195 protein-coding genes, 3 tRNA genes and 1 other RNA gene (2 of these 199 running past the window's edge) are annotated in these 230,686 nt (G+C 28.0%); 114 read left to right on the top strand and 85 right to left on the bottom strand.

Annotation, left to right across the window (positions count from 1 at the left end):
• Positions 1 to 1,003 carry the 3' portion of a DUF4132 domain-containing protein gene (locus GQX97_RS04470; RefSeq protein ID WP_157150738.1) on the top strand. 2,390 nt of this gene lie to the left of the window's left edge, so 1,003 of the gene's 3,393 nt are visible here — the last part of the coding sequence; its start codon lies off the left edge, out of view; it ends in the stop codon at positions 1,001 to 1,003.
• A gap of 80 nt (positions 1,004 to 1,083) precedes the next feature.
• On the opposite strand, the gene GQX97_RS04465 is transcribed toward GQX97_RS04470, so the two are convergent.
• Positions 1,084 to 2,154 (bottom strand): M42 family metallopeptidase, encoded by a 1,071-nt coding sequence (locus tag GQX97_RS04465; protein WP_157150737.1) that lies wholly within the window; start codon positions 2,152 to 2,154, stop codon positions 1,084 to 1,086.
• Between the two features lie 138 nt (positions 2,155 to 2,292).
• Between GQX97_RS04465 and GQX97_RS04460 the strand changes: the two genes are divergently transcribed.
• The 5 genes from GQX97_RS04460 (at position 2,293) to GQX97_RS04440 (ending at position 7,211) form a co-directional block, all read left to right on the top strand.
• Positions 2,293 to 3,684, top strand: a complete 1,392-nt coding sequence (locus GQX97_RS04460; RefSeq protein WP_157150736.1) for a DUF4132 domain-containing protein — start codon at positions 2,293 to 2,295, stop codon at positions 3,682 to 3,684.
• Positions 3,685 to 3,809: 125 nt separating this feature from the next.
• Positions 3,810 to 4,781, top strand: a complete 972-nt coding sequence (locus GQX97_RS04455) for a glycosyltransferase family 2 protein (protein WP_157150735.1) — start codon at positions 3,810 to 3,812, stop codon at positions 4,779 to 4,781.
• A gap of 83 nt (positions 4,782 to 4,864) precedes the next feature.
• Positions 4,865 to 5,482 (top strand): TetR/AcrR family transcriptional regulator, encoded by a 618-nt coding sequence (locus tag GQX97_RS04450; RefSeq protein ID WP_157150734.1) that lies wholly within the window; start codon positions 4,865 to 4,867, stop codon positions 5,480 to 5,482.
• A 23-nt stretch (positions 5,483 to 5,505) separates the two neighbouring features.
• Positions 5,506 to 6,387, top strand: coding sequence for an ABC transporter ATP-binding protein (locus GQX97_RS04445; protein WP_157150733.1), 882 nt, complete (start codon positions 5,506 to 5,508; stop codon positions 6,385 to 6,387).
• A 23-nt stretch (positions 6,388 to 6,410) separates the two neighbouring features.
• The gene (locus GQX97_RS04440) at positions 6,411 to 7,211 is read left to right on the top strand and encodes an ABC transporter permease (protein WP_157150732.1); all 801 of its coding nucleotides are present in this window, start codon (positions 6,411 to 6,413) and stop codon (positions 7,209 to 7,211) included.
• Positions 7,212 to 7,282: 71 nt separating this feature from the next.
• Here GQX97_RS04440 and GQX97_RS04435 read toward each other — a convergent pair whose 3' ends face one another.
• Positions 7,283 to 8,887, bottom strand: coding sequence for a peptide ABC transporter substrate-binding protein (locus tag GQX97_RS04435; RefSeq protein ID WP_157150731.1), 1,605 nt, complete (start codon positions 8,885 to 8,887; stop codon positions 7,283 to 7,285).
• A gap of 287 nt (positions 8,888 to 9,174) precedes the next feature.
• On the opposite strand from GQX97_RS04435, the gene GQX97_RS04430 reads away from it, so the two are divergent.
• Positions 9,175 to 9,711: a flavin reductase family protein gene (locus GQX97_RS04430; protein WP_157150730.1), complete on the top strand. Its 537-nt coding sequence runs from the start codon at positions 9,175 to 9,177 to the stop codon at positions 9,709 to 9,711.
• A gap of 55 nt (positions 9,712 to 9,766) precedes the next feature.
• On the opposite strand, the gene GQX97_RS04425 is transcribed toward GQX97_RS04430, so the two are convergent.
• The 4 genes from GQX97_RS04425 to argC all read right to left on the bottom strand — a co-directional run bounded on the left by GQX97_RS04425 (position 9,767) and on the right by argC (position 14,445).
• Positions 9,767 to 11,002 (bottom strand): aspartate aminotransferase family protein, encoded by a 1,236-nt coding sequence (locus GQX97_RS04425; RefSeq protein WP_157150729.1) that lies wholly within the window; start codon positions 11,000 to 11,002, stop codon positions 9,767 to 9,769.
• 43 nt (positions 11,003 to 11,045) lie between these two features.
• Complete coding sequence (gene argB, locus GQX97_RS04420; RefSeq protein WP_157150728.1) at positions 11,046 to 11,912, bottom strand: acetylglutamate kinase; 867 nt, start codon at positions 11,910 to 11,912, stop codon at positions 11,046 to 11,048.
• Positions 11,913 to 11,942: 30 nt separating this feature from the next.
• Positions 11,943 to 13,172: a bifunctional ornithine acetyltransferase/N-acetylglutamate synthase gene (argJ, locus tag GQX97_RS04415; RefSeq protein ID WP_157150727.1), complete on the bottom strand. Its 1,230-nt coding sequence runs from the start codon at positions 13,170 to 13,172 to the stop codon at positions 11,943 to 11,945.
• 214 nt (positions 13,173 to 13,386) lie between these two features.
• Positions 13,387 to 14,445 (bottom strand): N-acetyl-gamma-glutamyl-phosphate reductase, encoded by a 1,059-nt coding sequence (argC, locus tag GQX97_RS04410; protein WP_157150726.1) that lies wholly within the window; start codon positions 14,443 to 14,445, stop codon positions 13,387 to 13,389.
• 441 nt (positions 14,446 to 14,886) lie between these two features.
• On the opposite strand from argC, the gene GQX97_RS04405 reads away from it, so the two are divergent.
• The 3 genes from GQX97_RS04405 to GQX97_RS04395 all read left to right on the top strand — a co-directional run bounded on the left by GQX97_RS04405 (position 14,887) and on the right by GQX97_RS04395 (position 19,372).
• Entirely contained in the window at positions 14,887 to 16,596 is a 1,710-nt protein-coding gene (locus GQX97_RS04405; protein ID WP_157150725.1) for a hypothetical protein, read from the top strand.
• 619 nt (positions 16,597 to 17,215) lie between these two features.
• Positions 17,216 to 18,334 (top strand): RsiV family protein, encoded by a 1,119-nt coding sequence (locus tag GQX97_RS04400; protein WP_157150724.1) that lies wholly within the window; start codon positions 17,216 to 17,218, stop codon positions 18,332 to 18,334.
• An 84-nt stretch (positions 18,335 to 18,418) separates the two neighbouring features.
• Positions 18,419 to 19,372 (top strand): dipeptidase, encoded by a 954-nt coding sequence (locus GQX97_RS04395; protein WP_157150723.1) that lies wholly within the window; start codon positions 18,419 to 18,421, stop codon positions 19,370 to 19,372.
• A 438-nt stretch (positions 19,373 to 19,810) separates the two neighbouring features.
• Here GQX97_RS04395 and mnmE read toward each other — a convergent pair whose 3' ends face one another.
• Genes mnmE through tsaE form a run of 3 tightly spaced genes read right to left on the bottom strand, consistent with a single transcriptional unit; the run spans position 19,811 to position 22,631 of the window.
• Positions 19,811 to 21,199: a tRNA uridine-5-carboxymethylaminomethyl(34) synthesis GTPase MnmE gene (mnmE, locus tag GQX97_RS04390; RefSeq protein WP_157150722.1), complete on the bottom strand. Its 1,389-nt coding sequence runs from the start codon at positions 21,197 to 21,199 to the stop codon at positions 19,811 to 19,813.
• Between the two features lie 14 nt (positions 21,200 to 21,213).
• Entirely contained in the window at positions 21,214 to 22,188 is a 975-nt protein-coding gene (locus GQX97_RS04385) for a hypothetical protein (protein WP_157150721.1), read from the bottom strand.
• Positions 22,185 to 22,631 carry a tRNA (adenosine(37)-N6)-threonylcarbamoyltransferase complex ATPase subunit type 1 TsaE gene (gene tsaE, locus GQX97_RS04380; RefSeq protein WP_157150720.1) on the bottom strand — a complete coding sequence of 149 codons (447 nt, stop codon included), beginning with the start codon at positions 22,629 to 22,631 and terminating at the stop codon, positions 22,185 to 22,187. The genes GQX97_RS04385 and tsaE overlap by 4 nt, the downstream gene beginning before the upstream one ends.
• A gap of 148 nt (positions 22,632 to 22,779) precedes the next feature.
• On the opposite strand from tsaE, the gene GQX97_RS04375 reads away from it, so the two are divergent.
• Complete coding sequence (locus GQX97_RS04375) at positions 22,780 to 23,466, top strand: YggS family pyridoxal phosphate-dependent enzyme (RefSeq protein ID WP_157150719.1); 687 nt, start codon at positions 22,780 to 22,782, stop codon at positions 23,464 to 23,466.
• A 2-nt stretch (positions 23,467 to 23,468) separates the two neighbouring features.
• Here GQX97_RS04375 and GQX97_RS04370 read toward each other — a convergent pair whose 3' ends face one another.
• The 4 genes from GQX97_RS04370 to GQX97_RS04355 form a co-directional block, all read right to left on the bottom strand.
• Positions 23,469 to 24,002, bottom strand: coding sequence for a hypothetical protein (locus GQX97_RS04370; protein WP_157150718.1), 534 nt, complete (start codon positions 24,000 to 24,002; stop codon positions 23,469 to 23,471).
• A gap of 418 nt (positions 24,003 to 24,420) precedes the next feature.
• Complete coding sequence (locus GQX97_RS04365; protein WP_157150717.1) at positions 24,421 to 25,473, bottom strand: S-methyl-5-thioribose-1-phosphate isomerase; 1,053 nt, start codon at positions 25,471 to 25,473, stop codon at positions 24,421 to 24,423.
• Between the two features lie 72 nt (positions 25,474 to 25,545).
• Entirely contained in the window at positions 25,546 to 26,262 is a 717-nt protein-coding gene (locus GQX97_RS04360; protein WP_157150716.1) for an RluA family pseudouridine synthase, read from the bottom strand.
• A 23-nt stretch (positions 26,263 to 26,285) separates the two neighbouring features.
• A tRNA-Phe gene (locus GQX97_RS04355) sits at positions 26,286 to 26,358 on the bottom strand.
• Between the two features lie 179 nt (positions 26,359 to 26,537).
• On the opposite strand from GQX97_RS04355, the gene GQX97_RS04350 reads away from it, so the two are divergent.
• The 3 genes from GQX97_RS04350 to pta all read left to right on the top strand — a co-directional run bounded on the left by GQX97_RS04350 (position 26,538) and on the right by pta (position 31,112).
• Positions 26,538 to 28,571: a GldG family protein gene (locus GQX97_RS04350; protein WP_157150715.1), complete on the top strand. Its 2,034-nt coding sequence runs from the start codon at positions 26,538 to 26,540 to the stop codon at positions 28,569 to 28,571.
• Positions 28,555 to 29,934, top strand: coding sequence for a DNA repair protein RadA (gene radA, locus GQX97_RS04345; protein WP_157150902.1), 1,380 nt, complete (start codon positions 28,555 to 28,557; stop codon positions 29,932 to 29,934). Before GQX97_RS04350 ends, radA begins: the two co-directional genes overlap by 17 nt.
• A 176-nt stretch (positions 29,935 to 30,110) precedes the next feature.
• On the top strand, positions 30,111 to 31,112 hold the full coding sequence (gene pta, locus GQX97_RS04340) for a phosphate acetyltransferase (protein ID WP_157150714.1): 1,002 nt from the start codon (positions 30,111 to 30,113) through the stop codon (positions 31,110 to 31,112).
• A gap of 73 nt (positions 31,113 to 31,185) precedes the next feature.
• On the opposite strand, the gene GQX97_RS04335 is transcribed toward pta, so the two are convergent.
• The 4 genes from GQX97_RS04335 to rnpB form a co-directional block, all read right to left on the bottom strand.
• Positions 31,186 to 32,643, bottom strand: a complete 1,458-nt coding sequence (locus tag GQX97_RS04335) for a hypothetical protein (protein ID WP_157150713.1) — start codon at positions 32,641 to 32,643, stop codon at positions 31,186 to 31,188.
• 1 nt (position 32,644) lies between these two features.
• Positions 32,645 to 34,402 carry a phosphoenolpyruvate--protein phosphotransferase gene (gene ptsP, locus GQX97_RS04330; protein WP_157150712.1) on the bottom strand — a complete coding sequence of 586 codons (1,758 nt, stop codon included), beginning with the start codon at positions 34,400 to 34,402 and terminating at the stop codon, positions 32,645 to 32,647.
• 77 nt (positions 34,403 to 34,479) lie between these two features.
• Positions 34,480 to 35,193, bottom strand: coding sequence for a 5'-methylthioadenosine/adenosylhomocysteine nucleosidase (locus GQX97_RS04325; RefSeq protein ID WP_157150711.1), 714 nt, complete (start codon positions 35,191 to 35,193; stop codon positions 34,480 to 34,482).
• 189 nt (positions 35,194 to 35,382) lie between these two features.
• Positions 35,383 to 35,728: RNase P RNA component class A (gene rnpB / locus GQX97_RS04320), an RNA gene on the bottom strand.
• Positions 35,729 to 36,045: 317 nt separating this feature from the next.
• Between rnpB and GQX97_RS04315 the strand changes: the two genes are divergently transcribed.
• The 3 genes from GQX97_RS04315 to GQX97_RS14920 all read left to right on the top strand — a co-directional run bounded on the left by GQX97_RS04315 (position 36,046) and on the right by GQX97_RS14920 (position 39,128).
• The gene (locus GQX97_RS04315) at positions 36,046 to 37,458 is read left to right on the top strand and encodes a PD-(D/E)XK nuclease family protein (RefSeq protein WP_157150710.1); all 1,413 of its coding nucleotides are present in this window, start codon (positions 36,046 to 36,048) and stop codon (positions 37,456 to 37,458) included.
• Between the two features lie 304 nt (positions 37,459 to 37,762).
• Positions 37,763 to 38,425 carry a PD-(D/E)XK nuclease family protein gene (locus GQX97_RS14925; RefSeq protein ID WP_232473259.1) on the top strand — a complete coding sequence of 221 codons (663 nt, stop codon included), beginning with the start codon at positions 37,763 to 37,765 and terminating at the stop codon, positions 38,423 to 38,425.
• Between the two features lie 37 nt (positions 38,426 to 38,462).
• Positions 38,463 to 39,128, top strand: a complete 666-nt coding sequence (locus GQX97_RS14920) for a hypothetical protein (RefSeq protein ID WP_232473258.1) — start codon at positions 38,463 to 38,465, stop codon at positions 39,126 to 39,128.
• A gap of 304 nt (positions 39,129 to 39,432) precedes the next feature.
• Here the strand turns inward: GQX97_RS14920 and GQX97_RS04305 are convergent, their stop codons facing one another.
• Entirely contained in the window at positions 39,433 to 40,200 is a 768-nt protein-coding gene (locus GQX97_RS04305) for a TSUP family transporter (protein ID WP_157150709.1), read from the bottom strand.
• A gap of 198 nt (positions 40,201 to 40,398) precedes the next feature.
• Between GQX97_RS04305 and GQX97_RS04300 the strand changes: the two genes are divergently transcribed.
• The 14 genes from GQX97_RS04300 to GQX97_RS04240 all read left to right on the top strand — a co-directional run bounded on the left by GQX97_RS04300 (position 40,399) and on the right by GQX97_RS04240 (position 54,421).
• Entirely contained in the window at positions 40,399 to 40,896 is a 498-nt protein-coding gene (locus GQX97_RS04300; RefSeq protein WP_157150901.1) for a GNAT family N-acetyltransferase, read from the top strand.
• Between the two features lie 132 nt (positions 40,897 to 41,028).
• Positions 41,029 to 41,811 (top strand): flagellar type III secretion system pore protein FliP, encoded by a 783-nt coding sequence (gene fliP, locus GQX97_RS04295; protein ID WP_157150708.1) that lies wholly within the window; start codon positions 41,029 to 41,031, stop codon positions 41,809 to 41,811.
• A 25-nt stretch (positions 41,812 to 41,836) separates the two neighbouring features.
• Positions 41,837 to 42,106, top strand: a complete 270-nt coding sequence (gene fliQ / locus GQX97_RS04290; RefSeq protein WP_147730250.1) for a flagellar biosynthesis protein FliQ — start codon at positions 41,837 to 41,839, stop codon at positions 42,104 to 42,106.
• A 27-nt stretch (positions 42,107 to 42,133) separates the two neighbouring features.
• Positions 42,134 to 42,937, top strand: a complete 804-nt coding sequence (fliR, locus tag GQX97_RS04285; RefSeq protein ID WP_157150707.1) for a flagellar biosynthetic protein FliR — start codon at positions 42,134 to 42,136, stop codon at positions 42,935 to 42,937.
• Positions 42,934 to 44,148: a flagellar biosynthesis protein FlhB gene (flhB, locus tag GQX97_RS04280; protein WP_157150706.1), complete on the top strand. Its 1,215-nt coding sequence runs from the start codon at positions 42,934 to 42,936 to the stop codon at positions 44,146 to 44,148. Before fliR ends, flhB begins: the two co-directional genes overlap by 4 nt.
• Positions 44,149 to 44,161: 13 nt before the next feature.
• On the top strand, positions 44,162 to 46,282 hold the full coding sequence (locus GQX97_RS04275) for a flagellar biosynthesis protein FlhA (protein ID WP_157150705.1): 2,121 nt from the start codon (positions 44,162 to 44,164) through the stop codon (positions 46,280 to 46,282).
• Between the two features lie 43 nt (positions 46,283 to 46,325).
• A complete protein-coding gene (locus GQX97_RS14780) occupies positions 46,326 to 46,499 on the top strand; it encodes a hypothetical protein (RefSeq protein ID WP_198391197.1) in 174 nt (57 codons plus the stop codon).
• A gap of 17 nt (positions 46,500 to 46,516) precedes the next feature.
• On the top strand, positions 46,517 to 48,301 hold the full coding sequence (locus GQX97_RS04270; protein ID WP_157150704.1) for a flagellar biosynthesis regulator FlhF: 1,785 nt from the start codon (positions 46,517 to 46,519) through the stop codon (positions 48,299 to 48,301).
• 35 nt (positions 48,302 to 48,336) lie between these two features.
• A complete protein-coding gene (locus GQX97_RS04265) occupies positions 48,337 to 49,215 on the top strand; it encodes a MinD/ParA family protein (RefSeq protein ID WP_157150703.1) in 879 nt (292 codons plus the stop codon).
• A gap of 28 nt (positions 49,216 to 49,243) precedes the next feature.
• Entirely contained in the window at positions 49,244 to 49,933 is a 690-nt protein-coding gene (locus tag GQX97_RS04260) for a hypothetical protein (protein WP_157150702.1), read from the top strand.
• A 30-nt stretch (positions 49,934 to 49,963) separates the two neighbouring features.
• Positions 49,964 to 50,776, top strand: a complete 813-nt coding sequence (gene whiG / locus GQX97_RS04255) for an RNA polymerase sigma factor WhiG (protein ID WP_157150701.1) — start codon at positions 49,964 to 49,966, stop codon at positions 50,774 to 50,776.
• Positions 50,777 to 50,789: 13 nt separating this feature from the next.
• Entirely contained in the window at positions 50,790 to 52,757 is a 1,968-nt protein-coding gene (locus tag GQX97_RS04250; protein ID WP_157150700.1) for a DUF342 domain-containing protein, read from the top strand.
• Positions 52,758 to 52,769: 12 nt separating this feature from the next.
• On the top strand, positions 52,770 to 53,747 hold the full coding sequence (locus GQX97_RS04245; RefSeq protein ID WP_157150900.1) for a hypothetical protein: 978 nt from the start codon (positions 52,770 to 52,772) through the stop codon (positions 53,745 to 53,747).
• Positions 53,747 to 54,421, top strand: coding sequence for an HAD hydrolase-like protein (locus GQX97_RS04240; protein WP_157150699.1), 675 nt, complete (start codon positions 53,747 to 53,749; stop codon positions 54,419 to 54,421). The genes GQX97_RS04245 and GQX97_RS04240 overlap by 1 nt, the downstream gene beginning before the upstream one ends.
• On the opposite strand, the gene recO is transcribed toward GQX97_RS04240, so the two are convergent.
• The 3 genes from recO to GQX97_RS04225 all read right to left on the bottom strand — a co-directional run bounded on the left by recO (position 54,398) and on the right by GQX97_RS04225 (position 56,806).
• A complete protein-coding gene (gene recO, locus GQX97_RS04235) occupies positions 54,398 to 55,183 on the bottom strand; it encodes a DNA repair protein RecO (RefSeq protein ID WP_157150698.1) in 786 nt (261 codons plus the stop codon). The genes GQX97_RS04240 and recO overlap by 24 nt on opposite strands.
• 72 nt (positions 55,184 to 55,255) lie before the next feature.
• Entirely contained in the window at positions 55,256 to 55,423 is a 168-nt protein-coding gene (locus tag GQX97_RS04230; protein ID WP_157150697.1) for a DUF362 domain-containing protein, read from the bottom strand.
• A gap of 93 nt (positions 55,424 to 55,516) precedes the next feature.
• Entirely contained in the window at positions 55,517 to 56,806 is a 1,290-nt protein-coding gene (locus GQX97_RS04225) for a hemolysin family protein (protein WP_157150696.1), read from the bottom strand.
• 291 nt (positions 56,807 to 57,097) lie between these two features.
• Between GQX97_RS04225 and GQX97_RS04220 the strand changes: the two genes are divergently transcribed.
• The 9 genes from GQX97_RS04220 (at position 57,098) to thrB (ending at position 67,693) form a co-directional block, all read left to right on the top strand.
• The gene (locus GQX97_RS04220) at positions 57,098 to 58,825 is read left to right on the top strand and encodes a DUF262 domain-containing protein (protein WP_157150695.1); all 1,728 of its coding nucleotides are present in this window, start codon (positions 57,098 to 57,100) and stop codon (positions 58,823 to 58,825) included.
• A gap of 65 nt (positions 58,826 to 58,890) precedes the next feature.
• The gene (locus tag GQX97_RS04215) at positions 58,891 to 59,691 is read left to right on the top strand and encodes a thymidylate synthase (protein WP_157150694.1); all 801 of its coding nucleotides are present in this window, start codon (positions 58,891 to 58,893) and stop codon (positions 59,689 to 59,691) included.
• Positions 59,688 to 60,188, top strand: coding sequence for a dihydrofolate reductase (locus GQX97_RS04210; RefSeq protein WP_157150693.1), 501 nt, complete (start codon positions 59,688 to 59,690; stop codon positions 60,186 to 60,188). The genes GQX97_RS04215 and GQX97_RS04210 overlap by 4 nt, the downstream gene beginning before the upstream one ends.
• Before the next feature lie 269 nt (positions 60,189 to 60,457).
• Complete coding sequence (locus GQX97_RS04205) at positions 60,458 to 62,149, top strand: amidohydrolase (protein WP_157150692.1); 1,692 nt, start codon at positions 60,458 to 60,460, stop codon at positions 62,147 to 62,149.
• A 26-nt stretch (positions 62,150 to 62,175) separates the two neighbouring features.
• Complete coding sequence (locus GQX97_RS04200; RefSeq protein ID WP_157150691.1) at positions 62,176 to 62,946, top strand: HAD-IIA family hydrolase; 771 nt, start codon at positions 62,176 to 62,178, stop codon at positions 62,944 to 62,946.
• Positions 62,947 to 63,008: 62 nt separating this feature from the next.
• Positions 63,009 to 63,707: a purine-nucleoside phosphorylase gene (gene deoD, locus GQX97_RS04195; protein WP_157150690.1), complete on the top strand. Its 699-nt coding sequence runs from the start codon at positions 63,009 to 63,011 to the stop codon at positions 63,705 to 63,707.
• Between the two features lie 272 nt (positions 63,708 to 63,979).
• Positions 63,980 to 65,347: an aldehyde dehydrogenase family protein gene (locus GQX97_RS04190; RefSeq protein WP_157150689.1), complete on the top strand. Its 1,368-nt coding sequence runs from the start codon at positions 63,980 to 63,982 to the stop codon at positions 65,345 to 65,347.
• A gap of 321 nt (positions 65,348 to 65,668) precedes the next feature.
• Positions 65,669 to 66,724: a threonine synthase gene (gene thrC, locus GQX97_RS04185; RefSeq protein WP_157150688.1), complete on the top strand. Its 1,056-nt coding sequence runs from the start codon at positions 65,669 to 65,671 to the stop codon at positions 66,722 to 66,724.
• Positions 66,725 to 66,727: 3 nt separating this feature from the next.
• Positions 66,728 to 67,693, top strand: coding sequence for a homoserine kinase (gene thrB, locus GQX97_RS04180; protein ID WP_157150687.1), 966 nt, complete (start codon positions 66,728 to 66,730; stop codon positions 67,691 to 67,693).
• Here the strand turns inward: thrB and GQX97_RS04175 are convergent.
• The gene (locus GQX97_RS04175; protein WP_157150686.1) at positions 67,686 to 68,357 is read right to left on the bottom strand and encodes an AAA family ATPase; all 672 of its coding nucleotides are present in this window, start codon (positions 68,355 to 68,357) and stop codon (positions 67,686 to 67,688) included. The two genes, thrB and GQX97_RS04175, sit on opposite strands and share 8 nt — an antisense overlap.
• A 23-nt stretch (positions 68,358 to 68,380) precedes the next feature.
• Positions 68,381 to 70,498 carry an alpha-amylase/4-alpha-glucanotransferase domain-containing protein gene (locus GQX97_RS04170; RefSeq protein ID WP_157150685.1) on the bottom strand — a complete coding sequence of 706 codons (2,118 nt, stop codon included), beginning with the start codon at positions 70,496 to 70,498 and terminating at the stop codon, positions 68,381 to 68,383.
• 264 nt (positions 70,499 to 70,762) lie between these two features.
• Here GQX97_RS04170 and GQX97_RS04165 point away from each other — a divergent pair, with 264 nt between their 5' ends.
• The 5 genes from GQX97_RS04165 (at position 70,763) to epsC (ending at position 74,761) form a co-directional block, all read left to right on the top strand.
• Positions 70,763 to 70,942 carry a (2Fe-2S)-binding protein gene (locus tag GQX97_RS04165; protein ID WP_157150684.1) on the top strand — a complete coding sequence of 60 codons (180 nt, stop codon included), beginning with the start codon at positions 70,763 to 70,765 and terminating at the stop codon, positions 70,940 to 70,942.
• Positions 70,943 to 70,976: 34 nt separating this feature from the next.
• Positions 70,977 to 71,810 (top strand): Fe-S cluster assembly protein NifU, encoded by an 834-nt coding sequence (nifU, locus tag GQX97_RS04160; protein ID WP_157150683.1) that lies wholly within the window; start codon positions 70,977 to 70,979, stop codon positions 71,808 to 71,810.
• Between the two features lie 3 nt (positions 71,811 to 71,813).
• Complete coding sequence (gene nifS / locus GQX97_RS04155) at positions 71,814 to 72,980, top strand: cysteine desulfurase NifS (RefSeq protein ID WP_157150682.1); 1,167 nt, start codon at positions 71,814 to 71,816, stop codon at positions 72,978 to 72,980.
• A gap of 142 nt (positions 72,981 to 73,122) precedes the next feature.
• Positions 73,123 to 74,040 carry a PLP-dependent cysteine synthase family protein gene (locus GQX97_RS04150; RefSeq protein ID WP_157150681.1) on the top strand — a complete coding sequence of 306 codons (918 nt, stop codon included), beginning with the start codon at positions 73,123 to 73,125 and terminating at the stop codon, positions 74,038 to 74,040.
• A 10-nt stretch (positions 74,041 to 74,050) separates the two neighbouring features.
• Entirely contained in the window at positions 74,051 to 74,761 is a 711-nt protein-coding gene (gene epsC, locus GQX97_RS04145; RefSeq protein WP_157150680.1) for a serine O-acetyltransferase EpsC, read from the top strand.
• A gap of 236 nt (positions 74,762 to 74,997) precedes the next feature.
• Here epsC and tsf read toward each other — a convergent pair whose 3' ends face one another.
• From tsf to GQX97_RS04115, 6 genes are all read right to left on the bottom strand, one after another.
• Complete coding sequence (gene tsf / locus GQX97_RS04140) at positions 74,998 to 75,852, bottom strand: translation elongation factor Ts (protein ID WP_157150679.1); 855 nt, start codon at positions 75,850 to 75,852, stop codon at positions 74,998 to 75,000.
• A 35-nt stretch (positions 75,853 to 75,887) separates the two neighbouring features.
• Positions 75,888 to 76,703: a 30S ribosomal protein S2 gene (rpsB, locus tag GQX97_RS04135; RefSeq protein WP_147730330.1), complete on the bottom strand. Its 816-nt coding sequence runs from the start codon at positions 76,701 to 76,703 to the stop codon at positions 75,888 to 75,890.
• 263 nt (positions 76,704 to 76,966) lie between these two features.
• Positions 76,967 to 78,790 carry a glutamine--fructose-6-phosphate transaminase (isomerizing) gene (gene glmS, locus GQX97_RS04130; RefSeq protein ID WP_157150678.1) on the bottom strand — a complete coding sequence of 608 codons (1,824 nt, stop codon included), beginning with the start codon at positions 78,788 to 78,790 and terminating at the stop codon, positions 76,967 to 76,969.
• Between the two features lie 168 nt (positions 78,791 to 78,958).
• Positions 78,959 to 79,549: a hypothetical protein gene (locus GQX97_RS04125; RefSeq protein WP_157150677.1), complete on the bottom strand. Its 591-nt coding sequence runs from the start codon at positions 79,547 to 79,549 to the stop codon at positions 78,959 to 78,961.
• A gap of 6 nt (positions 79,550 to 79,555) precedes the next feature.
• Positions 79,556 to 80,215 carry a TIGR00730 family Rossman fold protein gene (locus tag GQX97_RS04120; RefSeq protein WP_157150676.1) on the bottom strand — a complete coding sequence of 220 codons (660 nt, stop codon included), beginning with the start codon at positions 80,213 to 80,215 and terminating at the stop codon, positions 79,556 to 79,558.
• Positions 80,216 to 80,259: 44 nt separating this feature from the next.
• A complete protein-coding gene (locus tag GQX97_RS04115; protein WP_157150675.1) occupies positions 80,260 to 80,571 on the bottom strand; it encodes a YbjQ family protein in 312 nt (103 codons plus the stop codon).
• A 155-nt stretch (positions 80,572 to 80,726) separates the two neighbouring features.
• On the opposite strand from GQX97_RS04115, the gene GQX97_RS04110 reads away from it, so the two are divergent.
• From GQX97_RS04110 to GQX97_RS04090, 5 genes are all read left to right on the top strand, one after another.
• On the top strand, positions 80,727 to 81,338 hold the full coding sequence (locus GQX97_RS04110; protein ID WP_157150674.1) for a hypothetical protein: 612 nt from the start codon (positions 80,727 to 80,729) through the stop codon (positions 81,336 to 81,338).
• A gap of 15 nt (positions 81,339 to 81,353) precedes the next feature.
• On the top strand, positions 81,354 to 82,358 hold the full coding sequence (locus tag GQX97_RS04105; RefSeq protein WP_157150673.1) for a calcium/sodium antiporter: 1,005 nt from the start codon (positions 81,354 to 81,356) through the stop codon (positions 82,356 to 82,358).
• Positions 82,359 to 82,736: 378 nt separating this feature from the next.
• The gene (locus GQX97_RS04100; protein WP_157150899.1) at positions 82,737 to 84,032 is read left to right on the top strand and encodes an ABC transporter permease; all 1,296 of its coding nucleotides are present in this window, start codon (positions 82,737 to 82,739) and stop codon (positions 84,030 to 84,032) included.
• Entirely contained in the window at positions 84,025 to 84,738 is a 714-nt protein-coding gene (locus tag GQX97_RS04095; RefSeq protein WP_157150672.1) for an ABC transporter ATP-binding protein, read from the top strand. Before GQX97_RS04100 ends, GQX97_RS04095 begins: the two co-directional genes overlap by 8 nt.
• A gap of 78 nt (positions 84,739 to 84,816) precedes the next feature.
• A complete protein-coding gene (locus tag GQX97_RS04090; protein ID WP_157150671.1) occupies positions 84,817 to 85,317 on the top strand; it encodes a septum formation initiator family protein in 501 nt (166 codons plus the stop codon).
• Here GQX97_RS04090 and GQX97_RS04085 read toward each other — a convergent pair.
• Entirely contained in the window at positions 85,292 to 85,891 is a 600-nt protein-coding gene (locus tag GQX97_RS04085; protein ID WP_157150670.1) for a hypothetical protein, read from the bottom strand. The two genes, GQX97_RS04090 and GQX97_RS04085, sit on opposite strands and share 26 nt — an antisense overlap.
• Positions 85,878 to 87,344 carry a CsgG/HfaB family protein gene (locus GQX97_RS04080; RefSeq protein ID WP_157150669.1) on the bottom strand — a complete coding sequence of 489 codons (1,467 nt, stop codon included), beginning with the start codon at positions 87,342 to 87,344 and terminating at the stop codon, positions 85,878 to 85,880. Before GQX97_RS04080 ends, GQX97_RS04085 begins: the two co-directional genes overlap by 14 nt.
• Positions 87,345 to 87,575: 231 nt before the next feature.
• Between GQX97_RS04080 and secA the strand changes: the two genes are divergently transcribed.
• A complete protein-coding gene (secA, locus tag GQX97_RS04075) occupies positions 87,576 to 90,515 on the top strand; it encodes a preprotein translocase subunit SecA (RefSeq protein WP_157150668.1) in 2,940 nt (979 codons plus the stop codon).
• Positions 90,516 to 90,603: 88 nt separating this feature from the next.
• Here secA and GQX97_RS04070 read toward each other — a convergent pair whose 3' ends face one another.
• The 4 genes from GQX97_RS04070 to GQX97_RS04055 all read right to left on the bottom strand — a co-directional run bounded on the left by GQX97_RS04070 (position 90,604) and on the right by GQX97_RS04055 (position 93,741).
• Positions 90,604 to 91,239: an NAD(P)-dependent oxidoreductase gene (locus tag GQX97_RS04070; protein WP_157150667.1), complete on the bottom strand. Its 636-nt coding sequence runs from the start codon at positions 91,237 to 91,239 to the stop codon at positions 90,604 to 90,606.
• Positions 91,240 to 91,346: 107 nt separating this feature from the next.
• Positions 91,347 to 91,982, bottom strand: coding sequence for an SDR family oxidoreductase (locus GQX97_RS04065; protein ID WP_157150666.1), 636 nt, complete (start codon positions 91,980 to 91,982; stop codon positions 91,347 to 91,349).
• A gap of 115 nt (positions 91,983 to 92,097) precedes the next feature.
• Positions 92,098 to 92,952 carry a Sir2 silent information regulator family NAD-dependent deacetylase gene (locus GQX97_RS04060; RefSeq protein WP_157150665.1) on the bottom strand — a complete coding sequence of 285 codons (855 nt, stop codon included), beginning with the start codon at positions 92,950 to 92,952 and terminating at the stop codon, positions 92,098 to 92,100.
• Between the two features lie 12 nt (positions 92,953 to 92,964).
• Positions 92,965 to 93,741, bottom strand: coding sequence for a protein-ADP-ribose hydrolase (locus GQX97_RS04055; protein WP_157150664.1), 777 nt, complete (start codon positions 93,739 to 93,741; stop codon positions 92,965 to 92,967).
• Positions 93,742 to 93,867: 126 nt separating this feature from the next.
• Here GQX97_RS04055 and GQX97_RS04050 point away from each other — a divergent pair, with 126 nt between their 5' ends.
• A complete protein-coding gene (locus GQX97_RS04050; protein ID WP_157150663.1) occupies positions 93,868 to 94,287 on the top strand; it encodes an Rrf2 family transcriptional regulator in 420 nt (139 codons plus the stop codon).
• Between the two features lie 5 nt (positions 94,288 to 94,292).
• A complete protein-coding gene (locus GQX97_RS04045) occupies positions 94,293 to 95,171 on the top strand; it encodes a hypothetical protein (protein ID WP_157150662.1) in 879 nt (292 codons plus the stop codon).
• On the opposite strand, the gene GQX97_RS04040 is transcribed toward GQX97_RS04045, so the two are convergent.
• The 6 genes from GQX97_RS04040 to GQX97_RS04020 form a co-directional block, all read right to left on the bottom strand.
• Positions 95,161 to 96,072 (bottom strand): DMT family transporter, encoded by a 912-nt coding sequence (locus GQX97_RS04040; RefSeq protein ID WP_157150661.1) that lies wholly within the window; start codon positions 96,070 to 96,072, stop codon positions 95,161 to 95,163. The genes GQX97_RS04045 and GQX97_RS04040 overlap by 11 nt on opposite strands.
• Positions 96,065 to 96,946: a ScpA family protein gene (locus GQX97_RS04035; RefSeq protein ID WP_157150660.1), complete on the bottom strand. Its 882-nt coding sequence runs from the start codon at positions 96,944 to 96,946 to the stop codon at positions 96,065 to 96,067. Before GQX97_RS04035 ends, GQX97_RS04040 begins: the two co-directional genes overlap by 8 nt.
• Before the next feature lie 48 nt (positions 96,947 to 96,994).
• Positions 96,995 to 97,657, bottom strand: a complete 663-nt coding sequence (locus tag GQX97_RS04030; RefSeq protein ID WP_157150659.1) for an ankyrin repeat domain-containing protein — start codon at positions 97,655 to 97,657, stop codon at positions 96,995 to 96,997.
• A 50-nt stretch (positions 97,658 to 97,707) separates the two neighbouring features.
• Positions 97,708 to 97,863, bottom strand: coding sequence for a hypothetical protein (locus GQX97_RS14775; RefSeq protein ID WP_198391196.1), 156 nt, complete (start codon positions 97,861 to 97,863; stop codon positions 97,708 to 97,710).
• Between the two features lie 107 nt (positions 97,864 to 97,970).
• A complete protein-coding gene (locus GQX97_RS04025; protein WP_157150658.1) occupies positions 97,971 to 99,335 on the bottom strand; it encodes an NAD(P)H-dependent oxidoreductase in 1,365 nt (454 codons plus the stop codon).
• Between the two features lie 74 nt (positions 99,336 to 99,409).
• Positions 99,410 to 100,495: a cell surface protein gene (locus tag GQX97_RS04020; protein WP_157150657.1), complete on the bottom strand. Its 1,086-nt coding sequence runs from the start codon at positions 100,493 to 100,495 to the stop codon at positions 99,410 to 99,412.
• A gap of 193 nt (positions 100,496 to 100,688) precedes the next feature.
• Here GQX97_RS04020 and GQX97_RS04015 point away from each other — a divergent pair, with 193 nt between their 5' ends.
• From GQX97_RS04015 to GQX97_RS03995, 5 genes are all read left to right on the top strand, one after another.
• Positions 100,689 to 102,914 (top strand): glycoside hydrolase family 2 protein, encoded by a 2,226-nt coding sequence (locus GQX97_RS04015; protein WP_157150656.1) that lies wholly within the window; start codon positions 100,689 to 100,691, stop codon positions 102,912 to 102,914.
• Between the two features lie 162 nt (positions 102,915 to 103,076).
• Positions 103,077 to 104,621 (top strand): glutamine-hydrolyzing GMP synthase, encoded by a 1,545-nt coding sequence (gene guaA / locus GQX97_RS04010; RefSeq protein ID WP_157150655.1) that lies wholly within the window; start codon positions 103,077 to 103,079, stop codon positions 104,619 to 104,621.
• A gap of 9 nt (positions 104,622 to 104,630) precedes the next feature.
• Positions 104,631 to 105,596, top strand: coding sequence for a DNA methyltransferase (locus GQX97_RS04005; protein ID WP_157150654.1), 966 nt, complete (start codon positions 104,631 to 104,633; stop codon positions 105,594 to 105,596).
• 70 nt (positions 105,597 to 105,666) lie between these two features.
• On the top strand, positions 105,667 to 106,707 hold the full coding sequence (locus tag GQX97_RS04000; RefSeq protein ID WP_157150653.1) for a GGDEF domain-containing protein: 1,041 nt from the start codon (positions 105,667 to 105,669) through the stop codon (positions 106,705 to 106,707).
• Between the two features lie 22 nt (positions 106,708 to 106,729).
• A complete protein-coding gene (locus tag GQX97_RS03995) occupies positions 106,730 to 107,818 on the top strand; it encodes an iron-containing alcohol dehydrogenase family protein (RefSeq protein ID WP_157150652.1) in 1,089 nt (362 codons plus the stop codon).
• A gap of 87 nt (positions 107,819 to 107,905) precedes the next feature.
• On the opposite strand, the gene GQX97_RS03990 is transcribed toward GQX97_RS03995, so the two are convergent.
• The 3 genes from GQX97_RS03990 to GQX97_RS03980 form a co-directional block, all read right to left on the bottom strand.
• The gene (locus GQX97_RS03990; RefSeq protein ID WP_157150651.1) at positions 107,906 to 108,769 is read right to left on the bottom strand and encodes a hypothetical protein; all 864 of its coding nucleotides are present in this window, start codon (positions 108,767 to 108,769) and stop codon (positions 107,906 to 107,908) included.
• A 103-nt stretch (positions 108,770 to 108,872) separates the two neighbouring features.
• On the bottom strand, positions 108,873 to 109,799 hold the full coding sequence (locus GQX97_RS03985) for an RNA polymerase sigma factor RpoD/SigA (RefSeq protein ID WP_157150650.1): 927 nt from the start codon (positions 109,797 to 109,799) through the stop codon (positions 108,873 to 108,875).
• A gap of 74 nt (positions 109,800 to 109,873) precedes the next feature.
• Entirely contained in the window at positions 109,874 to 110,866 is a 993-nt protein-coding gene (locus GQX97_RS03980; RefSeq protein WP_157150649.1) for a hypothetical protein, read from the bottom strand.
• 132 nt (positions 110,867 to 110,998) lie between these two features.
• Here GQX97_RS03980 and GQX97_RS03975 point away from each other — a divergent pair, with 132 nt between their 5' ends.
• From GQX97_RS03975 to GQX97_RS03915, 13 genes are all read left to right on the top strand, one after another.
• The gene (locus GQX97_RS03975; RefSeq protein ID WP_157150648.1) at positions 110,999 to 111,472 is read left to right on the top strand and encodes a hypothetical protein; all 474 of its coding nucleotides are present in this window, start codon (positions 110,999 to 111,001) and stop codon (positions 111,470 to 111,472) included.
• A 114-nt stretch (positions 111,473 to 111,586) separates the two neighbouring features.
• Positions 111,587 to 112,267 (top strand): (d)CMP kinase, encoded by a 681-nt coding sequence (gene cmk / locus GQX97_RS03970; protein WP_157150647.1) that lies wholly within the window; start codon positions 111,587 to 111,589, stop codon positions 112,265 to 112,267.
• A gap of 46 nt (positions 112,268 to 112,313) precedes the next feature.
• Positions 112,314 to 113,984 (top strand): S1 RNA-binding domain-containing protein, encoded by a 1,671-nt coding sequence (locus tag GQX97_RS03965; protein WP_157150898.1) that lies wholly within the window; start codon positions 112,314 to 112,316, stop codon positions 113,982 to 113,984.
• A 121-nt stretch (positions 113,985 to 114,105) separates the two neighbouring features.
• A complete protein-coding gene (locus tag GQX97_RS03960) occupies positions 114,106 to 114,996 on the top strand; it encodes an ABC transporter substrate-binding protein (RefSeq protein ID WP_157150646.1) in 891 nt (296 codons plus the stop codon).
• A 4-nt stretch (positions 114,997 to 115,000) separates the two neighbouring features.
• Positions 115,001 to 115,990, top strand: a complete 990-nt coding sequence (locus GQX97_RS03955) for an iron ABC transporter permease (protein WP_157150645.1) — start codon at positions 115,001 to 115,003, stop codon at positions 115,988 to 115,990.
• A gap of 12 nt (positions 115,991 to 116,002) precedes the next feature.
• Positions 116,003 to 116,758 (top strand): ABC transporter ATP-binding protein, encoded by a 756-nt coding sequence (locus GQX97_RS03950; protein WP_157150644.1) that lies wholly within the window; start codon positions 116,003 to 116,005, stop codon positions 116,756 to 116,758.
• Between the two features lie 150 nt (positions 116,759 to 116,908).
• Positions 116,909 to 133,627: a SpiroCoCo family coiled-coil protein gene (locus GQX97_RS03945; RefSeq protein WP_157150643.1), complete on the top strand. Its 16,719-nt coding sequence runs from the start codon at positions 116,909 to 116,911 to the stop codon at positions 133,625 to 133,627.
• A gap of 174 nt (positions 133,628 to 133,801) precedes the next feature.
• Complete coding sequence (locus GQX97_RS03940) at positions 133,802 to 134,854, top strand: methionine ABC transporter ATP-binding protein (protein WP_157150642.1); 1,053 nt, start codon at positions 133,802 to 133,804, stop codon at positions 134,852 to 134,854.
• Complete coding sequence (locus GQX97_RS03935; RefSeq protein ID WP_157150641.1) at positions 134,835 to 135,515, top strand: methionine ABC transporter permease; 681 nt, start codon at positions 134,835 to 134,837, stop codon at positions 135,513 to 135,515. Before GQX97_RS03940 ends, GQX97_RS03935 begins: the two co-directional genes overlap by 20 nt.
• A 28-nt stretch (positions 135,516 to 135,543) precedes the next feature.
• The gene (locus GQX97_RS03930) at positions 135,544 to 136,494 is read left to right on the top strand and encodes an L-lactate dehydrogenase (RefSeq protein WP_157150640.1); all 951 of its coding nucleotides are present in this window, start codon (positions 135,544 to 135,546) and stop codon (positions 136,492 to 136,494) included.
• An 80-nt stretch (positions 136,495 to 136,574) separates the two neighbouring features.
• Complete coding sequence (locus GQX97_RS03925; RefSeq protein ID WP_157150639.1) at positions 136,575 to 137,381, top strand: MetQ/NlpA family ABC transporter substrate-binding protein; 807 nt, start codon at positions 136,575 to 136,577, stop codon at positions 137,379 to 137,381.
• A gap of 45 nt (positions 137,382 to 137,426) precedes the next feature.
• Positions 137,427 to 138,239, top strand: a complete 813-nt coding sequence (locus GQX97_RS03920) for a MetQ/NlpA family ABC transporter substrate-binding protein (RefSeq protein ID WP_157150638.1) — start codon at positions 137,427 to 137,429, stop codon at positions 138,237 to 138,239.
• 47 nt (positions 138,240 to 138,286) lie between these two features.
• A complete protein-coding gene (locus tag GQX97_RS03915; RefSeq protein ID WP_157150637.1) occupies positions 138,287 to 139,108 on the top strand; it encodes a MetQ/NlpA family ABC transporter substrate-binding protein in 822 nt (273 codons plus the stop codon).
• Between the two features lie 96 nt (positions 139,109 to 139,204).
• On the opposite strand, the gene GQX97_RS03910 is transcribed toward GQX97_RS03915, so the two are convergent.
• The 6 genes from GQX97_RS03910 to groES form a co-directional block, all read right to left on the bottom strand.
• Complete coding sequence (locus tag GQX97_RS03910) at positions 139,205 to 139,414, bottom strand: TM2 domain-containing protein (RefSeq protein ID WP_157150636.1); 210 nt, start codon at positions 139,412 to 139,414, stop codon at positions 139,205 to 139,207.
• A gap of 124 nt (positions 139,415 to 139,538) precedes the next feature.
• On the bottom strand, positions 139,539 to 140,114 hold the full coding sequence (locus GQX97_RS03905) for an ankyrin repeat domain-containing protein (RefSeq protein WP_157150635.1): 576 nt from the start codon (positions 140,112 to 140,114) through the stop codon (positions 139,539 to 139,541).
• Positions 140,115 to 140,129: 15 nt separating this feature from the next.
• A complete protein-coding gene (locus tag GQX97_RS03900; RefSeq protein WP_157150634.1) occupies positions 140,130 to 140,837 on the bottom strand; it encodes an ABC transporter permease in 708 nt (235 codons plus the stop codon).
• A 29-nt stretch (positions 140,838 to 140,866) separates the two neighbouring features.
• Positions 140,867 to 141,871 carry an ABC transporter ATP-binding protein gene (locus GQX97_RS03895; RefSeq protein WP_157150633.1) on the bottom strand — a complete coding sequence of 335 codons (1,005 nt, stop codon included), beginning with the start codon at positions 141,869 to 141,871 and terminating at the stop codon, positions 140,867 to 140,869.
• Between the two features lie 111 nt (positions 141,872 to 141,982).
• Complete coding sequence (locus tag GQX97_RS03890; RefSeq protein WP_157150632.1) at positions 141,983 to 143,131, bottom strand: hypothetical protein; 1,149 nt, start codon at positions 143,129 to 143,131, stop codon at positions 141,983 to 141,985.
• Between the two features lie 95 nt (positions 143,132 to 143,226).
• The gene (groES, locus tag GQX97_RS03885; protein WP_013245179.1) at positions 143,227 to 143,493 is read right to left on the bottom strand and encodes a co-chaperone GroES; all 267 of its coding nucleotides are present in this window, start codon (positions 143,491 to 143,493) and stop codon (positions 143,227 to 143,229) included.
• A 226-nt stretch (positions 143,494 to 143,719) separates the two neighbouring features.
• Between groES and GQX97_RS03880 the strand changes: the two genes are divergently transcribed.
• Together GQX97_RS03880 and mnmH are read left to right on the top strand one after the other, a co-directional pair.
• Positions 143,720 to 144,502: a class I SAM-dependent methyltransferase gene (locus GQX97_RS03880; protein WP_157150631.1), complete on the top strand. Its 783-nt coding sequence runs from the start codon at positions 143,720 to 143,722 to the stop codon at positions 144,500 to 144,502.
• A 24-nt stretch (positions 144,503 to 144,526) separates the two neighbouring features.
• Entirely contained in the window at positions 144,527 to 145,546 is a 1,020-nt protein-coding gene (gene mnmH / locus GQX97_RS03875; RefSeq protein ID WP_157150630.1) for a tRNA 2-selenouridine(34) synthase MnmH, read from the top strand.
• A 77-nt stretch (positions 145,547 to 145,623) separates the two neighbouring features.
• On the opposite strand, the gene GQX97_RS03870 is transcribed toward mnmH, so the two are convergent.
• From GQX97_RS03870 to GQX97_RS03860, 3 genes are all read right to left on the bottom strand, one after another.
• The gene (locus tag GQX97_RS03870; RefSeq protein WP_157150629.1) at positions 145,624 to 147,750 is read right to left on the bottom strand and encodes a methyl-accepting chemotaxis protein; all 2,127 of its coding nucleotides are present in this window, start codon (positions 147,748 to 147,750) and stop codon (positions 145,624 to 145,626) included.
• A gap of 123 nt (positions 147,751 to 147,873) precedes the next feature.
• Entirely contained in the window at positions 147,874 to 148,575 is a 702-nt protein-coding gene (tsaB, locus tag GQX97_RS03865; RefSeq protein WP_157150628.1) for a tRNA (adenosine(37)-N6)-threonylcarbamoyltransferase complex dimerization subunit type 1 TsaB, read from the bottom strand.
• Positions 148,572 to 149,018 carry a YaaR family protein gene (locus tag GQX97_RS03860; protein WP_157150627.1) on the bottom strand — a complete coding sequence of 149 codons (447 nt, stop codon included), beginning with the start codon at positions 149,016 to 149,018 and terminating at the stop codon, positions 148,572 to 148,574. Before GQX97_RS03860 ends, tsaB begins: the two co-directional genes overlap by 4 nt.
• A gap of 205 nt (positions 149,019 to 149,223) precedes the next feature.
• Here GQX97_RS03860 and GQX97_RS03855 point away from each other — a divergent pair, with 205 nt between their 5' ends.
• The 4 genes from GQX97_RS03855 (at position 149,224) to GQX97_RS03840 (ending at position 154,199) form a co-directional block, all read left to right on the top strand.
• On the top strand, positions 149,224 to 150,606 hold the full coding sequence (locus tag GQX97_RS03855) for a sodium-dependent transporter (RefSeq protein ID WP_157150626.1): 1,383 nt from the start codon (positions 149,224 to 149,226) through the stop codon (positions 150,604 to 150,606).
• Between the two features lie 165 nt (positions 150,607 to 150,771).
• On the top strand, positions 150,772 to 151,155 hold the full coding sequence (locus tag GQX97_RS03850; protein ID WP_157150625.1) for a helix-turn-helix transcriptional regulator: 384 nt from the start codon (positions 150,772 to 150,774) through the stop codon (positions 151,153 to 151,155).
• Positions 151,142 to 153,082 carry a heavy metal translocating P-type ATPase gene (locus GQX97_RS03845; protein WP_157150624.1) on the top strand — a complete coding sequence of 647 codons (1,941 nt, stop codon included), beginning with the start codon at positions 151,142 to 151,144 and terminating at the stop codon, positions 153,080 to 153,082. Before GQX97_RS03850 ends, GQX97_RS03845 begins: the two co-directional genes overlap by 14 nt.
• A 79-nt stretch (positions 153,083 to 153,161) precedes the next feature.
• Positions 153,162 to 154,199, top strand: coding sequence for a mechanosensitive ion channel family protein (locus GQX97_RS03840; protein WP_157150623.1), 1,038 nt, complete (start codon positions 153,162 to 153,164; stop codon positions 154,197 to 154,199).
• 4 nt (positions 154,200 to 154,203) lie between these two features.
• On the opposite strand, the gene GQX97_RS03835 is transcribed toward GQX97_RS03840, so the two are convergent.
• Genes GQX97_RS03835 through GQX97_RS03815 form a run of 5 tightly spaced genes read right to left on the bottom strand, consistent with a single transcriptional unit; the run spans position 154,204 to position 159,541 of the window.
• Positions 154,204 to 156,000: a methyl-accepting chemotaxis protein gene (locus GQX97_RS03835; RefSeq protein ID WP_157150622.1), complete on the bottom strand. Its 1,797-nt coding sequence runs from the start codon at positions 155,998 to 156,000 to the stop codon at positions 154,204 to 154,206.
• A 60-nt stretch (positions 156,001 to 156,060) separates the two neighbouring features.
• Positions 156,061 to 157,245, bottom strand: coding sequence for a DUF4384 domain-containing protein (locus GQX97_RS03830; protein WP_157150621.1), 1,185 nt, complete (start codon positions 157,243 to 157,245; stop codon positions 156,061 to 156,063).
• Between the two features lie 10 nt (positions 157,246 to 157,255).
• Positions 157,256 to 158,203, bottom strand: a complete 948-nt coding sequence (locus tag GQX97_RS03825) for a ParB/RepB/Spo0J family partition protein (protein ID WP_157150620.1) — start codon at positions 158,201 to 158,203, stop codon at positions 157,256 to 157,258.
• A 37-nt stretch (positions 158,204 to 158,240) separates the two neighbouring features.
• Positions 158,241 to 158,747 carry a GNAT family N-acetyltransferase gene (locus tag GQX97_RS03820; protein ID WP_157150619.1) on the bottom strand — a complete coding sequence of 169 codons (507 nt, stop codon included), beginning with the start codon at positions 158,745 to 158,747 and terminating at the stop codon, positions 158,241 to 158,243.
• A 29-nt stretch (positions 158,748 to 158,776) separates the two neighbouring features.
• Positions 158,777 to 159,541: a ParA family protein gene (locus GQX97_RS03815; RefSeq protein WP_157150618.1), complete on the bottom strand. Its 765-nt coding sequence runs from the start codon at positions 159,539 to 159,541 to the stop codon at positions 158,777 to 158,779.
• Between the two features lie 217 nt (positions 159,542 to 159,758).
• Between GQX97_RS03815 and GQX97_RS03810 the strand changes: the two genes are divergently transcribed.
• From GQX97_RS03810 to GQX97_RS03780, 7 genes are all read left to right on the top strand, one after another.
• A complete protein-coding gene (locus GQX97_RS03810; protein WP_157150617.1) occupies positions 159,759 to 160,442 on the top strand; it encodes a lipopolysaccharide assembly protein LapB in 684 nt (227 codons plus the stop codon).
• Between the two features lie 23 nt (positions 160,443 to 160,465).
• Positions 160,466 to 161,647 carry a M23 family metallopeptidase gene (locus GQX97_RS03805; RefSeq protein WP_157150616.1) on the top strand — a complete coding sequence of 394 codons (1,182 nt, stop codon included), beginning with the start codon at positions 160,466 to 160,468 and terminating at the stop codon, positions 161,645 to 161,647.
• A gap of 8 nt (positions 161,648 to 161,655) precedes the next feature.
• Positions 161,656 to 162,825, top strand: coding sequence for a hypothetical protein (locus tag GQX97_RS03800; RefSeq protein ID WP_157150615.1), 1,170 nt, complete (start codon positions 161,656 to 161,658; stop codon positions 162,823 to 162,825).
• The gene (locus GQX97_RS03795) at positions 162,822 to 163,688 is read left to right on the top strand and encodes a M23 family metallopeptidase (RefSeq protein WP_157150614.1); all 867 of its coding nucleotides are present in this window, start codon (positions 162,822 to 162,824) and stop codon (positions 163,686 to 163,688) included. Before GQX97_RS03800 ends, GQX97_RS03795 begins: the two co-directional genes overlap by 4 nt.
• A gap of 106 nt (positions 163,689 to 163,794) precedes the next feature.
• Positions 163,795 to 164,316 carry a 50S ribosomal protein L9 gene (gene rplI / locus GQX97_RS03790; protein WP_157150613.1) on the top strand — a complete coding sequence of 174 codons (522 nt, stop codon included), beginning with the start codon at positions 163,795 to 163,797 and terminating at the stop codon, positions 164,314 to 164,316.
• Complete coding sequence (gene dnaB, locus GQX97_RS03785) at positions 164,316 to 165,713, top strand: replicative DNA helicase (RefSeq protein WP_157150612.1); 1,398 nt, start codon at positions 164,316 to 164,318, stop codon at positions 165,711 to 165,713. The genes rplI and dnaB overlap by 1 nt, the downstream gene beginning before the upstream one ends.
• A gap of 17 nt (positions 165,714 to 165,730) precedes the next feature.
• Positions 165,731 to 166,537, top strand: coding sequence for an ABC transporter permease (locus GQX97_RS03780; RefSeq protein ID WP_157150611.1), 807 nt, complete (start codon positions 165,731 to 165,733; stop codon positions 166,535 to 166,537).
• Positions 166,538 to 166,554: 17 nt separating this feature from the next.
• Here the strand turns inward: GQX97_RS03780 and murF are convergent, their stop codons facing one another.
• Positions 166,555 to 167,901, bottom strand: coding sequence for a UDP-N-acetylmuramoyl-tripeptide--D-alanyl-D-alanine ligase (murF, locus tag GQX97_RS03775; RefSeq protein WP_157150610.1), 1,347 nt, complete (start codon positions 167,899 to 167,901; stop codon positions 166,555 to 166,557).
• 277 nt (positions 167,902 to 168,178) lie between these two features.
• Here murF and kdsA point away from each other — a divergent pair, with 277 nt between their 5' ends.
• The gene (kdsA, locus tag GQX97_RS03770) at positions 168,179 to 168,994 is read left to right on the top strand and encodes a 3-deoxy-8-phosphooctulonate synthase (protein ID WP_157150609.1); all 816 of its coding nucleotides are present in this window, start codon (positions 168,179 to 168,181) and stop codon (positions 168,992 to 168,994) included.
• 3 nt (positions 168,995 to 168,997) lie between these two features.
• Here kdsA and GQX97_RS03765 read toward each other — a convergent pair whose 3' ends face one another.
• From GQX97_RS03765 to GQX97_RS03745, 5 genes are all read right to left on the bottom strand, one after another.
• A complete protein-coding gene (locus GQX97_RS03765) occupies positions 168,998 to 169,612 on the bottom strand; it encodes a Pr6Pr family membrane protein (protein WP_157150608.1) in 615 nt (204 codons plus the stop codon).
• On the bottom strand, positions 169,609 to 170,547 hold the full coding sequence (miaA, locus tag GQX97_RS03760) for a tRNA (adenosine(37)-N6)-dimethylallyltransferase MiaA (RefSeq protein ID WP_157150607.1): 939 nt from the start codon (positions 170,545 to 170,547) through the stop codon (positions 169,609 to 169,611). Before miaA ends, GQX97_RS03765 begins: the two co-directional genes overlap by 4 nt.
• 10 nt (positions 170,548 to 170,557) lie before the next feature.
• Complete coding sequence (locus GQX97_RS03755) at positions 170,558 to 170,968, bottom strand: hypothetical protein (protein WP_157150606.1); 411 nt, start codon at positions 170,966 to 170,968, stop codon at positions 170,558 to 170,560.
• A gap of 19 nt (positions 170,969 to 170,987) precedes the next feature.
• Entirely contained in the window at positions 170,988 to 171,539 is a 552-nt protein-coding gene (gene gmk, locus GQX97_RS03750; RefSeq protein WP_157150605.1) for a guanylate kinase, read from the bottom strand.
• Between the two features lie 92 nt (positions 171,540 to 171,631).
• Complete coding sequence (locus GQX97_RS03745) at positions 171,632 to 172,225, bottom strand: pyridoxamine 5'-phosphate oxidase family protein (protein WP_157150604.1); 594 nt, start codon at positions 172,223 to 172,225, stop codon at positions 171,632 to 171,634.
• A 132-nt stretch (positions 172,226 to 172,357) separates the two neighbouring features.
• Here GQX97_RS03745 and nadE point away from each other — a divergent pair, with 132 nt between their 5' ends.
• From nadE to trpS, 3 genes are all read left to right on the top strand, one after another.
• Positions 172,358 to 174,238 (top strand): NAD(+) synthase, encoded by a 1,881-nt coding sequence (gene nadE / locus GQX97_RS03740; protein WP_157150897.1) that lies wholly within the window; start codon positions 172,358 to 172,360, stop codon positions 174,236 to 174,238.
• Positions 174,239 to 174,319: 81 nt separating this feature from the next.
• Positions 174,320 to 175,273, top strand: a complete 954-nt coding sequence (locus GQX97_RS03735) for a regulatory iron-sulfur-containing complex subunit RicT (RefSeq protein WP_157150603.1) — start codon at positions 174,320 to 174,322, stop codon at positions 175,271 to 175,273.
• Between the two features lie 25 nt (positions 175,274 to 175,298).
• Positions 175,299 to 176,297, top strand: coding sequence for a tryptophan--tRNA ligase (trpS, locus tag GQX97_RS03730; protein ID WP_157150602.1), 999 nt, complete (start codon positions 175,299 to 175,301; stop codon positions 176,295 to 176,297).
• Positions 176,298 to 176,388: 91 nt separating this feature from the next.
• Here the strand turns inward: trpS and GQX97_RS03725 are convergent, their stop codons facing one another.
• Together GQX97_RS03725 and GQX97_RS03720 are read right to left on the bottom strand one after the other, a co-directional pair.
• Positions 176,389 to 177,021, bottom strand: a complete 633-nt coding sequence (locus GQX97_RS03725; protein ID WP_157150601.1) for a MotA/TolQ/ExbB proton channel family protein — start codon at positions 177,019 to 177,021, stop codon at positions 176,389 to 176,391.
• A 57-nt stretch (positions 177,022 to 177,078) separates the two neighbouring features.
• Positions 177,079 to 177,702 carry a hypothetical protein gene (locus tag GQX97_RS03720; protein WP_157150600.1) on the bottom strand — a complete coding sequence of 208 codons (624 nt, stop codon included), beginning with the start codon at positions 177,700 to 177,702 and terminating at the stop codon, positions 177,079 to 177,081.
• Positions 177,703 to 177,764: 62 nt separating this feature from the next.
• Here GQX97_RS03720 and GQX97_RS03715 point away from each other — a divergent pair, with 62 nt between their 5' ends.
• The 5 genes from GQX97_RS03715 to GQX97_RS03695 all read left to right on the top strand — a co-directional run bounded on the left by GQX97_RS03715 (position 177,765) and on the right by GQX97_RS03695 (position 186,256).
• Positions 177,765 to 178,502, top strand: a complete 738-nt coding sequence (locus tag GQX97_RS03715; protein ID WP_157150599.1) for a hypothetical protein — start codon at positions 177,765 to 177,767, stop codon at positions 178,500 to 178,502.
• 28 nt (positions 178,503 to 178,530) lie between these two features.
• Entirely contained in the window at positions 178,531 to 179,391 is an 861-nt protein-coding gene (gene truB, locus GQX97_RS03710; protein WP_157150598.1) for a tRNA pseudouridine(55) synthase TruB, read from the top strand.
• Positions 179,392 to 179,421: 30 nt separating this feature from the next.
• A complete protein-coding gene (locus tag GQX97_RS03705) occupies positions 179,422 to 180,102 on the top strand; it encodes a cytidylyltransferase domain-containing protein (RefSeq protein WP_157150597.1) in 681 nt (226 codons plus the stop codon).
• On the top strand, positions 180,092 to 180,427 hold the full coding sequence (locus tag GQX97_RS03700; protein WP_157150596.1) for a GIY-YIG nuclease family protein: 336 nt from the start codon (positions 180,092 to 180,094) through the stop codon (positions 180,425 to 180,427). Before GQX97_RS03705 ends, GQX97_RS03700 begins: the two co-directional genes overlap by 11 nt.
• Before the next feature lie 84 nt (positions 180,428 to 180,511).
• Positions 180,512 to 186,256: an Ig-like domain-containing alpha-2-macroglobulin family protein gene (locus GQX97_RS03695; RefSeq protein ID WP_157150595.1), complete on the top strand. Its 5,745-nt coding sequence runs from the start codon at positions 180,512 to 180,514 to the stop codon at positions 186,254 to 186,256.
• A 157-nt stretch (positions 186,257 to 186,413) separates the two neighbouring features.
• Here the strand turns inward: GQX97_RS03695 and GQX97_RS03690 are convergent, their stop codons facing one another.
• The 9 genes from GQX97_RS03690 to GQX97_RS03650 form a co-directional block, all read right to left on the bottom strand.
• Complete coding sequence (locus tag GQX97_RS03690; protein WP_157150594.1) at positions 186,414 to 186,596, bottom strand: hypothetical protein; 183 nt, start codon at positions 186,594 to 186,596, stop codon at positions 186,414 to 186,416.
• Between the two features lie 874 nt (positions 186,597 to 187,470).
• Positions 187,471 to 188,817 (bottom strand): dicarboxylate/amino acid:cation symporter, encoded by a 1,347-nt coding sequence (locus GQX97_RS03685; protein ID WP_157150593.1) that lies wholly within the window; start codon positions 188,815 to 188,817, stop codon positions 187,471 to 187,473.
• Positions 188,818 to 188,875: 58 nt separating this feature from the next.
• Positions 188,876 to 189,628 carry a DeoR/GlpR family DNA-binding transcription regulator gene (locus GQX97_RS03680; RefSeq protein ID WP_157150592.1) on the bottom strand — a complete coding sequence of 251 codons (753 nt, stop codon included), beginning with the start codon at positions 189,626 to 189,628 and terminating at the stop codon, positions 188,876 to 188,878.
• A 97-nt stretch (positions 189,629 to 189,725) separates the two neighbouring features.
• Positions 189,726 to 190,706, bottom strand: a complete 981-nt coding sequence (locus GQX97_RS03675) for an aldo/keto reductase (protein WP_157150591.1) — start codon at positions 190,704 to 190,706, stop codon at positions 189,726 to 189,728.
• Entirely contained in the window at positions 190,706 to 191,662 is a 957-nt protein-coding gene (locus tag GQX97_RS03670) for a carbohydrate kinase family protein (protein ID WP_157150590.1), read from the bottom strand. Before GQX97_RS03670 ends, GQX97_RS03675 begins: the two co-directional genes overlap by 1 nt.
• Before the next feature lie 2 nt (positions 191,663 to 191,664).
• The gene (locus tag GQX97_RS03665; RefSeq protein ID WP_157150589.1) at positions 191,665 to 192,501 is read right to left on the bottom strand and encodes a ketose-bisphosphate aldolase; all 837 of its coding nucleotides are present in this window, start codon (positions 192,499 to 192,501) and stop codon (positions 191,665 to 191,667) included.
• 24 nt (positions 192,502 to 192,525) lie between these two features.
• Positions 192,526 to 193,563: an NAD(P)-dependent alcohol dehydrogenase gene (locus GQX97_RS03660; protein WP_157150588.1), complete on the bottom strand. Its 1,038-nt coding sequence runs from the start codon at positions 193,561 to 193,563 to the stop codon at positions 192,526 to 192,528.
• 24 nt (positions 193,564 to 193,587) lie between these two features.
• The gene (locus GQX97_RS03655; protein WP_157150587.1) at positions 193,588 to 194,967 is read right to left on the bottom strand and encodes an MFS transporter; all 1,380 of its coding nucleotides are present in this window, start codon (positions 194,965 to 194,967) and stop codon (positions 193,588 to 193,590) included.
• Positions 194,968 to 194,999: 32 nt separating this feature from the next.
• On the bottom strand, positions 195,000 to 196,076 hold the full coding sequence (locus tag GQX97_RS03650; RefSeq protein ID WP_157150586.1) for a zinc-binding dehydrogenase: 1,077 nt from the start codon (positions 196,074 to 196,076) through the stop codon (positions 195,000 to 195,002).
• A gap of 408 nt (positions 196,077 to 196,484) precedes the next feature.
• Here GQX97_RS03650 and GQX97_RS03645 point away from each other — a divergent pair, with 408 nt between their 5' ends.
• Together GQX97_RS03645 and GQX97_RS03640 are read left to right on the top strand one after the other, a co-directional pair.
• The gene (locus GQX97_RS03645) at positions 196,485 to 197,192 is read left to right on the top strand and encodes a DUF6198 family protein (protein ID WP_157150585.1); all 708 of its coding nucleotides are present in this window, start codon (positions 196,485 to 196,487) and stop codon (positions 197,190 to 197,192) included.
• A gap of 367 nt (positions 197,193 to 197,559) precedes the next feature.
• A complete protein-coding gene (locus tag GQX97_RS03640; RefSeq protein WP_157150584.1) occupies positions 197,560 to 198,552 on the top strand; it encodes an alpha-1,2-fucosyltransferase in 993 nt (330 codons plus the stop codon).
• Here the strand turns inward: GQX97_RS03640 and GQX97_RS03635 are convergent.
• From GQX97_RS03635 to GQX97_RS03615, 5 genes are read right to left on the bottom strand one after another with little or no spacing between them, the layout of a single operon-like run.
• Entirely contained in the window at positions 198,533 to 199,345 is an 813-nt protein-coding gene (locus tag GQX97_RS03635) for a GGDEF domain-containing protein (protein ID WP_157150583.1), read from the bottom strand. The genes GQX97_RS03640 and GQX97_RS03635 overlap by 20 nt on opposite strands.
• Positions 199,342 to 200,391, bottom strand: a complete 1,050-nt coding sequence (locus GQX97_RS03630) for a lipopolysaccharide assembly protein LapB (RefSeq protein WP_157150582.1) — start codon at positions 200,389 to 200,391, stop codon at positions 199,342 to 199,344. Before GQX97_RS03630 ends, GQX97_RS03635 begins: the two co-directional genes overlap by 4 nt.
• A 15-nt stretch (positions 200,392 to 200,406) precedes the next feature.
• The gene (locus tag GQX97_RS03625) at positions 200,407 to 201,063 is read right to left on the bottom strand and encodes an HAD family phosphatase (RefSeq protein ID WP_157150581.1); all 657 of its coding nucleotides are present in this window, start codon (positions 201,061 to 201,063) and stop codon (positions 200,407 to 200,409) included.
• Between the two features lie 3 nt (positions 201,064 to 201,066).
• A complete protein-coding gene (gene polA / locus GQX97_RS03620) occupies positions 201,067 to 203,838 on the bottom strand; it encodes a DNA polymerase I (RefSeq protein WP_157150580.1) in 2,772 nt (923 codons plus the stop codon).
• 57 nt (positions 203,839 to 203,895) lie between these two features.
• Complete coding sequence (locus GQX97_RS03615; protein ID WP_157150579.1) at positions 203,896 to 204,279, bottom strand: rhodanese-like domain-containing protein; 384 nt, start codon at positions 204,277 to 204,279, stop codon at positions 203,896 to 203,898.
• 184 nt (positions 204,280 to 204,463) lie between these two features.
• On the opposite strand from GQX97_RS03615, the gene GQX97_RS03610 reads away from it, so the two are divergent.
• The 7 genes from GQX97_RS03610 to rfaD all read left to right on the top strand — a co-directional run bounded on the left by GQX97_RS03610 (position 204,464) and on the right by rfaD (position 210,911).
• Positions 204,464 to 204,868, top strand: coding sequence for a hypothetical protein (locus GQX97_RS03610; protein WP_157150578.1), 405 nt, complete (start codon positions 204,464 to 204,466; stop codon positions 204,866 to 204,868).
• A gap of 58 nt (positions 204,869 to 204,926) precedes the next feature.
• Positions 204,927 to 205,313, top strand: a complete 387-nt coding sequence (locus GQX97_RS03605; RefSeq protein ID WP_157150577.1) for a hypothetical protein — start codon at positions 204,927 to 204,929, stop codon at positions 205,311 to 205,313.
• A gap of 119 nt (positions 205,314 to 205,432) precedes the next feature.
• Positions 205,433 to 206,719, top strand: a complete 1,287-nt coding sequence (locus GQX97_RS03600; RefSeq protein ID WP_157150576.1) for a glucose-1-phosphate adenylyltransferase — start codon at positions 205,433 to 205,435, stop codon at positions 206,717 to 206,719.
• Between the two features lie 161 nt (positions 206,720 to 206,880).
• On the top strand, positions 206,881 to 207,750 hold the full coding sequence (locus tag GQX97_RS03595; RefSeq protein ID WP_157150575.1) for a toxin A: 870 nt from the start codon (positions 206,881 to 206,883) through the stop codon (positions 207,748 to 207,750).
• A 13-nt stretch (positions 207,751 to 207,763) separates the two neighbouring features.
• Positions 207,764 to 208,858, top strand: a complete 1,095-nt coding sequence (locus GQX97_RS03590) for an FtsW/RodA/SpoVE family cell cycle protein (RefSeq protein ID WP_157150574.1) — start codon at positions 207,764 to 207,766, stop codon at positions 208,856 to 208,858.
• On the top strand, positions 208,855 to 209,937 hold the full coding sequence (locus GQX97_RS03585; RefSeq protein WP_157150573.1) for a glycosyltransferase: 1,083 nt from the start codon (positions 208,855 to 208,857) through the stop codon (positions 209,935 to 209,937). Before GQX97_RS03590 ends, GQX97_RS03585 begins: the two co-directional genes overlap by 4 nt.
• Before the next feature lie 26 nt (positions 209,938 to 209,963).
• Positions 209,964 to 210,911: an ADP-glyceromanno-heptose 6-epimerase gene (rfaD, locus tag GQX97_RS03580; RefSeq protein ID WP_157150572.1), complete on the top strand. Its 948-nt coding sequence runs from the start codon at positions 209,964 to 209,966 to the stop codon at positions 210,909 to 210,911.
• Between the two features lie 5 nt (positions 210,912 to 210,916).
• Here the strand turns inward: rfaD and GQX97_RS03575 are convergent, their stop codons facing one another.
• Together GQX97_RS03575 and GQX97_RS03570 are read right to left on the bottom strand one after the other, a co-directional pair.
• On the bottom strand, positions 210,917 to 211,339 hold the full coding sequence (locus GQX97_RS03575) for a hypothetical protein (protein ID WP_157150571.1): 423 nt from the start codon (positions 211,337 to 211,339) through the stop codon (positions 210,917 to 210,919).
• Complete coding sequence (locus tag GQX97_RS03570; protein WP_157150570.1) at positions 211,329 to 213,893, bottom strand: YfhO family protein; 2,565 nt, start codon at positions 213,891 to 213,893, stop codon at positions 211,329 to 211,331. The genes GQX97_RS03575 and GQX97_RS03570 overlap by 11 nt, the downstream gene beginning before the upstream one ends.
• 188 nt (positions 213,894 to 214,081) lie before the next feature.
• On the opposite strand from GQX97_RS03570, the gene GQX97_RS03565 reads away from it, so the two are divergent.
• Both GQX97_RS03565 and GQX97_RS03560 read left to right on the top strand, forming a co-directional pair.
• Positions 214,082 to 215,674, top strand: a complete 1,593-nt coding sequence (locus GQX97_RS03565) for a hypothetical protein (RefSeq protein ID WP_157150569.1) — start codon at positions 214,082 to 214,084, stop codon at positions 215,672 to 215,674.
• A 76-nt stretch (positions 215,675 to 215,750) separates the two neighbouring features.
• Positions 215,751 to 216,320 carry an adenylate kinase gene (locus tag GQX97_RS03560; RefSeq protein WP_157150568.1) on the top strand — a complete coding sequence of 190 codons (570 nt, stop codon included), beginning with the start codon at positions 215,751 to 215,753 and terminating at the stop codon, positions 216,318 to 216,320.
• 79 nt (positions 216,321 to 216,399) lie between these two features.
• Here GQX97_RS03560 and GQX97_RS03555 read toward each other — a convergent pair whose 3' ends face one another.
• Positions 216,400 to 217,524 carry an aminopeptidase gene (locus GQX97_RS03555; RefSeq protein ID WP_157150567.1) on the bottom strand — a complete coding sequence of 375 codons (1,125 nt, stop codon included), beginning with the start codon at positions 217,522 to 217,524 and terminating at the stop codon, positions 216,400 to 216,402.
• Positions 217,525 to 217,582: 58 nt separating this feature from the next.
• The gene (locus tag GQX97_RS03550) at positions 217,583 to 218,770 is read right to left on the bottom strand and encodes a PLP-dependent aminotransferase family protein (RefSeq protein WP_157150566.1); all 1,188 of its coding nucleotides are present in this window, start codon (positions 218,768 to 218,770) and stop codon (positions 217,583 to 217,585) included.
• Between the two features lie 116 nt (positions 218,771 to 218,886).
• Between GQX97_RS03550 and GQX97_RS03545 the strand changes: the two genes are divergently transcribed.
• The 3 genes from GQX97_RS03545 (at position 218,887) to GQX97_RS03535 (ending at position 219,453) form a co-directional block, all read left to right on the top strand.
• Positions 218,887 to 218,960: transfer RNA gene (locus GQX97_RS03545), tRNA-Ile, on the top strand.
• A 25-nt stretch (positions 218,961 to 218,985) separates the two neighbouring features.
• Positions 218,986 to 219,059: transfer RNA gene (locus tag GQX97_RS03540), tRNA-Ala, on the top strand.
• Between the two features lie 61 nt (positions 219,060 to 219,120).
• On the top strand, positions 219,121 to 219,453 hold the full coding sequence (locus GQX97_RS03535) for an ankyrin repeat domain-containing protein (protein ID WP_157150565.1): 333 nt from the start codon (positions 219,121 to 219,123) through the stop codon (positions 219,451 to 219,453).
• 2 nt (positions 219,454 to 219,455) lie between these two features.
• Here GQX97_RS03535 and GQX97_RS03530 read toward each other — a convergent pair whose 3' ends face one another.
• Positions 219,456 to 221,006 carry an FGGY family carbohydrate kinase gene (locus tag GQX97_RS03530; RefSeq protein ID WP_157150564.1) on the bottom strand — a complete coding sequence of 517 codons (1,551 nt, stop codon included), beginning with the start codon at positions 221,004 to 221,006 and terminating at the stop codon, positions 219,456 to 219,458.
• A 165-nt stretch (positions 221,007 to 221,171) separates the two neighbouring features.
• Between GQX97_RS03530 and GQX97_RS03525 the strand changes: the two genes are divergently transcribed.
• From GQX97_RS03525 to GQX97_RS03495, 7 genes are all read left to right on the top strand, one after another.
• Complete coding sequence (locus GQX97_RS03525) at positions 221,172 to 222,317, top strand: ROK family protein (RefSeq protein ID WP_157150563.1); 1,146 nt, start codon at positions 221,172 to 221,174, stop codon at positions 222,315 to 222,317.
• A 156-nt stretch (positions 222,318 to 222,473) separates the two neighbouring features.
• On the top strand, positions 222,474 to 223,787 hold the full coding sequence (xylA, locus tag GQX97_RS03520) for a xylose isomerase (RefSeq protein ID WP_157150562.1): 1,314 nt from the start codon (positions 222,474 to 222,476) through the stop codon (positions 223,785 to 223,787).
• 22 nt (positions 223,788 to 223,809) lie between these two features.
• A complete protein-coding gene (locus GQX97_RS03515) occupies positions 223,810 to 225,024 on the top strand; it encodes an ABC transporter substrate-binding protein (protein ID WP_157150561.1) in 1,215 nt (404 codons plus the stop codon).
• Positions 225,025 to 225,113: 89 nt separating this feature from the next.
• A complete protein-coding gene (locus GQX97_RS03510) occupies positions 225,114 to 226,004 on the top strand; it encodes a carbohydrate ABC transporter permease (protein WP_198391195.1) in 891 nt (296 codons plus the stop codon).
• Positions 226,001 to 226,837, top strand: a complete 837-nt coding sequence (locus GQX97_RS03505; RefSeq protein ID WP_157150560.1) for a carbohydrate ABC transporter permease — start codon at positions 226,001 to 226,003, stop codon at positions 226,835 to 226,837. Before GQX97_RS03510 ends, GQX97_RS03505 begins: the two co-directional genes overlap by 4 nt.
• A 70-nt stretch (positions 226,838 to 226,907) precedes the next feature.
• Positions 226,908 to 229,196 carry an alpha-xylosidase gene (yicI, locus tag GQX97_RS03500; RefSeq protein WP_157150559.1) on the top strand — a complete coding sequence of 763 codons (2,289 nt, stop codon included), beginning with the start codon at positions 226,908 to 226,910 and terminating at the stop codon, positions 229,194 to 229,196.
• A gap of 32 nt (positions 229,197 to 229,228) precedes the next feature.
• Positions 229,229 to 230,686, top strand: the 5' portion of a protein-coding gene (locus GQX97_RS03495; protein ID WP_157150558.1) for a TIM-barrel domain-containing protein. It continues 531 nt past the right edge of the window; only the first 1,458 of its 1,989 coding nucleotides appear in the window; it begins with the start codon at positions 229,229 to 229,231; its stop codon lies beyond the right edge, outside the window.

The following is a 230,686-nucleotide window of genomic DNA, read 5'->3' as shown; positions in this document are numbered from 1 at the left end:
TATGAGAAATGCTGCAGATATTTTAGAGATTTCTACCGATGAACTTTCTGATATAATTATTCCTGATTTTGGTTTTGACAGAAAAGGAAATAAAGTTCTAAGTTATGGAGGGGAGGCAAAGAGAACATTTACTTTAAATATAGATAATAATTTAGAATTAACAATTAAAGATGATGAAAAAAATAAAATTATCAAATCACTTCCAGCACCAAACAACAAAGATGATAAGAGAGCGGCAGATTTAGTTAAAAAAGAATTTAGTAATCTAAAAAAAGAAATAAAAACTTTAATACAATCTCAAAAAATAAGACTTCAAAGAGTTTTAATGAACGGCAGAAAATGGAGTTATGAGAGTTTCAAGAATGTATTTGTTAATAATAGCATCATGAATATATTTGCCTTAAAATTAATTTGGGGTGTTTATGATGATAATAATAAATTAATTGAAAGCTTTAGATATATGGAAGACGGCACTTTCAATACTTCCAATGAAGAAGAATATAAACTTGAAGATACAAACAAAAAAAATATTAGTTTAGTTCACCCTATGGAATTAGATGAAAATACTTTAAATAAATGGCAGCAGCAATTATCAGATTATGAAATTACTCAGCCTATAGAGCAGCTTAATTTTACATCTGAAACTTTTGAAACTATAAAAGAAAAAGATATTCAAAATGATGAGCTAACTGTATTTGATGGAGTAACCGTTAAAGCAGGAACTTTGATGTCACTTGCAAATAAATATGATTTTGCAAGAGGAGAAACAGAAGACGGCGGAGGCTACAGTGAATATATTTTGAAAGATAGTTATTTACAAATTTCAGTGCATATTACATTTGACTATATATATTTTGGAATTGAGCCTGATGAAGATGTTAATTTAAATAATATTATTTTCTATGATGAAAGCGATGAACTTCAGCCTATTAAAACCAATCCTTTAAAATTAAATCAAAGGTTTGTTAATTCTGTTTATAATATAGTAAAGAATAATATATAAAAAATAATAAAAAGTAGTGCACAAAAAAGGTATTAAATTTTTTATAATTTAATACCTTTTTATAAATTGTCTATAAAAAATTAAAACTCTTTTATTTTTTCACTATTTAAAGTTTTTATTAATGCCTTAGCTATCTCTATAGAAGAAACTACATCATCATAAGAAGCATAACAATAATGACTATGAGCATATCTTGTAGCAACACCTAAAACAACGCTAGGGCTTCCAAAATTAGTTTTATGATATATAGCTCCATTAGTAGAGCCTTTTTCACGTACTATCACTTGATGAGCAATATTGTTTTGTTTGGCTATATTTATAGTATATTTATTTAATCTAGGGTTTGTAATCATGCCTCCGTCTATTATTCTAAACTGAGCACCTCTTCCAATAGCTCCATGTGCTCTCTCTCCATAATAAAAAGTATCATCAGCAGGAGCACCTTCAAAAACTATAACTAAATCAGGCTTTACCTTGTTTGCAGCAACAGCAGCACCTCTCGCCCCAACTTCTTCTTGTGATGTCATCATGCCAACTAAATTAACATCTAATTTCTCGTCTTTTAATGCTTTTAATGTTTCTATCACACATACAGCACCAACTCTGTTATCTATAGCCTTAGCACAAAAACTTTTAGTTCTATCATCATATCTAAAATCAACGTCAGGCACAACAGGGTCGCCTATACATATTCCAAATATATCTTCTGTCTCTTTTTTACTTCTAGTGCCCACATCAATATACATATCTTTTAATGTGGGCAATTTTTTTCTGTCTTCATCAGTCATAAAATGAGGCGGCTTTGAACCTATAACGCCTTTAACAAGTTCTCCGCTTGATGATTTTATCACTACAGAATTTGATACAATGTTTGGTATGTGCCATCCTCCAAGAGGTATAAAAGATAATGTGCCATTTTCATTTATATGCTCTATCATAAAGCCAAGCTCATCTATATGGCAGTCTAATCCTACTATAGGTTTAGTTTTATCAATTTTTTCTAAGCCTAAATACAAATTATTAATAGAATCTCTTTCACTGTTTATAAAATTTGCTTTTTCTTTTATAATATTTATTACATCATCTTCAAAACCTGATGGTCCGAATGCGTTTGTTAAATCTTTTAATAATGTTAATATGCTATTATCCATAAAAAATCCTAAAATAAATTTTTGATTAATAATAAATCATTTAAATAAAATATCAATATACTATTAAAATAATGAACATTTAGATTGTTTTTATTATGATTATGCTATAATATAAAACTTAAAAAATTAGGTGTCTGCATGTTGAGCTTAAAAGAGATTAATGAGATAGTAGAGAAAAATTATAAATTAAAATACGACAAAACAACTTCTTTTATAGATAACAAAATTATTTCTAATGTTTTTACCAAAGATAAGAGCAGTGTTGTTTGTGTGAAAGTGATAAGGTTTATTATTGGGGCATATTTAGAATTAAAAGAAGCTTGCAGGTTAGATATTGTTGATGAAATAGGTTCTTCTTTAGATAAAGAGAGTTTGAGATATGCACTAGAAAAAATATATATTAATTTTGCTGAAGATAATAAAACTAAAAATGTTCTCTATCCATATTGTATATTTGCTTCTAATACTCAAATTAATAAGCTTTATAAAAATGCAAAAAACATTGCAAGCAAAAGATTTAAATATGCTTGTTTTATAATGGAAGCTATGTTTTTATCTTCAAAAAATATTGGTATTTATTTAATTTATGAAGCTTCAAAAAAGTTTAAGCAAGTTAGTGTGAGAAATAAATGCCGAGATATGTTTTATACTATTTCTCATAAAATGAATATGACAGAAGAAGAGTTTGCAGATATTATTATGCCTAATTTTGGATTTGATAGAGAGGGTATTCGCATTGTTAAAACAGATAATAGAATATTTAGAATAACTTTAAAAGATAATTTTTCTGTTGATATTTTTGATGAGTCTAAAAATAAAGAGTTAAAAACTTTGCCAAAAGATTTTCCAATAGATATAAAAACAGAATTAACTTCATTAAAAACTGAAGCTAAAAAACTCATTAAAATACAAACTGAAAGATTGATTTATGTTTTTATGAATGGAAGAAAATGGCAGTTTAATAATTGGAGAGATTTATTTATATATAATCCATTTATGAAGATGTTTGCTGTTAATTTAGTGTGGGCGGTATTTGATGAAAAAAATACTTTATTAAACAGTTTTAGATATATGGAAGATGGTTCATTTAATGATATAAATGATGAAGAGATTTTTATTAAAGATGATGCTATTATAAGTTTATTAAGCCCAATAGAAGTAAAAAAATCTATTATAGAAAAATGGAAAAAACAAATTTTAGATTATGAAATAGAGCAGCCTTTTGAAGAGCTTTCTACAAAAACAAAAAATGCTTTAATAAAAAATATTCCTAAAGTTCTTACTGTTGGCACTGTTAAAAACATTGCTAATAAATTTTCTATGATTAGAGATGATGTTAATGGTGTTGTTACTAGAGGGTATGTTTTTTATGATGATTATAATGATGCTTCTATTTATATGAAATTATCTAATGTTTATTATGCTTCTAACAATAATGATGAAACAGAAATAGAGATAAAATTTAATGAATATGCAGATGAAAGATTTAAATATGGTTTTTATTTAATATTATCTTCTTTACTAAAATGAGTTCAAATAATGTGATTAAAAAACAAAAAGACTATTTATTTTTATCTAAATATTGTTTTAAATGTCGATATCTTAATTGACAAAAAATATTGCATATTATATTATATATATAAAGGTAACATAATATGGTAAGCGTTGTAATACCAGTCTATAATACAGATAAATATTTATCTCATTGTTTGGATAGTTTAATTAAACAGACTATTGATAAAATAGAGATAATATGTGTTAATGACTGCAGCAGTGATAAGAGTAAAGAAATTATAAAAGAGTATTCTCTAAAAGATAAAAGAATAATACTGATAGACAATAAAATAAAACATGGTGCTGGCATATCTAGAAATATTGGTTTAAATGTTGCTAGAGGAGAGTACGTTTTTTTTATGGATTCTGATGATTATATTTCTAATAATTTTTTGCAAGAACTATATAATACAGCTAAAAAATATGATTCTGATTATGTTAGCAGTTTAAATATATATGATGTTATAGATTCAAAGGAATATGTATCTCATCTAAATAAAGTAAGTTTTTTAGGCAACGATGATTTAGAAGGAATATCTAGTGCTAATATTAAAAACTTATCTCCTACAGACAAAGAGACTATTGAAGAGTCAACTTGGTCAAAATTATGGAGAAGAGAGTTTTTAATAAATAATAATATTTACTATTCTTCTATACTTTGTTATCAGGATACAGAGCAGTTTTTTAAATCTCTTATTCATAACCCTAGAATATCTTTTAATCATAAACCAATATATTATTATAGACAGCATATTCACACTATATCCACTAAAAAAAATACTGACATTAATTATTTTAAAACATTGTTTGTATTATTAAGAAATTGTATAGATTATTATGAAGAGGATTATATCCCTTATCTTATGAAGAATTTTTTTGACTTATCAAATAGGGCTATAGAAAAATTTGCAGATAAGAATATTGCTTTAAATATATTTATAGAAGAGTTAAAATTATTAAACTTAGATGAAAGTTATTTTATTAATGAAAGCGAATATTTAAAATATAAAGATTTAATATCTGATTATTCTCCATTAGTTTCTAAAGATTATGTTTATCAATATAATTTTTAATTTTATTATTTAATTTTTTGTTTGACAAATATGGATTTTGTGTTATAGTTTAACTAACTGACTAAGTTAGTCAGTAATATAGAATGAGCAAAAATATAATGAATACTAATATACCAGAAGAAAAAAAAGAAGCTATTATTAATTCATCAATAGAAGAGTTTGCAAAACACGAATATAAACATGCTATTTTAGAGAATATTGCGATTAATGCCAATATATCAAAATCTTTACTACTATATCATTTTAAGACTAAGAAAAAATTGTATGAATATGTTTATAATTATGTATCTGAATATATAGAAAAAATAATTGCAGATTCTAACTTTTATAAGATAAAAGATTTTTTTGAACTTATGGAATATTCTTTTTATAAAAAATTAGAAATGATGGAGAAGCATAAATCTATATTTGATTTTTTGATACAGGGATATTTTGATGAGAGTGAAGATGTTAAAGAAATAGTTAATAACAATAAAAAACAAATTGATATAAATAGCTATTTTAAGAATATTGATAAAAGTAAGTTTAGAGATGATGTTGATATAAAAGATATTATAGAGATGATAACGTACACATCTGAAGGTTATTTGCAAAGCAGAAAGAAAATGACTAAAAAAATAGATAAAGAAGATATGATAAAACAGTATTCTAAGTGGATGAATATGTTTAAGCAGATTGCATACAAGAAAAAATATTTATAATAAGGCATAAGGAGGAATTATTTATGTCTGTAATAAAAGTAGATAATATTAGCAAAGATTATGGAGGAGGGAGAGGAGTATTTGATTTATCTTTTGAAGTAAACAAAGGTGAAATATTTGGAATGTTGGGGCCTAATGGTGCGGGGAAAACCACAACTATAAGGCAGCTAATGGGGTTTATAAAGTCTGATAAAGGGTGTGCTAAAATATTAGATATGGACTCTTTTGTTAATAGAGAAAATATACAATTGAAGCTTGGATATTTGCCCGGAGAGATTGCTTTTATGGATGAGATGAAGGGAAGCGATTTTATAAGATTTATTGCTGAAATGAAATCTATAAAAAATAAAAAAAGAATTAAAGAGCTTATAGATTTATTTGACCTTGATGCGGTTAGAAAAATAAAAAGTATGTCAAAAGGCACAAAACAAAAAATAGCTATAGTATGTGCTTTTATGAACGAGCCTGAAGTTGTTATATTAGATGAGCCTACAAGCGGACTTGACCCTTTGATGCAAAAAAAGTTTATTGAGTTGATTTTAGAAGAGAAGAGAAAAGGCACCACTATTTTTATGTCATCTCATATATTTGAAGAGATAGAAAAGACATGCGACAGAACTGCTATATTGAAAGACGGCAAACTCATAGCAATAGAGAATATGGGAGAACTAAAATCCAAAAAGAATAAAAATTTTGAAATAGTTTTTAAGACAAATGAAGAAGCATTAAATTTTAAAAATAAAATTAGTTTTAAATCAGAGCTAAGCAATAATATTATTAAAGTTTCCATTGCTAATAATCAAGTTAATAATTTTATAAGGGAACTTAGTAATTATGATATATTAGATATTAATTCTTCAAGTCAGACTTTAGAAGAGCTATTTTTGCATTTTTATAGTAATTGATTTTTATTATAAAAGGAGTTTGTATGTTTAATTTAGTTTTATTAAAAAAAGAGATAAAATCAAATTTCAATATATTAATAATTTTTATGGGCATATTAACAATGTATGGTGTTGTTATGATATCCATGTTTGACCCTAAACTTGGAGAGAGCTTAAAACAAATGGGGGAGAGTATGCCGGAAATGTTTGCATTATTTGGTATGAATAGTTATTCTTCAAACCTTATGGACTTTCTTATTAATTATTTATATTCGTTTTTACTTATTATACTTCCTTTAGTTTTTATTGTTTTGCTTGTTAATAGACTTGTTATAAGATATATTGATAAAGGGAGCATTGCTTATTTATTTGCAACTCCAAATTCTAGAATTAAAATAATTAGCACTCAAATATTATCTGCTCTTGTAAATATATTTATTCTTAATTTGTATATTACTATTTTGTATATTGTTGTAAGTGAATCTATGTTTAAAGGCGAGCTTGATATAGCAAAAATGATAATTGTAAATATTGGACTTTTTGCTTTATGGTTTTCTTTTTTGGGAATATGTATTTTAAGTTCTGTAAGTTTTTCTTCTACAACAATTTCACTTTGGACAGGTGCTGGACTTTGCATACTATTTATGCTTTTTCAAATGATGTCTAGGGTGGGGGAGAAGGCAGAGTTTTTTAAATATTTAAGCATCATAACATTATTTGCACCGTCTAAATACAGCACTGATTTTTATATATTTTTAATTGGTGTTATATGTTTATTTTTTGTTGGAATAATAACTAATATATTAGCGGTTATTATATTTAACAAGAGAGATATTTCTGTTTAAAATTTATTTAATAAAATAAAAAAGGGCATTAACAAATAATTAATACCCTTTTATAAAAATCTTATATAAGATTATTTAGTTTCTTCTCTATATACATAGAAGAATCTATTCATACCCAATTTATCAAATACAACACCTTTCAAATTAGGACGCATTAAAGCTGTTGTTGTATGGAAATATAAAGGTATTAAAGGCATATCATTTATAAGTATTTTTTCTGCATCATGAAAAGCATTCATTCTTACAGTATTATCTCCGCTATTCATAGCAATATTTATAAGTCTATCATATTCAGGATTATTATAGCTTGAATGGTTTTGATCACTATAGCTTAAAAACATAGCTAAGAATGTAAGAGGGTCATTATAATCAGCAAACCAACTATGCATAGCTATTTCAAAGTTTTTATCAACTCTTGTTTGTTGAAATACTGCCCATTCCTCAGCAGAGAAAGTAACATCTATATTTAATGCTTCTTTCCACATTTGCTGTATAGGTTCAAATATCTGTAAATTTCCTCCGCCTTGATTGGATTTAAACTCTATTACAGGGAAACCTTCACCATTAGGATAGCCTGCTTCTGCCAATAATGCTTTTGCTTTTTCTACGTTTTCTTGATGTTTATCTTCGCTTACATCATAATAGTTTCCGCCATTTTCTCTGAAATCTCCTTCAACATCAGATACCCCATAAGGAACAAAAGCAGCAGCTGGTATCTGTCCTGCTTTAGTAACATTTTTTACAATATAATTTCTGTCAATAGCTAAAGTTAAAGCCTGTCTTATTCTAGGGTCTTTAAGAACTTCATTAGTACAGTTAATCATATAAAAATATATACCTAAACTTACATTAGTTTGTATAAAACCTTCATTTCTAAGTGCTTCTATTTCTTGAACAGGAGGTGATCCGCCATAATCTAAAGTTCCATCTTTTATACTTGCTATAGCAACTGTAGGGTTATCCATAAGTATAAATTCTAATTCATTAGGTACTATTGTTGAAGCATTCCAATAATTTGTATTTTTCTCTAAAATTAATCTATCATCAATTCTTCTTTCTTTCATTATAAAAGGACCATTTCCTATATATGTTGAAGCATCTCTAGTCCATCCATCAGGATTAGCTTCTACTATATCTTTTCTTATAGGAAATAAAGTAGGAAAAGCTGTTAATTCCAAAAAATATGCAGTAGGAGCTTTTAATGTTACTTCTAAAGTTTTTTCATCTAAAGCTTTTATACCTAAATTAGATTTATCCATTTTTCCTTCGGTTATCTCTTTAGCATTTAATATAGGTTCTAATTGATAACTATATCCGCTAGCAACTATAGGGTCAACTGCTCTCTGCCAAGAATATACAAAATCTTCAGCCTTAACTTTTTGACCATCAGACCATTTAGCATCATCTCTTATATGAAATGTATAAGTTAAGCCATCTTCACTTATATCCCAGCTCTCAGCAACTCCCGGAACAATTTTATTATCTTTATCTTTGGTTGTGAGACCTTCAAAAGTATGAACTATGTATGTAGCTCCGTCTATAGAAGTGTTTAATGTAGGATCTATTGTCTGGGGCTCGGGTCCTATCCTTATTTTTATAGCATTGGAAGAAGTTTTCTGGCAGCCTATAGCTATAAAAATAATAAACAAAGTTACTAAAAAAATCTTTTTTATCATTTTTGTACCTCAAATTATATTTTTATATATTTATTATAGTAAAATAAATTGACAATTTCAATTTTTTTATACTAATATAATGCTTAAATATGTTTTTCTTGGTTAATTAATATGTATTTAAGCTAATTTTTTAATGCTAAATAATTGACAAAATTAAGCAATATTTTATTATTTAAAAGTATTTGTGCGGTGATTTTTTTATAAAAGTCTTGCTGCATCAAAAAAAATTTTATACAGAAACTTTATAGTTTTTAATACAATTTTTATTATAGTTTTTGGGGGTAGTAATGAAAAACAAAATAGATGTTTTAGATTATGCAAGTCATATATTAAAAGAGACAAAAAAAGGAATCATTATAACAACTAAATCAAATAATAAAGTAAATGCCATGACTGTTTCTTGGGGTAGTTTGGGTATAGAATGGGGAAAGAATATATTTATAATTTTTGTGAGGGAGAATAGATATACTAAAACTCTTCTTGATAAAAATCCTGAGTTTGCTGTAAATGTTCCTATAAGCTCTGTTGATGCAAATATAATAAAAATATGCGGTACAAAATCTGGTTTTAATACAGATAAAATAAAAGAACTTAATTTAACCTTAGAAGAGCCTAATATTATTTCAGTGCCTAGTATAAAAGAATTACCTTTAACTCTTGAATGTAAAGTTATTTATAAACAGAAACAAGATAGTTCGCAAATACCAGAAGATATAAAAAGCAAATTCTATCCTCAAGATGTAGATAGTAGTTTTTGCGGTGCTAACAAAGATTTTCACACAGTTTATTATGGAGAAATAGTTGATAGCTATATTATAGAATAAGATATATCAATATATTTATTAAAACATATTGATATATTTTTTAATAAACAATTTATTATCCTATACACTCACAAAGTATTGAAACAGCTTTTTCTAATTCTTTATCAGTTATTGTAAGAGGAGGAAGAAGTCTTATTTTATTTTTTGCTGTTAGAGGGATAACTCCTTTTGATATACATTTTTCTACTATCTCTCTAGCATTTAATCCTTCTTTTAAACCTATTCCAAGCATCAAGCCTATGCCATCAACACTTACAACATTATCAAGTTTTGTTAATTTACTTTTTATATATTTAGATTTTTTTTCAACTTCTTTTAAAAGGTTTTTGTCTATGATGTTTAATACTTCCAAAGCACCAGCAGCAACAACAGGGTTAGCACCAAATGTAGAAGCATGATCCCCCGGAACAAATACATCAGAGCATTTTTTACTCATAAGCATTGCTCCTATAGGAAGCCCTCCGCCTAAACCTTTTGCTAATGTAGTAATGTCTGGTTTTATACCAAAATGTTCAGAGCATAAAAACTTTCCTGTTCTTCCAACACCAGTTTGAACTTCATCAACTATAAAAAGTATATCATTTTCTTCACAATATTTTTGCACTTTCTGTACATATTCTTTATCAAGAGGTATAACTCCGCCTTCACCCTGTATTAGCTCCATCATCATAGCACATGCATTGTCTTTTAATTTTTCTATAGTGTCTTCATAATTGTTAGCCTCTGCAAATGAAAAGCCTTCCAAAAATGGGAAAAAGAAATTATGAAAAACTTCCTGACCTGTAGCAGAAATTGTAGCCATGGTTCTGCCGTGAAATGAGTTTTTTAATGTTACTATTTTGTTTCTTTTATAATCTTTACTGCCATTAGCATATTTATTAAAAGAATATTTTCTTGCACATTTAATTGCAGATTCATTTGCTTCAGCACCAGAGTTGCAGAAAAATGCTTTATCATATTTTGTTGTGGTGCATAGTTTTTTTGCCAAATCAATATAAGGCTTTGTGTAGAAAAGATTTGAAGTGTGCTGAAGTGTTTTAGCTTGATTTACTATAGCATTAATCCAGTTTTTATTTACATAACCAACACTATTAACTCCAATGCCGCTTCCTAAATCAATATACTCTTTTCCTTCTACATCTTTTAATTTGGTATCTTTTCCGGACTCCAAAACTAAATCAAATCTTGCATAAGTGTTAGCAACATATTTTTTACTATTATTAATATATTCTTTTTTTAATTTTAATTTTTCATTATTTTGATTATTATTATTATTTTTTTTGCATGCCATATTTTCACCCTCATTATTTAATTATATTTATTAATATTTTTTATTAATCTTTATAAAACATTGTTCCTATACCTTCATCAGTAAACATCTCTATTAATAATGAATGGCATAATCTTCCGTCTATTATAAATACTTTTGAAACTCCATTTTTTACCGCATCTATACAATGCTTAACTTTAGGGAGCATTCCTCCTGATATAGTGCCGTTATTTATTAGATTATCTATATCTTTAATGTTTATTTGGCTTATCAAAGTGCTTTCATCATCTTTATCTTGCAAGAGACCCGGAGTATCAGTCATATATATTAATGTTTCAGCTTTTAGACTTTCAGCTATTTTTGCCGCAGCAGTGTCAGCATTAATATTATAAACATTTCCTTCATTGTCGCATCCTATAGTAGCAACTATTGGAATATATTCGTTTGTTATTATAGTATTAAGTAAATGAGTATCAACCTCATCAACATCGCCGACAAATCCTAAATCAGTTTCACCTATATATTTACTCACTTTAAACATGTTTCCGTCAATACCGCATATACCTAAACATTTTCCCCCGCAGCTTTCAAGAGAAGCAACCAACTCTTTATTAACCTTTCCAGCAAGAACCATTTTTACTATTTCGGCAGTTTCGCTGTCAGTGTATCTTAATCCATTTATAAACTTTGATTCTTTGCCTATTTTGTTAAGCATAGCAGTAATATCTTTTCCGCCGCCATGAACCACTATAACATTTATTCCTACAGTAGAAAGCAATGCAACATCGCTCATCACTTTCTTTTTTAATTCAGGGTTTTCCATAGCACTTCCGCCGTATTTTATTACAACTGTTTTTCCTGTATATTTTTGTATATAAGGAAGTGCCTGATTAAGTATGAGTGCTTTATCTCTATTTGAAATATTTTCCATTTTTATTTCCTTTATATTCTTTATAAGATTTTAACTTCTGTAAGAACCGTTAATTTTTACATAATCATAAGTTAAATCACAGCCCCAAGCTACAGCCTTGCTATCTCCACAGTTCATATTTATTGTAATTTTTATCTCATCTTCTTTTAATATTTTTAAAGCCTCATCTTCATCAAACTCTACTCCATATCCGTCTTTATAAACATTCATCTCTCCATATTTTGAACCAACATTTATAGAAACTTTATTTATATCAAAATCCGCATCAGTATAACCTATAGCACATGAAATACGTCCCCAGTTCATATCGCATCCAAACATAGCAGCTTTAACTAAATTTGATGTTATAACAGATTTTGCTATTTTTCTTGCTAATTTTATATCGCTTGCATTTATCACTTCGCATTCTATTAACTTTGTAGCACCTTCTCCGTCTTTTGCCATTTGCTTTGATAAATAAGTATTTGTCATGTTTAATGCTTTGCAAAATATTTTATAATTTTCATCTTCTTTATCTATTAAAGTATTTTTAGCTTCACCATTAGCAAGCACAACACACATATCATTTGTAGAAGTATCACCATCAACGCTAACCATATTATATGTAGATTTTGTATCTTCGCTTAAAGCCTTTTGAAGCATTTCGCTTGATATATTGCAGTCTGTAGTGATAAATGCGAGCATTGTAGCCATATTAGGGTGAATCATTCCGCTTCCTTTTGCCATTCCGCCTATATGAACTTTTTTACCGTCAATTTCAAACTCATAAGCTATTTCTTTCATAAATGTGTCAGTTGTCATTATAGCTTTTGCTGCATTTTTAGCATGCTCTTGAGAATGATTTGCATTGTCTATAAGTTCTTTTATATTTTTTTCTATAGGCTCGATTGGCAACAGCACTCCTATAACTCCAGTAGATGCAACAGCAACTTCTTTCTCATTAATACCTAATGCTTCAGCTGCAAGTTTGCACATCTCTTTTGCTACTTCCACTCCGTTTTTATTGCAAGTATTAGCATTGCCTGAATTGCATATAATAGCTTTTGCTTTTCCGTCTTTTAAATGTTCTTTGCTTACCGTGATGTTTGCTCCGCATGCTTTATTTTGAGTATATACTGCTGCAGCAGAACATTGACTTTTACTATAAATTATTGCTAAATCTTTTTTTTCTTTATTTTTCTTTATACCAGCATATATTCCATTCGCTAAGAAACCTTCAGAAGCACATACACCGCCTTCAATTTGTTTAATATCTATCATTTTATTCTCCTATTATTATTGTTTAATGAAAATTCTCTAAAAATATATATTTCTAATTTTATCAATTAAAAAGCTGGAGGAATGAAATTCAGTCCTTCATCTTTTATTATTGCTAGCAATAAACTCGCTTATTATTAGCTGACAACTTCCTTCGTCAGTTATCAGCTGCTCGTTTATTGCTTTAAAAATTATTAGCTATAAACTTATTATGTTTTTAAAAAGCTGGAGGTATTATATTCAAACCTTCATCTTCTTTAAATCCTAAAGCTATATTCATGTTTTGTATTGCCTGTCCTGCAGCCCCTTTTACCATATTGTCTATTGTTGATACTATTATTAATTTGTTTGTTCTGTTGTCCATATGCAAAGATATATCACAGTAATTTGAGTATTTAACATATTTTAAATTTGCTATCTCTCCAATATTTAATACTCTTACAAATGCTGAATCTTTATAAAACTCTTTATAAATGTTATGTATATCTTCCAATTTAAGATTTTTATTTTCTAATTTTGCATATATTGTTGAAACTATTCCTCTGTTTAATGGAAGTAAATGAGGAACGAAAGTAACTTTTATATCTTCGCCGTATATGTTTGATAATGTTTGCTCTATTTCAGGGGTGTGTCTATGCTCAGCAATTTTGTATGGAGCAAATGCTTCATTACATTCTGTATAATGAGTATTTAATTTTAATTCACGTCCTGCACCAGTAGCTCCAGATTTAGAGTCAATTATAATATCATCTTTTTGTATTAATTTGTTTACTAAAGCAGGGGCTAATGCCAAACCTATAGAAGTAGGATAGCAGCCGGGATTTCCTATAATTTTTGCATTCTTTAATTCTTTTTTATTATATACATTATCATATTTAATTATTTCAGGTATTGAATAAATTGCTTCTTTGTGTAGGTTTTTATATTTATATTCTTTGCCATACCAATTTTTATAATCTTCTTCATCATCTAATCTAAAATCAGCACCCAAATCTATAAATAAAATATTTTTTTCAAAGCATTTATTTGCAATGTCATCGCTTAAACCTGCAGGAAGCGATGCAAATACAACATCAGTATCTTCAAATATTTCATTTTCATCTAATAATAATTTATCTAAGTTTTTGTTTAAGTTAGGATATACTTCATTGATGTTTTTTCCTACAAAACTTTTTGAAGAGATATTTTTTAATTCTACTTTACTATGAGATAATAGCAGTCTAATTAATTCTGCACCTGCATATCCTGTTGCTCCTATAACGGATACCTTTATCATAATACAATACTCCTATAATACATTTAGCAATAATATGCTTTTTGTTTTTTTATAAATTATTTTTTTGTGGAATTATTTTAAATAAAAGAAAATTAGAGGCTTAACGCCTTGAAAGATTATTTTTGATGTAAGAGAATATATTATACATTTTTATTTTTCCTAAAACTGTTTAATATTTGCATTCTATTATACTATGAATAGAATAAAAGTCAAGTATTTACAATAATTTTATAATGAAAATACAAGTTATTTTATAGCGATGAATATTTGGTAATAAAAAAATATTTAAGATATTTTAATAAAAACTTATCAATATAGCTTGAAAAATCATATTTGTATTGTAGAATATGTTTGATTTTTTATTGATAATTTAATATGGTTTGAATAATAATGCTTTGCTTTTAAAAAATTATCAAGAATATATTTACGGTTTGTCTTATTATGAAAAAGAAATTTAATAAAAGATTATGTTTAATAGTTGCTTTATTAATTGTTGTAATAGTATTAATTGTATCTTGTGAAAAGTTTAATATATTAGGCCCAACCTATATACCGCCTGAAACAGATTTTAGATTGCCAGAAGACACAATACCCGGCCATATTGATGTAAACCCAGTGCCTGCCAAAAACGGCGAAGTGTTTGGAGACTTTATAAGAAAGTTTAGATATCAAGGCAAATGGTATATATTAGCTAACTATATGTATGAGTATAAACCTGAAACTAAAACATTAACTCAAACTGCTAGGAATGTAATTTTACAAATAGATGATGATGGAAATATAATAGTTTATGATAAAGACAGTAAAGGCTATTATGATTGTTATTATATGAATGTAATAGAAGAAGATAGAGTTTTATATGAATATTATGATTATGGAAAGTATTGGTATTCTTCAAGTTCTTTTACTACCAAAAATTGTAAAGGTGAAGAAAGGGAACATTCATTTTTTACAGGCATAACTTTTAATAATAAAATAGAAACATCATCAGATTTAATAAATTGGAGAACTGAGGGGGATAGTGCTAATATTTATAAGAGTTTTCCTTGGCCTAATCTAGATAATCCTAATGCAAGCTTTCAAGGAAGATTTGGAGCCAGTAGTTATACAATTGTTGAGTTTAAAGACTACATATATGTAATAGGTTTAGAAGAAGATTTTTTTGAGCAAAATCCAGACGGATGCAGAAGTACAGATGCCCCACCATTTACAGTGAGTAAGAATGTTTATTATAGAATACATAAAAGTAAAGATACTTCTATAGGTGATAATTGGGAAAAAAGAAATACTCCTTGGGGACAAAGAAGCTTTTTTAATATTCGCTATGATAAAGCTAAAATATATGTTACAAAAGGTAGAAGAGCATATTATGAACATATGCCAAACGCATGGGGTTATAGAGCTCAGTCTTTTGAAAATGATAATACTATATGGTCAACTACCGATGGCGTAAATTGGCAAGTAGAACCTAATTCTTCAGCTTATAACAAGGCAAATTCAATATATTCATTAGGAGGAGATTTGCCTTATATACAAAATAGGATAAAAACGCCTGAAGAGCCTAATTGGATAAAGCTAAATGACGGCAGGTATTATAAATCAGACAACTCTTCTTATGCAACTTATTATATGAATAATAAAGCTTATTATATTCCTATCCCTCCTTATGAAGAGATAGAAGCAGCTTATGACAGCGGGCAGGAATATTTTACTATTACAGAAGAACATATAAAAACCGCTGGACTTAATCAGTTTTTAACTAAAGATAAAGAACCTAATAAAGATGAAGATTGGACAGTAATAACTCCTATAGATTATACAGATAAATTAATGGTATGGCAGAGCGGCGGTGAAAAAGTTATGCTTAATATTAATAATAAGGCAGTTCAACTTGTGGACTATGAGCAAATAGAATATATGTATAATACTATTAAAGATTATTCTATTGTGATAAATAATTTGAGAAAAACAGCAAAAGAATATAGGGACGGAACTTATTGGGATAATTTTGCCAATAGTTATATAAAAGATGTGCTTAAAGGTATGCAGTATGATGCTAGGGCTGATATGCTTGAGCTTTTGATGAATAATAGAGAGTACATTATGCCTTATGATGCTGTTACGCATTATACTGTGGAGTTTAAATATTAAATGGCTTGCCTGCAAATATTTCAGTTTTATATATAATAAATATATATAAAGTAATACCATATGTTTTTAGCTATATTTTATAAAATGCAGTCTTTTTGGTTCTTTGTGGCAATACCACGGGCACTTCCTGCGGTCGCAAAGGAAGTGGGGGTGCGGGGGCTAGTTCCCGCAAATAAAAAACTTTTAATAAACTTAAAAATTTTTAGTATACACTTAAACAAATATATTTTACAATTTATGTTTTTGTTTTATTCAACTTTTTCCCGCCTTCGCACCACAGGCACTTCCTTCGGTCGCTGTGCGGACTTCGTCAAAGTTTTCGCCCTTCGGGCACGCTTCGCGAAAGTGCAAATATTTCAGTTTTATATATAATAAATATATATAAAGTAATACCATATATTTTTAGATATATTTTATAAAAATGCAGTTCTTTTGCTTCTTTTATACCAATAAAAGAAGTGGGGTGCGGGGCAAAGCCCTGCAAATAATTATAATTAAAAATCTAAATTTTGACAAAACATAAAATTTATATCTATATATTCAAATAGAATTTGTTCAATTATTTTTACAAGCTAAAATATCTTTTGTTTTTATATAGAAAATTATATAAGGATAAAAAATGAAAGCACTTTTTTTAATAGCGTTATCTTCTTTATTTATTTTTGTTTCATGCGGCAATTCCAATAACATTCAAAAAGAAAATACTGCAGAAATCACTCAATTAAATCTTAGCGAAAATGAAAAAGCTAATAATTATGATGTTGTTTATTTAGTTTCTGATGCAGGAGAATACATTAACTCTGAAATAGCACAAAATGAAAGTGGAAATTTTGGATTTGTGTATTACAGAGACATTAATCAAAACTTAAATATCTTCAATGTTACAAAAGCGGGCGAACTTGATGAAGGAAATATTACAGCTCTTTCTTATGACAATAAAACATTAGAAGGAAATTTCCCAAGCATAGCATATCCTTTTGTTGCAAAAATAGACGGCAAAGAAATGATTTTTAAAGCAACAAAAACTCCTGTAACAGGTGCTAAAATAATAGAATATAGCTATTCAAATATTTCACCAAAAACTGATGACCCTAGAGTATTTCAATTCAAAACTGCAATATTTGCTCTAAACAATGACACTAAATTAGAAAGTATAGACAAAATTAATTTAGACATAAATAAAGATTTTGCTATCACTGATGCAAGCATTTTCAACGACCCCGCAAAATTATTGACATATCAAAGTATTACAAGCAATAAAATGACTTCCCTTTATGATGAGTGGGTTAAGTCTGATTATATATCACATATAGAAAGCTACTCTTCACAATTTGGCATAGACTTTTTAAGTGAAAAATTTGTTTCTATCAATCAATTACTTTATGAATACACAGGCGGTGCACATGGAAACTATGCTACAATAAATAGCGTATATTCATTAGAGACAGGAAACGAATTAAAAATAGAAGATTTAATAACAGATTTAAATAATTCTGACTTGATTAATTTAGTAAAAGATAAACTTATGAAAATAGAAGGCAGAGATGCTAATTCTTATTTTGATTTAAATGAACTTACATTAGAAAATAACAATTTCTATTTAACATCAAAAGGTTTAGTATTTACTTGGGGAATATATGAAATAGGACATTATGCAATAGGTGAGTCTAGAGTGTTAATTCCTATAGAAGAAATTAAACCTTATTTAAAAGACGAATATAAGACTATATTTGAATAATAAAATTAATTATTAAGAAAATATATTGTAAAATAGTGTCCATTGATATATTATTTTCCAAATTTAAATTAAAGGAAAATACTTATGATTTTTGATGCTCATTCTGATGTTTTATCTGATGTTGCTGTAAAGACTTTGAAAGGCGAGAATAATATATTAAAAAAGTATCATTATGATAATTTGGTAAAGGGTAAGGTTGGAGGAAGTATATTTGTTGTGTGGGTTGAGAGGAAAAATTACGAGAGAGCTTTTGAGAGGGCTAATGAGATACTTGAGTGCTTTAAAAAAGAGCTTAACTATTGCAGCGATATTATAGAAGTTGTAAAAAGTTATGATGAGATGATTGAGGCACAAAACAAAAATAAGTTTTATGCTTTTTTGGGCTTTGAGGGTTTAATGCATATTGATGATAATATAGATATTCTTGATAGTTATTATAATGATTATGGTGTTAGGCATGCTAGTTTAACTTGGAATGAAGAGAATAAGCTTGCTACAGGGGCTAGGGGAGATAGCAGCAGAGGATTAACTGAACTAGGAAAAAATGTAATAAAAAAGATGAACGATAAGGGAATGATAGTTGATGTTTCTCATTTGAATGATAAATCTTTTTTTGATGTGGCTAATATTACTAACTCTCCTATAATAGCATCGCATTCAAATAGCAGAAAGTTATGCGGCAGTATGAGAAACCTTACAGATGAGCAGTTAAAAGTGATAAGGGATTTAAATGGGGTAGTGGGGCTTAATTGTTATAAAGATTTTGTAGATGAAGATAAAGATAAACAGACAATAGAGAGGGCAGTTGATCATATAAAATATATTGCAGATACTATAGGAACTAATCATATAGGGCTTGGTTTTGATTATAATGAATATTTTGAAGATGAGGGTATTACAGGAGTGAAGGGGCTTGAAGATGCTTCAAAGTCTTATGCTATATTAGAAAAACTAAAAGAAGCTGGTTTTAACAGTGATGAGATAGAAAAGATAGAATATAAAAACTTTCATAGGGTAATAAAAACTGTAATAAAATAAAAAAATATTAAAGTTATTATTGCAACAGACGATATTATATTTAGGTTGATTGGACTACCCCCCAATAACTATATTTGTAATAAGCCGCTTTGTTCATCCCACAAAAGCGGTTTATTTTTTTATATATCTATAAGTTTTTGTTCTATTCAACTTTTTCCCGCCGCAATAAAGTTGCAAAAAATGCATTTATTTAATTTACATATCAAAAGTATATATAAAATGTAGTGTGTAATTTAGCTAAAAAATGCAGTCTTTTTGGTTCTTTGTGCCAATACCGTAGGCACTTCCTTCGGTCGCGGTGCGGACTTCGTCAAAGTTTTTACCCTTCGGGCACGCTTCACGAAAGTGCAATTCATTTAATTTATATATCAAAAAACTAGTCTCCGAAAATAATAAAAATATAAAATTAACTTTTAGTATATAATTCTTTTTATATTTCTATTTACCTATACAGAAATTCTCAAATATCTCGTTTATTATCTCTTCTGCTTCAATCTTTCCGCTTACATTGCCTAATATGTTGTTTAATATATTTATCTCTTCTGCTACTTCATCTAATAAATGATTATTATTTGACTTTTCTATGCACACATTCAACTGCTCTATTGCTCTCTCTAAATATCCTCTCTCTCTGTTGTTTACATAGCTTTCTTTATTAAAAATTGTTATATCAGAATCTTTTATATGATTTTTTAATGACTCTATTAATTTGTCTTTTCCTTGTTTTGTTTTTGTGCTTATTTCAATTGCATTATCTATTTTTTTGTCAAATTTCTTTTCTAAATCTATTTTGTTTAACACATAAATTATATTTTTATTTTTTAATTGTTTTAAAAACTCTATTAAATTAATATCATCATCATTAGCCTTATCATTATAATCAAAAACAGCAATTATAATATCAGCCTCATTAGCACATTTTTTAGCCCTCTCAATTCCTTCAAGTTCTATATCATTATCAGCTTCTTTGTGAAAACCTGCAGTATCCATAAAATAAAATGGTATATTGTCTATATAAATATTTTCACTCAAAAAATCTCTAGTAGTGCCAGCCACATTTGATACTATTGCACGCTCTCTGTCTAATATCATATTAAATATGCTGCTCTTTCCCGCATTAACTCGTCCTAGTATTGATACTTTTATTCCGTTAATAAGATTTTCTACTCTCTTAGAATTATTTAAAATATTTTCTATATCTTTTTTTATTGCATAAAAGTTTTCTATTAATTTATCATAAGAAAAAGTTTCAGTCTCATCTTCTGGAAAATCTAATTCGCCATAAATAAGCATAAGAGTATTTTTTACATTCTCTCTAAGTTTATCTATCTCCCTTGTAAGCCTTCCTCTAATTTTATAAATACTCGCTTCAGCCATTAATCTGTTATTAGAGTCTATTAAATCATGTATAGCCTCAGCTTCACTTATGCCAATCCTTCCATTAATATAAGCCCTATATGTAAACTCACCTCTATTCGCCTGCCTTGCTCCGTTTCTTATTATAAGATTTATCAATGACTCTATAACAACTATGCTTCCATGACACATAAACTCAACAGTATCTTCCGAAGTAAATGTGTTTGGAGATAATGTTGTAAGAACTACAAGCTCATCTATAGGAGTATTGTTTTCATCTTTAATTAAAGCATAATAACTTTTTCTGTGTTCAAATTTTGTAATGTTTTTATTTTCATTGTTGGCATAATAGCATATTTTTGAAGCTATCTTTAGAGAATCTTTTCCAGACATTCTTATCAATGCTAATGCACTTTTTGAATATGGACTTGCCAATGCCACTATAGTATCATCTAAATTATAATTAGACATAAATTAATTTCCTGTTATTTTTTTACTCTTTTTTTCTTTAATTTTTTATTTAGCTTTTTCTTTTCTTTTTCTTCTTTCTTTAATGCTGTATATAAGTTTCCATTTGCTATAATATAATCTTTACAGAAATTATAATCTTTCTCCATTAACTCTATATCTGCAGAAGCTTTTGCGAATTTTATTAAATCCCCTTCAGTAAACATTTTTATTATAGTATCACTTTCTGTAAACTTATTTTCTTCAAACAACTTTGATATTTCACTAGTTGTCATGTCTTCAATATTAAATCTAAATCTTTTTGTTAAATATCTTTTAAATATAAATGTTAATTCAAAATAATACTCAGCAAATTTATTTTCGTTATAGTAAATGTTGTAGTCTATATTTTTTAAAGCATTTAGAGCCTCAGTATCTTCTTTTATTGTTAGCCTTTCATTAAACTTCTTCTCAATATATTTTGCCAAAAACAATACAGAGAATATTATTAAAACTATAATTATTAAAACTGCTATTATAATAATCCACACATATAAAGGCATAGGAATACTAATGGCTCTTTTCATTGGAGGAAGAACATCTCCGTCAGAAAAAGGATTAACTAATACATTAATATCTTCTCCGTAAAGCTCTCTATATTCGTTGTTATAATTATATGATATTTTAAAAGGAGATATTACAAACTGCCCAACATCATAAAAGCCTATATTGTATTTGATTATTCTCTCTTTAAAATTGCCTTTGTTTTTATTTATATTCTCTACACTTATTATTCTAGATTGTGAGACTCTATCATCAAAAGAAATATCTTGATAATTATAATCTATATCTTTCTTTGAAATTATATGCACTTCATAAGTAATACTGTCGCCTATAAATATATTTACAGATGACACACTAGTTTTTGTATAAACAATAGTGTCGCTGTCTACTCTTTTTGAACATGAGAAAATTAATGTTGATATAATAAGCAATAACAATATTTTTTTCATTTAATTAAACTAATCCTATATAATCTGCAGTCATTATTAATCATTTCTATTTCAAATAAATAATACGGCTTATCAAAATACTCTATGAACTTCTCTCCCCATTCTATCATAGTGATTCCGTCTTCTTTTATTTTGTCTTTAAATCCAATATCATCAAGTTCATCCACAGAAGAAAGCCTATAAAGATCAACATGGCGAAGTATAGTTTCTTTGTTGTTTAATATAATATCATACTCATTAATTAAGGTAAAAGACGGGCTGCTTACTATATCATCACTTTGAAGCAGTCTTGAAAGAAGTCTTACAAAAGTGGTCTTTCCAAAGCCCAAATCTCCATTCATTATAATTAAATCACCGTCTTTTAGCAATTTATATATATATTGAGCTACTTCTTCTATGTTATCTATAGTAATATTATTATATTCTTTTAATATCTCTTTCATAGTTTTTTATGTGTTTTTATTTTTAAAAAAATATATATTATAGATTACTATTTGTCAAATATAAATTAATTGATTATATATGTAAATATTATTTTTTAGTTGAAAGATTTTTTATTGATTTTATAATATTTGTATAAGAGGTATATTAATGGATAGAGATACTATTAAAAATAAATATGATTCTATAATAGAGAATATAAATTCACTTAAAGATAAATATAATGTAAATTATGATATAAGTATTGTAGCAGTTAGTAAATATTCGCCAATAGAAACTATAAAAGAGTTTTTGTCTTTGAATATTAATTTGCCGTTAGGAGAATCTAAAGCTCAAAGTTTAAGGGATAGGGCAGAGGAGCTTAATAAAGATTATGATAATATAACTTGGCACTTTATAGGAAGAATACAATCAAACAAAGTAAAATATATAGTAAGATATGCTGATTTAATACAAAGTGTGGACAGTATTGAAATTGCTGAATATGTAAACAAAGAAGCTATAAAAAATAACAAAGTTCAAGATATATTGCTGCAATTTAATATAAGCAATGAAGAGCAAAAAGGCGGATTTAATTTAACTGATTATAATATGGTGTATGATAAAATAAAAAACTTATCGAATGTTAATATAAAAGGACTTATGGGAATATCATTAAAAGTTGATAATGATTTTGAGATAGAAAAAGAGTTTGAAACTCTAAATGAAGTCTTTATGAAGTTAAAAGATAAAAATATATCAATACTTTCAATGGGTATGACCAATGATTATCACTTAGCTATAAAGCATGGCTCTAATATGGTTAGAATAGGAAGCGGTTTTCTAGGATATTCTTAATTTTATTGGAATCTTCTGTCTCTATTTATTGTAATTAAATAATTCCAAACATAATAAAATATAGTATCTTCTGTATTGAAATGAGTAACTGCTTCATCTTGTTTTAATTTGTACATAGAGTTTGAAAATGTTTCATCTTGTTCAAGCTCTTTAATTTTTAATGACAAATTATCTGTATGAGTTTTTACTTTTGACATTAATTCCACAGGTAATGCTCTTTCATAATTTCTGCTTGTTAGAGTTTCTAATGCATATTCAATTCTATCTGGAGTTAATCTTGAAGCTATTTCTTTTTCATCTTCAATTTCTTTATTTATAGTATTGCTAGCCCAAGTGTTGAACTCATCAATCCACATCTTGTATTCATTAGAATATTTTGATGAAGTTAATATATAATCATCTCTCACTTCTTTAGGTAATATATTTAAAAAGTTTTTATATCTTTGCTCCATAGCATATATAGAACCGCCCTCATTTTTACAAGAGATAGCGAATATTGATATTAAAGTTATTATACAAAAAGTTATTTTTTTCATTTAGAAATCCATTTTATTTTAAGGTTGCTTTATTATAATATAGTTATACAAAAAATTCAAATGTTTAATAAATATACTGAAATAAATATGTTTTGTCAATGTATATATTTTTATAGATATATTATCAACTTTTTTGTCTCTCTCGCACCCATACCTAAAGGTACTTCCTACGGTCGCGGTGCGGACTTCGTAAAAGTTTTTATCCTTCGGCTACGTTTCGCGAGTAACTACATTTTTAGATTGAATATACAGTTTGCATTATATTAAAAACATAATAACTTAATATTTGCACTTTTTGCAACTTTTTGCGGCGGGAAAAAGTTGATATACATTTATAAAAATATATTTTTATTTTATATAAAAGCAAATATGCAACAAATAAAAATTAAAAATATTTTTAACAAATTTTTAAATTACATCAATAGAAATCTCTAGTCTCTGTTTCAAAATATTCTTCTAAGTTGTATGGAGAATATATTCCCTTATCTGTAACAACAGCACTTATTAATTTAGGTGGGGTAACATCAAAAGAAGGGTATATTCCTTTAACGCCTTTTAATGTATTAGGTATTCCTCTATATGATAAAACAAGTTCTGGGTCTCTCTCTTCTATCACTATATCAGAGCCTTTATTTTTGTCTTTATCTGGTATGCCTGTAACATAATATGGAATTTCAAATTTGTCTGCTAATATTGCAGCTTGAAGAGTTCCTATTTTGTTTGCAATATATCCATCTCTTGTGATTGTGTCTGCTGCTGAAGTAAATATATTTACAGCACCTTTTTGCATAACATATGCTGCCATATTATCAGTAATAACTGTTACATCTATACCGCTTTCATAAAAACAAGAAGAGGTAAGTCTTGCCCCTTGAAAATATGGACGAGTCTCTAAACAATATGCTTTAAAAGTTTTGTTTTCTTTTTTTGCTGCTCTACACATCATTCCTACAATAGTCTCTCCAAAACATTGAGTTAATATAGAAGCATTATTTTCTACTAGTTTTATTAAATATGTTCCAACCTCTTCCATGATGGAATATCTTCTGTTTAGAGATTCTATTGCATTATTAAAAATAGCTTCTACTGGGCTTTTGCCTTCTTTTAATGCTTTTTTAGCTGCCTCTAATGCAGATTCTGTTATGATTCTATATCTGTTTGCAGTAGTTGGTCTAGAGTTTGCGAGTACATTAGAAGCATTAGTTAAAAACTCAATTTGTTCTTTTTCTGTTTTATTTTCAACTTCACTAGCTGCCAAAGCCATACCCATAGCACAAGCCGTATAAGGTCCAGCACTCTGAGTAACCATGTTATATATAGCCTCAGCCACTTCTTTATAACTATAACATTCAACAAAACTAATTTCTGTCGGATATATTCTTCTGTCTAATATTCTTACTTTTTTGTTTTCATACCAAGCAACATTTTCGTATCTCAACAAAAAAGGCAAATCATAATCTTTTCTTTCCATTGTTGTAGTCCATAATATTTATGTATGTATATATTGTATCGTAAAATATAAAAATTATCTATATTGTTTTTATTAATTATTAAAAATATTCCAAGGGTTATAATCTGGTAAATCAGCCTCAATAAATATTTCTTCGTTTTTTGTAGGGTGTGGAAACTTAATACTTTTGGCAAACAAAGCCAAAGGCACATCATCTCTGTCATATTTTATGTATGAGCCGTATTTTCTGTCGCCATATATAGCATGCCCAAGATTTGAAAGCTGCACTCTTATTTGATGAAACCTTCCAGTCTCAAGCTCTATTTTTAGAAGGCTTAAATTTTTAATATTGTCTTCTTTTAATACTTTATAATGAAGTATAGCTTTTTTGGCATTTTTTGTATTTTCAAAAACAACCATTGCAATATTGCCAAGCTTGTTCGTTTTTTTTATCAAATAATTTTCTAAAGTATTTTCTTTTTCTAATAATATCCCTTTTACTACGCAGTAATAAGTTTTTTGAAAGTTTCTATTTCTTATAGCCTCGCTTAATCTCGATGCTGCTTTAGAAGTTTTAGCAAACACCATAACACCCGATACAGGTCTATCAAGTCTATGCACTAATCCTAAAAAAACATTACCTTGCTTACCATATTTTAATTTGATGTAATCTTTTATGTTTTCAAAAAAAGATGTATCGCCTGTATTGTCTGCTTGAGTTGGAATGTTTGGCGGTTTTACAGCTACTATAATATGATTGTCTTCATATAGGGGATTTATAAAGTTTGTAATTTGTTCTAAGTTGTTCATATGGAGTTTTATAATAAGAAATGTGCCGAGTCAGGGAATCGAACCCTAGACACAAGGATTTTCAGTCCTTTGCTCTACCTACTGAGCTAACTCGGCAAGTGAAAATTAGTGTAACATACTATAAAAAAAAGTCAACACATTTTTTTAAATTTATTTTATTTGTTATTATATTAATTTTATTACAAAAAAATAAAACAGCTGTTTTTTAAGTAAATATACTTTGACAAATATAATTATTCTTTATATAATGCATATTATTTTAAAATGGGATAGATATGACTAAGAGAAAAGATAGAATAATAACTTTTATTTTTGTACTTGTGATTATTGTTTTAATAAACGCTATAGTTAATCAATTTACACCTTTTATAGATTTAACTAAAGATAAAATTTATTCTTTAAGCAGCGGCAGTAAGTCTTTGGTTAAGAGTTTAAAAGAGCCTTTAAGTGTAAAGTTCTTTTTAACACCGAATCTTCCTCCTCCTTTTTCTACTTATGAAAAATATATAAAAGATTTATTTGCAGAATATAAATCAGCAGCAGGAAAAAATATAAGCTTTGAAATAATAGATGCCTCTACAAATACAACAATGGCAAATCAATATGGAATCACTTCCACTCAAATAAGTGTTTTAGAAAAAGACCAAACAAGCAGCAAAATAACATATATGGGCTTAGCATTTATATATGGTGATTCTATAGAGTCTATACCTTTTGTAAGGTCTACTGAAGGTTTAGAATATAATATTGATACAATCATAAGAAAGCTTATTGATAAAAATGATAAATTAAGCAGATTAGAAAATAATTTAAATGTTTATTATATATCTTCTCCAGAAATTTATGAATTGCTTCCTATTGGTGCTATTGAGTTAATACCAGACAGCATAATGCAGGCTGTAACAGAAGCTAATAAAAATTTAATGAATAAGGTAGTTTTTACACATGTTGATATGTCTACTCCAAATCAAGAAAATGAAGAGATAATAAAAAAACTTAATATACATAAATTAGAATGGCAAGATATAAAAGATACTGATGGAAGCATTATCGTTCCAAAAGGAAGCGGATATTTTTCTTTAGTTTTAGAAAATGGGGATGATGTATTAGAACTTTCTACTTCTTCAATACTCTATGGAGATTTTACAGGCATCACAGATGAGATTTCTAAAGGCATAGACAGCATGCTTGGCTTAAAGGCTAATATTGGTTATATTCAAGGGCATGATGAACCTAATACTATAGATATACCAGTTCAATACGGTGGCAATCCAGATGATGCTTATATTAGTGTAAGCAGATATGTATCAGAAATAGAGGCTAATTATAATTTTCAAACTATAAATTTAAATACTCAGGATATTCCTTCTACAATGGATGCTTTGATAGTTTTAGGAAGCCTTACTCCTTTTACTGATGCAGAATTATATAAATTAGATCAATTTATAATGAGCGGTAAGCCAGTATTATTTATGGTTAATGGGGCTCATATAGATGAGAATGACCCTAATGCACAAATGTATGGACCTCGTTTAACTGCTGCTACTAATAGGTTAAATGAAATACTTCCAAATTATGGGCTTTCTTTAGCTACAAATATGATATTTGATGATAATGCCTATATGGCTCAATTACAAGAGGGTATGCCTGAACAAAAATTATATTATATACCGCTTATAATTCCTGAAAATATTAATTCCAAAAGTGATATAACTAAAAGTATTAATTTAATGCTTACTCCTTTATCTAGTGAAGTATTAATTAACAGCAATGATGCTAAAATTACACCATTATTTTATTCTAGTGATAAGAGTTGGATTGAAACTAATAATTTTGCTTCCTCTATGAGCGGTATGCCGAAAGACAGTAATTTACTTTCTAGAAGACTTATAGGGGCAATATCACAGGGCAGTATGACTAGTGCTTTTGAAGGCAAGGATATTCCTATTCAGTCTAAAAATATTAATATAGCAAATGTTAATAGATTAAACTCCACAACAAGCGGAAGGGTTATAGTTGTTGGTTCTCCTGATATGGCAAGAAACAGCGGTTTTGATGCTAATAAAATTTTCTTAATGAATATGATTGATTATATGGTGGGGGACACTGCTCTTATGGATATAAGAAGAAAAGGGGCAATATTTAATCCTCCTTATCAAGTGCCTGAAAGCATAAAGATGGCTGTGAGATTTATTAATATAGTGATTGTTCCTTTGATTGTTATATTGTTTGGTGTGATGTTGTGGCGTAGTGATAAAAACAGAAGAAAGAAAATATTTGAGAAATTTAATAATGGCGAAGAAAAATAATACAGTATTTGTTTGTGAAAATTGCGGTGAGAGTACTATAAATTGGATGGGTAAATGCCCTTCCTGCGGTTCTTGGAATAGCCTAAAGCCTTTTACAGAACCAGAAGAAAGCAAAATAAAAACAGTAAAAAATGCACCCTCCACAGACAAAGCACAATTAACTTCAATAAAAAAAATAAAAACTTCTGATAATATAAGAATATCAACTAATATAGATGAACTTAATAGAGTATTAGGAGGCGGAATTGTATCGGGCAGTGTGATACTTATAGGAGGGGAACCCGGAATTGGTAAGTCAACTCTCCTTTTACAAGTAGCTTCAAATATTGCTAAAAAAGAAAAGGTTTATTATTTTACAGGTGAAGAATCTCTTGAACAAATAAAGTTAAGGGCAGATAGGCTTTTATTAGAAGATTCAGATTTTTTAATATCATCAGAGTCAAATTGCGATAATATAATAAACACTCTTTTAGATGAACCTCCAACACTTGCTATAATAGACTCTATTCAAACAATATACAGCCCATCTACAAACAGTATAGCAGGCTCACCAGCACAAATAAAAAACTGTGCTTGGGCATTGATGCAAACAGCGAAGATAAAAAACATAACAATATTTTTGGTAGGTCATATCACAAAAGAAGGCACTATAGCAGGACCAAAAATATTAGAGCATATTGTAGACTGCGTGTTATATTTTGAAGGCGATGATAAAGGTATATATAGGATATTAAGAGCTGTGAAAAATCGTTATGGGGCTGTTGATGAGGTTGGAATATTTGAGATGGTAGAAAGTGGACTTATGGAGGTAAAAGATCCTTCAAAAGTTTTTACTCGTTCTCTTAATGAAGCTGTATTTGCTGGAAGTGTTATAACTCCTGTAATAGAAGGAAGTAGGGTATTTTGTGTAGAGCAAGAGGCTTTGGTTGGAAGCAGTGCTTTTGGTTATCCTAGAAGGCTTACTATAGGCTACGACCAATATAGACTTCTTATCATCATTGCTATATTAGAAAAAAGATGTCATATAAATCTTTCTAATCAAGATGTTTATATTAATATTGCAAATGGTCTTAATGTTAAAGAGACTGCTAGTGATATTTCTATTGCTATGGCTATAGTGTCAAGTATGTACGGCATAGCTATTCAGAGAACTACAGCATATATTGGAGAATTGGGGCTTTCGGGAGAGGTGAGACCTGTGAGGTTTATTGAAAGACGCATAAAAGAAATGAAGAAATTTTCCCTTAAAGAAGTTTATATTTCAAAGAGAGCTGTAAAAGAATTAAGTAAATCCATAGAAGGTGTTAAGATTATAGGAATAGACCATATTTCTGAAGCTATAAAAATGCTTGGTGTGTCATAAGCAGTTAAATATATTTTCTTAGTATTTGTGAAAAAGTTCTACAATAATATATAAAAAAATGTTTTGTTTTATAATTTAATATATACTTAAAATATTCTAAATATAATTGTTTGCAAAATAATTATTTATGCATTAAAATATTGAAAATTAATTTTTATATTAAGAGGTGTTTTATTATGGCATCATTTATGGATAGTTTAAGAGAAAAGGTTAAGGCTAATCCTAAAAGCATAATTTTAGCAGAGGGGTATGATGAAAGACATGTTAAGGCTGCTGTTATACTAAAAAACGAAGGTTTAGCGAAGGATGTTATTTTAATAGGAGATAGGGCTAAAGTAGAAGCTTTGGCAAGAGAAAATTCACTTACATTAGGAGATAGTTTTGCTAGAGTATTTGACCCTAAAGTAGAATCTAAAACAGAAAACTATATAGAATTATTATTTAAAGCTAGAGAGAAAAAGGGAATGACTAGAGATCAGGCTAAAGAGCTTATCGTTTATAATTCTGTATACACTGGTGCTGCTATTTTAGCTGATGGCGGTGCTGATGGTATGGTGGGAGGAGCTGTATATGCTACTGGTGAAATGCTTAGAGCTGCTTTATTTTTAATAGGTTTAAAACAAGGAATTAAAACTTTATCTTCTACATTCTTTGTAGAGAGTCCTGATAAGGCTTTATTTGATGATGGTATGGCTTGTTTTGCTGATTGTGCTGTTATACCTGACCCTACTTCTGAACAGCTTGCCGATATTGCTGAGTCTACTGCTGATTCTTTTAGAAAAATGACTGGTAAAGACCCTAGAGTTGCATTCTTATCTTTCTCTACTAAAGGTTCTGCAAGTCATGAATCTGTTGATAAAGTGATAGAGGCTAAAAAAATATTAGATTCAAGAAATGTTAATTTTGTTTATGATGGTGAGCTTCAATTTGATGCTGCTATAGTTCCAAAAGTAGGAGAGCAAAAAGCACCTAACTCTAGAGTTAAAGGTAATGCTAATGTATTAATATTTCCTAATTTGAATGCTGGTAATATTGGTTATAAAATTGCTCAGAGAGTTGGTAAATGTACTGCTATTGGTCCTATGCTCCAAGGTATTGCTAAACCTGCTAATGACCTTTCAAGAGGATGTTCTGCTCAGGATATCGCTGACTTAGTAGTTTTAACTTCTTTGCAATAATTTAATTTATTTAATAACAAAAAGCCCCTTAAAATATTTTAAGAGGCTTTTTTATTTATTATTATTTTTTATTTTAATCTACGCTGTATTCTGCTTCACTGTCTCCGCTTATAACAAATCTATATGGATTAGTTGGCATTATTTTTACTAAATAGTTATATAATAGTGTTGAGCTTTGTAATACTGATGTGTTGGTATTATAATAAAAATATTTTGGATATTCTAAAACATAATCATAATAAAGACTGTCTTTAGAACTTACAATTTCACCTATTTTATTATTAACTTTCCAGAGGAAATATACTGATTTATCTGTGAAATAGTTTGTAGTTTTTTGATTTAATATATATGAAAAATAATTTGCAGATTTTAAATAATCATAATTTTTATAATAGTTCATAGCAGACTTATAATGTTCAAATATATCTTTTACTTTTTCTATATCATTAGTCATATATCTAGAATAGCTCCAACCAATGATAGGACCATAGTATGTATCATATCTTACCAAAGACCAATCCTCATGTTCTCTCTCTTTGTTATTATATACATTTGTCTTGTTTAATACTGTAACAAAGTCATAATTTTGCATTACATGTAGTTCTGTCTCTTTTCCTATACTAATTGCAGGAATTCTATCTCTTATAATTATTCCATTTCCTCTTATGTAATAATCTTCATTTAATACAGGTTTAATTGCCTCTATTCTCTCTTTAATTGTGTTCATTGTTTTATCATATTCTGTTTTTTCATTGGCAGTTAATTCAAAAGGAAGTACATCTGGAAAATATGATTTGTTATTTAATATATTCTCTTGAAGTACGCTTGTTCTATAACGGTCTGAAAATCTTTTTAAATAATTTACATTGCTTAAATATTTTTCTTTATCTTCTGAAGATGATATTGTTTGAAATCTATGACGCATTCCAAAATAGTATGCAAAATCTTTGAGCGGAAATACGCTTTCACTATCAGCAACTATTCTATCAAATATAGCTCCGTTAAATGTATATACATTATCTTTAATTTTTATTCCTAATTGATTATAAATATTTAATAATTCTTTGCTTCTGTTTGTAGTTGAAGTATTAACATTTGTGTTGGCAGAGTTCTCTTCTCCCTCAACAATTCCTTCAGATATTAATTTGTTGTAAAAAGTATCCATATAAAGAGGATCATTTTCTATCATATAAATTATAGCTTGACCAAGCAAATATGACGCTTCACTTTGATAATAACTTGAAGGGTATGTAAATAAAAATCTAGCTAAAGTTTCAAAGCCGTCTTTATAGTTTGATGATAATATTTGATCTCTTCCTTTTAGAAAAGTTGTTAATTCATTGTAGGGTGTTTGTGCATTTGCTTCTTCTTTTTTCGGAAGAGATTTTAAAAACTCCCCCAAAGCACCGCTATCTTCTGTATTTTCTATTGTTTTTAATTTTTGAAATTCGCTTATAGAATCTTTAACCTTACATGAGCTTAAAGAAAAAATTATTAATGTAATAATTAAAATATTTTTTATAGTGTTCATCTTATACCTTTTGAGTTTGTAGTTTCTTTATAAAACTTTCTAAAATGGATTTAGAAAAATCATTATTCTTATTTTCAAGCATACTATTAACTAGCTCTTCACATTCTTTTATAGATACAGACCTTATTACATTTTTCACTTCGGCTATAGAAGTTACAGACATAGATAATTCTCTAATGCCAAGACCAAGTAAAATAGGAGTATACTTTGGCACTCCTCCCATCTCTCCGCATAATGTTACAAGTTTATTATTATCATTTGCTGTTTTTATAATATATTTTAATATTCTTAAAACAGATATATCTATAGGGTTATAAAGATAAGTTAATTTTTCATTTGTTCTATCGCAAGCTAATACATATTGTATTAAGTCATTAGAGCCTATAGAAATAAAGTCAGTTTCTTCTATGAGTAAATCCATAATGACAGCAGCAGAAGGTGTTTCTATTAAAGCTCCTATTTTTATATTATCATTATACGCTATATTTTCTTTCTTTAATTCTTCTTTAGTTTCATTAATAAATTTTTTAGCCTCTAAAAACTCTTCTAAAGTGCTTATCATAGGTATCATTATTTCTATGTTTCCATATACAGAAGCTCTTAATAATGCCCTTATTTGATTTTTAAATATTCTCTTGTTTGATAAACAAAATCTTATAGCACGCCAGCCTAAAAATGGATTGTCTTCTTTTACATTAAAAACACCAAGTGATGGAGCCATTTTATCTCCGCCAATATCTAATGTTCTTATTATTACTTTTCCATTTGCAGATGAGGCTATTTTTTTATATACATTAAATTGTCTCTCCTCTGTTGGTAAAGCACAAGTATTGCCGTCATCAGAATAGATATATAAAAACTCTGTTCTATAAAGTCCTATTGAATCTATACCATATTTTATAACGCTTTCCATTTCTTCTGGTATATCTATATTAGCATTTATTTTTATCTCTACATTATCTTTTGTTATAGCCTTCTCTTTGGCATCTTTAATAGACTGTTCTTTGTATTTTTTTAAATTCTCAGATAATAAAGTGTAATTATGAGTATCTTTATCATTTGGATTTAATATTACTATATTACTTCTACAATCTATTATGATTTTTCTATCATTTTTAGCTCTATTGGTAATATTTTGTACATTAAAAATAGTAGGTATTCCAAAAGATTTTGCAAGTATAGCAGCGTGAGAAGTATATCCACCTCCTTCCACTATAAATCCGCCAACACCTATACTGTTAAACTTTAATACATCGCTTGGGGTTAATGTTTTAGATACCACTATGCAGTCTTTTGGTATGGAAAAACTGCTGCTGTCTGTACTTGGATTAAGTAAATTCCTTATTACTCTTCCCTTTATGTCTATTATATCGCTAGCTCTCTCTGAAAGCATTTGATTATTAAAAGCAGATATTCTATCAAAATATTCTGTTATTACAGTATCATATACATATTCCACATTTAATAATTTTTCTTTTACTTCATTTTTTACCTGCTTTATTATTACAGGGTCTTGAATAAGTAAAATATGCATAGATAGTATATTTTTTAACTTACTATCTACATTTTTTATTAAATATTCTATTTGTTCTTTTGATTGTTCTATTGCTTTATCTAATCTTATATATTCTTCATCGATATCTTCTTTTTCTATATTATACATTGGGGTTATTAATGAATTGAGATATAGAAATGAGTCTCCTATAGATACATAATTACCAATGCCGTTTCCTTTTAGTATAGTTCTTTTATCAGGCATAATCTCCCCAATATTATGTTAATTTAATTTTGTAATTATAATATATATGCAAATATTTTCAATAGTAATAAAAAAAATTAAATATTATTAAGCATTTCTATTACTATTTTTTTAGAATTTTCTGCTGCTTTTGCTACGAATTTTGGAAAATCAACTACTGCATCACTATCAGCCTTGTCAGATAATGAACGTATTACAACAAATGGAACGTTATACATTAAAGCAGCATGTGCAACTGAAGCTCCTTCCATTTCTATAGCACCAGCTTTGAATTTATTATGTATTTGTTTTACTTTATTGTTATCACCTACAAACTGGTCGCCTGTAGCAATAGTGTCAATATAAACTTTATTGTCTGTTATAACTTTTTGAGCTGAAGTTTTAGCTAGTTCTATTAAGGCTTTATCAGCAGGGTAGTAATTGTCATTATAGCCTTTTACTAAAACAGTAAGTTCATCTCCATCTAAATCGCTTGTATCAAAATCATGTTCTATTAAATTTTTTGAAATAACTATATCAGATATATCATAATCAGGATTACCAGAACCAGCAACACCTGTAAATATTATTTTTTCTACATTAAATTTTTCTATAGCTATGGTTGTGGCAATGGCAGCATTAACTTTACCTATACCAGATTTTAAAAGCACTATATCTTTGCCGCATAATTTGCCTTTATAGTAAGTAATGTTAGCTATTTCAATTTCTTCTATATTCTCAATCATATTTTTAAAATTATCAATCTCGCAGTCCATAGCACCGATTATTGCAATTCTTTTTATTTCAGACATAAATAATTTTCTCCTTAAACAGTAATAATTGTAATTTATTATATATTAAAACTATATTTTTATAAACTTATAATTTATTTTTTTGTAATACTAGAAAATTGTAGTAGTTGTTGAAAATATATATATTAAAATTTTTTAAACATAGTAAGATAAAAATGTTAAAAGATATTAATGCAGTTTTAGTTATAAAAAATAAGCGGAGCTATAAGCCGTATTCTGTCATTTAAGGTAAACATTTATCTAGATACTGCATTACTACAGTACTCAAGCGAGCTACCTGAAACCTTTATGAAAAGGGCAATCGGTTTCTGTTTGCTCTTGCCTCTCATGGGGTTTACACTGCCATTCATGTCGCCACAAATGCGGTGTGCTCTTACCACGCCTTTTCACCCTTACCTAAAAATAGGCGGTATATTTTCTGCTGCACTTTCCATAGGCTTTCGCCTTCAAGCCGTTAGCTTGCATGAAGCCCTTTAGAGGTACGGACTTTCCTCAGTATTAGTTATTTAAATACCGCGTTTACCCACTCCGCATAGTTTGTTACTTTATTATAAAAACAGAAAAATGTCAATTACATCATTATATATTAAAAGTTTTTAAGTTTATCAAAATCTTTTTAAGTTTTTTATTTGTGGCTGTTTTGCCCCCTGCGAAGCGTGCCCGTAGGGTACACGCCCCCAGTTCTTTTATTGGTATAAAAGAACCAAAAGAACTGCATTTTTATATCTTGTTTAGATAACATTGTATTACATTAAAGAAAAATATTATAAATTAAAATTATATTCATATTAGATTAATTTTCTAAATACTAAATTAATTGATTTTTTTATATTTATATATTATACTCAATGCATGAATACAGAAATTATTGAAAACAGATTATTAACTTTAACAAATGAATTCAAAAAAGATGAAGAAGAAAAATATAATTCAGTAAGTAATACTATAAAGTCCATACATAAATCATTTTTAGAGGAAGAAGAATTAAAAACAAATAGATTAAATGAAATCTTCTCTAAAATTAAAATAATAATAGAAAAAGTAAAAAATGAAATGAAAAAATTTCCTCCTCAATTTTGTATATTTGATGTTGTAAATTTACAAAGACATGAGAATTATAATAGTGATTTGATTGCTAAGCTGCTTGAAGTAAATATAAAGTATAAAGAAGATACTGAATTAAGTTTTGTTAAAGATTTTTTAATGTATTTAAATAATAAGTTTAACTGGAGCTATGGATTTAATGATATCAAAAAATTAAAGCATTCGGATATAATTATAAAAAGAGAAGAGTATGCAGGCACTAGAAGAATAGATTTATTTATATCTTATAAAAAAGATTTTGCAATTATTATAGAAAATAAAATATCCGCTGGGGAACAGTATAATCAATTAGAGGATTATTATAATAGTAAAAAAGATAATTATAAAAACTTATATATGATTTTTCTTACTCCTTCAGGCTATGAACCTTCTACTTTATCAGAGGAATCAAAAAAAGAACTTGGAAATAATTTTCAAACTTTAAAGCATAGCGATATAGCTTTATGGCTTGAGAACATTTTAGAAAATGAAAAATATTCTTTTCTTCATGATATAAATATTTTATTTAAAGATAATGATAATAAATATATAAAAGATTATAGGCTTTTGAAATCTGCTATGATACAGACTATACATAACGCCAATATGCTGAGCAATAATACAAAGGAGCTTGATATGACAAAAGGAAAAATACAAGAACTATTGAAAAAACATCTTTTTCAAGATATACAGACAGTAGAAGATGCAGAGGAATATAAACAAATATTTAATAGTGTTATAGATATTATTAATGAAAAAAAAATAGATATATCACTTGAACCTATATTGTTTTTTACTGATAAAGTAATCAAATATTTAAATGAAAATTCAGATGATAAATCTTATTATTATAAAAAAATAGATGAAATTACTAAACATATAAAAGAGAATCCTTATAGTAAAGATTTTTGTCATAATATAAAATACAATTTAAATAATTATAATGCAGATATATTATTAGAATATCACTATGAATCAGGTACATTTCAGTTTTCTATTTATACTTATAATGAAAAAAGTTATAAAAAATTAAAAAATAAAGAGTCTTCTATAAAGGAAATATTTAGTAATTTTGAAGAAGCAAATCCATATGTATACTATATAGATACAGAAAAAGACAGCCCAGAGGAAATTGCTGAAGCTATGATTAAGCTTTATAATCTTTTGAAAGAGAATTTATAATTATTTGATATATACTAAAAATTTTTAATTTTTTATTTGTGGTGGCTTTGCCCCCTGCGAAGCGTGCCCGTAGGGTACACGCCCCCAGTTCTTTTGCCGATAGGCACCTACTCGGTACGACCGTAGGAAGTGCCTTAGGTATTGGTATAAAAGAACCAAAAGAACTGCATTTTTATATCTTGTTTAGATAACATTGTATTACATTAAAGAAAAATATTATAAATCAAAATTATATTCATATTAGATTAATTTTCTAAATACTAAATTAATTGATTTTTTTATATTTATATATTATACTCAATGCATGAATACAGAAATTATTGAAAACACATTATTAACCTTAATAAATGAATTCAAAAAAGATGAAAAATTAAAAAGAAATAGATTAAATGAAATCTTTTCTAAAACTAAAACAATAATAAAAGAAATAAAAGAGGAAATGAAACAATATCCTCCTCAGTTTTGTATATTTGATGTGGTAAATTTACAAAAATATGAGAATTATAATAGTAATTTGATTGCTAAGTTGCTTGAAGTAAATATAAAGTATGTAAATATAAAATATAAAGAAGATACTGAATTAAGTTTTGTTAAAGATTTTTTTATGTATCTGCATAAAGATAAAGAATTTGGTTGGAATTATGGATTAAAAAATATTGAAGAATTAGAAAAGATAAATCATTCATATATAAGTATAAAAAGAGAAGAGTATGCAGACACTAGAAGAATAGATTTATTTATATCTTATAAAAAAGATTTTGCGATCATTATAGAAAATAAAATATATGCCGGGGAACAGGATAATCAATTAGATGATTATTACCAGAATAAGAAAAAAGATAATTATAAAAACTTATATATGATTTTTCTCACTCCTTCAGGCTATGAGCCTTATACTTTATCAGAGGAATCAAAAAAAGAACTTGGAAATAATTTTCAAACTTTAAAACATAGCTTTATGGCTTGAGAGTATTTTAGAAAATGAAAAATATTCTTTTCTTAATATGGAAAATATTTTAGATAATGATAATAAATATATAAAAGATTATAGGCTTTTAAAGTCTGCTATGATACAGACTATACATAATGCTAACATGCTAAGCAATAATACAAAGGAGCTTGATATGACAAAAGTAAAAATACAAGAACTATTGGAAGAAAATATTTTCAAAGACATACAAACTGTAGAGGACGCGGAAGAATATAGAAAAATATTTACTAGTGTTATAGATATTATTAACCAAAAACAAATTCACATAATAGTTAAACCACATATTGAGTTTACAGAAAAAGTATTAGACTATTTAAAAAATAATGATAAATCAAAATATTATATTTTTTTGACTGAAAGAGAAATTATTAATGATATATATCAAGAAGGATATTCTCATAATATAAAATATAGTTTTTGTAATGGAGAAGTTGAGTTGATATTGGAGAGTAATAAAGATTGTTTTTTTCTTCATATTTACTTGTATAATTTAAATGATAATAAGAAATATAATATTTTAAGAAAAAAATTAAATTTAGAAATAAATAAAATATTTTGTAAGTTTTATGAAGATAAAAATTATGTTTATCGTTATAATATAGATACAGAAAAAGACAGCCCAGAGGAAATTGCTGAAGCTATGATTAAGCTTTATAATCTTTTGAAAGAGAATTTATAATTATTTGATATGTACTTATTATATATTAAAAACTTTTTAAGTTTGTAATTTTTTGTTGTTCTTTTTCCCGCAGCAAAAAGAACCAAAAAGTGCAAATAAAATATAGTTAGATTATTTATTAAATTTTATATAAAGTATATATTTTTGATAAAAATGCAGTTCTTTTGCTTCTTTTATACCAATACCGAAGGCACTTCCTACGGTCGTAAAAGAAGTGGGGGTTCGGGGGCTAGTCCCCGAAAATAATAAAAATATAAAAATTATTTTCTTATAAACTTAAAAATCTTCAGTATGTACTTTTTATTTATTTAATTATATCAAGTAATATTTTTAATGTCGTTAATAGTGATATGCTTACGAATATAGGTTTTATAACTTTTATTCCTTTTTTGATTGCAAATTTAGCACCAAAGTAAGTGGATATCATTATAAAAGGTATAACAAATACGCCAGCCATATAATTAACTTTTCCTTCTATTGCAAATATTATTAATGAACATAAATTGCTTGTAAGGTTCAAAGCCTTAGCATTTCCAGATGCAAGAAGAAAATCCATCTTATAATAAACTACAAAAAACATTATTAAAAAACTTCCTGTACCGGGACCAAATACCGCATCATAAAAACCCAAAAGAAAAGCGAAAAACATTCCTGTTATGTAATTTTTTATTTTGAGATTGTTTTCGTCAAATAAATTTTCTGTGCCGAAAGTTTTTGAGAATAATGTATAAAGTCCTACTAGTAGAATAAGTATCATTATTAAAGGTTGTAATACTTTTGCATCTATAAGCACAATAACTTGAACACCTACAATAGAGCCTAATATTGTCATAGGTATTAAAAACTTTATTAGTTTGGTTGTAAGTTTTCCGTTTTTAAAGAATGTAAAAGCAGAAACTACGGCTCCAGATGTGGAAGTTAGTTTATTTGTAGCTAGAGCAGTGTGCGGAGGAATACCAGCTATTAAATATGCAGGCAAACTTATAAGCCCGCCACCTCCAGCAGCAGCATCAACAAAACCAGCTATAGAGCATCCTATAATCACTATAATTAAATTTTCTATGTCCAACATAATAACAGCACCGATAATTTTTTAATTTTATTAAGAAAAGATATTATATCTATGATGATTTTTTGTCAAATGTTTTATATATGCTTTATGTTTTATTTATTTTTTTATTATTTTTTATTTAAAAAATATTTAATAGTATTTACAAAAATGAAAAAAGAGTTATCATATTATAGTTTACATAATAAATTTGAAGCTGCTATGATTATAAGAGAAGTACATATAACAGATGCTAAGAATGTTGTTGACTTTATAAAGAAAGTATCAGATGAGAGTGATTTTTTAATATGTGCATCTGATGAGAGAGAACTTAGTGTAGAGAAAGAGAGTGAGTTTATACAGACAGTTGAAAAGTCTGTGTTAGAGAAGATGTTTTTGTGTGAGATTGATGAAAAAATAGTTGGTATATGCAGTATTAGAGGAATTAATAAAAAGAGAGTAAAACATAGAGTTAGTTTAGGCATAAGTGTTTTAAAAGATTATTGGGGTAGAGGAATAGCTTCAAAATTACTTGAACACACAATAAATTATTGCAAGGACAATGATTTAAAAAAGATAGAGTTAGACGTAAGGGTTGATAATAATAGGGCTATAGGTTTATATGAAAAATTTGGCTTTGAAATAGAAGGGGAGATAAGAAATTTTTTTTATTTGAATGGGGTTTATTATAACTGCTATTTATTTGGTCTTTTACTATAAATGATAATTTTTTATAATTTTGGCTAAAAAATAGTTAACATAATACTTGACTTTTTATTGTAATATGATAACTTATATATTAACGGTATAATTCTAATTATATTTAATAAAAAAATTGGGGTATGATAAAAAATGAAAAAGTTTCTCGCTGTTATTGTTATATTGTGCTTATTTGCTCCGATTACTCTTTTTGCTCAAACACAAATACCTATACCTGCAATAGATTTAAATATTACTCAAGCTCAAACACCTCAGCAAGTTAGCTTAGGTCTTCAAATATTATTCTTGCTTACTATACTTTCACTTTCTCCGTCTATAATAATAATGACTACAAGTTTTGTGAGAGTTTCTATAGTTTTAAGTTTTGTTCAAAGGGCATTGTCTTTACAAGAAACACCTCCAAGAGCATTAATAATGGGGCTTTCTTTGTTTTTAACATTTTTTATAATGATGCCAACATTAACTCAAATAAATAATGAGGCACTTCAGCCTTATTTAAACGGCACTATAGGTGTTAATGATTTATACAGCAGAGGGATACAGCCTATAAGAATGTTTATGTTCAACTCTTTGAGAGGTGAAAACGGTATGAAGAGTTTGGACTTATTTTTAAGTATTAGCGATACTAATGTTAGATTAAGAGATATTCAGTCTGTAGAAGATTTAGCAAAGATTCCAACTATAGTTGTTGTGCCTGCATTTATTATTAACGAACTTACTATAGCGTTCAAGATGGGTATATATTTATTTGTACCTTTTATAGTTATAGACTTAGTTGTAGCGTCAATATTAATGGCTATGGGTATGATAATGCTTCCTCCAATTATGATATCGTTGCCTTTAAAGATAATATTATTTGTGGCTGTTGATGGTTGGAAGTTGTTGATATTGCAGCTTGTACAAAGTTTTAATTAGGAAATATTAATTAAGAGGGTTATTTATGAATGATACTTCTATTATTGTTTTAGTTCAAGAAACATTATGGACTTTTATGCTTCTATCTGCTCCTGTTTTGGGGGTTTCTATAATAGTTGGTCTTATTATTTCTATAATACAGGCTACTACAAGTATTCAAGAGCAAACTTTAACTTTTGTACCAAAAATGATAGCAATGCTTGCAGTTATATATTTTTTGGCTTCTTGGATGATTAATTATATAAGCGGTTTTACTGTTAGACTTTTTAATATATTGCCTACTATAGCAAGATAAATAAATAAAAAATGGAATAATTAGAAGATGGATAATTTTGTTAATTTCTTTCAGATTTACCTTCTCATAATGGTAAGATTTTTGGCTATACTCATAGTAGCTCCTTTGTTTTCTTCTAATGTTATTCCAAATACTATAAAAGCAGGATTAGCATTTATAGCAACAGCAACAATTTTTCCACTAGTAGCAAATACATCAGTTCAGGCTGCTCCTACTTTTTTAGAATATTTTTTAACTTTAGTAAATGAAGCATTAATAGGTATATTAATTGGATTTTTAATGTCTATAATATTTTTGGCTTTCCAAGTTACAACTAACTTTTTTGAAATACAAATGGGTTTTGGTATATCTGAGGCAGTTGACCCTATAAGCCAAATTACTGTTCCTGTATTAGGTCAGCTTCAGGCTTTAATTGTAATACTTATATTCATTGCTATAGACGGTCAGAATTGGGTAATAAGAACTTTGTATAATAGTTTTAAAGCTATGCCAGTGTTGAGTGATGCTTCAAAAGCTGTGTTTTTAGGTTCTTTTCAAGGGGTAATAGACAGAATGATTTATTATATGAGTTCTATGTTCTCTATTGCTTTATCACTTGCTTTGCCTATAATGCTTACTTTATTTTTACTTTCATTAAGTTTAGGATTATTAGCAAAAGCTGCTCCTCAAATGAATGTATTAATGCTTGGTTTCCCTATGCAAATAGCAGTTGGAATTGTTGTGTATTATATACTTATTCCTGTACTCATTACTAATTTTATGAAGATAATGCAAAACACAATTGCTGATATTAATAATTTATTTGTTTTTTTATCAGGAGGCACAGTATGATAAAGCTTGCTTCTTTGATTAAATATTTACAAGTAAAAGATTTATTTATTTCTATAAGGGCTAAACTTTATAGAAAATATTTGCGTTTAACAGGCAGAGGTTTTGCACTAACTTTATTTGCATCTGCAGAAGATGAAGGAAGAACAGAACTTCCTACAGAGAGAAAAAAGAGAAGAGCAAGAGAAGAAGAGGGCCGTGTTATAAACTCTGTAGAAATTAATCAAACTTTAGTATTAGGTGTTACTACTGTTTTAATAGCTTTGCTTATAGGATATCTTACTCACACATTATCACAATTTTTTATTGATGTTTTAAATAGAATTGCAAATGCTGATGCAACAATGACTATGGATGGACTGCCTGATATATTTATAGAAATAGTTTTATTGATAGCAAAAACAGCTGGCATAATTTTGCTTGCAGCATTAATTATTGGAGTAGGAGTAAATTTAGCACAAACACAATTTTTATTTACCACAAAAAAATTAAAACCAAATTTCAAAAGAATAGCACCAACTTGGTCAAATTTTAAAGAGAGAGTTTTTATATCTTCTCAAAACTTAATGAACTTAGCTAAAATACTTTTTAAAATGCTTGTTATAGCAGTATTAACATTTACAACAATAAACGGCAGACGCAGTGATTTATTTAATATGGTTCATATGGAATTAGCACAGGCTATGAATGTATTTTTCTTTATAGTTTTAGAGATGATAGGAAAGGTAATGATATTTATGATAATAGTTGCTGTTGTGGACTATTATTTTCAAAGAAGACAATATATTAACAGCTTAAAGATGACAAAGCATGAGATGAAAGAAGAGTTTAAGGAGATGGAGGGAGACCCTTTAGTAAAGAATCAGTTGCAAGAAATGGCTAGAAAGATAGTAAGCAGAACAATGCTTAAATCAGTACCAGAGGCGGATGTAATAATTACAAACCCGACACACTTTGCCGTTGCTTTAAAATATCAAAGCGGAGATTATGCTCCTATAGTAACTGCAAAAGGCGTTGATAATATTGCTTTAAAAATAAAAGAGATAGCAAAAGAACATGAAGTAGAAATAGTAGAAAATAAACCTTTAGCCCGTGAGCTTTATTATAATGTGGATATAGGGCAGTATATACCAGAGAAGTTGTTTCATGTTGTATCAAGAATACTTGGCGAGGTATATAGAATACGTAATGAAAAAATGGCAAGGGCTATATAGGAGGAAATGAAAAGTGGCAACTATTAATAATGCTAAATCGCTTTTAGATTCGATAAAATTACCTACAAATCTTAGCAGACATAGCGACATAATGTTTGCTATAGGTGCGGTTTTGGTAATAATGATGCTTATTATACCGCTTCCTTCTATGGTTTTAGATTTTCTCCTTATCATCAATATAGTTATATCTTTGTTAATACTTCTTATGGTTTTAAGCATAAAAAGTGCCAGCGAGTTTAGTGTATTTCCTTCTGTGCTTTTGGTGATGACTGCATTTAGACTTGCATTAAACGTTTCTACAACAAGAGCAATACTTACACAGGGTGCTAATTTTAATGGTAAGGTTATCACTTCATTTGCTGAGTTTGTAGTTGGTAATAATATAGTTGTTGGTGTTGTAATATTTATCATACTTATAATAGTTCAGTTTGTAGTAATTACTAAGGGTGCTACAAGGGTATCAGAAGTAGCTGCAAGATTTGCATTAGACAGTATGCCTTCAAAGATGATGGCAGTTGAAAGCGAACTTCAGGCTGGTGCTATTACAGACAAAGAAGCAGAAGAGAAAAGAAAAAAGATAAGAAGCGAGAGTGATTTTTATGGTACTATGGACGGTGCTTCAAAGTTTGTTCAGGGTGATGTTATAGCGGGTATTATAATTACTATTATAAACATAGTTGGCGGATTCATAATTGGTATGACAATGAGAGGGGAACCTTTTGCTCAGGCTGCTGATGCTTATACTCGTTTTACTGTGGGTGATGGTTTGGTAAGTCAGATACCTTCTTTCTTCATGAGTTTTGCTACTGGTTTGCTTGTTACTAGAAGCAGCAGCGAGGATAATTTGTCAACTCAAATCGCTGTACAAGTTTTTGCTAAGCCAAAGAATTTATTTATTGGTGCAGGTTTTGCATTCTTTTTAATGTTCTTACCCGGCTTTCCAAAGATAGCATTATTTGTTATAGCATTAGCGTTATTTTTAGCAGGTTACGCTCTAAGAAAAGAGCAGCAGGAGCTTGGTCTTAATGAAGATGGCACTAAAGCAGAAGTTCAAGAGCAGCCTCAAAATGGTCCTTTAGATGTTAGCCCATTATTAAAAATAGAGAAAATAGAATTATCTATTGGTGTATCATTAGTTCCTTTAGCAATGGAAAATGAGGGAGGCGATTTAATACACAGAGTAACTCAGGTTCGTAGAGCACTTGCTTTAGAGATTGGTTTATCTGTACCTCCTGTTCGTATAGTAGACAATCAGGTTATAGAGCCAGATGAATATACTATTAGTATAAACAACACAGAAATGGCTAGAGGTTTTGTTCGTCCTAATATGCTTCTTGCTTTGAATGCTAATTCTAATGAAGCTCCTACTGCTGATTGTGAGAGTGTTAAGGACCCTGCTTTTGGTCTTCCTGCTTATTGGATTAGAGTTGCTGACAAAGATGTTGCAGATAGAAAAGGATTTATGTTGCTTGACCCTACAACTGTTATAGCTACACATTTTACTGAAACAATTAAAAGAAATGCTAATCTTCTTATTGGACGTGAAGAAGTACAGAATATGCTTGACCGTATTAAAGATGATAATAAGGCACTTGTATCAGAAATACTTGCTTCTAAACCTCATAATGAAAGTCCTCTTGGATATATACAAAAAGTATTGCAAAACTTACTTCAAGAGGAAATACCTATTAGAAATAGCGTTACTATATTAGAAGGTGTTGCAGATGCTATTAGTGTTATGGGAAGCGAACAGGCTACTGAATTGGTAAGAAGCAGATTAGCTCCTCAAATATCACAGCTTATAGCTGATGATCAAAGAAATATAAGTGTTATTACTTTAAGTCAGGAGCTTCAAAACAATATAGCTCAAAATTTAGCTAACAGCGGAAATATACAAGGCTCACAAATAATAGCTATGAGTTTTGAAAGTATGCAGAATCTCATAAAAAATATAAAAGATGCAGTAAAATTAGTTAAAGAGTCTGGAGTTGATGAAATAGTATTCTTAGTTTCACCGCTAATAAGAAGACCTTTGTATCAATTTATTGCTAAGAATGTTGGTAAATATAAAGTGATAGCAACAACAGAAATAGCACAGGGTTATAATGTGAAAGGCATTGCGAGTATAAAATAAAAAATAAACAAGTTTTTAATAAAATATTATTGGAGTAATGATTATGAAGACTATTAAAATCTTTGGAAAAAACAGAGAAGAAATTGAAAAACAGGCTAGGGATAAATATGGTGAAAATTATTTTATTATTAGCATAAGAGAATTAAGCAGAAAAAATATATTCGGCGTTATGAAAAAAGAATTTGAAGTATCTATTGGCGTTTTAGAGCAGTATTAATTTTTGGAGTTATTAAAATGGTTGACATAAAAGTAATCAATGGAAAAGATAGAACAGATGCATTAGCTAAGGCGAGAGTTGAATATGGTAACAATTTTTTAATATTAACAAGTAAAGATCTTCAAGTGGGCGGTTTTTTGGGATTTGGTAAAAAAACTGCACATGAGCTTAGAATAATGCTTAATCATTCTATATATGAAAGAAGAAATACTGAAAGAGAAGATAACAGAGAAGAAGATGAGGAATATTCAAGCAAATTAAATAGCGATAGAATAGAAATGAATAAACACAAAACTGAAGTGTTGGATGCTAGTGAAATGGCTAATAGAATTATTAGTATAAATAATGCCTTAAAAAAATCTGCTCGTGAAAGAAATGAGAGTTTAATTAATAAAAAAGATACTCCTACAGTTAATATTAGTGAACTAGAAAACAGTGAAATTACAAATAAACCTTTTAAGCCTATACAATTTGAAGAGAGAGTTGAAGAAAAAAAAGTAAATAATAATTTAAATGATTTTAATAGTAATTATAATTTTGGTATGATGGGGGGAGCTTTATTGAGTGATTCTGATACTTCATATACTAAAAATACTCATAATGAAGATGATTACTCATTATATAATTCCCAATACCAACAAAAAAACAATGCTAACGTTGATAGCATAGAAGCAAATGTAAAAAGAATTGTTCAAGATCAACTAAAAGACATAGTTAAAGAATATCTTGAAAATAATATTCCAAATATAGGTAGAAATAATTTAAACTCCAAAAATTATTCTAGTAATAGAAGAGAAAGAAATAATTTTTATAATAATTATGATAGTATATTTCAAAATGAAGAGAGAAGTTTAAAAAATAAAATAGATGAAATAAAAAATTATAGAGAAGAGAACCATTTAAACTCTTCTATTGGTGATAATTTTAATAATAATTTTTATCAAGAAGATTTTGAAGAGGATAATGATTCCTATTCTGATAGAAATATTATTACTAAAGACTCTTCTGCCGCAGACAGCATGGAAGAGAGTTTTAATTTTTTAAGACATAGAGAGTTTCCAGAAGAAGTTTTACTTGAATTAAGAGAATATTTGCTTACTTCAAGCAATGCAAGATTTTTTCAATCTAAAGATGTGATAAAAGAAGAGATAGAGAGATATTTTTCAAGCAGATTACTTCTTGCTAATGGAATAGATATAGGTGCTAAAAAGAAGATAGTAGTATTTGTTGGTCCTACTGGTGTTGGTAAAACTACAACAATACCAAAAATAGCAGCACAATATATGAGATCAGGCAAGAAAGTATCATTTGTAACAATAGATAATTATAGAATAGCTGCAGTTGATCAGCTTCAAAGATACGCTAGTATAATGAAAGTTCCTTTTACTAGTGCTAGTACTCCAGAAGCTTTGAGAGCAGAGATACGCAAATTAGATAGTTCATCTTTACTTTTTATAGATACTATGGGACGTTCTCCTAAGAGTGTTGAAGAGATAGTAGGTATGTCAAAATATTTTAACACTGTTGGAAGATTTGATATGGATGTTCAGCTCGTAATGAGCTCTACTGCTAAATATAAAGATGCTCTAAAGATTATGAATGCATTTAAACCTGCAAACTATAAAGGCATTATTTTAACTAAGGTAGATGAAACTGATTATTTAGCTTCATCTTTATGTGCTATATCTAAGAGTAAAGTTCCTATCACTTATGTAACTTATGGACAAGGTGTACCTAAAGATATTGCTCCTGCTAAGAGATATGCTCATAAGATGATAGAAGGTTTATTTGGAAACGATTAATAAAAAAAATTAATTATTAGGAATTATAAAATATTATGAAAGATCAAGCAGATGAATTAAGAAAAATGATGGAAGTAAAGGATAAACGTCCTCAGCGTATAATTAGTATAACTAGTGGTAAGGGCGGTGTAGGTAAAACTAATATTGCTATAAATTTAGCTATAGCATTGCAGCAGCTTGGAAAGAATGTACTTCTAATAGATGCGGATCTTGGGCTTGGCAATGTTAATGTTATATTGGGTACTATACCTGAATATAATTTATATCATGTTATAAAGGGTACCAAGAAGATACATGAGGTTGTACTTGAAACTGAGTATGGTATTAGATATATTGCTGGAGCTTCTGGTTTTTCATCTTTAGCAAACTTATCTAGCAGAGGTTTAACTAAATTAATAAATAGCATGGATTCTTTAAATGATGCTGATATTATTATAATTGATACTGGAGCGGGAATATCGGATAATGTGTTATATTTTTTGCTTTCTTCAGATGAGAATATTGTTGTTACTATACCAGAGCCTACAGCTATACTAGATGCTTATGGTGTAATAAAATCCATAGCTCCAGAAAATCCTAAGGCAGATATAAAAATTTTGGTTAATAGGGTAACTAAGGCCTCTGAAGGTAAAGATGTTGGAGATAAAATTATAGAAGTGAGTAAGAGATATTTAGATATGGATATTAAATATTTGGGATATGTTCTTGAAGATAAGACTATTGCATATTCTGTATCGCAGCAGCTTCCTTTTTATCAATATGATAATAAATGTCATGCTTCTATTTCTATACATAATATAGCTAAAAAAATTATTGATATGGAATATGATGAAGAGAAAGATAATAGAGGATTAACTGGTTTTATGGAATCGTTATTTGCTTTTGTCAGCAGAAGAGAGACTAGAACTTATTAAATAATTGAAAACTTATAGAGGGTTATTTATGAATGATTTAATGGCTAAGGTAAAAAAATATTTTTCCAGCAATTTTGGAAAACTGTCGCTTATTATAATGGGTATATCATTTGTGCTTACTTTTATATTTTCTACATTGCTTAGAAATAGAATAGATGTTTCTATTATAAGGGCTTTTATATCTACAGTAATTACTGGTATTATATTGTATGCTTTAGCTATAGTGCTAAAAAAGTTTTTATCTGATGTTATAGAGTCTTCGGGGGTTTTTGATAATAATGTTTCTGATTCTTCTAATGTTTCTAATAGTGCTAATGATGAAATATCTAATAATGATGAAGCTTCTAAAGAAAATGTGGATGTTAATAGTATAGATAGTATAATAGGGAATAATGACTCCGAAACTCCTGTTACTGATTCTTTAGATATTAATAAAGCAGATAATAGTGTTGCAGACAATGATATAATGCCTAGTATTGATAATATAAATGTTGATAAAAATAAAAAAGTAGATTATCATAATACAGGCGATATAGGAGACATAATATCTTCCGTTACAGATAATTCTAATACAGAAGATGTAAGTGATTATTTTCCTCTTAAAAAAGAAACTGCTGATGCGGCTAGTTTAGAGAGGGAAGTGAAGGAAGATCCTGAGAAGGTTGCTAAGGCAGTGAGGACTATGCTTGCTAAAGAAGAGAAAAAAGAAAGTAAATAAAACAAAAAAATAAAAAAGTAGAGTATCATTATGAAAAAGAATAAGAAAGGCATAATACCAAATATTACAGATGATAATGAGCAGGAGTATTGGATTGAGTATAAAAAAACTCTCTCTCCTCATATAAAAGAAGCATTAGTAATAAAATATACTAATTTGGTTAAATATGTTGCTAATCAGATAAGCTTTAACATGAAAGCAACTCCCGATATAGAATTTAAAGATTTAGAAGGTTATGGTGCTTTAGGTTTAATAGATGCTATAGATAAGTATGACCCAAATAAAGAAGTTAAATTCAAAACTTATGCTACAACAAGAATAAAAGGCGCTATTTATGATGAGCTTAGAAAAATAGATAAACTTCCAAGATCTATAAGAAGAGAAATAAAAGATATAGAAGTTGTAAGAGAGTTTTTGGAAAGCAAATTAGGACGCAATGTTAATTCTCAAGAGATAGCAGATACTATGGGAATACCTTTAAGTAAAATTAATGAAACTATGAGATATTCTATAGAAGCATCTACCACTTCTTTAAGTGAGGTTTGGTATCATGGTGATGATTCTGATGAAATATCAATAATGGATACTTTAAAGGCTAGCGATAAAAATAATCCTGAATATCTTGCAGAGAGAAAAGATGTTCAAAAGAAGATTGTTGAGGCTTTAGATAAATTACCTGAAAAAGAGAGAAGTGTTCTCATATTATATTATTATGAAGAGTTAACTTTAAAAGAGATTGGCAAGGTATTGGATGTATCAGAGAGTAGGGTGTCTCAGCTTCATACAAAGGCTGTGCAGCAATTAAGATATAGCCTTTCAGAAATAAAAAAACAATTACTATAGTAGGTGGTTTTTTATGAATGAATTAAAAAGAAAAATTTTACAAAGTGATTTTTACAAAGATATTTATAATAATCAGAATTCGCGTTCTATAGAATTGGAAGTTGAAAATTTAGAAGATGGTATGCATCAGGCAGCTGCTATATTTCAATGCCCTGTATATGAATTGTCTTATAAAATCATTAGAGATAGAAGTACTGGTATTTTTAAAAAACTTCATTTTACTCCTTATTTAATAAGATACACACATATAAAATATGATAAATCAAGTATTACCTATGGTCATACTGTTGATTATTCTACTACTTCAAATATGGGTAAGGATGATAATGTTGTAATTGATAAAGATACAAGTATAGTAGTAAGAGTAAAGAGAGACGGAGTATTTTTAAAAGTTTCTCCTCCTACTGCTGATGGAACTAGAATTGAAGATGTTAAATTATTAGAGAAGAAATTAATAGAGGCTGGTCTTAAACATTATGATTCTAATTTAGCTAAAGAGGTTTTACATGAACAAAAAGGTGAGTATATAAAAATAGCCGATTGGGACCCTTCAAAATCTGTATATAATGCTAAGATTACATATACTATTACAGAAGATAATATGCAAGCTTATATTACTGTTAGTAAGCCAAACAATGGCGGAAGAGAGATTGACTTGCAAGATGCTAAGGAGTTATTAGAAAATAGCGGAATAACATTTGGATTAAAAGAGGATAATATTTCAAAACTTTTAGATGAAGGTACTTTTAATGTTCCAATACTTGCAGCTGAAGGAATTTATCCTAAGATTGGACAGAATGCCAAAATAGAATATTTAGTTAAAGTTAATAAAGATGTTATACCAAAATATATAGATGAAGATGAGTCTATAGATTACAAAGATTTGAGTATAGTTGAGAATGTATCTGAAGGTCAAAAGTTAGCACATAAGATTCCTGCTACAGAGGGGGAACATGGTATTAATGTTTTGGGTACAAAGATAGAGGCTAAAGACGGTAAAGATATAGATTTAAAAGATATATTAGGGGACAATGTTGTTATAGAGGGTGATTATATAGTTGCGGGTATGAATGGTCAGGTTTTATTAAAGGGTAAATTATTATGCGTTGAACCTGTGTTTGAAGTTTCTGGAGATGTTGGACCTGAGACTGGTAATATTAGTTTTATAGGAAGTGTGCTTGTTAAGGGAAGTGTTAGTGATAATTTCTCTATAAAAGCTGAAGGTAATATAGAAGTTAATGGTACTGTTGGTAAATGCGACCTTGAGGCTAAGGGAGACATTATAGTAAAACTTGGTATTCAGGGTAATGAGAACAGTTTTGTTAGGGCTGGTGGAGATGTTATTGCTAAGTTTATACAGTTCTCTAATGTTGAATCTGGTAATAATGTTGTAGTTACTGAGGCTATACTTAATTCTAATATAGATGCTGATAATAGAATAATACTTACTGGTAAAAGAGCTTCTGCAAGCGGAGGAGTATTAAGAGCTTTATATGAAGTTAATGGTAAGGTATTAGGTTCTCCTTCTGGAACAAAAACCACTATAGAAACAGGTGTAAGTCCTGCCAAAAGAAGAAGTATTGCTGCTATGGATAAAGAAAAAGAAGAGCTTGATGTTGCTATAGAAGAGATAGAAAGAAATATTAAATCGTTAGAGCAGGCTGCTAAGGTGAGAAAATTGGATGATGAAAAAACTGAACAATTACAAAGCTTAAAAGAACAGCTTGAACAGGCTAATAGCAGAAGAGAGGAGATTGTTTTAGAGAGAGAGGCTTTAGTACAGCAAATGGAAATAGAAAAGGTAGAGTCTACAATAAGTGCTGGAAAAGAAGCATTAGCTGGTGTTAAGCTTATTATAGGAAGCGGGGAATTTGATATTAGACAAACTTATAAGGCTGTTACTTTCTATGAAGATAAAGGCTTAATACAAATTGATAAATATAGAGGCGAGCCTAAAAACGATAAGAAAAATGATATTTAATTTGGAGTTTTGATTTTGGCTAAATATTTTAATATAAATGATTTTTATAAGACTGCTGTAGAATGTGCAATAGATGCTGACCCGAGGGGAAGGGATATTGTAGAAAAAGAGCTTGATATAGTAAAAAAAGATTATGAGGCTATAAAAGATAAAAGAAAAAAAGAGTGTTTTGATAAGGATAATTTATTTAATCCATATGCTGACAGCAGAATATTAAATATTGCAGAAGATAAAGAGATAAAAAAAATATTTTGCGGTATTGATATGCAAACTTCAGAGCTTTTGCTTGCTGACAGATTAAATGAAAAAAAAACAAATATTGATTTAGTTGTTACGCATCATCCTAATGGTTATGCTTATGCTAAGTTTTATGAAGTGATAGCTATGCAAACTGATAAAAACTATCTTAATGGTGTGAATGTAAATGTATCGGAGGCTCTCACAAATAAAAGAATGAATGGAGTTGAACGTTCTGTTTCTCCTTCAAATCATAACAGAGATGTTACTGCTGCTAAACTTCTTAATATTAATTATATGTGTATGCATACATTAGCAGATAATCATGTTGAAACTTTTTTAACTAATCTTATAAAAGAAAAAAATCCCTATAAACTTTCTGATATATTAGATTTACTTAATGATATTGAAGAGTATCAAATATCATCAAAGAATAATAATCCTCCTAAACTTTTTAATGGAAATGAAAAAAATAGAGCGGGAAAGATTGTTGTAGATATGACAGGGGGAGCTTCTTTTGATATTGGAATGATTTCTGCTTTAGCTAATGCGGGTATTGGTACTTTAGTTGTGATGCATTTATCTGATAATCATATAGAAGAGTGCAAAAAATATAGTATTAATATTGTTTGTGCTGGGCATATGGCTAGTGATAGTTTAGGGCTTAATTTACTTTTTAAGGCTATGAAAGAAAAATCGAAAAAAAGTTTTGAGATACTTCCTGCATCTGGATATATATTTGTGGAAAGATAATGAAAAGTAAATATAAAAATATTCTATTTGATTTGGACGGCACTATTACAGATTCTGCTAATGGTATTACAAATGCTGTTAAATATGGCATAAAAAAAATGTCTGAGATTTATCCTAATTTAAATATTGTATTGCCTGAAGATAATACTCTAAGAAAATTTATTGGCCCTCCTCTTGATATGAGTTTTAAAAAATATGTTTATGATGATCAAGATAAGGCAATGGAGTTTATAAAGTATTACAGAGAAGACTATAATGGAAACGATGGGCTTTTTAATTGCACTCTTTATGACGGTATAGATGATTTAATAAAAACTTTACACAGCAATAATTTCAATATTTATTTAGCAACTGCGAAACCTTTAGAATCTGCTGTTAGAATAATAAAGCATTTTGATTTGGATAAATATTTTACTAATATGTATGGAGCTATTTTTGGAGGAGTTATAAAAAATAAACTTGATGTTTTAAAAGAGGTTTCTCTTAAAGAAAACTTCAATAAAAACGAAACCATTATGATTGGAGACAGAATAGATGATATAGAAGCTTCAAAAAATATGGGGTTTGATTCTATTGCTGTGAGATATGGTTTTGGAAATGATGAAGAGTTTAGAGATGCTACATATATAGCAGATAACACTAAACAAATTTTAGATATTATTATCACTAAATAAAATCTCTTCTAATACTTTTAAGCTTTTTAATTCTCTATGTATATGATTGTATATTGATTTTTGTAGTATATCTCTTATAGTTGTTATTGAGTTATTATAATATTTTATTATATCATTATTATTTACTATATCTAGCATAGAAGAATGTTTTATTAGTTTCATAAACACTATATCATTATAATCTAATTCTGTAACATCTTTTATATTTATTTTGCAATTGTTACAGACTAAGCCACCTTCATTAATAGAATAATAATTTGCATCTTCTCTTTCACACAATACGCAATTATCTAACAAAGGAGAAAGCCCTGCTATATAGAGTAGTTTTATTTCAAAGGCTCTTAATAATATATTTATATAATATTTCAAATTATCTTTATTTTGTTTTTCATTTTCTTCTAATGCATATAATGTTTTATCCATTAAAATAAAATACCTCTCATCAAAATCTTTTGCAAAATATAATAGTAATTCTCTTATATAAAATACTGCTAATGATGAATAAATAGATTTTTCTAAGATATTATAATTTTTTATTATATTTGATTCTTTTAATATTGATAGGCTGTCAGATTTTTTTTCGTATATGTTTATGTTTAGTTTTGATATGCTTTCTAAATCAGAGCCGAAAGCTTTAGAGTTTTTTTTAGCTTGATAGCAAATAGAAGATATTATATTTTTTTGGGTGAGAAAAGAGGCTATAATAGATGAGTTTTTATAATTATTGTATGATAATATAAAAGCCTCATAATTCTTTATCAAATTTAATTCCTTTTTAAAAATATTAAAGGGCAGATCATAAATGACCCGCCCCCAGTTATGCCTACTTAAGCATTAAGCTTGATGTATAGCGTTGCTAGGACAAACAGCTTCACAAGCTCCGCAATCAGTACATTTCTCAGGATCTATTTTGTAAATATCTCCTTCGCTAATTGCATCGAAAGCACACTCAGGAAGACATGATCCGCAAGCTACACAATCGTTATTTATAACACGTGGCATAATTTACCTCCATAAAAAATTAAACTGTAACGACATTATAACATAACTAAAAAATTATAGCAATATTACATATTATACAAATATACAATATGTTTAATTTTCTTTATTTTCTTTGCTCTCTTCTAGCTTTTCTACTATAACTTTATCTATTCTAGCACCATCCATATCAACTATCTCTAAAGATAAGTTTTTCCAGTTTATAGATTCGCCTTCTTTTGGTACATGCTGTAATAATTCTAATATTAGTCCGCTTATGGTGTTATAGTTATTTGATATATTTTCATCTTCTATTTCAAAATATTCTAAAAAGTCATATATAGGGCATTGTCCATCAACAAAATATCCGCCGTTTTTTCTTTTTCTTATATCCATATTTTGGTTTGTCTCGCTAATAGAACCAACCAAAGCAGAAAATATATCATGCTGGGTAATCATACCGTCTATATTTCCAAACTCATCTGATATAAAACCTATTTTTGTGTTATTTTTTTTCATCTCTTCCAACACTAAATATACTTCCATGTTGTTATGAAAGTATGTGGCTTTTTGTGCGTATTTTTCAATTTTTGATTTACTGTTGTTTAACTTATCAAATATTTCATTTATTTTTATAATACCAATTATGTTGTCTAATGTTTTATCTATTAGAGGGTATACGGTGTAAGGATTTTTGGATATTGTTTTTTTTATTTCTTCATTAGTCATGTTTATATCCAAATACACTATATCAGCTCTATGTGTCATAATGGATTCTATTTTTCTGTCCCCCAAAAAGAATGCTCTTTCTATAATATCTTGCTCTACTTCTTTTACCTCTCCGCCTTGTTTGCCTTCTTCTATCATAGATTTTATTTCTTCTTCTGTGATAGGTGTTTTTTCATCTTTTATACCCAAAGTTCTTGAAACTATAATAGCACTGTTTGATAATATCCACACAAAAGGAGCTCCTATTTTTGATAATATAGTCATAGGGCTTGCTACAGCTTTTGCTATTCTTTCTGGCATAACCATACCTAATCTTTTTGGAACCAATTCACCAAATATTAATGTTAGATAAGTAACTAATGCTACTATTATCACCTGAGATATTATTAGAGAATATGCTGCGGGGATATTTATTTTTACTAAGAGGTTTGATAAATCTTTTGATATAGTGTCTCCTGAATATATACCTGTTAGTATTCCTATTAATGTTATTCCTATTTGTATGGTTGATAAAAACTTATCTGGTTCATTAGCCAAGTCTAAAGCTATTTGTGCATTTTTATTTCCGTCTTTAATGTCTTTTGTTAGAGAGCTTTTTCTTGCAGATATTATAGCTATTTCCGACATAGCAAATATTCCATTTAAAAGTATTAATATTATAATAATAATTATGTCCATTATATTCCCTTAAAAAAGTAGTAGATTTTACTCATGAAAAAATAAGATTGATTTTTGAATATGTTATTACTCAGCGGCATATTTATTAATAAATTCCTATTTATATAAATATTCTATAATATATAAAAAAAATTACAAGGGGAAAATTTTAGAATAGTTGGAGTATATTGATTATATATAAATTTTCATTTTTTATTTTAATAATTATGTTTAATATAATAAATCAATATATTTATTGTTTAAAATAATAATAAATATGTTAAAATACCAATTTAATATAAGGAGTAAATTATGGCTCATATATCAAAGACTATTTCAGATGTTATGGACAGTATTAAAGATCAAGACTATATTTTGCCTGATATTCAAAGAGGCTATGTATGGAAAGCAGAACAAATTGAAAATTTATTTGATAGTTTGTTAAGCGGATACCCTATAGGTTCATTTCTATTTTGGAAAATAAAATCTGATAAAGTAAAAGAATATAATTTTTATAATTTTATAAAAGATTATCATCCTCAAAAAAATAATAATAGCAGTTTAAATCCAAGCGGTGAAAAAGAATTTATAGCTATTTTAGATGGACAGCAGAGATTAACTTCAATATATATAGGCTTATATGGAAGTTATACTGAAAAGAAAAAAGGAGCTAAAAAGAACACTGTTGATCCATTTATAAAAAAATATTTGTATTTAAATCTGTTATATTCTCCTAATACTGAAGAATATAATACTAATCAATATGAGTTTAAATTTTTATCTGAAAAAGAAGCAGAACAAAGATTGGCTGATGATAAAAATTTATGGATAAAAGTTAGAGATATACTTGAAAAAGAATTATCATTTTTTATTATACATCATAGTGATGTAAAAAAATTAAAAGATGAAAATAAAGAAAAAGTGTATGATCTTATAAATAATTTTAAAAGTAAAATAAACAGTGATCCTGTAATAAACTATTATGAAGAAAATTCTCAAGATTTAGATAAAGTTCTTAATATATTTGTAAGAGTTAATAGCGGCGGTACAGAATTAAGTTATTCTGATTTACTTATGTCTACAATTTCAGCAACTTGGGAAAATAAAAATGCTAGAGAAGAAATAGAAGATTTAGTATTTAATATAAACAATTTGGGATTTAATATTAACAAAGATTTTATTATGAAATCATCTCTAATGTTAGCTGATATAAATGTTAAATTTTTTGTTAAGAATTTTGTTATAGATAATATGATAAAGATAGAAAAATTATGGGAAACTATAAGAAAATACTTAATATTGTCTTTTAGTATTCTTAAATATTATGGATATAGTAAAGAATATATTAGTTCTTATAATGCTGTTTTGCCTATTGCATATTTTTTAAAAACTATTAATGCCAGTGATAATTTTATTGAGTCTAATAAAGATATTACTTGTGAAATTTTAAAATGGTTTAGAATGTCTCAAATAAAGCAAATATTTGGCGGAGGTTCAGATAATACTTTAACTAAATATAGAGAGATAATAAAAAACAATGGTTCTAATGATTTTCCGCTAGAAAGTATTAGAGCTGAATTTAGAGGGAAAAGAGGGGATATTTCATTATATAAAGAAGATGTTATAGAGTTAGTAGAAAAAACGGATTATAAAAATACGGATAAAAAACTATTATTTTCAGTTTTATCATCTATCATTAATATACCTAATATTAACGATCAAATAACTATAGATCATCTTTATCCTAAAAGCTCTTTTAAAGAAGCAAATATAAAATCTTGGGGATTAGATCCTGATAAAGTTGCAAAACTTGTAAATAATATATCAAATTTACAATTTTTAGGTGCTTCAGAAAATTCTGCTAAATCTGCTGAAGATTTTAAATCTTGGGTAGAGAAAAAAATTAGTAATTCAAAAGACTATAAAATATACAATTTGATACCAGATATTGATTATAAACCAGAGAATTTTATACTTTTTTGCGAAAATAGAAAGGAGTTAATGATATCAGAACTATGTAAAAAATTTAATATTAAATAAAAATTATTGATAAAATATTTTAAATATATATAATAATGCTTTATATAAAATAATTAGGATTGTTTATGAAAAACTATTTGGAATTATTAAGAAAAGTTTTAGAAGAGGGTGAGGATACTAAAGACAGAACAGGGGTTGGTACTAGAAGAATATTTGCTCCGCAGTTAAGATTTAAATTTGAAGGAAATAAAATACCTATTATAACTACAAAAAGAGTATTTATGAAAGGTGTTATCATAGAATTATTATGGTTTTTGCAAGGCTCAACGAATATAAAATTTTTGCTTGAAAATAATGTTCATATATGGGATGAGTGGGCTGATGATATGGGAGAGCTTGGTCCAGTATACGGAAAACAGTGGAGAGCTTGGGAAACAAAAGAGGGAAATAAAATAGATCAAATTTCTAATGTTGTTAATACATTAAGAAATAATCCAACAAGCAGAAGAAATATTTTGAATGCTTGGAATGTGGGGGAGATTGATAAAATGCATTTGCCTCCTTGCCATATGATGTGCCAATTTTTTGTTAATAATGAAGGCGGTATAATAACTCATTTATATCAGCGTTCTGCAGATTTATTTTTGGGAGTTCCTTTTAATATAAGCTCTTATGCTATACTTACAAGGCTTTTAGCTATGCATAGCGGGCTTAAAGCTTCAGAATTAATAATGACATTTGGAGATGCACATATTTATAGCAATCATATGGAGCAAGTTAAACTTCAGCTTTCAAGAGAGCCTTATGAACAGACTACAGAATTATTTATAGAAGATCGTCCGAATATATTTAGCCATGTTTATGAGGATTTTAGATTAGAAGGCTATAAATATCATCCAACAATAAAAGCGGAGGTAGCAGTTTGATAGTTTCATTAATTGCTGCTGTTGATTCAAAAAATGGTATAGGCTTAAATGGTGTAATGCCTTGGGGGCACATTAAAGAGGATATGCAGTTTTTTAGAAGCACTACCACAGGATATGCTGTTGTTATGGGTAGAGTTACTTTTGAGTCTTTAGGTTCAAAGCCTCTTCCAAACCGAAAAAATATTGTTATATCATCTAATAAAAATGAGCTTTCAAATAAATATGATAACCTTTTTTATGAAAGTAGTTTTGAAAATGCTATTTCCAAATTATTATTAGAAAAGCATAATCAAATATTTATTATAGGAGGTGAGTCTATTTATAAAAGAGCAATGGATTATGCAGATAAAATATATCTTACTCATATAAATAAGAATTATAATTGCGACAGATTTTTTCCAGAGGTAGATAGCAAATTATTTTCTTCAAAGATATTAAAGAATTTTATTTATGATGATGTAGATGTTAATATTGTGGAATATACTAAAGATTTTTAACTTTGTCAACCGTAAGTTGCAGAACTTTTTCTCCCGTTATTACTTATAATACTGATAATTCTTTATATAAAAATGCAGTTCTTTTGCTTCTTTTATACCAATAAAAGAAGTGGGGGTGCGGGGGCAAAGCCACCGCAAATAAAAAAATTAAAAATATTTTTATAAAATATAGTTTTTAGATATTTAACAGAATAAAAAGTATTATGTAATTTTTTCTTTATAATATATAATCTTGTTATTAATAAATGATAATAATGAGGAATATTACTATGAAGAAATTGTTTTATTTATCAATTTTGTTTATTTTAATTATTTCGCTTATTTGCATTTCTTGTGCAAGTAAAAAAGATAATAATTTACAAGTGTATTATAATGGCAATATTATAACTATGGAAGGAAACACAGAAGAGACTCTATATGCTAAGGCTATAGAAGTAAGTAACGGAATAATCACAAAAGTAGCATACACTGATGAAGAAGCAAATAATTTAATAAAAAATAAGTCAGTAATAGATTTAAAAGGTAAAACTTTAATGCCTGCTTTTATAGATGCTCATAGTCATATAATAAGTTTTGCTCAAGCTCTCACAACCGTAGATTTATCAGGCTGTACAAACATAGCAGAAATTGATTCAAGATTAGAAGATTATATAAAAAATAATAAACTTACAAACGGTGCTTGGGTTATAGGTTTTGGTTATGATAATAATTTACTTCCGGGCAAAAAAAATCCTACAAGGGATGATTTAGATAAAGTTTCTACAAACTTAGCTATATTTATTACGCATGCATCAGGTCACGTTGGAAGCATGAACTCTAAAGCATTAGAATATTTTGGTGTAGATGAAAATACTCCAGATATAGAAGGCGGAGTTATAGAAAGATATCCTAATAGCAGAAAGCCTACTGGTTATATGGAAGAGAGTGCTTTTATGAAATATGCTAGAGAGGTTGATTTTAAGGTTAGCGATGAAGATATGATGAACTTTGTTAATCAGGCAGAGAATGTTTATTTAAGTTATGGTATTGCAACTGCTCAAAACTCTTTAATAGTAAATAGTGATTTTCCTTTAATAGAGAATATGATAACAAATAATAGATTTAAAATAGATATAATAGGTTATATAGATTTGAAAAATGCTCCTAATATTTTTGATGAACACAAAGAGTTGATTGGTAAATACAGCAACAGATTTAAAATATCAGGCTACAAAATATTTTTAGACGGTTCTCCTCAGGCAAAAACTGCTTGGTTAAAAGAGCCTTATATAACAGGAGAGAAAGGTTATAGAGGATACCCTATACATGATTATAACACTGTAAAAGAATATGTAAGAAAATCTTTTGATGATAAAATGCAATTGCAGGCTCATTGTAATGGAGATGCCGCAGCTGAGCAATATGTTGATGCAATATCAGAGGTTATGACAGAGAGAGGCACTACAAACAATTATAGAGCCGTATTAGTTCATAGCCAAATTGTAAAAGAGAATGAATATAAAAGAATGAGTGAGTTTAATATAATACCTTCTTTATTTGTTGCTCATATATATTATTGGGGAGACACTCATATAATAAACTTAGGAATGGAGAGAGCTTCTCAAATAAGTGCAAGTAAAACTGCATTAGACAACAATTTGCCTTTTACATATCATCAAGATACACCAGTTATAAAACCTAATATGATAGAGACTATAAGCTGTGCTTTAAATAGAACTACAAGAGATGGTGTGTTGCTTGGAGAAAATCAGAAAATAGATGCTCTAAATGCTTTTAAGGCTATCACAATAAATGCTGCTTATCAAAATGGAGAAGAAGATATAAAGGGAAGCTTGAAAGAAGGTAAATTAGCAGATTTGGTAATACTTTCTGATGACCCATTAAAAATAGATGCTAAAGATATGAACAGTATAGAAGTTTTAGAGACAATAAAAGAAGGAAAAACTTTATATAAAAAATAATATAAAAAACAATAAAAGAGGTTAATATGGTTAGTATAATATCAGATATGGACGGAGTAATTTATAGAGGAAATAATTTAATAGATGGTGCTAAAGATTTTATTAATATGCTTTTAGAGAAAAATGTATCTTTTTTATTTTTAACAAATAATGCAGAACAAACACCAATTGATTTAAAAAGAAAATTAGAATCTCTTGGTATAGATGGCTTGGAAGATAAACATTTTTTTACAGCAGCACAGGCAACAGCAAAATTTCTAAAGACTCAGCAAGAAAATGGAAGTGCTTATGTTATAGGTACGGGCGGATTGGTGAGCGAGCTTTATAATATAGGATATAGTATAAATGATGTTAATCCTGATTATGTTGTAGTTGGTAAGACTAGTGCTTTTAATTATGATATGCTTAAAAAGGCTGTTTCGCTTATAAATAAAGGAGCAAGATTTATAGGTTGTAATCCAGATATAACAGATCCTGCTCCAGATGGAGAGCTTATACCTGCAGTAGGGCCTATACTTGCTGCTATAGAAACAGCTACAGGAAAAAAACCTTATATAGTTGGTAAGCCTAATCCTATTATGATGTCTCTTGCCAAAAATAAAATTAATGCACATAGTGAAAATACTGTTATGATAGGCGACAGAATGGATACTGATATACTTGGGGGGCTTGGTGCTGGAATGAGAACTTGTTTGGTATTGTCTGGAGTTACACAAATGGAAATGTTAAAAGAGTTTCCATATAAACCAAATTATATATTTAATTCTGTGGCAGAGATAGATGTTGAAAAACTTTGAAGTACATTAAAAGATTAAAGTTTTGTTTATAATAATTATATTGAAAAAAGGAGTTACACATTATGGCTACACCACATATATCAGCAAATAAAGGAGATATTGCAGAAACTATTCTTCTTCCGGGGGACCCTCTTAGGGCTAAGTTTATAGCAGAGAATTTTTTGGAGAATGTAAAGCAATATAATAGTGTAAGAAATATGTTTGGCTATACTGGAACATATAATGGTAAAAGAGTTTCTGTTCAGGGTACTGGTATGGGAATGCCTTCTTGCAGTATTTATTCTTATGAGCTTATACATTTTTATGATTGTAAAAATTTAATACGTATTGGTACTGCTGGTGCTTTAGTTGATAAGCTTCATATTGGGGACTTGGTTATAGGAATGGGTGCTTGTACTGATTCTAATTATGCTTCACAGTTTGAACTTCCGGGCACTTATGCTCCTATTGCTAGTTATAATTTACTTAGAAGGGCTGTTAATAAAGCTGATGAGATGAAAGTAAATTATCATGTGGGTAATATTTTATCATCTGATGTATTTTATGGGGCTAACAACGCTACACCTAAATGGTCAAAAATGGGGGTATTAGCTGTAGAGATGGAAGCTGCTGCTTTATATATGAATGCTGCTTATGCTGGAGTAAATGCTCTTTGTATAGTTACTATATCAGATTCTTTAGTTACAGGAGAAGCCACAACAGCAGAACAAAGAGAGAAAACTTTTACTAATATGATGGAAGTGGCTTTATCGCTTGCTTGATTATATGTACTTAAGTTATTACTTCTTGTAAATTTTTCTTGTTCTTTTTCCCGCGTACGAGCTGTACACCTTGCCGCACGGTAATGTTATGCTTTAATTATAATTTCTTAGTCGTGCTGGGGGAGTGCCTTTTAATGTACAATTAAATTATAAAATTTATAATAAAAATGCAGTTCTTTTGGTTCTTTTATACCAATAAAAGAACTGGGGTGCGGGGCAAAGCCCTGCAAATATTTAAAATTAAAAAATTATTTTTAAGGAATATTATTTTTATGTACATAGAAGAGTTAAGAAATAAGCAAAGAGAGTTTTTTAAAAGCGGTGCTACTTTAGAATATTCTTTTAGAATAGAGCAGCTAAAAAAACTAAAAGCTATGATTATAAAAAATGAGGCTAATTTTATTAATGCACTCAATAAAGATATGGCTAAGCTTGAGTTTGAAGCTATTGGCACTGAGTTATTTATTATAATTGATGAGATAAATCTTTTTATAAAAAAATTAAAAACTTGGATGAAAGATAAAAAAGTTAAAAGAAATTTTCTCACAATAGATTCTAAAACAATTATAATGAATAAGCCTTATGGAGTATCGCTTATAATATCGCCTTGGAATTATCCTTTGCAATTAACTTTTCTTCCTCTTATAGGCGCTATTGCTGGAGGTAATACTTCTATAATACTTCCTTCGCAATTAACAACTAATGTTTATGATGCAATATATTCTGCTATAAAAGAAACATTTAATGAAGAGTATATTGCTGTTGTAGACAAATCTTTTCCTGCAGAATATACTACAAAAATAGAATATGATAAAATATTTTTTACAGGCTCTCCTAGGGTTGGAAAAATTATAATGAATAATGCTTCTAATTTTTTAACTTCTCTTACTTTAGAGCTTGGAGGAAAATCTCCTGTTATAGTTGATGATAATATAAAAAATATTAACAAGGCTTTAAAGAGAATAATATGGGGAAAGTTTATTAATTCTGGGCAAACTTGTGTGTCGCCTGATTATTTATTAGTAAACAAAAATATTAAAGATAAGTTTTTAGATGCATTCAACACAGAAATAAAATTATTTGAAGATGAGAGAAAATTAAACAGAATTATTAATAAAAGTCATTATGAGAGATTAAAAAGTTATTTAAATGATGGAAAAATATTATACGGCGGAGAATATGATGATGAAGCATTATCTCTTTCAATTACATTATTAGAGCCTGATAGTTTAGAAAATAATGTGATGAGAGATGAGATATTTGGGACTATTTTTCCTATAATTTATTACAACACCAAAGAAAAGGCAAGAGATATTATATATAAAATATGTTCTCACCCTTTGGCTATGTATGTTTTTTCTGATGATAATAATTTTATAGAATATTTTTTAAACAATATTTCTTTTGGTGGGGCATCTGTAAATGACACTATAAGCCATATATTAAATAACAATGCTCCTTTTGGTGGGGTTTCAACAAGCGGAATAGGAGAGTATCATGGTTATTATAGTTTTGAATGCTTTACAAAGAAAACTACAGTATTAAAAAAGAATTATAATTTTGAGCTTAACACCAAATATCCGCCTTATAGCAAAAATATAAAAGCGTTAAAGTTTTTGTTTGAGTTATTTAAAAAATAAAAATATTATTTTATATATAATGTATAATTAATATGGTTTAAGTTATTTAAACTTGCACTTTTTGCTTCTTTGACAAAGTCTGCACCGCAACCAAAGGGAGTGCTTACGACTGAAAGGAGTACCTTTAGGTATGGGTGCGTAGCTGAGGGAAAAAGAACAACAAAAAATTGACAAACCTAAAAATTTTTAGTATATTACAAAATTTTTTATTTAATAGTAATTAAAACTTGAAAAATTGTTGTTTATATTATATTCTATATTAAATACTATTAATAATAATTATTAATTTTTATAAATTAATAAAGTTAAAAGGATAATATTATGAAAGCATGGAATGGACTTTTAAGAGAATATAAAGAATATTTACCTATTACAGATAAAACCCCATTAATAACTTTGCATGAAGGAAACACCCCATTAATAAAAGCAGAAAAGATAGGAAAAGAACTTGGAGGAATAGAATTATATTTCAAATATGACGGGCTTAACCCTACAGGCTCATTTAAAGATAGAGGAATGGTAATGGCAGTTGCTAAGGCACTTGAAGAAGGCTCTAAGGCTATAATGTGTGCTTCTACAGGAAACACTTCTGCATCTGCTGCTGCATATGCTGCAAGAAGCGGTATACAATGTATAGTAGTTATTCCTGATGGAAATATTGCTTTAGGTAAATTGGCACAGGCTTTGATGTATGGTGCTAAGGTTATAGCTATTAAAGGTAATTTTGACGAGGCATTAAAAGCCGTTGTTGATATTACAAATAAATATCCAATTACATTGGTAAATTCAATTAACCCTTTTAGGCTTCAAGGTCAAAAAACTTCTGCATTTGAGATTTGTGATACTTTAGGAAAGGCTCCTGATTATTTAGCTATACCAGTTGGAAATGCAGGAAATATATCTGCCTATTGGATGGGTTTTAAAGAATATAAAGAAAATGGTAAGGTATCAAGCTTACCAAAGATGATAGGTTTTGAGGCTGAGGGTTCTGCTGCTATAGTACAAAATAGAGTAATAGAAAATCCTCAAACATTGGCTACTGCTATAAAGATAGGTAACCCTGCAAGCTGGAAACTTGCTGTTAATGCTGCTAATGAATCTAATGGTTTTATAGATTCTGTTACTGATGATGAAATATTAGAGGCTTATAAGATGCTTACAAGAGAAGAGGGAATATTTGCTGAGCCTGCTTCTGCTGCTTCTTTAGCTGGAGTTATAAAAACTTATAAAGCAGGAAAACTCAAAAAAGGTGATGTTGTAGTTTCTGTACTTACAGGAAATGGGCTTAAAGACCCTGACAATGCAATAAAAATATGCAATGCTCCTATAAAAGTTGACAACAATATAGAAGAGATAAGAAAAGCTATAGGAATATGATTTATGAATAAGGTTAATAAAAAAAATAATAATAAAATATCAAAAAATAAAAAACTTGTAACTTTTAAAATACCTGCCACATCTGCAAATATTGGTTCTGGTTTTGACAGTGTGGGGCTTGCTTTAGATTTGTATAATGAAATACATATATACGAAAATGAAAACTCTAAAAAAATAGAATTTGAAATAACAGGCGAGGGCGAAAAAGAGATATCAAAAGACAATAATATGATACTTGATGCTATGAAGCTCGTGTATAAAAAACTAAAAGAAAAGCCAGAAAAAGGCTACACTATAAAATGCATAAATAGAATACCTTTATCACGCGGGCTTGGAAGCAGTTCTGCGGCAATCATTGGGGGGCTTCTTAGTGCTAATTATATATTAGGAAATAAACTCTCTCTTGAAGATGATATATTAAATATGGCAGTTCAGCTTGAAGGGCATCCTGATAATGTTTCGCCTGCCATACTTGGTGGAATTATATCTGGTGTTGTACGCAAAAATGAAGATTTTAAATATGTTAAAATTAATGCTCCAAAAAATTTAAAAGCAATAGTAGCTATTCCAAATTTTTATTTGAGTACGGAAAAAGCAAGAAATGCACTCCCAAAAGAGATAAGTTTTAAAGATGCTATATTTAATATTTCAAGAGCAGCACTTCTAACTTCTGCATTAGCTTCAAACAGGCTTGATTTACTTGAAGTAGCAACTGACGACAAACTTCATCAAGATTATAGAGCAAAGTTTATACCGGGGCTTAAAGAATTATTTAAACAGGCAAAAAATGCAGGTGCTTACTCTGTTACTATAAGCGGAGCAGGTTCATCAATATTAGCATTAGTTAAAAACGATGAAAATGTTATTAAAAAAGTTTCTAATGCCATGAAAGAAAGTTTTGCTAAAAAGAAAATAGAATCAGAAATAAAAGTTTTAAATATACCAAATAAAGGAATAATCATTATTTAATTAATTGCATAATAATATTAGGATATTTTATTTCTAAAATCTTTTTACTTTCTGCAAAGTTATCAAATATAGTTGTATGCAGCTTTATAGGAGATATTTGTCTTCTAATATATTCTATAACTTCATTTTGTACAAATACATCTTTTTTTATATTGATAACTATAAAAGGTATTTTAAACCCTCTTTGATGAAAAAGTTCAACTTGCTCAAGACTAGAGTGAATTACATTAGTATCATATTCTACCATAGGTATAATATGTATTTCATTATCATATCTTTCTATATCCATGATTAAATCTAAAAAGCTATAATTCTCTTTTATTGGGTCATATAGGCATAGAGATTCTAATACCATATAATCATAAACTTTTTTACATTCATCTATCAAATCTGTAACATCTCTCTCATCTATTTTTGTGTTGATGCTATGAAGAGGAGAGAGATTTCCATTTGTAGCATAAGAAACAAAAATATCTGAAGCATTTAATGTGGTAGTATTTTTTATATATTCAGAGTCAAATAATTTATTATCTTTTACTTCCATAACAAAAGGTTTATAATAACAAACACTTTTGCCTAATATTTTTATTGATTCTACTATATTAGAAGCTAAATAAGTTTTGCCGCTATGTTTCTTATTAGATATGATATAGAATATTTTCATTTAACATTTACCTTCTTTATTTATTATTTTAATTCTTCTATATGAGCTTTTATATTATATTCTATTTTTACATTTGGTTTTAAATTTATATCCTTGCACAATACTATAGTTGAGTTTTGATAATTCATTTCAAGTTTATCAACAGCATCAGATATAGTATAATTCGGCATATATAAGAAGTTTGTCTCTTCATTAGCTTCTAAAAATAATTTTATCTTTATATATCCTTCATCAGCCATACCAAATATTTTGCCTTTATATTCACCTGTATTTGATAAGTTATCAGATATTCTATTATCCCCTCCAATATAATATCTGTCTTTTTCACTTCCAGCAAGCAAAGTAATATTGTTCTCTAAAGCATAAACAAAACTTATATTTTCATTAGATTTATTTAATATTGTTATGTTTATATTAAAACTTCCGTCTTTATTTACAATATATTTTTTTGTTAAAACTATTTCTTTTCCGCTAACTAAACCATTTTTTTCAAAAGTTATATTAGCATTATTTTTATCTATGTTATTTTCAATTAAATTATAATATGAATTATAAAAATCAGCCTCTTCATCATACTTTAATAATTGAAACTCTTCGGCACTAGGCATTGTTTTTAAGAAATGATCAACAGCAAATACCTTTTCATTTTTATCAAATACCAAATATTTAGCGATATCATCATCTATCTTTTTAGCTATCTCGTGAATTGATACATGTTCATTGTCATTTGATTCTTTATTAGCATTTCTAATAGCAGCAATATGATAAGCCTCTTCTCTTCTTTTTAAGCAGTCTATTAGGTTTATAGGGTTATTAGTTTTTAAATCCCATTCTATAATAGAACCGCTTAAAGTGTGAAATACCAAACTTGATTTCTCTGAACTTACCACAACCTCGTCTCTGCCGTCAATATCAAAATCCAAATCATAGTTCATAAAATATCCGCTTCCATATTTCTTTTTTTCTACTATTGAGCTAGATTTTATAAGATTAGCATATGTGGCATGCCTTAAATTGTTTAAATAAAGCCCTCCAAATGTTCCGTGCCAATAAGGACAGTTGCATTGACCTTGTAATAAATAATCTAAAGCTTCCTCTTTTTCTTGAGATTTATCTAATTCATGAACCATATTTGAAGCAAAAAGCATTCTTTTGTTCATTCTATTGCTCTCAGAGTATTTAAAGAAATAATTTCTCCAAAAACCTCCTCGCATAAATCTTGTTACTATTTCATTTTCTTCTTGCTTTTTAAACTCTTCTTGTTTTGAATGAAACTCATCTTGCACCTTAGCAGGAAGTACCCATGTAAGCATCTCTTCATAAGAGCCTGTAGGTATATATATTTTTGAAATAGGTGCATATTTTTCTATATAATCGCTATAGGTAATAGTTTTTATAATGTCTTTTTCTTTTGTAAGTGCCTCAAAAAACTTTTCAAGCCATTTATCTTCATAAACCCATTTTTTAGTACCCGGCCAATCTCCATACTTCTCACCATCATCATGTAAAACTACTACTCTCTCTCCATCTTCTGTTGCTATAGATTTTAAATATTCAATGGATTTTTCTACTTCTCTAAATGGTATTAAATAACGAAGCTCCTGAGATATAGGAAATATATTAAGCTTATAAGATTCATCATCTGTTAAAAAATAGCTGTATATATTTTTTGTATCAATTCCTGTTGTGAGAAATTGAGAATCATCTATCATAATATATTTTATGCCATTTCTTGCCAAATGTTTTACCAATGTAGGCTCCCAAACTCTCTCAGCTATCCAAGCACCTTTGGGAGTGGTTTTGAATCTTTTTTCTATATATTTATTTAATTTTGTTATTTGCAAATCTTTATCTCTATCTGGTATAGAAGGCATTATAGGCTCATAAAATGCACCGCTTTGAAGTTCTATTCTTTTTTCTGCAACAAGTTTAGCTAAAGCGTCCAAATGTTCAGGGTGATTTTTCTCTAACCATTGAAGCAAACAACCTGTATAATGAAAATTAAATTTTATATCTTTATATTTTTCTAATATATCTAAAAAAGGCTTGTAAGCATTTTGATAAGTATTTTCGCACACAAAGTCAAAATTGCCTACAGGCTGATGATTATGATTTCCAAGTATTAAATTAATAGTTTTCATAAGTTTATCCATAAAAGTTATATATAATTAACATAATTCTATATCATATAAGCATTTTTGTAAAGTTTAATTTGTGTTATATTATTAGTTTAGTGAAAAATATAATAAATTAATATTGTATTATTGTACTTGATATTTATTTTTTAAAGTGTTATAATATTCTAACAATGAAGGGTTATAGAATATTAATATTATTTTTTTCAAATAGTATTATAGTCTGTTTTATAACATTAAATTAAAAAAACAAATAGGAGAATAAAATATATGGCTGACGATAAAACAATATGTTTCTGTATGGGTGTCAAGGAAAGTGAAATTAGAGACGCCATAAAGAAAAATAAATTAAAAACTGTAGAAGAGGTTTCAAACATCACAAAAGCTGGAACAGGCTGTGGTAGTTGTATACCTACTATACAGAAAATACTTGATGAAATTAATAAGTAAATAATTATTAATTAAATGGAGGTAAAAATATATTATGTGGGAATATACAGATAAAGTAAAAGATCATTTTATAAATCCAAGAAATGTTGGAGAGATAGAGAATCCTGATGCTGAGGCTATGACTGGAAGTATCGTTTGCGGAGACGCATTAAAATTAACTCTAAAAATTAATAAAGATACTGAAGTGATAGAAGACGCTAAGTTTCAAACATTCGGCTGTGCTTCTGCTATAGCAAGCAGCAGTATTTTAACTGAGATGATAAAGGGTAAAACTTTAGATGAGGCTAAAAAGATTACAAATAAAGATATAGCAATGGAGCTTGGAGGTCTTCCAGAGGAGAAGATGCATTGTTCTGTAATGGGAATGGAAACATTAGAAAAGGCTATTAATAATTACAGAGGAATCAATGTAGAAGAAGATGAGCATGATGAGGGAGCTATAATTTGTAAATGTTTTGGTGTAACAGATACTAAAATAAAGAGAGCTATAAGAGAAAATAATTTAACAACAGTAGATGAGATAACATTCTACACTAAAGCAGGCGGCGGATGCGGAGCTTGTAAGGTAAAATTAGAAGATATTTTAAATGAAGAGCTTGCTGAGAGAGAAAGAGCTCAAAAAAATGCACCTCTCACTACAGTACAAAAGATTAAAAAAATAGAAGAGGCAATAGAGACAGTAATCAACCCTATGCTTAAAATGGACGGCGGTAGCTGTAAACTAATTGATATAGAAGGCAACATAGTAAAAATATCTTTTAAGGGAGCTTGTTCTTCTTGTATGGCTTCTAAGAACACTTTAAAAGGTTTTGTTGAGCCTAAGATTAAAGAGTTGGTTGATAAAAATTTGGAAGTAGTAGGAGTGTGAATTATGTCTGAAAATAAAATTATATATATGGATAATAATGCCACTACTAGGGTATATCAAGAAGTTTTGGATGCAATGCTTCCATATTTCAAAGACCAATATTATAACCCTTCTAGTATGTATAGCCCAGCAGGTGCTGTGCATAAAGAGATGGAAAAAGCAAGAGGAGAAGTTGCTGACTTTTTAGGATGTGACCCTATAGAGGTTTGTTTTGTTTCTTGCGGAAGTGAGGGAGATAATATGGCTATTAGGGGTACAATAGAGGCTTACCCTACAAAGAATCATATTATCACTACTAGAGTAGAACACCCTGCTGTTATAGAAACTTGTAAATCATTAGAGCGTTTGGGTTATAGAATTACTCTTTTAGATGTAGACAATGATGGAAACATTAATATAGATGATTTAAAAAAAGCTATTAATGATAATACTGCTATAGTATCTATAATGTATGCTAACAATGAAACAGGTGTAATTTTCCCTGTAAAAGAGATTGGTGAGATAGTAAAAAATGCAGGTGCAGTATTTCATGTAGATGCTGTGCAGGCTGCTGGTAAATTGCCTTTAATTATGAAAGATGAGCCTTATATAGATATGCTTACAATAGCAGGCCATAAAATACATGCTCCCAAAGGTATTGGTGCTTTATATATTAAAAAAGGCACTAAATTAAGAACAGTACAAACAGGAGGGCACCAAGAGAGAGGACGCCGTGCTGGTACTGAGAATGTTCCTTATATAATAGGTCTTGGTAAGGCTGCTTCTATGGTTAAGGCAGAGCTTCCTAAATTTATTGAACACACTTCTAAATTGAGAGATAAACTTGAAGAAGAAGTTTTAAAAAGAATTAAAGAAGTAAAAATTAATGGTAAAGGGGCTAAAAGAGTAAGCAACACTACAAATATTAGCTTTAAAAATATAGAAGGTGAAGCTATACTTTTATTGCTTGATGGTTATGGTATATGTACTTCAAGCGGAAGTGCATGTTCTTCTGGTACTTTAGAGCCTTCTCCAGTTTTACAGGCTATGGGAGTTCCTTTTGAATATGCTCATAGCTCAACGAGATTCTCTTTATCATTAGATAACACTATGGACGAAATAATGTATACAGCAGATGCTATAGAAAAGATAGTAGCAAGGCTTAGAGATATTTCCCCATATAGAGATTAAAAAATATAGAATATATATATTGAAAAGGGGCTTAATAATAAGAGCTCCTTTTTTATTTAATTATTAAATGTATTTTAGTTTATGACTGTTGTTAAAAAAATATTAACGTAAATTAAAAATATATATTATTTTGGAGATTTATATGATAGCTAGCAATATACTCGATTTAATAGGCAATACTCCTATTATAAGATTAAGCAATATTGAAGAAAAATTTAATTTAAATAAAAATATAGAATTATATGGCAAAGTAGAAAAAAATAATCCTGCTGCTTCAATAAAAGACAGAGCAGTAAAACAAATATTATTAGATTTAATTAAAGACGGTAAAATAAAAAAAGGTTCTACAATTATAGAGCCTACTTCTGGTAACACAGGTATTGCTATGGCAGCTATTGGGAACTATTTAGGGCTTAATGTTATAATAGTTATGCCTTCTTCAATGTCTGAAGAGAGAAGAAAACTTATAAAAGATTATGGAGCAAAGTTAGAATTAGTTGATGGCGGAATGGATGCAACAGTTGAAAGAGCAAATCAATTAAACAAAGAAATACATGATTCTGTAATACCCGGTCAGTTTGTTAATGAATCTAATTTTATGGCACATTATTTAACAACAGCACCAGAGATATATAAAGATATGGGAGATGTAGATTATATATTTGCGGGAATTGGTACTGGAGGAACTGTTACAGGGATAGGTAAATATGTTAAAGATAATAATAAAAATACTAAAGTAATTGGAGTTGAACCTGAATCTTCTCCTCTTCTTACAAAGGGATATGCGGCTCCTCATAAAATACAGGGAATAGGAGCTAATTTTATACCCAAAATTTTGGATTTGAATGTAGTAGAAAAAATAATAGATGTATCAAATGATAATGCTATTAATACTGCAAGAGAAATATGTTTTACTGAAGGTTTATATGTTGGTATATCTTCAGGGGCTAGTGTTTATGCAGCAATAGATTTATCAAGACAATTAAATAATGATTTAAATAATAAAATAAAAATGCTTTGTATTTTGCCTGATACAGGAGAGAGATATTCTTGGAATTAAAGGATTATTTATGAAACTAAAAACTTTTAAAGAACTTCCTAATCAAAATGATATAAAAGAAATTGTAAAACTTATAAGAGACTATGTTTTTCCTAATTTTTTTAGAGAGACTCCTAATAAAAATATTGTAGAAAAAAATATAATTGAACTTTACAAAAAAATAGTAAGTAATAATTCTCTATTATTAGATTTTATAGAAAAGCTTAAAGAGATTACATTAAGCCTTGAAAAAGATTTAGAGTTTTTTTATCAATCTGACCCTGCTTCAAAATCTTATGATGAAATAGTATTAACATATCCCGGTTTTAGAGCAATTTTTCATTATAGAATAGCACATATATTTTATAATCAAAGAGAGTATTTAATTGCAAGAACTATATCTGAATTTGCACATTCAAAAACAGGAATAGATATTCACCCGGGGGCAAATATAGGCGATTATTTCTTTATAGATCATGGTACAGGAATAGTTATAGGAGAAACTACACTTATAGGTCATCATGTAAAAATATATCAGGGAGTTACTTTGGGAGCATTATCATTAACTAATGGAAGAAGTTTGGAAGGCAAGAAAAGACACCCTACAGTTTGTGATTATGTTACAATATATGCCAATGCTTCTATATTTGGAGGAGACACTGTAATAGGTAAAAATTCTATTATTGGTGCTAATTGTATAGTTTTAGAATCGGTTGAAGAAAACAAAAAAATTACTTTGTAGATTTGTATATTTTATAAATGTATTATCAACTTTTTCCCGCATACGAGCTGTACCACCTTGCCGCACGGTAATGTTATGCTTTAATTATAACTTCTTAGTCGTGCGGGGGAGTGCCTTTTAATGTACAATTAAATTATAAAATTTATAATAAGAATGCAGTTCTTTTATACCAATACCATAGGCATAAAAAAAGAGGCTTAATATAAAGCCTCTTTTTTTACTTGTCTTAATTAATATCAAACACCAAGCGAAATTATAGCAAAGTTTTTGATAGTTGCTGTAGCACCAGCTTCTTTAGATATTTCATCTATTAAACTTTTGATAGATATTTTATTATCTGTAAATAATTTTTGGTCTATAAGAACGCTTTCAGAATACCAAGAGTTCATTTTACCTTCAACTATTTTTGCTACCATGTTTTCTGGTTTGCCAGCATCTCTTACTTGTTTTTCAAATATTTCTTTTTGCTCATTAACAGCATTAGGGTCAATTCCCTCTCTGTTTAAAGCTAAAGGTTTTTCACTAGCAACATGCATAGCTATTTGATTTGCAATCTCTAAGCATTTTCCTTTAGGCTTAACATCAAACTCAACAATAGTAACAAGTTTATTATTGAAGTGAACATAGCTTCCAAAGAAACCATCAGTCTTCATAACTTTTACTTCTGCAAGTACAGTTTTCTCTCCCCATTTCTGCATACCTTCGTTTATCATAGCTTGAATAGTTTCACCATTCTCACCTTTAGTGTTTAGAAGAGTATCAACACTAGCATTATCAACTGTCATAGCAGTTTTAGCAATGCTTTTAGCTAAATTAATAAATAATTCATTTTTAGCAACGAAGTCAGTTTCACATTGAAGTTCTATACAAGCAATTTGGCTTTTATCATCATTAACACAAAAACCTATAGAACCTTCTTTAACTGTACGTTCGCTTTTTTTAGCAGCAACAGCTGTACCTTTTTCTTTTAATAGGCGAATAGCCTTATCCATATCACCATCAGCTTCTTGAAGAGCTTTTTTACATTCCATAATACCTATACCAGTACGCTCTCTAAGCTCCTTAATAGTGTCCATACTAATATTTGCCATTTTTTTATCCTTTAGTTTAATTTTTTTATTTTTTATTAATCTTGGTCGTCTTGGTCAGAAACACCATACTGTTCAGCAATAGCTTCAGCAGCTTCAGTAGCACTATTGTCATAAACCTCTTCAGCAATCTCACCAGTAGATTCATGTTTAGCTAAAGTTTCTTTTCCAGCCTCATTCTGTCCGTCTATAATAGCAGAAGATATAACTCCAGCAAATAAGCTTATAGCTCTAATAGCATCATCGTTGCCCGGTATAGGATAATCTATAAGCTCTGGGTTACAGTTAGTATCTACTACAGCAACTACAGGTATTCCTAATTTTCTAGCTTCGCTTACAGCAATATGCTCTTGCATAGGGTCTATTACAAATATCATATCCGGTAAGTTTTCCATATCTTTGATACCTGCAAAGTTCTTTTCTAATTTGTCTTTTTCTTTAAGAAGGAGTATTACTTCTTTTTTAGGTAATTTATCAAAAGTACCATCAACTTCTTCTTTTTCTATTCTTTTAAGTCTAGCGATACTTCTTTTGATAGTAGCGAAGTTAGTAAGCATACCACCCAACCAACGATTATTAACATAATACATATCGCATTTTTCAGCAGCTTCTTTTATACTTTGTGAAGCTTGTTTTTTAGTACCTACAAAAAGTATATTTCCGCCGTTTCTTGACATTTCTTTAACAGCATCATAAGCTTTTTTTACATAAGTTAAAGTTTTCATTAGGTCAATGATGTGTATATCATTTCTCTCCTGAAAAATAAAAGGTTTCATTTTAGGGTTCCATTTTCTAGTTTGATGTCCGAAATGAACGCCTGCCTCTAAGAGGTCTTTCATAGCTGGTAATGACATAAGCATATCCTTTAAAATAAAATAGAGTACCGATTAAGGCACCCTATATCCATAAATTTCTAAACTATTACTATATTAAAAAAATCATAATGCTTTGATTACTAATATTTAAGTAACAATGTCTTTTTTTAAGATAATTTATTAAAAAATATCTTTAAAGAACATTTTGCTATTATGGAAAAGTTTACCAATTAAATCGGCTTGTTTAACATAATAACATTATTACACAAAAAAGTCAATTATTAAATAACACTTTATTTATATTATTCAACGGTAACGCTTTTAGCCAAATTTCTAGGCTTATCAACATCGCAGCCCCTTATAACAGCAGTATGATAAGCCAATAATTGTAATGCCACTATTGAAACTATAGGCATAAACATGTCTTCAACTTTAGGAAGATATAATATTTTTTTGTATGCATCTTTATCTATATCAACACCTTCCTTAGCAAAGAGAAGTACATTAGCACCTCTTGATATCACTTCTTTGGTGTTGCTTATCATTTTGCTTAGTATCTTTTCTTGTATAGCTAATGCCACAACAGGAGCATTATCAGTAATAAGAGATATGGCACCATGCTTAAGCTCGCCTCCTGCATATGCCTCGCAGTGAATATAGCTAATCTCTTTCATTTTTAAAGCTCCTTCCATAACCTGATAATAATCCAAATCTCTGCCCATAAAAAATATACTATTTGCTTCTTTATAATCAATGCATAAATCTTTTATTGTGTCGCTCATATTAAGTACATCTTCTATAGAGTTTATAGTGTTTATTAAATTTTTTATTAATATTTTTATATAATCATTGTCTTTTATTTTTCTCTCTAATATTATTTTAAAAGTTATCAAATACATCATAGCCATCTGTACAGAATAAGCCTTTGTTGAAGCTACAGATATTTCAGGACCAGCATAAGTATATATAACATAATCAGCATTTCTCGCAATAGATGAACCATTAACATTTACTATTGCTAAAGTTTTATATCCTTGCTTTTTAACTAAATTTAAAGCTGCTAAAGTGTCAGCAGTTTCCCCCGATTGTGATATAAATATTGATAAAGTTTTTTCTGTAAGTATAGGGTTTTTATATCTAAACTCAGAAGCTATTTCACATTCTACAGGTATTCTGCAATTATCTTCTATAAGTCTTTTTCCTATCATGGCGGCATGCATAGCTGTACCGCATCCCACTATATAAACCCTATCAAAAAACTTCCAAAACTCTTTATCAGTGATCCCATCTCTTTCAAAATCTGGAATACCATGGACTATTCTAGGCTCTATAGTATCAAGTAGTGCTTTAGGCTGCTCATTAATTTCTTTTAACATAAAATGATCATATCCGCATTTCTCTGCCTGTTCTACAGTCCAATTAGCTTCAAGTATTTTGTAATCAGTTTCTTTTAGGTTCTCATCATATATAGTTATTTTATTTTTTTCTAAAACAGCAATATTGTTTTCTTCTATCAATACATATTTATTAGTATATTTTAATATTGCAGGTACATCGGAAGCTAAAAAGTTTTCATTATCCCCTAAAGCAGCTATTAATGGTGCTGATTTTCTTACGGCATATACTTTATTAACATCATCTTTAAATATAATTGCAAAAGCATAAGAACCTTCTATTATGTTAACCGCCTTTTTTATAGCAGTTAAAGGGTCTCCTTCATATAATGAATCTATTAAATTTGCTGCTGCTTCTGTATCTGTTTCAGAAAGAAATTTATAACCCCTATTTATTAAATCTTTTTTTATATCTTTATAATTTTCTATAATACCATTATGAACAAGAGAAAGTCTTTCTGTAAAATGTGGGTGAGCATTAATATCTGAAGGCGCTCCATGTGTTGCCCATCTAGTGTGCCCTATGCCTATATTTGATGGTATATTATCTTGAATAAGATTTTTTAAATTATCAAGTTTGCCTTCTGCTTTATAAGTGATTATTTTATTGTTTGAATTAACAACAGATATTCCAGCAGAGTCGTATCCTCTATACTCCAAAGATGTAAGTCCTTCTAAGAGTATATCAATTGCATTATCATTATTTCCTACATATCCAACTATTCCGCACATATTAAAATCCTTTAAATTTTATTAAAATTAAAAAATATTTATAAAATTATGTTAAATTAAAATACAAAAAAGTCAATACTTGTAAAAGTAATATTGTTAGCAGTAATATATTTATTGAGCTCTTTTGTTTTATTTACTAAAAAATTATATAAAGCTTTAATAATATTTTTATTTATATATTTCTTTTAATTTCATTTCATCATAAAAAGAAAGCCTATAAGAATATAATTTTATAGCTTTCTCTAAACTATTTAAATCAGGCTTTACATATAATGATACGCTTGATAAATCTGAATACCACCATATAGTGTATTCTTCAAAAGGTTTATTGTAGTATGAATAATATTTTATGTCTGTAGAAGATGAATTGCCATATTTGAATGTTATTTTTTCTTTTATATTTTCTATATCTGTTGCCTCAGAAGGGTAGTAGAAATCGTTGTTGTTATAGCTATATCCTATATGATTGCATACTTCTATTCTATAAAGATAATCATTATAAAAATATAAATAATATGCCAACTTATCATCAATGTTTTTATATATGTTTAAAACAGTGTTTTCATTTAATTGAACTTCTTGATGAAAGTCAGCATATAAGTCTGTATTATAATTTGTAATTTTGTTATTAACTTCTTCTATGTTCATGCCAAACTTAAGAGTTTTATATCCGTCCAAATTAAAAAACTCTGGAAATCCTTTTAATTGTGCAAATAGAAAGTTGCTGAAAATAAAAATAATTACAAAAACTTTATACATAATTTTTTATTTTTTATTATAAAAATTATTAATTATACTAAGTACCTCTTTAGGGTCGTCAGTATGATACATGAGATCTAAATCTTCTTTATCTATATACTTTTCATTAATCATATCTTTTTCTATCCAATTCATAAGCCCAGTATAAAATTCTTTATCAACTACAATTATTGGTATTTTTTTCAATACTTTAGTTTGTACTAATGTAAGTGTTTCAAACATTTCATCCATAGTACCAAAACCGCCCGGAAATACAATTAAAGCCTTAGCATATTTTACAAACATCACTTTTCTAGCAAAGAAATATCTAAACTTAATTTCTTCTTTTACATAAGGATTAGTTCTCTGCTCAAAAGGCAATTCTATGCATAAACCAATAGAGTTTCCATTGGCATCAAAAGCTCCTCTATTTCCTGCTTCCATTATTCCGGGGCCGCCGCCTGTGATGATATCATATTTATTTTCTGCTAATAGTTTTGCAGTTTCATATGCTAATTTATAATGCGGATGATCCGGACTTGTTCTTGCACTTCCAAAAATTGTAACAGCATTGTTGTATATAGACATAGTTTCAAAACCATCAACGAACTCGCCCATTATTCTAAATATACGCCATGCCTCTTCATTCATATCTAAATCTTCAAATTCTGTGCTTTGTCTTCTCATTTTATTTCCTTTTTTAAAAAAATTTCGTTTTTTTAATTAATTTTTTATTTTAATAAAATAGCTGTGCCGTAAGCAACAACCTCTGTAGTGCCTTGCAATACTGAAGAAGTGCTGTAATTAACTCCTATTATTGCATTGGCTCCTAGTTTTTTAGCCTCTTCTATCATTCTGTTTGTAGCTATATCTCTTGCTTCGTTTATCATTTCTGTATAGCTTGTTACTTCGCCTCCTACTAATGTATTTAAAGAAGCTAATATATCTTTTCCTATATGTTTTGATTGTACAATATTACCTTTAACCAAACCTAATAGTTCATAATTGTTTGTAGGTAAGTAGTCTACGCTAAAAATTTGCATATTTTTTTATCCTTTTTATGTTTCTTTATTATATTGTATTATGTTAATTAGTCGGAAATTAGTCTCTTAACTTGATTATTTTTAAGTTTATATAATTTGAATTTAATTAAAAATATCATTATAATAAATAAAAAAATAATATTAGGTGTTTTATTATGAAAGCTAATACTATAAAAAATGTATTTACAATGGCTAGTTTATATTTTTTAAAGAATCTTTTAAATATTTCTTGCAAACTTTTACCTATGCTTATAATAGCATTAAGTTTATTAAACTTGAGTAAAACTATTACTTTTAATTGGAGAGATATTGTATTGCTTCTAATTTTGGAAGCGATTTTAATTGTAGGTACTATTATTTTTTACTCATTGTTTTTTAAGAAAGATAAAGAAATAGACAATGATAAAACAGATAATACAGAGAATACTGAAAGCCATTCCGAAGACAATTCAAAAACAAATGAGCTAAGCACACAAACAAAAAATAAATTACCTATTCTCAATATAGCGGTTGCATTTTTTACATTCTTAACTTTTATATTTATAATACTAAAACTTTTTAATGCTGTTACATGGAGTTGGGTTTGGGTATTATTTCCATTATGGTTTTCTACGGCTTTAATAATAGCAATACTTATAATATTTGTAATTTATTTAATAATATCTATTATAGCCAAAAAAAATAATAAAAATGATGATAACAGTGATAAAGCTAATATAGAGGCTGCTGACAATACAGAAAATAATAATAATTCAGATAACAATTAAAGGATATTTTTATAGATGACAAATATTTTATTATATATAGTTTTTACAGTTGCGGGGATACTTCTATTATATCTTGGAGGCACATATATAGTTGATGGGAGCGTGATGATTGCAAACAGATTAAAAATTCCTCCTATAGTGATAGGGCTTACTGTTGTTGCAATGGGTACATCTATGCCTGAACTTTTTGTTAGTTTGTTTGGTGCTGTGAGGGGAGAGAGTGCTATTGCGGTTGGTAATGTTATTGGGAGTAATATATTTAATATAGTATTTGTGCTTGGGGTATCTGCTTTATTTATGAATATGTCTGCGGGCAAAAAATCTTATCATGTATCTATGCTTTCTATGTTTATAATATATGCTGTATTATTTGTTACTTTATTTAATTTTAATACTAAGAGTTTAATTGGTGATAAGATATCTGTTGTAGAGGGTGTAATACTTTTAGTTTTGCTATGCATATATGTTTATTATTTATATACTGTTGTCTCTAAAGATAAAGATGAGCTTGCTATATTTGAAAAAGAAGTATCATCATCTACAAAGACATATAGTATATCTAGGGCTATATTTAAAATTGTGCTGTCAATATTTGCTCTTGCTGTGGGGTCTGATATATTTTTGAAAGGTGTTACTGGAATATTTAGGAATTTTATAAGCGAGCATATTATTGGTTTTATAGTTGTTGCTGTTGGTACAAGCATACCAGAGTTAGTTACAAGTGTGATAGCTGCTTCAAAGAAAGAGGCTGATATATCTATAGGAAACATTGTTGGAAGCAATATTTTTAATGTTGGTGCTGTGCTTGGCATATCTTCTATAGCTTCATTTAAGTTTGGAGGAATAGTGCTTCCTGCTGCACAAAATTATTTAATAGACTATGTTATTATGGTTTTAAGCGGTTTAATATTATTGTTATTTACTTTTAGAGGAAGAAGTTTAACAAATGTAAAGGGAATTATATTTTTAGTAGTGTATATATTTTATGTATTATACTTATTAAAAACTACTTCTGTGTAAACATGGTTTAAAAATTATTATTTATATATAAATAAACAACTATATTATTTTTATATATATTTTATCAACTTTTTCCCGCCGCAAAAAGTTGCAAAAAGTGCAAGTTTTTAGCTTTATATTTAGATATATATATAAACAATATATTGTATTTTGATTATACATAAGTAATACTTCATCAAAATGCAGTCTTTTTGCTTCTTTGGGTCACCAAAAGAAGTGGGGGTGTGTACCCTCTGGGCACGCTTCGCATGGGGCAAAGCCACCACAAACAAAAAACTTAAAATAGATTTTTTGACAAAGTTAAAAATTTTCAGTATAATTAAATCATCAACTAAATTACTTTTAATTTTTTGGAGTTTTCTTTTGAGATTAGAATTAATGTTAGGTGTGAGATACCTAAAAGCTAAAAAGAAGTTTTCATTTGTTTCTATAATTACAGTGATATGTATACTAGGCATACTTGTGGGCGATATGGTTATGATTACTGTATTATCTGTTATGAATGGCTTTCAAGACGATATAAGAGATAAAATACTTGGAATGAGGGCACATATAAATATTAGTGCCTATGGGGATCAGCCTCTTCTAAACTATGAGTATGTTGTAGATAATATTAAAGACAATAAAGATATAACTAGTATTTACCCTTATATAGTTCTTCCTTCAATAATGCGTACATATACTTTTACTACGCTTATTACAGTTCGTTCATTTGAAGATGATATATTTACAAAAGACAGGGATTTTATTAAGTATTTCAATTTTATTGAGGGGGACAATAAAAATTTAGGTACTAATGATGCTTTAATAGGCTCTGAGATGGCAGATGATTATGCTTTATCTGTGGGGGACACTATTGATATAGTTTCTGCTTCTGGAAGTTTTGAAAAAGGCTTTAGACCTCAAAAGACAACTTTTACAATAAAGGGAATATACAAAACAGGATATTATGAATATGATAGTAAAATGGTAATAGTGCCTCTAAAAACAGGGCAGTCAATGCTTGGTTATGATGGTGCTGTAACGGGGGTAGCTGTAAAGATAAATAATTTTTTTAGTGCTGACAAAGTTGCAAAAGACATAGATTTATCATTAAAGCAATTTTATAATGTTATGCCTTGGATGCTTTTTGACAGAAACTTTTTTCAGGCACTTCATACAGAAAAGCTTATGCTTGGTTTAATATTATCTTTTATTATACTAATAGCAGCTCTCAACATAGCATCAAGCCAAATAATATTCGTTAAAGATAAAAGAAGAGATATTGCTATAATAAAGACACTAGGCTTAAGACCTTCAAATGTAGCTAAAGTATTCTTTTTGGAGGGGGCTATAATAGGAGGAGTTGGCACTATTTTGGGAGTGATATTTGGAATACTTCTTGCAAGTTATGTAAATGAAACTTTAGAGTTTATAAGGGCATTTTTACAATCTATAGTAAGTATTATATGGTTTATACCTGCACATATAAGTCCTTCTATAAGTGTACCTATAATACCTGATTTCTTCCCTCCTGATATTTATTATGTAAGTAATGGGCTTCCTTCAATAATACGTTTTTCACAAGTTTTTATGGTTGCTTCTATATCGTTTTTACTTTCTGTTTTATTTGCTATAATACCTGCATATATAGCAAGCAAATATAAACCTGCCGAGGTGTTAAGATATGAATAATAATAAAATGAATAGTAGTAATATTAATAGAGAAGTTTTAATAACTATAGATAAATTAGTAAAAACATACATGGGCCCTCCAAAAGTTGAAGTATTAAAATCTATAAGTTTAGATATTTATAAAAATGAGATATTGGCTATTACAGGGGAATCTGGAAGCGGTAAGACTACACTTTTAAACCTCATAGGCGGTATAGATGACATTACATCTGGAAGCATCAATATAAATGGTAACAATATAGGAAAAATGAATGAGGGGCAATTGGCTAAGTTTAGGAATAAATCTTTGGGATATGTGTTTCAATTTCATAATTTGCTTGGAGAGTTTAGTGCTATAGAAAATGTGATGATACCTGCTTTAATGTTAAAATATGATAAAAAAGGGGCACGGTTAAAGGCAGAAGAATTGCTTGAGACGGTTGGGCTTAAAGACAGGATGCATCATAGAATAGGGGAGCTTTCAGGAGGTGAAGCTCAGAGGGTTGCTATTGCTAGGGCTTTAATTAATAGCCCAATGGTTGTGTTGGCAGATGAGCCTACAGGAAATTTAGACAAAAAAAATGCTGAAATTATAAGAGAGATTTTATGGGATATGACTAAAAAAACTTCATCTACTTTAATCATTGTAACGCATTCTTTATCTATTGCGAGTATGGCTGATAGGAAATTAAGACTAGAATATGGAGAAAAAATAGTAGAATATTGATATTTTAATATTGTAGCAATTAATTTTTAGATATTACTTCCGATAATAAAGTGTATATTTTATAAGGTTCTAATAATTATGCAATTAAATATAAGGCTCAGAGCAGAAATTTTTTATGGTATAATAGTAGTTGGTTTAGCGTTGATTATTTTTTTATTCGTGTTTAGTTCTAAGGGGTTTATTAGCATAGATAAGCAAAAACAGGCTGTGGAAAAAAAGAGAGCAAGAATAGAAGAACTTGATAGAAAAAAGAAAAAAATATTAAATACTATAGATAGACTTACAAATGATAGAGAATATATACTTTCTTATGCCAAAACTTTTGGATATTTAGATAGTTCTAAAAATGAAAAAATTATAAAAATTATACGTGATAATAATGATAATAATTCTTATTATAACTCGGAAGAATATGTAGATAATAATACAGAGATGGCTACAATTAATTCTAGGGGCGTTATTATTTTGGCTATATTTTTAGCAATAAGCTTTGCTATTTATGTATTATTTGTTAATAGACATATGTTTATAAAGAAGCATAGTAATAGTGTAGTTACTTATAAGGGTAGTTCAATGTGAACATAAATCCAGCATCATTTTGAAACGGTTCATAATACGGCACAAAATTAAAACTTAAACCATCTTTTTTCTTACCATATATCCTTTGATAACTATCATATGCAACTGTAGCTCCAAATATAACTGCAGCTGTAACTTCAAATATTGTAGCAGATATCCATAAAGATTTATATCTTGATCTTCCGCTTGTTGATGGCTGAACAAATGAGTTTTCTATGGTATCAAGTCCAAATACTATAACTGAAGCATAACTATATGATAAAAATCCAGCCAATATAAAAGTTACTTCTGTATATCTAAAAGGATGGCTTCTATATGCATCTTCTGGTATGACAGATGAGCTTATAACGCCATTTTGATTTATAATATTTGTTCCTTTCATTTCAAATATAGATTTAACACTATTGGTATCTATGCTATATTCAGAGCTAAGTGTTTCAGTATTTTCTATGATAGGTGCTTTACTCTCTGTACTATTAGTGCTAGGCATATTTGTAGAAGGTGCAAAATAAAAAGCACCAAAAGATATTTTAGCAAACAATAAAAATAGTATTATGCTTTTAAAAAAGTCCATATATTCCTACCATAAACTCTAAGCCTGTAAGATTAACCGTTTGTATTTCTTCGGGCATACTAAAGCTATTATCTTCATAATATGTACCAGCATTAATAGGCTTTGTATAAAATCTATATCCGCCAGCTAAATTAATTCCTAATGTATCGGTTATATTATACTGTATATTTGCTAAAAGTCCAATACCTAGCATTATGTCGGTTGATCGTATTTTAGTGCCGTTTGGTATTAATAGACTTCCATTTTTGTAATCTCCGCCATATACTTCGCCTATATCTGTGAAAGTTACACCAACTCCTACATATGGAGTAAATACAAATTTCACTATTTCCTGATATATTTTTATGTTTATATCAAAATTAAATCTAGTATCAATTCCATAGCTAGTTTTGAAGAAATCTCCAAATAATAAACCCATGCTTATATTAGGGGAAAATAGCTGAAAATCATACCCGAATTTAAGATGCATTCCTAAAGCATAGTCATTTTTATTTAGATTTACTTTTATTTTGCCTGTAGAGTTTGTAGACTGAAATTCTTTTACTAAGGGATTGATTTTATATGAAGCATAATTTATATTAAACCCAAAAATAAAATTTCCTATATATGTTTCTCTTACAATATCACCAACTTGTATATTCCTTCCTCTTGATACTGTTGCTATAGAATATTCGCTTCCCATGTCTTTTATTCTTAAAGTACCTTTTTCTTTATATGTGCCTTCTATAACATTTCCAGATGGTAGAACTATATCTTCAGATTGTGAATATACTTTAAATCTTGTATTTTTATTAAGTCCATGATCATATCCTGCCAAAAGTATAATATTTCCATCTGTAATATCAGATATTTTTAAAGTTATTTTAAAAATATTTCTCATTTTGTCACTTACTTTATAAACCAAATCATTACAAGCTTCATCAATAGCCGCATCTCTAAAAGCTTGTGATGGATATCTGTCTATAGAATAAAAGCTAGAACCACTTACTTTTGAAGAGTATAATATTTTTGTTGTAGAAACATCAACTATCTGCAAAACCAAATCTACATCAGCATATATTGTTCCTGTTCCGTCATAGCTGTCATAATCAAATCTGGTACTTGAATGTGTTATTTTTCCTGTGATTGCTTTGCTGTATCCATATATCTTTCCCATTTCTATCACTTGTTCATCTGTGATGCCTGTTAATTGAAGCTCCATTTCTTTTAGGTATTTATCTAGATTTTTTCTATCTACTATATTGAACCTTTTCATTCTAGTGAGGGCATTTTCTATTAAAGTTGTAACCTTATTACCCAAATCTTTGCTATAGCCTGTAGAGACATCTTGTATTTCAAATACAGCGATATTTTCTTTTATATACTTTTCTGTTATTTCATTATCTGTGATTTGTGAAAATAGATTTGCACAAAATGATGTTATCAAAATAATACAAAATAGTTTTCTAATCATAATATTTTATTAATAATTAAAATTTTTTATTATGTTATATCATTAAATGAAAAAGTCAAATATATTTAGCTTTTTCTATTTTATAATTTTATCATAAATAAAATAATTTTTTATACTTTATTATATTTACATTATATGTTATTATTAAGTTTAAATAAAGAATATTTTTAGTTGTTTATTTGTTTATAATGTTTAAGCAATCTTGATTTAAGAAAGGAGAGTTACCTATATATGGGAGCGATGGATTTAGTATTTAAATTAATATTTGGCTCTAAAGAACAAAATGATGCTAAAATATTAAAACCTATAGCAGAGAAGACATTAACATTTGAAGAAGAAATAAAGAAATTAACTAATGAAGAATTAACTAATAAAACAAAAGAATTCAGGCAAAGAGTAGAAGATTATATAGGCTGTAAGACAGAGGAATTAGATTTATCAAAAGAAGAGAATAAAAAGAAACTTCAAGATATATTAGATGAATTGCTTCCAGAGGCATTTGCTGTTGTACGCGAGGCGAGTTTAAGAACTACGGGTATGAGGCATTTTGATGTGCAGATAATGGGTGGAGCAGTTTTGCATCAGGGAAGAATTGCTGAGATGAAAACTGGTGAAGGTAAGACACTTGTTGCTACTTTGGCAGTTTATCTTAATGCTTTAACAGGGCTTGGGGTGCATGTAGTTACAGTGAATGATTATCTTGCTAAAAGGGATGCTGAATGGATGATGCCTATATACTCTATGCTTGGCATTAGTGTTGGAATACTTGATAATACTAGACCGCATTCACCAGAGAGAAGAGCTGTTTATAATTGCGATGTTGTTTATGGTACTAATAATGAGTTTGGTTTCGACTATTTAAGAGATAATATGGTTGTGAGAAAAGAAGATAAAGTGCAGAGAAAGTTTTATCATGCCATAGTGGACGAGGTTGACAGTATTTTAATAGACGAAGCTAGAACTCCTCTTATAATATCAGGACCTGCAGAAAAAAATATTAAAATGTATTATGAGATAGATAGAATTATACCTATGCTTAAGCAGGCAGAGACAGATGAGAGAATGAAAGAGGTTGCTGGTACTGGTGATTATGTATTAATAGAAAAAGATAAAAATGTGTACCTTACAGAAGAGGGTGTAAAAAAAGTAGAAAACCTTCTTAATATAGAAAACCTCTATGGTGCACAAAGCAGCACTATAGTTCACCATGTTAATCAGGCATTAAAGGCACATAAAGTGTTTAAAAAAGATGTTGATTATATGGTTACAGACGGGGAAGTGTTGATTGTAGATGAGTTTACAGGCCGTGTTCTTGAAGGAAGACGTTATAGTGATGGGCTTCACCAAGCAATAGAGGCTAAAGAAAAAGTTGCTATACAAAATGAATCTCAAACTTATGCAACAATTACTTTCCAAAACTATTTTAGAATGTATCCTAAACTTTCTGGTATGACTGGTACTGCAGAAACAGAGGCAGAAGAGTTTTATAAAATATATAAGCTAGATGTTGCAGTTATTCCTACAAACAAACCTATAGCAAGACAGGATTTATCAGATAGAATATATAGAACAAGAAAGGCAAAATTTGAGGCATTAGCAAAATATATTAAAGAGCTTCAAGATGCAGGAAAGCCTGTATTAGTTGGTACAGTGTCTGTTGAGATGAACGAAGAATTATCTAAAGTGTTTAAAAGACATAAAATCACTCATGAAGTACTTAATGCTAAAAACCACTCAAGAGAAGCTCAGATAATTGCACAGGCAGGAGAGCCGGGTGCTGTTACACTTGCTACAAACATGGCAGGACGTGGTACGGATATTGTTCTTGGTGGTAACCCTATTGCTAAGGGTGTTTCTGAGATAGAGCAAATACTTACAATAATGAGAGACAGGGCATTTAAAGAAAGAGACCCTTACAAAAAAGAAGAGTTAAATCAAAAAGTAAAATCTATAGACCTTTATAAAGAGGCTTTTGTTAGATTTGTTATTGCTGGTAAGCTTGATGAGGCTAGGGAGTTGGCTGAAAAAAATAATGCTTTAGAGATGCTTGAGAAGGTAGATAGGATTACTCAAATAAATGAAAAATCTAAGATTGATAAAGAAAAAGTACTTGCTGCTGGCGGTTTGCATGTTATAGGCAGTGAAAGGCATGAGGCTAGACGTATTGACAATCAGCTTCGCGGTAGGAGCGGAAGACAGGGAGACCCGGGACTCAGTGTATTTTTCTTATCGCTTGAAGATGATTTGATGAGGCTTTTTGGAGGCGAGAGAGTTTCTAGCATGATGCTTGCTATGGGCATGGGTGAAGAGGAAGAGCTTGGGCACAAGTGGCTTAACAAATCTATTGAAAATGCTCAGAGAAAAGTTGAAGGCAGAAACTTTGATATAAGAAAGCATTTGCTTGAGTATGATGATGTTATGAATCAGCAGCGTATGGCAGTTTATGCTGAGAGAGATTATATACTTTATTCTGATGATATTTCTCCAAGAATAGAAGAGATTATTTCTGATGTAACTGATTCTACAATAAGAGAGATAGCAGACGGCAAAAAAACAGTTGATCCTATGGAGATAACAAAATGGCTTAACAGTTATTTGATTGGTATAGATGAAGATGCAGCAAACAAGGCTGTTGAAGGCGGAGTTGAAAATGCAATAAAAAATCTCACCAACATATTATTAGAAGCATATAGAAAAAAATCTTTAGAGGTAGATGAAAAGATATTTAGAGAAGTAGAGAAAAATATATTCCTTTCAATTATAGATAATAGATGGAAAGACCATTTATTTGCTATGGACAGTTTAAGAGAGGGTATAGGACTTAGAGGATATGCAGAGAAAAACCCTCTTACAGAATATAAACTTGAAGGCTATAAAATGTTTGTAGCTACTATGGATGTTATTCATAATGAGCTTGTTAATCTTTTAATGAGAGTGAGAATAATGCCTAATGCATTTAACAATACTGAGAGAGAAAGTGCCTTTGACGGCGGCGTTGAAGAGAAAAGCAGTGCTAGTGCAATGGATGGTAACAATAATCAAAATGCTAAACCAAAAATAGCACAGGCTCAAGTAAAAATGACGAACAAAATAGGCAGAAACGATCCTTGTCCTTGCGGAAGCGGTAAGAAATATAAGCATTGTCATGGAAGAGATAATAAAGAGAATTAATATAAATTTAAAAATATTAAATATAATTAAATAAAAATATAAGCGTATAAAGGAAATAATCTTTTATACGCTTTATATTATTGTTTTTTTATTTTGAACAGAATGTTATTTGTTGATTTAAGTATTTTTTATTAACTATTTCATCGGCAAAAGCTATAGCATAATCAGCATAACTAATATAGCTTTCGCCTTTAGAATTAACTAATAATTCATCATGACCTATATTGTATTCTCCTGTTTTCTCTCCCTCAGCTTGAAAATCTGCAGAAGGTGATACATAAGTCCATAAAACATCTTTCTTATCTTTTAATATATCAAATGCTTTATTTTCACTTACTGCCAATCCCATAAAAGCTTCTGGAAAATTAGGAGCATCTTTTAATATCATAGTATGTTCTTTATTAACATATAAACTTGCTGCTCCTCCTATCACCATTAATCTAATATTTGTGTTTGCAAGTATTTTGCATAGATGTTCCATAACTAATGAATGCTTATCAAATTCTTTCTCGTCCCATACTCCGAATGCACTTACTACAGTGTCAAATTCTTTCAAATCATCTTTTGTTAAATTAAATAAATCTTTTTCTATAACTTTTACTTTTGAATTATTGATTTTTGTTTTATCTCTCACTATAGCTGTAACATCTAATCCTCTTTCTAATGCCTCATTCATAATTAATTTTCCGGCTCTTCCGTTTGCTGCTATTATTGCAATTTTCATTTTTTATTCTCCTTTTTTATATAAAATATTTTTCTTTAATTAAAGAAAATTAGAAATAAAAGCGTATAAAGGAAATAATCTTTTATACGCTTTATATTATTGTTTTTTTATTTTGAACAGAATGTTATTCTTTGATTTAAGTATTTTTTATTAACTATTTCATCAGCAAAAGCAGCCGCATAGTCAGCATAGCTAATATAGCTTTCACCTTTAGAATTAACTAATAATTCATCATTGCCTATGTTATATTCTCCTGTTTTCTCTCCATCAGCTCGAAAATCTGCAGAAGGTGATACGTAAGTCCACAAAACATCTTTCTTATCTTTTAATATATCAAATGCTTTGTTAGAACTTATTGCCACTCCCATAAAAACCTCTGGAAAATTAGGAGCATCTTTTAATATCATAGTATGCTCTTTATTTACGTATAAACTTGCAGCTCCTCCTACTATCATGAGTCTTGTATTAGTATTTGCAAGTATTTTGCATAGATGTTCCATAACTAATGAATGTTTATCGAGCTCTTTTTCATCCCATATTCCAAACGCACTTACTACAGTGTCAAATTCTTTTAAATCGTCTTTTGTTAAATCAAATAAATCTTTTTCTATAACTTTTACTTTTGAATTATTGATTTTTGTTTTATCTCTCACTATTGCTGTAACATCTAATCCTCTTTCTAATGCCTCATTCATAATCAATTTTCCAGCTTTTCCATTTGCTGCTATTATTGCAATTTTCATTTTTTATTCTCCTTTTTTTGTATTAAAATATTTTCTTTAATTAAAGAGTTGTAATAGCTATCATTACAACTATAGTAACATATTTTAGTTGTAATGTCAAGTATTACAACTAAAATTATTTGTTTTTTATATATTTTAATACTTTGGATATATCATCATCTATGCATATAGAACGCTCTTTTAAATCAGGTATAGAGAAAACATTTTTTAAATTAATGGAGGCGTAAATTGAGTTTTTATTTTTTAAAGCCATTCTCCAAAAAGAATATTTTATTATAGCAGGGGTATTAAATCCTACACCTAGTTCTAAAAACAAAATATTTTTATTATTAGATTCATTTAAAAAAGCTATATATTTATCTTTGGCTTTATACCAGTTTTCATCTTGAACAAATGTGTCATCGCTTCTTAGATTCATTGACATATTAGCTCCACAGTACGGACATTTTGGAATAAGATTAGAAGGTATTTTTAAATCTTTTCTTTGTTTTAGCATTTCTCTTATATATTTTTCATTGTAGAAAGTTTCTTGCCTGCATGGAACAGAGCATTGAAAAAGAGAAAAATCTCCCTGAACTTTAAATAACCTATCTTTATCAAAATTAGCGGCTTCAAATCTTCCATCAACATTTGTTGTAATTACAAAATAATTTTTATTTTTTACTATGTCCAAAAGATTTAAATGAGTTTCATCTGCTGGAATATCATATCTATTAATATAAACAAATAAAGAAAAAAATCCCCAAAAGTCTTCTAGACTAGGGTAGTTATAAAAGGAGGCACTATACATATCTGTTAATCCATATTTATCTTTGTATTCCATGAAGTTATCATCAAACCTTTTTCCAGAGTATAAAAAACCTGCAGAAGCAGAAAGCCCTGCACCTGAGCCTATTAGTATATAGTCTGATTCTTCTATAGCTAATTTTAATTTTTCTGTTAATTCAATATCATTTAATTGTTCATTCATATTTTTAACCTTCTAATTATTTAAAATATTGTTATAAAGTTTATAGTCTAAATCTTTAAATACATTGAATACTATTTTTATATTGTACCCAGTATTGTCTAAAAAATCTCTCACGGCTTTAACCGCTATAGTGCTAGCTAATTCATTTGGAAACCTAAACTCTCCTGTGGAGATTGAGCAGAAAGCTATACTTTTTATATTATTATTTTTAGCTGTCTCTAAGCATGATTTATAGCACTTATATAAAAGCCCTTCATCATTTTTTGAAACTTCATTTTCTATTATTGGCCCCACTGTATGCAAAACATATTTACTAGGGAGGTTAAATGCTGGAGTTATGATGCATCCGCCTGTTTTTTCAAGATTGCCTTTCATAATGTCATTGCAATATAATCTTAGCCTAGTTCCTGATGCACTATGTATTGCATTATCTATGCATTTGTGAAGCGGTACAAAACAGCCAAGCATAGCAGAGTTAGCAGCATTTACTATTGCTTCTATTTTTAGAGTTGTTATATCTCCTTGCCATATATATAAATTATTTTTTATTGGCTTTATATCATCTATACTAGTTAGCTTTTTACTTTTAAGCTTCTCTTGCAAATATTCATCTTCTATTTGTAAATATTCTTCGCTTATATTATCAGGGCTTCTTATATTCATCAAACATCTAAAATAATTATATAATTTTTCTTCATCTTTTTCTTTTATGGCGTTATTTAAATCTTCATCATATTTATAATTCTTTTCTTTCATAAGAAAGTCTATTAAAAATAATAGTTTATCCATTAATACACCTCTATTGTAATAGTTATTATTACAATGATATATTGTTTTAATGTAATGTCAAGTGTTACAATAATTTTCTTGCATTAATAAAATAAATGTATTATAATTTTATTCAAGGATATTCTTATGAAGATTAGTTCAAGATTTACAATAGCAGTTCACACTCTTGTTTGTATTGTATATTTTAAAGATGAGAAAATGACTTCTAATCTTATTGCAGGAAGTGTTAATGTTAATCCTGTTATAATAAGAAATATTTTAATACAATTACAAAAAGCAGACATTATCACGGTAAAAAGAGGAACAGGCGGGGTTTCATTAAATAGGAAAATAGAAGATATTACATTGCTCGATATATTTAATGCTGTAGAGAGTTTAGATGATGATAATCTATTTAGCTTTCATGAAAATCCAAACAAAAAATGCCCTGTTGGAAAAAAAATCACCTCATCACTGCGGCCAAAACTTGAAATTGTTCAAAAGGCTATGGAAGATAAATTAAAACATATTACATTAAAAGATGTACTTAATGATATGAGGGAATGATTTTTATGCTTAATGAAGATATTATAAAATTAAAAAAAGAACTATTTGAAGGGGAATATTCTGATATATTAAAGGCAATATCCACTTCTAATACTTTTTTAGCTAGATCAACTATAGAATCATATTTAAGAGAGTTTAGTTTTGATAATAATAAAAGAAAGTTGAATCCTATAGAACTATTTGTGTCAGAATATTCAAAGATTCATTACTATGATGATGGAAGTGTGATAAAAGTTATAGATGAATTGTTTAAACACAAAACTATTAACTCTATTAAAAATATCACTTTCGATACAAATATAAATAATGCTTTATTATATGGTGATTTTGTAAGGTTTATTTTTGCTTTATATTTTGGCAAGTATCAAGAAGAATTAAATATAATAATAAAAGATATTTATGAATCTATATCTGTAATATCACATAATTTAGTTTCAAATTTTGAGAAAGATAAAATTAATATAATAAAATCTTCTTCGGTGTATAGAAATATTTTTGATGTACTATCCACTTTTTCAGAGATTGCGGGAGATGCTAGAAGCAGGGCAGAGGTTATGCATTATAAAAGTTATATTACTGCTAATGTTATGCAAGACTATAGGGCATTAATTGGGCCTGATTTGATAAAAACCGCAATTTGTTTTGAAGAGATTGATGATAATGAAAAGGCTATAAATATATATAAGTCAATAACTACTGATTTTGAATGCGTGCTTTCATCTATTGTGTATGGTAATTATAAAGAGGAAGATAGAGATGAAGATTATATATCATTAGTGTCATTATGGCAGGCTTATGACGGCATTCAGAGAATAGAAGGCACTAATGCATATGAAGAGAAAATGGATATAATAGAAAAATCAATACATAAAATTATTTCGTAGCTATTTTTTTATTATTATCAGCAACAGATGAATATATTATTCCGATTAATATTAAAACTCCTCCTATTATTTGTGCTATATATGGCTTTTCATGAAGTAAAATAATAGCACCAATTGTAGAAAAGAAAGGTACAGAATCATATATTATACTAGCTTTCATTGCTCCTATTTTTGATACTGCTATATTCCAAAATATAAATCCTAAAGCAGAAGGAAATACTCCAATAAATATAAGTACGAGTGCTGAATTAAAGTTTAAAACATGTGCTTGATGGCTAACATATTTTGGAATCATTAATATCAGTAAAGGTATAAGTCCTATTGTTACCATAAGATAGAAAAAAGTAGTTTGAGGAAAATCTTTTGGTCTAATTCTTAATGTTATAGTATATATTGCAAATAATGTTACAGCGAAAATCATATATAAATCGCCTATAGAAAACTTTAATTTGCTTATAACTTCTATGCTTCCTTTTGTGAGTAAAATAACAACGCCCAAAATAATTATAAATAGCCCGTATTTTTGAGGTTTGCTTAAATGTTTTTTCCATATAATTCTATTTATTATAGCAATTATTATAGGGGATAATGTTGCTATTAAAGACATGTTAGTGGCATTAGAAGTATGTGCTGCTAAATATACAAAAGTATTAAAAATAGTTATTCCCAATATTGAAATTATTATTATTTTTACACATGAACCTTTTACTAAATGAATATTTTTTATTAAGCTTACTATACAAAAAGGAGTTAATACTAAAAAAGTAACAAGCCATCTGTAAAATGATATTTCTATAGGGGATAATCCTACGAGATATCTAGCAGCTACAAAATTTGTACTCCATATTATAACTGCTAATATAGCAAAAATATATCCATTGTTAAATTTATTTTCATTCATTATTTAAATCCTGATTAGGTTCATTATTATTATTATTATTATTATTATTATTATAGTCTTCTTTTCTTTTAAAGACGTAAATATCACCAAATTTTATATCTTGTTTTAATAAAATCTCTTTTTCCTTAACAAGCTCAAGCATAGCAAGAAAGAATGTAACAAGCTGTCTTTTTGTAACACCATCTTTAAATAAAACTATAAATGGAAACACTTCTTCTTCAGATAATTTTATTCTTATCATATCAATAGCATTATCTATATGAAAGTTAGACATACCAGAAAGAACAGCCAAATCAGTTTCAGGCACAAATTGCACCTTTGTAAAAGCATATACCAAATCATAAAGAGTAACATCTTTCCAAGCCATTTCATTATCTTCACTGCTGCTGTTATTTTGAAAAAACTTAACTCTCTCCGTATCCTTTCTTTCAAATATAGAGTCCGAATATTCTTGAAGCTTGTCAAGTTCTTCAGAAACCATTTTATATCTTTGAAACTCAAGCATTTGCTCTACTATTTCAAATTTAAGCCTGTCTGTAAACTTATCATCGTCCATATCATGAGGAAGTAACATTTTAGATTTGTATAAATGAAAATCTGAAGCTACAACCAAAAACTCACCTGTAGAATCTAAATTTAATGCTGCTTGCTCTTTTAAATATTCTATAAACTGGTCAATTATTTCTAATATTGAAACTTCGTATATATTTTTTTCGCTTCTTTTAAGCATATCAAAAAGTATTGAAAGGGGGCCTTCATARTCTATGCTTGAKAGAGAAACTTTAAACTCATTATTAKGCAATGGTGCAGCATCATCATTAGAKTTTTGTTCCTGAGGCTGAACATTTGTATTTTCATTTATATTATTTTCCATAATTGATATATAATATATAATAAAAATATAAAAATTCAAGCGTATTAATTATTCTACAGCCCCATACTGCTTTAAATATTCTATTAAAGCATCTCCTTTTTTGTAGTTAGCCCTTATATATGCTATTATAGATTCTCCATTATTATCTTTAGCATTAACATCTATTCCGTTTTTACATAGTATTTCAATAGTAGGCATCATCTCTTCCCTTGTAGCAGCCGACATAAAAACCATCATCAAAGCATTATCCCCATCATTATTTACAGCATTAATATCTATTTCAGCATCAATTAAAGTTTGTACAACATTACTATAGAGTTTATATGAAGCAACATGCAAAGCATTTTCTCCATAGCTATTTTTGGCATTAACATTTATCTTTGCCTTTATAAGCATTTTTGCAATATCATTTCTTCCCTCTGAAGCAGCAAATATTAAAGCATTATATCCAACACTATCTACTATATTAACATCAGCATTATGGCGTATAAGAAGTTTTACTATATTAGGATATCCCTTATGTGAAGCAAGCATTAAACCAGTAAGTCCGTCTTCTGCCGTAACATTTACATTAACTTTTCTATCTAACATAGTTACAACAGTTTCATATTTTCCATTTTCACATGCTTTTAAAAATTTCACTTCATCATCTGTTAAAGAATAAAGCTTACAAGAGAATATAAGCAATATAACACAAAAAACATTTTTCATAAATCTCCAAAAAGTTATATTGTTAAAATAATTAATTATGAATATTTGTTTTAAGCTTCAACATTTAAAGCACCGCCTGTTACTTTGGCAGCTACATTTATAGTTGTAGTTTTTTCAGCAAAGTCGGTTGTAACTGTAACTTCCACACCGCCTATGCTTTGCACATATTTATTGGTATTGCTAGTTGCTGATATACCTGTAATCATTATTCTACCCCTAAAATAAATTTGTAATAATGATTATATTTTATTATAAACTTATAATAAAAACAATACTAAAAAAATTATGTAATATTATTAATTTGCAATAATTATTAATTTATTTTTTTATAAGTTTTATCTATTACTTTTTTATACGGCATTAATATATATTGATTCATCTTGCCTCTCATCTTTTTTTGTACACTCGGAATAGATATTAAAGAGCCTATTAATTTCATCTGAAGCATTTTTCCTCTTTGTTTTTGAGGGAAATCATATACATTATGTTTTTTATAATATTTATGGTCTGCTTTCATTATTCCTTGCATAATATATATTAAATCTCTAAATATTTTCATTCCACCTATGCCGTAGAAGTTTTTAGGGCGTGAGCATTTATTTATTATAGCATAATTCATGGTGTTAGAGAGTTTTTTTAGCTCTTCTAAAGTGTTGTTTTGTTTATCGTTTGCCACATAAGTTAAGAAATTGCCGCCAACCTCGCAACGTGCTTCTATGAGTGTTTGTAAATTATATTCTCTCTCATAATCACCCGCTACAATATATCCAACAGGCATACCTTCAGTTACCATTCTATGACCATTGCAAAATTGTCTATCTTCATAAATCTTAAAACTAGAATGAGTATAATGATTTTCTATAGTAAAAGCATAAATAATAGCATTAGCCTTTTGTATCTCTCTTCTTAAAAACTCATCAAAACCATCTTTATAAACACATTTGCCTGTAATAGCACAGCCAAAACAACCCATACATCCGCCATGAAATTTATACTCTCTAATGTTTATCTCTCTTGTGCTGTAATTAAACATAGCCTTAAAATCTTCTATCATATTTCTTAAATTAGTATCATCTTTAGCACAGTTTGTAACTATAACAACATCTTTGTTTTCATCTTTAACAGATTGATTTTCAATTTGTCTTTTATAAATATTATTAATTTTCTCTTTATTGTTATAATTATTGGAGTTTATGTTTATATTGTTTTGAGCAGAAAATATTAAATAATTAAAAAATGATAATGCCTCTTCCTGACCTTTTTCAGTAAGCAAATCGTCCATATCAGCAGAAAAACCTCTTATGTATTTAAGATTCAAATCCAAACAATTTTCTTCTACAAACTTATGAGCTGTTGTATCATAAAAATGTTTTGAAGTTGATAGTTGTGTGGCGTATTTTTGAGATAAATCAAGATTCTTTTCTTTTAATAATTCTATAAATCTATGTAATTGATATGGTACCAAAAAAGTATAAACAGGGTAGGCAAATATTATTATATCTGCTTTATTAATTTCTTTTTCTATTTCATTAAAGTTTTTTTCGTAGTGTCTTATTTTTTGACCAACATTCAAAAAAGAAAATTTATGACTTTCAAAAGATTTTTCTAAAAAAAGTAATGTTTGTAAAGTAATGCTGTTATTTCCCTTAGGGCTTCCATTTATAACTAAAATATTCATTTATAATACTCCCTATTTTTTCTTCTTTTTTATTCTTAGAGAGTATTATATTTTATTAAATGAAAATTACAATATTAGTATCTCCATATACCCCAAATGTCTATTCCAGCTCCAAAAGCATTATTTATTTCAAAATCTCTATCTTTACGCATTAAACCTTGACCATCAGCATATGCCGTAAGACCTAATGTAAGATTTTCTACTAATGTAACTTGTAATTCGCCTTCTATACCATAATAGAGCTTGTATAGTCCTGTAGTTTTATAAATATTTCCTTCGAACATTAATCTTGGCATTATGTAATAATATAAAGCTCCGAGTTTAGATTCAAATTTTGCAGGAAGCATTATATAAAAACGCATACTGTCTGTAGCACGCTCTCCGTCATCATTGTATAAATAATTAAATAACATATCCTCAGCATAAGCTGCATCAATAGTAGCCCATCTGCTCTTTATACCATAATAGAAAGCAAGTTTTATAGGTAAACTTATCTGTATAGGAGCACTGTCAAATCTTGAAAGCATAACGGTACCGTATAAACTACCCCCTATTACCATAGGAGCAACTGAAGTATCTGCTACATTGTTTGTTATAGAAGATAATTGTATTCCGTAATGTAGAGAGATTGTAAACTCATCTAATATACCGCCTCTAAATAAAAACGAAAATTTAGGAGTTGTGCTTATAGCTAATTTAGCACCATAACGGCTTCCATCAGCAACACCAACAGACACAGGAAGTGATAATCTATATTTATCTGTTGCAAAACCAAAAGATGCTGAGTGTGTAGATATTATAGGAGAGTTTTTTTCATTTAAATTATTATATAAATTAAATTGATAACCTATACCAAATATGCCATAAGTTAAGCCAATAAATCCTTTAGGTAATATTGCAAAGTTCTGCTCTCCTTGAGAGTTTGTGATTGTATTATCAAACATATATCTTAAATCTAATAAAGAAACACCAAGTTTAAAAGGTGTATTATGATTCATAAGTGGAGAAAAGTTATAAATTGTGCTTATTCTATCGCTTCCAGCTCTTGTAGAGTTTACTCCGTCTATAAGGTTATGCATATTATCTTTGTCTAACATGTCGTCTATTGCAAATACATTAATACTAAAAATAAATAATAGTGCTATAATAACTTTTTTCATCTTTTAACCGCTCTCTCTCATTAAAATATATAGTAGTTTATAATATAAGATTTTTTTTTTCAAGCCTATGGGTATAATTTTATTTTTTTTAGTTATTTGTAAAAAAATGATAAAATTGTAATTGATTTTTTCTTATTTAAATATAAAATCTATCTTTAATAAAAATTAATAATCCTTATCGGAGTAACATATTATGAGAAAAGTAATTGATTTTAACACTAATTGGAAGTTTTTAGAAAAGTGGAGTGATGATATAAAAAACACCATTATAAAAACAACAAGTGTAACTTTACCTCATACTGTAAAAGAAATACCTCTTCATTATTTTGATGAATCTGATACTTGGCTTATTGCTGGTTATCAAAATATATTTAATTATAGTAAGAAAGATTTTATAAATAAGAGAGTTTTAATTAACTTTGAAGGTGTAATGGCTGCTGCAGAAGTATTTGTTAATTCAAAAAGTTTTGGCGAACATAAGGGCGGATATTTACCTTTTGTTTATGATATTACTGATTCTTTAGTTGATGGAGAAAATATTATAGCAGTTAAAGTTGATAGCACAGAGAGAAAAGATATTCCTCCTTTTGGAAATGAGATAGATTATTTATGTTATGGCGGTATATATAGGGAAGTACAAATTATTGTAGTTGATGAAGTTTCTATAGAGAATGTTATGGTGATAGGAGATGCTAAACAAAATATTACTGGAAAAGTGAGAATAAGAAACAGCAAAAAAGAAAATAAGAAAGAAACTTTATTTATTAATCTCTATAACAGAGCGTATCATATATGCGAGATAAAAAAAGAAATTAGTCTAAAAAAAGATGAATTATTTACTGATATAAACATAAAAGAATATATTAATAGTGATAGAATAGAGCTTTGGGATATTGATAATCCTAGACTTTATAGACTTGAGGCTTCTCTTTCTAATGAAGATGCTGTTAATATAAAAATGGGCTTTAGAGATGTTGAGTTTAGAGAAGACGGGTTCTTTTTGAACGACAAAAAAATAAAATTAAGAGGATTAAACAGACATCAGAGTTTTCCTTATGTTGGTTATGCTATGCCTGAAAGAATGCAGAAAAAAGATGCTGATATACTAAAATTTGATTTGGGACTTAATATAGTACGCTCTTCACATTATCCTGCTTCAAGACATTTTTTAGACAGATGTGATGAAATAGGTTTAATGGTTTTTGAAGAGATACCCGGATGGCAGCATATAGGAGATAAAGAGTGGCAGAGTGTTGCTATAGAAAATGTACGCGATATGATAGAGAGAGATTTTCATCATACTTCTATAATTATATGGGGAGTGAGAATTAATGAGAGTCAGGATAATCATAGCTTCTATAAAGAAACTAATAAAGTAGCTCATAAGTTGGATAAAACAAGACAAACAGGCGGTGTTAGATATATAATGGGAAGTGAGCTATTAGAAGATGTGTATACTATGAATGATTTTAATTGCGATGGAATTAATGACCCTATAAGAGCTCAAAAGTTTGTAACAAAATTAGATAAAAATGTACCTTATATGATAACAGAATATAATGGACATATGTTCCCTACAAAGATGCAAGACTCTGAAGAGCGTTTGATTGAACATACTAAAAGACATTTTGATGTTATTAATGCTGTTGCTATAGATGACAGTATATCTGGTTCTACTGGCTGGTGTGCTTTTGATTATCATACACATTATGATTTTGGTTCTGGAGACAGAATATGTTATCATGGTGTTTGCGATATGTTTAGAAATAAAAAATTGGCTGCAAGCGTATATTCTTCACAGATGAGTAAAAAATATGGTGTTGTATTAGAGCCTATTACTATATATGCAAGAGGTGAGAGAGCTATAGGCGGAATATCTCCTTTAATGGTTGCTACAAATTGCGATTATGTGGAGTTTTATTATAAGAATGAATTATTGGCAAAAGAATATCCTGCTTCTGCTAAATATCAAGGTTTAAAACATGCTCCTGTTATTATACAGATGGAGAGAAATATTCCCGGTGTTAGTGCTATGAATTGGGAAGATGCTAAAGTTGTAGGATATATAGATGGTAAGGCTGTAATAGAGAAACATTTCTTAAAAAATCCTACTTTTAAAGCATTGGAAATAACTGCTGATGATAAAGAAATCAATGCAGTAAGCAATGGTTCTGCATGGGACGCTACAAGAATAACAGTAAAGGCAGTTGATGCTATAGGAAACAGACTTCCATATATTAACGAAGCTATAAAAATAGAGGTTAAAGGCTCTGGTTCTTTAATAGGAAATGATAACCCTGTACTTGAGGGAGGATATTATTCTTTCTGGGTAAAATCCAACAACAAGAAAGGCTCTATAACAGTAACTGTTGCAAATAGCAGAGTAAAAACTAAAACTATAGAAATTAAAGTAAAATAAATATTATTAAATAGTTTTTATTATACAAAAATAATGCACCATGCATATTTATCAAAATATTATGATAACTATTAATTGAAATTTTATTGTTTTAATATAATATTGTCTAATTAATCTTAGATAAATAATAAATCATGTTTTTATTTTAAAAAAGAGGAAAATATGCAAAACAATATTGATAAAGTTTTAATACTAGATTTCGGCTCACAGTTTACACAGCTTATTACAAGAAGAATAAGGGAATTAAATGTTTATTCAGAGATTCAGCCATTTCATGTTTCAATAGATTTTATAAAAGAGTTTAACCCAAAAGCAATAATACTTTCAGGTGGTCCTTCAAGCGTATATGAAGAAGATGCTCCTAAAGTAGATAAAAAACTATTTGAACTTGGTGTGCCAATATTAGGAATATGTTATGGTATGCAGATAATAGTTTATTCTATGGGCGGAAAAGTTGAAAGTGCAGAAAAACGCGAATACGGAAAAGCTGAAATTGAAATAACTAATCATGAAAGCATATTTAAATCATTTGGTAAAAGCAATGTAGTGTGGATGAGTCATGGGGACAGTATTAAATCCATTCCTGAAGGTTTTGAACTTATAGCAAAGACACCTAATACAGAGTTAGCTGCTATAGAAAACAAACAAAAAAATATTTATGCTATACAATTTCACCCTGAGGTTGTTCATACAGAAAACGGAATAAAGATTATAGAAAATTTCTTATTTAATATTTGTAAATGCGAAAGAAATTGGAATATGGGTTCTTTTATAGAATATGAAATAAAAAGAATAAGAGAAACTGTAGGAGATAAAAATGTAATATTGGGTCTTTCTGGAGGAGTTGATTCTTCTGTAGCTGCGGTGTTAATAGAAAAAGCTATAGGAAAGCAATTAAAATGTATATTTGTTAATAATGGGCTTTTAAGAAAAGATGAAGATAAAAAGGTTGTTGAAGTATTTAGAGATAATTTTAATATTGATTTAATTTATGTTGATGCTTCAAAGAGATTTTTAGATAAGTTAGCTGGTGTTACAGACCCAGAACAGAAGAGAAAAATAATAGGTCATGAATTTGTAAGCGTGTTTAACGACGAAGCTAAAAAAATTGAGAATGTAGGATTTTTAGCACAAGGCACACTTTATCCTGATGTTATAGAGAGTGTATCATTAAGAGGAAGCTCTGCAGTTATAAAAAGCCATCATAATGTAGGGGGGCTTCCAAAGGACATGAAATTTGAACTTTTAGAACCATTTAGAGAATTATTTAAAGATGAAGTTAGAGAGATTGGCTTAGAATTAAAATTACCTGAAGATATAGTATACAGGCAGCCTTTCCCCGGTCCGGGTTTAGCGGTTAGAATATTAGGATATATTACAGAAGATAGAGTAAAAATACTTCAAGAGGCTGATGATATAGTTGTAAGCGAGATAAAAAAGGCAGGGCTTTACAGAAAATTATGGCAGTCTTTTGCTATACTTCTTCCTGTAAAAAGTGTCGGCGTTATGGGTGACGGTCGCACTTATGAGCAGGTTTGTGCTGTAAGATGTGTTGAGAGTGTTGATGCTATGACTGCTGATTGGGCTAAGATTGATTATAATGTTTTGGGTATAATATCAAACAGAATAATAAATGAAGTTAAAGGTATTAATAGAGTAGTTTATGATATATCTTCAAAACCGCCTGCTACTATAGAATGGGAATAATATAAATAGATGGATGCAAAAGTTAAATCGGTAAAAAATAAAACTATTGATTTTGATATAAATACAAAAGAAGGAAAAGTTTATTTAAATAAATGCATTATAGATAATGATGATATAAAAGAATACAAAAAAGAAGATATTATAAATAAAACTATAAATGGCAACACTTTTGATGTATTAAAAAAAATAGAAAAAAATATAGCTGATTTAATGATAGTTGATCCTCCTTATAATATATCAAAAAACTATCATGGATATGAGTTTAAAGACAGAGATAATTTAAGCTATGAGAAATATACTCATTTATGGGTAGAAAGTATTATTCCTATATTAAAAGAAAATGCCACAATATATGTATGCTGTGATTGGAAATCAAGTCTTGTGATAGGCAATGTATTAGAGAAATATTTTAACATACAAAACAGAATTACTTGGCAGCGAGAGAAGGGCAGAGGGGCAAAAAATAATTGGAAAAATGGAATGGAAGATATATGGTTTGCAACACTATCAAATAAATATACTTTTAATATAGATAAAGTAAAAATAAGAAGAAAAGTAATAGCACCATATAAGATAGAAGGAAAGCCAAAAGATTGGATAGAAACAGAAGATGGCAACTTTAGAGATACTTATCCATCTAACTTTTGGGACGATATATCCATTCCCTATTGGTCGATGCCTGAAAATACAGCTCACCCCACACAAAAACCAGAAAAATTAATAGCAAAACTAATATTAGCTAGCTCAAATGAAAATGATTTTGTATTTGACCCTTTTTTAGGAAGCGGTACTACTTCTGTTGTCGCAGAGAAATTAGGCAGAAACTACTCAGGTATAGAGCAAAACCCCTCATATTGTGCTTGGGCAGAAAAAAGAATAGAGCTTGCAAAACAAAACAAAGAAATACAAGGCTACACCAATAATATTTTTTGGGAAAGAAACACAATGCAGCTTCAAAATAAACTAAAAAAATAATTGAAAAAATATGATTTTATGTTAAAATAAATACAGTATTTTTAATATTTTTTGATTAAAGACTCATTATATGCATGTTGATATCATAAATTACATTAAAGCTGATAATGTCAAAATAATATACAAAAATACCACTTTTCAAGATTTAATTTCTATATCATCAAAAAATCCTCCAAAAATCTTCGTTGTTACAAATGCCAATAAAAAAATTTTTGGTGTTATTATATATAATGATTTGCTTGTAGCAATGTCAAAGCAAATGAAAAAAAAGAACATAGACTGCATGGCTCATCAAAATATATCTAAATTCATTTCTAAAAATTATATAAAAGTATCCTTTAATGCTAATACAAATAATGTGTTTGATATGATGATAGATAAAAAACTAGATTATGCCGTTGTTGTTGATGATAAAGATTTTCCTATAGGTATAGTAGATATATATACTTTATATGATGTTATTATTAAATTAAAAATAAGAAATATAAAACTTAGTGTAGATAATATAGAACTTGAATCTTCTATAGAAAAAGATAGATTTATTAAAGAGTTAAAAAAAGAGATAGATATATTAAATGAACAATCAATAATTGACCATATTACTAATTTATATAATATAAGATATTTTTATAAGGTTATAGAAGAGGAAGCGGAAAGAGCTAAACGTTATAAATATACTATATCACTTATATTTATGGATTTGGATCATTTTAAGAATGTAAATGATATATACGGTCATGATTGCGGCAATTTAGTGTTGCATGAAATAGGGCGTTTATTAACTTCATCATCTGATAATATACTTAGAAGAAGCGATATTTCTTTTAGATACGGAGGCGAAGAGTTTGTTATTATTTGTCCTAATACTAATAAGGATGAAGCATATACTGTTGGAGAGAGAATTAGAAGAACTATTGAAAAGAAAGTTTTTAATTATGAATCTCAGGATATAAAAATTACTGTTAGTATAGGTATATCTGAATATAGGCATAATTCAAAAATATCAATATTTCAAAGTGTAAAAGAATCAGATATGGCTATGTATGAGGCTAAACATCAAGGCAGAAACAAAGTTATCATATATGATGATAGAATATTTAATAAAAAATAGTATATTATTATAAGGATTATTTATGGAAAGTTTATTTTTGCCAAATTATACTATTGGAAGCGATGCATATAACTATATAGATGATATATGTAAAAATTATGGTTCTAATGCTGTAATTATTTCTGGAAAAAAATCTTTAAGTGCTTCAAGAGATATTTTATTAAAGAGCTTAAAAAACATAAAAATAGCTGCTGAAGTTTATTATGGCGGGGTTGCTAGCTATGAGAATGTTGAGATGCTTAAAAATATTAAAGAGATAAAAGAAGCGGATATGATTTTTGCTGTTGGCGGAGGACGCTGTGTTGATACTGTTAAGACACTTTGTGATATGATAAACAAGCCTTTATTTACATTTCCTACATTAGCTTCTAATTGTGCGGCGGTTACAAGTTTATCTGTTATGTATAATAGTGATGATTCTTATAAGGATTTGTATACCGAAAAAAGACCCGCTATTCACACTTTTATTAATACAGATATTATATTAAACTCTCCTGAGAGATATTTTGTTGCTGGTATGGGAGATGCTTTGTCTAAGCAATATGAAACTTTATTTTCTACAAGAAATGAAGTTTTTGATTATAAAAATTTTTTAGGTTATGAAATAATAAAAGAATGTTCTAATGATATAATAAAATATTCTTTAAAAGCCTTTAATGATTTTAAAAACAAAAAGCCTACTGATGATTTTAATAGAGTAGTTTTACATATAGTATATACTACAGGGCTTACATCTGTTACTATGAGAGATGATTATCATATATCATTGCCTCATGCTGTATATAATGGCCTTACAAGAATAAAAGAAATAGGCGAGAAGTATTTTCATGGAGAGCTTGTAGCTTATGGCATACTTTTGCTTTTAACTATGGATAAACAATTTGATGAACTTGAAAAAGTTTTTAATTTTAATAAATCTTTATCTCTTCCAACTTCAATAAAAGCAATAGGTATAAAAGATATAAGTTTAGAAGATGAAGAATTATCAAGAGTTTTAGATGGGGCATATGTTTCAAAAGATTTGGAGGTTTCGCCTTATCCTATTACTAAAGATATGATAATTAATGCGATGATAGAACTTGAAGAATATAATATAAAAAAAGCATTATAATTTTTTATTTAATATTTAATTAAAAAATAAAAAGCTCTGGAGTAATGATTTTTTTCTCCAGAGCTTAATTTTTATTAACTATATTTTTTATCTTAATGTTATAACATAATTCCATTGAGGCATTGGATATCTTCCAGTTTTTCCAACAGGAAGTCCATTAGAATCTGTTATTTCAGCCTCAGCATATAATAAATATCTGCCTTTAGGTAAATATTGTCCGCCGCTTAATGGAGATTTTCTTCCTGCAAAATAGAACTGAGTTTGTGCTTGTCCGTCTATAACATATATTTTTGGAAGATAGAATATTAAATCTCTGCTTAAAATATTATAATTATCATCTATTCTTCTAGCATAAAATCTTATTCTAGCAAATTTACCTTGAGGAGGTGTTTTTACAGCTAAAGTTATTAATAATGGGTCGCTTCTAGAAGCAACAAATCTGTCATTATAGTTTATTATAAAAGAGCTTATATTAACAGCTTGATTATTAATTGCTGTATTATTTAATGTTTGATTATTTCCTGTATTAGGCTCTACAACTACTGTTCCTGTAGTGTCATAAATATATGCAGAGCTTCCAGAAGAGGGTTTTTGAGTAGGCTGAGGTGCTATATCTGGTATATTTATATTGTTATTAGCTTCATATAGTCCATCTTCTGTTAATGCTATAGCGTTGTTATTTGTATTTATATTAGTTTCTGTTATAGTAGGGTCAATAGTTTGATTTGTAGATAGGAAATCTTTTTCTTCTTGTGTAATATCTTCACCGAATATATCATCTATAGTAGTATCAGTTGTTGTTTCTGTTGTATTTGTTTCTGGGAAGTCCAAATTAGGCATTCCTTTACTGTTTAATATACTTCTTACAATAAAAAATCCTGCAACAGCTACTATTAATATTAAAAGAATTATTATCACTGGTTTTAATTTTGTTTTTATTTCGTTTGGCATATATGATATCCTTAGAATTTTTTCAATATATGCAAATTAATTCGGATAATAATAAAAATGTTTTATAAAAAAATAATTAAAAATATGTCAATCCAACAATATATTAATCCCAAAGGAAGCTTTTTAATTCTTTGGATAAGTTAAGACCTGATAATTTTTTAAGAGCTTTTATTTGTATTTGTCTTACTCTCTCTCTTGTGATATTTAATTCTTTTCCTGTATCTTCTAATGTTTTAGGTTCTTTTCCATAGAGTCCGAATCTTTCTATAATTACGGTTCTTTCTTTTTCATCTAGAGCTTTTAATGCTTCTGTTAAAGTATCTCTTAAACTTTCCATAAAGGCGTCTTGATGAGGCGAAGGAAAATGTTTGTCTTCAATAAAAGAAGTCATATCATTATTATCAGAGTTTTTAAAGAAAGAATCCACACTTGCTGTTTCTTGAGTGAATATTATTATAGATGAGAGTGTTTTTCTATCTATTTTCATTTCTTTTGCTATTTCATCTATTGAAGGCTCTCTGCCAAGCTGTTGTGTGAGGTTTTTTGATATTTGTATGCTTTTTTTTATTAATCTTGCAATATGCATTGGGAATCTTATAATATGTCTTTTGCTTGATATTTCTTTAACTATACTTTGTTTTATCCACCATACCCCATATGTTGAAAACTTAAATCCCTTTCTATACTCGAACCTTTTTACCGCCTCTATTAAGCCAATATTCCCTTCATCAATTATATCTATAAATGGAACTCCGCTATTATAATATCTTTTTGCAATACTAATAACGAGTCTTAAATTTGATTTTACTAATTTATGCTGAATAGAATCTATTTCTTTATCAATCTCTTCAATTTCTTTAGAATACTTTTCTTCGCCTTCATCTATTAGCTTTTTTTTATCTTCTCGGCACACTTCAAGACGCTGCCATAATTCTAATTCTTCTTCCTTTGTGAGTCTGCGTATTTCACCTATTTGTTTTAGATATACGCTGACAGGACCTTTGTATTCTTCGTTAATATCTTTTTTCAAGTGCTATTTTTCCTATCAAAAGAATATAAAAATTTAATATATATAGAATAAAAGATTTTTAAAAATTGTCAAGGTTATAAGTATAAACTTGCTTCTATTCCTATTTTATTTTCCATGCTTCTATAAGCATATAACTGTTTTGAACGTGCATATTCATATTTTAAGCCTATTATTACTCTATATATTTCAAAACCAACTCCTACCGATATGCTAGGGGTCCACTCATTATAGGAATTAAGTATTGTATATTTATTATATTCTCTTTTTACAGTATTTATTTCATCTAAATTTGCAGCTAAATATATACTGCTTATAAAACTAATCTCTCCCCATATTGGTACTCTAAAGTCAATCCCAGAAAATATACCAAATAAATTAACAAAATTCGACTTTTTAAATCCAGTGATTGCAAAATAGCTGCCTCCATAAAATGTAAACCAAGAATATTTATAATGCAAAGAAAATTGCATCTGTTCAAAACCGCTATCCCTAAACTCTTCTGTTGTTCTATCATATAGAGTTTCATCTCCAAGTATATCTCCCGCAATATGGGCACATATATGCCTTAAAGGAGTAAATCTAAATCTTAGAGTATCATTATATATATAGTCAAAAAATGTCTCTACCTGCATATAAGTACCATACATCAAGCTTTGTCCATAATATTGGCTAGTACCATTTTTGTATTTAGATAAGAAAAAATGTGTTAAAAAACCAACTCCAATTTTAAATCTGTGTATATCCATATATTTAAAAGATATAGGTGTTACTTCTGTTGCTAGAGTAGGCTGATAAAAAAAGTCCATATTATCAAATTTGAAATTAGGGTTTTTATACATTTCTTTTATATTAAAAATTGTTCCCATGAAAAAACTGCTGTTGTAGGCATTAGGATCAGCCCAAGAAGAAAAGTATCTGTCTGTTTCATAATTTTTAAAAGGGTTATAGCTCCATTTCAATTTTGTATTTGTTTCGTATGTATCCATTTTTAATTTTATTGAATCAGTTCCTTGTGCATATATTATATGCATACTTAGAATAAATATTATTAGAATAGTGTGTTTCATAAAATCCTCCAATGTCTTGAACAATGTTCATTTTAAGCTATAAAAAATTTTTGTCAATAGAGTATAATAAAAAGCTTTAAATTTTTATATTTATAATATACAATATATGAAAATTTAAAATTGATTAATATTATGGGTTTGTTATTAAGAGTATTTATTATATTTTTGGCATTTTTTATATCAGAAATATATTCATTGGAATATAGTTTTTATCCTAGGGAATATATAAAGTTTAATAGGAATTATGTGGATATAAATAATATAAACTATGTGGAATATTCTCAAAGTTTAAGAATATTAGATTTTCCTATGACCAGCAAAGCTATATGGTTTAATAAAATATTTTTACTAGATGTTGTTTTTGAATTGTATAATATGTTAGCATATTCTCCAAATGTGAACACTAAGGTTTACTACTTAGCCTTTTATAGAACTTTAAAAGAGATAGAAGTTTTTGCTAGTAAAAGTAAAAACTTCTCTGTATTTTATCAATATTCAAGTACTATGCAAAACTATTATAATAATATGATTAGAAATATTTCTATATCATATAATAAATTTAATTTTGATACTCATATGTATATTGGTTTTAACTTTTATATTTAGTAAATCTTTAATTTTTTAATCAGTTAATTATTTTATTTTTTCTTTTAAAATATTTGCAATTATAATTATTTATGATATATTATTAGTATTAAAGTTTTTAAATAAAGGTTATAGGTGTCTGACTTAAAAGTATATAAAATAATATCTTTAGATGGTCCTTCAGGTGCTGGTAAAAGTACAGTAGCTAAGTTGGTAGCTAAGAAGTTAGGATATAAATATTTAGATACTGGTGCTATGTATAGGGCTGTAACCTTATTTTTTTTAAATAAAAACGTTAATATACAAAATGATAATGAGATCATATCTGCTATCAGCGATTTAAAAATTAGTTTTGACAATGACAACAAAATATACTTAAATGATGTAGATGTTAGTGAAGAAATAAGAAGTATAAAAGTTGTTAATATGGTTTCTAAAGTATCTTCTATTAGTGCAGTTAGAAAAAGCATGGTTTCTTTACAGAGAGACATTGCTGAAAACGGTGAATATGTTGTAGACGGCAGAGATATAGGAAGTGTTGTTTTTCCTCTTGCAAAATATAAGTTTTACATAGATGCTTCTGTTGAAATTAGAGCTAAAAGAAGATATGAAGAAGAAATACAAAAAGGTAAAGATATAACTTTTGAAGAAGTGCTTGATAGTATAAAAAAAAGAGATGAGTTTGACTCTAATAGGGAAGATAGTCCCCTAGTGGTACCTAAAGATGCTATTATTATAGATACTACAAATATGACTATAGATGAAGTTGTACAAAAAATCACAGATGTGGTTTTTAATAAAAAGTCTAATGAATAATTAGATATTAACCTGATTTTAAGTTCAGGAGGGAGAGGGAAGAATGATGGAAGATAATAATTTATCAGAACAACAAAATGAATTTCTTAAGGCATTAGAGGAGAGTGACAATAAAACGCACTTTAAACTTGGAAGTGTTATTAGCGGAAAAATAGTTCAATTCGATGACACTGATGTTTTTATAGATTTTAATTATAAGGTTGAAGGTAAAATAAATAGAGATGAGTTTGATAAAGAACCTGTTAAGGGTGAAGAGATTGAGGCTGTAATAAAGGGGCAAGATAATAGCAAAGGCTATGTTATTTTATCTAAGAGAGAGATTGATAAGAGAAAGGCACAGGATTTAATAGAGGACGCTGTAAAAAATGCTGCTCCTATAAATGGTGTTGTTAAAGAGGCTATTAAGGGCGGATTTACCGTTTCTTTAATGGGACATAATGCTTTTTGTCCTTTTTCTCAAATTGATATTGCTAGAGGAATTAAAGAGGCTGATTATATAGGTAAAGAGTTTCAATTTAAGATTATTGATAAAAAAGGTAATAAAGATATTGTTGTTTCTAGAAAAGCTTTACAGGAAGAGACTCAAAATAAAGTAATAGAAGAATATTTATCAAATTTGAAAGAAGGCGATATAGTAGAAGGAAAAGTTAAAAACATAGAGAAATTCGGTGCTTTTATACAATTAACAGAAGGTTTAGACGGTTTCCTTGCTATACCAAATATGTCTTGGGCTAAGATTATTAATCCTAAAAACATTATTACTAAAGGTGAAGAGAGAAAGTTCCAAGTTTTATCTGTTGATAAAGAAAAAAGAAAAGTTGATTTAGGTATTAAACAGCTTGAGGGAGACACTTGGTATAAGTTTGTTGAAGAGTATCATGTTGGAGATATTATTAAAGGTGAAGTTACTAGCGTTAAAAAGTTTGGTGCTTTTGTAAATGTATACGATGGAGTTGAGGGGCTTATACATGTTTCTGATTTGAGTTGGAACTCTCATGTTAATAATCCTAATGATTTTGTTAAGGTTGGTGCTTATTTAGAATGTAAAATTCTTGATATGAATGTACCTGAGAGAAAATTAACTTTAGGATTAAAACAAGTTCAAGATAATCCTTGGGACAGTGCTGATAGAGATTTCCCTGTTAAGAGTTCTGTAAAATGTAAGGTAAAAAGAATATTCAAAGACTTTGCTGTATTTGAACTTCCTAATGGTCTTGAGGGTATATGTGATATTAGTGATTTTGATTGGATGAACAATACTGTTAATATTAAAGATTATATAAAAGAAAATGAAGAAGTTGAAATGGTTATTATGTCTATAGACAGAGATAAGCAAAGAATTAAACTTAGCTATAAACATACTAAAGAAAGTCCTTGGAGAGTATTTGACAAGGCTCATCCTCATGGCTCTATAGTTAATGGTACTGTTAAGGCTATTATAGATTCTGGAGTTATTGTTTCTTTAGAAAATGATTTAGAAGGATATATGCATATTTCTCAAATAGATTTACCTAAGGGTGAGAGTTTAGAAAATGTACTTAAAGTTGGAGAGAGTTATCCTTTTGTTGTAAGAGAAGTTAATCAGGTAAAAAGAAGAATATCGCTTTCTAGAAGAGAGTATATGGAAGCTGAAAACAAAAAAGAAACTCAAAACTATATTTCTAAAGAAGAGCCTACTTCTTTAACTTATAATCCTTTCGATAATATTAAAAACTAATTTATATATTTATAATTCTAAAATCATAAGTATATTTATGGTTTTAGAATTATTTTTTTATTATCATTAAATATAAATTGACAAATAATTGCTTATATCATAAAATTGATTATTGTGTTTTATGTATAAGCTTTTTTTCTTTATTATTTTTATTTTATCAATATGCTCATGTTCTAAAAATGAGATTAATGATAACAGCAAAAACAATACAATAATTCAAAACAAAAAAATAGAAAAAATAATATCACTCTCTCCTGCTGTTACTGATATATTGATTGATTTGGATGTAGCTAATAAAATAATAGCTACTGACACTTTTTCAAAAGATATTCTTAAAAAAAATAATATAGATGTTTCTAATATTTTTGATATGTTAAACCCAGATGCAGAAAAAATTATTTCTCTTGACTCTGACATTATATTTATAAATAATCTCACTGCATTTTACACCAAAAACTCTATTCTTTCATTCTCTAATATTGCAATTATAACAATTACAAACAGTGAAACTCTAAAAGGTATAGAAAATGATATATATTTTTTTGGCAATGTTTTGAATGCTGATGATAAGGCTCAAGAAATTGTTTATAATATGCGTACAAAAATAAAAGAGATAAAAGATATAGGCAGCACTATCACAAACAAAAAAACTGTTTATTTTGAGATATCTTCTCTTCCAAATTTATATAGTTTTGGCACTAATGTTTATTTAGATGATATTATTAACATTATAGGGGCTAAGAATATTTTTTCTAACAGAAATGAATGGATAAATGTATCTGAAGAAGATGTTGTATATTTAAATCCTGATATAATTTTTACAAGTGTTGATTATGTAGATAACCCTGTAGCAGAAATAACTAATAGGCCTGCTTGGAGAGATATTGATGCTGTAAAAAATAATAAAGTATTTTTTGTAGAAGGAACATCTCTTCCAACGCATAATATAGTTTCTTCTATAATATTAATGGCTAAATATATTTATCCAGAAGAATATAAGGATATTAAATAAAATTATGATAAAAAAAATAATAATAATTTTTATTTTACTTATATCATCTATTATAACATCAATATGTATAGGAAGCGTTTTTATTTCGCCTAAAGAAGTAATCTCTATAGTGTTATATAAGCTATTTAATTTGGGTTTTGTTGAAAATATAAATAAAATAAATATTGTATTTAATATAAGACTTCCGCATATTATTTTATCATTATTTGTGGGTGCTTCTTTATCTATGACAGGTATTGTTATGCAGTCTATATTAAAAAACAGTTTAGCTTCTGTGTATAATTTGGGTATATCTTCTGGGGCAGGTTTGGGGGTGAGTTTAATTATAATTAGCGGTATATATTTTAACTATTACTTTTTTATAATTTTTTCTGTTCTTTTTGGATTTATCACAATACTATTTATACTTTTCATTTCAAAAAAAATAGATAAAGATATCAGCAGCAATTCTATAATACTTGCGGGGGTTGTTATATCATTATTTTTTAGCTCTATTATGAGTTTTTTTGCCTATGCTTTTCCTAAGTATTCTAATCAGATAATATTTTGGCAGTTGGGTAATTTATTTGTTAGGAATTATTTTGATATTTTTATTATAATATTATTAACTATAATATTTCTTATTGTTTTAGTAAAAAAATCTAATATTTTAGACATTATGACTTTTGGAGATAAAGAGAGTATGCTTCTTGGAATTAATGCTAAAAAGTATAGAATATTATTTATATTATTATCTTCTTTGGTTACTGGAGTTTTGGTTGCTTTTGTTGGGGTGATTGGGTTTATAGATTTAATATCTCCGCATATTGCAAGGCGTCTTTTTGGGGCTAAGCATATTATAGTTATTCCTATGAGTGCTTTAATTGGGGCTTTGATTTTGAATATTGCTGATATATTTTCGAGGGTTATTATTTCTGGTTCTAATATTCCAATAGGTATAGTTACTGCTATTATAGGGGCTCCTTTCTTTTTGTATGTTTTTATTAAAAATTAGGATTATTTGTTTATGAAAAAAATTATAGAAGTTAAAAATCTTTATATTTCTTACAATAATATAAACATATTAAAAGATATTAGTTTTGAGGTTTATAGTAATGATATTTTGTGTATAATAGGGCCTAATGGGTGCGGGAAAACTAGCTTATTAAATGCTTTATGTAATTTTGTTGATTTTAAGGGTGATATATTTATAAATAATCAAAAAAATTATAATGAGTTATATAAAAAAATAGCTATGATGAGTCAGCTATACAATATATATTTTGGATATAGCGTTTATGATACTGTGATGATGGGGAGGTATCTTAATTTTAAAGATAGGCTTTTATCCTTACCAAACAAAGAGGATAAAGATTTTGTTTTGAGTTGTTTAGAGAAATTAAAAATATTGTATTTAAAAGATAAACCTATAACTGAAATTTCTGGAGGGGAGCTTCAGAGGGTGTTTTTGGCACGCATTTTTGCAAAAGAGCCTGACATTATAATTTTAGATGAGCCTACCAATCATTTAGATTTGAATATACAATTAGATTTAATAAACGATTTAAAAAATTGGGTATTAGAAAATGAAAATAGATGCATTGTTGCTGTGCTTCATGATTTAAATGGTGCTTTATATTTTGCAAATAAAATACTAATATTAAAAGATTCTTCACTATATTATTATGGTTTAGTTAAAGATTTTGATGTTAGTCTGATTGATAAATTATATAATTCTAATATATCTAAGTATATGCATGATTCTTTAAATATGTGGAAGTAATTAAAAAGTGATTTTTTAGAATATTTTTTATTAAAAAACTGAATTATCTATAAGTTATCATAATAAAATTGTAAAAAACTATTGACTTATACATTAACATAATATATTATTATGTTAATATACTATATTTTTTGTCTACTGGAGATATTTATGTTCCCTATATTGAATTTCGCCTTAATGCTAATCATTCCTATTATAGTTGTCGGTATTTCTAAAATTATCGATAGAAAAAAAAACAATAACAACTCAAATTTTGATGATATCTTTGCTGAAGAAAAGGCAGCATTAGAAGGTATTATAGAAGAGAAAATATCAGAAGTTAGGGATAATGCCATAGATTTAGAGATTGCTGTGAAAAAAGCAGGTTTTATAAGTAAGTCTATGGAAGAGGATTTAGCTAAGCTTAATAATAAAATAGAGTCATATAAAGATTATAAAGCGGCAGTATCACAATATCAGGAACAAGTAGACTCGCTTGAAGAGGCATATTTAGACATACTTAACAAAGTTGACACTGTATTAAAAGAACGCAACACTATAGAGAAAACATATAAAAGAATATCTGATGTTAAAACAAAAATGATAGAGTTAGAAAAAAATGTTTCTTCTATACAGGATAATTTAATTGCTTCTTATAATGCTAAATTAAATGATTTTGAATCTGAACTATATAAAAGATTTGATGCTCTTACTACAAATTTATTAGCACGTGATGCTCATTACACAGATATGGCTGAGCAGGAAAAAGATAAAATATCAGCATTAACAGAAGAGTTTAAGCTTCATGTTGCCAAGAAAGAGGAACTATTTACAAATCAGCTTACTCAGCTTGCTGAAAGAACTGCACGCAACAACATAGAACAGTTGGCGGAATTATTTGAAAAGGGTAGAGATGAACTTATAAATAAATATTCTCTATTTGCTGAAGAGATTAACACTAAATCAAAAGATATAGAAGAGCGTTATGCTAGTTTGAGTCAGTCTAAAGAAGGGCTTGAGGTTGAGCTTATAAACTTGAGAGACACTATACAAGAGAGACTTAATTCTATAACAGAGTCTAGTGTAGAAGAGTTTAAAGGTGAAATGGAAAAGACTAAAGAGTTCTTATACAATACATTAAAAGAAGAATTAGAGAAAATAGGAAATGAAAAAGAAGAGTTTTTAGTATCTGTTGAAGATAAGGCTCATTCTTTAGAGAAAACAATAGATGACATTAAAGATAAAGCAGATTTAATAACTAAAGATTATGAAGATAAAACTGTTCAATTAGAAACAGAGTTTACTACTCTCAAAAATGATATTAGTAATCGTTTGATAACAGAAGTAGAAGCATTTTCTAATAATATAAGAGATATACTTGAAAATGAAAATGATGGTATTATCACTCTTTATAGAAATAAAACTAAAGAGCTTTCTGATTTAATAGTTTCTATAGATGGTATGAGTGAAGAGACTATGCTTAGAGCAGAGAGTAAATTTGATGAGATAGTTAATGATATAGACAGGCTTAAAAATGATATATTGGCTAGAACTCAAGATGATATGGAGTATTCTATAGATAATGCTAGAAGCTCTCTTATAGCTGAGATTAATGAACTTAGAGCAGATGTTGAAACAGAAACTAGTATTTTAAAAGATAAGATGAATGAAATACATTATCAAACTTCTGAAATATCTTCTATACTAACTAATAAACAAGAAGAGATATTAGATGCTTTGAGTTTAGAAAAAGAATATTTGTATAAAGATTTAGAAGAGCAGGCTAATAAAAAAATACAAGAACTTGAAGATAATTTTAATAATATAAAAGCTGATTTTGAGCAAGGTGTAGATAATTATATAAAAAATACATATACTGATTTGAATGATGTTACTGATAAATTATCTGCATTAAAAGAACAATATGATAATGATAGTAATAAAATACAAGGTTTATTAGAAGATACAGAAACTAATTTAAAAGAAAATATAGAAAAACGTATAGAGCTTTTAGATAAAACTTCTTCAGAGATAAAAGATTTAATTGATAATGCTAATGAAAAATTAGATACTGGCATAAAAAATGCAGAGTATAACATAGAAGAGATTAAAAGTAATTTATATGAGTATGGTAACTCTTGTTTAGATAGTTTGAAAACTCAATTAAAAGAAGTTCTTGATAATTATGAAGAGACTAGTATGAAATCTATAAGTGATAGCATAAATAGTCTTGTTAATCAGGTAGAAGAAAGCGATAAAAGACATAATGATATAATTTCAAATATGGAAGATTCTCTAAAAGAGTTTAAAGAGAAAATAGATAATTCATTAAATGAAAATAAAGAGTTTGCTGAAGAGAATAAAAACAAAATAGTTAATATGTTAAATACAGAATTACTTGAGGCAACTAATTCATTTGATGCTCTTTTAAATGAAAAAAGAGAAGGTATAAACAAAGTTAGAGATGATATAGAAGATATTTTAAATAGAGTTGAAAATGGAAGAGAAAATTTTGAAAATACTATAAACAGAGTATATGATGTTGCAAATGAAAAAGAAAGCAATTTACTATCAAATATTGAAGATAAATATAAATCATTAAATGATAAGATAGATAATTTGTTTAGTGATAGCAAATCAGATTTAGATTCTATGACTAAGGAATATAAGGGTTCTTTAGAAAATTATTATAATAATTTGAGAAATGAATATGAACAATTAAAAGAGCACTCTGATATTATTAGTGATGAATATAGAATAAAAATGGATACTTTATCTTCTAAATTAGAAGAGTTGGCATTTGCATCTAAAAACATGGAAGATAGTATAGAAAATAAAACAAAAGATATTACAGATTATGTTAATAGTGTAAAAGAAAATGTTGATGCAAAATCTAATGAGGTTATTTCTTCTGTAAATAGCATAATTGAAGATATAGAAATAAAGAAAGATGATATTAATAGATATGTTGATGAATTAAAATCTAATATAGATTCTAAAGAGAAAGATTCTAACTATTATATAGATGCGTTGAAAAATACTATAGATGATAGATTGGAAACAGCTGATTCTTATGTTAATGATCTTAAAGATAATATTAGCAGTTTGAAAAAAGCAGTTAATGCTGAAATGCAAGATGTTTCATCTTATATTGAAGATAAAAAAGAGTTTTTGAACGCTAAGTGTGATGAGGTGTTTAATAAAATAGAAGAGGAATCTTTAAGCAAATTAGAAGAGCTTAATGAAATAATAGAGGCTGCTATAGAAAAATATAATGATGAAATAAAAGAGATAGAAAGCTTAAGAGTAGAAGAAAATGAAAGTATAATAGCTGATATTGAAAATATTGGTGCTAGCATAAGAAAAGATTATAAAAAATATACTAAGATATTAGAAGAGATATACAACAATAAAAAAACTTCTCTTGATGATTATGTTAGTGAATTAAAAAATGATATAGAAAAACACAGAGAAGATTCTGAAAAAATACATTTAGAAAATGAGTCTAATTATATAGATAATTATTTGAAAGATAAATCTTTAGAGATAGATGAAAAGGTTAATAATATAAACACTACTTTAAATGATTCTTTCAATACTCTTTATAATGGTGTTACTCAATTATTGGAGAAAGCTAAAGAGTATACTGATTCAGCAGTGAATAATCAAACATTAGAACTTTCTAAGGCATTAGAATTATTGAGAGATGGTTTCAATACTTATAGAGACAGCCTTGATAGTAAATTAAAAGAAGAGATAGATAATATGATTTCTAATAATGAAAATATGTTATCTATGTTTAATGAATATAATGAAAAACTTGAACGCATTAATGATATTTCTAATTTGGTAGATAGTTTTAAAGATGATATTTATAATGAATTAGAAGAATTAAAATCTGATGTATCATTTAAAAATACAGAATTCGATAGAACTATAGATGAAATAAAATCTTCTATTATGTCTAGAGAAGAATTAAGCGGTATTCAAGAGTCTGAGAGAGAGGCTTTGAATGTTCAATTAGATGATATGAAAGAAGAGTTTGAAATTTTTAAATCTCAAATATTAAAAAGCAATGAAGTAGAGATACCTGCTTTATTAGAAGAAGAGAGAGAAAAAATAGAAAATATATTTGATGAGTTTTCAAAAAATCTTCTTATGAGAATATCTGATAATGAAAGCGATTTGAATTACATTAAAGATGTTTTATCTGAAGAGAGAAATCATTTAATAGAAAAACTAGAATTTATAGAAAAAGATTTAGAAGATGTTAAATCTGATAACAGAGTCGATGCTTTAGTTGAAGATAAGCTTCAATTAGAGAGCTCTTTAGATGATTTAAAATCTGATATAGAAAAAGTTAAAAATTTAGAAAAAGATTTTATTTCTTTGAAAGATAGAATGGAAGGAATAGACTCTACTATAAAAGATGATGTTGCTTCTTTATCTAGTAAGTTAATAGATTTTAAAGATAATTTAGAAGAGAAAATATCTAATGATTCTAGTTCTTTATTAGAAGATTTAGAGACTCTCAATAAAGAATTGTATGATATAAAGGGAAGTATTTCTAGTTCTATTGATAAGACTGATAATATAGAAAACAGAATGGAAAATATATTAAAAGAATTATCATCTGGAAATGAAGAGTTTAAAAATAGAATAGAGAAACGCATTGAATATTTTGAAGATTCTTGGTCTGACCCTACTAGACTTAGAAGTATGTATGCTAATGAACTAAAAGAAGAAATTAACAATCTTAGAGCATATTCTGATGAGAAGTTTGATGTTTATATTAATGAGTTAAAAACACAGATAGATGAAATTTCTAGCGGTATAGAAGATTGGAAAAATGAAAATATTAATGAGCTTTTATCTCAATTAAATGATGCTAAAAATAGTATAGAGTCTTATATAAAAGACACAGACAGCAAGAAAGAGGAGCTACTTTCTGATATACTAAAAAAATTAGAAGCTAAAGAAGGAGAAATTTATTCTCGTATAGATGAAAAAATAATAGATGTTAATAATAAATTATCTGATATAGACAAAAAGATTAATAATGATATAGGAAGCAGTTTAGAAAATATATATAAGATGATAAATGATGCTTCTAATAAATATAGCGAAGAGATAAAAAACATAGAACATCACAGAAGTAATGAAAAAGAGACTATTATATCAGATTTAAAAGCTTTATCAGATAGTATAAGAGCAGATTATGAAGAATATTCTATAATGCTTGATAATACTTATAACACAGCCGTTTCTTCTTTAGATGAGCATCTTGATAATGTTAAAAAAGAGATAGAAAATATTAAAGAAGAATCTCAGTTACAGCTTTTAAATGATGAGAAAAATTATATTAATGAATATTTAGAAGAGTATTCAAATAATTTAGACAGTAGATTGGAAGAGAAGTTAAATGTATTAGATGAAAGCAAAAAAGAATTGGACAATATTTTAAATAGTTCTTTTGAAAATCTTAATAGCCGCATAGAAGAGTCATTATCTAAAGTTAATAGTTTAGCAGAAGAAAAATTATCAACTTTAGAGAAAGATATTAATGATAAGCTTCTTGTAAATGTAGAGAAATTAAGCAAGTTGGAAGAAGATTTTGGTAAGTTATTTAATAAAGATTATGTGGAAGAATTGGATTCACGTATAAATAGCATTAACAGTAAATTGGAAGAAGAGATAACTAATATAAAAACAAGCTTAGAGGCTGATATATCTTCAGTACGTACTCAATATAAAGAATTGAGTGTAGATTTTGAAGAGGCTTTAGATTTAGTTAAGAAGAGTATTTTAGACAGAGATGAGATAATAGATTTACAAAGTCAAGAGAAAGAAGAGCTTATTTCCAAACTAGAGAGTCTTAGAGATGATTATTTATCATTAAAAGGTGATGCATTATCAGCTAATAACAATAGCGATAATAGTGATTTGTATAGTTTATTTGAAGAGGAGAGAGAAAAGCTTGAGAGAGGCTTTGAAGAGTTTAGCAGAGAGTTATTAAATAGACTCAATGATACAGACAGTGACATAAACTATGTAAAAGATATGCTTTCAAGCGATAAGAATCTTTTATTAGAAGAGTTAGATGCGCTTCGCTTAGAAGTAGATAATATTAATAATGATGATAGGTTAAATGAATTATTAGAATCGAAATTATCATTAGAAGATTCTTTCAATGGCATAAGAGAAGAGTTATCTAAATTTGATGAGTTAGAAGGAAGCTTAAATGGATTAAAAAGCTTTGTAAGTGAATTAGATAATTCATTTAATAATTCTTTAGATGAATTAAAAGATAATATAAATAAAGATTTAGAATCTTATGATGTTAAATTAAATAATCTAAACTCAGATATAAATAGATTATCCAGCAGTGTAGAAGATTTAACTTCAAACAGTGAAAATATATCTTCTAATCTAGATACAATATCATCTAATTTTGAAGTATTAAATAGCAACTTTGAAAGTGTTAATAGTAATGTAAATAATTTTGATAGTAGATTAAGCAGTTTCAAAGAAGATATGGATAAAGCTATTAACAAATCATTAGAGTTAGAGAATAGTATATCAAATTATAGAAAAGATTTAGAAGATAAGATTGGCGGTATAACAAATAATATTAATTCATTAAATAATGACAGCAGTGTAAAAGATTTGTTTAGTGAAGAGTTATCAAAACTAAACAATTTATTTGATAATTTAGAAAAAGACAATAAAGAGTTTAGAGATAGATTAGAAAAAAGAGTAGAATACTTTGAAGATACTTGGTCAGATAATTCAAGAATAAGAAGTTTATATTCAGCAGAGCTAAGAGAAGAGCTAGAGAACATAAAATATGAAAGAGAGCTTGAGTTTGAAAATTATTTGGAAGAGTTGAGAGCTAAGGTAGATAATTTATCATCAAGCATAGATAATTATAAAGAAGGCGATATAAACAGATTATTAAAAGAATTAGAAGAGTCTAAATCTAGTATAGAAAACTATATAAAAGATACAGACAGCAAAAAAGAAGAACTATTATCTTCTATAATGAAAGAGTTAGGTGTAAAAGAAAAAGCTATATATAATAAACTAGAAGAGTCTGAGTCTATTATAGAGAAATATATAAAAGATACAGATAGTAAAAAAGAAGAATTATTATCTTCTATGATGAAAGAGTTAGAATCAAAAGAAGAAGCTATATATAGCAGATTAGAAGATAGAGTTAAAGATATAGAAGGCAAACTATCAGTACTTGATAATAAGATAAGTAATGAAGTTAGCAAAGATTTAGAGAACTTTTATAGTAGTTTAAATGAAGCTGTTAATAATTACAAAACAGAGATAAACACACTAGAGGCTAATAATGCAGAATTAAGTACAGATGCTATCAACAAGATAGGTGAAGAAATTAGAAATAGCTATGATAATTATGTAAAAGACTTGGAAGAAGTTTATAATAATTCAGTATCTTTATTAGAAGAATATTCAAGTAACTTAAAAGATGAGTTAGAAACTCTTAAAGAAGAAAATACAGAAACAGAGAAAAATTATATTAATGAATATTTAGAAGAGTATTCAAATAATTTAGATAGTAGATTGGAAGAGAAGTTAACTGTATTAGATGAAAGTAAAAAAGAATTAGATAATATATTAAATACTTCTTTTGAAACTCTTAATAGCCGCATAGAAGAGTCATTGTCTAAAGTAAATAGTTTAGCAGAAGAAAAATTATCAACTTTAGAGAAAGATATTAATGATAAGCTTCTTGTAAATGTAGAGAAATTAAGCAAGTTGGAAGAAGATTTCGGCAAGTTGTTTAATAAAGATTATGTGGAAGAATTAGATTCACGTATAAATAGTATTAATAGTAAATTAGAAGAAGAGATAACTAATATAAAATCAAGCTTAGAGGCTGATATAGCTTCAGTACGTACTCAGTATAAAGAATTGAGTGTAGATTTTGAAGAGGCTTTAGATTTAGTTAAGAAGAGTATTTTAGACAGAGATGAAACAATAGATTTACAAAGTCAAGAGAAAGAAGAGCTCATATCTCAACTAGAGAGTCTTAGAGATGATTATTTATCATTGAAAGGCGATATTTCATCAGTTAATGATAATAATGATTTAGTTAATGATAGTAGTGATTTGTATAGTTTATTTGAAGAGGAGAGAGAAAAACTTGAGAGAGGCTTTGAACAGTTCAGTAGAGACTTATTAACTAGACTAAATGACACAGACAGTGATATAAACTATGTAAAAGATATGCTTTCAAGCGACAAGAATCTTTTATTAGAAGAATTAGATGCACTTCGCTTAGAAGTAGATAATGTTAACAATGATGATAGATTAAATGAGCTATTAGATTATAAATTATCATTAGAAGATTCTTTCAATGGTATAAGAGAAGAATTATCTAAATTTGATGAATTAGAAGGCAGCTTAAATGAATTAAGAGATAATGTATCAGAATTGGATAATTCATTAAAATCTTCAATAAGCTCTTCAATGGATGAACTTAAAAAAGAATATAATAATGTTCATTTAGAAATGGATAAATTAAATAGCAGAGTTGAAGAATTATCATTAAATAATGAAAATATATCTTCTAATCTAGATACAATATCATCTAACTTTGAGGTGTTAAATAATAACTTTGAAAGTGTGAATGGTAATGTAAATGATTTTGATAATAGATTAAGCAGTTTCAAAGAAGATGTAGACAAAGCTATTAACAAATCATTAGAGTTAGAAAATAGTATATCAAATTATAGAAAAGATTTGGAAGATAAACTTAGCGGTATAACAAATAATATTAATTCATTAAATAATGACAGCAGTGTAAAAGATTTATTTAATGAAGAGTTGTCAAAACTAAACAATTTATTTGATAATTTAGAAAAAGACAATAAAGAGTTTAGAGATAGATTAGAGAGAAGAGTAGAATATTTTGAAGATACTTGGTCAGATAATTCAAGATTAAGAAGCTTGTATTCATCAGATTTAAGAGAAGAGCTAGAAAATATAAAATATGAAAGAGAGCTTGAGTTTGAAAATTATTTAGAAGAGCTAAAAGGCAAAGTAGATAATTTATCATCAAGTATAGATAATTATAGAGAAGGTGATATTAATAGATTATTATCTGAGTTGGAGCAAGCAAAAAATAGTATAGAGAGCTATATAAAAGATACAGATAGTAAAAAAGAAGAACTATTATCTTCTATAATGAATGAGTTAGAACAAAAAGAGAAAGCTATATATGATAGATTAGAAGAGTCTAAATCTAGTATAGAAAACTACATAAAAGACACAGACAGTAAAAAAGAAGAACTATTATCTTCTATGATGAAAGAGTTAGAATCAAAAGAAGAAGCTATATACGGCAGATTAGAAGATAGAATTAAAGATATAGAAAATAAGTTGTCAGTATTTGATGATAAGATAAGTAATGAAGTTAGCAAAGACTTAGAGAACTTCTATAATAGTTTAAATGAAGCTGTTAATAATTACAAAGTAGAGATAAACACTTTAGAAGCTAATAGTTCACAATTAAGTATAGATGCTATAAATAAGATAAGTGAAGAGGTTAAAAATAGCTATGAGAATTATGTAAAAGACTTAGAAGAAGTTTATAATAATTCAGTATCTTTACTAGAAGAATATTCAAATAACTTGAAAGATGAGCTAGAGACTCTTAAAGAAGAAAATACAGAAACTGATAAAAATTATATAAGTGAGTATTTAGAAGAGTATTCTAATAATTTGAAAAATGAATTAGAAAATCTTAAAGATGAGAATGCAGAGTCTCAGAAAAATTATATTAATGAGTATTTACAAGAATATTTAAATAATATTGATTCAAAATTAGAAGGTAAGCTTAATATATTAAACAATGCAAAAGAAGAATTGGATAATATAATAAAAAATAGTTTTGATGAGCTTAATACTAATTTGAATGATACTATAAATAAAATAAATGAAAATACTCTTAATCAAAATGAAAGAATATCTTTGGTAGAGAGCAAATTAAATGATTATGCTGAACAAATATCTAAAATAGATGATAAAGAAAAATTATTGTATGAGTATATAGATTCAAAAATATTGGAACTTAAAAAAGAATATGAATCTTTAAATAAATCTTTTGAAGAGAAGTTTTTAACTATAGAAAGTGCAGTACTAAGTGATGAGCATGTTGCAGCATTGAGAGAAGAGTTTGCTAATTTCAAAGAGTCTATATTAGAAGCTAAAAAATCAGATATTCCAAGTATTTTTGATGAATTAAAAAATCAATTTGAAGAATCATTTGATATGTTTACTAAAGAGATAATTGATAGAGTATCAGATTCTGAGAGTATGATTTCTAATATAAAAAATACTATGGATGATGAAAAAAATAGTATATTAGACAGCATAGATAACTTTAAATTTGAATTAGAAGCTTTGAAAAATAATGATATATTAGATGAATTAGAACAGGAGAGAATAAAATTAGAAAATACATTTAATTCATTGAAAGAAGATTTTGATAAGCTTGATGAGTTAGAAAATGAAGTTTATTTGTTAAAAAATAATTTAGAAGGTGTTGATAGTAATTTAAGAGTTGATGTTGATAGATTATTTGAAGAGGTATCTGAGTTTAAGTATTCATTGGAATATAAAATGGACACATTAGAAGATAATACTGTTTCTAAAGAATATTTTGATGAAGAGAAAGAGAAACTTTATTCTTTATATGATGAATTAAATTCTAATAATGATGAGTTTAGAGAAAACATCAATAATAGAGTTTCTTATTTTGAAGATAATTTATCAGATTCAAGCAAAATATTAAAACTTTATGAAGATGCTATTACTCCAGAAGTAAACAACTTGAAAAATGAAATAATGTCAAGTTTAAAAGAGCAAATTGATGAGGTTGAAAACGGTATATCTATTTGGAAAGATGATAGTTTATATAATTTGCTTGAACAATTAAAAGAAGCAAAAAATAATATAGAATCATTTATAGATAGCACAAATGATAAAAAAGAATCTATTGTAGATGATATAGTAAAAGCTGTTAGAGAAAAAATAGCAGATAGAGAAAATGAGTTAAATGAATCATTAGAATCTAGAATAGAGTCTATTAATAATAAAGTTAATGACTTAGAAAGCAATCTAACTTCTGATATTAATAGATTTAATAATATGATAACTGATGCTATTGATAAATATGAAGATGAACTTAAAAATATAGAAAGCTATAGATTAGAGGAATCATCTTCTATAATGAAAGATATAGATGATGTTGGAAAAAATATTATTTCTAACTATGAAAGCTATGCGAAGTTGTTAAACACTACTTATGAAAATAATTCTAAATCTTTAGAAGAGCTTTGTAATAGTTTGAAATTAGAAATAGAAAAATCTAAGATGGATGCTAATAGAGGATATATTGATGTATATTTGAATGATTATTCTTCTAAGATAGATTCTAAATTAAAAGAGCAGATGGATAGTATAGAGAAAAGCAAAGAGAGTTTAGATAATATCATAACAGATTCATTAAATGATTTAAATGAAAATATAAATAATGCTATATCTAAAGCTATTGAAAGTTCAGAGGGAAAAATTAATGATTTTATAAATAGCAAAGAATTAGAATTAGTAAATAAAATCTCTTCTTATGAGAACAATGCAATCAGCAAAGATGAATTATCTGAAGAGTTGAAAAAAATAGAGGAAAGTTTTGAGTTATTTAAATCTAATAATAATGATATATTTAATACTCTTGAAGAATATAAATCTAAAATATCTTCTATAGTAGATAGCTTATCAAATATTGAAGATAATAACTTGAACTTTACAAGCAGATTAGAAAAACGCATAGAGTTCTTTGAAGATTCTTGGGGCGATGGTGATAAAATAAGAGAATTATATTCTGATTTTATAGCTGAAAAGGCAGATAGCTTCAAATCTGATTTAGAGATTAAGTTTAGAGATTCATTTGAAGAGTTTAATTCTAAGATAGACAATGTTGAAAAGAACTTTAGTGATAGTATAAACTCTATAATTGAAAGCTTAGACAAAGAAAATCTTACTTCTAATGAAAAAATAGAAAGTATATCAAATACTATAAACAATTTAAAATCTGATTTAGAAAATAAAATTGTTTCTATTGAAGATGAAAATAATAAATCAAAATCATTGATTAATGATAAAATTTCTACATTTGAAAACAAAATGGAAGCATTTGAAGATAGGATAAAAGATGTAGAAGATAGTCAGCATTACTTAAATAATGATATCACTCAGTATGTAAACAGATTAGATAAAGTATTGAATGATTATGAAGAAGCTATTGATACTAAGATAAATAATTTGAAAGATAGTTTGTCAAATGATACAGGACATATAGAACATAATTTAATATCTTCTTTAGAGCTTTCTAATGAGCTTGCTAAAGATAAGAAAGAATTATTAGATTCAATATATGAGCTTAAGAAAGATGTTTATGAAACTATAGAGAGAAAAGATGTTCAGATAAATGAAGAGTTCTCTAAGTTTAAAACAGAGATTATTGAATCAATACCTAGCATGGAAGATATTAGCGATTTATTTGTTTCTGAAAAGAACAATATAGTTAATGAGTTTGAAGGCTTTAAAAATGATATATTAACTTCTAATAATAAAAACTTCTCTGAGTTATTTGAAGAAGAGAAAAATAAATTAATAGAAGAATTAGATAATTTCAAATCTGCTATTAGAGTAGAATATATGTCTAATTCTGACAAGATAGAAGCTTTTAGAAATGAATATTTAAAGAACTTTAATGAGATAATTGATAAAGAAAAAGCTAATTTATATTATGCTTTAAATGATATAAGAAAAGAGTTTGAAAGTTTAAAAGATAATTCTGTTTCTTTAGATAAGTTTGAAGAGCTTATGTCAGAGTATAAAGGCAGTATTGATAATTCTATAGATGATACAAAAGAGAAATTATCTTCAAATATTGTAGATAAAGATTATGTATCAAAATTGTTTGATGAAGAGATAGCTAATATCAATAAAACTATAGAGGAGTTTAGAAAAGACTTAGAAGAAAACTATTCTCCTACAGATGTTATAGCTGAGATTTTATCAAAAGAGCAAGTTAATTTTGAAAATAAATTATCTGGTTTAAAAGAATCAATACTTAAAGATATTCCAACTTTAGAAGATATAAGCAATATATTTGTTGAAGAGAAGATGTCTTTGAGAGAAGAGTTTGCTTCATTTAGAGATGATATAGAATCTAAACTTCAAGAAGAGAATCATTTTGAAGCTATTGCTGAAGAGCAAAAAGTTGATATGAGAAATAATTTTGCTATGCTTCAAGAAGAGATAGTTGGTAATATTAATAGCTATAGAGATAATATGGCAAATGATATTTCTAATTTTAGAGATGAGTTTGCTAATAAACTATCTTTTATAGAAGAGTTAGCGAATAGTTTATTACAAGAGAGAGAGAGAATTGCTTTAGAGGTAGAAGATATTAGATTAAAGTATGAGACAGGTACTTTATATTCTGATGATGCTATAAACAGTATAGAAAGCGATAGAAATAGACTAATCAATGAGTTTATTAATTTTAGAAAAACTATATTAGAGCTTATAAGAGAACAAGATGAAGCTATGAAGGTTTTGAATAATGAGAAGATGGGCATAATTGATAATATAGATGAGCTAAACAAAAAAGTTTCTCTAGATTTAATAAGCAAAGATGATGCTATTTCTCTAATAGATGAACAGAAAAAAGAGATATTAGAAGTTCTTGAAAACTTTAAAGGTGATTCTATAGAAGCTGATTTCAAATATATGACAGAAGAGTTGAGAGATGATATTATCAAAGTATTTGAAGAGTCTAATGAGGCTTTCAGAAAACGTATAGAAGCTAGAATAGAACATTTTGAAGATGCTTATTCAGAGCCAGAAAAAATCAAAGAGTTCTATAGAGATGCTATAGAGGCTGAAGTTGATAATATTAAAGATAGTGCTTCTCATATATTATTAGATATTACTGACAATGTTGAAAAAGTTAAGAAACATATAGATGATATAGAAAATGAAAAGGTAAAATCTATAATAGAGAGAATAGATAATGCTCAAAATGAGATAGATGCTATAGTTGATACTATTAAAGTTAATTTGAAAGAGCAGGAAAATGAGATAAGATTATTAAGTCAGTCTCAAAAATTAATATCTCAAGACATAGAAAATGTTCGCAGAGAAAGAGAAGCTCTAATTGAGATGGTAAAAACTAGCGATGTTAATATAAACAATAAAATTGATAATTTAACATCTGCTGTTATTGAAGCATCTGATAATGCTTCTCAAAGAATAGCTGAGAAGGAATTAGAGTTTAATAGAAAGATAAAAGAAGTTGAAGAATATATATCTTCTATGGAAGAGAGAATTATTAATGAAAATAATGAGCATTTAGACAAATCTAAAGAAGCTGTTAATAATTTACTTGCTTCATTTAATGAGAGTATATTAAAAGAGACTAATGATTTAACTCCTCATATAATGAAAATTGTAAATGAGTTTGTTAATAATGAAATGAAGAAATTTGAGAGATTCAATGATGTTAAACAGGCTATAGATGAGGTAGAGTTAACTATTAGTGATAAGATAGATGAAACTTTCAAATTGATGAATATTAAATTAGATGATACTGCTAAAGAGTTAAGAGATAATATGTCTTCTTATCAAGATGAGCTTTTAGGTGAATTAAGAAGTGCTGTTAATTATGAGAGTGAAAGAAGCATAGAAGAAGTAAAAGCTATGCATGAAGAAGAAGTTACAAAATTAAAGGACATGTATCTTGAAACAGAAAAGTATTATACTGACAGACAAGAGAGAAGCAAAGAAGACATTGTAGCTTTATTTGAAAACACTTATAAAGAATGGCAGGATAAAATTAATTCTCTTTATAGCGAGTTAGAATCAACAAAAGAAAGTATGCATTCTTCAGTTGATAATCTTTTAGGTGATTTAGAGAAGGCTGTTAATGCTAAAGAAGAGTTTAATAAATCTTTAGAAGATAACAAAGACAAGCTAAAAGATGTAGAAGAGAAGATGAATAACTTACAAAATGAATTCTCTCCTTCTATAGAAAAACTTCAGGCTATAGTTGAAGAGAAGGCATTAGAGTTACAAAATAAAATTGAGTTGTATTCTAAAGATATAGAGGAAGAAGGGGATAAGTTTAAGGCTAGACTTGAAGAGCTTTCTTCTAATGCTAAAACTTCTTTAGACAGCAAAGTTAATGAATTTGATTCTATAATTGAGAATGTTACTAATAGAATAAATGAGCTTTTAGAAGATAAGAATACTCAATTTGATGAATTGAGAACTCAGTATGAAGATATTTCTATTTCATTGTTAGAATTAAGAGAGTCTATATCTGATGCTGTTAATGAGAAGATTAAAGAGGCTAATACTATCATTGAAGAGGGTATAACTAATATAGAAGAATCTACTAATGACAAGTATGATAAATACATAGACAGACTTAACTCTAATATGGAGCAGACTTTATCATTACTTATGAATGATGCTAAAGAGTATGTACAAAATGCTAAGGAGGAGATGTTAAAGGTTCAGTCTTCAAATTTAGATGTTTATGATGAGAGACTTGCAGGTATGAAAAATATTATATCTGCTTTAGAAGAGGATATAGCTAAATATTCTAGTGAGATAGATGCTAGATTAGAAGATATTAATTTGAAGTATGAAGATAAAACTAATGTTATACTCAAAGATTTAGATTCAAGAACAGATAATTTAACAGAAAAATTAAATGATGTGGTTAATTCTATAGATAAAATGCTTGATGATAAAACTTATGATATAAATAGTGAGTATGAAACATTAAAAATACAAATAGACAATATTGGCAAAGACATAGATAAATATATGGATACTGTAAAAATGTTTGATAAAGCAGAAGAGATGGCTAATTTCATTAAAGATGATGTAGCTAAATTAGACGTTTTAGTAAATGATACTAAAAATACAGTTTATGACATGAATAAAACTATGTCTGAGTTTGAAGAGCTTAAGAATATGCATAACACTATATTAGATTATGCTGAGAGTATCAAAAAAGAGAAAGAAAGCTTAAAAGATACTCAAGAGAAAGTAAATATGCTTGTAGAGATGTCTGAAGAGGTACAAAACAAGTTTATACAAATAGCAGAAAGTAATTCTATGATAGAAAATACTCAAGAGGGTATAAAAGTTGTTATAGATATAGCTTCTCAGATAGAGAATAAACTTGCTATTATCAATGACAAAGAAGAGCAGGCTAATACTATTTTAGAAAAAGTAAATATCGCTGATAATGAATCTGATGATATATTACAAAGAATAGATACTATTAAATCTGCTATGCTTGATATAGAAGATACTAGAAGAGAGTTCTCTGATAAGATGTTTGCTTTAGATAGAGAGATGGCTAAGATAGATAAGAATGATGAAAAAGTTCAGAAGTTCTTTAGTAAGTTGGAAGAGCTTAATGTTATCATAGAAGAGATACAGAATCAGAGAGAGAATTTAAAATATATGAGGAAGCAGTATGAGGATTATGATAACAATATAGTTAAAAATCTTGAGAGAGCTGAATACTTTGTTCGTTATTTAGAGACTCTATTGGATAACGCTGAGAAGTATGTTAATGATGCAGGTAAGAGTTTAACAAAGAGAAGTAAAACTACTAGTACAAAAATTAATGATAAGAAAGAAAACATTATTATTAATATGTATAAACAGGGCTGGAAATATGATGAGATAGTAAAAAATACTTCTTATGACAGAGATGAGGTTGAGAGAGTGATTAAAAAATGGAAAGATGAGTCAGCTAGGGGATATTAATTAAATAAGAGATCTGGTAAAATATAGTATATAAATAATAAGTCTATAGCTAGAGAAATCTAGTTATAGGCTTATTAGTTTAACGGATTTTTATATTATTGTTTTCATAGTTGTTGTTGACAGAAATATATATAATTATATAATATATAGAATAAAATTTAAATTGGAATAATAATGATAGTAATAGAAAATGTTAGTAAAATATTTACAACAGCAAACAATAAACAACTTAATGCTGTAAATAATGTATCTATAAAAATAGATGATGGTGAAATATATGGAATAATAGGTTTTTCTGGTGCTGGAAAATCCACTCTTGTAAGGTGTATTAATTTACTTGAGAGACCTACTTCTGGAAAAGTTTATATAGATAATATTGATATGATGTCTTTATCTCAAAAAGAGCTTAGAGAGAGAAGAAAAAAGATAGGAATGATATTTCAGCAATTTAATTTATTTGGTTCTAGAAATGTATTTAAAAATGTTGCTTATCCATTAAGATATAGAGGGCTTTCAAAAAAAGAAGTAGAAGATAAGGTTATGTACTTGCTTGAGCTTGTGGACATAAAAGAGAAGGCTTATGCTTATCCATCACAATTAAGCGGCGGACAAAAACAGAGAGTGGCTATTGCTAGAGCTTTAGCTAATGAACCTAATATACTTCTTTGCGATGAAGCTACTAGTGCATTAGACCCTCAAACTACTGGTTCTATACTTAAATTATTGAAAAAATTAAATGAGAAATTAAAAATTACTATAGTTGTAATAACTCACGAGATGAATGTTGTTAAGGAATTATGCCATAGAGTTGCTGTTATGAATGCGGGTAATTTAATAGAAGAAGGTAATATTTTTGATGTGTTTTCTGCTCCAAAAAACAAAATAACACAAGATTTTATAGATACTACTTCAAATCTTTCTAAAATATATAATTTAGTAGAAGAGAAAAATGATATTACTGCATTAAAAGAAAATGAATGTATATTAAGACTTAGATACAAGAAGGGCGGAGTAGTTGAGGCTTTTATTTCGCATATATCTAGGGCTTTTAATGTTGATGCTAATATTATTTTTGGAAATGTTGAGTTTATAGATGAGAGTTTGCTTGGAGGGCTTGTTGTTATAATGCATGAAAGAGAAGTTGGCGGAATAAATAAGGCTATAGACTTTCTTAAAGAAAAAAATGTTGATGTGGAGGTAATATCTGATGCTAGAGTTTCTAAATAAGGTAATCCCAAATGTAATGAATGATTTACCAAAGCTTTATGACAGTATTATACAAACATTTATAATGCTTTTATATTCTGGCGTTGTATCATTTTTTGTCGGCGGATTTTTGGGTATACTTTTAATTGTTACTAAGAGATACGGCATTATGCAAAACATTATAATATATGAAGTGCTTAGTAAACTTATTAACTTTTTTAGGGCTATACCTTTTATAATACTTCTTGCCATGCTTGTGCCTTTAACAAGATTTATAATGGGGACTGCTATTGGTGTAAAGGGTGCTATATTGCCATTAATTTTTGGTACTGTGCCTTTTTTTGCTAGACAGATGGAGAGTGCTTTATCTGAAGTTAATCCGGGTTTAGTTGAGGCTGCTCAATCTATGGGCTCTTCTCCTATAGCTATAATATTTAGAGTTTATTTGAAAGAGAGCATTGCTCCTATAGCTAGAGGAACTACAATCACAGCTATTAGTTTAATAGGGCTTACTGCTATGGCTGGTGCTGTTGGGGCTGGCGGGCTTGGCACTTATGCAATACAGTCTGGATACTACAGAAATAAATTAGATATTATATATGTTTCTGTGATACTTCTTGTAATACTTGTTGGTTTAATACAGGCACTTGGTAATTTTATAGTAAAAAAAGCGACACATTAAAAAGTTATATTTTATAAAGGAATTTATTATGATTAAAAATAGAAAAGTAGTTATTATAGGAGCTGGTCATGTAGGCTCTCATGTAGGATATGCTTTAGCGGCTCAAGGTTTAGTTGAGAATATTGTTTATATTGATATAGACAAGAAAAAAGCTTTTGCTCAGGCTCTTGATATATTTGATGCTACTGTTTATCTTCCTCATAGAGTTGAAGTTAAAGCAGGAGATTATAGTGATATTGATGATGCTGATTTAATGGTTGTATGTGCTGGACCTTTACCTGAAGAGAACCAAACTAGAATGGATACTTTAGGGGCTACTGTGGAAGTTATGAAAGATATAGTAGCTAATGTTAAAAAGACTAAGTTTAATGGAATTATAATTAATATTTCTAATCCTGCAGATGTTATTACTCATTATTTACAAAATCAGTTAAATTATGATACCAAAAGAATAATATCTACAAGCACAACATTAGACTCTGCTAGATTAAGACGTGCTATATCTGAGGCTATTAATGTTGATCAAAAATCTGTATATGCTTATGCTTTGGGTGAACATGGTGAGAGTCAAATGGTTGCTTGGTCTTGTGTAACTATAGCAGGAAAACCTTTGCTTGAGCTTATGAAAGAAGGCAAAGAAAAATATGCTAAATTAGATTTAAAAGAATTAGCTGAGAAAGGAAGAAGAGGCGGCTGGGACGTTTTATTAGGTAAAGGGTCTACCGAGTTTGGAATAGGAACTTCACTTGCTGAGGTTGCTAGGGCTATACTTTCTGATGAGCATAGAGTTTTGCCTGTTTCAGTTTATCTTAATGGTGAATATGGTCAAAAAGATGTTTATGCTTCTGTGCCTGCAGTTTTAGGAGCTAATGGAGTTGAAGAGATAATTGAACTTAAAATGAATGAAGAAGAGAAAAAACTCTTTGATGCTTCTTGCGATACTATGGACAAAAATTATAAATTATCACTTACCATGTGATAAATAATATTTCTTTTATTATTTTGCAATATTTAAATTATCAAAAAAATAAAATTATTTTAAAAGGAGAATGATATATAATGAAAAAGGTTTTATTATTATTATGTTTTGCATTATTTTTAGCTTCATGCGGCGGCAATAATGAAGATAAAGATTTAATCACTGTAAAAATTGGTCATGTCGGTGAATCTGACAGAACTATATGGAAGCCTGTGCAAGAGAAATTATTAAAAGAAGGCATTAAAGTAGAATTAGTTTCTTTTGCTGATTATACTATACCAAATCAAGCATTGAATGATGGTGATATAGATTTAGATGCTTTTCAGCACCATGCTTACTATAGCAATGAAGTTAATACTAAAGGATATGATTTATCTATATTGGGTGTTACTTATATATCTGCTATGAATATTTATTCTGATAATATTACAAATGTTAATGAAGTTAAAAATGGAGATAAGGTTGCTATACCTAATGACCCTGCTAATGGGGGAAGAGCTTTAAAAGTATTGGAGGCTGCTGGTTTAATAAAGTTAAAAGATAATGCTCCAGACAATCCTACTGTTAATGATATAGAAAATCCTTTAAATTTAGAGATTATAGAAGTTGATGCGGGAAGTTTATATAGTTTGCTTCCTGATGTTGCTTGTGCTGTTATTAATTGTAATTATGCTTTAGATTTTGGTCTTAATCCCGGTGCTGATTATATATTTAGAGACAATCCTAAAAATTATAAAAATAATATGTATATTAATTTAATAGCTTCAAGAACTGAAGATAAAGACAATGAGATTTATAAAAGGGTAGTAGAGGCTTATCAATCTCCTGAGGTAGAAAAAGTTTATGCTGAGGATTTTAAGGGAGCTTATATACCTGCTTGGAAATAAAATAATTGTATAATAATTTTAAAAAATTAATAAGGGGTAAATTATATGAAGAGAGTTTTATTAGTTCTAGCTTTTGCAGTATTAATTTTAACTTTTAGTGCATGCGGCGGCGGAAATTCAGATAACAATATAGTAAAAGTTGGATATATAGGAGAATCTGATAGGGTTATTTGGGAAGAAGTGATAAGACAGGTTTCTAATGAAAATATAAAAATAGAGTTAGTATCTTTTGGGGATTATCTTCTTCCAAATCAGGCATTAAATGATGGAGATATTGATTTAAATAATTTTCAGCATTATGCATTTTTTAACAATGAAGTTGAAACTAAGGGATATAAATTAACTGCTATAGCTGATACTTGTCTTGCTGCTATGAATATCTATTCTCATAATATTACAAATGTTAATGAGGTAAAAAATGGAGATAAGATTGCTATACCTAATGATCCTTCTAATGGCGGAAGAGCTTTAAAAGTATTGGAGGCTGCTGGTTTAATAAAGTTAAAAGATAATGCTCCAGCTAATCCTAGTGTTAATGATATTGGAGAAAATCCATTAAATATAGATATTATAGAAGTTGATGCGGGTAGTTTATATAGTTTGCTTCCTGATGTTGCTTGTGCGGTTATTAATTGTAACTTTGCTTTAAACTTCGGACTTAATCCAAATACTGATTCTATATTTAAAGATAATCCTACTAATTATAATGATAAAAATTATATAAACTTAATAGCTGCTAGAACTGAAGATAAAGATAATCCAATATATAAAAAGATAGTAGAAGCTTATCAATCTGATGAGGTTAAAGAGATTTATAATAAGGATTTTAAGGGAGCTTATATAGCTACTTGGGAATAATTTTATATGTTTAATAATTTTTTTAAATTTTAATAAGGAGCTAATATATGAAGAAAATTTTATTAGTTGCAGCTTTTGCAGCATTAATTTTAACTTTTAGTGCATGTGGCGGAGGAAATTCTAATGCAAATAACAACCAAATAGTAAAAGTTGGATTTGCAGGAGAATCTGATTATCAAATTTGGGACCCTATAGTAGAAAAGTTAGCAGAAGAGGGTATTAAAGTAGAATTGGTTTCTTTTGCTGATTACACTATACCAAATCAAGCTTTAAATGATGGTGAAATAGATTTGAATGCTTTTCAGCATTATGCTTATTTTAATGATGAAGTATCAAATAAAGGTTATGATTTAGTTTCTATTGGTGATACTTATATATCTGCTATGAATATTTATTCTACAAATATTACAGATGTAAAAGAAGTTAAAAAAGGCGATAAAGTAGCTATACCTAATGACCCATCTAATGGCGGAAGAGCTTTAAAAGTGTTAGAGGCTGCTGGATTAATTAAAGTAAGAGCTGAAGCAGGAGATTCTCCTAGTGTAGCTGATATAATAGAAAATCCTTTAAATTTAGAGATTGTAGAAGTTGATGCGGGTAGTATTTACAGTTTACTTCCTGATGTTGCTTGTGCTGTTATAAACGGTAATTATGCTATAGATTTTGGTCTTAACCCCGGTTCTGATTATATTTTTAAAGATGACCCTTCAATATATAGCACTAAATCTTTTGTTAATTTAATTGCTGCTAGAGCTGCTGATAAAGATAATGAATTATATAAAAAAGTTGTTGATACTTATCAGTCTGAAATAGTAGAGAAAGTTTATAATGAGAATTTCTTGGGTTCTTATTTGCCAACTTGGAAATAAAAATAATTTTAGATAAAAAATAAAAACCTCTAGTAATTAGTTTGATAATTGATTTTACTAGAGGTTTTTTTATTATAGTTTTTGTTATAAAAACTTTTATTTTCTTAATTTTCTTCCTTGTTTATCTGTAAAAATATCTAACAATATTAAAACTATATCAACTATATACCATATTCCTAAACCGCCAGCTGTAAGCCAATATAATATTCCAGTACCTACTTTTCCAACATAAAATCTATGCACTGGCAAAAATATTGCTAAAAGTAAAGTTATAATCCAACTTCTATCAGATACTTCATTACTCATAATAAATCTCCTAATATTATTAAATTATTGTTTTTGCAGATTATAATATATATTCTAAAAAAATCAAAGAAATTGTGAAATATATTATATTAAAATTAGGTTCTATCTAAATTATTTTTTAAAATTATTTGGAAATGCTTTTTAAATAATCTGCTGCTTCTTTTTGTTCTTTACGAATGGCAAACTCTAATGCCCTCTCACCATCTTTATTTTTATGTTCTATATCTGCTCCATTTTCTATTAAAAGCTTTATTGTATCTATATCATTAATTCCAGAAGCAAACATTAAAGGAGTTACTAATTTAAAATTCTTAGCATTTACATCGGCACCTGCTTCAACTAATGCCTTTATAATATCATGCTCTTTTGTAAGTGATGCATAAAGTAATGCAGAAAATAATGGCTTATCCCTTAAATTAACATCAGCCCCAGAATCTATTAAATATTTAGCAACCTCTACTTGTTTTTCGGCACAGGCAAACATTAAAGCTGTTATGCCAGTTTTACTTCTAGCATTTAAATTGGCTCCCTCTTCTACTAAAAGTTTTGCTATGTTAATATAGCCCTTTTTAGCACAAAGCATTAAAAGCGTAAATCTTGTCTCTTCTTCTCTAGTATCAACTAGTGAATTATCAGTTTCTATTACTTTTTTTACATTATCAAAATCATTATTTTTTACATATTCAACTATTTGAGACATATTGAAAACCTTTAATTATTGCCATTTATATGATTCTACAAGCATAGTAGACACTGATATACAAGCAATAGCCCAAATAAGAAAGAATATAACATTTTGTATATCTATTAAACCCTTAGTAAAATCAGAAAAATATGTAGTTATAGAAATAGCATTTAATAATTTACTAGCTCCCGTAAACATCTCACTAAGCCAATTTATAATGTAGGCAAATACTCCCATAGATACACCCAAAATAGCAGCCACTAATTGACTTTTTGATATACTTGTAGCTATTAAACCAAGTCCAAGTATAGCAGTGCCAAGTAAAAATAATCCTAAATATCCGCTAAATATTACACCCATATCTGGTTTTCCAAATATCATTAAAAGTATAGGGTAAACAAAAGTCATAATTAAAAGCGAAGCATAAACAACTAATACAGATAAATATTTACCAATCACATATTGAAGGGAAGTAATAGGTGAGGTCATTATAAGTTCAAATGTACCAGATGCTCTCTCTTCTGCTATGAGTTTCATGCACAAAATTGACAAAAATAGTATTGTAAAAAATCCAATATTATACATTGTGTTTTCCATTACTGCCAATCTGCTATAATAAACTTCTATTGTAAAAAAATAACCTGTTAAAGCTAAATAAATAAATCCTAATATATAATATAAAGGAGATACATAAAAAGATTGAATCTCCCTTGCAAATACAACATATATGTTTCTCATTTTTTACCTCTTTTATCTCTTTTTTAATATTATTCTTTTTCTTCTGAAGTATCAGTTTTTATACCTTCATCTTTTATATATTTACTCTTATCAAAATCTTGATTTTTCTTTTTATCTGTAAAGTAAATAAATACCTCTTCTAAACTTCTTTCTTTAGATTTTATCTCTAATACATCAAAATTATTATTAACCAAATGTTTTACTATATCAGCACGGGAATCATTTCCTCTTTCGCATTCTATAATAATAGTGCCAAAATTATCAGTTTCAGCCTGCACAACTCCATTAACCTCTCTCACACATAAAAGAGCATCATTTTGTCTATCAGCTACTTTAAGTTCAATATTTCCTCCAAGTATTTCTCTGTCCATAGCCATCTTTAACCCTTCTATTGTATCCTCAGCAATAAGCTCTCCGCTATCTATAATTAAAGCCCTCTCACAAGTATCTTCTACTTCGCTTAATATATGTGTAGAAAGTATAACAGTCCTAGTTCCTCCTAAACTTTTTATTAATGACCTTACTTCTATTAATTGATTAGGGTCAAGTCCGCTTGTAGGTTCATCTAATATTAAAACTTCAGGGTCATGTATTATTGCCTGTGCTATTCCTGTTCTTTGTCTGTAACCTTTAGATAAATGGCCTATTATTCTATCTCTATAATTTGTTAGGCCTGTAATCTCTATTGTGTTTTCTACAGCAGATTTAACTTTCTTTCTTGAAACGCCTTTAAGTTTAGCACAAAATTTAAGATAATCTATTACAGTCATTTCTGTATATAATGAAACATTTTCAGGCATATATCCTATTCTTTTTTTTAATTCTATAGGATTATCATAAACCTCATAATCGTCCAAATAAACATATCCGCTTGTAGCAGGAAGATAACCTGTAATAATACGCATCATAGTAGATTTTCCAGCACCATTCGGCCCTAAAAATCCGACAATTTCTCCTTTATTTATAGTATATGAAACACCCTTTAAGGCCAAATGTTCTCCATAGTACTTAACTACATTATCAACTTTTATCATTAATAATCCTTAATTAAAAATATTAAATTACTTTTTAGAAATTTATTTATTATATATTAATATCGTATTTGATTAAAAAATATTTATAAAATTTCGTAATTTATATTATTATTAATAATTATCTCTAATCTTTAATAAATCTAATTCATAGAAAAATGGTATATCTTTTTTTACTTTTACAATATATAGCAAAGAAGAAATAAATATTCCTAGTAAAGCAATTATTAAAGCAGTATTTCCTAAATTAAATACAGTTTTATATAATATTAATATTGAAGAGGGTATATATATTCCCCCAGATAATGCTGTTAGCAGAAGAAATACAAAAAATACTAAAAATGGGCTTGTCATTAATGATGATTGAATTATAGATTCTATTGCAAAATAATTTAAAAATACTTTTAGATACAAATCTATCATTGATATAGAAGCTAATATAAAAAATCCTATAGAATATAATTTTTTATTTTTTACAATAAATCCAGCTATAAAGAATGATAAAAATGTTATAGGAAGCACATAGCTGCTGATTATAAGAGAAGATCCTATTAAAATTAATTCTACTAAAACAACTATAATTAAATATAAAAATTTCTTTTGAACTGTGCTAAATCCAAAAAAAGAATACATTATTATTTTTGCTCTTGATGTTCTATATTCATGATATATATGTCTAAAATAACTAATAAATATTAATGCTATTGATATTAAAAAAAGTGCTGGATATAATGTTAATTCTAAGAATATTGAAGTTTTGGCATTTAAGTTCTCATCTTCATTGTTAAAAATAATTGAAGGTATAGACGGAGTATTTTTTATATTAACATTAGCAAACTCTTCGTATGATATATTGGTATTTCCAGTAGAGCCAACGTATAATATATGCATAATCACAACAGCTTTACCTGCTTTATTTAAATTAACATTTGCACTAGCTATACCATTTTCATCGGTTGGAGCTACAAAAATATTTGTATATGTTTTTTCTATTTCTTCAAAACCACTATTTGTGTTTATTATTTCTGTTTCAAAATTAAATATTTCAGGGTCTGAAGAAACAAATCTAACAAGTCTATTAACTAAAGGAAGACCTCTTCTCTCTATCATAATTGATATTTCATTTATATTATTAGTTTCTTCCAAATTAAAAGAAATTTCTTTCTCATATATAAAATTATACTCTGGGACTTTATTTGTAGTTTCTTCTGCAAATATTGATATTTGAAATATAATTAAAACTAAACACAAATATTTAAACATACTGCCAATCTACCCAAATAATTAATCAAAAAAGAACACCAAGTTTTTATAAACTTAAGTGTTCTTATAGTTTGTTTTAGCCATTAATTTAATTATTATTTTATAATAGCAACAATTTCTTCATTTTTTACTATTAAATATTCTTTATTATCTTCTTTTATTTGTATACCAGAATATTTATCGTATATAACTATATCACCTTTTTTTACCTGTATATCTTTACTAGAACCTATTTCAACTACTTTTGCTTTTTGAGTTTTTTCTTTAGCTGTATCTGGAAGAAGTATTCCGCTTGAAGTTTTTTCTTCTTGTTCTAAAACTTGTAAAAGAACTCTATCTGCTAATGGTTTAATAGATGACATATTAATATTCTCCTTTTTTAATATTGTTTTATATAAATGGTTTTTATTATTAAAAATTTTTATTTATTTTATAATATAAATGTTAAAAAGTCAATATAAAAAAAGAAGTATATTTATAGCGGTTTTTATGTATATTTATTTTTAATAATGTTTATATTTGTATTGACAATTTATTATATAAAAAATAAAATACAAATAATAAATGGAGGATTAAATAAATCATATAATGAAGCTTAAAGTTGATAAAAAAACAATTAGTATAAGAGATAATGATGATAACAATAGAGAAATTTTAAGAGATATTTTAATTAATGATGAGAATAAAGAAAAGTCAGATTTGCACAAATATTTTATAGATAATAGAGAAGAGGCTGTTTATAAGCATTTATCTTACTTTGATATTTATGAAAGATATTTTTCAAGATTTAGAGGAAAAGATATTAATTTGCTTGAAATAGGGGTAGGTTATGGCGGCTCATTAAAGATGTGGAAAAATTATTTTTCTAAAAATGGTGCTAAAGTAAATATTTATGGTATTGATAAAAAAGAGAAATGCAAACGTTTTGAAGATGATAATATAAAAATATATATAGGCTCTCAAAATGATAGGGATTTTTTAAGAGAAGTAAAAAAAGAAATACCAAAATTAGATATACTCATTGATGATGGAAGTCATATAATGGAAGACCAGAAAATTACTTTTGAAGAGATGTATGAGCATATTAAGGATGATGGTATTTATTTATGTGAAGATGTTTATACTTCATATTGGACTAATTGTAATGGAGGATATAAGAATCCTAATTCATTTATAGAATATACAAAAAGTTTAATAGATTATTTGAATGCATATTCTGCTATAGAAGGTGATAATTTAGAGGCTAATAATTTTACTAATAGTGCTTATTCTATTTCTTATTATGAGAGTTTGATTGTTATTGAAAAACGTGTGAGAGATAGTAGATATAATAGTTTTTGTCAGCAAGCTTCTATAGGAAAGATGATGTAATTATTTTTTGGAGTTGTAATAATTATGGTAAAAAGAATAGATATAGAAGAGTTTTTAAGATTACAAAGAGAAGAGAACTTGCCTGTTATAGATGTGCGTTCGCCTTCAGAGTTTAATCATGGACATATGCCTAATGCTAAGAATGTTTATTTGTTTAATGATGAAGAGAGAAAAATAGTTGGTACTGCATATAAAGAAGAGGGTAGAGAGGCTGCTATATTAAAGGGGCTTGAATATGTTGGAAGCAGAATGGCTACAATATTAAAAGAGGTAGATAAAATAGCTAAAAGTAATGTTATATTAATGCATTGTTTTAGGGGGGGAATGAGAAGTGAATCGGTTGCTTGGCTATGTTCTAATTATAAGTATGATGTTTATGTATTAGATAAAGGATATAAAAGTTATAGAAGGTATGTTTTAGAATCTTTTAACAATAAAAAATATAAAATTAATTTAGTTACAGGAAGGACTGGAAGCAAAAAAACGCTGATACTTAATAGATTAAAAGAGTTAAACTACAATGTTGTAGATTTAGAAGGTATTGCTAAACATAAGGGATCTGCCTTTGGTTGGATTAATGAGGGAGAGCAGCCTAGTCAGGAGCAGTTTGAGAATAATTTATGTTATGAATTGTGTAAATATGATAATGCTTCTGTTTTGTGGGTTGAAGATGAAAGTTTGCTCATAGGTAAAAGAGCTATACCTAGAGGGCTTTTTGATAATATGAAAAATCCAGAGAATATTATATATTTAAATGTTCCTGTAGAAGAGAGAGCTAAATATATAACAGATACTTATGGTAAATACAGCATTGATGATTTAAGAGAATCTATAATAAAAATAAAAAAGCGTCTTGGCGATGAGAGAATGAGAGAGGCTTTATCTTTATTAGAAGAAGGCAAAATATATGAATGTGTTGTGGTGCTTTTGTACTATTATGATAAGGCTTATAGATTAAGTATTGAAGAAGAAAATAAGATAATTAATATAGAGTGCGGTAATTTAACTATAGAGAATATAGTATCTGCAATTTCAAAAATTTGATTTTATTATTATTTTATATATAAAAAAGGATTAACCATTTCCGGCTAATCCTTTTATTTTTTCTAGTTTATCTTTTATTAGAATGATTCAAACTCATCATCATCATTTACAGGAGCATTAAAAGTAGAACCAAATTCTTTATCAGAAGAAACACTTGCAGGTTTAGTTTCTTCATAAGGTTTTTTATTATATTCTGGTGATTTTAATGGGCTTTTTAACTCTGGTTTTTTGTATGATGTTGTAGTTTTTTTAGGTTCTTCTTTTTTTACTGTAGTATTTGATTTTGTATCTTCTTTTTTATCATCAGTTTTAGGTTTCACTGCGGGTTTTTTGCTGTCATCTCTTATTTTAAAGAATTCCATAGAGTGTAATAATTCTTTAGATTGAGAGAATAAAGTTTCAGAAGAAGCACTAGCTTGTTCTACTAAAGCAGCATTTTGCTGAGTAGCCATATCCATTTGAGCTATAGCTATATTAACCTGATCAACTCCAGCCTGTTGTTCCATAGCAGTAGAACTTAAATCCTGCATAATTTTAGCAGTCTCTTCAATTTGTTCTTTTAAGTTTCTAAATATCTCAGTTGATTCTCTAGCAGTTTCAGTAGCAGTAGCAATTTTCTCTTCAGAATCAGAAACTAAAGTAGTAATATCTTTAACAGAAGCCTGAGTAGTTTGAGCTAAGTTTCTAACCTCAGAAGCAACAACCGCAAATCCTCTGCCTTGTTCACCAGCACGAGCAGCTTCAACAGCAGCATTCAAAGCAAGTATGTTTGTTTGGAAAGCAATAGATTCAATTATTTTTGTAATAGCACTGATTTTTGAGCTTGACTCGTAAACTGCTTCAATATTTTTAGTAGTCTCTTCAATAATTCTTCCAGCTTCATCTATAGCATGGCGAGAATTAATCATCATATTATTACCTTCAACAGTATGTTCTGCAGAAGTTTTTATTGTAGAAGCAATCTCTTCCATTGAAGAAGCTGTTTCTTCAAGACCGGAAGCTTGATTTTCTGTTCTATTAGATAATTCAATATTTTGTTGAGCTACTTCTTCAGCAGATGCTTTAACAATATCTGCACTATGATATACACCTTTTACTTTATCATTAAGAGTATCTAATGTACTTGCTATAGCAGTACCTATTATAGTAAACTCATCATTTCTTTTGAATATTCCATCAGGTACACTCCAATCTAAATCACCTTCAGAGAGTCTTGTTAAATCTTTTGATAATAATTTTAATGTATCTGTAATACCTCTTATATACATAAATATTATGAAACATGTAATTATCAATATCACTACAGTACCAATTCTAGAATAAAGTCTCATAGAATAAGTATGAGCAAATAATTCTTTTGATGCCACACTCATTACTATAGTCCAATCAGAAATAGGTTCTTTATAGAATGCAGAGAAAGAATCTTCACCATTGAAAGGAGATTTAAACTCATAAGTACCAGACTCATTTTCAGAAGCATAAATAATATAATCAGCATTTTTAAGAGTTTCATTTCTAACATGTTCAGGAACAGGGTCAGCTATAACATTTCTATCTGTATCTATAACAAAAGGGTGTCCGCTATTTCCAAACTTAACTAACTCTAATTCTTCATCTATAAATCCTAACCAATCTACTAATATAGCAACACTTCCTATTATAGTTCCTACAGAGTTTCTTATAGGACTAAATATAACTACCAAATACAGCCCTTCAGTGATAGAAGAAGGTATTACTGTTTTATACATAGCTGTTTGCCCAGCCTTTACTTTAGGCCATGCCTCCGTGGTATTTAATCTCACCATAGTAGGCGAATTAATAATTTTTCCATCGGCACTATCTAATACAATGTTTCCATTAGCATCATATAAAGCTAACCCATTTAATGAATCATTATTGTTAGCGAGTGTTTTTAATATATTTTGAGCAGCAGCAGCAGTTTCAGGAGTATTTAAAGCTAAGTATTGAGTTAACTCAGCATGACTTTTAGCTATTGAATCAGATAAAAACATAGCCTGCTTTAACCATACATTAACCATTCTTGAATATATCTTAGTAGATGATTCTAAACCAAATATAGCCCCTTGCCTTATACCTTGAGTACCTATATTTAATATTATTACAACTAGTATTGTTGTCATTACTGTTATAATTGCTGTAACGAATAAAGGTACTTTTACCGACAAAGATTGCAATTTTTTCACTTTTAAACTCCATTTTCTATTTTTAATTGCATAATAATAACTACTATTTTTAATCAAGTCAAGTATTGTTTACTTGTTTTTTATACTTTTTTATGCCGTCTATTATTATCGTAAAATATGTAATTATTTTTTAATATGTAGTTTGTTTTCTGCTTCACTTTTTCTTATATATAATGGATTTAACGAAAATATGTTATCAAATTGCTTTTTATTGTAGCGTTCTATTGACATTAATATAGAATTTGATGCTTTTATGATATTGTACGAATTGTCTAATTTGTTTAATTTGTATTCTTTCAAATTTTCTAGAAAATAAGATTCATTTTTTGAAAAACCATCTCCGCATAATGTGATAGAATCATCTTTTGTTGATATATCTTTTATTAAATTTGTTGCTTCTTCATATGTTAAATCTAGATTTTCTTTTATTTTTGTATTATCTTTATATATATTAGCGTAAATACTTCCTTTTCTTGCATCTATCATGGATAATTTTACACCATTATATGATGCTATATTTTGATATAATGTGTCTAAGCTTGATACTCCTATAATTGGTATGTTTTTTGCATAACATATTGTCTTTATTGTGGAAAATGCTATTCTAATTGCTGTAAATGAGCCCGGTCCTATCCCCATTACTATGCAATCAATTTCATTTAATGATATTTTATTATCCTCTAAAAAACTACTTAATATAGGAAGTAATTCTTCATTATGGTTTTTTATGTTTTCTTTATTTATTTCTATTATACTATCATCATTTTTTTTTAATGCTATAGAAAAGCTTGATGATACGGTGTCGAATGCTAATATATTACTCATGACATTAAATTTAATACTAAACCTTTAAGTCTCATCATATTGTTTGCTATTGCCATATGATTCTTTTGTTCTTTCATAATTTCTCTATATAGAGCATCTAATTCTTCATTTATTTTTGATATTACTTGGAATCTTTTTAAGTTTGAGAATACGGTTCTTACTTTATATGAATCTTTTATTAATTTTTCTACAAGAGATGTTATTAAATCCCTAAATTTATAAAAATCCTTAATATCAGCACTTCTTTCTAATGCATTTCCAGCATCATAAATTTGTCTTTTTAGTTCATCTAATTCTAATGAATATTTTCTAATTTCTCTCTCTTCTTCAAGCATAGCAGCAAAAGAAGAAGATGATGTTGCAACTTTTACAGATGTGGTTTCGGGATGCATTAATATATTATTTAAGTTTATGTCTGTATTTCTTCTCTCTTGTACTCTCATAATAAAATCCTTTGAGTTATGTTAACTAAAATAATATTATGTTAACCTAACATATATCACGAAAAATAGCAACATAATAAGTGTCGTATTTTAAAAAAAATGCTTTATTTATTTTTAATTTTATTTAAAAAGTCTTAATTACTACTTGAAGTAATTTTGTAATGTTGTATAATAGCATTCAATATTTTATTAAAGGAGTTTTTTGATGGATACCAAAAGGGAGAGATTGTCAAGTAGATTAGGTTTTTTGCTTGTATCAGCTGGATGTGCTATAGGACTTGGCAATGTATGGCGATTTCCCTACATCACTGGAAAATATGGCGGAGCTGCTTTTGTTATAATATATATAATATCATTATTAGTAGTAGGTATTCCAATACTTATAATGGAGTTTAGTATAGGGCGTGCTGGAGAGAGAGATATTGCGGGGTCTTATAAGGTATTAGAGAAGGATGGGCATAAATGGCATATAATTGGTTATGTACAAATAATAGGCTGTTTAATACTTATGATGTTTTATACTACGGTTGCAGGTTGGAGCATAATATACGCTTTTTATATGTTAGTTGGAAGGGTAGATAATCTTAGTGCCGAAGGGGTTGGAGAGCTTTTTGGGGCTACTATTTCTAATCCTTATATTAGTGTTGCTGGTTTATTTGTAACGGTTTTATTAGCTACTATAATATGTTTTATTGGGCTTCAGAAGGGAGTTGAAAAATACTCTAAGTTTATGATGTCTTCTTTATTTATAATAGTAGTGATACTTATAATAAGGGCTGTTACTTTACCTAATGCTATTGAGGGGGTTAAATTCTACCTGCTTCCAGACTTGGGTAAAATATTTGACGGCGGAATAGAAAACTTTTTTGAAGTGGTTTATGCAGCTGTTGGGCAGGCATTTTTTACTTTGGGTATTGGTATAGGAAGTATGACTATTTTTGGAAGCTATATAGGAAAAGAAAGGACTATAACAAATGAAACTCTTATAATAGTAGTATTGGATACTTTGATTGCTTTCTTGTCTGGTTTGGTTATATTTCCTGCAAGTTTTGCTTTTGGGGTTAATCCGGGAGAGGGACCGGGGCTTGCTTTTGTTACTTTACCTAATATATTTAATTCTATGCCTTTATCTAGAGTTTGGGGAGTACTCTTCTTTGTATTTTTATCAATGGCGGCACTTACTACTGTTATAACTGTATTTGAAAACTTGATTGCTTTTACTATGTCTGAGTTTAACTTAAAAAGAAATATATCTTCAGTGATAGTTGGTATTGTAGTATTTGTTTTAGGTTCTACTACGGCATTAGGCTTTAATGTATTATCTTTTATACAACCTATGGGAAATGGAACTAGTTTTTTAGATTTATATGACTTCATTGTTACATATAATTTAGTTGAGCTTGGAGGAATATATATAATAATATTTTGTGTTTCTAAGTATGGTTGGGGATGGGATAATTTTATAAAGGAAGCTGATATGGGTATGGGGATTAAATTTCCTCAATTTACAAGAGTTTATATAACTTATGTTCTTCCTGTAATAATCTTTATAATATTTATAATTAACTATATTGTTAAGTTTTCTTGAACAAATTAGTTTATGAATATTAAATAAGCTGATACATAAAAACAATAGACAATTTTTTTGGGGAGTATAGATATTATACTCTCCTTTTTTTATATTTAGGTATTGACATTTTTTTATATAAGTATATTATTATATTATAATATAGTTATATAGAGATAGGTTTTTATGAAAAAAAATAATAAACAACAAAACTTTATAGAAAGCTATGAAGATAATTGTGAAATTAACACAAAAGAAGAGAATATATCTTCTTTTATACCAAAACTTCCAAATGATGATGAGTTTTCGGTTTTAGCTAATTTCTTTTCCGTATTTTCTGACCCTACTAGGCTGAAAATAATATCTGTTTTAAGTGAAAAGGAGTTATGCGTTCATGAATTAGTATCTTTGCTTGATATGAAGCAGCCTTCTGTGTCTCAGCATTTAAAGATGTTATGGCAGGCTAGGGTAGTGAAAAAAAGAAAAATTGGGCTTCATGTATTTTATAGGCTTGATGATGAACATATAGAAAAAATTTATGCTTGGGGGTATGAGCATGTTAAAGAATAAAGAAAAAATTTTATTTATTAGTGAAATTACTATTTCATTAGTTGTTTTAGTTTTACTTAATGCTTTGCATAATAAAATTCATGGTGTAGTAGAATATATAATATTTTTTATACCTTATTTTATTTTAGGCAGAGAAGTTTTTAAAAATGCTGTATTAGATTTTGTTAAGGGCAAGTTTATGAGAGAGAGTTTTCTTATGAGCATTGCTACAGTTGGTGCTATAATACTTCATCAATTACCTGAAGCTTTGGCAGTACTTCTTTTCTACAGAATAGGTGAATATTTTGAAGATATGGCAGTTGATAAATCTAAAAGAACAATAGCAGCACTTATGTCCATAAGGGCAGATTTTGCTAATATCATAAAAGAAGACGGAAGTATACAAAAAGTTGATATTTCAAAAGTTAATATAAATGACAATATATTGATTAATCCTTTTGAGAAAGTGCCTTTAGATGCTGTTATTTATGAAGGGGAAAGCTGGCTTGATACTAAAGCTTTAACCGGAGAGAGCATGCCAAAAGATGTAAAGGTTAATGATGAAATTTTAGCTGGCACTATAAACGGAGAAAGCAGTATAAAAGCAAAAGTAATTAGAGTGTATGCAGAGTCTTCAATAGCAAAAATACTAAAATTAGTTCAAGAATCTCAAAATAGAAAAGCTAACATAGAACAATTCATTACAAAGTTTGCTGGAATATATACTCCTATAGTTGTATTTGGTGCTATTTTGCTTACTATAATACCTACTATAGTATATGGAAGAGAGTTTTTTAATGATTGGTTTGCCCGTTCGCTTACATTACTTGTAGTTTCTTGTCCTTGTGCTTTTATGGTTGGTATTCCTTTAACATATTTTGCTTCTATAGGACGAGCTTCTAAATTTGGTATAATGGTTAAAGGCGGAGTATTTTTAGATTTGCTTGCTCAAACTAAAAAGGTAATATTTGACAAAACAGGAACTCTCACTAAAGGTAAGTTTTATATAAGAGAGATAGAGAATGCTGGTATATATGATGATGATACATTAATTAAATATGCTGCTTTGGCAGAAATAGGCTCTTCTCACCCTATAGCAATATCTATAGTAGAGCATTACAAAAAAAATCATAATATAAATGAAAGCCTAATAACATCACATAAAGATATTAGAGGTAAAGGCTCAGCATCAATTATTGAAGGCAAAAATATTTTAATAGGAAAGCTTGATTTATTAAAACAAAATAATATAAATCTTCCAGATGATATTAACAATAAATTTAATGTTTATCTTTCAATAGATGGTAAATATGCGGGTGCTTTTTATATTGATGATATTATAAAAGAAGATACTAAAGAGGCTATTGATTTATTAAACTCTATGAATATAGAAACTGCATTAATTAGCGGCGATAATATAGAACGTGTTAGCTCATTTGCAAAAGAGAATAATATACAATCATTTAATGGAGGTTGTTTACCTGAAGAGAAAGTAAATGTATTAGAAGGTATGATGAAAGAGAGTAAAGTTTCAATATTTGTAGGTGACGGTATAAACGATGCTCCTTCTTTGGCACGTGCTGATATTGGTATTGCTATGGGCGGGCTTGGCTCTGATGCTGCTATAGAAAATGCTGATGTTATTATAATGGATGATAAGCCTTCAAAAGTTGCTGCTATTATTAAACTTGCTAAAAAGAATCATATTGTTGTTTTAGAAAATATATTGCTTGCTTTAGTAATTAAATTTGGTGCTATAATATTAGGAGCTTTTGGGCTTGCTTCTATAGCTCTTGCGATATTTGCTGATACTGGTGTTACAGTTATAGTTGTACTTAATGCTTTGAGGCTTCTTTATCCAATAGGTGAGAAATCAAATATTGAAAATGTAAGTGCTAAAAATATAGATATAAAAGTAACAAGCTGTGACTGTGGGCATAATCATTAATTATATTTTTTATATTTTAATATTTAAATATTTAAAAATACATATATAATATGATGAAAACAATTAGTTTGGAGTTCTAATGGAATACCTAAAAGAGACAGTTTTTTATGGAAACAGCTTATTTAAATATTTAATTTCTTTGGCATTATTTATTGGAAGTTTTGCTATAATGAGAATTAGCCTTCTAATTTTAGTAAGACTATTATTAAAGGTAAATGTTAAATTTCAGAATTCATTTTTTTTCGCTTTAGCAAGAAGTGTAAGAAAGAGAAGTTTACCTGTTATATTGGTGGCTTCTTTAGCTATAGCAAAATCTACATTAGTATTGCCTAAGGTATTAGGAGGATATTGGGGTAAAATATTAGCTGTATGTATAATTGTTTTCTCTGTATTATTTATATGTGATGTTATAACCAATTTTACAGATAATTATTTATCGCAGAGAAAAAATGTTATTTTATCTGACGGTATAATTACTTTAACAAAAGTTGTAGTATGGATAGTTGGTATTTTAACTATACTTTCAAATGTGGGAGTTAATGTTACTACATTTATTACTGGTCTTGGTATTGGCGGTGTGGCTGTTGCATTTGCTGCTCAGAGTATAATAGCTGACTTATTCAATTATTTTGTTATAGTTTTTGATAAACCTTTTTTGAAAGGTGATTTTATACAGATTGACCAAGATTTAGGTACTGTTGAGTATATTGGAATAAAATCTACTCGTATAAGAAGAAACACAGGAGAGCAGCTTTTAATATCTAATACTAATTTACTAGCTTCAAGAATACAAAACTATAGGGTATTAGAAAGAAGAAGAAAATATATGGTATTGGGGGTTGAATATTCCACTCCATTAGAAACACTGAAAAAAATACCTGATTTAGTTAAAAGTATTATTGAAAGTGAAAGCTCTACCACATTTTCTAGTGCAAGATTTGTAGAGTTTGCTGATTCCTCATTAAATTTTGAAGTTATATATTATGTTAATGTTTCAGACTATGCTGAATTTGTAAAAGTTGTAGAAAGCATTAACTATAAACTAGTAGAAGAGTTTGCTAAGATTAATGCTAACTTTGCATTCCCTTCAACAACAGTTTATCTTAGTAAAGAGTAAATGTTTAAGGCTTTAATTTAAAATACTCTAACTTATTATGCACATTTAAAGTATCATCTGCTACTTCTTTGCCCAAAATAGAACTTTGATGAACAAGCTGTGAGTTTTCTTGAGTTATAGTATTTAATTCATTCATAGCTAAATTAATTTCTTTTACACTGTTCTCTTCTGTAGATACAGAATTATATACTTCCAAAAGAATATTAGATACTTCATTAGCTGAGTTTTCTATTTTTGAAAGTATCTCTAAAGAGTGTGTAACAGATTCATATCCTACATCTATTTTAGATAAAGTTTTTTCTATAATGTTGGTTATATTACCTGCTGCCTCATTAACATTATTAGCTAAGTTTCTAATTTCTAAAGCAACTACAGCAAATCCCTTACCTTGTTCACCAGCACGGGCTGCTTCTACTGCGGCATTTAATGCTAAAATATTTGTTTGTAAGGCAATGTCTTGTATAAGTTTTGTAATATTTGAAATCTCTTTGCTTGAAGATGATATATCATACATATTATTAGATATTTTATTTACTGCTTCAACTCCGCTTTTTGAATAATCTGCTACTTTTATACCCATATCTTTTGCTAAATTGCTATGTTTTGATGTTTCAGATATTGAGTTAAAAAGGCTTTCTATAGAACTTGTTATTTCCTCTATAGCAGCAGCCTGAGATGAAGTTCTATCAGATAAATTATAAATACCGTCAGATATTTGAGCTGTAGAGTTTTTAATGCCGTCCATATGTGATTTTATGCCATAGACTATTTGAGAAATTTTGTCTTGCATATCATTTAAAGAATTAGTTAAATGGCCTGACTCATCTTTTAATGCTAAATCTTTTTTATTGAAGTTACTATTAAAATTGCCTTCTTTCATTAAGTCTATTATTTCTATAGAATGATTTAAAGGCTTAATTACTTTTGATATAAGTAAAGCTTCAATAATAATTAAAGCTATCATAATTAATAGTATAATAAGCATTATTAAATGAAATTGAATATTAATACTTCTAGCATCTCCCTTAAAAACAATTATCCAAGGAGCGTTAGAGAGAGTTTGTATGCTGTACCATTGATTTTTGTATATTTTTATCTCATTGAAGTGTGAAGAAAAATTGTCTTTAAAATCAGTAAATAATGGGTCTGTAAATAAATTATTGTCTTTATTTAATAAATAGTTCTTGTCATCATGCGTTATATAAATTCCTTCTTTTGATACTATATTACATTCACCATCAAAATTGCTTTTTGCATTTTCAACTATTCCATTAATATCTGTAAAATCTATAGCAAATACCCCAACTAAAGAATTATTAGTATAAGCAGCCTTACTAAATGTAACAGTAAGTTCATTTACTATAAAATCTATATAAGGTTCGCTTATATAAACATCATTAGTTAAAACAGCACTTTTATACCAATCTCTTGAAGTTTGATCATAAGAGCGATCATATTCGGTTAATGTATTAATAAAAATACCGCCTTGAGAATATGGAACTGTTTCACCATAATATACATTTAAATAACCTGTATGTGATTTAGCAATATTGGTAAAAAAGTTTCCTATGGTTTCTATATTAGGGTTTGCTTCGAGGTTATTTACTACTGTGTTTACTGTGTTTTTTATTTCGTTAATTTGTCCTTCAGTTATATTTTTTAAGTTTAGGGTTTGAAAATGTTTTTCTTTTAAAAATTTATTTATATATATTGGTTTATAAATAATATATATTAATATAAATGATGTAAATAAAAATATTGAAAAAGTTAAAATAAACTTAAACATTAAACCTTTTTTCATTGCAAATCCTAAAATTAAAAATATTATGAAATTATAATACAGATATGAAAAAATGCAAATTTATTGAATTTCTGGTTTAGAAGTAATATATATTTTAGATATTTGCCAATCATTAGAAAGTTTTAATTTGAGAGAAGATTTTAATTTTGTCACCATTTCAGCAAGTCTAGTTTTATTTCCAGATTTAAACCCTTCTCCGCTAAAATATTGCTCTTCTAACCATATAGCTTCATTTTTCAAAAATATAGCGTAAAAACTATCCAAACCAAACGGAGCAGAAACAACCATTTTAAAAATAGAATCTTCTGGAGGAATGGTATATTCTATATTAGAATCAATATTGTTTTTTTGAACATTATTGTTTTCTACATAATTATTAAAATCATTAGGATGCATTAAGATAATATTGCCGTCATTTTGTAAGGCTAATATATATAAATAACCATCCTCTGTTGAATTAAATTTTATTTTAAATGTTTCATTTTCTATTATTTCACCGCTATTTTTTATAATAATACTTTCATTGCTTGATGTAATTCTCTCTATTTCAAAGTTTAAATTAATATCACTATTTTCATTGGTAATGGAATCTAATAAGCTTTTGGCAAAATAAAATTCTAAATAAGTTCCAATTTCATTAACTTTAGAATTAGCCTGATTTGATGCTATAGACTTATATTCTTTTAGAGTTTCATTTTTTGTTATATCTATTACTGTGAAGTTATAAAAAAGTTCATACTGATTTGTTGCTGTGTTATTAGTGTTTGAAGGGTCTCCTAATTTTTCTTCTATTATATCATTTAATTCTTTTTTTTCTGAATCATTTATTTTATCTAATGCATTTGATATTTCATTAGAGTAAGATTGAATATTTTCATTTGTTAGTAATATATTTGTTATATTGTTTGTAGCTAAATTATTAGTTGATATATTATTAGTATTTTTTAGTTTTAGTTCGCTGTCCATTATAATTGCAACATTCACTTTTAAATTTGATGCTACAGTGAGCCCCTGCTCTAATGTTAATTCATCTGTTTTGAATAAGCGTTTTTTAGCTCTATCTACTGTGATAGTGTAGGGGTGTTTTAGGTAGGCAAAACGATTTAGTGTTCTTACAATATCTTTTCTTAAAGGAGAGTTATTTTTTAATTCATAGTTCAAATCTACTATAGATATTTTTAATTGTTCTCTTGAATATAAACAAAATATATTTAACAGCAATATAATTAGAACTTTTAATTTCAAAAAATATCTCCTAATATTCTATAGTATGCTTAATAGAGTTGGTATTAATATTATGAACATTATCGAGTATATCCATTATTCTAGATAAATCATCAGCACTATAATATTCTATTATAATTTTACCTTCTTTGCCTTCTTTATCTATTACATTAACTTTTGTAGAAAATATTTTCTCCAAATCATTTTCTAATTTTTTTATATTAGGGTCTTTTTTATGTTCTTTTTTTACATTTTGATTTTGAGTATCATTATTATCTTTTACTACTTCTTTTTTTTCTTTTACTATTTTTTCACATTCTCTTACAGAATATCCTTTTTCTATTATTTCTTTTGCAAATAAATCTCTCTCTTCATCATTGTCACTAAAAGAAAGTATTGTTCTAGCATGTCCTTCTGTAAGTTTGTTTTCTAATATTAAGTTTTGTATATTTTCATTTAACTCTAATATTCTCATAGAGTTTGAAATAGTGCTTCTGCTTTTACCAACTCTATTAGCCAATTCTTCTTGTTTGATATTTAAATCATATATTAATTTTTTGTAGCTTCTTGCTATTTCTATTGCGTTTAAATCTGCTCTTTGAATATTTTCTACAAGTGTAAGTTCGAGCATTTTGGAGTCTGGTATATTTTTTAATACTAATGCTGGTACTTTATCTTTATTTAGATATTTAAATGCTCTAAATCTTCTCTCCCCAGATATTATTTGATATTTCCCATCTTTTTCTCTTAATGTAACAGGGTTTATAAGCCCATTTTCTTTTATAGATTCAGCAAGCCCTTTAATTTCTTCTTCATTAAAAACCTTTCTAGGCTGATCTGGATTAACATCTATAAGTGATATATCTATTTCTAATATTCCATTTTTTTCAGCTTCTTCAACAGCTTTTTTTATTTCTTTATCGGTAGATTTTATTAAGGCATTCATACCCTGACCGCCAAGTCCGCCTTTTCTGCTCATATAAATCCTTTTAATTTTATTTAACTAATAAATTATATTAGTTATTTACAGCTTTTTCAAATTTAAAAAACTCTTTAGGACCGCCATCCATTCCTTCAAGTTTATTATATTGATTATAAAAAGCAACTATATAAAAACCGCATTTATTTATATAAAAATTAATATTATGTTTGTTAAAATATGGAGTATAACATGTCCAAGTTTTTGTATTTGGATATTTATTTTCTATAGCTTTCCAAGATAAATATCCTATTTTTTTATTTTGGTGTTCTGGATATATAAAAAAGAAATGAAGTTTATTATTATTAGTTTCATTATTTATTTCTACTATAGCTCCTCCAATTTTTTCATTATTAAGAACTAAATGATAAGAATGTACTCCTTCTAAATTTAATACTTCATCAATAACTTTCTCTTGAGGAATTTTATTTGATATATTTTCTTCAAAATACTTTTTGGCACCAAATATAAAAGATTCCTGTAATTTATTTTTAAACATACAAATATCTTCTTCTTTTAAATTTTCCAAAACAATATCATTCATATAGTAATTCCTAATACTAAAAAATATAATTATTTAGCCCTTTCTATAAACTCTTTTGCAAACTCTTTATAGCTCCTAGCACCAATACATTCTTTATCATAATCAGTAATAGCTTTTCCATAAGATGGAGCCTCACTCAAACGCACATTTCTAGGTATCATAGTCTTATAAGTTTTATCTTTAAAATAATTGACAACCTCTCTAACAACATCATTGCTAAGATTAGTTCTTCCGTCATACATTGTTAATAATACGCCTTCTATATCTAGATTTTGGTTTAAATTTTCTTTCACTAAAGATATAGTATTATTAAGTTCGCCAACTCCGTCTAAAGCATAAAACTCGCATTGTATTGGTATAAGTACAGAATCACATGCAGTGAGAGCATTTAAAGTGAGAATACCTAAAGTAGGAGGACAATCAATAAATATATAATCATAATCATTTCTTATATTTTCTAAAGCTTTTTTTAATTTGTATTCTCTTCCTATTTCACTTACTAATTCTATTTGAGCACCTACTAAATCAGAATCTGATGGTATGAGATAAAGATTTTCTTGATATGTTTTTATTATTACTTGTTCTATATCAGCTTCTCCGATTAAAATGTCGTATATGCCATATTCCATTTTATCTCTTGTAACACCTATACCCAAACAGGCATTAGCTTGCGGGTCTATATCGATTAATAAAGTTTTATATCCCATAGATGCTACTATAGAACTTAAATTAACAGCTGTTGTTGTTTTGCCAACGCCGCCTTTTTGATTTACTATTGATATAATTTTAGACATATAAAATAACCCTTAAAATTATTATATTATAACAAAAGTATATATTTTATCAAGGTTTTAATAAATTATAACATACTAGAATATAATAATTTTGTTTTTTATAAAATTATGTATTGATGATATATTTATTTAAATATGTTAACTTTTTTTGTAAATATATTGAGATTTTTTCATTATAAATATAAAATAATATGATAACAAAACAATAGGAGTGTATATGAGTATAGGTTCTGGAAAAGTAGAATTAGAAGAGGGTATAAAACTATTTAGAAACGAGAACTATAAAGAGGCAATAGAGTCTTTAGAAAAGATATTTGCTGAAAACAATGATGTAGAATCTGGATACCACCTTGCTTTATCTTATGCTCAGATGCAAGATTATGATAAGACACTTGAAGTTTTTGATAAGATTTTAAGAAGACTTGATAATCCTCTTAGAATGATGCAGGCACATGTTATTGTTGGTTATATATATGCTATTAGAGAAATGTATGATTTGGCTGAGTTTGAACTTCTTGATGCTTTATCTTATGATATAGAAAATACTCAAATTTATTCTGTGCTTGGGTATGTTTATTACAAGAAAAAAAATTCTAGAAAAGCTATAGAGTATTTAAGAAAGGCTCTCGCTTTAGATGGAGAAAGTCCAAATGCTAGAAACTCATTAGGGTTTATATTGGTTGATAGTGATATTAATATAGATGAAGGAATAGAAGAGATAAAAAAAGCATTACAGAAAGATCCTTCCAATCCTGCATATTTAGATTCTTTAGGCTGGGCTTATTTTAAGAAAAAAGATATTACTAATGCTAAAAATTATCTTACTAAAGCATTTGAGATGGCTCCTTCTAATAAAGATATAAAAGAACATCTTTTGCAGCTTGACAATTATAAGATGTAATATTTTTTGGAGGTTTAATATTTATGAAAAATTATATAGTGTTTTTTGTTTTTTTATTATCTTTATCATTATATTCTCAGTATGATTTGAAATATGCTGGAAAGATAGAAGTTTTGAGAGATGGTAAAAATACTAGTTTTAGCAATAAAGTTTATGATGGAGACACTATTAAAACTTCAAAAAATGCTTTTGCTGAGATAAAAATAAAAAATAAATATTATTATTTATCAGACAGTACATCTATTTCTATAAAAGACGGAGGAGAGATTAATTTAGTTAATGGTGTTTATTATACTAGAGCTAATCAATTTGACTCTATCAATGATTTTAAAAATTATGACAAAGATTTAAAAGTTTATGTTGATCCTTATCCGTTTTATGCTGGTAAAGTTTCTACTATTTATGTAACTTCCAAAGATGATGTAAAAATAAAAAATGCAAAACTTATGGGAAGTGCAAGACCTATAGTAAAATTTTTTGAATTAGAAGATGCAAGTGATAATATGAAAGTTTATAAGAGTGTGTTTGGAATATATGTAGGCTCTCAAGATAAGAAATATCAGTTTCAATCAAATGTTGAACTTAAAGATAAAACTATAGCTACAGTGGCTTTAGATATTGATTTAGATTTTACGCCTCCTCCTCCAAAACCTAAACAGATACCGGGCGTTACAAGTACTATGAAAAATATTATAAGTAACCCTCAAAAATCCAAAGAAGAAAGAGAGCTTCTTAACGGAAAAATTTATATAAGCTATACACCAACAAATTATGCAGACAGTGTTTATATAATGCCTGCACAAGGAAGATATTCTTCTGCATTTGGTGCTTTTAGAGGATATACTAAAGATTATGCTAGATACCATCAAGGCTTTGATATTGCAAACACCAACGGTACTCCAATAATTGCTGCTAACAATGGAGTTGTTAGAGTATCTAGAGAATTATTTGTAAGAGGAAATTGCGTTGTTATAGATCATGGACAGGGTGTTTACAGCAGTTATTTTCACATGTCTAAGCTTATAGCTAAAGAGGGGCAGTATGTAAAAAAAGGTGATATTATTGGGCTTATAGGTTCTACTGGTATGTCTACAGGGCCTCATTGCCATTGGGAGATGAGAGCAGGGAACATGACTTTTGACCCTTTGAGTATATTAGATAAGCCTACTAAATTTAATGTAAAAGTTTTAACGGAGTTAAAGTAATTTTTTTAATGAGCGATTTTAAAACTATAGATGTAAAAAATATACATAATGCTGAACCTTTTGTTATTAGATATTTAACTTTAATAAGTGCTTTTATTTTAGTTTTATTGTTTATATTTATATTCGGCACTAATAGGCTTAATGAAGAATATAACATAATTAATGTATGGAATAAAGAAATAACTTCTACATTAGATCCTGTTAATGATAATAACTATACTATAGAGGGCACTTTTAAGCATAATTTCTTTTCAAAACCTGAGGGTATAATTCACTATTTTGATTCTAAAGGCAGAACTTTTTACTACACTAATTTATCTGCTGGTGAATTAGCTTCATTAAATAATGGATATTTTATCAAGTATAAAAGATACGGCAATGTTATAGAATGCTACAACAGCAGCGGAGATATTTTATGGCGTACTAATACTTCTATATACCCAGAGATGTCGCCTTATGCGAATAGGAGCATTTATCATTCAAGCGATAACTCTAAAGTGCAGATGTTTGATTATGATAATAACCCTCTAAGCAAACATATACAATATGGAGAAATTATTACAGATGGTGCTTTTGCTTCATATACGGGAGATTATATATCTGGTTTTTCAAGTGGTGATATAGCGTATATAAATAGAAATGGGCAGATGGATTACAGCATATCTACAATACTTAGCGAAATAAATATAGTAAAATCTGTTGCTTTAAGCGAGTATGGAAGTTTTGCTTTATCTATTAGCGGCATTAGACCAGAGTATATTACTTTGTATGATTCTAAGGGCAAATCATTATGGTATTTAGATACAACTTTAAACAGAAGAAAGCATGTATCTTCTTATGTGAGTGAAAAATCTATGCGTGCTTTTATGCTTGCAGACAGAGACATTATAATATATTCTCTAAACAATGGCAAAGAGATTAACAGAATAAATATAGAAAAATATAATATGCTTAATGCTGTTAATATGAAGCTTAATGCGGAAACTAATTCCACTATAATGAGTGTTTCTAAAGCTGGAAATAGTGAGGTGCTTATATATGACAATAAACTTGAAGAGATTATATTTGAAAAAAATATAAATGCTTGGGTTTATTATGTTGATATATCCACAGAGTATAATGAATATATGATAGTAAGCGATAAAATGATATATGCTTATAAGAGAGTGAAGTTATGATAAAAAAAAGTTTTTTTGTTTTAATATTTATTTTATTTATTCAAGCAATAGTTTTTGCTAGGATTCCTATTGATGAAAATAAGATTAGGATAACAAGTACATTTGGTGAGTTTAGAACAGACCATTTTCATAATGGGGTAGATTTTGGAGGAAATAGAATGCCTATATATCCTATAGCAGATGGGGAGATAGTGCATTATTCTGATTTTGATGAAGACCCTACAAGACCAGTATATGGAGTAGGCAATACTCTAATAGTAGAGCATTCTGAAGGCATTAGAAGTTATTATTATCATATAGATGATGGAAGCATAGAGAAAAATTATGCCAAAGTTACAGAAAATGATATTCTTGCTTTAACAGGCAATACTGGACGTTCTGGTGGTGCTCATTTGCATCTTACAATAGAAGACATGAGGAAAGGGCTTGTTATAGACCCTCTTGCTTATCTTGATATGAATAAAGGCTCTGATCAATCTCCTCTCATACATGGTATATATTTAAGAACAGAAAATAGATTGATACAGATAAAAGATAATATGTCTATAAGGTATAATGATGAGATAAGATTATTTGTTAAGGCTTATGATTTACTTGGAAGTATTCCTATGGGGCTTAAGAGGGTAAAAATATATATGAATGATGATTTGCTTAGAGATTATGATTTTACTTATTTTATCAAGCAGAATAATGTTTATTATATATCACCAAATTATAGGTTTGAAGATGTTTATGGGGTTGATTCTCATTATTATAGGGGAGGCACTTTTATACCTAAGCGAGGCAAATATGTTTTTAGAGCTGAGGTTACAGATTTTGATGATAAGAGTGTAGTGCTTACTAGGAGTGTGAATTTTCACTAGTTAAATAATATGTAAAGTATTGATATAATATTTATAATATGTTATAATTAATGAATTAAAAATTATAGAATGTGTAAAATATAGTAAATGATAGGGAGTTTTATCAATGGAAATCATCTTAAAGAAAGATTTTATATCACTTGGCTATGAAGGCGATATATGTAAAGTAAAAAATGGTTATGCAAGAAATTTCCTTATACCAAGAGGAATAGCTGTAGTAAAAAATGCTGCTAATTTAAAAACTTTAGCTCAAATGCAAAAAAGCTTAGAGAAAAAAAGAGCCAAAAGAAAAATGGAAGCAGAAATACTTAAAGGAAAAATTGTTGATATAAGTGTTGTAATACCTGCTAAAGTTGCTGATAATGGTAAATTATATGGTTCTGTTAGTCAACAGACAATAGTTGATGCTTTAAAAGAAAAAGAGATAGATATCAATAAACGCGATGTTCATATGGAAAAACATATTAAAGAACTTGGCGAATATGATGTTGAAATAAAATTATATCACAGTGTTAATGCTAATATCAAAATTAAAGTTGTTAATATTGACAACGTTGATAGCATTAATACTGTTGAAGCTAATACAGAAAATACTGAAGTTGCTAATACAACAGAAGAAAATAATTAATGAATAATACTCCATGCTCCATAGAGGCTGAAGAGTCTCTACTTGGAGCGATGCTTCAAAACTCTCAGGCCATATCTGCAGCAATTTCTAAAATAGTATCAAAAGATTTTTATAGTGAAAGAAATAGATTACTTTATGAATGTATTCTCGAAATGCATAATAGAGGAATTGCTGTTAATGCTGAAACTACTTTAAGGTATCTTAAAGAAAATGGTCTTTTCGATAAAATAATTCAAAATGATGAAGTATATTTAAACAAGATAATAGACGGAAGTCCTTTTCATCAAAATGCCAAATATTATGCAGATATCATAGCTGAAAAATCTTTATTAAGAGATTTAATAACAGCCACTCAAGATATACAAAACTCAGCCTACGAAGCTAAAGACTCTGAAACTAAAGAAGTTGCAGATTTTGCAGAAAAAAGAATATTTGAAGTTACTCAAAGAAGACTTGATAATGACTTTATACATATAAGAGATTTGCTTTATGAAGCATTAACCACAATAGAAAATAGAAAAAAACATAAAGGCACTGTTACTGGCGTGCCTTCTGGTTTTATTGGGCTTGATAAGGTTACACATGGTTTTCAACCTTCAGATTTAATTATACTTGCTGCTCGTCCTTCAGTTGGTAAAACTAGCTTTGCTCTAAATATAGTAGAGCATGTTATCACTAATATTGAATCTATGAATTATGGTATAGGCTTTTTCTCTTTAGAAATGAGTAGTATGCAGCTTGTAGAGAGGCTTATTGCTAGTAAGGCAAGGATTAGTTTATCTCGTGTAAGGTCTGGAGATTTGGAGAGACCAGAGTGGACTAAATTAGGGCAGACTTTTAATAGCTTATCGCAGGCTAATTTATTAATAGATGATTCCAGCCAATTAACTATTATGGAGATAAGAGGTAAAGCTAGGCAGATGAAATATAAATTTGCTGAAATAGCTAAAACCACAGGAAAACCAATAGATTTAAAATTAATAGTAGTTGATTATTTACAGCTTATTCATTCTAATGCAAACACTAGAAGAAATGGTACAAGAGAACAAGAGATTGCAGATATATCAAGAGGACTTAAAGCATTAGCAAAAGAGTTAAATGTGCCTGTTATAGCATTAGCACAGTTATCAAGGGCAGTTGAACAAAGACAAGATAAACCAAGGCTTTCTGATTTGCGTGAGTCTGGTTCTATAGAGCAAGATGCTGATATTGTTATGTTTCTTCATAGACAAAAGCCAAACAAAGAAGATAAAGATGAAGAAGTGATTGATGAGAGAAATAATCAAGTTGAAGTAATACTTGCAAAACACAGAAATGGTGCTATACTTGAAGGGTTACCTCTTAATTTTATTGCTGATCAGACTAGATTTGAAAATATTAATGTTAATAATAATTAAAAGAAGGACTTTTATTGATGGAACTATTTGATGTTAAGATAGAAGTTAGAAAGGGTATAAAAAATAAAATCATCATTTTACTTGATACATTAGGTGAGTTTGCTTCTTTACTTATACAAATATTTAAATATACTTTTAGGCCTAGTTTTTCTTTCAAACTTTTAACCGATCAAATAGTAAGGATGGGTGTAGAGTCTTTTATTGTTGCTGCTGTAACTGTGCTTTGTACTGGAATGGTAATGTCACTTCAAATAGCGGTTGTTTTGGATAGTGTATTAAAAGGTATATCGCAATTTGTTGGTTCTATGGTTGGTAAGGCTATGGTTAAGGAATTATCTCCTATGCTTCTTGCTTTAATATTTGCAGGTAGGGTGGGAAGTTCTGTTACTGCTGAGATTGGTACTATGCAGGTAAGTGAACAATTGGACGCTCTAAAGACATTATACACTAACCCAATAGAATATGTTGCTGTGCCTAGATTTTGGGCTGCTGTTATATCGCTTCCTATGCTTACTGTTTCTGCTGACATTATAGGGGTACTTGGAGGGGCTGTTGTTACTGTGTTTGTGCTTAATAATGACCCTGCTATTTATTTTAATAGGGCTATTTCTGTTATTTCACTTGGGGACTTTATTGGAAGTTTAATAAAATCTACCATTTTTGGTGCTGAAGTTATTTTGATTTCTTGTTTCTATGGTTTTAGAACTAATGGCGGTGCTGAAGGTGTTGGTAAAGCTACTACTATTAGCGTGGTTTATAGTTTCATGCTAATACTTATAACAGACTATCTATTAGTTTCAATACTTGGTATGTTTGGCATGTAATAGAATAAAATAAAAAATTATATATTATTTACTGCTTCTATTATCATATTAAAACGCATACCTAATGAAGCTTTTATTAAAATTACTGTCTCTTCATTACAGTTTTTTATGATATCAATTATAGTATTTATACTCTCTTCTACTTTTTTAAAATGCATCTTAGAGCATGTAACTTCATTATCTATTTTCTCTGAATTATCTCCAACTGTAATAACTTCATCTATATTTTTTAATGAGTTTATAAATGTTCCTATATCTTTATGAAAGGAAGAGTTTTCAGTTTCTGTTTCAAGCATGTCCCCAATAATGGCTATTTTTCTTTTTTCTTCTCTTTTAGATAAATATATAAGCATATTTTTTAATGCTGTAGGGTTTGAATTGTAGCAATCATTTATGATAGAGCAGTTATTTATTTTTATTATTTGCATTCTGTTTTTTTGATTTTGATAATTAGTGAGCACTTTTGCACATTCTTCTAAATCTACGTTATAAAGCTCTGCTGCTTTTAAAGCCATTAATATATTTTGTAAATTAAAATCTCCAATTAAATTATGGCTAAATGTTACGCCCTTATAAACAAAACTATTATCATCTATCTTTTTTATTTCTTCTATATCTACTTCTATAATGTTTTTTATTTTTTTGTTTTTTGCTTCATTTAATAATATATCTACTTTGTTTGTGTTTTTATTTATAATAGCATTTTCTTTTGCATTGTTAAATAATTCACTTTTAGCAAAAGCTATATTTTCTAAAGAACCCAAAAAAGCAATATGCACAGGCTCAACATTATTAATTATAACAGTATCAGCCTCTATAGCCTCAGATATTCTTAAGAGTTCATTTTTATGATTCATTCCAGCTTCTATTACTGCTATTTCATAACTGTCATCTAAATTAAATATTGTTTTTGGCACTCCTATTTCATTATTAAAATTGCCTTCTGTTTTTAATGTTTTATATTTTGTGCTTAAGAATAATGCCGTTAATTCTTTTGTAGTAGTTTTTCCGCAGCTTCCTGTAATTGATACTACTTTTATATTAAATCTTCTTCTATATTCTCTAGCTAACTTTATAAAAAATAATACACTGTCATTAGTATAAACTACATTAGCATCTTCCGGCATATTGATATTTTCTGAAAGTATAAAAAATCTGCATCCTTTATTGTATGTATCTAAAGCAAAATCATTGCCGTTAAACTTATCGCCTTTTATAGCTAAGAACAATTTATTTTCATTAAAATCTTCTCTGCTGTCTGTGGATATTTCTAAGTTTTTATTTTCATTAGTAGAGTTGAATATATATTTTGAATTAGTTTCTTTTGCTATTTTCATTATATCTTTTAGAGAAGTTTGTCCCATGTTACTTAAGTCCTTGTGCTTATTAGAAAATATATATTTCTAATTTTTTTTATTGTTCTTTTTCCCGCCTTCGCTGTGCGGACTTCGTCAAAGAACCAAAAAGTGCAAATAAAAAAATTAAAGCAAACTAGTAAATATAAAAATTTATTTTTACAAAAACTAATTATTTCTATAATATAATAACTCTAAATAATAAAAATTACTACTCATATTTAATAATTGACTTTAATTATTATTAATGTATTATTTAGTTATAAAATATTAAAAGGGTTAAAATATGATTTTTGATTATAAAGGTATTACAAATAAAAATAAAGAATTAATATTTATAGCAGGTCCTTGCGTTATAGAAAGTGAAGAGATGACTATGAATATTGCTAAAAAATTAAAAGAGATAAAAGATAAACTCAATATACAATTAATATTTAAAGCTAGTTACGATAAAGCTAATAGAACTTCATTATCTTCATATAGAGGATTAGGAATGAAAGAGGGGCTTGAGATATTGCAAAACATAGGAAAAGAGCTTGGGCTTTTAACTATTACAGATATACATGTGCCAACAGAAGCTGAAGTTGCTGCTAAGTATGTTGATTTTCTTCAGATACCAGCATTTTTATGCAGACAGACGGATATGCTTAGAGCTGCTTGCGAAACTAAAAAGGCTGTTAATGTAAAAAAAGGGCAGTTTATAAGTGGTTATGATTGTAAGTATATATCAGATAAATGTGCTGATGCAATAGAAGAAAAAAGGCTTTTACTTTGCGAAAGAGGTACTATGTTTGGATATGGCAATTTAGTTGTTGATATGAAGAATATGGAAATAATGAAAAACTATGCTCCTGTGGTTTATGATGCTACACATTCTTTGCAAATGCCTTCTGCTGCTAATGGTGTTTCTGGTGGGGCTAGGGAGTTTATACCTGCTTTATTAAAATCGGCTGTTGCTTTGTCTATTGACGGCATATTTATGGAAGTGCATCCTAATCCTAAAGAAAGTCTTTCAGATTCCAATACTATATTTGAACTTGATAAAGTTGAAGATTTGTGGAGAGATGTATTAAAAATAAATGAACTTGTAAAAAATATGTGATTATTATTTTTTAGATAGTTTTAATATAAGTCTGTCTATAAAAAGTTCAATATATCCTAATATTATAAAAGCTATAGTGATAAAGAATGCATTTTTTAATACGGTTTTTATTCCGTATTTGTTTATATCTATAAAGAAGTACGGATAATAACTGCCATTAGATAATTCACCTCCAACTTTTGCTCTTATAAATATAAATAAAAAGTAAATAAGAGGTATTACAAGCCATAGTATAGGGTCAATATTTTTATATATTCCTTTTTTGTCGAATAAAATATAATCAACTATAGTCATAATAGGCACTATATAATGAAGTATTGTGCTTCTTATTATATCAAATATATTTTCGTATCCTCCGCTAAGCAGAAAATGATATATTAAAAATGTAACTGTGATAGACATTGTAATAGTGCCTTTTAATCTTGGCATAAATGTTTTTTGTTTTTTCATTAAATACACTATGTCTATAATAAAATAAACTATCACTAAAATATTGCTTTGATATGTAAAATAATATAATGTTTCTATATCTATTTTTTTGTCTGCTGTTATAAGCCCGCTAATTACAGCAAATAAGCCTAATATAATTATTATTAATTTATAAATTATTTTTTTCATTGATTATAAAAATCCATTATCTCTTTTGCGGTATTTTCTAAATCTGTTGGTTTTATTCTTTTTATGCTTTCTAATTTTTCATCTTTTCTAAACCAAGTTAATTGCCTTTTAGCAAAGTTGCGAGTGTTTTTCTTTATTAATTCTTTAAGCTCATCTAAACTCATAGCATTATTAACTATATAATCATAACATTCTTTATAGCCTATAGCTTGTATTGAAGTGTTTGTTTTATCTACATTGTAATTATTTATAATATATTTTACTTCATCAAGAAGACCTTTATCAAACATATTATCAACTCTTTTGTTTATATTATTATAAAGCTCTTCTCTTTCAATATCTATAATATAGCTAATATATTCAATATCCAATTTTCTTTTTCTCTGTTTTTTTAATTCAGAAAACTTTTTTCCAGTATTATAATAAACTTCTAAAGCACGAACTACTCTTCTCGAATTGAATCTGTCTATAGTTAAAGCGGCTTCTTTGTCTATATTAAGTAAATCCAAATACAAACTTTCTAATCCATCTTTTTCTATTTTCTCATAAAGTTCTTTTCTTATTTTTATAGCTTTTTCTTTATCTTCATTTTCTTCTTCAAAAATCCCGTATTTTATAGAATCAATATAAAAACCAGTACCCCCAACTCCAAACATGGGTGTGTTTTCTATATTATCTACAGTCTCTTTTAATATATCAAGATAGTTATTAACATTAAAATTAACTGAAGGCTCAATTAAGTTTACCATTTTGTAATTATATTTTTGTATTTCTTCTTTGGAAGGTTTAGCAGAGCCTATATCCATATATCTATAAACCTGTATAGAGTCTATAGATAATATGGCGGCATTATTGAAATAGTTATCTATAAGTTTATGTGTAAAATCACTTTTTCCAGAGGCAGTAGCTCCGGATATAAAAACTATTTTTTTCACAATTTAATAATTATTCAGATTTTTTAGATGCTCTTTTTTTTCTTTTTGGCTTTTCTTCTTCTTCTTCTTCTTCAAAATTATCAGTTATTTCTTCATCATCGTCATCAATGTCTTCCATAACTGCTTCTTCTACTTCTTCAACCTCATCATCAGTAATGTATTCAGCATCATTATATGTAGCTTCAGTATGTTTGAAAGGTGCTTCTTCATCTACTGTCATATCAGTATCTTTTTCGTATTCATATTTAATATTACCATCAAGTATATTTTTTATTACTGTAGGTATATATTTACCATTTCTATATTTAGTTTCAGCTTTTAATAATTTTTCGCCAGATTTAGCAAGTTCTATCATAGCCTTACTAAGTTCATAACGATTGCCTTTATATTCAATAAGTTTTTTAAGTGGTATTATGCCCATAATATAAATACTCCATTTATTATAATTTTGAATTTATAGCTTCTTCTAACTGTTTATAAGCTACATCAATTTCATCATTTTTTATAATAATATCAAATTTGTTTTTATATTCCAATTCTCTTTTAGCATTTTGTATTCTAATTTTCATGCTTTCTTCAGATTCAGTACCTCTTGCCTGTAATCTCGCTTTCAAATCATCTATTGAAGGAGGCTCTATAAATATATAATTGGCATGTATTCCTTTTTCTTTTAAGAATAAAGCTCCTTGTATGTCTATATCCAATATTAATATAACTTTTTCATCATTAGCTTTTTCTAATTCTTTAAAAGAGGTGCCGTAATAATTATCATGAACATTAGCCCATTCAATAAAGTCCCCATTATCTATCATTTTTTGAAAAGTATCTTTATCTATAAAGTAGTAATCTTTGCCGTCAACTTCGCCTTCTCTAATATTTCTAGTGGTATGAGAGACACTGAACATAGCATTTGAGTGTTTTGACATATATTTTTTAATTAAGGTTGTTTTACCAGCTGCCGATGGAGCCGTTATTACCACTATATTATTCATATAAAAAAGATACCCAATAGATAGTTTTATCAATTATACAACAAAGCAAAAAATATTTCAAGTTATTTTCTGAACTTTACATAAGATATTCATTATTTTCTCATTTTTTTTATTATTTCTATTGTTTCTAAGTCTAATTTTTCTCCTCTTTTTTCTAAGTCATTTATTATTATATTTATTTCTTCATCACCCATGTTTTGCCCAAATTTTGCTTTTGCTGTGATGTTTTCTATTTTTATAACTCCTACCATCATAGAATTTTTTGCATATTCAAACATTTTACTTTCTATTGAAAGGTTAGTATTATCTTTTTCATATTTTTTTACCAATTCATATAATATATTTTTTCTTTTTTGGGATTCGCTTGTGCTTATTAGATTAACTTCGCCTTCAATATAAACTGAAAAGAAAAATTGTGTTGGTATCATTGTGTTATTATTAAATGTTGATGGTATGTATGAATATACTTTTGAAGCTGTAAAAGATGCTTTCGGATTAGTTTTTAATATTTCGTATTTTCTTCCAGTTGGGGCTCCGTGAAAATATATTTCATTGTTTTTATAGCAAAAACTTATAGGAACGCAATATGGTATTTTATCTGGTAATGCCATAACTCCGTATTCTATAGTGTTCAGCATATTTTCTATTTTCTTTATATCATTAAAATCAAACTCTTTTCTTCTCATTTTTTGCTGCCTTATTATAATAAATAGTAATTATATCATACTATATATGTTTTGACAAATTATTTATTTTCTTATATTATATTAGTCAATATTTTATTTAATTTTATTTTAAAAGTTGGAGTGTTACTTATGATGAAGATAGCTATATGCCAATTTGAAATAATACCTTCTATGCCAATTGTAAATGCTAGTAAAATGATTAAATATATTGAAGAGGCAAGGGGGAATAATGCAGATATTATAGTTTTTCCAGAGCTTTCTGTTTCTGGATATATGGTTGGAGATATGTGGGAGAGTGAGTCATTTGTAAGAGAATGCGAGAAACTTGGAGAAGAGATTATAAAAGCTTCCAAAGATATATATGTCATTTTTGGAAATATTGCTTTAGATAAAAAGAAAAAAAACTTTGACGGAAGAGTGAGAAAATATAATGCATTGTTTGTAGCAAGAGACGGAAAACTAATAGACAACAATACAACAGAATATAATTTCTTTATAAAAACTCTTCTTCCAAATTATAAAGAGTTTGATGACAGCAGACATTTTTATAGCTTAAAAGATTTGGCTTTAGAAAATGATGTAAGCATAAAAAAATATTTAAAACCATTAGAGATAGAAATTAATAAACAAAAAATAAAACTTGGCTTAACTATATGCGAAGATATGTGGGCTAAAAATTATAATGTAAACCCTATGGAAATAATGAAAGATGATGTTGATATGTTTATTAATATATCTAGTTCTTTTTATATGTTAGAAGATGAAGAAAAAAAGAATAATATGTTTTCTGATATAGCAAAAAAATATAATAAGCCATTAATATATGCTAACAATGTTGGTATTCAAAACAATGGTACGAATGTTTTTACTTTTGACGGAAGCAGCAGAGTTTATGATGAAAAAGGTAAACTTCTTTTAAAAGGAGATAGATATAAAGAGGAAGTATATTATATAGAGCTTGATGATAATAAAAAAGCAAAAGAAGAGATAACAGTTAAAGAAGAAAATGAATACAAACTCATATACGACACAGTTATTTACGGTATAAGAAAGTTCATGAGATCTATTGGAATGAATAGGGTAGTTATAGGGGTATCTGGAGGAATTGATTCGGCATTATCATCTGCAATGTACGTTAGTGCTTTGGGTGCTGATAATGTTTTACTAGTGAATATGCCTAGTAAGTTTAATTCTAATACAACTAAAAACCTTGCAAAGAGTTTATCTGATAATTTAGGCTGTGCTTATATGGTAATGCCTATACAAGAGTCTGTTGATTATACTATAAAACAGCTTGAAAGCTCTCCTATAATAAAAAATGGAAAAGAGAGTTTCTTAAAGGTATCATCATTTGTTACAGAAAACATACAGGCAAGAGATCGCTCTTCAAGAATACTAGCTGCTATAGCTGCAAGCTTTGGAGGCGTATTTACTTGTAATGCAAACAAAACAGAAACTATAATTGGTTATTCTACTTTGTATGGCGATAATGCTGGTTTTTTTGCTTGTTTAGGGGATTTGTGGAAGTATCAAATATATGGACTTGCAAAATATGTTAATGATAAAGTTTTTAAAAGAGAAGTTATTCCAGAGGGTACAATAAATATAGTTCCAAGTGCTGAGCTTTCAACAGAGCAGGCTGTAGATGAAGGTAAGGGCGACCCTGTAAAATATGATTATCATGATTATTTATTTAAGACTATGTTTGAATCTTGGAAAAAAATCATACCTGAAGATATTTTAGAGTGGTATATTGATGGAGTTTTGGAAGAGAAGATTGGATGTAAAAAAGGATTATTAAAAAAATATTTTAAAACTGATATTGAGTTTATAGAGGATTTAGAGAAGTGGTGGAAGCAATATAATGGAATGGCTGTTTCAAAAAGAATACAGGCACCTCCTATACTTTCTATTAGTAAAAGGGCTTTTGGAAATGGAAGCAAAGAAGCTCAGAATGGTGTTTATTATACTGCAAGATATTTACAATTAAAGAATGAAATATTAAATAAATAAATACTTGCAATTATATTAACTTGAAAATAAAATATTTAATAATTTATTTTTAATTGATAATATAAAAATAGAGGTTTATAGATGATAAAAAATGTAGCTCATGTAAAGTTTAGAGATTCCAATTTTGGCAAGTTTGAACATGCACATATAGAAAACATAAACATAAAAGATGCTTGTATTGTGGAGACTGATGAGGGAATTGAGTTGGGATATATTGTTAATTTTGAAGATATAGATATAGAAGCATTTAACAATAGTAGTGTAGAAGATAATTGTCAAGAAAATACATCAGAAGATAATACAACTGACGAAGAGATATCTGAAGAAATAAAAGAGATGGTAGATGATGAAGCTCATATAGTAAAACCTAAAAAAAATAAAATATTTAATATAGTAAGAAAAGCAACAGAAGATGATTTGAAGCAGCATAGTAAGAACAAAGAAGATGCTGTAGAAGCTTTTAGAATTTGCAAAGAGAAAGTTAATAATCATAATTTAGATTTGAAGCTTATTAGTTCTTATTATTTTTTGGATAGGGCTAAGTTATTATTTGAGTTTATAGCAGAGGAGAGAATTGACTTTAGGGAACTAGTAAAAGATTTAGCTGCTCATTTTAAGACACGCATAGAACTTAGGCAAATTGGAGTTAGAGACGAGGCAAGGGCTATAGGAGGATGTGGAATATGTGGAAGAGAATTATGCTGCAGAGTAAAAAACGGCAAGTTTGAAACTATTACTATAAAAATGGCAAAAGAGCAGAGTATGCTTTTAAATACAATGAAAATATCGGGGCAATGCGGAAGGCTTATGTGCTGTTTGGCTCATGAATATAAAGCCTATTGTGCTCTTAAAAAGGATTTACCAAAGGTAGGAACTAAATTAATATTTAATAATACTCCTGCTTCTATAAAAGATTTAAATCCTTTAAATAAAACTTTATTAGTAGAAACAGAGGATAAGAGATTATTTTATATAAACGCTGCTGAATTAGAAAATCAAAATGGTGTTTTGGTTGCTAATATAAAAGCAGAGTAATGATTAATAATTTGGAGTTATAGCTATGAATAAAAAAATAATGTTAAGCGGAATACAGCCTACAGGTTCGCTTCATATAGGAAATTATCTTGGAGCTTTGAAGAATTGGGTTGATATACTTGATGAGTATTATGGCTTTTTTTGTATAGTTGATTATCATGCTATTACTATAGAATATGATATAAAAGAGATGCAAAAAAGAATAATTAATGCTGCTGTAGAATATTTAGCTTGCGGACTTGACCCAAAAAAATGTTCTATATTCGTGCAGTCTGATGTAAGAGCTCATACTGAACTTGCTTGGATATTTAATTCTATTATACCTGTAGCAGAATTAGAAAGAATGACGCAGTATAAAGATAAATCTAGAAAGAATGTTGAAAATATTAATGCAGCTTTGCTTACATATCCATCATTAATGGCAGCAGATATTTTGCTTTATCACCCAGATATAGTGCCTGTTGGTGAAGACCAAGAGCAGCACGTTGAACTTACAAGAATGATAGTAAGAAAGTTTAATAATAGATTTGGAGAATATTTTAAAGAACCAGACACTTATCATGGGAAGGTTTTAAGAATATTAGGTCTTGATGGCGTAAACAAAATGAGTAAATCATTAAACAACCATATAGCTTTATCTCTCACAGCTGAAGAAACAGAAAAAGCAATAATGCAAAAAGCTATGACAGACACTAACAGAAAATTAAAAACAGATAAGGGTAATCCTGATATATGTAATGTTTATTCTTATCATAAAATTTTCTCAAGTGAAGATGAGCAAAAAGAAATTTGCGAAGGCTGTAAAAATGCTTCTATTGGATGCGTACAATGTAAAAAAATGTTAGCAGCGAATGTGAATAAAGAATTAGCTCCTATAAGAGAGAATATAAATAAATATTCTAATGATTTAGATTATGTTTATGATGTTCTTAAAGAGGGGGCAAAGAATGCTTCAGAAGTAGCTGAAAAGACTCTTTATGAAGTGCGTGATTTGATGGGGCTTAATGACAGCAAAAGAAAATAATAATTAAATTAATAAACAAAAAAGAGGCTTATAATTTTTATAAGTCTCTTTTTTTATTTTAAAATTTGTAATCAAACTTTATAATCAAAAATTATTTATTATCTTTTTTGCCTAAATAATCTGAAATCTCATTAGAAACATTTTCCATAAAGCTTATTCTTGAGTTTAGAGCGTTTACAAAATAGTTATAAAAAACAACTGTAGGTATTGCTATAACAAGACCCGCTGCAGTTGTAAGTAATGCATTCGCTATACCGCTTGCAAGGGCTATAGGGTTACCGCTTCCAACAGATGCCATCACTCCGAAAGATTGTATCATACCTAGTATTGTACCTAAAAGTCCTAATAATGGTGCTACCGTTGATATTGTAGAGAGTGTTGAAATAAATCTTTCCAATTTTGGGAGTTCTTTATTTGATTGCATTATCATTGATTCTTTTATTATTTCTGTGTTTTTTAAACCTTCTAACACTATATTTGATAATGGAGAGTTGCTTGTTTCGCATAATGCTATTGCTGTTTTTATATCATTATCTTTTATAAGAGCATTAAGCTTCGGTGCTAATGCTTCATCTTGTGCTTTCACTTTATTAAAATATATAAATCTATCAACTATTGCGGTTAGAGCTGTTAGAGAACATAATAGTAAAGCCACCCAGCACAGTATCATAGCAACATTAAGTAAAGAAGTAGCCCCAAAAATTCCATTTATAACATTATTCATTTGATATTCTCCATCTCTAATAATTATAATTGTATATATATAAAAAATCAATAATTACTAATTTATTTCTGTTTCTATTACAACATTATATTCATTTTCGCTATAACTCTCTTCTGAAATATAAGCATTGTTAGTTAATTTTACAACTTCATTAACATCTATTCCTTCTTTTAATAACATATAATATAAAGATTCGTAAGCTCTTTTTAAGGCATTTTGTGTGAGTATTTGCCTTGTATATGGGCTTAATTTTGCATTTTCTGTTAATTGTATAGAAGCATTTGCTCTAAAAATGTTGCCTTCTATTTTTCCTTCTCTCACTATCTTACTTAAAGCTTGCAGAGAGTTTGTATATATAGAGGCATCTTCCACTTTTATATCTGTATAATAATTGTCATTTTTTTTATAATTTTTTATTTTTGTTATTTCTTTATTATTAAAGTCTATTATATTAGAATCTTTTAAAAATACTCCAACAACATTGTAATCGCTTCTATTGATGCTTAGAGCAGTTTTTTCGGCTATATAATAATACATATTTTCTATTGCTTTTGTTTTACTTGCTTCATAACTTAAATCACTATATCCAGTAGAATATAATATTCCTTTTTCTATATTATTTTTTTTGCATGAAACAATAGTTAATAATAATATTAAAAAATATATCTTGTTTTTTTCCATAATTTATATTACATTATTTTAATATATTAATCAATAAATAAAAAAATAGTGGGAATAGTTAATTGAAAAATAGAATATATTTAATTATTTTGTTGTTGTTAATTTCTTGCGGTAAAAAAGAAAATACTTTGCTTGAAGACATGGCATTACTTGATAAGTCTTATATAAGAACATTGCTTTATACTGCAAACATCAATAATCAAAATAGAAAAGAAAGTATAGAGAGATTTATAATAGATTGGAATGCATTTAAGAAGAAGTATTATAATGCTAATAGCGAAGACCCACAATGGAAAGCTGATTTTGATAGTTTGCAAGATATTTTAATACGATCGCATTATTATATAGCAAGCGGGGAGGATGAAAGTGCGGGATATTCAATACTACATGATATTAAATATGTATTATCAGATATGAGAAAGAGAAATAATATTAATTGGTTTGTGGATAATATTAATGCCATATATAAAACAGCTAATAGAATGAATGAACTTTCAAAGATATATGGGCTTAATACTACAGTGCTTACAGAAACAGAAGAAAATAGGCTTATAGTAGTTTATCAGCTTTTGGATTCTGCTGTAAAAAATTCATTAAAAGAATTTGACAGAAGCAATATTCAATTATTAGGTTTAACTGCACAGCAAATAGAAGCTTTAAGACATAATATGAATACTATTTCGGATTTGGTGCTTGCTATAGGAAATAATATATCAAATAAAAAATATACTGATATTCCAAACATATCAGCTAATATTATTAATATATATTTTAATTCTCTTCAAATAATAGTTACTTAATTTTGTTTGTTATTGAGTGTAAATATTTATGAAAGGATTTCTAATAGTAAATAAACCCAAAGGCATTACCTCTTTTGATGTTATAAGAAAATTAAAACCTATATTAAAAGAAAAAAGAATAGGTCATGTTGGCACACTTGATCCATTTGCTTCTGGGGTATTAATAATTGCTTTGGGAAGATATACTAAGTTATTTTTTTTGTTTGATGATTTATATAAAGAGTATATTGCAAGAGGAGTTTTTGGAGAGAGCAGAGATACTGATGATGTAGAAGGAAAAGTTTTAGAGAAATCAAAAAATGAAAATATACTAAGTTTTAATGAATTAGAAACGTTAATAAAAAATAATTTTTTAGGAAATATCTTGCAAAAGCCCCCAATATATAGTGCTAAAAAAATTGATGGAAAAAGGGCTTATGATTTAGCTAGAGAAAATAAAGACTTTCAATTAAATAGCGTGAATGTTTTTATAAATAATATAGAATTATTAGAATATGATTATCCTTATTTTACAATTAAAACTTCTGTGAGTAAGGGTACTTATATTAGGGCAATAGTGAGAGATATTGGTAAGATTACTAATAATTTGGCATATACAAAAGATTTAATAAGAAGTTCTATTGGAGATTATAATATTGATAAGTCTATTAATTTAGAAAATATAAATTCTGATAGCATCATTTCTTTTTTTGATATGTTTAAAAACTTTGATAAGTTACTCATAGAAGATGAAAAAGACATAAAGCAAATACTCTCTGGAAACACAAAACTAATAGAAAATATAAACATAAAAAACAAATATTTAGCTTTAGTGGATAGAGATAATAATTTATTAGCTATTATAAACAATATTAATAATTCTAATAGATACTCTTTTATAGATGTGTAATTATTTAATTTATAAGAGGAATTAAAAAAAATGAAAAATATAATTATTATACTTGCTTCGAGGGTTGGCTCTACAAGGCTTCCAAGAAAGGCATTAAAACCTATGGCTAATTGCGACAGTATGCTTGAGCTTATTATAAAAAGGCTAAGAAGTTCTAAGATGGCTAATGATGTTATAGTTGCTACTGAGGAGAAATCTTATAATGAGTTTAGCAAAATTTTTGAAAATCTTGAGTGCAATTATTTTGTAGGAAGCGAAGAGAATGTTTTAGATAGATATGTGAAAGCGGCAGAGAAGTTTGACGGAGATATTATAGTGCGTGCTACTGGGGATAATCCTTTGGTGAGTGTAAAGGCATTAGACTCTATAATAGATTATCATATAAAAACAAAAGCAGATTTAAGTCATTATGATTTACTTCCATATGGCAGCGGTGTTGAAGTTATTAATTATGAGGCTTTAAAATATGCTAATGATAATTCTAATGATTCTTTTGAACATGAACATATTACTCAGTATCATTATAGAAATCCTAACAAATTTAAAATAGAAAATCCAAAAGTTGAAGAGAGTTTTAGAATGCCTGAGTTAAGAACTACGGTAGATACAGTAGAAGATTATAATAATGTATGTGCTATTTTTACAAAATATAATAATGATATATATGTTGATATTGATGATATTATAAGAGACATAAAAAATGGAAAATGAGTTTTATTATGTTTATATACTTCTCTGTGAAGATGGGAGTTATTATACAGGGACAACAAACAATTTAAAAGAGAGATTTATAAAGCATAGTGAAGGCAAGGGGGCAAAATACACTAAAAGCCATAAACCCATAAAAATATTATCAGCTTGGAAGGTTGAAAATATAAGCATTGCTTTAAAGATAGAGCATTATATAAAAAAGCAAGACAAAAAAATAAAAACTATGTTTATACAAAATAAAAGGCTATTAAAAAAATATTTTCTAAAAGAATATAGCGAATTAAAAAAAATTAGCGTAATCAGTGTTTCAAATATAGATAGTTAATTTTATTAAAAATATGTCAATTTATTATTTACTTTAAAAATATTTATGATATAACATTAATAACAAAATATTTGTGGGGGTATTATGGGAAAGTCCATTCTAAGACTAAAAATATTTTATATTATTATATCATTTATTTTTATGAGCAGTTTATCTTTATTTGGTGCTGTTAGTATAGACAGAACTACTCCTATTGGAGAGAATACAAGCAGAGCTAACTATGAAGCAATAACAGTAACTTTCAATCAGCAAATGGTTGCATTGCAAGCTATAAAAGAAGTAACCAATCAATATTTTAATTTTAATATAGATGTTAAAGGTACATACAAATGGCTTTCTGTTAATACTTTAGCTTTTTATCCTAGTGAGAGCTTGCCAGACAATACAAAAATAGAAGTTACTCTTAAAAAGGGAATTAAAAGCGAACTTACAGGAGAAACATTAGAAAATGATTATACTTGGACTTTCAATACTTTAAGACCAATAATGCAAAAAACTTCTCCCTATGATAGACAATCAGACCTTCCTACAGATGTTAATATAGTTGTTTATTACAATATGCCAATATATTTACAAAGTGCAAAAGAGAAAATAGAATTAATCGCAAGCAACAATTATAGAGAGATAGATTTTGATGTTAGGTATGCAAAAATAGAAGATTTAAGAGAATGGGAAATCAATGAATATGAGCTAGAGCAGGTATTAGTTATAGAACCTAAAAATGCTTTAGCTAAAGACGATGAAATAACAGTATATATAGAAGAGGGACTTGCTGCCATTAATGGAGATTTAGGCACAGCAGATAATGACTCTTTTAAATTCTCTACACATGATGATTTTTATTTTAGCGGTGAAGAAGAGCAAACTGTAACAGCTTCATACTCTCCAAAGGCTCCAGAATTAAGATTTAGTACAAGAGTAGAATGGGCTGACTTAATAAACAATATTGAAATAACCCCACAGGTTCAGCTTCCTACACAAGAAGAAATAGAGCAAAACTCTTGGTCTTCCAAAAACTTCTCACTCTATGCACTTAGATTTAATCCTAATATTACATACAATATAAAGATTAATGGAAGCCTAAAAGATATTTACGGACAAACTTTAGGCGAAGAGCAAAGTATTACTTTAAATGTTACAGATTATAACCCTAGTGTTTCAATACCTTCTGGAATGGGAGTTGTAGAATCTTATGAAGGCGTAAAACTTCCAGTGCAGGTAATGAACCCTAATACTATTTATATACAAAGCAGATATGTTGATAAAGAAAATATTATACCTTTCTTGTTTGTAAATAGAGAAGTATATAGATATGATGAAAGTGCTGAGTTTAGAAATTATACTAATCAATATAAAAACTTATTTGGCTACAATAATAATACAGAATATACTCCAAATGTTGAAAGAAATAGATACATTACAACAGCACTCTATTTAACAAATTATATGAACAATAAAGAGTATGGACTTTTATCAATAGAGTTCAAAACTAAAACAGGTTACCAAAGCGAGTACGATTATTCAACATCTTCACAAATACAAATAACATCTATGGGAGTAACAGGAAAGTTCTCAGGTGATTCAAATACAATATTTGTAACAGACTTAAAAACAGGAATGCCTGTTGCAGGTGCGGAAGTTGAGATAAGAGATGATTTTAATAGGGTGTTAGAAAAAGCAACAACCGATGAAAACGGAATAGCTACTACTAAAGGTTTTAGAAGTTTTGGAATAAAAAGAGCAAGCAGATGGGATACACCAAGACAATGGGCAATAGTTACAAAGGGTGATGATGTATCTTTTATTAACAGCGATTGGGGAACAGGCGTTTCACCTTGGAGAATGGATATAAGTTATGATTATTCTCCTGCTGACAAAGAGTATAATGGTTCTATGTTTACAGAGAGGGGGCTTTATAAGGCAGGCGAAGAGGTGCATATAAAAGGTGTTGTAAGAGAAAATATTATTGGAAATTGGAATATACCTACTAATTTGAAAGATGGTTCATTTACTGTTAATAATTCAAGAGGCGAAGAGATTTATAAGGGGGATGTGAGCTTAAATGAATTTGGTTCTTATTTAATAGATTTTACTCTTCCTGCTGATGCTCCTACTGGTTATTATAGCGTGAGGGTGGTATTTAATTCTAATAATGAAGAAGAAGAACTTTATAGTTTATCACAGAGCTTTAGGGTAGAGGAGTTTAAGCCTTTAGAATATGAAAGCAGACTTTGGGTTGAAGATAAAAATTATTATTTAGGCGACACTATGCCTATAAAAATGTCTGGCTGGTATTTGTTCGGCGAGCCTATGATATCTAATAGAGTTGATTATAATATATCTATGAATGAAACATTCTTCACTCCTCCTAACAATGCAGGATTTAGATTCACAAAATTAAGCTGGTTTGAAGATGAGTATTATAATAATTATTATTCTACAATAGCTACAGGCACTGGTTCATTAGATGAAAATGGAGAATATGCTTATAGTCCAACAGTTGATGCAAGCCGCTCAATACATTCTGCTTATGTTACAATAGAGGCAACTGTGTTGGGTGAAGATTCTCAAAAGGTAAGTACAACTAAAAGCGTATTGGTTCATGGAAGCGATTATTATATTGGTATAAAAAGACAAGGTTATTTCTTAGAAACTGATAAGCCTACAGAGTTAGAGTTTATTGCAGTCGATACTGAAGGAAACAGACTTGAAGGCAAAAAAATAGAAGTTCAAGTTATAAGAAGACATTGGGAATCTGTAAGAAAGGCTATAACAGGCGGAAGATTTGAATGGGAGTCTACACAGATTGATGATGTTATTGAAACTACTACAATTACAACAGCAAAAGACCCTGTTAAATATAGCTTCACTCCTACAAACTCTGGACTTTATATAATATTAGCAAGAGCAAAAGACTCTAAAAATAGAGAAGTTGCTGCTGATGAATATATGTATGTTATAGGTAAAGATTATGCTCCTTGGGCTATGTTTGATGATGATTTGCTTGAGCTTATCACAGAAAAAGAAGAGTATAAACCTTATGAAACAGCAAGAATAATGGTTAAATCTCCTTATGAATCTGCTACTGCTTTGGTAACAGTTGAGAGAGAATATGTAATAGATTCTTTTGTTACAAATATTGAAGGCTCTACTGCTTTAATAGAAGTGCCTATAAAACCTGAATATTTACCTAACATATATGTAGGTGTTTCGCTTGTTAAGGGTAGGGTTGAAAATGAAGCTTATACTAATTATGCTACTGACGAAGGAAAGCCATCATTTAAGATTGGTTATGCTGGGCTTTCAGTATCTCCTCGTGAAAAAGAGCTTAATGTAACAATAACAAAATCTGCTGATAGTTTAGAGCCTCGTGATGAGATGACAGTAGACTTATATGTTGAAACTAAAGAAAGTGAGCCTATGGAAACAGAAGTTATGTTAAGTGTTGTTGATGTTGGAGTGTTAAATTTAATAGGCTATAAAACTCCTAACTGGTTTAATACTTTCTACGGACAGAGACCTTTGAGTGTGGCAAGTGCCGATACAAGAATACACTTAATAGGTCAGCGTAACTATGGTGAGAAAGGGGACACACCGGGCGGAGATGGTATGAGAGCAGACAATATGCTTATGGCTAAAGCTGAGGCTATGGGTATGGACGTATTCAGTATAAGAAAAAACTTCTTGACAACTGCTTTCTATCAAGGAAGAGTAAAAACTGATGCTAATGGTAAGGCTACTGTTACATTTAATTTGCCTGACAATATTACATCATTTAGAATAATGGCTTCTGCTATAAATAAAGACGGTTATTTCGGTGCTTCTGATGATGTTGTGGTGGTTAAGAAAAATATTATGCTTATGCCTACTTTGCCAGAGTTTGCTTATGTTGAAGATAAGTTCAAAGCAGGAAGCATAGTTTATAATTATTCTGATAAAGATTTAGAAATAGAGGTTCAGGCAGTTGCTTCTAATGCTTTAATACAAAATGCTAGTCAAAAAATAACTGTGCCTAAAGGCGGCAATGCTGATGTAAGATTTGATATTATAGCTACAAATAGCGGAGAAGCTAAAGTTACAATACTTGCTAAAGGCGGAGATTATACTGATGCTGTAGAGAAAACATTTAAAGTTAATATTCCTATGACTACAGAATCTGTTGCTTTATTTTCAAGCACTACAAATAACAATACTGATTTAATGATTAGAGTGCCAAATACTACAGAGGCTTATAAAGGTGCTGGAAGTTTAGAAGTTTATATGTCTCCTAGTGCATTCAGTGAACTTACAGGAGGAATAAATTATCTTATAAATTATCCTTATCTTTGTTTGGAGCAGCAGTTATCAAGAGTGTACCCTATAATAACAAGTAAGAGATTGTTAGTAGACATGAATCTTACAGATATATCTGAAGAAGAATTAGACAACACTGTAAAAAGTTTCTTAAAAGCTATGCCTACTTATCAAAGCCCTAATGGAGGATTTTCTTATTATCCTAGCAAAACTTGGATATCTCCTTGGCTTACTGCTTATGCTGCTGAGACTATGATTAAAGCTAAAAAAGAGGGCTACGCTATTGATGAAAACTCTCTAAAATTAGCATTAGAATATATTAACAATTATGCTAAGAGTGGGGAAGCTGAAAAACCTAGCTTCTGGTTTGATGAGTATATTAATCTTTCATCTATAGCTTATATTGCGGCAGTTCTTGCAGAGGGCGAATATAATGCTAATGATGTAAAAGTTATAATAGACAGAATATACCCTCAAGTTAATAATATACCTTTCTATGGACAAGTTCAATTAATGAGAGCTATGTATTATAACAAATATGATAACAAAGCATTTACTGATGTTAGACAATATATACTTAACACCATTAAAGAAGACCCTAATACTGCTCATTATGAACTAGAAGAGAGATATAAAAATCTTTATTGGATACATTCTTCATCTGTAAGAGATACTTCAGTTGCTTTATATGCTTTAATTGAAACAGGCTATGACAATGCTATCAATGAAAAAGTGGTTCGCTGGCTTGTTCAATCAAGAAAAAACGGAAGATATTTAAATACTCAAGATAATGTATCAGTATTTGCTGCTATGAATATGTATTACAAAAAATACGAGAATGTTAAACCTAATTTCAAAGCAGAGTTTATATATCAAGGTAAAACTTTACTTGCTGAAAACTTTAATTCAAGAACTCAGCCTAGCTTAACACAAAATTATGCTTTAAGTGAGTTCATGAATGAGAGATTAAGCAATTTAAATACAAGAGCTTCTATAGCAAATATTAAAAGAATTGGAGAGGGAAGACTTTATTATGGTGTAAGACTTACTTATGCACCTCGTGCTTTGGCTGTTAATAGAGACATGGGAATAAATGTTGTAAGAGAGTATCAAACTAAAGACGGCAGAGTATTAGACCTCACTAAAGAGAAATTTAAACAAGGCGAAGAGTATGTTGTTGTTGTAAAAGTTACAGTTCCTTATGAAAGACATTTTGTTGTAGTTGACACTCCTATTGCTTCTGGTATGAGAATATTAAACTCTTCATTTGCTACAGAAAGCAGCGAAATTAAAAATATCACAGGTAATTATAATAATACTTGGTGGTGGGGCGGATTTAATCATACTGAAAACTATAATGACAAGATATTATTATTTGCTGATGTTCTTGATAAGGGTGAGCATATATACAAATATGTAGTTCGTGCTGTTACACCTGGTGAATATTTACTTCCTGCTACTAAGGCTGAAGAGATGTATAATCCTGAGGTGTTTGGTTATGACGGACAGCATAAAGTTATAATTGAAGCTAAATAATAAATAGTTTCAGTATATTAAAAAATATTAAGGGGGTATCTTTTATAAGATATCGCCCTTAATTATATTTTTTCTTCATTTATTTTTTTAATAAGTATTTAATAAATAAAAAATGACTAATTATAATAATTAGTCATTATGTGAAATCTACTTGATATTAGTTATTATTCAAGCTTTTAATACTATTAACTAATATTTTAATAATATTACTGTTCCATAATAATGCGATACCGCTACAAAATAATGCTCCTCCTGCAGCTGCTTTTAAAATATTTATATTATCAGATGTAGAATTAGAGCATTTTTGTTCATTTTCTTGGTTTGGTTCTTCTTCTTTCATTTTTAACTCCTTTATTTTAAATAAATTTAAAGCATAAAATAATAATTTCTACTCTAAATTTTTGATTTTCTTATAGTGTTACTTAATATTTTATTATCATTTTATAAATACATCATATTATAATATATATAAATTCAATAGAATGCCAATAAATTTAATAATATCATATTATTTATATAATAATTTTCTAATTTTAAAACTTTAGCTATAAGAATAAGTAAAAACATAAAATACCACTTTCTAAATTTTTTATAAATAATTATATATTAAAATATGTATTTTTATGTTAAAAGTTCAATGTTTAATAAATATATTATTAATGTTTTATTCACTAAATTATCAATATTCTTTTTACTAGTTTAATTCTTGCCTAATAAATTAGTACAATAGCAACATTCTTATAACAAACTTTTTTTATAAATAAAGTATATTATAAGAATTAAAATAATGATAAATTTAAAGAATAATTTCATTGGGTATATATTAATATAATTAAACTATAATTTTTTAATTAAAATAATAAAATATATAGTATATGTTGTAATTAATTTATTAATCTATTTACACTTACCCACCCTCTATATTGAGAATTTCTATCTGTTTTTTATTTCATTTTTCTTTAAAATACTCTCTTCAATTCTAAAGCCCACCCAAATTTTATTTAGATTTAAAATCCCTTTACCGCACGCAGAGTGAAATTATAAATATATGCTAATTATTAATTTTAATTTTTTATTATATATAAAATTTTGCTTGCCGTGCGTAGTGTAAATCTTAAAAATGATTAGTATGATAATATAATTTTTAGAATTAATAATTATACAGTATGAATTAATATTTTACACTAATTCATACTGTAAATAAATTAATATAATTAACTATAGTATTTTTCTTTATCTAATTTATTTTCTTTTTCATTTATAATTACATTTGTTGCTGCATCTCCAACAACATTTAAAGTAATTGCTGCCATACCTGGCGGATAATTCATTGCAAGCACTAATGCATATCCAATCATACAAAAATCAGAAGTAAATCCAAGTCCAGATAATATTACAAATATCATAGTTGTTCCTGCTACAGGTATAGCAGGTGTTCCCATAGCTGTACATATTGATAGAAAAGCAGCTATAACAAGATGTTCAGGTCTTAAATTAATTCCAGCTGCTGTAGCAATAAAAGTTATTGACATCATATGCATTACTGTAGTACCGTTCATATTTATAGTCATACCAGTTGGCAAAATAAAACTGCTAATTTCCTCACTACATCCTAATTCTTCTATGCATGTCTTTGTGTTTAATGGAAGTGTGGCAGCTGATGAATTCGTTGCTGCTGCAAATAATCCTACTTTTGTAATCTTTTTAATAAAAATAAATGGATTTAAACCTGTAGATATAAAAATACCAATAGGGTAAATTGTGAATACCAATACTATACTAATAATTATAGTTGATATCATCCAAGCAATTGTAGGAGTTAAATATTCTATGCCGTATATAGCAAAACTTCTTGTAATCATGCAGAAAATCGCTATAGGGCTTATTTTATTAATAATAAAATTCATATATAAGTTTACTATATTACTTATGGCAGTCAATAATTCTTTAATATAGTTAGATTCTTTTCCAATTTTATTAAGACAAATTCCGATTATTATAGCAATTAATACAACAGAAAGTATACTATTGTTTGAAGATATAGAATCTACTATATTATACGGTATTATATTTATAATTGTTACAAGCGGATTATATGCCTCCATTGTTACTATAGACTTTTCATATATTTCAGGCAATTGTACTGAAAAAACACCTAAATTTTTAAGGAAATATGCAAAACAACTAGCCAATAAAGCTCCAATAATATAAAAAATGATGAATATTATAATTGTTTTTCCTACTATTTTACCAAACCTATTTGTATCTGTCATACTGCATAATGCAATGGCTAAAGACGATAAAACTAATGGAACAATCATTAACTGTATTGATCTCATGAATAATTGACCAATAATATAAAAGAGGCCTATGGAATAAAATCCTTTCTCTTCAGAAATATCATTAAAAAATATTCTGCTTATAATTATCCAAATTTTTTCTTTATTTACTGATAATAAATATTCTCGTAAGTATAGAAACAATATACCGCATATTATTCCTAGTACTACAGCTATTAACATTTTTTTTACAATAGAGATTTGATGTTTTTTTGTTTTCATTTTATCCCTCGCTTATATACGATTATACGGATAATCAAACAGGAATATTTTTGCTACATCAATAAATCAAATTTATATTTGCCTCTCTAGAAAAGTGTATCCATTCATCATCAGGTTTTTTATCTGTTATTATATAATCAACCTTATTTAAATCTAAAAACTGTACCAGTGCTTTTTTATTAAATTTAGTGTTATCAGCGAGAAGTATTACTTCTGATGCCTGTTTGATCATTTCCATTTTTATTTCAGCATCTCCTTCATTAGAATCCATAACACCTTTATTGATATCCAATCCTTTACAGCTTATTAATGCAATATCCATATAATATCTTTTTATATTTTCTTTTGCTAAATTCCCCTGTAATGAAAGAGTTTTTTCGTTAAATGTCCCTCCTATTGAAATAATATTTATTTTAGAGCCTAATAATTCTCTAAAAATTTCAGTAGAAGAACTTAGAATAGTTAAACCATTTATGTTTTTTATAGCTTTTATAGCTTCCATAACAGTAGTACTAGAATCAGCAGCTATAGTTTTTTTATTTCCAATCATGTTATAAAATAAACTAGCTATTTTTCTTTTTTCTTCTATGTTAATAGAAGCTCTAGTATAAAAACTCATATTCTCCTTTTGAGATTGATTATTAAATATCGCTCCTCCAAAAGTACGAGTTACAAAACCTTCTAGTTCTAACTTTTCTAAGTCCCTTCTAATTGTTTCTTCTGTAACATTAAAAGTTTTGCTCAATTCAGAAACAGTAACTTTTTTATCAATTTCTATTTTACTTTTAATTTTATCTAATCTGTTTTTCATTATTAAAAACCTCAATTTTTTCTTTATTTTACCATTTATTATATTTATATCAAAGCTTTTTATTAATAAATAGCAAAATAAATTGTTGAATTGAGATTTATTTATCAATACTTTCAGCTAATTCACGCATATATTTTATATCCTCATCAGACAATTTTATTTGTACAGATTTAACATTTTGTTCTATTTCAGCAACAGTATTTGCCCCGCTTAATAGATTAATAAATTTACCTTGAGATAATATCCAAGATATAGCTAAGTTAGCAATAGAACAATTATATTTCTTGCAAAGTTCCTGCCATTTATCCATCATATCCATAGCTTTTTGCATATTTTCTTTTTGGAACCATTTTTTATTGCATTGAGCACCAACTGGAGTATAATCTCTAGGTAATGTTCCTGTTAATAATCCTTGTTCTAACGGAGAATATGCTTGAATAGTAATATTATTTTCTTTACATATAGGAATCAAATCTTTTTCTATAGCACGGTCTAATATACTATATTTTGCTTGAACTATATCTAAACTTCCATATTTTAAATATTCTTCAATATGTTCCACAGTAACATTGGCAGCACCTATAGCTCTTATTTTACCGCTTGCTTTTAATTCATTTAATACTTTCATGGTGTCAGAAATAGGGGTAAAATAAGGCTCTACAGCTTGCCAGTGAGTCATATAAATATCTATGTAATCTGTTTGCATACGTTTAAGACTATTTTCTATCTCTTCAAGTATAGATTCTCTTGACAAGTTTTTATAAAGCTGAATATCTCCAACTTTGTTAAAAAGACTTCCTTTTCTTTCCCATACAATACCGCATTTAGTGATAATGATAATATCTTTACGATTCATTTTTTCTAATGCTTTTCCTAATATTCTTTCACTGTTACCAAAATTATAACCGGGAGCAGTATCTATTAAATTTATACCTAGCTCAGGGCATTTTCTAATTGTATTAATACATACCTCCTCATCTTTATCGCCCCCCCAAGCAGGACCTCCTCCTATAGCCCAAGTACCTAAGCCTATTCTTGATATTTCAATATTTGTATTTCCAAGTTTCATTTTTTCCATTATTTATTCACCTCATATTCTTTTAATATTTCTGTTACTTGTTCAATACTATGCACACCTGTTGTAGCACCTACATACTGCACAGATATTGCCGCTGTAGCATTAGCATAAATACCGCATTCTTCTAAATTTTTACCTTTCAAAATAGCAGAGATAAATCCAGAAACAAAATTATCTCCAGCCCCTGTAGTATCTATTGCTTTTATTCCTTTAACAGCAGGTATTACAATAGTTTTTTCATTGTTCTTTATAAAACAACCTTCTTTTCCAGTTTTGATTATTACATTTTTTACACCGCATTTTAATAATACATCAGCTATTTCATCATATTTTGTTTTTCCAGTTAATAGTTTAGCTTCTTCATAATTAGGAAAAAAATAATCAATAAACTGCAAAGATTCTTTTATATCATTCAAAGTTTCACCCAACCTAGGTTTAATCATATCCGCACAAATAGTCATATTATTTTCTTTGGCTATTTTAAATATATTAACTAATGCTTTACCATTTAATAATGGATTATTGAAGATGCTTGCTAATGAGAGAATTTTTGCCTGTTTCATTTTATCAAAATTGATATGTTCTATATTAGTTTTCCATAAACTTCCATTTCTATTAGTAACAAAAGTTCTCTCTCCATTATCAGTAACCAAGCCTATATTAATAGAAGTATCTATCTCTTTTACTATTTTTATTCCTTCAACATCAATATTATCATTTTTACAAGATTCAAGAATAAAGTTTCCAGCAGCATCCATACCTATACAGCTTATTACTCCTGTTTTATATCCAAGCCTGCTGATAATGGTAGCCTCATTTAAAGCATCTCCTCCAATAGTCATTTTTATTTTTTCTATTGGATATGATTCTATATCAAATATATTTCTTGAAACTGGCTGAAGAATTATATCTACAATAGCCGCTCCAAGACAAATAACATCTAATTTCTTATCCAAAATCAAACCGCCTTTTTATTTGTTCCAAATAATATAATTTTTTCCATAGCTCTTTCTTTAACTGCCTGTCTTACAGCTCTTTCTAATTCTAAAAAGCTTTTATCTTGATTTTTTACTATAGCATCCATAGCTGCTTGACATAATTCAGTATGTATATTAATTTTTGATATACCTAAAGAAATAGCCTTCTTAATATCCTCATCACCTATACCAGAAGCACCATGTAATACTAAAGGTACAGATACAACTTTACTAACTTTTTCTAATACATCAAAATTGATTTGTGGTTCAGATGTATATACACCATGCTGATTTCCTATAGCAACAGCTAGAGAATCACACTGAGTTCTCTCTACAAATTCAGCAGCTTGATTAGGGTCAGTATATTTATAAGCAGCCAATGCTTCTTCATATATAGTTTCATTTCCAACATGTCCAAGTTCTGCTTCTACAGGTATTCCTAATGGATGAAAATAATCTACAACTTCTTTAGTTAAACGTATATTTTCTTCAAACTCAAATGCAGAAGCATCTCTCATTAATGAGTTCATACCATGATCATAAGCATTCTTTACTATTTCCATACTGCGTCCATGGTCCCAATGTGTTATTACAGGTATAGAAGCTTTTTCAGCCATAGAAACCATCATTTTAGAAAAATCTTCAAAAGAAGTATTTCCAACAAATCCTGTACCAAATGATATTATAATTGGTGCCTTTAACTCTTCAGCAGCATCAATTACCCCCATCAACATTTCTGCATTCCACACATTAAAATGCGGTATTGCATAATGTCCTTTTTGTGCTTTTTCTTCCCAATATTTTATATTACCCAACATAAATACATTCTCCTCAAAATTTTATTAATCTATTTTTATTACACTTTTTATTATTTCGTTTTTACAATTTACAGAATCTTCAAATGCTTTTTGAACATCTTTATACTCAAATTGATGTGTTACCATAGAAGTTACATCAAATCTTCCGCTCGAAATAGCAGAAATAGTTACAGGATATCTGTTTGCATAACGAAATACAGTTTGTATAGTTACCTCACGATTTATTTTTAAGAAATTGATAGGTGTCTCTCCCGGAATAGTTCCAACTATCATTATCTTTCCGCCTCTCATTACTATATCTTGAGTCTGTTTTGCCGTAATAGGGGAGCCTGCTGTTTCAAACACAACATCAGCACCAAGCTCTCCAAATATTTCTTTTATTTTTGAAACAGTGTCACCTTTTCCATTGATTGTTTGTGAAGCACCTAATTTTTTAGCCATATCAAGACGTTTGTCTATAACATCTACAACGATAATATCATTGCAGCCCATTATTTTACAGCCTTGTAATGTCATAAGCCCTATACAACCAGCACCCAATATTGCAACTTTATGACCGGGTTTAACGTTTGCAGTCATAGCAGCATGTATACCTACAGAAGCAGGTTCAACTAAGGCTCCTTCCATTATAGACATGTTATCAGGCAAATGATATACAAAACTTTCAGGGTGACATAGATAATTAGTTAATGCCCCTCTGTAATTAGGCTGTGTTGCCATAAAGTCTACATTTGGACAAATATTATATTTTCCTTCTAAACAAAATCTGCATTTTCCGCAAGGAACTCCGGGTTCAATACATACTCTATCGCCTTTTTTGAAATTTTTTACTTTTGGACCAACCTCTACAACTGTACCAGCACATTCATGCCCTAAACCTATCTCTTGATTTGGATCTTTAGGCGGTATAAAAGGACCTGATTCAAATCCATGTATATCAGAACCGCATATGCCAACATATTCTACTTTTATTAACACTTCATCATCTTTAGGAGTAGGATATTCAGCATCTCTAATTTCCATAGTTCCTGGAACTTTTAAAATAGCTTTTGTGTTTTTCATATAAAACCTCTTTTTATTATGATTTTATTTTTTAGAAACATTACCAATCTCTTCGATAGAAGCACCTCTGGTTTCTATACCGATTGTAATGATAGCGATAGCAACTATAATAGATACAACACCTAATAATATAAATACTCCCATAGGACCTTTTGTATCTAAAAGGCTTGCCACAGCATATGGAGCTATAATTCCGCTTATACGTCCAACAGCATTTGATATTCCTGAACCTCTAAGTTTTGCCTCTGTAGGCCATATCTCAGGTACATATACAGCAGAAGCGTAACATACATACATATATACAAATGTTATTAAAAAGAAACCTATTATTGTTATATAAGTCATGTTTGTTTGCATTGAATATATATAACCAAGTATTGCTATTACAATAAGTAAGGCAGGTCCCATCACTTTACGCGGTATTTTATCTATAATAAGCATAGCTATAAATATACCAAATGGTGCTCCAAACATGCTCATTGTATTTAATAATATAGAATCTTTTAAATTTATTCCTTGTGCTAAAAATATTGTTGGAAGCCAATTTATTAAAGTATATTGTACTACATTCATGGCAATTAATACAAAAGAACCAAGTATTACTCTTTTTAATAAAGCACCTTTAAATAATTGTGCAAAAGAGATGCTTATTGTTTTTTGTGTTTGTTCTGATGAATTTGTTGCTACGGGTTCTAATTTTTTTCCTATATTTTGTTCTACTTGTGTTTCTATATTAGACATTATTTTTTCTGCTTCATCATAAAAACCTTTTGATTCAAGCCATCGAGGAGATTCAGGAAATTTTTTCCAAATTATTAATGTTGCTATTAACGATAATACAGAAGGTATTACAAATTGTATTCTCCAATTCATATTAGCTGTAAAAATTGGAGATATGAACACAGCAATTGTAGAACATACAGGATAAGACCAATTTCCAATAAATGAAACTCTGCTTGACCACATACCTCTATTTCTTCCCGGCATATACTCTGTAAATCCAGCAAACATAGTTGTAAGCAATGCTCCCAAACCAAAACCCATTATAAATCTAAAAATTATTAAATAAGTCATATTTGGAGAACAAGCACCTAATAACATAGATACTATATGTATTAGTTCAAATAATAATATGCTTTTTTTACGTCCTATTTTATCTCCAATGATACCTCCTAATAAAGCACCTAAAAACATACCCGCTGTTGTTAATGATGAAAATATTGCACTTATATCATTATTTGTCCAACCTATTTCTGCTAACTGTGCTAATACTAATCCGCCTATAGCATTACTCCAACATACTAATAACCCAAATGCTATCATTGCAAATATTTGATAATGCCATTTATTATTTGGTAGTCTATCTAATCTAGGACCGCAATTTACAATATTTGTATTACTCATTATAATACCCCCTATATTATTTAAAAACTATATTATTCTTCAAAATCATAATGAATAATAACTTTTATTGCTTCTTTGTTTGCCATAGCTTCAAAACCTTTTTCCCATTCAGAAAGACCTATTCTATGAGTTATCATTGGCTGAACTTTTATAGCTCCAGATGCTAATAGGCGTATAGCATTTCTCCATGATGTAGAATCATATGCCATGTGTCCTATTATACTTTTGTTCCAAGAGGTTATATCGTTAATAGAGAATTCTATTGGTTTAAATCCCATACCAACTCTTACAACTTCACCATTAGGTCTTAACATTTCAATAGATTGTTTTAATGCTATATTTGCTCCAGAACATTCAACTACTAATCCTAAATTATCTTTTCCGCAAATCTCTTGACAGCGTTTTACTACATCTTCTTTTGAAGCATTTACTACATGTGTAGCTCCTAATTCTTGTGCCACACCAAATCTTACTTTAGTATCTTCTTCTAATCCAACCATAACAATATTAACAGCTCCCATTATTCTAGCTATTTGTACCGCAAATAATCCTAAAGGACCAGTACCGAAAACAACTATATCTTGTCCGGGTAAGAAATGAGATTGCTGAGCTATTGCTTTATAAGAATTACATATAGGGTCTAATACAGCAGCTTCTTCATATTTTACATTTTCAGGTATTTCCCATATAGCATGTTTATGAATTCTTAAAATCTCTCCGGGAACTATACAGTATTTAGTAAAACCACCTCCCCATCTGTTATTATCAAGTCCTAAATTAACTTTTTGTTCACAGCATAAAAAATCACCTTGTTCACAAGCAGGACATACTCCGCATACATGTCCGCTATTATCAGAAACTACCCTCTGACCAACTTTCCAATCTTTAACATTACTTCCAACTTTTACTATTTCACCCGCAAATTCATGCCCTCTTATAGAGTTAAACTCATCAGAACCATTTTCAACGCGAAAATGTTTCATATCAGCCCCACATATAGCAGCAGCTTTTATTTCTAATAGTATGTCCTCAGGACCTACTTCTGGCACAGGTACATCAATCATCCTGTATCCGCCAAATTCTTTACCAAATCTAGCTAAAGCTTTCATAATATGTTCTCCTCCATAAAATAAATAAAATAGAAAACTAATTTTTGTATATTTTTATTTTAGTACATTTTTTCTTTAAAATCAAATAAAAATCTGTTTTTTAAAAATAAAAATATGTTTTTTAAACTTTTTTCCTGAAATTTTTATAATTTATCTTTTTATCAATGTTTTTATTGTTATTATCATAAATTTCAAATGTTGTATTATAAATATTTCTATATATAGTAAGTTATTTTGTAAATATTTTTTACAATAATCTATATAATAAAAGTTAAAATTTAAAAATAAAATTATAAAGAACACTTACAAAAACATAACTTATGAGAAATTCCTTGATTAATATATAATTAGTTATATAATATATGAATTAAAATTGATGAGTATACATACTATATAAGGATAAATATTATGATATCAGAAGATGACCATTCATTAGATAGTAAAAATAAACATTTTATAATAAGCGGTGAATTAGCATTAATTTTAGTTGTCATTATAAATAGTTTTAGTGTTGTGTTAATGCTTTATTCTGGCTCTGGCATATCCGCTATATCAAGCGTGCCTTATGCTTTTTCTGAAGTTATTAATAATATATCTCTTGGAACTTTTACTTATATCTTTCAAACTTTACTCATATTAGTGCTTATGATATTAAGAAAAAAGTTTGTTGGAGAATATTTATTTAGTTTTGTTGTAGGGTTTTGTTTTGGTAAATTTGTGGACATACATGCTGCTTGGATAAATCATCTTCCATTAACAATGACAAGCAGAATAATATATTTTATAATAAGTTATTTTATATTGGCATTTGGAATAGCATTATCAAATAGATGCGGACTTCCTATAATACCTACAGATTTATTTCCGAGAGAATTGTCTAATATAATAAAAGCATCTTATGCAAAAGTAAAAATAATATTTGATGTAACTTGTCTTTTAACAACAATAGTAGTTACATTTGTATTTTTAGGTCATATAAAAGGCCTTGGAATAGGCACTGTACTTTCAGCTTTTACAATGGGAAAGGTTATTTCTTCTATAGGGAAAATGATTGATAAAAAATTTGAATTTATTCCATATGTAAAAAAAATATTCCATAAGAAACATGAGGTATAATTTTATATTAATATATAAAAAATATAGTAAACATAGACTATATTTTTAAGCTATAGCTTTTTTGTTGCATTTAATTAAAATTATGGTTATAGCTTATATTTTTTAAAAACTTATCATCTAAAAAATATAAATTTTTATACTAACATTCTAATTTAAATAGATACTATGAGTTTAATTGTATATTCTATGAAATCTGAAAAATACATATAGAAAGATTAAATTTTTCAAGAAGATATAAAATATATAATGAAATAAAAGATTAAAATTAAATTTTTAAAAAATTAAAATATAGTTTCATGATTTATATTGACATTAGTATTTTATATGCTATAATAAATTTAAAAAATTATAAATATTTATTCATTTTATGCTATACAATAATTATGAACATCTTATAAATAGAATAGTTCGCATTATACCTATAAAAAAACATAGAGATAATTTAAGAAATATATTATACGATATTGTAAATTCATTATATAAAATTGAATATATATCTCAAGAACTCAATAAAAAGAATAATAATACTGATTCAGGTACAGTTATTATAGAATGTCAAGGAGGATTATCTGATCAATTTTGGAAATATGTACTTGGTGAATCTATAAAAAAACATTATAATTTTACTGTAAAATACGATATAACTTGGTTTGATTATAAACATAAAGATGTTGATGGTAAAGATGAAAGACCTTTTGAATTACTTAAACTATGTCCTGATATAGATTTTAAAATTGCTGCTTATGATGATATATTTTTTTATAAGGCGTGTTTTCCTGTTATAAGTAAATCATATTTTGGATATGATATTAATAGTTTTTTACAAAATAATAAAAATTTATTTTTATATTCATATCCTAGAATTTTAGATATTAATGTTAGTGATATAACTAAAAATATAGATTTAGATAAATACCATTATAATACTTTGCAAGGAGATAATTTAGTATTATATAATGAATTGAAAGATAAAGAATCGGTAGCTGTACATATTAGACTTGGAGATAGCTATGTTATGTCATGTTTTAAAAAAGTATTTAATAGTAGCTATGAAAAATATGCTAATTATTTTATAGAATCTATAAATAAATTATTGAGTGAATTGAAAAATCCTACTTTCTTCTTTTTTTCTGATAATATAGATTGGGTTAATAAAAATATAATAAAAAAATTAGATAATAGTATATCTTATAAAATTAGTAGTTCAAAAAACCAACCTTATATGGATATTTATTTAATGTCAAAGGCAAAACATTATATAATTTCTTTAGGTGGTTTTGGAGATTTAGCTACTCGTTTTAATAATAACGAAAATAAAATTGTTATTAGAGCTTGTAAATTTAATTATGATTATCTATGATGCTTTTGTTTCTTCCCGTTTCTTTTGCTTCATATAATGCTTTGTCTGCTTTTTCTATTAAACTATTAATTGTATTATCATCTGTTTTAATTGCTCCGCCAAAAGAAGCAGTTGCTTTTAGAGAATATTCATCAGTTGAAAAATCTGTTTCGTATATTTTCTTTCTTATTATTTCCATTATATTAAAAAGCTCTTTTTTAGTCTTTGTATCAATAACTATAATAAACTCTTCTCCACCATATCTTGCAAGAAGTGAATTGTATTTTATTTGTTTTAGTGTTTCTCTCATTACCTTTGAAGCTATTTTTAATACATGGTCTCCTACATTATGACCATAACTATCATTATAATGCTTAAACTTATCTAAATCTATTATTATTACAGAATATATTTCATCTTTTTTGTTTTCTAAATATTTTAATAAATAGCCTCTGTTGTATAAATTAGTAAGTTTATCTCTATTTGCCAAAAATGATAGTTTTTCACTGTAAAGAATAATAGATAAATGATTTATTAGTATTTCTAAATATTCTTTTTCAATGCTGCTTTCAATTATTAAATATCCAAACTCATAATTTCTTGCTTGTAATTTATATTTATTATTATTTTCTTTTATTATATTTTTTGAAGTCGAATACCATAGATTTGAATTATTATCTTTATAAAAATATAATGCAAAGTTTTTTATTATTTTTTTAGAGCTTTTTTCAAAGGTTTTTATTATGCCGTCTACAGAGAATGGTTCTGGTATGTTGTTTAAGGTTTTTATTATTTTGTTTATCTCTTTAATCATTTTATATACAAACTGTTAATTATTTCTTTAGCTAAAAATATTAAATTATTACTTGTAGCGAGTGTTGAGATAATAGTAAGTACTATTGACTCTTCTTCTTTTACTGCTATTGCCATAGCATTAAATAAATTATTATTTTTAGTTTTACAATTAAAAATTATAGAGCCGAATATATCATTATGCTCTTTTCTTTTTACAACAGACACTGGTGATATTATAGAATAGAGGTTTTTATTTTCTGCTTTAAAATTATTTAATATTTGAGCTATTTCTTTTTCGTCATATTTTGAATTATCATAACTTAATAGTATAGAAATAGTTTTTTCATTGTTTTCTATTTTTAATACACTATTTTCTACACTAGCATTAAAATTCTCTGGTACAATCAAATTAAACTTATCAGGTTTAGCATTAATTACAGTAAACTTTGAAAAATGAAAAATTGAGTTTTCTTTTTGTTTTTTTATATTATCGATTTTCTCTTGAATACTAGAATCTTTACTAATATTAAATGCTTTTTCTAATATCTCTATAGCATTATCATATTCATATATAGCAGCATAAACTATAGACATATTAATCATAGATAATACATCTTCTTTGTCTAAAGATATAGCCATTTTGAATTTTTCAATAGCTTCTTTGTATTTCATCTCTATAGAAAGTAAAACTCCATATTGACCATATACACTAGCATTAACATTACCTAAAGATATTATCTCTTCTATAGTAGATTTTGCTTCTTCATATTTATAGGTGCTAATTAATGCTTCTATTTTGCTTTCTAATATATCCTTATCTTTTGGAAGATATTCTAATGCCTTATCTAAAATATGTATTACACTTTTATAATCTTCTTCTTCATAAAATATATCAGATAATACTAAATAACCTTCTTTGTAGTTAGGTTCTTTATTTATTAATTGTAATGCAATTTTTTTGGCATAATCTAAATTATTTTTCTCTATGAATGTATTTATTGCAGTTAAAATATTTTCTTTTGACTCTTTAATTATTTCTTTAATTTCATTTTCTATATTGTCCATTGAAACACTCCATTTTTATTTCCATTCAACTATAGAAAAATTTTCTTCTTTGTTGTTTATAGCATATTCTCTTAATTTTTTATCAGGATTAACGCATACTTTTTTAGCTGCAAAAGCAAAGAAGGGTAGGTCGCTAATAGAATCACTGTATACTATATTTTCTGATATGTTTTTTTTAAAAATTCCTTCTGTAAAAAGTCTATGCCTTTTAGCTTCATTATAACAATTTTTTCCATACATAAAGCCAGTATATTTTCCTCTAAATACCCATAATTCACTGCCCATCACTTTGTCAAAGCCTAAGTTCTTTCCTATAAACTTTGCATATATCTCAAAACTTGCAGTAACCATTACAAGCTGATAGCCTTCTTCTTTTAATTTGTTTATCTCTTTGACGGCATCATTATAATATAAGCTTGGTACAACTGTGTTAGCAAACTCCTCTCCAATACTATCTCCAAACTCTATAGAAATGTTTGTGAAAATATGAGCTATTTCATATTTAATTCTTGAGTTGTCTATAATTTTTAAAATAAATAAAATAAAATATGGAATTAATCTAATATAATAAATAAAACTTTTAGGATTTTTTTTTAAGTAGAAAAACATAAAAGGAACAATAGAATCTTTTTTTATAATAGTTTTATCCAAATCAAAAAAAGCAATCTTCATAAGTTAATGAATATCTCCCCAACTTAATCCCTTATGTATATCAACTGTAATAGGAACATTAGTTTTAACAGAATGCTCCATTATCTCTTTCATTATAGTCATAGCCTTATCAGCTTCTTTTTCAGAAACTTCAACAACCAATTCATCATGCACCTGCATAACAATTTTAGCAGTTTTGAAATGATTTTTAAACTCTTTATGTATAGCAATCATAGCTACTTTTATCATGTCGGCAGCACTTCCTTGAATGAGAGTGTTTAATGCCATTCTTTCAGCTTCATTTCTTACAACCGCATTCGATGAGTTTATTGTTTTAGATAAATCTCTAATTCTTCCAAGCATAGTGCGAACATAACCTTTGGCTTTTACATCTTCTATAACCTTTTCACAGAATGGTTTTACTTGAGAATATGTTGAAAAATATCCTTTAATAAAATCATCTGCCTCTTTTCTTGTTATGTTTAATTCTTTTGAAAGCCCGAAAGCAGTTTTACCATATATAATAGAAAAATTAATTATTTTTGCTGTGTTTCTCATTGAAGGAGTTACATGCTCTTTGCTTACAGAATATATTTTCATTGCTGTTTTTCTGTGTATATCATCATTATTTTTGAAAGCTTCAACCAACACAGGATCATTACTAAAATGTGCTAATAGTCTTAATTCTATTTGAGAGTAGTCAGCTGCTATTAATACATTTCCTTTCTCTGCTATAAAAGTATTTCTAATATCTTTACCTTCATCTCCTCTTGCTGGTATATTTTGCAAATTAGGTTCTGATGAAGATAAACGTCCTGTTGCTGTTACAGTTTGATTGAAAAAAGCATGTATTCTATTAGTTTTTTTATGTACTAGTGTAGGAAATACATCAAGATATGTGTTTTTTAATTTTGAGTATTTTCTGTAGGTGAGCATATATTCTGCTATTTTATGTTTTTTAGAAAGTTCTTTTAATACTTCTTCATCAGTTGAGAAACCTGTTTTAGTTTTTTTAGTTGGAGATATTCCCATTTTTTCAAATAGTATATATTCAAGCTGCTTTGGAGATTGTAAATTAAACTCTTCATGAGCTTCTGCATATATTTTAGCTTTTGTTTTTTCTAAAAGTGAAGCATATTCTTCTGATAGAGATTTCATTTTTTCCGTGCTTATATAAACCCCATCAAACTCCATATCGGCAAGTACACTGACAAGAGGCATCTCTACATTAAAAAATAATTCCTCAAGATTATATGTATTTAAAAGCGGAGCAAAATATTCGTAAAATCTAAATGTAATATCAGCATCCTCACAAGCATACTCAACAACATCTTTTAATTCAACATCTAGTAAAGTATTTTTAGCATTGTCTGTAATGTCAGCATATTTTATGGTGTTGTATGATAAATAACTTAAAGCAAGGTCGTCCATGTTGTATCTGCCTCTGCTTGGGTTAATCAAGTAGGCAGCTACCATTGTGTCAAAATATATGTTTCCAAATTTTTTACCAATGGCACGCATCATCTTGTATTCATATTTCAAATTATGACCTATTATTTTTATATCTTCTTTTGCTAAAGTGTCAAATACTAATTTTTTGCAAGCTTCTTTATCTATATTTGTTCTACCGCTTAAGTCTAAATAAAAAGCCTCTTTTGATTTTATTGCAAATGATATTCCTATTATTTCATCCGTTAAAGTATCTAACCCTGTAGTTTCAAAATCTATACATACAAGTTTTTTTGAGTTTATATCATTTAAAAGATTTTGTAGTTCTGTTTCATTTTCTATTAAATAGTATTTAGCATTATTGTCTTTAGAGTTGGATACTATTGTAGTTTTTTCTGTGTTATCTTCTGCATTATTAGTTTCTTTTTTTGTTTGAGATATTTGCACTTTTTCTTCTTTTTTCTTGCTGCTTCCGTATATGTAATAATTAATCTTATCTCTTATTTGTTTTAATTCCAAATCATCTAATATTTTATTAACTTCATCTATATTAATTTTGTTTTTTTCAATTTCTTTATAATCTATATTTAATTCTTCTATTTCTCTTTTAATTGTTGCTAGCTCATAACTCATATATGCGTTGTCTTTATCAGTAATGAGCTTTTCTTGTATCTTTCCTTTTATAGAATCAATATTTTTATAGATGTTATCTAATGAGTCATATTCTTCAAGAAGTTTTACAGCAGTTTTCTCTCCAATTCCTTTAACGCCCGGTATATTGTCAGAAGCATCTCCCATTAATGAAAGTAAATCTATAATTTGATTAGGAAATACTCCTCTTTTTTCTTTCACCATATTTGCATCATATTCAATTAATTCATTATCTTTATTACTTGCTATTACAGATGTATTATCATCAACAAGCTGAAGTATATCTTTATCTGGAGAATATATTATTGTTTTAATATTTTCTTTTTTATTGTTTTGGGCAATGCATCCTATAATGTCATCAGCCTCATAATTATCAAGAACTATCCTTGTAATTCCAAGTGCATCTATAAGATTATATAATATAGGTATTTGACTTCTTAAATCATCAGGCATACTTTCTCTATTTTCTTTGTAGGCTTTATATATTTCGCTTCTAAAAGTTTGTCTTGAGCTGTCTAGAGCTATTGCTGTGTAATCAGCAGGGTAGGTATTGATTAAAGAAAAGTATGTTCTTAAAAAGCCATTAATTGAAGAAACGTTTTGACCTTTAGAGTTTATTAGAGGACGTTTCAAAAAAATAAAATGATATCTATAAAGTATACCAAAAGCATCAATAATAAGGAATGTTTTTTTCATTTTTTTATTATATAATAAAAACAAAAATTATGCAAAAATATTATTTTGTTGTTTTTATTATTTATTATTTGTGAGCATTGCATTAGCAAAATCTTGATATGTTATGTTTTGTAAATTATAAATATTAATAAATCCATTTGTAGACATTATACTAGATGCAATAGTGCATCTGTTTCCACTTCTGCAATATACTAAATATTCTTTGTTTTTATCTAACATATCTATCTTTGATTTGAAGTCTTGGCTTAATACATCTATATTAATAGAGTTTGGAATATTCCCTGCTAAATATTCTTCTCTTGTTCTAACATCTAAAATAATAAGATTTGTTGAGCTATTTACTAATTTAATTGCTTTTTCTATATTAAGATTTTTATATCCTTTATTTGAACAGGCAAGAAATAAAAAAGAAATAGATAAAATTATTATAATTTTTTTCATTTATTTTTCCTAAAATATGTTAGAATATATAAATGATATTATAATAATTAAAAAAAAAGTCAATTGTTTTATTTATTTTTACTTATATAATAAAAAACTATTTTTTTTATTATATTTACAATATAATAAAAATTATTTGACGAATATGTAATATATATAATTAATTATTATTTGGTTATTAGGTATGATAAAGAGAATAATATTATTTTTTATTATAATTATTTGTATCAATTCTTGTTATGATATAGCTTATGTTGGTATTTCAGATAGATATATGGGTACATTTAAAAGTCGAGAAAAACTTTTTGGTGAGGGATATGATAAATATTTGTATCTTAATATAAGAAGCGGTGGACTAATTACATATTTTGGCGGAGAGGGAGATTCTGATATAAATGGTATTCCAGAGTATGAAGATGAAAGAATAACTTTTATTAATTTTATAGGTGATGGTAATGTTTACAGTTTTTCTAACAATGAATATACTGGTAAAATAATTTTTTATTCTGATGAACAAGCTTCAATTACAATGAAAGGTAATGGTATTTTTAATCTTCAAAATATAATTTGTGATAAAGTAAATAACTAATAAATTCTAACTATATAATACCGATAATATAAAAAATTAATATGGAGTAATTATTATTATGAAAAAAATATTATTAATAATGCTATCAATTATTTTTGTTGTTTTATCTTGTAAATCAGCTCCAAATCCTCTGTCTCCAGAACGTCAAGGAAAATTTGTTAGTGCTAAACCTGTTTCTAGTGATTCTTATTTGGTAATCGAAGTTACTGCTGATAGAGGATTTAAATTATATTATTCATTAGATGATATAGGTACTCCTATACAAAATGGAAAAGAAAATACTGTTACAGGTGATGATATGAGAGGAGAGGACCCTAATTATAATTTTCAAACAGGTGTAATGGGAGGTACTTTACAATTTATTTCTGATACAGTTATAAAAGTAACAGTTAATTTCAATGATGGGTCAGCTACTTTCAAAGATGTTTTGTGTTATCAACAATAATAATATTAGTGCATAATGGTGTTGCTGCATAACAATATGTTAATTTCTTGAAAACTTCATTTTTTTTTACTATACTTATTTATATAAATAAAGTAATAAAATGTTTGGAGTTTTTTTTTATGAGGTCATATAATACAGTAGCTTTAATTTTAGGAGGAGGTAGAGGTACAAGGCTCTATCCTCTTGTTAAAGATCGTTCTAAACCTGCAGTATCATTGGGCGGTCATTACAGAATGATTGACATACCTGTTTCTAACTGTATCAATAGCGGACTTAGAAATATATATGTTATTACTCAATTCAATAGTGCTTCTCTAAATAATCACATTTACAATGCTTATAGATTCGACAACTTCTCTGGCGGTCATGTTAGTATATTGGCAGCAGAGCAAACTGATACTAATATAGATTGGTATCAAGGTACTGCCGATGCTGTAAGAAAGAATCTTGCTCACTTCGACAATGATTATGTTAATAATGTTCTAATACTTTCTGGAGATCAGGTTTATCGTATGGATTATAATGTTATGGTAAGACATATGCTTGAAACTGGTGCTGACATAGTTGTTGGAACTGTTCCTGTAGTGCGTGAAGATGCTAAAGGTTTTGGTGTAATGCTTGTTAATAAAAGAGGACAGATTACTAATTTCCAAGAAAAACCTAAAGAAGATGATGTTTTAGATTCTTTAAAATTGAGTGAAGAGCAAAAAAAGATGTTTGAAATAGAAGATCCTAAAAAAGAATATTTGGCTTCTATGGGTATATACGCATTTAGAAGAAATGTGTTAAAAGAACTTCTTAGTGATGTTACAATGATAGACTTTGGTAAAGATATTATTCCTGAAGCTATTAAAAAATATAAAGTATTCAGCTATGCTTTCCAAGGTTATTGGGAGGATGTAGGTACTATTAAAGCTTATTTTGATGCTAATATATCTTTTGGAAGCAAAAATCCTCCTTTCGATTTTTATGATGAAGATGCTCCTATATATACACATGTCCGTTACTTGTCTCCTTCAAAAGTTGAAAAGGCTACTATTACTTCTAGTATAATTGCTGATGGATGCAGAATAGAAAATGCTACTATCAAAGAGTCAGTAATAGGTCTTCGTTCTGTAATTCAAAGCGGTTCTACTTTAGAAAAGGTTATTATGATGGGTAGTGACTTCTATGAAACTAGTGAGGATATTGAGAGATTAAATGTTAAGCATTTGCCTAAGGTTGGTATAGGTAAAAAATGTACACTCAAAAATGTTATCATAGATAAGAATGTTAGAATAGGAAACGATGTTATCATTACAAATAAAAAGAAAATTCAGCATCAAGACAGTGAGTTTTACTGTATTAGAGATGGTATAGTAATTATTCCGAAAAACACTATTGTTAAGAGTGGTACGGTTATATAATCTTTTAATTAGGCATTGGGTTCTTACTCAATGCCTTTTTTATGAAAATAGTTTATATTAAAATAATTTTTAAAATACTTTTAACTCTATTGATTTTTTTAATTTATAAAGTTATTATATATTATGTTTATAAAATTATATTATATGATTATGTTAATAAGATGAAAATTAAATTTGTTCCTATCGTTTTTTTGTTGTACATCAGTATTATATATGCAGATATAAATACTCTTTTTAATATAGGTATGGATGATGTTGTAATAAATACAAACAATAAACATCAACTTTATTTTGAACAGAGCTTTGCTGGCGGATATAATTTTATAAAATTTAATGCAGAAACGAAATTATATTACAGAACTTCAATTTATAATGATGATAGAACAAATAAAATATTTCAAAATACTAAGCTTGATTTGGGTATAGAGAATAATTTTTCATTATCATCGGATATGATTGGTTTGTTTGCAGATATTAGACCATTATCTTTTTTTGGTATAAGGGTTAATGCTTATTTTAATTATATATTTAATATTATGAACTTTGGATATGCGGGTTTTGATAATAATGATGTAGATTATTCATATGCTTCTTTACTTGGAATGTCAAAAACAGATGCTATTAGTGTGATTGCTGGTATAACACCTTATTTTTTATATAAATTACCGCATGTTGTTTTTATTAATAGTACTAGTTTTAATTATGTTTTTGCCGGGGATAAAAATTATTATTATGATTCAAGAACTGCTATACTTCATAAGAAAAGTGAATTTGAAATTATGAATGATTTTTTTATATTAGCTAATATAACCCCTTTTTATATAGGTGCTTCTTATGCTTTAACTTATCTTGTAAACTCAAATATACTAACACATAAATTAGCTATAGTTGGTTTTATTAGTTTTAAATTTTTACAAAATAGACTCTCGCTTGATATATTAGCTTCTTCTGGTTTGCATGTAAAATTACCATATTATGATAGCACTACTTTTGTAGAGGCAAAAGCTTCTTTAGTTTATAAAATTTTATAGAGTGTAGGTTTTTATGTTGAAAAGGAAATTGTTACCAGATAAATATTTGCTCATTATATATATAGCATTACTTGCTGCTGGGCTAGTTGCTATATATGGAGCACAAACAATTCATGAACCAAATGAACCTTATTTTTATAATCATCTTAAATTATTATTATTGATGTTAGCAGTTAATGTTATAATATTAATAGTTCCAGATTTTTTTAATCTAGTAGATAAATTTATGCCGGCAATATTATTAGGCACTATATTGCTTTTAATAGTAGTTTTAATATTTGGTATATCTGTTGAAGGCAGCTATGCTAAAAGATGGTTATCTGTTTTTGGAGCTTTTACTATTCAGCCTTCAGAAATAGCTAAAATCACATTAGTTTTATATTTATCTAGTGTGCTTGCCAATAAGGGAGATAAACTTAAACATGTTAAAAATGGTTTACTTCCTCCTTTATTTATATTAGCAATTATATGTTTACTTATAATGTTTGAACCAGATTCTGGTACAGCATTATTATTTGCTATGGTTGGTTTTTCTATGTTTTTTTATGGAGGTATTCCATTAAGATATTTAATTGTTACAGGTATTTTACTTGGGGTTATATTTATAATATTTATACTCAATACTCCATATATGAAAGCTAGGGTAACTTCGTATTTAACACCTCATACACAATCACAAGAAGAGATGTATCAAATTAATAGGGCTAAAAGGGCTTTTAATTATGGAGGGATTACTGGAATACCTGATGAAGATATTAGAGAGGTTAGCACTCATTTGCCAGCAGCTTTAACAGATTTTATTTTTGCTTCTATTGCTCAGAGACATGGGTTTGTAGGCAACATTATTCTATTATTACTATTTTTTTCTTTCACTATTAGAGGCTTTATAGTTTCATCTAGAATAAAAGATTTGTTTCTAAAAAACATATCTTTTGGTATAAATATATTTATTAGCGGACAGGCGTATTTAAATATGATGGTAGCAACTTTAATGCTTCCTACAACTGGTATGCCTTTACCATTTATAAGTTATGGTAGGAATGCTTTAGTTGTTAATATGATTATGTTTGCTATTTTATTAAAAATAACTCAAAGGAGAGAAGAATGAATATAATTTTATCTGGCGGAGGTACAGCTGGTCATATAACACCTGCTATTTCCATATATGACCATTTAAAAAAACTTGGACATAATCCTAGGCTTGTAGTGGCGGCAAGAGATTATAACTTAATACCTGCTCATTATGATTATAATTATTTAGAGATAAACTCTCCGGGAAATATGTTAAAAAATATAGCTTTCTTACTTAAGTTTATACCTTCAATGTTAAAGGCTAATAATATCATTAATAAGCATAAACCTGAGTGCATTATAGGAATGGGCGGATTTGTTTCTATGCCTATGTTGTATGCGGCTAAATTTAAAAAAATACCTATATTTTTATGTGAGCAGAACTCTATACCGGGCAAGGTTAATAAAATATTTTATAAAGATGCTAAGGCTTCTTATCTTACTTTTTCTAAAACTTTACAATATATGCCTAAGGGTAAAGTGATGGGAAATCCTGTTAGAGATGATTTTTTTGTTGTAAATAGAAAATCTGCTAGAATTATTATGAAGTTAAAAGATGATGATAGATTGCTTGTTGTAATGGGAGGCTCTCAAGGGGCATTAAAATTAAATAATATATTTTTGGACTGCATAAAAAACGTAAAAGATAATGTAAATAATTTGCATATAGTATGGCTTGCTGGACCTAAATGGGGGGCTGATATAATAGCAAAAGTTAATGAAAAAAGAATTACAAATGTAACGGTTCATAGTTATTATAAAGATATGGCTACATTGCTTAATGCGGCTGATTTTGTAGTGTCTAGGGCTGGAAGCAGTTCTATTAGTGAAATACTTGCTGTTAATGTACCTTCACTTTTAGTGCCTTTTCCTTATGCTACTGATAATCATCAATATTATAATGCTTTAGAATTAGTTAATAAGGATATGGCTTATTTAATGAATGAGGCGGATCTTGATTCTAAACAGCTAGGAGATATTATTATAAAAAATTTAAATAATCAAGATAGGCTTGATGTGATGAGAGAGAATATTAGAAATAATTATACTTCTAGGGCTGTTACTGCTATTGTTAATGATATTCTCAATATTATGCAAGAAATTAAAAGAAAGTAAAAAATTATTAAAGGAGATTTATACATATGATTATAGTAACAGGTGGTGCTGGATTTATTGGCTCTAATATAGTTAGAGGATTAAACAATTTAGGTATAAGTGATATATTAATTGTTGATAATTTAAAAAATTCTTCAAAACATAAGAATTTAAATAGGGTTATTTTTGGAGATTATATAGACAAAGAAGAGTTTGATGTTTATTCTTTTGTTGAAAATAATAAAGTAGAAGCTATATTTCATCAGGGGGCTTGTTCTGATACAATGGAAACTGATGGAAAATATATGATGAAAAATAATTATGAATATAGCAGAAATATTTTGCATGCTTGTTTAGAAAATAAAGTAAGATTTTTTTATGCTTCAAGTGCTTCTGTTTACGGCAATGGGGAAAATGGATTTGTTGAAGATGAGAAAAATGAGTATCCGCTTAATGTGTATGCTTTTTCTAAATATCAGTTTGATAGGTATGTTAATATTTTATTTAGAAATAAAAAGATTAACAGTCAGGTTGTGGGCTTAAGATATTTTAATGTATATGGTCCTCAGGAGAATCATAAGGGAAGAATGGCTTCTGTTGCTTTTCATTTATTTAATCAGATTAAGTCTGGAGAGAAAATGAAAATTTTTGAGGGAAGTGAAAATTTCTTAAGAGATTTTATACATGTAGATGATGCTGTGAGTGTAAATAATTTCTTCTTTGAAAATGAAAACATTTCTGGTATATTTAATTGCGGTACTGGAAAGGCTGAAAGTTTTGTAGAGATTGCTAAGGCTTTAAAAGAAATATATACTTCTTCTGAAATTGAATATATTCCTTTCCCTGATGCTCTTAAAGGAAAATATCAAAAATATACTCAAGCAGATTTAACTAATTTAAGAAAAGCAGGATACACTAAAGAGTTTATGAATGTTAATACAGGGGTAAAAAAATATGCTAAAGTGCTTGAAGAGAGCAGCGGATATTTAATGTAATTTTTTTAAGCGTATATTCTTTTTAAGTTTATAGCATATATTATAATAATTATACCTAAAACAAAAAATATAAAAGATAATATAAAACTTTTTATAGATGGAAGCATAACTTCTCTATCATTTATTTTATCATAGTATATTGTTATAATTTTTTTATTTGTAAAAGAATTGCTGCTTATCATATTGCTTATGGTAATTTTTTTATCATTATAAATAAAGCTATAAACTAAATATGGATATTTTCTTTTTATAAATCCATATTCATAATAGCTTGAATCTTCAATATTTGCTTGAACTTTTATAATATCTCCTTTTTTATATTTCATTATATTAGTGATATTAATATAATTCATTACTACAAAACAAAATAAAAATAATGAAGCCATTATTAGTAATATGATTTTATATTTTATAAGTTTATTTTTCATTTACAATATTTTTCTTTTTAAATATTATAGATACTATAGTAACTATAATTAATATTACCCAACAAATTATTGTAATGTAGGCATATTTCATTGTAGGGGTAAACTCAAATACAATATTGTTATCTCCAGCTTCAACATAAACCCCTCTAAATAATAAATTAGCTTTAAGCAGTTCTTTTTTCTCTCCATTAATGCTTACAGTCCAATCTGGGCTATATCTCTCTTTTAATACTAATATTCCATCATCTGGTGTTTGAACATTAAATACTACTTTGTTGTTGCTATATTCAACCATTTCTACTTTGTTTATAGAGTTGCTTATATTCAAAACTATATTATTAGAATTATCGGTTATAATAGCCTCTTTTGCCAAATTAAAATTAGGTATTCTCATTCTGCCAAGGCCATCGTTAAAATCTTTTGCATTATATACGCTATTTACAAATTCATATTTATTTCTATATCCATTAAGTTCATACAACACCGCAGCAGAAAAAGAATCCCGATACTCTGTTATTTTTGTTATATCATTAGCAATCATAGAGTTATCTAAATATGTAGGGCTTAATATATATCTTACTCCAAGCAAATCCATTAATCTAGGTTCATATCCAACATAATCATTTATTCTAAATGCTGAGAGCATATCTGTTATTTCTTTGCTCAATCTGCTTGCCGCAGGCGGTTCTGTTAGCGGTATTTTWTAATATGGCATTGTGTGTGTTGTGTATCTATATAAATAAGGAATTAGTATTGGCATTGTAGTTTCATTGCCTTCTTCTCTTAATATGTGCTCTGTAATAGGAGTGCCTTCATACATTTTATCTATATTTGATTTTACTATAAATATATTTGCAGTTTGCATCAAGTCTAAAAATAGTATAGCCATAAAAGCGTATGGTAAATATTTATAATATAATTTTTCTTTGTTTGCTATTACAATATAGAAAAAAGTTATTATTGTGCCTATTATTAATATGCTTATTTTTCCTGTATCATAAACTGAAAGTAAAATAAATATTATTAAAGGAGCTACTAATAAATATTTATCTTTTAATGTTATCTCTTTGAAAGAAATAGAATTAATCATTAAAAGAGTTACTGTAGATGATATCAATGCTAATCTTACAAAAGACATTGATATATTTTTTGCTATTAATATAGACTTATCTTGCCAGTCAGTAATAAAGGCATTTTGTATTAAACCGTTTAATAGTATAGTGATAACAGCAAATACAATAGATAATATTAATATAGCATACATTATTTTTTGTGCTATACTTATGCCTCTATATTCATCTTCTAAATATTTAAGCAGTTTATCTTCTTTTTTTGCTTCTATTGCTTTGAATATATAATCTGCTGCAAATGCTGAAAGTATTGCAAATGGTATAGGTATAATTTCTATAAATTTATTAGGGTTTCTTGCATCTCTAAATATTGGTATTTGAAACAATGCTCCATATATTATAGGTAAATACCTTCCAAAGCTTGCTATTAAAAAGAATAAGGCAGTTCCTATCCAAAAATATTTTTCGCTGTATTTTTTCTTGCTTATAAACAATGCAAATATTATAAATAAGAAAGCTATATATCCAATATTTACAGCAGTTAGAGAGAAGTTTGAAGTTTTGGGCTCTCCATTCATGTTGGCTATTCTTCCCCAATAAGGGTGAGTTTCACTTCCAGAATAGTATCCAAAAAGACCGGGTACAAAAAATCCTAATACTTCTTCAGGCGGATAAGACCATCTTGTAGCCCAATTCCATAAGTCTTGTTTATTTTCTACTCCAGCAGCCCCCATGTCTTGAGTATTTTTTGTAACCATTATAACTTGTATAGACATTAAAAAAGAGAATACTGCCACCAATGCAAATTTCAGACACAACAATATTATCTTTTTAATATTAGTCTTTATATAGTCAATTAATTTAAGATTATTTTTTTTGCTGTATAATAAATATAAAAAATAACAGGAGAGAAATAAAGCAAAATACATTGCTACATCCAAAGCTCCTCCCAAGAATGCTATACCTAAAAAGGCACCAGTAAAAAAGAAATCTCTCCATTTTTCAGTGTTCATCGCTTTTGATAAAAAGTATAAAACCAAAGGAAAATAACAATAAGTTTCAAATTTACCCAAATGCCCCGGAAGTATAAGAGTAAATATTGCATTAGAAAACATTAAAGCAATTCCACCAAACATAGAAGCATTTATTGATAATTTCTTTTCTCTTAAAAACAAAAATAATCCATATCCCATTACAGCTATATGAAAGATAATTGTAACTTGAGGATATATTTTATATGGAAGAATAGTCATTAATAAAGATTTTGGATGTATGGGCGCAGTTGCAGGTGCTGATATTGTAAAATATGCATTATTCCAAAAATATAAATGCCCATTTAATACAGCATCTTTAATATTTTTTATTTCCCAAAGAATAACATCTCCCATCTGAAGATAAGAAAATGTTAAATTGCTTGCAAAAAAAAGTATAGAAAGTATTATAAATATAATAGGATATTTTATTTCACTTTTTACTAATTTCATAATTATTCTGTTTCCTTTTTGTAATACGATTAATAAATTCAATAATAATTAGATAAAAAACATTTGATAAGCAATGATATATAAAAGATATAGTATTGTCAAGAAGTTTTATTATATTTTTGTATACATATTGATAAAAGAAGTCTTTTAGTATAAAATTAAATCTATAAAAATAAATGAAATTAGCTATGCATATAAATTATTATATTGTAATATTAACTCTTATAATATCCAATCTGCTATATTCTTTTGGCGGAAGACCTATTACAGTAGAAGAGGTGCGTCCATATTATACCGCGTCAGATACTGCAAAGATAGAAATATTTATATATACAAATTTAAGTGATAATACTAACTATAATTATTTAACTTTAGCCATAGCAGATGCAATAGCAAATCAATTAGAATATAATAAAACAATCAGACTTCAGTCAGCAACTAATGTAAAATTGACGCCAATAGACTTTGAAAGAGCTTATGAAAGAAAAGTCTTTCAATTTACAAATATTACTTATACTGCAACAGAAACCTCAACAAATACTTCAATAGTTACAAATTATGAATATTACTATTATACTAATTGGGGCGGATTAAGAAGCAATGTTACACTTATAACTCCAGAAACAAAATATTTTCAACTTAATGATGAAGAGGTTCTTATAAATTATAATGGAAGTAATGTTATAGTAAAAAATACTAATGATTTTGTTCAAAATGTGGAGCTTGGCGGGGATTTTTATGAATACACAGGAGATGATATAAAAAAAGAGGTATTTAAAAGAGATGCTGATGTTGTTATATTTGGAAGTATTGAATATAAGAGACCAAATATTAGTGTAATAACTTCTATAGCATATGTTAAAGAGAGAAAAATAGATACTTATAGTATAGAAATATCTGAAGCAAAAATAGATGAGCAGATTCCTATTTATGCTTTAGATATAGCAAATAGAATTAGTTATGTAGATAAGACTGGTACTATTGCAATTGATGTAGAACCTGAGGGGGCGTTTGTGTATGTTGATAATGCATTGGTTGGAATTAGCGGAGATACTTTATATTTGCCTACTTTAACCACAAATGCTCATAGATTTACAATAAAAAAAGATTTGTATGAAACAATAGATACTATGCTTTCTTTTGAAAAAACAAATGAGGATATAATGTTAAGTTTTAGCATGGTAGAAATGACTAATACTGCCAAAGTAAAAATTAATATACCAGGCGGAAGAGAAAGTTCTGTTGTTATTAATGGTATAAAAAGACAGCCTGCTGATTTTATATATGAAGATTTTGGATTTGGTACTTATTCTCTAAAGATTACTAATACTAATTATATAGATTATTATGGTACTTTTACAGTAAAAAGCACAAATTATTTGGATTTAACACCAAACATGAAGCCTTTTTACAAACCTACTTGGGTTGATGCTGTATTTAAAAATTATGAAAGAAATACAAAGATATTTGTAGGGCTTACTATAGCTAGTACTATTTTTTCTATTGGTACTTACATATATGCTAATGAAGTACTAGATTATACTATGATTAATTATTATAATAAATATCAAAATGCTCCAAATAGACCTCCTGTTGATTTAACTACATATAATACTGCTTTTAATATATATATAGGCGGATTGGTGGTTACTGGAGTTTTTGCTTTAACTGCTGGAATATATTATATGCTTTGGATTAATGAGAATAATTTTTCTGTAGAAGAGCTTACTTTTTCTGGAGGGTATGGAGGGGCTAATATTGCATATACTTATCGGTGGTAATTGCTTATAATTTATTTGACAATATATTATTATTGACTATACTATTTATAATAATATACAATTAGGAGATAAAACTATGATTAATATTATTTTTATAGGGGCACCCGGTTCTGGTAAGGGTACTCAATCTGAGTTAATAGAAAAAGAATATTCTATATCTCATATTTCTACGGGGGATATGTTTAGGGAAAATATTGCAAATGGTACTGAGCTTGGTAAGACCGCTAAAGGGTATATGGATAAGGGAGAATTAGTGCCTGATAGTTTAGTTATAGATATGCTTTTTGATAGACTTAAAAAAGATGATTGTAAAAAAGGTTTTATGCTTGATGGATATCCAAGAACTATGGAGCAGGCTAAAGAATTAGATAAATTATTAGAAAAATTGAATTATAAGATTGATGCTATTATTAATCTTAATGTTGCTGAAAATATTATAATAAAAAGACTTTTAAATAGAGGTCGCTCTGATGATAATGAAGAGACTATAAAAAATAGAATAAAAGTTTTTGAAAGTCAGAGTAAGCCTGTATTAGAATATTATAAAGACAAAGTTTATATAATAGATGTTGAAAGTCTTGAAAATGAAACACCAGAAGATATTTACAAAAAGATTAAAAAAGGTCTTGATGAGATAAAAAAGTAAAAAATAAAATTTAGTTTATTTTAAACAAGGGGATTTAATTACCCTTGTTTTTTTGTATATTTAATTTTTATTAAAAGAATTACATTAAGTTTTCAGGATTTAAACATTTAAGTTCATCTATAACAAATATTCCGTCTTTTCTAATTAATACATCATCAAAATATATCTCGCCTCCGCCGTATTCTTTAGTCTGTATACAAACTAAATCCCAGTGTATAGCAGATTTATTTCCATTAGGAGCTTCATCATAACAAGCACCGGGTGTAAAATGGAAACTTCCCATAATTTTTTCATCAAATAAAATCTTTTTCATAGGTTTGGTAATATATGGATTAACACCAATAGCAAACTCTCCAACATATCTAGCTCCTTCATCTGTATCAAATATTTTATTTATTCTTTTATTGTCATTTGAAGAGGCATTTATTATTTTACCGTCTTTGAATTCTAATTTAATATTTTCGTAGGTAAATCCATCGCTGTATAATGAAGGGGTATTGTATGATAAAACTCCATTAACAGAATTTCTTACAGGGGCAGTAAATACTTCTCCATCTGGTATGTTTATAACACCTGCACATTTTATAGCTGGTATATCTTTTATAGAAAAAGTTAAATTAGTGCCTTCTCCTACAATTTTAACTTTATCTGTTTTATTCATAAGACTAACTAAATTATCCATAGCCTTATCCATCTTTGAATAATCTAAATTACAAACCTTAAAATAAAAATCTTCAAACTCATCTGTACTCATAGAAGCCTGCTGAGCCATAGAAGCAGTAGGGTAGTTTAATACAACCCATTTTGTGTTTTTTATTCTTTGATCCATATGTACAGGGTCTAAATAAAGCTTTTCATATATTTTATAATTTTCTTCTTTTACTGATGAGTTTTCAGCACTATTATTACCGCCAGAAATTCCAATATAAGCGTCCATTTTTTTCATTAGCATTAAATCAGATTCAGCCCAAGTTTTTATTTGTTCCTCATTACATTTTTTTAACAGTTCTCTCATTATCTGCGGGTCTTGATTCCATACAAAAGGATTTCCGCCAGCCTTGTAAACCTCTTGTATTATAGCCATCACTAAATCTCTCTCTTCTCCCTCTCCATAAACCTTTATTAAAACATTTTCTCCCTTTTTTAATTTGCATGAATAATTCACCAAATTGTAAGCTAATTTCTCTATCCTTGTGTCCTTCATATTTTTACTCCTATTATATTTTTTTATTAAGTATTATTATTATTTCTATTAATTATTATTATATCATATTTTTTATTGTATCGCCTATTATTTTCATTCCTTTGTCAATATTTTCTACAGAACAATTTGAATAACTTAATCTAAAAGTGCTAACATTTCTTTTTTTATTATAAAAAGGATCTCCCGGAGATATTGCCACATTTCTTTTTATAGTCTCATTTGCTAACTCTACAGATTTAATATTTTTTGGAAGCTCTACCCATATAAACATTCCACCCTCTGGTTTTGTATACTTAACTTCCTTTGGAAAATATTTTTCTATAGCGTTTATCATAGCATTGCACTGCTTATAATATAGTTTTCTTATTTTTTCTATATGTTTATCAAAGTTAGTATTATTTATATATTGAGCAATAGCCATTTGGTCAGGCATGCTTGTATGAACATCAAGTATTTGCTTGTATTCTATAGCTTTTTTCATGAACTCTTTATTGCTTGATGCCAACCAACCAACTCTTATGCCCGGTGAAATTGTCTTTGAGAAAGATCCCATTAAAATAACTTGTTCATTTAGTAAATTAAAAAATGATTCTTGATTTTCGCCTTTGAATCTTAAAGCTCCATATGGATTATCTTCTATAAGTATTGTGTTAGTTTTTTTTATCATATCTGCAATTATTTTTCTTGTTGCATTATTGTAAGTTAATCCTGTTGGGTTTTGGAAGTTTGGAATTGTATAAAATAATTTTGATTTATATTTTTTTAGTATGGTTTTTAATTCATCTAAATTAATTCCTTCATCGCTTATTTCTACGCTATGTATTTTAGCATTATACAAATTAAAAGTTTGAATTGCTGCCAAAAAAGTAGGAGCTTCAACTATGACATTATCACTGTCATTTAACACAACAGCGGATATTATATCAAAACCTTGCTGTGCTCCATTTATTATTAATATGTCGTCTGCATCTAAATTAATATTTTCTTTGGTTTTGTATCTTTGAGCTATTATCTTTCTTAATTCAATATATCCTTGAGTATTTGCATATTGCAATGCTGTTTTATAATGATTATCCATTACAAAAGAGTATGCTTTTTTTAATTCTTTATTTGGAAAAGAAATAGGGTTAGGCATTCCTCCAGCAAAACTAATAACATTGGGAATAGAAACAGCCTTTAACATAAAATCAGAGAACTCTTTTTGAAAATCCTTTTTAGCCATCATTTTAGAAATTTTAAAATTCATATAACTATCTCCATAAATATATCTTTAGAAGTTTTTTTTGTAAATATTTTAGAAAAAGAACTTGCTATTTTTTTTGTAATATGTTATATTATATACCATATTAAAGATAAAAAAAAGGGCCTGTAGCTCAGATGGCTAGAGCGTTCGACTGATAATCGAAAGGTCGGTGGTTCAATTCCTCCCAGGCCCACACGCTCAGGTTCTTTAACATACACGGGGGTTTAGCTCAGTTTGGGAGAGCGACTGCCTTGCACGCAGTAGGTCGTGGGTTCGATCCCCATAACCTCCACATCTTTTAATAAACGATTCTTAAAGACTTTTAAGAGTCGTTTTTTTATATAGGACTTATTATGAGAAAATATCTTTTTTTAATAATCTTTATATTCTTTTCTTTTAATTTAGCATATACTCTCACTCAAGATGAGGCTACTCTTTTAGATGCTTCTATTTTTGGAGATGATGATATTGTTAAAGATTTAATAGCAAAAAATATTAATGTAAATGTTCAAGATGAGGCAGGAAATACAGCATTAATATTAGCTTCTATGGAAGGTCATACAAAAGTAGTGGCATTACTTTTAAATGCAAATGCTGATAAATATATAGTTAATAATAACGGTAATGATGCAATATTTTATGCTAAGCAAAAAAATCATAAAAACATAATTAAGCTTTTAGAGTAATATTATTGTTTAATTATTTCGTTAAATTTTTCGTTCATAGATTTTAAATAATCATCATATTTGTTTGATAAATTATAATCAGGCTCTATTACAGTGTTATCTATTAATGAGCCTCTAACATCATCTAAAGAAATATTCTCTTTTAATAATAATATAGCACTTATTGAAGAGCCAAGAGAAGCTCCTCCAGAAGGAAGTATTTTTATAGGGCATTGCCAAATATTAGCTATTATTTTTAATATTTCTTTATCTTTAGTAGGTCCCCCTGTAACAGATAAGTCTGCTGCTTTTTTTTCTGAAGCAAACTTTTTGGAATATGCTGCCACTAATCCTAAAGAGCTTAATACAATTCCTTTATAATCATTATCAAAAGAAGCATTATCATAATATCTTTTTATATCAAAAGATTTGCTTATAGGCACAGATTCATTTTCTTTTTGATATATCATGATAGGTAAATTATATATATTTTTTGATAATGATTCTGTTATATCTTTATAGTTTTTGTTATATAAATTCATTATTTCGTCCCAAACCATAGCTCCATTAGTACGACAGAATATCATAAATGGGTTTCCTATACCATCATACATAGCATTAGATACACCAGAAAAATCTCTTGTGTTTTCATCAATATTAAGCATATATACAAAGCTAGTTCCTAGAGATAGTATATCGCCTTTATATAAAACTTTTGTTTGAGGGTTATCACCGCTTCCTATGCCTACTAAACAGTCTTTATCAAAACCATATTTTTCTATAAAATATTCTGTTATATTTCCAGCCAATGAAGAAGGATTATCTATGTTTCCTAATTTTTCTTTTAGATTATTTGATACAGTATTAACTAAACTGTTATTCCACTCTTTTTTAGTGTAATCCATTAAACTCATACCTGAAGCATTTCCAAAATCTGCACTAATATCATCTTTAGCTGTTAGAATAGATGCAATAAAAGTATTAAGCAAAAATATTTTATATGTATTATTTTTTAATTCTGAATTATTGTTAAAATTATATTTTATTACAGCCCCAGTAAATCTAAGAGGGGAATCCGAGCCTGTTATTTGAATCATTTTTTCTTTTCCGCCTGCACTGTTTCTAAGTTCATCAGCTTCTTTTTGTGTGCAGGAAGTTCTCCATATTGGAGCATAATCATAAGAATACGAATCTTTTAATATTTCCATTAAGTTTTTATTTGCATATTCTTTGTTTTTTAATTTGTTTAAATTATTTTTGTAATTTTCTGACAAATAAACATGCCCATGCTGTTGAGCAGAAATTTGAATAGCTTTAATTTCTTTTACATTGCATTTCTCTTTTAATTCTGATAATGCTTTATCTAATGCTATCAAAAAAATATTAATGTCTTGTTCTGCTTTGCCATTTATATTAGAGTCCACTAATAATGTATCTTTATTCATTTTTGAGTATTTTATCTCTTCTAATTTGTTGAAAGCTATAGAGATATTTAATTCATTTTTAAAGGTTTTGTAATTTAAAATACTTAAAGTTAAACTTTGTGTGCTTAAATCTATTCCTAGTGTATACATATATAATCCTAAAATTATATTAATTAATTGATTTTACTAATTGGGTTTTATATAGTATTATATAAAAATAATATTCAAAATCAAGAGATTATATATAATAATTTGATTTTTATTTGATTTTGGTATTAAATATTATTTAATTAAATATTTATTGAAGTTGTTTTTATGAAATATCAGTTATTATCAAAAGAAAAAAATTTTAAAAAGATTTTAAGAGAATGTATAAAAAAAGAAAAATTTACAAGTATAGATATAGTTGAAAGTTTGAAGCTTACTAAACCTACTGTAAATGAATCTTTAGATATTTTGTTTAAAAATGATTTTATTACAAAAGAAGATTTTACAGTAGGTACTGTAGGGAGAAAAGCTCAAATTTGGAAGACTACACTTTATAAAAAAAGAGCTTTAGCAATAGACATAGATTTTAATTTGGTAAAAATTGCTATAGTTGATATGTCTGGAAATTATTCATATTACAAAGAGTATAATAAAACTATAAATAATAATAATTTTTTTGATGTTATAAGCTTTGTAGTAAAAGATTATAGAGAAAATTTCAAAGAAGCATTTGCTATAAAGAGATTAGGTATATCAATACCTGGTAATATTAGTTTTGATAGAAAAAATATATTATATGCAACTAATTTGGGATTAGAGAATATTAATATAAATAACTTAGAAGAAGAACTGAATTTAAAGATAATTTTAGAAAATGAGGCTAATAGTGCTGTATTGGGTGAATTTTTTTTGTCAAAAGAGGCAGATAAAAATAATTATATGCTTATATCTATATCAAATTTTGGAGTTGGAGGCGGTCAGATAGTAGACGGCAAATTATTAAAAGGGGCTCATAGACTTGCTGGAGAGATTGGTCATTTTACTATAATTATGGACGGTGAGCCTTGCACTTGCGGCAATAAGGGTTGTTTTGAAAGATATGCTTCTTATGACGGACTTAAAAATATTATAAAAAAATACAAACTTAATTTTGATGATATTAATAAACTTTTTGAAAGTTCTGATAAAAAGTCAGAAAAGGTTATAAAAGAATATTGTAAATTTTTAGGTAAAGGCATAAGAAGTCTGCTTGCTATATATGACTCTAATAAAATTATATTAAGCGGTAAAATAACTGATTATTGGAATAGAATATATCCATATATACAAAAAGAAGTATTTGAAAATAATAATTTTTATTCAAAATTTAATATAATGATTATTAAATCAAAGTTTGGAGACAAGTCATCATTAGTTGGTGTTGGGCTTATAAATTTCTTTGATTTATTATATGAGAAGGATTTTTTTTCTTAAAAAAATATTTTTTCATAAAAAAAGTTTCTTTTTTCTTGACAAATTAACATTTTTGACTACACTTATATTTGGTAAAATGATTTTATTATTTATATTTTTTAATATTTAAGTAAATTCATTTTACTAAATATCTTTTTATTTGGAGTTAATAGGAATATGGAATATTTTAAAAATGTTGATAAAGTATCATACAAAGGAAAAGACAGTAAAGAATCTTTTTCATTCAAGCAATACAATGCTTCAGAAGTTATATCAGGAAAAACAATGGAAGAGTGGATGCCTTTTGCAATGAGTTGGTGGCATACATTGGCAGCTGGAAGTGCTGATCCTTTTGGTGCGGCTGCTGCAACTAGACCTTGGAATGGCAAAGAGGCTTTAGAAGCTTCTAAAATGAGATTAGAGGCTGGATTTGAGCTTATGCAAAAATTGGGAATAAATTATTTCTGCTTCCATGACAGAGATTTAGCCCCTGAATATAAAACTTTGAAAGAAACTAATGAAAAATTAGATATGATAGTAGATTTCGTTCAAGATAGTATGTCTAAAACGGGTAAAAAGCTCTTATGGGCTACCTCATCTTTATTTACAAATCCTAGATACATGCATGGTGCTGCTACTAGCCCTTATGCTGATGTGTTTGCAGTTGCTGCTGCTCAAACTAAAAAGACTATGGATATAGCTAAGAAATTAGATGCAAAAGGCTATGTATTTTGGGGCGGAAGAGAAGGGTATGAAACTTTACTTAATACTAACATGAAAAGAGAATTAGACCATTTAGCTTATTTCTTATCTATGGCAGTTGAATATAAAGAGAAAATAGGATTTAAAGGACAATTATTTATTGAACCAAAACCAAAAGAGCCTACAAAACATCAATATGATTTTGATGCTGCTACTACTTTAGAATTCTTATATCATTATAATTTAGATAAATATTTTGAACTTAATTTGGAAGTAAACCATGCTACTTTGGCAGGACATACTATGCAGCATGAAATGCAGGTTGCTAGAAATCATGGAAAATTGGGTTCAGTTGATATTAACTACGGAGACACTTTCTTAGGTTGGGATACAGATATGTTCCTTACTAATGTTTATGATGCAGTGTTAATGATGGTAGAGATTATTAGAAACGGCGGATTAAAAAATGGCGGATTTAACTTTGATGCTAAAGTGAGAAGACCATCTCATACTATGGACGATTTAGTGTATGCATATATTGCTGGAATGGATACTTTAGCTTGGGGATTAAGAATAGCTGATAAAATAGTTAAAGATGGCTATTTTGATAAGTTTATTGAAGAAAGATACAGTTCTTACAATAGCGGTATAGGGGCAAAAATAGAAAGCAAATCTACTTCATTAGAAGAGTTATATGATTATGCTATGAACTTAGAGGAAAAAGAACTTCCTAGTGGTAATCAAGAATTGCTTGAAGCTAAATTAAATCAATTTATATACAATTTATAATTTATTTTTAGGAGACCCTACTATGAAAAAAATTATTTTATTTTTAGTATCTTTAGTTTTTTTATTTATCAGTTGTAGCGGGAATGATTCTGAAGTTGTAGATGGAAAAGAAGTTGTTACTATATGGCACTATTTTGCAGAACCAGATGTGGGAGCTTTTTTGAGTTATATAGATGAGTATAACTCTTTACAGGATAAATATTTTGTAAAAGCTCAATTTGTTCCTAGAGAAGAGTTATTAAAACAATATGCTATGGGTGCTGTTGCAGGTGAACTTCCAGATATAGGAATGATAGACAATCCTGATCAGGCATCTTTTTCTAAAGCAGGTCTTTTTGAAGATATAACGGATAGATTTAATGCTTGGGAAGATAATCAGTTTTTAGAGGGACCATTAAATTCTGTTAAATATGATGGCAGAATATATGGTTTACCTCATGCGGTTAATTGTTTAGCATTATTTTATGATGTAGATGCCTTAGAAGAAAATAATTTAGAAGTACCTACTAATTGGGCACAATTAGAAAATGCTGCTAAAGTTTTAACTAAAGGTGATACTAAAGGATTGGTTTGGAGTGCAGTAAAAAATGAAGAAGGTACTTTCCAATTATTACCTTGGATAATATCAGCAGGTGGTAATATAAATAAAATTAATAGTCCTGAAGGTGTAAGAGCATTAACTTTTTTGACTGATTTAGTAAAAAACGGGTATGCAAGTAAAGAGTTATTAATTTGGGGCCAAGCTGATATAGAGAAACAATTTAATGCAGGTAAAGCTGCTATGATGATAAATGGAAGTTGGATGGTTCCTTCTGTATTAAAGAATGCTCCTAATAAAAATTGGAGTGTTACAAAAATTCCTATGGATAAAAAATATGCTTCAGTATTAGGCGGTGAAAATTTTACAATTATCAAAGGTAAAAATGTAGATGGTGCTTGGGATTTCTTAACATGGTTTATAAGTTCTGAAATATCAGAAAGATATTGTAAAGAGATAGGAAAATTTTCTCCAAAATCTAATATCGATATTGAAAAAGTGTATGGTGATGATCCTATAATGAAAGTTTTTGCAGATCAATTAAAATATGCAGTTCCTAGGGGACCTCATCCAAAATGGCCTGAAATTTCTTCTGCTATGATTAATGCTGAACATGAAAGCTTAACTTTAAATAAAACACCTCAAGAAGCTTTAGATGAAGCTCAAGCAAAAATAGATCAAATTAATAAAGCTGATTAAGTTAATATCCTTTTATATACTACTAATTTTTATTAGTAGTATATGTATTTATTAAGTAGTATATATATTTATTAATAGGAATAATTATAATGAAAATGATAAAAAAAATAAATTCTTATGAAATATTATTTGTAATTCCAGCATTAGGGTATATGTTGATATTTGTTGGTTATCCAATAATATATAATATAGTATTAAGCTTTCAAGATACAACATTAATGAATATAGGAAGTGCTTCGAAGGAATTTGTTGGCTTAGAAAATTATAAAAATATATTTTCTTCACCTCTTATATTTATCACTTTAAAAAATACTCTATTTTATACAGTAATGTGCCTTATAATACAATTTTCATTAGGTTTTTTAATGGCATTATTTTTTAACTTGAAATTTAGAATATCAGGATTTCTTAGAGGTATAATTATAATAAGTTGGATGATGCCTACTATTGCTACAGCTTTAGTATTTAAATTCATGTTGTCAGAAACAGGAATTGTTAATAATTATTTAATGATTTTAGGGTTAATAAAAGAACCAATATTATGGATTTCTAATCAGGACACTGCTATGTGGGGACTAATAATAGCTAATTCTTGGGTTGGAATTCCTTTTAATATGCTTTTGCTTTCAACGGGGCTATCAAATGTTCCAGATAGTATTATAGAAAGTGCCAAGATAGATGGGGCAGTAGCGTGGCAAAGATTAATATTTATAGTGGTGCCTATGATAAAGCCAGCTATTTTATCTGTTTTAGTGCTTGGATTTGTTTATACTTTTAAAGTTTTTGATTTAGTTTTTACAATGACAGCTGGAGGTCCTGTTAATTCTACAGAAGTGCTTTCAACTTATTCATATTTACTTTCTTTTAAATATTATTATTTTAGTCAGGGAGCTTCTGTCGCAAATATTTTAGCAATATTTTTAATAATAGTGAGCTTTATATATGTGAGACTAACTTCTAAAGAGGAGGTTGGAGAATGAAATTAAGAAAAGAATTAGTTAGGGAAATTATTTTAAGTATTATAGGAATATTAATAACAATAATTTTTTTATTTCCTTTGCTTATAATATTTTTTAGTTCTTTAAAAACTGAATCAGAAATATTCTCTAGTGCAATGACTTTATTACCTAAAAAAATAGATTTTTCAAGTTATATAGATCAATTTGTTAATTTTAATATAATGAGATCTTTTTTAAACTCATTTATTATAGCACTATTTTCTACTATGCTTTCATTAATACTCTCAATACCTGCATCTTATGGACTTGCAAGATTTAATGTGCCATTTAAAAAATCTATATTATTAGTGTTTCTTTTAACTCAATTGCTGCCAACTTCTTTAATCTTAACACCTTTATTTATAATGTTTACAAAATTAAAAATTATTAATTCATATTTAGGGCCTATATTATCAACAGCAACTATTTCTATACCATTTACTATTTTAATAATGAGAACTATTTTTATAAAAGCACCTAAAGAATTAGAAGAAGCTGGAAAAATAGATGGTTGTACTATGTGGCAAATATTTCTAAAAATATTTTTACCTATATCTAAACCTGGTTTAATAACTTCAGCTTCATTTTCATTCATAATGGCATGGAATGATTTAATATTTTCTATGACATTTAATAATAATGAAAATTTAAGACCTATGACTGCTGGTATATATAATTTTATGTCTGTTTATGGAACTCAATGGAATAGAATAATGGCTTATGCTGTTTTACTAGTATTGCCTGTTGTAATAATATTTATACTATTACAAAAATACATAGTGGGAGGACTTTTAGAAGGATCTGTAAAGGGTTAAATAATAATTATTATTATAATAACAATAATTTAATATTAATAAAATAAAAATAAATTCAGGAGATATTATTATGAAATTTTTAGATGGAATGTGGGAAATTAAAAAAGGTATTAAACTTAATAGAGTAAGGCATGTATATGAAATTCATAACAATGGAAATTCCCTTACATTAGTTGCCCCAACTATATTGATAAAACAAAAAGCCGACACTTTGAATATTAGTATATTAACTATTAATATAAGTTCCCCATTAGAAGATGTTATTAAAGTTAGAGCTACACATTATGATGGTAAATTAGATAGAGGACCTCACTTCAATATTAATGAAAAAACTAATGTTAATGTTTCTATAGAAGAAAATGATGAATATGTTAAATTTACTTCAGGAAAAACCAGCGTATTAATTAAGAAAGGTGAGCTATGGTTTATGGGATATTATTATGACGGGGAGTATTTGACTTCTAGTGAAGAACATGGATTAGCTTATATAATTGATGAAAATACAGATAAACGATATATAAGAGAAATGCTAAATATATCACCTACAGAATGTATTTATGGTCTTGGAGAGAGATTTACTGCTTATGTAAAAAATGGACAAACTGTTAATATGTGGAATGAAGATGGAGGAACTTGTACAGAAATAGCTTATAAAAATGTTCCATTTTTTGTCTCTAATAAAAAATATGGAGTATTGGTAAATGATAGCGGTCCTATTTCTTATGAGATTGGTACAGAAGTTGTTTCTAAAACTCAGTTTTCTATAGAAGATGAATCATTAGAATATTATTTTATAGCGTCTAAATCTATGAAGGGAGTTATTGAAAATTATACTACATTGACAGGAAAACCTGCATTACCTCCAGCTTGGTCATTTGGGTTGTGGCTTAGCACATCATTTACAACAGATTATGATGAAAAAGTTGTTAATTCTTTTATAGATGGTATGATAGAAAGAAAAATACCTTTAAATGTGTTCCATTTCGACTGTTTTTGGATGAAAGGATTTAGATGGTGTGATATGGAATTTGATGATGATAATTTTAAAGATCCTAAATCTTTTTTGAAGAAGATAAAAGATAAAGGAATAAAAATATGTGTTTGGATAAATCCTTATGTAGGACAGCTGTCAAGCATGTTTGAAGAAGGCAAGAAAAATGGATATTTTATAAAGAAAACAAATGGTGATGTTTGGCAGTGGGATAGATGGCAATCTGGAATGGCAGTTATTGATTTTACAAATCCTGAAGCATGTAAATGGTATGCAGAAAAATTAGAAAATTTGGTAGATATAGGTGTTGATACATTTAAAACAGATTTTGGTGAAAGAATACCTTGGGAAGATGTTGTATATTATAATGGGACTGACCCTTTAAAAATGCATAATTATTATACATATCTATATAATCAATGTGTATTTGGTGTTTTAGAAAAAAAATTCGGTAAAGATAAAGCTTTGGTATTTGCAAGATCTGGTACAGTTGGAGGACAAAAGTTTCCTGTTCATTGGGGAGGTGATTCAACTGCAACTTATGAATCTATGGCAGAAACTTTAAGAGGCGGTTTGTCTCTTGCTATGAGCGGATATTCTTTTTGGAGTCATGATATAAGCGGATTTGAAACTACTGCTACACCAGATTTATATAAAAGATGGGTTGCTTTTGGTTTGTTGTCTTCTCATAGCAGACTTCATGGTAGTAAAACTTATAGGGTGCCTTGGAATTTTGATGATGAATCTGTAGATGTGCTTAGAAAGTTTACTAATCTAAAATGTGAATTGATGCCATATATTTTTGCTCAGTCAGTTAATGCCCATAATACAGGAATACCTCTATTAAGAAGTATGGTTATGGAATTTGAAGATGATCCATCTTGTAGATATTTGGATTTACAATATATGTTTGGGGATAATTTACTTGTTGCTCCTATATTCAATGATAAGTCTATTGCTTCTTATTATCTTCCAAAAGGTAAATGGACTAATATATTGGATAATAAATTATATAATTGTGAAGATAGCGGAAAATGGATAGAAGAAAAACATGATTATATGAGTATGCCTATATTAGCCAAAGAAAATTCTATAATTGCTTTTGGAAATAATAATTCAAGATGTGATTATGAGTATATGTATAATCTAAATTATCATATATATGAACCTTCAAGTGATATTAAAACAAAAATATTTAATTCTAATAATTCATTAGCTTGTGAAGTTAGTATAAAAAGAGAAACAAATGCTGTAAAAATTACAGTTACTAATGATTCTTATGATTGGAAAGCTACTTTACATATAAATGGAAAGATTTATGTTTTAGATGCTAAGAAAGGACAAAAAGAATTAGTATTCAATATATAAATAATATTAAATAACAAAGGAGGATATTATATATGTTTGGTTTTCAAATTTTAGAAGATCGTGTTTATTGGCGAAATAAAGGTGAAACTATTTGTTTAGAACCATACGGAGAAAACACAATAAGATTTAGAGGCATTAATGCTAATAATGTTATAGAAGAAAATTGGACTCTTCTCCCTAAAAATAATAGTGATTTTAAAATTATTGATCAAAAAGATAAAGTTGTAATTAAGAATGGAAAAATATCAGTAGAGATATTAGAAAATGGAACTGTAAATTACATGAATACTAATTCTGAATATATTCTAAAAGAGTATTGGATAGATGAGAGAGAACTTACCATAAAATTAAGAGAAGCAAGAACATATAAAATGGTTACAAGTGATGTATTTGAGGGAAGAGTATATTTTAAACCTAATGATAAAGAACATTTTTATGGTATGGGTTCTTATCAACATAATATATTTGATTTAAAAGGCTCTACCATTGAACTATGTCATAAAAATACACAATCATCTATACCTTTTTTCTATTCTTCATTGGGATACGGTTTTGTATGGAACAATCCAGCTGTTGGAAAGGCTGAATTAGTAAAAAATCATACTATGATTAAAGCAGAACGTACTAAGCAGTTAGATTATTTAATATTTGCTGGAGATAATCCAAATGAAGTAGTAACTAATTTGTCAAAACTATATGGACAAACTCCAATGTTGCCAGAATGGGCTGCCGGTTTTTGGCAATGTAAATTACGCTATGAAACACAAGAAGAGGTATTAAATATTGCTAGAGAGCACAAAAAAAGAAATATACCTTTATCTGTTATAGTGATAGATTTCTTCCATTGGACAGAACAGGGAGAATGGAAATTTGATCCTAAAGCTTTTCCAAATCCTAAGGCTATGGTTGATGAATTAAATGAAATGGGAATAAAGCTAATGGTTTCTATTTGGCCTACTGTTGATCCTAATAGCGAGAATTATCAATATATGGTAAAAAATAATTATATAGTACGTTCAGAAATAGGAGTCCCTGTATTTTTAATGTTTTTAGGACCTGAAACGTATTATGATGCTACTAATAGTGAGGCTAGGGAATATGTATGGAATATTGTAAAGAAGAATTACTATGATTTTGGAATAAAAACTTTTTGGTTAGATGAAGCTGAACCAGAGATTAAACCTAGTGATTATTCTAATTTAAGATATTCTATAGGAAATGGGTTGGAAGTAACTAACATATATCCATATTATTATGCTAAAACTTTTTATGATGGTATGAAGAAACAAGGTGAAAGTGATATTGTAAATTTAATTAGATGTAATTGGTTAGGCTCTCAAAAATATGGAACTGTTGTTTGGTCTGGAGATATACCATCTACATACGAATCTATGCTCAAACAGATAAAAATAGTTATGAGTATGGCTATGTGCGGTATGTCATGGTGGACTATGGATATAGGAGGCTTTTTTGGCGGAGATGCTAATTCT

The sequence above is a fragment of the Brachyspira sp. SAP_772 genome (assembly GCF_009755885.1).
GTDB lineage: Bacteria > Spirochaetota > Brachyspiria > Brachyspirales > Brachyspiraceae > Brachyspira.
This window is presented reverse-complemented; position numbering and strand designations above follow the sequence as displayed.

Excerpts from the sequence above, each read along its gene's own strand:
- GQX97_RS04465 (WP_157150737.1), bottom strand. The coding sequence starts at position 2,154 with ATGGATAATAGCATATTAACATTATTAAAAGATTTAACAAACGCATTC.
- GQX97_RS04460 (WP_157150736.1), top strand. The coding sequence starts at position 2,293 with ATGTTGAGCTTAAAAGAGATTAATGAGATAGTAGAGAAAAATTATAAA.
- GQX97_RS04455 (WP_157150735.1), top strand. The coding sequence starts at position 3,810 with ATGGTAAGCGTTGTAATACCAGTCTATAATACAGATAAATATTTATCT.
- GQX97_RS04450 (WP_157150734.1), top strand. The coding sequence starts at position 4,865 with ATGAGCAAAAATATAATGAATACTAATATACCAGAAGAAAAAAAAGAA.
- GQX97_RS04445 (WP_157150733.1), top strand. The coding sequence starts at position 5,506 with ATGTCTGTAATAAAAGTAGATAATATTAGCAAAGATTATGGAGGAGGG.
- GQX97_RS04440 (WP_157150732.1), top strand. The coding sequence starts at position 6,411 with ATGTTTAATTTAGTTTTATTAAAAAAAGAGATAAAATCAAATTTCAAT.
- GQX97_RS04435 (WP_157150731.1), bottom strand. The coding sequence starts at position 8,887 with ATGATAAAAAAGATTTTTTTAGTAACTTTGTTTATTATTTTTATAGCT.
- GQX97_RS04430 (WP_157150730.1), top strand. The coding sequence starts at position 9,175 with ATGAAAAACAAAATAGATGTTTTAGATTATGCAAGTCATATATTAAAA.
- GQX97_RS04425 (WP_157150729.1), bottom strand. The coding sequence starts at position 11,002 with ATGGCATGCAAAAAAAATAATAATAATAATCAAAATAATGAAAAATTA.
- argB (WP_157150728.1), bottom strand. The coding sequence starts at position 11,912 with ATGGAAAATATTTCAAATAGAGATAAAGCACTCATACTTAATCAGGCA.
- argJ (WP_157150727.1), bottom strand. The coding sequence starts at position 13,172 with ATGATAGATATTAAACAAATTGAAGGCGGTGTATGTGCTTCTGAAGGT.
- argC (WP_157150726.1), bottom strand. The coding sequence starts at position 14,445 with ATGATAAAGGTATCCGTTATAGGAGCAACAGGATATGCAGGTGCAGAA.
- GQX97_RS04405 (WP_157150725.1), top strand. The coding sequence starts at position 14,887 with ATGAAAAAGAAATTTAATAAAAGATTATGTTTAATAGTTGCTTTATTA.
- GQX97_RS04400 (WP_157150724.1), top strand. The coding sequence starts at position 17,216 with ATGAAAGCACTTTTTTTAATAGCGTTATCTTCTTTATTTATTTTTGTT.
- GQX97_RS04395 (WP_157150723.1), top strand. The coding sequence starts at position 18,419 with ATGATTTTTGATGCTCATTCTGATGTTTTATCTGATGTTGCTGTAAAG.
- mnmE (WP_157150722.1), bottom strand. The coding sequence starts at position 21,199 with ATGTCTAATTATAATTTAGATGATACTATAGTGGCATTGGCAAGTCCA.
- GQX97_RS04385 (WP_157150721.1), bottom strand. The coding sequence starts at position 22,188 with ATGAAAAAAATATTGTTATTGCTTATTATATCAACATTAATTTTCTCA.
- tsaE (WP_157150720.1), bottom strand. The coding sequence starts at position 22,631 with ATGAAAGAGATATTAAAAGAATATAATAATATTACTATAGATAACATA.
- GQX97_RS04375 (WP_157150719.1), top strand. The coding sequence starts at position 22,780 with ATGGATAGAGATACTATTAAAAATAAATATGATTCTATAATAGAGAAT.
- GQX97_RS04370 (WP_157150718.1), bottom strand. The coding sequence starts at position 24,002 with ATGAAAAAAATAACTTTTTGTATAATAACTTTAATATCAATATTCGCT.
- GQX97_RS04365 (WP_157150717.1), bottom strand. The coding sequence starts at position 25,473 with ATGGAAAGAAAAGATTATGATTTGCCTTTTTTGTTGAGATACGAAAAT.
- GQX97_RS04360 (WP_157150716.1), bottom strand. The coding sequence starts at position 26,262 with ATGAACAACTTAGAACAAATTACAAACTTTATAAATCCCCTATATGAA.
- GQX97_RS04350 (WP_157150715.1), top strand. The coding sequence starts at position 26,538 with ATGACTAAGAGAAAAGATAGAATAATAACTTTTATTTTTGTACTTGTG.
- radA (WP_157150902.1), top strand. The coding sequence starts at position 28,555 with ATGGCGAAGAAAAATAATACAGTATTTGTTTGTGAAAATTGCGGTGAG.
- pta (WP_157150714.1), top strand. The coding sequence starts at position 30,111 with ATGGCATCATTTATGGATAGTTTAAGAGAAAAGGTTAAGGCTAATCCT.
- GQX97_RS04335 (WP_157150713.1), bottom strand. The coding sequence starts at position 32,643 with ATGAACACTATAAAAAATATTTTAATTATTACATTAATAATTTTTTCT.
- ptsP (WP_157150712.1), bottom strand. The coding sequence starts at position 34,402 with ATGCCTGATAAAAGAACTATACTAAAAGGAAACGGCATTGGTAATTAT.
- GQX97_RS04325 (WP_157150711.1), bottom strand. The coding sequence starts at position 35,193 with ATGTCTGAAATAAAAAGAATTGCAATAATCGGTGCTATGGACTGCGAG.
- GQX97_RS04315 (WP_157150710.1), top strand. The coding sequence starts at position 36,046 with ATGAATACAGAAATTATTGAAAACAGATTATTAACTTTAACAAATGAA.
- GQX97_RS14925 (WP_232473259.1), top strand. The coding sequence starts at position 37,763 with ATGAATACAGAAATTATTGAAAACACATTATTAACCTTAATAAATGAA.
- GQX97_RS14920 (WP_232473258.1), top strand. The coding sequence starts at position 38,463 with ATGGAAAATATTTTAGATAATGATAATAAATATATAAAAGATTATAGG.
- GQX97_RS04305 (WP_157150709.1), bottom strand. The coding sequence starts at position 40,200 with ATGTTGGACATAGAAAATTTAATTATAGTGATTATAGGATGCTCTATA.
- GQX97_RS04300 (WP_157150901.1), top strand. The coding sequence starts at position 40,399 with ATGATTATAAGAGAAGTACATATAACAGATGCTAAGAATGTTGTTGAC.
- fliP (WP_157150708.1), top strand. The coding sequence starts at position 41,029 with ATGAAAAAGTTTCTCGCTGTTATTGTTATATTGTGCTTATTTGCTCCG.
- fliQ (WP_147730250.1), top strand. The coding sequence starts at position 41,837 with ATGAATGATACTTCTATTATTGTTTTAGTTCAAGAAACATTATGGACT.
- fliR (WP_157150707.1), top strand. The coding sequence starts at position 42,134 with ATGGATAATTTTGTTAATTTCTTTCAGATTTACCTTCTCATAATGGTA.
- flhB (WP_157150706.1), top strand. The coding sequence starts at position 42,934 with ATGATAAAGCTTGCTTCTTTGATTAAATATTTACAAGTAAAAGATTTA.
- GQX97_RS14780 (WP_198391197.1), top strand. The coding sequence starts at position 46,326 with ATGAAGACTATTAAAATCTTTGGAAAAAACAGAGAAGAAATTGAAAAA.
- GQX97_RS04270 (WP_157150704.1), top strand. The coding sequence starts at position 46,517 with ATGGTTGACATAAAAGTAATCAATGGAAAAGATAGAACAGATGCATTA.
- GQX97_RS04265 (WP_157150703.1), top strand. The coding sequence starts at position 48,337 with ATGAAAGATCAAGCAGATGAATTAAGAAAAATGATGGAAGTAAAGGAT.
- GQX97_RS04260 (WP_157150702.1), top strand. The coding sequence starts at position 49,244 with ATGAATGATTTAATGGCTAAGGTAAAAAAATATTTTTCCAGCAATTTT.
- whiG (WP_157150701.1), top strand. The coding sequence starts at position 49,964 with ATGAAAAAGAATAAGAAAGGCATAATACCAAATATTACAGATGATAAT.
- GQX97_RS04250 (WP_157150700.1), top strand. The coding sequence starts at position 50,790 with ATGAATGAATTAAAAAGAAAAATTTTACAAAGTGATTTTTACAAAGAT.
- GQX97_RS04240 (WP_157150699.1), top strand. The coding sequence starts at position 53,747 with ATGAAAAGTAAATATAAAAATATTCTATTTGATTTGGACGGCACTATT.
- GQX97_RS04230 (WP_157150697.1), bottom strand. The coding sequence starts at position 55,423 with ATGCCACGTGTTATAAATAACGATTGTGTAGCTTGCGGATCATGTCTT.
- GQX97_RS04225 (WP_157150696.1), bottom strand. The coding sequence starts at position 56,806 with ATGGACATAATTATTATTATAATATTAATACTTTTAAATGGAATATTT.
- GQX97_RS04220 (WP_157150695.1), top strand. The coding sequence starts at position 57,098 with ATGGCTCATATATCAAAGACTATTTCAGATGTTATGGACAGTATTAAA.
- GQX97_RS04215 (WP_157150694.1), top strand. The coding sequence starts at position 58,891 with ATGAAAAACTATTTGGAATTATTAAGAAAAGTTTTAGAAGAGGGTGAG.
- GQX97_RS04205 (WP_157150692.1), top strand. The coding sequence starts at position 60,458 with ATGAAGAAATTGTTTTATTTATCAATTTTGTTTATTTTAATTATTTCG.
- GQX97_RS04200 (WP_157150691.1), top strand. The coding sequence starts at position 62,176 with ATGGTTAGTATAATATCAGATATGGACGGAGTAATTTATAGAGGAAAT.
- deoD (WP_157150690.1), top strand. The coding sequence starts at position 63,009 with ATGGCTACACCACATATATCAGCAAATAAAGGAGATATTGCAGAAACT.
- GQX97_RS04190 (WP_157150689.1), top strand. The coding sequence starts at position 63,980 with ATGTACATAGAAGAGTTAAGAAATAAGCAAAGAGAGTTTTTTAAAAGC.
- thrC (WP_157150688.1), top strand. The coding sequence starts at position 65,669 with ATGAAAGCATGGAATGGACTTTTAAGAGAATATAAAGAATATTTACCT.
- thrB (WP_157150687.1), top strand. The coding sequence starts at position 66,728 with ATGAATAAGGTTAATAAAAAAAATAATAATAAAATATCAAAAAATAAA.
- GQX97_RS04175 (WP_157150686.1), bottom strand. The coding sequence starts at position 68,357 with ATGAAAATATTCTATATCATATCTAATAAGAAACATAGCGGCAAAACT.
- GQX97_RS04170 (WP_157150685.1), bottom strand. The coding sequence starts at position 70,498 with ATGAAAACTATTAATTTAATACTTGGAAATCATAATCATCAGCCTGTA.
- GQX97_RS04165 (WP_157150684.1), top strand. The coding sequence starts at position 70,763 with ATGGCTGACGATAAAACAATATGTTTCTGTATGGGTGTCAAGGAAAGT.
- nifU (WP_157150683.1), top strand. The coding sequence starts at position 70,977 with ATGTGGGAATATACAGATAAAGTAAAAGATCATTTTATAAATCCAAGA.
- nifS (WP_157150682.1), top strand. The coding sequence starts at position 71,814 with ATGTCTGAAAATAAAATTATATATATGGATAATAATGCCACTACTAGG.
- GQX97_RS04150 (WP_157150681.1), top strand. The coding sequence starts at position 73,123 with ATGATAGCTAGCAATATACTCGATTTAATAGGCAATACTCCTATTATA.
- epsC (WP_157150680.1), top strand. The coding sequence starts at position 74,051 with ATGAAACTAAAAACTTTTAAAGAACTTCCTAATCAAAATGATATAAAA.
- tsf (WP_157150679.1), bottom strand. The coding sequence starts at position 75,852 with ATGGCAAATATTAGTATGGACACTATTAAGGAGCTTAGAGAGCGTACT.
- rpsB (WP_147730330.1), bottom strand. The coding sequence starts at position 76,703 with ATGTCATTACCAGCTATGAAAGACCTCTTAGAGGCAGGCGTTCATTTC.
- glmS (WP_157150678.1), bottom strand. The coding sequence starts at position 78,790 with ATGTGCGGAATAGTTGGATATGTAGGAAATAATGATAATGCAATTGAT.
- GQX97_RS04125 (WP_157150677.1), bottom strand. The coding sequence starts at position 79,549 with ATGTATAAAGTTTTTGTAATTATTTTTATTTTCAGCAACTTTCTATTT.
- GQX97_RS04120 (WP_157150676.1), bottom strand. The coding sequence starts at position 80,215 with ATGAGAAGACAAAGCACAGAATTTGAAGATTTAGATATGAATGAAGAG.
- GQX97_RS04115 (WP_157150675.1), bottom strand. The coding sequence starts at position 80,571 with ATGCAAATTTTTAGCGTAGACTACTTACCTACAAACAATTATGAACTA.
- GQX97_RS04110 (WP_157150674.1), top strand. The coding sequence starts at position 80,727 with ATGAAAGCTAATACTATAAAAAATGTATTTACAATGGCTAGTTTATAT.
- GQX97_RS04105 (WP_157150673.1), top strand. The coding sequence starts at position 81,354 with ATGACAAATATTTTATTATATATAGTTTTTACAGTTGCGGGGATACTT.
- GQX97_RS04100 (WP_157150899.1), top strand. The coding sequence starts at position 82,737 with ATGTTAGGTGTGAGATACCTAAAAGCTAAAAAGAAGTTTTCATTTGTT.
- GQX97_RS04095 (WP_157150672.1), top strand. The coding sequence starts at position 84,025 with ATGAATAATAATAAAATGAATAGTAGTAATATTAATAGAGAAGTTTTA.
- GQX97_RS04090 (WP_157150671.1), top strand. The coding sequence starts at position 84,817 with ATGCAATTAAATATAAGGCTCAGAGCAGAAATTTTTTATGGTATAATA.
- GQX97_RS04085 (WP_157150670.1), bottom strand. The coding sequence starts at position 85,891 with ATGGACTTTTTTAAAAGCATAATACTATTTTTATTGTTTGCTAAAATA.
- GQX97_RS04080 (WP_157150669.1), bottom strand. The coding sequence starts at position 87,344 with ATGATTAGAAAACTATTTTGTATTATTTTGATAACATCATTTTGTGCA.
- secA (WP_157150668.1), top strand. The coding sequence starts at position 87,576 with ATGGGAGCGATGGATTTAGTATTTAAATTAATATTTGGCTCTAAAGAA.
- GQX97_RS04070 (WP_157150667.1), bottom strand. The coding sequence starts at position 91,239 with ATGAAAATTGCAATAATAGCAGCAAACGGAAGAGCCGGAAAATTAATT.
- GQX97_RS04065 (WP_157150666.1), bottom strand. The coding sequence starts at position 91,982 with ATGAAAATTGCAATAATAGCAGCAAATGGAAAAGCTGGAAAATTGATT.
- GQX97_RS04060 (WP_157150665.1), bottom strand. The coding sequence starts at position 92,952 with ATGAATGAACAATTAAATGATATTGAATTAACAGAAAAATTAAAATTA.
- GQX97_RS04055 (WP_157150664.1), bottom strand. The coding sequence starts at position 93,741 with ATGGATAAACTATTATTTTTAATAGACTTTCTTATGAAAGAAAAGAAT.
- GQX97_RS04050 (WP_157150663.1), top strand. The coding sequence starts at position 93,868 with ATGAAGATTAGTTCAAGATTTACAATAGCAGTTCACACTCTTGTTTGT.
- GQX97_RS04045 (WP_157150662.1), top strand. The coding sequence starts at position 94,293 with ATGCTTAATGAAGATATTATAAAATTAAAAAAAGAACTATTTGAAGGG.
- GQX97_RS04040 (WP_157150661.1), bottom strand. The coding sequence starts at position 96,072 with ATGAATGAAAATAAATTTAACAATGGATATATTTTTGCTATATTAGCA.
- GQX97_RS04030 (WP_157150659.1), bottom strand. The coding sequence starts at position 97,657 with ATGAAAAATGTTTTTTGTGTTATATTGCTTATATTCTCTTGTAAGCTT.
- GQX97_RS14775 (WP_198391196.1), bottom strand. The coding sequence starts at position 97,863 with ATGATTACAGGTATATCAGCAACTAGCAATACCAATAAATATGTGCAA.
- GQX97_RS04025 (WP_157150658.1), bottom strand. The coding sequence starts at position 99,335 with ATGAATATTTTAGTTATAAATGGAAGCCCTAAGGGAAATAACAGCATT.
- GQX97_RS04020 (WP_157150657.1), bottom strand. The coding sequence starts at position 100,495 with ATGAAAAAAGTTATTATAGCACTATTATTTATTTTTAGTATTAATGTA.
- GQX97_RS04015 (WP_157150656.1), top strand. The coding sequence starts at position 100,689 with ATGAGAAAAGTAATTGATTTTAACACTAATTGGAAGTTTTTAGAAAAG.
- guaA (WP_157150655.1), top strand. The coding sequence starts at position 103,077 with ATGCAAAACAATATTGATAAAGTTTTAATACTAGATTTCGGCTCACAG.
- GQX97_RS04005 (WP_157150654.1), top strand. The coding sequence starts at position 104,631 with ATGGATGCAAAAGTTAAATCGGTAAAAAATAAAACTATTGATTTTGAT.
- GQX97_RS04000 (WP_157150653.1), top strand. The coding sequence starts at position 105,667 with ATGCATGTTGATATCATAAATTACATTAAAGCTGATAATGTCAAAATA.
- GQX97_RS03995 (WP_157150652.1), top strand. The coding sequence starts at position 106,730 with ATGGAAAGTTTATTTTTGCCAAATTATACTATTGGAAGCGATGCATAT.
- GQX97_RS03990 (WP_157150651.1), bottom strand. The coding sequence starts at position 108,769 with ATGCCAAACGAAATAAAAACAAAATTAAAACCAGTGATAATAATTCTT.
- GQX97_RS03980 (WP_157150649.1), bottom strand. The coding sequence starts at position 110,866 with ATGAAACACACTATTCTAATAATATTTATTCTAAGTATGCATATAATA.
- GQX97_RS03975 (WP_157150648.1), top strand. The coding sequence starts at position 110,999 with ATGGGTTTGTTATTAAGAGTATTTATTATATTTTTGGCATTTTTTATA.
- GQX97_RS03965 (WP_157150898.1), top strand. The coding sequence starts at position 112,314 with ATGGAAGATAATAATTTATCAGAACAACAAAATGAATTTCTTAAGGCA.
- GQX97_RS03960 (WP_157150646.1), top strand. The coding sequence starts at position 114,106 with ATGTATAAGCTTTTTTTCTTTATTATTTTTATTTTATCAATATGCTCA.
- GQX97_RS03955 (WP_157150645.1), top strand. The coding sequence starts at position 115,001 with ATGATAAAAAAAATAATAATAATTTTTATTTTACTTATATCATCTATT.
- GQX97_RS03950 (WP_157150644.1), top strand. The coding sequence starts at position 116,003 with ATGAAAAAAATTATAGAAGTTAAAAATCTTTATATTTCTTACAATAAT.
- GQX97_RS03945 (WP_157150643.1), top strand. The coding sequence starts at position 116,909 with ATGTTCCCTATATTGAATTTCGCCTTAATGCTAATCATTCCTATTATA.
- GQX97_RS03940 (WP_157150642.1), top strand. The coding sequence starts at position 133,802 with ATGATAGTAATAGAAAATGTTAGTAAAATATTTACAACAGCAAACAAT.
- GQX97_RS03935 (WP_157150641.1), top strand. The coding sequence starts at position 134,835 with ATGCTAGAGTTTCTAAATAAGGTAATCCCAAATGTAATGAATGATTTA.
- GQX97_RS03930 (WP_157150640.1), top strand. The coding sequence starts at position 135,544 with ATGATTAAAAATAGAAAAGTAGTTATTATAGGAGCTGGTCATGTAGGC.
- GQX97_RS03925 (WP_157150639.1), top strand. The coding sequence starts at position 136,575 with ATGAAAAAGGTTTTATTATTATTATGTTTTGCATTATTTTTAGCTTCA.
- GQX97_RS03920 (WP_157150638.1), top strand. The coding sequence starts at position 137,427 with ATGAAGAGAGTTTTATTAGTTCTAGCTTTTGCAGTATTAATTTTAACT.
- GQX97_RS03915 (WP_157150637.1), top strand. The coding sequence starts at position 138,287 with ATGAAGAAAATTTTATTAGTTGCAGCTTTTGCAGCATTAATTTTAACT.
- GQX97_RS03910 (WP_157150636.1), bottom strand. The coding sequence starts at position 139,414 with ATGAGTAATGAAGTATCTGATAGAAGTTGGATTATAACTTTACTTTTA.
- GQX97_RS03905 (WP_157150635.1), bottom strand. The coding sequence starts at position 140,114 with ATGTCTCAAATAGTTGAATATGTAAAAAATAATGATTTTGATAATGTA.
- GQX97_RS03900 (WP_157150634.1), bottom strand. The coding sequence starts at position 140,837 with ATGAGAAACATATATGTTGTATTTGCAAGGGAGATTCAATCTTTTTAT.
- GQX97_RS03895 (WP_157150633.1), bottom strand. The coding sequence starts at position 141,871 with ATGATAAAAGTTGATAATGTAGTTAAGTACTATGGAGAACATTTGGCC.
- GQX97_RS03890 (WP_157150632.1), bottom strand. The coding sequence starts at position 143,131 with ATGTTTAAATATTTGTGTTTAGTTTTAATTATATTTCAAATATCAATA.
- groES (WP_013245179.1), bottom strand. The coding sequence starts at position 143,493 with ATGTCATCTATTAAACCATTAGCAGATAGAGTTCTTTTACAAGTTTTA.
- GQX97_RS03880 (WP_157150631.1), top strand. The coding sequence starts at position 143,720 with ATGAAGCTTAAAGTTGATAAAAAAACAATTAGTATAAGAGATAATGAT.
- mnmH (WP_157150630.1), top strand. The coding sequence starts at position 144,527 with ATGGTAAAAAGAATAGATATAGAAGAGTTTTTAAGATTACAAAGAGAA.
- tsaB (WP_157150628.1), bottom strand. The coding sequence starts at position 148,575 with ATGAGTAATATATTAGCATTCGACACCGTATCATCAAGCTTTTCTATA.
- GQX97_RS03860 (WP_157150627.1), bottom strand. The coding sequence starts at position 149,018 with ATGAGAGTACAAGAGAGAAGAAATACAGACATAAACTTAAATAATATA.
- GQX97_RS03855 (WP_157150626.1), top strand. The coding sequence starts at position 149,224 with ATGGATACCAAAAGGGAGAGATTGTCAAGTAGATTAGGTTTTTTGCTT.
- GQX97_RS03850 (WP_157150625.1), top strand. The coding sequence starts at position 150,772 with ATGAAAAAAAATAATAAACAACAAAACTTTATAGAAAGCTATGAAGAT.
- GQX97_RS03845 (WP_157150624.1), top strand. The coding sequence starts at position 151,142 with ATGTTAAAGAATAAAGAAAAAATTTTATTTATTAGTGAAATTACTATT.
- GQX97_RS03840 (WP_157150623.1), top strand. The coding sequence starts at position 153,162 with ATGGAATACCTAAAAGAGACAGTTTTTTATGGAAACAGCTTATTTAAA.
- GQX97_RS03835 (WP_157150622.1), bottom strand. The coding sequence starts at position 156,000 with ATGAAAAAAGGTTTAATGTTTAAGTTTATTTTAACTTTTTCAATATTT.
- GQX97_RS03825 (WP_157150620.1), bottom strand. The coding sequence starts at position 158,203 with ATGAGCAGAAAAGGCGGACTTGGCGGTCAGGGTATGAATGCCTTAATA.
- GQX97_RS03820 (WP_157150619.1), bottom strand. The coding sequence starts at position 158,747 with ATGAATGATATTGTTTTGGAAAATTTAAAAGAAGAAGATATTTGTATG.
- GQX97_RS03815 (WP_157150618.1), bottom strand. The coding sequence starts at position 159,541 with ATGTCTAAAATTATATCAATAGTAAATCAAAAAGGCGGCGTTGGCAAA.
- GQX97_RS03810 (WP_157150617.1), top strand. The coding sequence starts at position 159,759 with ATGAGTATAGGTTCTGGAAAAGTAGAATTAGAAGAGGGTATAAAACTA.
- GQX97_RS03805 (WP_157150616.1), top strand. The coding sequence starts at position 160,466 with ATGAAAAATTATATAGTGTTTTTTGTTTTTTTATTATCTTTATCATTA.
- GQX97_RS03800 (WP_157150615.1), top strand. The coding sequence starts at position 161,656 with ATGAGCGATTTTAAAACTATAGATGTAAAAAATATACATAATGCTGAA.
- GQX97_RS03795 (WP_157150614.1), top strand. The coding sequence starts at position 162,822 with ATGATAAAAAAAAGTTTTTTTGTTTTAATATTTATTTTATTTATTCAA.
- rplI (WP_157150613.1), top strand. The coding sequence starts at position 163,795 with ATGGAAATCATCTTAAAGAAAGATTTTATATCACTTGGCTATGAAGGC.
- dnaB (WP_157150612.1), top strand. The coding sequence starts at position 164,316 with ATGAATAATACTCCATGCTCCATAGAGGCTGAAGAGTCTCTACTTGGA.
- GQX97_RS03780 (WP_157150611.1), top strand. The coding sequence starts at position 165,731 with ATGGAACTATTTGATGTTAAGATAGAAGTTAGAAAGGGTATAAAAAAT.
- murF (WP_157150610.1), bottom strand. The coding sequence starts at position 167,901 with ATGGGACAAACTTCTCTAAAAGATATAATGAAAATAGCAAAAGAAACT.
- kdsA (WP_157150609.1), top strand. The coding sequence starts at position 168,179 with ATGATTTTTGATTATAAAGGTATTACAAATAAAAATAAAGAATTAATA.
- GQX97_RS03765 (WP_157150608.1), bottom strand. The coding sequence starts at position 169,612 with ATGAAAAAAATAATTTATAAATTAATAATAATTATATTAGGCTTATTT.
- GQX97_RS03755 (WP_157150606.1), bottom strand. The coding sequence starts at position 170,968 with ATGGGCATAATACCACTTAAAAAACTTATTGAATATAAAGGCAATCGT.
- gmk (WP_157150605.1), bottom strand. The coding sequence starts at position 171,539 with ATGAATAATATAGTGGTAATAACGGCTCCATCGGCAGCTGGTAAAACA.
- GQX97_RS03745 (WP_157150604.1), bottom strand. The coding sequence starts at position 172,225 with ATGAGAAGAAAAGAGTTTGATTTTAATGATATAAAGAAAATAGAAAAT.
- nadE (WP_157150897.1), top strand. The coding sequence starts at position 172,358 with ATGAAGATAGCTATATGCCAATTTGAAATAATACCTTCTATGCCAATT.
- GQX97_RS03735 (WP_157150603.1), top strand. The coding sequence starts at position 174,320 with ATGATAAAAAATGTAGCTCATGTAAAGTTTAGAGATTCCAATTTTGGC.
- trpS (WP_157150602.1), top strand. The coding sequence starts at position 175,299 with ATGAATAAAAAAATAATGTTAAGCGGAATACAGCCTACAGGTTCGCTT.
- GQX97_RS03725 (WP_157150601.1), bottom strand. The coding sequence starts at position 177,021 with ATGAATAATGTTATAAATGGAATTTTTGGGGCTACTTCTTTACTTAAT.
- GQX97_RS03720 (WP_157150600.1), bottom strand. The coding sequence starts at position 177,702 with ATGGAAAAAAACAAGATATATTTTTTAATATTATTATTAACTATTGTT.
- truB (WP_157150598.1), top strand. The coding sequence starts at position 178,531 with ATGAAAGGATTTCTAATAGTAAATAAACCCAAAGGCATTACCTCTTTT.
- GQX97_RS03705 (WP_157150597.1), top strand. The coding sequence starts at position 179,422 with ATGAAAAATATAATTATTATACTTGCTTCGAGGGTTGGCTCTACAAGG.
- GQX97_RS03700 (WP_157150596.1), top strand. The coding sequence starts at position 180,092 with ATGGAAAATGAGTTTTATTATGTTTATATACTTCTCTGTGAAGATGGG.
- GQX97_RS03695 (WP_157150595.1), top strand. The coding sequence starts at position 180,512 with ATGGGAAAGTCCATTCTAAGACTAAAAATATTTTATATTATTATATCA.
- GQX97_RS03690 (WP_157150594.1), bottom strand. The coding sequence starts at position 186,596 with ATGAAAGAAGAAGAACCAAACCAAGAAAATGAACAAAAATGCTCTAAT.
- GQX97_RS03685 (WP_157150593.1), bottom strand. The coding sequence starts at position 188,817 with ATGAAAACAAAAAAACATCAAATCTCTATTGTAAAAAAAATGTTAATA.
- GQX97_RS03680 (WP_157150592.1), bottom strand. The coding sequence starts at position 189,628 with ATGAAAAACAGATTAGATAAAATTAAAAGTAAAATAGAAATTGATAAA.
- GQX97_RS03675 (WP_157150591.1), bottom strand. The coding sequence starts at position 190,706 with ATGGAAAAAATGAAACTTGGAAATACAAATATTGAAATATCAAGAATA.
- GQX97_RS03665 (WP_157150589.1), bottom strand. The coding sequence starts at position 192,501 with ATGTTGGGTAATATAAAATATTGGGAAGAAAAAGCACAAAAAGGACAT.
- GQX97_RS03660 (WP_157150588.1), bottom strand. The coding sequence starts at position 193,563 with ATGAAAAACACAAAAGCTATTTTAAAAGTTCCAGGAACTATGGAAATT.
- GQX97_RS03655 (WP_157150587.1), bottom strand. The coding sequence starts at position 194,967 with ATGAGTAATACAAATATTGTAAATTGCGGTCCTAGATTAGATAGACTA.
- GQX97_RS03650 (WP_157150586.1), bottom strand. The coding sequence starts at position 196,076 with ATGAAAGCTTTAGCTAGATTTGGTAAAGAATTTGGCGGATACAGGATG.
- GQX97_RS03645 (WP_157150585.1), top strand. The coding sequence starts at position 196,485 with ATGATATCAGAAGATGACCATTCATTAGATAGTAAAAATAAACATTTT.
- GQX97_RS03640 (WP_157150584.1), top strand. The coding sequence starts at position 197,560 with ATGCTATACAATAATTATGAACATCTTATAAATAGAATAGTTCGCATT.
- GQX97_RS03635 (WP_157150583.1), bottom strand. The coding sequence starts at position 199,345 with ATGATTAAAGAGATAAACAAAATAATAAAAACCTTAAACAACATACCA.
- GQX97_RS03630 (WP_157150582.1), bottom strand. The coding sequence starts at position 200,391 with ATGGACAATATAGAAAATGAAATTAAAGAAATAATTAAAGAGTCAAAA.
- GQX97_RS03625 (WP_157150581.1), bottom strand. The coding sequence starts at position 201,063 with ATGAAGATTGCTTTTTTTGATTTGGATAAAACTATTATAAAAAAAGAT.
- polA (WP_157150580.1), bottom strand. The coding sequence starts at position 203,838 with ATGAAAAAAACATTCCTTATTATTGATGCTTTTGGTATACTTTATAGA.
- GQX97_RS03615 (WP_157150579.1), bottom strand. The coding sequence starts at position 204,279 with ATGAAAAAAATTATAATAATTTTATCTATTTCTTTTTTATTTCTTGCC.
- GQX97_RS03610 (WP_157150578.1), top strand. The coding sequence starts at position 204,464 with ATGATAAAGAGAATAATATTATTTTTTATTATAATTATTTGTATCAAT.
- GQX97_RS03605 (WP_157150577.1), top strand. The coding sequence starts at position 204,927 with ATGAAAAAAATATTATTAATAATGCTATCAATTATTTTTGTTGTTTTA.
- GQX97_RS03600 (WP_157150576.1), top strand. The coding sequence starts at position 205,433 with ATGAGGTCATATAATACAGTAGCTTTAATTTTAGGAGGAGGTAGAGGT.
- GQX97_RS03595 (WP_157150575.1), top strand. The coding sequence starts at position 206,881 with ATGAAAATTAAATTTGTTCCTATCGTTTTTTTGTTGTACATCAGTATT.
- GQX97_RS03590 (WP_157150574.1), top strand. The coding sequence starts at position 207,764 with ATGTTGAAAAGGAAATTGTTACCAGATAAATATTTGCTCATTATATAT.
- GQX97_RS03585 (WP_157150573.1), top strand. The coding sequence starts at position 208,855 with ATGAATATAATTTTATCTGGCGGAGGTACAGCTGGTCATATAACACCT.
- rfaD (WP_157150572.1), top strand. The coding sequence starts at position 209,964 with ATGATTATAGTAACAGGTGGTGCTGGATTTATTGGCTCTAATATAGTT.
- GQX97_RS03575 (WP_157150571.1), bottom strand. The coding sequence starts at position 211,339 with ATGAAAAATAAACTTATAAAATATAAAATCATATTACTAATAATGGCT.
- GQX97_RS03565 (WP_157150569.1), top strand. The coding sequence starts at position 214,082 with ATGCATATAAATTATTATATTGTAATATTAACTCTTATAATATCCAAT.
- GQX97_RS03560 (WP_157150568.1), top strand. The coding sequence starts at position 215,751 with ATGATTAATATTATTTTTATAGGGGCACCCGGTTCTGGTAAGGGTACT.
- GQX97_RS03555 (WP_157150567.1), bottom strand. The coding sequence starts at position 217,524 with ATGAAGGACACAAGGATAGAGAAATTAGCTTACAATTTGGTGAATTAT.
- GQX97_RS03550 (WP_157150566.1), bottom strand. The coding sequence starts at position 218,770 with ATGAATTTTAAAATTTCTAAAATGATGGCTAAAAAGGATTTTCAAAAA.
- GQX97_RS03535 (WP_157150565.1), top strand. The coding sequence starts at position 219,121 with ATGAGAAAATATCTTTTTTTAATAATCTTTATATTCTTTTCTTTTAAT.
- GQX97_RS03530 (WP_157150564.1), bottom strand. The coding sequence starts at position 221,006 with ATGTATACACTAGGAATAGATTTAAGCACACAAAGTTTAACTTTAAGT.
- GQX97_RS03525 (WP_157150563.1), top strand. The coding sequence starts at position 221,172 with ATGAAATATCAGTTATTATCAAAAGAAAAAAATTTTAAAAAGATTTTA.
- xylA (WP_157150562.1), top strand. The coding sequence starts at position 222,474 with ATGGAATATTTTAAAAATGTTGATAAAGTATCATACAAAGGAAAAGAC.
- GQX97_RS03515 (WP_157150561.1), top strand. The coding sequence starts at position 223,810 with ATGAAAAAAATTATTTTATTTTTAGTATCTTTAGTTTTTTTATTTATC.
- GQX97_RS03510 (WP_198391195.1), top strand. The coding sequence starts at position 225,114 with ATGAAAATGATAAAAAAAATAAATTCTTATGAAATATTATTTGTAATT.
- GQX97_RS03505 (WP_157150560.1), top strand. The coding sequence starts at position 226,001 with ATGAAATTAAGAAAAGAATTAGTTAGGGAAATTATTTTAAGTATTATA.
- yicI (WP_157150559.1), top strand. The coding sequence starts at position 226,908 with ATGAAATTTTTAGATGGAATGTGGGAAATTAAAAAAGGTATTAAACTT.